The organism is Streptomyces sp. NPDC030143 (genome assembly GCF_055573695.1).
On the sequence record NZ_JBVIAY010000002.1, the window covers coordinates 308,637 to 537,125 of the forward strand.

Below are 228,489 nucleotides of genomic sequence, written 5' to 3' on the forward strand. Positions count from 1 at the left end.
GCCCGGGAAGACCGCCGAGGCCGTCGACGCCGGCCGCTGGATGCACACCGGGGACCTGGCGGTGATGCGGGACGACGGCTACGTGGAGATCGTCGGCCGCATCAAGGACATGATCATCCGGGGTGGCGAGAACATCTACCCGCGCGAGATCGAGGAGTTCCTGCACGGCCACCCGGGCGTCAGGGACGTCCAGGCCGTCGGCGTCCCCCACGAGACGTACGGCGAGGAGGTCCTGGCCTGCGTCATCCCCCACGACCCGGCCGCCCCGCCCACCCTGGAGGACGTCCGCTCCTACTGCGAGGGCAGGCTGGCGCACTACAAGATCCCGAGCCGGCTCCAGGTGCTGGAGACCTTCCCGATGACGGTGTCCGGGAAGGTGCGGAAGGTGGAGCTGCGCGAGCGGTACGGCGTGTGACGCCCGACGGGCGCGCCCCTGAGGGGTCCTTGCACGATGAGCGCCTGGGCCGCGCGGCCTGGTACCGCACCTCTCCGGCGGCTTGCGATGCACGGCACCGGACCACGCGGCCTGATCAGGCGCTCATCGTGCGAGGACCCCTCAAAGGCCGGCGGCGAGTTCGTCGGCCGGCGGGTTGACCGGCTGGGGCGTGCCCGTCGGCTCCAGGACGAACAGGGGCACTCCGAGGGAGTCGGCACGGGCTCGGGCCTCGGCGGTGTAGCCGGCCAGGGAGAAGTAGACGCACTCCGCCGACTCCGTCATGGCGGTCAGCCACAGGCACTCCACGTCCCGCAGCGACGCCGGCCGCGCGCCGGGATCGACCTGGACCAGCAGGCCGCGTGCGGCGAGTCCGATCCCGGAGGTCGGCCGCCGGTCGGCCCGCCGGACGCCCCGGTGCCCGAGCCGGTGGAGACAGAGCACGGTGACGGTCACCGCGTCCAGCGCGGTGCGGATCGGCACGGGGCCCTGGGGCGGACGCGGGAAGCGGGCGGGCCGCGGCTCCGCGTCCGGCGTGCCCTCCGGCCGTGCGCCGGGCCCGCCGGGCTCCGACCCCGTCCGCAGCGGGATCCGCAGCACCGTGCCGCAGGGGCAGCCCAGTTCGGGCCGGGGCCACTGGGTGCGCAGGCCGCAGGACGGACAGGACAGGGTGATCCACTCCTCCTCCCACGACCGGTGCGCGACAACCGTCGGCGTCCGCGCGGGATCGATCGGCAGCGGGACGGGCGTGCCGCACGCGCAGGCGTAGGACGGCGTGGTGTACCGGCGCTCCTGGCGGCAGGCCGGGCAGCGCACCGGCACGCTCTCGGGCATGGGCCCATCGTCCTCCACGAACGCCGTTCTGTCCGTCCCTTGACGGCCTTCCCCCACCACCCTAGATTGATTCCAGATAGTAGAAATTGTTTTCCGCAATGTGGAATCAGTGGAACCACTGGAATCGGCGAATCAGCGGAATCAAGAAGCAGAAACGGCACGTGCTCACCGCGGGGCGCGACGGGAGAGCCCATCCGACAGTCGGAGCAGGAGTACTCGATGGCTCGTATGACCGCTGCCCGCGCGGCAGTCGAAATCCTCAAGCGTGAGGGCGTCACCGCCGCGTTCGGTGTCCCCGGCGCGGCGATCAACCCCTTCTACGCGGCGCTCAAGGCGTCCGGGGGCGTCACGCACACCCTCGCCCGCCATGTCGAGGGCGCCTCGCACATGGCCGAGGGCTACACCCGCGCCCACCCCGGCAACATCGGCGTCTGCGTCGGCACGTCCGGTCCGGCCGGCACCGACATGATCACCGGGCTGTACTCCGCCATCGGCGACTCGATCCCGATCCTGTGCATCACGGGCCAGGCCCCCACGGCGGTGATCCACAAGGAGGACTTCCAGGCCGTCGACATCGCCGCCATCGCCAAGCCGGTCACCAAGATGGCCGTGACCGTCCTGGAGGCCGCGCAGGTCCCCGGCGTGTTCCAGCAGGCCTTCCACCTCATGCGCTCCGGCCGGCCCGGCCCGGTCCTCGTCGACCTGCCGATCGACGTCCAGCTCACCGAGATCGAGTTCGACCCGGAGACCTACCGGCCGCTCGCGGTGTACAGGCCGGCCGCCGACCGGGCCCAGATCCAGAAGGCGCTCGCGATGCTCAACGCGTCCGAACGCCCGCTGATCGTGGCCGGCGGCGGGGTCGTCAACGCCGACGCCTCCGACCTGCTCGTCGAGTTCGCCGAGCTGACCGGCACCCCGGTCGTGCCGACCCTCATGGGCTGGGGCACCCTGCCCGACGACCACGAGCTGAACGCCGGCATGGTCGGTCTGCAGACCTCGCACCGCTACGGCAACGCGACCTTCCTGGAGTCCGACTTCGTCCTCGGCATCGGCAACCGCTGGGCCAACCGCCACACCGGTCGGCTCGACGTCTACACCGCCGGGCGGACGTTCGTCCACGTCGACGTCGAGCCCACCCAGATCGGCAGGATCTTCGCCCCCGACTACGGCATCGCCTCCGACGCCAAGGCCGCGCTGGAGCTGTTCGTCGAGGTGGCGCGGGAGCTGCAGGCCGAGGGCGGGCTGCCCGACCGCTCCACGTGGGCGGCCGCCGCGCAGGAGCGCAAGGCCCGCCTCCAGCGCCGTACACACTTCGACGACGTGCCGATCAAGCCGCAGCGCGTCTACGAGGAGATGAACAAGGCCTTCGGCCCGGAAACCCGGTACGTCACCACCATCGGCCTCTCCCAGATCGCCGGCGCGCAGATGCTGCACGTGTACCGCCCCCGCCACTGGATCAACTGCGGCCAGGCGGGCCCCCTCGGCTGGACGGTCCCGGCGGCGCTCGGCGTGGCCATCGCCGACCCCCAGGCACAGGTGGTGGCCCTCTCCGGCGACTACGACTTCCAGTTCATGATCGAGGAGCTGGCGGTCGGCGCGCAGCACAAGATCCCGTACGTCCACGTCCTGGTCAACAACTCCTACCTCGGCCTGATCCGGCAGGCGCAGCGGGCGTTCGACATCGACTTCCAGGTCAAGCTGGAGTTCGAGAACATCAACTCGCCCGAGCTCGGCGTCTACGGCGTCGACCACGTCAAGGTCGCCGAGGGCCTCGGCTGCAAGGCGATCCGGGTGACCGACCCGGGCGAGCTGGGCGCCGCCTTCGAGCGGGCGAAGAAGCTCGCGGCCGAGTACCGGGTGCCGGTCGTCGTCGAGGCGATCCTGGAGCGCGTCACCGACATCTCCATGTCGACGACCAACAACATCGCCGAGGTCGTGGAGTTCGAGGAGACCGCGACCGAGCCGGGGCACGCGCCGACGGCGCTCAGGACACTGAAGGTCTGACACACCATGCACGGCGGCGGGCGGCCCGTCGGGGGTCTGCTGCACCGTGCAGGGCAGCGGGGGCGGCCAGTCCAAGGGGCCGACGCACCGCACGGGCAGCAGGGGCGGGTTCGGCCACCGGACGGGCCGCCCCCGCGCACGTTCAGTCCCCGCCGCCCGCCGCCCGCCGCCCCCGTGTAGGTTCCGTCCCCGCCGCGCGCACGTTCAGTCCCGCCGCCTGCGGTCGAGCCGCAGGAGTGCGCCGGGCCGCCGTCGTCTTCGCCGTGGAAGCGGTGGCTGACCAGGGCCGCCGCCCCCGTCGGGGAGCGGATGGCGAAACCCCGGTCCGCGACCTCGGCCCGGCCGAGCAGACCGGCCCGCGGGGCTAAAGCGCGGCACCGGCGCGTGGACGGCCGCCTCGCCGTGCAGTGCGACGGCGGACAGCCTGCCGAGGTCCGTGAGGCCCGCCGGCCGGCGGGCAGGGGAGGTGAGCGCCGCAGGACGCGCGCTTGGCGGCGGGCGGCGCGGGGCGGTCCTAACAGCGGGCAGTGCAGCAGACCGGCCCGCGCCCCGGGGATGCGCACCAGCGCCACGGCAACCCCCGGAGCGGAGCCCGCCACCCCCGTGCCGGCGGGCCCCGCGTGACCGGATCGTGCCCACCGGCAGGGGGTGCCGAAGCCTGCCGAACCATGTTCAGAGGTTGATTTGAGGTTGACGTACCCGGCCTACGACTCCTGTGGTGAGTGGTGCTCCGACAGCCCCGGCCAGTCCTCCGGGCCACCGCCGTGCCACTCGATGAGATCGCTCTCCGCGAGGTCGGTCACATACAGATCGGCCAGCCGGAGGATCTCGCTCACGTCGTCGGCGTGCGAGGCGATCCCCAGCGTCTCGTCACCCGCGGTGACCCGGCGGGAACCGTCGAGCGCCGGCGGGTGGACCACGATGTGCGGGTGCTGCGTCGGATTGCCCATGCCCTCAGGCTCCTGCGGGCCCGGCGGATCCGCACCCCGGCGCGCACCGTGCGCGGGGGTGGCCGTCCGACGGCGCGAGGCCGGGCGCGACGGGACGTTCGCGCCGCCGGACGGGGCTGGAGGGGAACGGGACGGAGACCGCGGCGGGTCGCGACGGAACCGGAGCCCTTCCCTCTGGTCGAGAAGGGGGACCGGATCCTTCACCACCGCACTGGCTCGCACGCCGCCGCGGTCCTCGCCCCGCCCGCCGCCCCGTGCGATCACCCCCTCAGGGGTCCTTGCACTGTGCGGACCCCTCACCGGGTCGCGTGGGGACGGCGGGTCGCGCGCCCGGAGTCAGGACCTCCCGTCCGGCTCCGGGCGCGGGCTTCGCGTCGGTCCGCGCCCGGGGCGGGGACCGTTCGGAATCCGGGCCGCGGCGGCGCCTGGGCGCGACCGGACAGAAGTCGGCGCCGCCGCGGCCCGGGGTCTCAGGGGTCCTTGCACGGTGCCCGCCCGGGCCGCGCGGCCCGGCACCGCACCTCGCCGCGTTGCCGGAGAGCCCTGGCAGCTCCGCTGCGAGGACTCTCCGGCGCCGTGCGATGCTCGGCACCGGATCAGGGGCCTGATCAGGCACTCACCGCGCAAGGACCCCTCAGAGGCGGGCGCCGGACAGCCGCTCGACGGCCCGCAGCAGCGCCGAGTGGTCTAGGCCGCCGTCGCCCTGCGCGCGCAGGCTCGCGACGAGCTGCGCGACCACGGCGCCGACCGGCAGCGCCGCGCCCACGGTGCGGGCGGCGTCCGTGACGATGCCCATGTCCTTGTGGTGCAGGTCGATGCGGAACCCCGGCTTGAAGTCCCGGTTCAGGAAGTTGTCCTTCTTGCGCGTCAGCACGGTCGAACCGGCCAGCCCGCCGCCCAGCACGTCCAGCGCCGCCTTCAGGTCGACGCCCGACTTCTCCAGGAAGACGACGGCCTCGGCGCACGCCTCGATGTTGACGGCGACGATCAGCTGGTTGGCGGCCTTCACGGTCTGGCCCGAGCCGTGCGGACCGCACAGCACGACGGTCCGGCCCAGCGCCTCGAAGATCGGCTCGGCCGCGTCGAAGTCGGCCTGCTCACCGCCGACCATGATCGACAGCACGGCCTCGACGGCGCCCGCCTCGCCACCGGACACCGGCGCGTCCAGCACCCGGATGCCCTTGTCCCGCGCCGCCTTCGCCAGGTCGACCGAGGTCTGCGGGGTGATCGAGGACATGTCGATGAGCAGGGCGCCCGTGCGCGCGTGCTCCAGGATGCCGTCGGGGCCGTAGGCGATCGCCTCGACCTGCGGGGATGCGGGCACCATCGTGATGATCACGTCGGCGTCCCGCACGGCCTCGGCGACCGAGTCCGCCGCGGTGCCGCCGGCGGCGGCCAGCCGGTCCAGCTTGTCCCGCTCCAGCGTGAAGCCGGTGACGTCGTAACCGGCCTTGATCAGGTTCTCGGACATGGGGGAGCCCATGATGCCGAGGCCGATCCAGGCGATCTTGGGGAGGGTGGTGGTCACAGCGGGTGCCTCTCGGTACGGGGGGTCAGGGGCGCAGCCAGTCGAAGGCCTCGGCGCTCAGGCGGTCGCCCGGCTTGTACTCCAGGCCGACCCAGCCGTCGTAACCGGCCTCGCGCAGCTGGTCGAGGAGGTCCTCAAGCGGAAGCGAGCCGGTGCCGGGCGCGCCCCGCCCGGGGTTGTCGGCGATCTGCACATGGCCGGTCCTCGCGGCGTACCGCTCGATCACCGACGGCAGGTCCTCGCCGTTCATGGACAGGTGGTAGAGGTCCATCAGGAAGCGGGCATTGCCGAGGCCCGTCGCCTCGTTGACCTTGTCGACGATGCCCACCGCGGCCGGTGCGCTCACCAGCGGGCAGCGCGGCGACTCCTGCGCGTTCAGCGCCTCGATCAGCAGGGTCGCACCGATGCCGTCGGCCGCCCGGGCGGCGAGCACCAGGTTCTCCAGTGCCAGCGCGTCCTGCTCGGCCGGGTCCACGCCGTCGACGCGGTTGCCGTACAGCGCGTTGAGCGCCGTGCAGCCGACCGACCGCGCGAAGTCCGCGGCCACGCCGACGTTGGCGCGGAACCGCTCCGACTCCTCGCCCGGCACCGACAGGGCGCCGCGGTCGGGGCCCGGGAGCTGCCCGGCGTAGAAGTTCAGGCCCGTCAGCCGTACGTCCGCGTCCTCGAGCGCCTTCCTCAGGGCGTCGAGCTCGGACCGCTCGGGGACGGGGGAGTCGATCCAGGGCCACCACAGCTCGACCGCGCCGAAGCCGGCCGCGGCGGCGGCCGCGGGGCGCTCCAGGAGCGGGAGTTCCGTGAAGAGGATCGACAGGTTGACGTTGAAGCGCTGGTCTGCGAATCCCATCGGGCACCGCGCCCCCTTCCCTCTTGCCTTCCGGATTGTGGAAGTTAGTTTCTGTCTATTGGAAGAGTGCCGTCGGGTGTCGGGGCTTGTCAAGGGCGGGGGCGCCGGAGCCGCCGGTCCGTTAGGGTCGGGGCCCCGGACGTCGACGGCGTCCGGGGCCCATGCGCACGCCGGAGAGATGTGGGGCACGATGCGACTGCGAGTTGAGTTCACCACCGAGCCCTTCGATCTCGACGAGGCGCCCGCACACGCTCTGGTCGCCCGCGAGGTCGTCCAGGCCGCCGACCTGGACGCCGTCGATGTCGGGCCCTTCGGGAACACCGCGGAGGGCGGCGCCGACGCCGTCCTCGACGCCGTCGACGCCCTGCTGCGCCAGACGCTCCAGGCCGGCGCCACCCGGATCTCGCTCCAGGTCAACGTCCTCGGGCAGGGCGAGTGACCGCGGCCGGGCAGGAGCCCTTCATCGCCGCGGTGAAGCCGCTGGTGGACGCCATGGGTGGCGAGATGGTCCCGCCGGACGAGGCCGGCCCCGACGACGTCGTGCTGTCCTGGGCGGGCGCCGAGGTCGTCGCCGTGCGGCTGCCGCAGCTCGCCGACTCCCTCGATCACATCCTGGCCGCCATGGAGCGCCGCAGGGGCAGACCGCTCGCCGACCTCGACCGCAAGGCCAAACAGGAGGTCGTGCGGACACTGGAGGCGCGGGGTGCCTTCTCCGTGCGGCACGGCGTGGAGACCGTGGCGAGCGCCCTCGGGGTGAGCCGCTTCACGGTCTACAACTACCTCAACCGCGAGAAGGAGGGCTGAGGCGGGGCCTTCCGTCGCCCGCGCGGCGGTTCGCCCCCTGGGTGGGGTGGGGTCCGTCCCCTCGGCGGGGCAGGGTTCTCGCGCCCCGGCGGGGCCGGGTCCGTCCCCCAAATTTTCAACAAAGTGTTGACGTCATGTCGTGCGGGGGCGTTAGCTGGCCGCAGCCCGTTCAGCACGACGGCCGTACGCGGCCACGGAGGCTTCCGTGACGTCGACTTCCACGCCCCCGGGCCTCGCCCGGATCAACGACCTTCAGGAGCAGGCCGCCCACGCCGTACTCCACGAGGCGTGCGCCTCCACGGCGTGGGTGCGGCGGCTGCTCGCCGCCCGCCCGTACGCCACCGCCGAGGACCTCTACGCCGCCAGCGACGCCGCCACGGCCGAGCTGACCGCGGACGACCTGGCGGAGGCGATGGCCGGGCACCCGCCGATCGGCCGCCCCCGGCCCGGCGACCCCACCTCCGCCCGGGAGCAGCGCGGCATGGCCGGCGCCTCCGAGGAACTGAAGGCGGAGATGCTCGAACTGAACCTCGCCTACCAGGACAGGTTCGGCCACGTCTTCCTGATCTGCGCCACCGGCCGCACCGCCGAGGAGATGCGCGACGCGGTCAGGGAACGGATCGGCAACACGCCGGAGCGGGAGCGGGAGATCGTCCGCACCGAGCTGGGCAGGATCAACCGCATCCGGCTCGCCCGGCTCGTCGAGGACGACTGAAGAGGACGCCTGACCCATGAACACCAGCACCACCGCCTCCGTGTCCACGCACATCCTGGACACCAGCCGCGGCCGTCCCGCCGAGGGCGTCGCCGTCCACCTCCGCGCCCGCTCCGGGCGGGAGGCGGCCTGGCGGGCGCTCGGCGGCTCCGTGACCGACGCGGACGGCCGGTGCAAGGACCTCCCGGCCCTGCCGGAGGGGACCACCCACGTACGGCTCGACTTCGCCGTCGAGGCGTACTTCGAGAACAACGCCGACAAGCAAGCCGATGCGCAGCAGGACGCCCCCGCGAATCGGGACAGCGGTGCCGGCGGAGTGTTCTTCCCGGAGGTGGCGATCACGTTCGCCGTCGTGCCGGGCGAGCATTACCACGTACCGCTGCTGCTCAACCCGTTCGGCTACTCCGTTTACCGAGGGAGCTAGCTAGAGATGCCCACCCTTCTGGGACAGAACCAGTACGGCAAGGCCGAGAACCGAGTCGTCAAGATCACGCGGGACGGCGCCACCCACCACATCAAGGACCTGAACGTCTCCGTGTCGCTGAGCGGCGACATGGACGAGGTCCACTACTCCGGCTCCAACGCCCACGTCCTGCCGACCGACACCACCAAGAACACGGTGTTCGCGTTCGCCAAGGAGTACGGCATCGAGTCCGCCGAGCAGTTCGGCATCCACCTCGCGCGCCACTTCGTGACCAGCCAGGAGCCGATCCACCGCGCCCGCATCCGCATCGAGGAGTACGCCTGGGAGCGGATCGGGACCTCCGGCGCCGACTCGCGGCCCGTCGGCGACGACGAGGTCGGGCACTCCTTCGTCCGCAAGGGCCAGGAGACCCGACTGACCCAGATCACCTACGACGGCAGCGCGTGGGAGGTCGTCTCCGGCCTGAAGGACCTCGTCGTGATGAACTCGACCGACTCCGAGTTCCGGGGCTACGTCAAGGACAAGTACACGACCCTGCCCGAGGCCTACGACCGCATCCTCGCCACCCAGGTGTCCGGCCGCTGGCGGTTCGGCTGGTCCGACGACGAGCAGGAGACGCCGGACTGGGAGAGGTCGTACGAGCAGACGAGGAAGCACATGCTCCAGGCCTTCGCCGAGACCTACTCGCTCTCGCTCCAGCAGACGCTGTACCAGATGGGCGCGCGGATCATCGACCACCGGAGCGAGATCGACGAGGTCCGCTTCTCCCTCCCGAACAAGCACCACTTCCTGGTGGACCTGGAGCCGTTCGGGCTGACGAACGACAACGAGGTGTACATCGCCGCCGACCGCCCCTACGGCCTGATCGAGGCCACGATCCTGCGGGACGGCTGCGAGGCGAGGATCCCGGTGGACCTCACCAACCTGTGAGCCCTGCCGTGCCCTCTCCCCGCAACGAACAAGGAAGAACCATGGCAGCAGCCCAGCGCATCGTCATCGAGAACTGTGCCGTCGCGACCGTCGACGCCCACGACACCGAGTACGCCGACGGGCACGTCGTCCTCGCCGGCAACCGCATCGAGTCGCTCGGCGCGGGCCGTGCCCCCGAGGGCCTGGAGAACGTCGTACGCCGCATCGACGCCACCGGCCACCTCGTCACCCCGGGGCTGGTCAACACCCACCACCACTTCTACCAGTGGATCACCCGCGGCCTGGCCACGGACCACAACCTCTTCGACTGGCTCGTCGCGCTGTACCCGACCTGGGCGCGCATCGACGAGCCGATGGTCCGCGCGGCCGCGCAGGGCTCGCTCGCGATGATGGCCCGCGGCGGAGTCACCACCGCCATGGACCACCACTACGTGTTCCCCCGCGGTTCCGGCGACCTGTCCGGCGCCATCATCGGCGCCGCCCGCGACATGGGCGTCCGCTTCACCCTCGCCCGCGGCTCCATGGACCGCAGCGAGAAGGACGGCGGCCTGCCCCCGGACTTCGCCGTCGAGACCCTCGAGGGCGCGCTGGCCGCCACCGAGGAGACCGTCCGTCGGCACCACGACGCCTCCTCCGACGCGATGACCCAGGTCGCCGTCGCCCCCTGCTCGCCCTTCTCCGTCTCCACCGAACTGCTCAGGCAGGGCGCCGAACTGGCCCGCCGCCTCGGCGTGAGGCTGCACACCCACGGCTCGGAGACGGTCGAGGAGGAGAAGTTCTGCCACGAGCTGTTCGGCATGGGCCCGACCGACTACTTCCAGTCCACCGGCTGGCTCGGCGAGGACGTGTGGATGGCGCACTGCGTCCACATGAACGACTCCGACATCCAGGCCTTCGCCCGGACGAGGACCGGTGTCGCCCACTGCCCCTCGTCCAACGCCCGGCTCGCGGCCGGCATCGCCCGCGTCCCCGACATGCTCGCGGCCGGCGTCCCCGTCGGCCTCGGCGTCGACGGCACCGCGTCCAACGAGTCGGGCGAACTGCACACCGAGTTGCGCAACGCGCTGCTCATCAACCGCCTCGGCAGCCACCGCGAGGCCGCCCTGAACGCCCGTCAGGCACTGCGCCTGGGCACCTACGGCGGCGCCCAGGTCCTCGGCCGCGCCGGGGACGTCGGCTCCCTGGAGCCGGGCAAGCTCGCCGACCTCGTGCTGTGGAGGCTGGACACCCTCGCCCACGCCTCCATCGCCGACCCGGTCACCGCGCTGGTCTTCGGCGCGGCGGCCCCGGTCACGGCCTCCTTCGTGAACGGCCGCCAGATCGTCGAGGACGGACGGCTGCTGACCGCCGACGAGGACGCGATCGCCCGTTCCACGCGGGACGAGGCGCAGCGGCTCGCCCGCGTCGCCGCACAGGGCTGACCCCCCGGACTCCGGTCGAGGGGGACGGCCCTCGACCGGAAGCCGTGCCCGGGGCGCGTGGAGCGCGCCCCGGGCACGGCCCCCACCCCGTCCCTCACTTCCGGTCCCGGCCTCCTCCCACCCCGTTCAGCGCAGCCGGGCCGGCCGGCACGGCGTGGCCGGCGGTATCCGGCCCGCGAAGAACGCCCGGGGCGGCACACCCATCAGGGTGCGGAAGTCGGCCGTCATGTGCGACTGGTCGTAGTAGCCGGTGGCGGCGGCGAGATCGGCCCACGGGGCGGTGGCCGCGTGGGCCAGCAGGTGCCGTACGCGGTGGATGCGGGCGTAGTGCTTGGGGGAGACGCCGACGCCGTCGGCGAAGAGGTTGCGCAAGTGGCGCTCGCTGACGGCGAGTTGCCGGGCGACGTCCCGCACGGGGGCCGGGGCGCGGTCGCGGCGGGTGGACAGCGCGTCCACCGCATCCCGCAACAGCCGGTCGCGGGAGCGGACGGCGGGGGCCGGGAGCACGTCCGCCAGGCGGTCCACCCAACCCTCCCGCTCGCCTTCCGCCCGCGCGAGTGCGCGCGCCAGCCGCCGGGCCGTCGCGGACGGCAGGTCCGACAGCGGCACGACCCGGCCTACGAGGTCCACCGCCGGTACGCCCAACAGCGGGCGCGCCGCCCCCGGTCCGAGGCGCAGCCGCACGCACGACACCGCCCGGCCGTCCGCGTCCGCGTGGTACGCGGCCCGGGTGCGCGGCCCGACGACCACCGTCTCGCGCCGCCCGTCGTCCTCGACCCGCACCACCACCTGCGTCGCGCTGTCCGGAACGTGGGTGAAGGCGTCCCGCACCGGCCCCGTGACCCGTACCGAGGCGATCTCGGAGATCCACGGGCGCAGCGCGTCGGCAAGCGGAAGGCGGTCTTCGGCGAGGGCGTCGGTCACCCCACCACCGTAAGCGCGGCACGCGCCCGGCGGGCCGGCCGGAGCGTGCCGGAATTTCCTAGAGCCGCGGCGGGACCGGCCGCGACCGTGAGGGGCATGATCCTTGTGACCGGTGCCACGGGCACCATCGGCAGTGAACTCGTACGGCGGTTGGCGGCGCGCGGCGAGAAGGTGCGCGCCCTGGTCCGCGACCCGGCCGCGGCGACCGTGCCCCCGGGTGCGGAGGTGACGCGGGGGGACTACCGCGACCCCGGCTCCCTGGAGGCGGCGACGGCCGGGGTGACGGCCGCCTTCCTGGTCGGCGTGCCCGGGCCGGACGCGGAGTACGACCGGGTGCTGGTCGACGCGGCCCGGGCAGCGGGCGTGCGCCGCCTGGTGAAACTCTCGGCGATCGCGACGGGCGACCCGGACGTGGGACCCTCCGGCACCTGGCACCTCGCCGGCGAGCGGGCCGTGCGGGAGAGCGGCGCCGAGTGGGCGGTCCTGCGCCCCTCCTCCTTCGCCTCCAACACGCTGGCCTGGGCGCGGGCGATCGGGGCGGGCGAGCCGGTGCCGAACATGACCGGCGACGGCCGGCAGGGCGTGATCGACCCGCGGGACGTGTCCGAGGCGGCGGCGCGGGTGCTCCTCGACGGGCGGCTCACGGGACGGACGTACACCCTGACCGGGCCGGAGACGATCGGGGTGCCCGGGCAGGCCGCCGTCCTCGCCGAGCTGCTGGGCCGTCCGGTGGCCACCCGCGACCTCTCGCCGCACGAGACGCGTGAGCACCTGCGTGCCTGGGGGCTCTCACCCGCGCAGGCGGAGGGCGTCCTGGGCGGCAACGCCTTCGTGCGCGCGGGCCGCAACGCCGTCGTCACTGAGGACGTCCCGCGGCTGCTGGGCCGCCCGGCGCGGACGTACCGGGAGTGGGCACGCGACCACCGGGGCGCGTTCGGGACGGGGTGACCCGGTCGGCCGCGGCGGCAGACCCCGGCGCCGCCGACCGCCGTGCGGCGACCGCCGTGCGGCGGGCCTTCGTGCGGCAGGCTTCCGGGGGGCGGGCTTCCGTGCGGCGGACCTGCGATGCGGCCGGTCGGCCGGCGTCCGGTACCGGCCGGAGACCGTCCGCCTGGCGGGAGCCGGGGACAAGTGGACCGGGACCCGGGTGACCGGGTGGCTCCGGCGGGAGTCTCCGGGCCGCACCCCCGCCGGCCGGTGGCGCGAGGGACGCGGGGTCCGGTTCGGCGGTCCCGGTCAGAGGCCGAACAGGCTCGGATCGGCCGCCAGTTCCTTGAAGCGGTCCCGCGGGTCGGCCACCATCCGCCGCTCCTTGAGGTCCAGCAGCCCGCCGACGGCCGTCAGCTCGGCCGCGACCGTGCCGTCCGCCTTGCGGATGGTCTGCTCGATGCGGAACGTCTTGCCGTCGCCCCACTCGAAGGCGCACGTCACGTCGACCTCGTCACCGGCGACGAGCTCGCGCCGGTAGCGGATGGTCGTCTCCAGCGCGACGGGTCCGACACCCCGGCCGATCAGCCCGGCCTGGGTGATGCCCGCCGCCTGGAGCAGCGACCAGCGTGCGTGTTCCGCGTAGTTGATGTAGACGGCCTGGTTGAGGTGGCCCTGTACGTCGGTCTCGTAGCCGCGGACGGTGACCCGGACGGAGAACGGCTCGCTCACTGCTTCCCCTGCTCGTCGACGAGAAATCGATGTCTGTCCGGCGATCTTGGCATGCCCCTCACACCCGGCGAGGGGAAGCCAGCAGATAGCGCGCCCGGGTCCGGGGGTCGGTGTGCTCGCCGACCTGCCAGCCCGCCTTCTCCAGTGTCGCAGCGCAGGCCGTGAGCGTCCCGTCGTCCGGTCCGCGCACCGCGACGGCCTCCGGCTGCGGGGTCGCCCGCACCCGGTAGCCGTCCTCGCCGCCGGGTCCGGCGGGGCGGTGTCCGGCCGCCTCCAGCGCGAGCGCGGCGGCCTGGACGAGATGCGTGCGCTCCCAGCCGCACGGCCGGCCGGTCGCCCCGTCGGGGTTGGTCATCCGGCGCAACTCCAGCAGCCCCTGCCAGGCACTGTGCACCTCACGCGGGCGCGACGGCCGGGTGTCCGGCCGCTCCTCGCCGCCGACCCGCGCGGCGAACACCCCGGTGTCCGGCTCCGGCGGCGGCGCGGGCGCGGACCGGGGCTCGGGTTCGGGCACCGCCTCCCTCACCCGGTGGCCGGCCGGTGTCAGGAAGTGGTCGTGCGGCGGACGCGGGTGGCGGAAGGCCAGCCCCCGCCCGACGAGCGCCGCGAGCTGTGCCGGCGTGCCCCGCAGCCGCCCGGTGACCGGGTCGGCGGCGTCGATCACCCGCCGCTGAGCGGCGGTCGGCGGTCGCGTCACGGCATGTCCCCTTCCCTTGAGAGCTCCGAACAAAAAGGGAGCCCGGCTCGCGACGCCTGGCACGCACGCTCGCCGCGTTGCCGAGAGCCCCTGGCAGCTCCGCTAGGAGGAGCTTCCGGCGCCTTGCGATCGCACGCACCGGACGCCGCGAGCTGAACGGCCTCCCCTCTTGTTCGGAGCCCTGACTCCTGCCCGCAGCCTACGACCCGGCACCGACAACGCCGCCCGCGTCCCGGACCGGGGCCGCCCGGCACCACGTCCCCGCCGGTTCGGCCGTCGGGCATCCGGCCGGATGCCCGACGGCCGGCGATCAGGCCGTCCGCGCGCCACCGCGCCCGAGCCGGCGTGCCGGCGCCGTCCACGGGATCGCTCGGCGCAGGCCCTGCCGGTGCCGGGCTGGGCGGCCGTCCCGGCCAGGTGCTCGTTCCGGGGCAGGACCCCTTGGGCCGGCACAGCCCGGCCGGTGCTACTGCCGGTACCCGCTGAGGAACCGCCCGATCCGTCCGATCGCCGCCTCCAGGTCCTCCGCGTGCGGCAGGGTGAGGATGCGGAAGTGGTCGGGGGTGGGCCAGTTGAAGCCGGTGCCCTGGACGACCTGGATCTTCTCCCGCAGCAGCAGGTCCAGGACGAACTTCTCGTCGTCGTGGATGCGGTGCACCGCGGGGTCGAGCCGCGGGAAGGCGTACAGCGCGCCCTTGGGCTTCACACAGGACACACCCGGGATCTCGTTGAGCCTCTCGAAGACGACGTCCCGCTGCTCGCGCAGCCGGCCGCCCGGCGCGGTCAGCTCGTGGATGGACTGGCGGCCGCCGAGCGCGGCCTGGATGGCGTACTGGGCGGGCGCGTTGGCGCACAGGCGCATGGAGGCCAGCATGGTGAGGCCCTCCAGGTAGTCCCTGGCGTGCTGCCGGGGGCCGGTGACCACCAGCCAGCCCGAGCGGAAGCCGGCCACCCGGTAGGTCTTGGACAGACCGCAGAAGGTCAGCACCACCAGGTCGGGGGCGAGGGCGGCGGCCGAGTGGTGGACGGCGTCGTCGTAGAGGATCTGGTCGTAGATCTCGTCGGCGAAGACCATCAGACCGTGCCGGCGGGCCAGGTCGAGGATGCCCTCGAGGATCTCCTTCGGGTAGACGGCCCCGGTGGGGTTGTTCGGGTTGATGATCACGACGGCCTTGGTCCGGTCGGTGATCTTCGAGGCCATGTCGTCCAGGTCCGGGTACCAGTCGGCCTGTTCGTCGCACAGGTAGTGGACCGCCTTGCCGCCCGCGAGGGTCGTGACCGCCGTCCACAGCGGGAAGTCGGGGGCCGGGATCAGGATCTCGTCGCCGTCCTCGACCAGGGCCTGTACGGCCATGGAGACCAGCTCCGAGACGCCGTTGCCGAGGAAGACGTCGTCGACGTCGACCTCCAGGCCCCGGGTCTGGTAGCGCTGGGCGACCGCCCGGCGGGCGGAGAGCACGCCCCGCGAGTCCGTGTAGCCGTGCGCCCGCGGCAGCATCCGGATCATGTCCTGGAGGATCTCCTCCGGCGCCTCGAAACCGAACAGCGCGGGATTGCCGGTGTTCAGGCGCAGGACGCTGTGGCCCGCCTCCTCCAGTGCGTTGGCGTGCTCGATCACCGGGCCGCGGATCTCGTAGCAGACCTCGCTGAGCTTGTTCGACTGCCGGAACTCCATGCGCGCTCGCCCCTCCGGTATCTGGTGTTGCTTGGTTTTACCAAGTTCCAGCTTGGAAAGTCCAACGACATGTCTAGACTGCGTCGCATGCCACCTCGCCGAAGCTACGACCAGTACTGTTCCGCCGCCCGCGCGCTCGACGTCGTCGGCGACCGCTGGACCCTGCTGATCGTCCGGGAGCTGCTCGCCGGCCCGCGCCGCTACACCGACCTGCACGCCGACCTGCCGGGCGTGAGCACGGACGTACTCGCCTCGCGGCTGAAGGACATGGAACGCGACGGGCTCGCCCGGCGCCGGCGCCTCGCCCCGCCCGGTGCGGCCTACGTGTACGAACTCACCGACCGGGGCCGGGAGTTGATGCCCGTGCTCCAGGCGCTGGGGGAGTGGGGACAGGCCGAGCTGGGGGAGCGGCGGCCCACCGACGCCGTCCGGGCGCACTGGTTCGCGCTGCCGTTGCTGCGCGCGCTGGAGGGGGAGGGCGGGCTCGTCGAAGTCCAACTGGAGGAAGGGAACTTCCATGTGTACGCCGGTGCCGCCGAGGGACCCGTGTACGGCGACGGGCCCGCGCCCGCGGAACCCGACGCCCGGCTCGTCCTGGACACCGGCACCTGCGCGGCTCTGGCGCGCGGGGCGCTGACCCTGCCGGACGCGGTCCGCGCGGGCCGGGTCGAGGTGGGCGGCGAGGGTGCCCTGGCCAAGGCGCTCCGGGAGGCGTGAGACGGCAGAAGGCCCGCTCGGGGCGGGCCTTCTGATCGAACGTCAGGTACTCCTCACGCGGCCGGCGGGACCCGCGTGGGCCGTCCCGAACCGCGGGTCAGCGTGTATCCGCCGATCCCGGCGAGCGCGGCCAGCACCGCGCCGACCGCCGTCCACACCCAGCGGTCGGACCACCAGCCGGACGCCCAGCCGTCCTCGGGCTCGATGCTCGACAGGACGGCGGAGTCCTCCTGCTTCTGAGCCGCCGGGGTGACGGCGACACCCGGCACCAGCGGCTCGGCCAGCCGGCCGTCCACCGCCGCCGAGCCGCCGATGTCCTTGGAGTCCACCCGCAGTTCGGCGTCGACCGGCAGACCGAGGTCGGCCGTCTTCAGGCCGAGGGCGGTCAGCCGGACGTAGTAGGTGCCCGGCAGCGGGTCGTTCGCCCACGGTTCCGCCCAGGCGCGGACCGTGCGCAGGACACAGGCCAGTTCCAGGGAGGCGGTGCCCGGGGCGGCGGTGCGCGTCTGGGCGCCGTACTGGCAGGCCTGGCGGCGGCGCAGGCCGTCGTAGACGTCCACCTGCCAGGTCTGGCCGGTGTGTGCCTGCGGCAGCTTCACCGTCGCCCGGACGGTGGGCCGTTGTTCCGCGTCGGCCGGGAACGACCAGTACAGGTAGTCACCGCTGGAGGCGCTCGCGGTGGCCGTCTGCCCCTGCTCGACCTCCGTCGCCGTACGGAACGACGTGCCCGCCGAGCGGGGCGCGGAAGCGTCCCCGGACGGGCTCGGCGACGGCGTGGAGTCGGCCGCGGCGGGAGCGGCCGCCAGGCCCAGCGCCAGCAGGGCAGTGCTCATCACACGTGTGATCCGCATCAGTTGGTCCTCCAGACCGCGACACGCCAGCGCGACAGCCAGCCCCAGACCAGACCCGCGAGGAAGCCGACGAGCACCAGGACGCCCAGCAGCCACCAGCCGCGGCCGAGGCCGAAGGAGGCCACGTCGCTCGCCTGCGAGGGGCTGTCGACCACGTCCACGGTCAGCTCCAGCGGCATACCGGGCGTGGTCTTCACCCCGGAGGCGGCGGAGAAGGAGTTGGTCACCTGCAGGCACACCGTCTCGGCCGGTGCCCCGTCCTCGTCGCTCTCCGCCTTCGGGTAGCGCAGACCGGTGGAGACGACGTCGGTGCGGCCGCGGCCCGCGGCCTCGCCGCGCACGATCTCCCGGCCGTGCACGGTGACCGCCCGCAGCAGCACCCCGTGGTCGGGGTTCATCGCGCGGTCCGCCGACACGCTCACCGAGGCGCGCAGCTCCTGGCCCGGGTCGACGTCGACCCGGTACCAGCGCTGCTGGCCGAACTCCTCGCGGTCGGTGTACAGGCCCGACTTCAGCGTCGGCGCCTCGGCGCACGAGTCGGCGCCCCGCGTGGCGACCGGCGTCACCACCGGGTCGGCCGCGCGGTCCACCAACTGGTTCACCTTGTCGGCGAGTTCGTCGGTGTGCTCGACCGAGGTGTAGGTGCCGCCGGTCGCCTCGGCGATGCAGCTGAGCTGCTGCCGCATCTTGACGTTGGGCACCAGGCCGAGGGTGTCGATGGTCAGGCCGATGCCCTTGGCGGCGATCTCGCGGGCCACCTCGCACGGGTCGAGCGGCGCGCAGGTGTCCTCGCCGTCACTGATCAGCACGATGCGCTTGGAGCCGGTGCCGCCGTCGAGGTCGCCGGCCGCCTTCAGCAGGGCGGGCCCGATCGGCGTCCAGCCGGTGGGGGACAGCGTCGCGACGGCCGCCTTCGCCTCGGTACGGTCCAGAGGGCCGACCGGGTAGAGCTGCGCGGTGTCCTTGCAGCCGGTGTTGCGGTCGTCGCCCGGGTAGTTGGCGCCGAGGGTGCGGATGCCGAGCCGGACCTCCTCGGGGGTGGCGTCCAGCACCTCGTTGAACGCCTGCTTGGCCGCGGCCATCCGCGTCCCGCCGTCGATGTCCTTCGTGCGCATCGAACCGCTGACGTCGAGGACCAGGTTCACCTTCGGCGCGCTGGCTGTGGTCTCGTCGGCGACCGCACCGGACGGGAACGCGATCCCGGCCGTGAGCGCGGCGAGCAGGGCGCAGACGCCCGCCGCCAGCCGTTGTGTTCTGATCATCGGCGGATCCTATTGATCCGAGGTCTCCCGCCACAAAACGGGGTCAGTCCTCCCCGGCCACCAGCGGATTGGGCAGCTCCGCCCACTGGTCCCCGGCGCTCCCCGGCGACAGCCGCATCAGTGTCAACGCCTTCGCGGGCAGCGGCTGCGCGCGCAGCGCCGCCAGGTCCGGAGTGTCCGGCACCCGCGGCACCGCCCCCGCCAGCGCCGCCCGCAGGGCCCGCCGGCTCCCGGTCGCCCCGGCCAGCGCACCGCCCACCAGCGAACCGAACAGCTTGCGCCGCAGCGCCGTCACGTCGTCCGTGAGGATCCGCGAGGGCAGCTCCGGCACCGGCAGGCCGTGCCGGGCCAGCCGGGCCGGGCTGACCCGGACGTCGGCGAGGTCGCGGTAGACCAGCCGCAGCGGCGCGCCCGACGCCGACAGCACGACCAGCAGGTTCTGCCCGTGCGCCTCCAGCGCCACCCCCAGCTCCAGCAGCCGCAGCCCCACCGTGAGCGCGAGCCGCGCGAACCGCGCCGACCAGGCGGCGGACGCGGTCAGGCCGGTGGCCGGCAGGGCGGCCACCGGTACGACGTGCTCGCCCGGCCCCCCGTACACCGCCGGCGACTCACGCAACACGGCCGCCAGGTCGGGGGAGTCGGCGGTGACCGCGCCCAGTGTGCGGGTCATGTGCAGCAGACCGTCCGTGTGGGCCGTGAGGGTCTGCGCGAACGCCGACAGGGCCGCCGAGGAGGCGACCGAGCCGACCGAGATGTCGCGCACCGACGACGTCAGCCGGGCGCTCAGCGCGGTCTTGACGTGCCGCCCGTCCGGCAGCGCCAGCGTCCGCAGCGACATCAGCGGATGCGCGTCCACGCCCCGCTCGCACCCCCGCTTCAGCACGTGCGCCGCCTGCCACGGGTGCACCGGGATCAGCAGCCGTCCCGCGTCCCGCAGCTCCCCGGGCCACTCGCCCGAGACCAGGCACTCGCCGGCCGGCACCGGCAGCAGCCCCAGCCGCACCGCGGCCGGCCGGTGCTCCGGCCCGTACGCCAGCTGCTCGGCGACCGAGAACCCGGGCCGGGAACGGCAGTTGGGGTGGTACGGATGCCCGTCGACCACCCGCTGCTCCCACTCCCAGTCGTGCTCCGGCCACCCCTGTGCCCGCCCCTGCCCCTGCCCGGCCCGTGACAGCGCCAACGACGCCGTGCTGTGCCCGACTTCGGCCGCGAGACCCGCGCCGTGCGGCACCGCCAGGTCCGTCAGCAGCCGCGCGGGATCGTCGTACGCCACCCGGTCCAGACGGACGGAGGCCACGTACGCGGACGTCGCGTAGGGGTCCGGGTGCGGGCCGTGCAGCCGACGCCCGTCCGACAGACGCAGCGTGAGCCCCTCGCGGCCCCGCTCGCGGGACGCGATCCACGGCAGCGGCTCATGGGTGAGAGCGCGCCACAGCCGCGTCAGCACGGCCGCGCGGGCGCCGGGCAGCTCGGCGGCGTAGCGCGGCCCGAGCGCGGGACGCACGACGGCGAGGTCGGCGGCCACCTCGGCCTCTGCGGAGGGGGGACGGTGCACGGGCGGGCTCCTCGGGTACGAGTAGGACGTCGGGGCGGGCCGTGACGCCAGCGATACTGATCGTCTCCGCCCGGAAGAAACCGTAGGGAACGAGTACGCGTGGATCTCATCCCCCCACCCGCCGACGGCACCCGTGCCGCCGGCACCGACGACGTCGACCGCCTGGCCGACGCCCACGCGGCCGCGCCGCTGCTGAACTGCCTCCTGCGGGAGGTCGCCGAACCCCTTCCTCCCGGGCAGGACGGCCGCGCCGTGTACCGGCTGCCCGCCGGCGGCCGTCTGCTGCGGGTGCGCGGCACCCGGCGGCCCGCCGAACCCGAGGTGCGCGCGGACGGCGCCTGGCACCGCCTCGACCACGCCGCACTCGTGGCACTCGTCGCCGGGGAGCTGCACCGCCTCACCGGCCTGTCCCCGCACGGGCAGCCCGCCGAGATGCTCGACAGCAGGGACGCGGTCGCCGCCCTGCTCACCGCACGCGCGCGGGCCACCCCGCCCGCCGACCCCTACCTGCTCTCCGAGCAGTCCCTGATCACCGGCCACCCCCACCACCCGGCCCCCAAGGCGCGCGGCGGCGGCCCGGTCGCCGACTGGCTGCCGTACGCCCCCGAGGCGCACGCCCGCTTCCCGCTGGTGCTGCTCGGCCTGCGCGAGGACCGGGTGGTCGAGGAGGGCGACACCTCGGCGCTGGACGCCCTCGGCGAGGCCCCGCCCGGCTACCGGCTGCTGCCCGCACACCCCTGGCAGCTCGACCTGGTCGGCCTCGACCGGGCGTTCGCCGACGGCACCCTGATCCGGCTGGGCACGACCGGCTTCGACACCTGGCCGACCGCAGCGATCCGCACCGTGTACGCACCAGGACGGGACCTGTTCCTGAAGTTCAGCCTCGACGTCCGCATCACCAACGACATCCGCCGGCTGTGGCGCCACGACCTGCTCAGACTCCGCCGCACCGACGCGGCGGCCGCCCGCGCGTTCGCCGCCGGGGACACGGGCGCCGCCTGGCTGAGCGACCGCGGCTACCGCACCGCCGACTTCGCCTTCGAGGAACTCGCCGTCCTGGTCCGCGACGGCCTGCGCGACCACGTCCGCCCCGGCAGCACGCCACTGCTCGCCGCCGGCCTCGTGGAGGGCTTCACGGGCAGCCCGCTCCACACCACGACCGACCCCGCCACCTGGTGGCGGGCGTACCTGCGGGCCGTCGTGCCGCCCGCCCTCGCCGCCTTCGCCGACCACGGCGTCGTCCTGGAGGCGCACCTGCAGAACACGCTGGTCGCCGTCGACGCCGACGGCACGCCCGCCCAGGCGCTGTACCGGGACGCCGAGGGCGTCAAGCTGCTGCCGGAGGTGTCCCGGGCCGCCGGCTGGGAACGCCTCGTCTACTGCCTGGTCGTCAACCACCTGTGCGAGATCGCGGCCGCCCTCGCCGAGCGGCACCCCGGTTTCGACCCCTGGCCGGCCGCCCGCCGGGAGTTCGCCCGGAACGCCCTGCCCGAGGCGGCGGCACTGCTCACGGCACCGGTCCTGCCCGGCAAGACCAACCTCCTGCTGCGCTGGACGGGCGCCGACGGCGCCGACGCCCGCTACCTGCCCCTGCCCAACCCCCTGGCCACGGCATAGGGCCCGGCCGCCAGGCCTCGCGGAGCAGGGGGGAGGCGTTCGGACGGGCCACCGCCCGCCCCGGCCGGCGGGCACCGGGAGGGGAGGCGTCGGACGGGCCCCGGGGCCGCCCCGGCGGCCGGCCGCCGCACGCCGGCCGGCCTGACGCGAGGGGCCCCGGGGCGTCATGAACTTCGCCTACGGCTGGGCGTTCTCCCAGCCGGTCCGCAAGGTCTACTACAACCTCACCGTCACCGGCCTGTCCGTGGCCGCAGCCCTGGTCGTCGGCACCGTCGAACTGCTCGGCCCGGTCGCCGACCGGGCCCGTCTGCACGGCCCGTTCTGGGACTGGATCGGCGGCCTCGACCTCAACGCCGTCGGCTACGTGATCGTGGGACTGTTCTTCGCCACCGGGGCGGTGGCGCCGCTGGTGTGGAAGGTCGGACGGATCGAGGAGAAGTGGACCGCGCTCCCCGCCCGCGCGACACGGCCCGCCGGTCCGGGAACCAGAACTGATCACACCCCGCCTCTATTGCTGCTAGCGTGCAGTTGCACATGGGTGGCAATAAGGCGGAGGGCGTTGGACATGGCGGTTTACACGCTCCCGGAGCTCCCGTACGACTACGCGGCCCTCGCGCCGGTCATCAGCCCGGAAATCATCGAACTGCACCACGACAAGCACCACGCGGCCTACGTCAAGGGCGCCAACGACACGCTGGAGCAGCTCGCCGAGGCACGGGACAAGGAGGCGTGGGGGTCGATCAACGGCCTGGAGAAGAACCTGGCCTTCCACCTCTCCGGACACGTCCTGTACTCGATCTACTGGCACAACATGACCGGTGACGGCGGCGGCGAGCCGCTGGAGGAGGACGGTGCCGGCGAGCTGGCGGACGCCATCGCCGAGTCCTTCGGCTCGTTCGCCCGTTTCAAGGCCCAGCTGTCCAAGGCGTCCGCGACCACGCAGGGCTCCGGCTGGGACGTCGCCCGCCGCCACACCGCAGCCAAGGAGCGCGGCGACAGCCTGCTGCTCGCCCCCTGACGACGTGGCCGCGTCGTCCCGGACGTCCTGCTCGTGATCGTCTTCTCAACCGTCACCGGGCAGGCGGCAGGACGAAGGGCTCCCGCGAGGACGTGACTCGCGGGAGCCCTTCGGCGGGGTGAGGGGGTGTCACACGGTGGCCGGGGCGGCCGGCAGCACGTGGTCGCCGACCGTGTCGGTGCTCAGACACAGGGAGCAGACGACGGCGTCGTGCGTCGGGCAGGCGGCCACGTCCGGACGCTCGAACCGCTGCCGGCACACATGGCACTCGTACGTCACGGCACTGGGGTTGCCGTCCTCGTCCACAAGCGGCTCGGCGATGCCGTCGTCGGTGCGCCGCAGGTAGTACCTGCCGCGGGTGACGACGGCCGTCAGTGGCGTGAGGACGAAGGCGATGACGGCGGCGGCGACGGGGGAGTACGGCTGCAGTGTGTCGCCGAAGACGTGGAAGTACAGGGCGATGGACAGCCCCGAGGCGGCGACGAAGGCGACGACACCGACCGGGTTGACGGCGTAGAGCATGCCGCGACGGAACTCCGGGGCGTGCGGGGACAGCTTCAGCAGGTACTTGTTGACGCCGATGTCGGTGGCGACGGTGACCACCCAGGCGATCGCGCAGTTCGCGTAGAAGCCGAGGATGCCGTTGAGGAAGCTGAACATGTCGGCCTCCATCAGCGCGAGCGCGAAACCGAGGTTGACCACCACGAAGACCATCCGGCCCGGATAGCGCCCGGTGACGCGGGTGAAGGAGTTGGTCCACGCGAGGGAGCCGGAGTACGCGTTCGTCACGTTGATCTTGATCTGGCTGATCACCACCAGGACCACGGCCAGCGGGACGACGAGCCAGGACGGCATCATGGCGTCGAAGGCGCCCTTGAACTGCTGGATCGGCTCGGGCGCCGCGGCCGGACCCACCTCGGCGAGGATGTACACCGCGAGGAACACGCCGATGGCCTGCTTCAGCGCGCCCAGCACCACCCAGCCGGGGCCGGCCATCACCACGGCCGTCCACCAGGCCCGCCGGTTGGACTCGGTCTTCGGCGGCATGAACCGCAGGTAGTCGATCTGCTCGCCGATCTGCGCGATCAGCGACAGGCACACACCCGCGCCCAGCAGCACGGAGGCGGTGTCGATGCCGCCCTCGTGATCGGTGCCGGCGTAGGCGAGGAAGCGGTCGACCGTGCCCGGGTCGGTGGAGACCAGGTAGACCAGCGGGCCGACCATCAGCAGCAGCCAGATCGGCGTCGTCCACACCTGGAGCCTGCTCAGCGCCTTCATGCCGTAGATGACCAGCGGGATCACCATGAGGGTCGAGACCAGGTAGCCCAGCCACAGCGGCAGTCCGAGCCCCAGCTCCAGGCCCTGGGCCATGATCGAGCCTTCGAGGGCGAAGAAGATGAAGGTGAAGCTGGCGAAGATGACGCTGGTGAGGACCGAGCCGAAGTAGCCGAAGCCGGAGCCGCGCGTGATCAGGTCCAGGTCGATGTTGTAGCGGGCCCCGTAGTAGGCCAGCGGGAAGCCGGTGACGAAGATGACGACGGCCGCGACGAGGATCGCGAGCAGCGCGTTGCCGGTGCCGTGCGCCAGGCCGATGCCGGCGCCGATGGAGAAGTCGGCCATGTAGGCGATGCCGCCGAGGGCGGTCGTCGCCACCACCATCGGGGACCAGCGCCGGTAACTGCGCGGCGCGAAGCGCAGGGTGTAGTCCTCCAGGGTCTCCCTGACGGCCTGGTCGGCACCGGGCGCCGCCGTCGGTGCGCGGTCCGGTCCGGTGACTTCTGCCAGTCGTGGCTCGCTGCTCATGCCACGCCTCCTTGCTGCGAGGGGGGACTTGCCGGGGGGCGGCTCACTGACGGGGGACGCTAGGAGGCCGTCGTTACCCGCGCACACCTCGTGCATGAAGGACGTGTTTCGGCAGACTCCGGGGCCCGGGGACGCCCGGGGGCCGTACGGGCCGGGGAACGGCCGGCCGGGTCACCGCGGCCCGCTGCGGCTTCGCCCCGGGCGCAGGCGACCCCCCGTCAGGCCCGGACCGGTGCTGGGCGTCCTGTCCGGTCAGGCCGACGACGGCCAAGGCCAGGAAGGCGGTGACCGCCCCGAGCCAGCGACAGAGGAGGCGAGGTGCGCGGTGAGCGCGGTCTCTTCCTGTTGGAGCTCTGAGCGGGTTGCGCCTTCCGTCCCGGCGCGTCGGACCACCCGCGGACGCGCGGGCCGCCGACCGCTTCGCGTGCGTCCCGGGCGCATCCCGACCGCATCCCGGCCGGTCCCGACCGCATCCCGGCGCACACGCGGCGAGGTGCCCGGCACGGGATCCGCGGTGCGACGCACCGGTGCCCCACCTCGTGGGCGGGGCACCGGTGGACCGGCGTGCGCGCCCGGCTACGTGAAGGACCGCAGGCGCAGGCTGTTCGTCACGACGAACACGGACGAGAACGCCATCGCCGCGCCCGCGATCATCGGGTTGAGCAGGCCCGCCGCGGCCAGCGGCAGCGCCGCGACGTTGTAGCCGAAGGCCCAGAAGAGGTTGCCCCTGATGGTGGCGAGGGTCCTGCGGGACAGGCGGATCGCGTCCGCCGCCACCCGCAGGTCACCGCGGACGAGGGTCAGGTCGCCGGCCTCGATGGCCGCGTCGGTGCCGGTGCCCATGGCCAGGCCCAGGTCTGCGGCGGCCAGGGCCGCCGCGTCGTTGACGCCGTCGCCGACCATGGCGACCGTACGGCCCTCGGCCTGCAGTCGCCGGACGACGTCCACCTTGTCCTGCGGCAGGACGTCAGCGATGACCTCCTCGATGCCGACGGCCCGTGCCACCGACTCGGCGACGAGCCGGTTGTCGCCGGTCAGCAGCACCGGCTTCAGACCCAGTCGGCGCAGCTCGGCGACCGCCTCGGCGCTGGTGTCCTTGATCGCGTCGGCGACGGTCAGGACGCCGCGGGCCTCGCCGTCCCAGGCGACGGCGACCGCCGTACGCCCCTCTGCCTCCGCCGCGGCCTTGGCCTCGGCGAGCTCACGGGGCAGCTCGATGGCCCACTCGGCCAGGAGCTGCTCGCGTCCGACGACGACGGCATGCCCGTCGACCACGCCCTGGACGCCGAGGCCGACGACGTTCTCGAAGTTCTCCGGCACCGGCAGACTGCCGACCCGCTCGATCGCCCCGGCGGCGACGGCCCGGGCGACCGGGTGCTCGGAGGCGTGCTCCAACGAGCCCGCCAGCCGCAGCAGTTCGCCCTCGTCGCCGCCACGGGCGTACACGTCCCGGAGGGTCATCCGCCCCGTGGTGACCGTTCCGGTCTTGTCCAGGACGACCGTGTCGACGCGGCGCGTGGACTCCAGCACCTCCGGGCCCTTGATGAGGATGCCGAGCTGCGCGCCGCGGCCGGTTCCGACCATCAGCGCGGTCGGAGTGGCCAGACCCAGGGCGCAGGGGCAGGCGATGATCAGTACGGCGACGGCGGCCGTGAACGCCGCGGTGGCGTCGCCGGTGGCGCCGAACCAGCCGCCGAGGGTGGCGACGGCGACGAGGAGGACGGCCGGGACGAACACGGCGGAGATCCGGTCGGCGAGGCGCTGCACCTGCGCCTTGCCGTTCTGGGCGTCCTCGACCAGCTCGGCCATGCGGGCGAGCTGGGTGTCGGCGCCGACGCGGGTCGCCTCGACGACGATCCGGCCGCCGGCGTTGACCGTGGCGCCGGTGACGGTGTCCGCGACGGTCACGTCCACGGGCACCGATTCGCCGGTCAGCAGGGAGGCGTCCACCGCGCTGGTGCCCTCGACCACGGTGCCGTCGGTGGCGATCTTCTCGCCGGGGCGTACGACGAACCGGTCGCCCACGGCCAACTGCGCGACGGGGATGCGTACTTCCGTTCCGCCCCGCAGTACGGCGACGTCCTTCGCGCCCAGCTCCAGCAGCGCCCGCAGCGCCGCGCCCGCCTTGCGCTTGGACCTCGCCTCCAGGTAGCGCCCGGCGAGGATGAACGCGGTCACACCGGCGGCGGCCTCGAGGTAGATGGCGGAGGAGCCGTCGGCGCGCGAGACGGTGAACTCGAAACCGTGCCGCATGCCGGGCATTCCGGCGTGGCCGAGGAACAGCGCCCACAGCGACCAGCCGAGCGCGGCGAGCGTGCCGATGGACACGAGCGTGTCCATGGTGGCGGCACCGTGCCGGGCGTTGGTGAGGGCGGCCTTGTGGAAGGGGAAGGCACCCCACACGACGACGGGGGCCGCCAGGGTCAGCGACAGCCACTGCCAGTTGTCGAACTGCAGGGCCGGGACCATCGCCATCAGCACCACGGGCACGGACAGGGTCAGCGACACCCACAGCCGCTGCCGCAGGGAGAGCAGTTCGCCGTCCGGGCCGGCGGGTGACTCCGCGGTTTCCTCCTCGGTCACCGGAGGTGCCGGCTCCTCGGCCGTGTAGCCGGTCTTCTCGACGGTGGCGATGAGGTCGGCGACCTCGGTGCCCTGCGGATAGAAGACCTTCGCCTTCTCGGTGGCGAAGTTGACGGTCGCCGTGACCCCGTCCATCCGGTTGAGCTTCTTCTCGATGCGGGCGGCGCACGAGGCGCACGTCATGCCGCCGATGGAGAGCTCGACCCGGGAGGCGGAGGGCGGCGCGGGGACCGTGCCGGGAGTGGTCTTCTCGGGAGCCGTACTGGTCATGCGTGTCTCCTGGGAGAGGCCGGGAGGCGCGGCGTCCGTATCAGCGGAGCGGCGCCTCCCGGCGCGGGAGGATGCGTGGTGCGTGCCGGGGGGGAGGAGGCCCCGACGGGGCCGTCAGGCCCGCCCGACGAGCTCGTAGCCGGCCTCGTCGACGGCGGCGCGGACGGCCTCCTCGTCGAGCGGGGCGGCGGAGGTGACGGTGACCTCGCCGGTCCCGGCGACGGCGCGGACGTCGGTGACACCGTCGAGGAGGGAGATCTCCTTCGAGACCGCGCCCTCGCAGTGGCCGCAGGTCATGCCGGAGACCTCGTAGACGGTGGTGACGCCGACGCCCTGGACGTCGGTCGCGGCGCCCGAGCCGCAGGAGCCGCCGGAGGAGCAGCAGGAGCCGGAGTCGGTCTGGGTGGTCATGGGTCGCTCCCTCGGGGTGCGGTTGCAGGGGTTCGCCCGGGAGGGCGTCGCTTCCGGCCCTCCCGACACCGCCGACTATATACCCCCTGGGGGTATATCTGCATCTCGTGTTGCTCTGCCTGCGTCGGTTGAGCGGGCGAGTTGCGCCGGATCGATCCGCCGGCCGAGCCGCGCGGCCCGAGGCGACACTGTTACCCCCAGGGGGTATACTCCGAGGTGAACGTTACCGGGCGACGGGGAGACGGGCCGAGTGGGGACGCGCATGAGGCGACACCGCGGGTCGGCGTCGACCGGGGCGGTGGGCGGCGGCCCGGCGCTCGGCGTGCTGGTGGCCCTCTGGGCCGCGTTCGCCGTCCTCGTTCACCATGACGTCAGCGCGGTGACCGCTCTCCGCGACGTCCCCCGCGCCCCCACGGCCGCGACTGCCGAGCGGGAAGCCGACCGTCACCCCGCGTCCGCGCCGCACGCCACGGGGCACGAGCCGTCGGCCCACGGGGAGGCGCCGGCCGGACACGCCGGCGACGCCATGGACTGCTCGCACAGCTTCGTCCAGCACTGCGGCGCCGCACTCACCGAGCAGGTCAAGCCCTCCCCGCCGAGAGCGGTGTCGCGCGCGAGCGTCTCCCCGGCCCCCGCACCCTCGGCCGGCCCGGCGTGTGCCCGCTCCGCCGAACGCGCGCCGCCCGACCTGTCCGTCCTCTCTCACCTGCGCATATAGGCGCGGCCCTCCCGGCACCGCCGGGACCCGGTCACAGCCATGGGCGTCGCCTCCCGGGTGACGCCGCGCACAGAGAAGAGGACCCCGTACCGTGAACAGCATCAACCGTCGCTCCCTCCTGCTCGCGGGCCTCGGCGTCGCCGGCGCCGGCGCGCTCGCCGCCTGCGGCAGCGGTTCGTCGTCCACACCGACCCTGATGAGCCCCTCCGGATCGGCCGTCGCCCGTACCGAGAACAGGCGCCGCGGCACCGGCGTCGAGCGCAGGGTCGCCCTGACCGCGGCCCCCGTCACCCTCGACCTCGGCGGTGTCAGGGCCGCCACCTGGGCCTACGGCGGGCAGGCCCCCGGCAAGGAGATTCGGATCTCCGCGGGGGACACCCTCGTCGCCGAACTCTCCAACCGGCTCCCCGACGGGACCCCTACCTCCGTCCACTGGCACGGACTGGCCCTGCGCTCCGACATGGACGGCGTACCGATGGTCACCCAGGGGGACGTCCGCGCCGGCGGCACGTTCACCTACCGCTTCATCGCCGCCGACCCCGGCACCTACTGGTTCCACCCGCACTCCGGCGTCCAGCTCGACCGAGGCCTGTACGCCCCGCTGATCGTCGAGGACCCCGAGGAGCCGCTCTCCTACGACGACGAATGGGTGATCGTCCTCGACGACTGGCTCGACGGCGTCACCGGCACCCCCGACGAGGTTCTCGCCGAACTGCGGCGGGGCATGGGCGACATGGGCGGTCACGGCTCGTCGGGCTCCGGCGGCTCCGGTCATGACATGTCCGGCCACGGCATGGACGACATGGGCGCGGACGGGACGAGCTCCGCACCGTCCGTGTCCCCCTCCGGCGATGGCGCCGGCGGGTCGCGGTTCATGCTCATGGGCGCCACCAGCGACCTGCTCGGCGGTGACGCGGGCGACGTGGAGTACCCCTACCACCTCGTCAACGGCAAGGTCCCGGCCGACCCGGACGTCTACCCGGGCAAGCCGGGCCGGCGCGTGCGGCTGCGTTTCGTCAACGCGGGCGGCGACACCGCCTACCGGGTGGCGCTCGGCGGTCACCGGATGACCGTGACCCACACCGACGGCTACCCCGTCGAGCACCGGCAGACCGACGCCCTGCTGATCGGCATGGGGGAGCGCTACGACGCCCTGGTGACGCTCGGCGACGGTGTCTTCCCACTCGTCGCGCTCGCCGAGGGCAAGAACGCGACGGGCCTGGCCCTGGTCCGCACGGGATCCGGCGGCGCGCCGTCCGCGACCGTCCGCCCCCGGGAACTGGACGGCACGGTCCTCACCGCCTCCGCCCTGGAGGCGGCCGACGCGGTGCGCCTGCCCGCGAAGGCGGCGGACGTCGTCCACCGCGTCGAACTGACCGGCGGCATGGAGAAGTACGACTGGGCGATCAACGGCCGTCCGTTCGACATGCGAAACCCGGACGCCCGTCCCTTCCTGGTCGAGGAGGGGCAGCGCGTCCGGCTGGACTTCGTCAACACGACCGAGATGTGGCACCCGATGCACCTGCACGGACACACCTTCCAGCTCGGCGGCGCCGGTGCCCGCAAGGACACCACCCTCGTGCTGCCGAACAAGACGGTGTCCGTCGTGTTCGACGCCGACAACCCGGGTCAGTGGATGCTGCACTGCCACAACGTCTACCACGGTGAGGTGGGCATGATGGCCCTCGTCGCCTACCGGGCGTGACGGCTGACAGGTGAGGCGGGCGTGCTCCGGTCCCCGGCCGGAGCACGCGGCCCTTCCCCGTCCGCCGAAACGCGCCCGGTTCGTCAGTGGTAGGCGTGGACTACGGCGTGGCCCTTGCCACGCCCGATCATCCACTTGTTGACCGGCGTGGTGATCAGGAAGGCGACCCCGAACCCGCCCAGCAGGGCCGACCAGAACAGACCGTCGGACAGGTGGGCGTCCATCGCCCCGGGCGTCAGGGCGATGATGGCGTTGTCGACGAGCTCCATCACGGCGATGGAGACGGTGTCGGCGGCCAGCGCCACCTTGATCGCGGACTTGAGGGACAGGCCGGCCCGGACCACCGCGAACAGGGTGAACGAGTAGCCGAAGAGGAACGCCAGCGCGATCGCCAAAACCATGGTGGGCACGTTGCCCCACAGCAGCGCGGTGCCGATCACCATGCCGAGGATCTCGCCGATGGCGCACCCCGTCAGGCAGTGCAGCGTCGCCTTCACCGCCGTGGCCCAGGAGGCACCCGCGTGGGCGTGGTCGGCCGTGTGGCCCTCGTGGCCGTGGCCTCCGTACGTGACGTCGTCGTGCGGAGTGTCGATGTGGTGCGAGCTGTGGTCCATGACCTTCATCCCCATTCCCGTCCGGTGGCCCGTTCCAGGGACTGCACACTCCCAACCGTATACCCCCTGGGGGTATTCCCCCGGTGTCTTCCCGTCTCCGGCGAGGGCGCCCACGTTCCGCCGCCCCTTCCAGGCTGACGGACTCCTCGCCGGCTGTCACGCTCGGTTACCGTGCTCACCTCCTGCCCGAGGCCGGACGTACCAGGCGCGCCGCCATCGACGGGCTGCTCGGGATCCGCCGCACCGCGGACCTCGCGAAGGGGCGCGGCTGTGTGCGTGGCGGGAGACGGGTCGAGCGGGTGATCGGGGCCCTGGGCGCCCCGGACGCGGTGACGGATCGCCGCCGGACCGCAGGCCCGCCGCGGTGTCTGGTCCGTGCGACGGGCCCGGACCTCGCGGACTGGCGGCGTATCGGCACCGCTCTGGGGCGGGCGGCCCGCTGTCACGCTTGATTACTATGCTCAATGCATGCCGGACCAGCAGAGAGCGCACCGCTACTGACGGACTGCTCGGAGGGGGAACGAGGAGGTCGGAAACTCCTCACATGCTTCCCAGGGCTGATCGGAGAGGTTCGCCTGGATGACAGAGCGTAGGAGCTGGCTGTGGAACGCAAGGTGAACGAGCCGTGGGGCCTTGGAACATGTTGAGGGAGGTCACAGCGACCCGCTACGTCGCACCCTTGCGCTCCGGAGGCTCCGTCCCGGCTGTCGTCGAGGCCGACGACCTCGGCACCTACGTCGTGAAGTTCACCGGCTCCGCGCAGGGCCGCAAGGCCCTGGTCGCCGAAGTGATCGTGGGCGAACTGGCGCGGGCCCTCGGGCTGCGCTTCCCCGAGTTGGTCCTGGTGCGCTTCGACCCGGCGATCGCCGACGACGAGCCCCACCAGGAGGTGCGGGACCTCCACGGTGCGAGCGCCGGCGTCAATCTCGGCATGGACTACCTGCCGGGGGCGCGTGACTTCACCCCGGAGGTCGCCGGGGCCCTCCGGGTGGACCCGCTGGAGGCGGGCCGGATCGTCTGGCTGGACGCGCTGACCGCGAACGTCGACCGTACGGTCCACAGCTCGAACCTGATGGTGTGGCCGACGTTCGGCACGGCACCCCCGCGCCTGTGGCTGATCGACCACGGAGCGGCCCTGGTCTTCCACCACCGCTGGGACGGCTCGGACCCCGAGAAGGCGTACGATTTCCGCCACCACGCCCTGGGCCGCTACGCCCCGGACGTGCGCGCGGCGGACGCGGAGCTGGCGCCACGGGTGACCGGGGACCTGCTGCGGCAGATCGTGGCGCGGGTCCCGGACGCCTGGCTGACCGACTTCGCCTCCCCCGGCGAGGCCCGTGAGGCCTACGTGACGTACCTCTCCGCACGCGTGCGCGCCTCGAGCCGGTGGCTGCCCACGGACTTCCCGAGCCGGGAGGAACTCGCCGCGGAGGAGACCCTGCGCGCGGCGAGGAACCAGCAGGGACGCCCCGCGTGGCTCAAGCAGGTCCCCGACCTGCACGGACAGCCCGCGGCCCGACAGGATTGGTCGGTGCACCTCGGATGAGCGGCCGTGTCGAGATCGAGTACTGCACCCAGTGCCGTTGGCTGCCGCGCGCGGCGTGGCTGGCCCAGGAACTGCTCACGACGTTCGAGTCGGAGGTGACGGAACTGGCGCTGAAGCCCGGCAAGGGAGGCGTCTTCGTGGTCCGCGTGGGCGACGAGGTGGTCTGGGACCGCCGCGCGCACGGCTTTCCGGAACCGACGGCCGTCAAGCGGGCCGTGCGCGACCGAGTGGCCCCGGGGAAGTCCCTGGGCCACTCGGACCGACCGGCTTCCTGAGGGCTCAGCCCCGGAGCCGCTCGTACGCAGGCAACGTCAGGAAGTCCGCGTAGTCCTCGTCGAGCGCGACCTCCAGCAGCAGGTCGTGGGCCTGCTGCCAGTGACCGGCCGCGAAGGCCTCCTCGCCGATCTCGGCGCGGACGGCCGCCAGTTCCTCCGCGGCGATCCTGCGGGCCAGTTCGGGGGTGGCCTTGTCGCCGTTCTCGAACTCGACGCCCGCGTTGATCCACTGCCAGATCTGGGAGCGGGAGATCTCGGCGGTGGCCGCGTCCTCCATGAGGTTGAAGATGGCCACCGCGCCGAGGCCGCGCAGCCAGGCCTCGATGTAACGGATGCCGACCTGGACGGCGTTGACCAGGCCCGCGTACGTCGGCCTGGCGTCCAGGGAGTCGATCGCGATCAGGTCGGCCGCCTCGACGTGGACGTCCTCGCGCAGGCGGTCCTTCTGGTGGGGCCGGTCGCCGAGGACCCGGTCGAAGGACTCCATGGCGATCGGGACCAGGTCGGGGTGGGCCACCCAGGAGCCGTCGAAGCCGTCGCCGGCCTCGCGGTCCTTGTCGGCGCGGACCTTCTCGAAGGCGACCTTGTTGACCTCGGCGTCCCGGCGGGAGGGGATGAAGGCCGCCATGCCGCCGATGGCGTGCGCGCCGCGCTTGTGACAGGTGCGCACCAGCAGTTCGGTGTAGGCGCGCATGAACGGGGCGGTCATCGTGACCGCGTTGCGGTCCGGGAGGACGAACCGGGCGCCGCCGTCACGGAAGTTCTTGACGATGGAGAACAGGTAGTCCCAGCGGCCGGCGTTCAGACCAGAGGCGTGCTCGCGCAGTTCGTAGAGGATTTCCTCCATCTCGTACGCGGCCGTGATGGTCTCGATCAGGACGGTGGCGCGCACGGTGCCCTGCGGGATGCCGATGTGCTCCTGTGCGAAGACGAACACGTCGTTCCAGAGGCGGGCCTCCAGGTGCGACTCCGTCTTGGGCAGATAGAAGTACGGGCCCTTGCCGAGGTCGAGCAGGCGCCGGGCGTTGTGGAAGAAGTACAGGCCGAAGTCGACGAGGGCGCCGGGCACCGGCCGGCCGTCGGCCTGGAGGTGACGCTCGTCCAGGTGCCAGCCGCGCGGGCGCATCACGACGGTGGCGAGCTCGTCGTCGGGGCGCAGGGCGTACGACTTGCCGGACCCCGGATCGGTGAAGTCGATGTTCCGGGTGTACGCGTCGATCAGGTTGAGCTGGCCGAGGACGACGTTCTCCCAGGTCGGCGCGGAGGCGTCCTCGAAGTCGGCGAGCCACACCCGAGCGCCCGAGTTCAGGGCGTTGATGGTCATCTTGCGGTCGGTGGGACCGGTGATCTCGACACGGCGGTCGTCGAGGGCCGCAGGGGCCGGGGCGACCTTCCAGGAGTCGTCCGCGCGGATCGCGGCGGTCTCCGGGAGGAAGTCCAGGGTGCAGGTGCGGGCGATCTCGGCGCGGCGCTCGGCGCGGCGGGCGAGGAGTTCGTCACGGCGCGGCGTGAACCGGCGGTGCAGCTCGGCCACGAACGCGAGGGCCGCTTCGGTGAGGACCTCCTCCTGCCGGGGCAGGGGCTCGGCGTCGACGATGGCCAGCGGGGACGGCGCTGGTGCGGACATGAGCTGTCACTTCCTTCAGCGAGCGTGGCACCGGGTGCCAGGAGACCGGGTACGGCGGGGAGCACTCCGAGAGCGGGGGAGTGCGGGCAGTGCTTCTGATGAGTGGATACTAGTTTCCTCATCGTGGAAGTTCAATGGTTTGTTGATGTCGAGATACTCCGGATCGAGGCAAGGTGGCTCCCCGTGCCACCGCGGTCACTCGAGGTGGACCAGGTCCGCCTGTGTGTCGATGTCGTACGGTCGGGCCACGTCCCCGCACTCGACGAGCGTGATCGCCTCCTCGCGCTCCTTCAGATAGGCGCGTGCCCCCCGGTCGCCGGTCGCAGTCGCGGCGACGGCGGCCCAGTGCGCGGCGCCGAACAGCACCGGATGCCCGCGCACGCCGTCGTAGGCGGCCGACACCAGCGACGACTCGTCCGTGTACGCCGCGCGCACCCGCCGGGCCGCCTCCGCCCCGATGCCCGGCTGGTCCACCAGCGACACCAGCGCCGCCCGCGCCCCCGATCCCGCCAGCGAGTCCAGCCCGGCCCGCAGCGAGCCGCCCATGCCCTGCTCCCACCGCGGATTCACCACCAGGACGCACCCGTCGAGCCGCGCCCGCTCGCGCACGGCGTCGGCGGCGGCCCCGAGGACCACGTGGACCCGTGTGCAGCCGGCCTCGCGCAGCACCCGCACCGCGTGCTCCACCAGCGGCCGCCCGCGGTGCGTCAACAGGGCCTTCGGGCGGCCGCCGAGGCGCCTCCCGCCGCCGGCGGCGAGGAGCAGCCCGGCGACCTGGTCTTCCGTGTGCGTCATGGGTTCTGCATACCTGACGCTGCGGTGGCCGCGCGGTTCCGCAGGGCTGAATTTCGGTCCCCACGGTGGCGGAGCCGGTCGGGAAGACGTTTTACTGACCCGCGTCCCCCGGCGCCGACCAGCGTCACGGGGACGTCCGGGGGAGGACGAGACGTAGGTGCGCACCGAGACGTGCGCGGGGGGAGAGCTGTGTTGCGGAGCTTGGGGCAGAGGCCGGTGACCGGCAGCGACGACGATCCGAGGGTGGTGGAACTGCGGGCGGCGGTCTCCCGGCTGCGCCGTGAACTGGCAGCGCACCCGGCCGAGTTCAAGGACCGGGTCATAGCCGAGGACGAACTCGCCGCCCTCGCCGCGATGGCGGGCCACGGTGTCCCCGAGATCCCCCGCCTGCGCCGCTCCCTGCTGCTGATCGCGGGTGCGATCGGCTCGGTGAGCGCCCTGGCCCGGGGGCTGTCGGAGGTCCGGGACGCGGTCGAACTCTTCGGGCAGGCCCCCCGGGGGTGAGCCGGCCTGCCGGCCCCGGGGCAGGGGCGCCGGGCGCCGTCCCGCGGGGGCCGGACGCTGCCGGGCGCGGCGTCGGGCCGGCGCCGCACCCTTCGTTCAGCCGCGCCGAGAGGTGAGGCGGCTGTCCGTGCCGTGAGGGCGGGTCGGTCGTGCGGTGGTTGCGGCTCGGGTCGTGCGGTGAGACGGCTGTCCCGTGTGGTGAGGCGGGTACGGGGCGGCGGCTGTCCCGTGCCGTGCGGCGGCTGTCCCGTGCCGTGCGGCGGCTGTCCCGTGGTGTCAGGCCGCCGGGCCGCCCGTGGTCGTCAAGGCGACCGACAACTCGGCCGCCACCTGCTGGAGCACCGGGACGATCCGCTCCGTCGCGGTCTCCGTGACGCGGCCGGCCGGGCCGGAGATCGAGATGGCCGCCGCCGTGGGGGAGTCGGGGACCGGGACGGCCAGGCAGCGGACGCCGATCTCCTGCTCGTTGTCGTCGACCGCGTACCCCCGGCTGCGCACGTCCTGGAGGGCGGCCAGGAAGCCGTCCGGAGTGGTGATCGTCTTGTCCGTCGCGGCCGGCATACCGGTGCGCCGGAGCAGGGCGCGCACCTCGTCGTCCGGGAAGTCCGCGAGCAGCGCCTTGCCGACGCCCGTGGAGTGCGGCAGGACGCGCCGGCCGACCTCGGTGAACATGCGCATCGAGTGCTTGGACGGCACCTGCGCCACGTACACGATCTCGTCACCGTCGAGCAGCGCCATGTTCGCCGTCTCCCCGGTCTCCTCCACCAGCCGCGCCAGGTAGGGGCGGGCCCAGGTGCCCAGCAGCCGGGAAGCGGACTCGCCGAGGCGGATCAGGCGGGGGCCGAGCGCGTAGCGGCGGTTGGGCTGCTGGCGGACGTATCCGCAGACCACCAGCGTGCGCATGAGGCGGTGGATGGTGGGCAGCGGCAGCCCGCTGCTCGCGGACAGTTCGCTCAGGCCGACCTCGCCGCCCGCATCCGCCATCCGCTCGAGCAGGTCGAAGGCGCGCTCGAGGGACTGGACCCCTCCGCCGGCGGACCTGGCGGAGTCGGTGGTGCTGGCGCTGGACGTCGGCACGGCGCGTTCCTTTCGAAACAGGCGGGAAGAGCTGAAGCCTACCCGGCGGTCGGTTGACTCCCCGCTTGTGCGTAGCTACGTTCTGCCTGTCGGAATCGTAATTCCGTTTTGTGGAAACATCCAGAGCGGGGCCGACGGGTGCATCGTGGAGAAGTGTGCCCTTGACGCCGTGCGGGTGTGAGTGAAGACTCCTTCAACAGATCGTTGAATTCCGTTCGCGGAGACCATGGGGAGTCGATCCCGTTCTCGCGGAAGTCAACAGCGACAGAGAGGGGCCCGGGTGTCCGACGCCGAACTGGTGCTGCGCTCGACGCGCGTCATCACCCCCGACGGGACGCGCGCCGCCTCGGTCGCCGTCGCGGCGGGCAGGATCACGGCCGTCCTGCCGTACGACGCCCCCGTCCCCGGCGGCGCCCGCCTGGAGGACGTCGGCGACCACGTCGTGCTGCCCGGCCTGGTCGACACGCACGTGCACGTCAACGACCCCGGCCGCACCCACTGGGAGGGCTTCTGGACCGCCACGCGCGCGGCGGCGGCCGGCGGCATCACCACCCTCGTCGACATGCCCCTGAACTCCCTTCCGCCGACGACCACCGTCGACCACCTGCGCGTCAAACGAGAGGTCGCCGCCGACAAGGCGCACATCGACGTGGGCTTCTGGGGTGGAGCCCTGCCCGACAACGTCAAGGACCTGCGTCCGCTGCACGAGGCCGGCGTCTTCGGCTTCAAGGCATTCCTCTCCCCGTCCGGCGTCGACGAGTTCCCGCACCTGGACCAGGAGCGACTGGCCCGGTCCCTCGCCGAGATCGCCGGGTTCGACGGCCTGCTGATCGTGCACGCCGAGGACCCGCACCACCTCGACGCCGCCCCGCAGCAGGGCGGCCCCCGGTACGCCGACTTCCTCGCCAGCCGCCCCCGCGACGCCGAGGACACCGCCGTCGCAAGCCTGATCGCGCAGGCGAAACGTCTCCACGCGCGCGTGCACGTCCTGCACCTGTCCTCGTCCGACGCCCTGCCGCTCATCGCCGCCGCCAAGGCCGAGGGCGTGCGCGTCACCGTCGAGACCTGCCCGCACTACCTGACCCTCACCGCCGAGGAAGTCCCGGACGGCGCCAGCGAGTTCAAGTGCTGCCCGCCCATCCGCGAGGCCGCCAACCAGGACCTGCTCTGGCAGGCGCTGGCCGACGGCACCATCGACTGCGTGGTCACCGACCACTCCCCGTCCACGGCCGACCTCAAGACCGACGACTTCGCCACGGCCTGGGGCGGCATCTCCGGCCTCCAGCTCAGCCTGCCGGCCGTGTGGACCGCGGCACGCGCGCGGGGGCACGGCCTGGAGGACGTGGTCCGCTGGATGTCCACGCGCACCGCGCGGCTCGTCGGCCTCGACGACCGCAAAGGCGCCATCGCGGCGGGCCGCGACGCCGACTTCGCCGTCCTCGCGCCCGACGAGACGTTCACCGTCGACCCCGCCGCGCTGCACCACCGCAACCAGGTCACCGCCTACGCGGGCCGCACCCTGTACGGCGTCGTGAAGTCCACCTGGCTGCGCGGCGAACGCATCGTCGCCGACGGCCGGTTCACCGCACCGAAGGGCCGCCTGCTGACGCGGGACCACTGAGCCGCCCTCCCTCGCCCGCACCGGCCGACCCCGAAAGGACGATCTGATCATCGTGACGGCGATACCCAGCTTCACCGGCGACGCGAACCCCTACGGCGGCGGCGACCCCTACGCGGACTACCGCACCGCCGACTTCCCCTTCACCCGGTTCGCGAACCTCGCCGACCGGCAGCTCGGCGCCGGTGTGATCGCCGCCAACGACGAGTTCTTCGCCCAGCGGGAGAATCTGCTGGTGCCCGGGCCCGCCGAGTTCGACCCGGAGCACTTCGGTCACAAGGGCAAGGTCATGGACGGCTGGGAGACCCGCCGCCGGCGCGGCGCCTCGGCCGACCACCCCTGGCCGACCGCGGACGACCACGACTGGGCGCTGGTCCGCCTCGGCGCGCCGGGCGTGATCCGCGGCATCGTCGTCGACACGGCCCACTTCCGCGGCAACTACCCGCAGGCGGTGTCGGTCGAGGCCACCTCGGTGACCGGCTCCCCCTCCCCGCGGGAACTGCTCGGCGACGACGTGAAGTGGACGACCCTCGTCCCGCGCACCCCGGTCGGCGGCCACGCGGCGAACGGGTTCGCCGTCTCCGCCGAGCAGCGCTTCACGCACCTGCGCCTCAAGCAGCACCCCGACGGCGGCATCGCCCGCCTGCGCGTGTACGGCGAGGTCGTCCCCGACCCCGTCTGGCTGGACGTCCTCGGCACCTTCGACGTCGTCGCCCTGGAGAACGGCGGCCAGGTCGAGGACGCCTCCGACCGCTTCTACTCCCCGGCCGACAACACCATCCAGCCCGGCCGCTCCCGCAAGATGGACGACGGCTGGGAGACCCGCCGCCGCCGCGACCGGGGCCACGACTGGATCCGCTACCGCCTGGTCGCCCAGTCCCGCGTCCGCGCCCTGGAGATCGACACGGCCTACCTGAAGGGCAACAGCGCCGGCTGGGCGTCGGTGTCGGTGCGCGACGGCGAGGACGGCGACTGGAGGGAGATCCTCCCGCGTACCCGCCTCCAGCCCGACACCAACCACCGTTTCGTCCTGCCGGCGACCGCCGTGGGCACCCACGCGCGCGTGGACATCTATCCGGACGGCGGCATCTCCCGGCTGCGCCTGTTCGGCTCCCTCACCGAGGAGGGCGCGACCCGCCTGTCGGCCAGACACCAGGAGCTGGGCGGCTGACCGGAGCCCCCGGGCGGAGGCACGAGGGTCGGCCCGTCGGGTGCTCGACGACGACGCCCGTCCAGGTCCGCGGCGGTGGCGGCGGTGGCGTGGACGGGGCCGGGCGGGGGCGGTGCACGCGGCGCAGCCCCGCGCCGACGGCGGGCCCCGCGGTCACCGGTAGCCGGCGAGCGGCAGGCCCGCGACCGCCGCGACGGTCGCGAGCCGGCCGCCTCACGCCGCGTGTCCCCCGTCCACCGAGAACTCCGCGCCCGTGACGTAGGCGGCACCCGCCAGGTACGCGACCGTGGACGCCACCTCGTCCGCCGTGCCGAAGCGGCCCAGCGCGGTCATTGCGGCCTGACCCGCGGCATACGGCCCGTCCGCCGGATTCATGTCGGTGTCGGTCGGCCCCGGATGGACGATGTTGGCCGTGATGCCCCGCGGCCCCAGCTCCCTGGCCAGCGCCTTCGTCAGACCCACCAGCGCCGCCTTGCTCATCGCGTAGAGCGTCCCGCCCGGCCCCGGCACCCGCCGGGTCATGCACGACCCGACGGTGACGATGCTGCCGCCGGCCCCCATCCGGCCGGCGGCGGCCTGCGAGGCGAGGAAGACGCCCCGTACGTTCACCGCGAGCACCCGGTCCACCTCGGTCAGCGGCAGGTCCCCGAGCGGCCCGAGCACCCCTACCCCGACGTTGTTGACCAGCACGTCGAGCCCGCCCAACGCCTCCGCAGCGGCCCCCACGGCGTCCGCCGCCTCCCGCGCGTCCGCCGAGTCCGCGCGCAGGGCGACCGCCCGCCGCCCGAGGGCCTCGACGGCCCGCACCACGTCCACTGCTGCCTCCGCGCCGTTCACGTAGGTCAGGGCCACGTCGGCGCCCTCCCGGGCCAGCCGCAGCGCCGTCGCCGCACCGATGCCGCGGCTGCCGCCGGTCACCAGGGCCGCCTTGCCGTCCAGTCTGCCGTTCGCGATTCCGTTCGAGTTCGTCATGCCCCCATCCCAGCCGTCCGCGCCCGCCGGCACCGGCGGCGAACGGACATCGATCCCGGCCGGCCGGAACTCTCCGCCTCACCTCCCTCGTTCTTCCCGTGTGACTCTTCGGCAGGACATCGTCGGCACCGCCATGCAGATGGCGGTCGTCACCCTCGGACCCGGCCAGACCGTGTACTGCGAGGCGGGCAAGTTCCTGTTCAAGACGGCCGACGTGACCATGGAGACCCGTCTGTCGGGCCCGTCGGACAGTGGCGGCCGGGCCCCGGGCGGCGGCACGGCGGGCGCCATGGGCGGCATGCTGCGCCAGGCCACGGGCACCGCGATGCAGGTCGGCCGGCGTGCCCTCGCCGGCGAGTCACCGGCGTTCCAGTACTTCACCGCGCAGGGCACCGACGGCACCGTCGGCTTCGCCGGCGTGCTCCCCGGTGAGATGCGCGCCCTGGAACTGGACGGCACGCGCGCGTGGTTCGCGGAGAAGGACGCCTTCGTGGCCGCCGAGTCCACCGTCGAGTTCGACGTCGCCTTCCAGGGCGGCCGCACCGGCACGAAGGGCGGCGAGGGCTTCGTCCTGGAGAAGTTCACCGGTCACGGCACGGTGATCATCGCCGGTGCCGGCAACTTCATCGACCTGAACCCGGCCGATCTCGGCGGCCGCGTCGAGGTCGACACCGGCTGCCTGGTCGCCTTCGAGGAGGGCGTCCGGTACGGCGTCCAGCGCGTCGGCGGCCTCAACCGCCAGGGCCTGATGAACGCCGTCCGCGGCGGCGAGGGCCTCTCCCTGGCCGTCCTGGAGGGCGACGGCCGGGTGATCCTCCAGTCCCTCACCCTCGCGGGCCTCGCCGACGCGCTGAGGAAGGCCCAGGGCGGCGACAGACAGGGGCCGACCGGCGGACTGTTCTCCACCGGCGCGGGATGAACCGATGACTTCCGGGACCGGTCCGGGTCCGCACTGACGACAGTGGACCCACCGAGCACCGACAAGGAGGCACCGGCATGGGAAAGCTCGTGCTCACCAGCTTCGTCACCCTCGACGGCGTGTACCAGGCTCCCGGCGGCCCCCGCGAGGACACCCGCGACGGCTTCACCCAGGGCGGCTGGACCGTCCCGTACTGGGACGACGACTTCGGCCGGTTCGTCACCGAGGTCTTCGACCGCGTCGGCGCCTTCCTCCTCGGCCGCCGTACCTACGAGATCTTCGCCGCCTACTGGCCGTCGATGACCGACCCGACGGACCCCGTCGCCACCCGGCTGAACTCCCTGCCCAAGCACGTCGCCACGTCCACGCCCCTCGCCGACCCCGTCTGGCCGGGCGCCACCGCGCTCCACGGCGACCTCGCCGAGGAGGTCACCGCCCTCAAGGAGGACACCGACGGCGAACTCCAGGTCCACGGCAGCGGCGCCCTGGCGCGCGGCCTCCTCGCGCAGGACCTGGTCGACACCGTGCACCTGCTGACCTTCCCGGTGGTGCTGGGCGCCGGACGCCGTCTCTTCGCCGACGGCGCCCCGCCCACCGCGTTCCGCCACACCGGCGGCCGGATCACCGCGGCGGGCGTCTCCGTCCAGTCGTACGACCTGGCGGGCCGCCCCCGCTACGGCACCTACGAATCCCCGGGCACCGGCGCGTGACGTCCCCGCGCGCGGCGGCGCACCGCGCCGAGGACGGGCGTGCCCGGTGGCCGCCGACGACGTGCGGGGCGCGTGCCCCGCCGCACTCACCGGAGAACGGCGCCACCGGCCTGCCAGCCGGCCCCGCGCTCAGGGGTCCTCGCACTGTGCCCGCCCGGGCCGCGCGGCCCGGCACACCTCGCCGCGTTGCCGGAAAGCCCTGGTAGCTCCGCCACAAGGACTCCCCGGCGCCTTGCGCGGCACGACACCGGACCACGCGGCCCGATCAGGCGCTCACAGTGCAAGGACCCCTCAGCCGGAGCTCCGGCTCGACGCGGCGGCGAACAGGGCGAACGCGACCACCACCAGCGCGGCGCTCGCGTACAGCTCGTAGCCGTCGAGGAGGCCGAACCGCTGCACGAGCCCCCAGTCCCAGTCGGTGAACTCGTGCACCAGCCCGGCCACGCCCTGCACCAGGGCGAGGAAACCGAGTGCCTCCAGCAGTTGCTTCATGGCCCCCACCCTCGCCCCGCGGACCCCCCGCCCGCATCGGCCGCCGGGCGGCGCGCCCGCGACGCACGGCCCTCGTCGGCCGGCTCCCGCGCGCCGAAAGTCGCGGGCGCGGCGACTTCGGTAGGCGGTTCTCCCGCTTTCGTCGACGATCCCGCCGCAAGAGAGGGTGAGGCGTATCCGCACTGCGTAGATTTGTCGACCATGAGGGCTCACGACCGGACCGGGCACACGGACCCGGCCTTCCCGGAACGCCGGTGGCTGCTGCCGTCCGCCGTGGCCGCCGAACCGGACCCGGACGCCGGACGCCACGGACGCCCGCCCCGGCGGACCGTGCGCGACTGGGTCGTCGACTTCACCTGCTTCCTCGTGGCCGTCGCCATCGGCCTGATGGTGGCCGACACCCTCCCCGAGCAGGACGACCTCCCGCACGCCCTCCTCGTGACCGACCAGCTGACGGGCGCGCTCTCCTGCGCCGCGGTCTGGCTGCGCCGCCGCTGGCCCGTCGGCCTCGCCGTCGCGACGATCCCCCTCGGCTTCCTGTCCACCACCTCGGCCGGCGCCGCCGCGGTCGCCCTCCTCACCCTCACCGTGCACCGCCCCTTCCGGTACGTCGCCTGGGTCGGCGGCGTCCAGGTCGCCCTCATCCCGGTGCTGGTCTGGGCGCGCCCGGACCCGGAGCTGGAGTGGGGACCGGCCGTGGTGTGGACCGTGCTGCTCACCCTCACGATCATCGGCTGGGGCATGTTCGTCCGCTCCAAGCGACAGCTGATGCTCAGCCTGCGCGACCGCGCCCGGCGCGCCGAGACGGAGGCGCGACTGCGCGCCGAACAGGCACAGCGGCTGGCCCGCGAGGCCATCGCCCGCGAGATGCACGACGTGCTCGCCCACCGGCTGACCCTGCTCAGCGTGCACGCGGGCGCGCTGGAGTTCCGGCCGGACGCGCCCCGCGCGCAGATCGCGCGGGCGGCCGGCGTCATCCGGGAGAGCGCCCACGAGGCCCTCCAGGACCTGCGCGAGATCATCGGCGTGCTGAGGGCCGGCGAACCCGACGACACCGGTCGCCCGCAGCCGACGCTGGCCGCCCTGGACACCCTGGTCGCCGAGTCCCGTGCGGCCGGCATGAAGGTCACCCTCGACCAGCGCGTCACCGACCCCGTCGCCGTGCCCGCCTCCGTCGGCCGCACCGCCTACCGCGTCGCCCAGGAGTGCCTCACCAACGCCCGCAAGCACGCCCCCGGCGCGGAGGTCGCGGTCGGCGTCACCGGCGGGCCCGGGGAGGGCCTCACCGTGGCCGTCCGCAACCCCGCCCCCGAGGGCGACGTACCGCCCGTTCCCGGCTCCGGCCAGGGCCTGATCGGCCTGACCGAACGCGCCGTCCTGACCGGCGGCCGACTGGAGCACGGTCCGCGCGCGGACGGGGGGTTCGAGGTGCGGGCGTGGCTGCCGTGGCCCGCGGCCTGAGAGCTCCGGACGAAAGGGGAGGCCGATCAGGTCGCGGCGTCCGGTGCGTGCGATCGCAACGCGCTGGAAGCTCCTCGTAGCGGAGCTACCAGGGGTTTTCGGCAACGCGGCGAGCGTGCGTGCCAGTCGGCGCGAGCCGGCCTCCCCTCTTGTTCGGAGCTCTGAACCGGCCGTCCGGGCCGTCGACCGCCCAACTCCCCGTCCACGACCGTGATTACGTAGGGGCCATGACTGCGATCAGACTCCTCCTCGTCGACGACGATCCCCTGGTGCGCGCCGGTCTGTCCTTCATGATGGGCGGCGCCGACGACATCGAGATCGTCGGCGAGGCGGGCGACGGCGACGAGGCCGAGGCGCTCGTCGACCGCACCCGCCCGGACGTCGTCCTCATGGACCTCCGGATGCCGTCGGTGGACGGCCTGACCGCCACCCGCAGGCTGCGGGCCCGCGAGGACGCCCCGCAGGTCGTGGTCCTCACCACCTTCCACGCCGACGAACAGGTGCTGCGGGCCCTGCGCGCGGGCGCCGCCGGGTTCGTCCTGAAGGACACCCCGCCCGCCGAGATCGTCGACGCCGTGCGCCGGGTCGCGGCCGGCGACCCCGTGCTGTCCCCCACCGTCACCCGCCAGCTGATGGACCACGCGGCCGGCGCCTCCGCCGACACCCGGCGCGCCCGTGCGCGCGAGCGGATCGCGGCCCTCGGCGCACGCGAACGCGAGGTCGCCGTAGCGGTCGGCCGGGGCCTGTCCAACGCCGAGATCGCCGCCGGGCTGTTCATGAGCGTCGCCACGGTCAAGGCCCACGTCTCCCGCGTCCTGGCCAAGCTCGGCCTCAACAACCGGGTGCAGATCGCCCTGTTGGCGTACGACGCGGGGCTGCTGGAGGAAACCGCGGACAGCGGGGACGAGGCGGACGGCGGGGACGAGGCGGACGGCGGGCACTAGAGGGCCGGCCCGTTCGTTGGGGCGGGTGACGGGAGGGGGGAGCGTCATGGGCGAGAAGATCGACCTGGGGGAGTTCGGGGAGGGGTTCCGCAGGGACCCGCACCCGGTGTACGCGCGGCTGCGCGAGCGCGGCCCGGTCCACAAGGTACGGCTGCCGGGGGCCGACGCGGACCACGAGGCGTGGCTCGTCGTCGGGTACCTGGAGGCGCGCGCGGCGCTCGCCGACGCGCGGCTGGCCAAGGACGGCCGCCGGATCGGCATCACCTTCGACGACGAGGAACTGATCGGCAAGTACCTGCTGATCACCGACCCGCCGCAGCACACGCGGCTGCGCGCGCTGGTCTCCCGCGCCTTCACCGCGCGCCGGGTGGAGGGGCTGCGGCCCAGGATCCAGCAGATCACCGACGACCTGCTCGACGTGATGCTGCCGCACGGCCGCGCCGACCTCGTCGAGTCGCTCGCCTACCCGCTGCCCCTCACCGTCATCTGCGAACTGCTCGGCGTCCCCGAGATGGACCGCACCGAGTTCCGCAAGCTCTCCACCGAGACGGTCGCGCCGACCAGCCGGGAGAGCGCCCACGACGCCTTCGTGCGGCTCGCCGGGTACCTCGCCGAGCTGATCGAGGACAAGCGGAGCTCCGGTCCCGGCGACGACCTGTTGAGCGACCTGATCCGGACGACCGCCGAGGACGGCGACCGGCTCTCGCCGGGCGAACTGCGCGGCATGGCGTTCCTGCTCCTCATCGCCGGTCACGAGACGACGGTCAACCTCATCACCAACGCCGTCCACGCCCTGCTCACCCACCCCGACCAACTCGCCGCCCTGCGCGCCGACATGACGCTGCTGGACGGCGCCGTCGAGGAGGCCCTGCGCTACGAGGGCCCGGTCGAGAGCGCCACGTTCCGCTTCGCGGCCGAGCCGCTGGAGATCGGCGGTACACCCATCGGGCGGGGCGAGCAGGTGGTCATCGGCCTCACCGCCGCCGACCGCGACGGGGCCCGCCATCCCGACCCCGACCGCTTCGACATCCGCCGCGACACCCGCGGCCACCTCGCCTTCGGCCACGGCATCCACTACTGCCTGGGCGCCCCTCTGGCCCGCCTGGAGGCCCGCACGGCCCTGCGCTCCCTGCTCGACCGCGCCCCCCGCCTCGCCCTGGCCGGCCCACCAGGCGACTGGCTGCCGGGCATGCTGATACGGGGGATGCGGAGCCTGCCGGTGCGCTGGTAGGACCCGCGCACCGGCAGGCCGCTGCCACCTGTCCTGGTGGGACACGTCCGACCGGCGTCGGCGGCCTGGGTCGCCTGTGCCGGTGGGGCCCGTCCGCCGACTGTCGGCGGTCCGGATGACTTGGGCCGGTGGGGCCTGTCCGTCGGGCGTGGCCCGGGTCAACCGTGGCCGGGGGCGGTGTCCTGGCGTCCCGGCGGATCCGGCACGTCGGACCCGTGCGGGTGCCCCCGCACGGCCCGCGAGCCGGGCCGGTCGGAGGGTGCGGTTCCCGTGGGCCAGGGCTGGGCCGTCGTTTCGCGGGCGACCGGGGGCTGCGCCGGGGCCTCGGGGAGACCGGGCCATGGCTGGGTCGGGGTGTCGGCGTGGCTGGGTGGCCATGGCTGGGTCGGGGTGTCGGGGTGGCTGGGCGGCCATGGCTGGGCTGCGGCATCGAGATGGTCGGGCGGCCACGGCTGGGACGCCGGAGCTCCAAGGTGCTCCGGCAGCCCGGATCCTCCTGGCGACCCGTAAGGAGCTGTCTCCGCCGGGGCTGTGCCTGCCGGTGCGCCGGCCCAGGTACCGGGAACGCTTTCCGGGCCAGGGTCTCCCGCGACCGGGCCTGCTGGTCCCGGGTCTCCCTGGGCCGGGCCTGCTGCACCCGGGCTTCCCAGGGCTGGGCCCGCGACCGGGCCTGCTGCACCCGGGCTTCCCAGGGCTGGGCCCGCGACCGGGCCTGCTGAACCCGGGCTTCCCAGGGCCGGGCCCGCGACCGGGCCCGCTGAACCCGGGCCTCCCGGCCCTCCCAGGCCCGAGCCGGCGGGCCCCGAGCCGCCGGAACTCGAGGCATCAGGGCCCGAGCCTTCGTCGGCCGGACCCGGGTTCACCGGGCCCGAGCCGGCGGAGCCCGAGCTCTCGAGGGCCGGACCCAGGTTCACCGGGCCCGAGTCGCCGGGGCCCGAGTCGCCGGGGCCCGAGCCGCCGGGACCGGTGTTCCCTCCGGGGATCTCCGCCAGTGACACCGCCCGGCGTTCGCGGCGGGAACGCTCGCAGGCCTCGGCGACGCGGAGGGCCTGGAGGACCTCGCGGCCGTCGCAGGGATTGGGGCGGCCACCGCGGATGACGTCGACGAAGGCGTTGAGTTCCGCCTCGTAGGCGGGGCCGAAACGCTCCAGGAAGCCGGTCCAGGGCTTGTCCGCGGCCGGGGGCCCCGTGGGCTCGGTGGAGGCGATCGGCGTGCGGTCGTCGAGCCCGACGACGACCTGGTCCAGCTCGCCGGCCAGCTCCATACGGACGTCGTAACCCGCGCCGTTCAGCCGCGTCGCCGTCGCCGTGGCGAGCGTGCCGTCGTCGAGGGTGAGGACCGCGGCCGCGGTGTCGACGTCGCCCGCCGCCCGGAACATCGCGGGCCCGGCGTCCGACCCGGCGGCGTACACGTCGACGATCTCCCGCCCGGTCACCCAGCGCAGCACGTCGAAATCGTGGATCAGCGCGTCCCGGAACAGCCCCCCGGACACCGGCAGCCACGCGGCGGGCGGCGGCGACTGGTCGGACGTCACCGCCCGCACGGTGTGCAGCCGGCCGAGCCGGCCCGAGCGCACCGCCTCCCGCGCCCCGGTGTACCCCGCGTCGAAGCGGCGCTGGAACCCCATCTGCAGGACCGTCCCCGCCGCCTCGACCTCGGCGATCGCCTGTAAGGTCCCCGCCAGGTCCAGCGCGATGGGCTTCTCGCAGAAGACCGGCAGCCCGGAGCGCGCTGCCCGACCGATCAGTTCGGCGTGGGCCGAGGTGGAGGCCGTGATGACCACGGCGTCCACTCCCCAGCGGAAGATCTCGTCCACCCCGGGAGCGGCCGTCTCACCCAGGCGCAGCGCCAGCTCCTGCGCCCGCGCGGGCTCCGCGTCCGTGAGGATCAGGGATCCGACCTCGCGGTGACGGCTCAGTGTGTTCGCATGAATGGTGCCGATGCGGCCCGTCCCGATGACCCCGATGCGCATGGAATCACCGTGGCGTCGTGGCCCTCGCCCTGTCAATCCGTATGTCCGGACAATCGGACTGCACAACTTCCCGTCAATCGACCGCGCGGCTACGCTCGGGCGCGTGCCGAAACCTGAAGTGGACCCGACCGTGCAGCTGGACCTCCGTGTGGACAGGAGTTCTCCGGTGCCGTTGTACTTCCAGCTGTCCCAGCAGCTGGAAGCCGCGATCGAGCACGGGTCCCTCACCCCGGGCAGCCTGCTGGGCAACGAGATCGAGCTCGCGGCCCGGCTCGGCCTTTCCCGCCCGACCGTGCGCCAGGCCATCCAGTCCCTGGTCGACAAGGGTTTGCTGGTGCGCCGCCGGGGTGTCGGCACCCAGGTCGTGCACAGTCAGGTCAAGCGCCCGCTGGAGCTCAGCAGCCTCTACGACGACCTGGAGGCCGCCGGCCAGCGCCCAGCGACGACGGTCCTGGTCAACACGGTCGTCCCCGCCACCGCAGAGGTGGCCGCCGCGCTCGGTGTCGCCGAGGGCGGCGAGGTGCACCGGGTGGAGCGGCTGCGGCTGGCGCACGGGGAGCCGATGGCCTACCTGTGCAACCACCTGCCGTCCGGACTGCTCGACCTCGACACCGCCCAGCTCCAGGCCACCGGCCTCTACCGGCTGATGCGGGCCGCCGGGATCACCCTGCACAGCGCCCGCCAGTCGATCGGCGCCCGCGCCGCCACCGAGGCCGAGGCCGAACGGCTGGCCGAGGAGGAGGGCGCCCCGCTGCTCACCATGCAGCGCACCACCTTCGACGACACCGGCCGCGCCGTCGAGTTCGGCGACCACATCTACCGGCCGACCCGCTACTCCTTCGAGTTCCAGCTGCTCGTACGGCCCTGAGCCCGCCCGGTACGCCGCCACGCGTACGGAGCGCCATGTCCGCGCAGGCGACGGCTTCCTGCGCGCGGGCGGCCTCAGCACCGTCTTGCGGGTCTGCACCGGCACGACGGCGGCCTGCTGCGCCCGGACGGCGAGGAGACGGCGCCGTCCTCGCCGCGCGAGGCGCTTGACCGCGGCATCGCCACCGTCCACCAGGACCTGGCCGTCGTCCCCCTCATGCCGGTCTGGCGCAACTTCTGCCTCGGCTCGCAGCCCCGCAAGGGCGTCGGCCCCTTCAAGCGCCTGGACGTCGACCACATGCGCCGCACCACCCGCACCGCGCTGCTGCGCACGGGCATCGACCTGCGCGACGTCGACCAGCCCATCGGCACCCTCTCGGGCGGCGAACGCCAGTGCGTCGCGATCGTCCGCGCGGTGCACTTCGGCGCCAGGGTCCTCGTCCTGGACGAACCGGCGGCGGCTCTGGGGGTGAAGCAGTCGGGCCTGGTCCTGAAGTACGTGGCGGCAGCCCGGGACCAGGGTCTCGGTGTTGTGTTGATCACCCACAGCCCGCACCACGCCCATCTCGTCGGAGACAGGTTCGTGCTCCTGAAGAGGGGCGCGATGGCCGGCAGCCACACCCGGGACTCCCTCACCGCGGAGGAGCTGACACGTCAGAGGGCGGGCGGGAACGAGCTCGAGGACCTCCGACACGAACTGGAACGCGCCGTAGGAGTACGAGGGGGGCGCGCGGCCGGATCCCGCGCACCCCCGGACGGCGCCCGTCCGGGCACCGCGCCGCGGCCTCCCCGTTCGGCACCGCGGGTACCCGTGCGGCAGAATCGGCCGCGATGAGCACCTACCGCGACCTCACCGCCCCCATCGGCTCCCGCAGAGCCACCGTGCTGCGCACGGTGGGCACCCGGGAGCGGCGCTCGCACCTGACCGCGCCCCGGGTGCCGACGGTCGGCATCGACATCGGCGGCACCAAGGTGATGGCGGGCGTCGTCGACGCCGACGGCAACATCCTGGAGAAGGTCCGCACGGAGACCCCGGACAAGTCCAAGAGCCCGAAGGTCGTCGAGGACACGATCGTCGAACTGGTCCTGGACCTGTCCGACCGGCACGACGTACACGCGGTCGGCATCGGCGCGGCCGGCTGGGTCGACGCCGACCGCAACCGCGTCCTGTTCGCCCCCCACCTGTCCTGGCGCAACGAGCCGCTGCGCGACCGCATCGCCGGCCGCCTCGCGGTGCCCGTCCTCGTCGACAACGACGCCAACACCGCCGCCTGGGCGGAGTGGCGCTTCGGCGCGGGCCGCGGCGAGGACCACCTGGTCATGATCACGCTGGGCACCGGCATCGGCGGCGCGATCCTCGAGGACGGCCAGGTCAAGCGCGGCAAGTACGGCGTCGCCGGGGAGTTCGGGCACATGCAGGTCGTGCCCGGCGGCCACCGCTGCCCGTGCGGCAACCGCGGTTGCTGGGAGCAGTACAGCTCCGGAAACGCCCTGGTCAGGGAGGCCAAGGAGCTCGCCGCCGCCGACTCGCCGGTGGCGTACGGGATCATCGAGCACGTCAAGGGGCAGATCGGCGACATCAGCGGCCCCATGATCACCGAGCTGGCCCGCGAGGGCGACGCGATGTGCATCGAGCTGCTCCAGGACATCGGCCAGTGGCTCGGCGTCGGCATCGCCAACCTCGCCGCCGCCCTCGACCCGTCCTGCTTCGTCATCGGCGGCGGCGTCTCGGCCGCCGACGACCTGCTCATCGGCCCCGCGCGCGACGCCTTCAAACGCCACCTCACCGGCCGCGGCTACCGCCCCGAGGCCCGTATCGTGCGCGCCCAGCTCGGCCCCGAGGCCGGCATGGTCGGCGCCGCCGACCTCGCCCGCCTGGTCGCCCGCCGCTTCCGGCGCGCCAAGCGCCGACGCGTCGAGCGCTACGAGCGCTACGAGCGGTTCGCGGAGGCCGCCCGGCGGGCCCGGGACACGGCATGACGTCCGCCCTGCCCCACCAGGCCGACCCGACGCAGGACCCGGCCGGCCCGCAGGAGACCCGGGGGCACGTGATCCGCCGCCGGGCGCTCACCCTGCTGATCATCGTGCTGCTCATCGGCGTGCCGGCCGGCTACCTGGTGATCTCCGCCAACCAGAGCCGCGACAGCGGCAAGGACAAGGAGGCGAAGTACTCGGCCACCGGCCTGACCAAGGGCTGGCCGTCGAAGGTGCAGCGCCGCCTCTACCAGGTGCCGGTCCCTTACCCCTCCGTCAACGTCGCCTACTACGAGACCAACAACTGGAGGACCAGCCGCCTCTACGTGCAGTTCCAGACCACACAGGCCGGCCTGGACGCCTTCCTCACGGAACTCGGCCTCGGCCGGTCCGCCCTCGAGAAGGACAACCTCGCGATCGGCGAGCGCGACCGGAACGTCACCGGCTGGAAGTTCTCCGGCCCGGGCTCCCGCCCCGGGGACTACTTCGGCTTCGTCCGCGAGGAGAAGAAGCCGAGGCCGACCCTGGACGTCGTGGTGAACACCTTCAACCCCTCCCACCCCCTGGTGTACGTCGTCTCCCGCACGGTTCCCTGAGCCGCCCGGCACGTCGCCCGGACGGCCGCCGGAGCCGATTGTCAGACCCCGCCCGTAGAGTCGAAGACGGATGATCCGGCACACGGGCGGGAGGTGGACACCATGAGCGACACGGCCACGGCAGCGGCCGCCGGACACCCGGCACAGCCGCTCGGCGCGCGCCTGGCCGCCGTCTTCCTGCCCGCCCCCCTCCCGCGCGAGGGCCGGATCGCCCTCTGGGACCCGGACGACGGCCCACTGCCCTCCGCCCCGGACGCCGACCGCACCGAGCTGACCGTCGTACGCCGCCACGGAACCTCCGTCCGCCGACGGCAGGCCGCCGCGCTGTCCCTGCCGCTCGACGCGGCGCTCCCGCTGCTGGTGGGCGCCCGCCGTGACCCCACCGCCCACCCCGCGACCGCCTGCTGGAGCGCCGCCGCACAGCACGCGCTGCGGCTCGTCGCCCGCGGCCGCCTGCTGCCCGGCCTGACCCCCACCGGGCATGACGCCTGGCGGGCCGGCCCCCTCGACCCGGAGGACGTGGCCCACCTGCGCGCGGTCGCCGCGGCCCTCCCGTACGAGGGCCACGCCGTGCCGCTGCCCGGCCCCGGCCCGCTCCGGCTGCCCCGACCCGAAGCCCTCGTGCGCTCCTTCCTGGACGCCGTCGCGGACACCCTGCCCCGCACCCCGGCCGCGCCCCACGCGTGCGGGAAACCCTTCGCCGACCGCCGGCCCCAGCGGCTGCCCGCCGCCGCACACGACTGGGCCGCCGAGGTCGCCGCCGGAATGGACGCCGGCGTGCGCGTCTCGCTCCGCCTCGACCTGTCGGCGTACGACCTGTTCGACGCCGCCGAGGGGGCGCCCCGCGCGGGCACCGCGATCGTCCAGGTGCACAGCCTCGCCGACCCCACACTGGTGACCGACGCGGCGGACCTGTGGGCGGGCCGGGCGGACTCCGCCTTCGGCCCTCGCGCAACGGTGGACGCGGCCCTCGCCGTGCGGCGGGCCGCCCGTGTCTGGCCGCCGCTCGCCCGGCTCGCCGACCAGGACGCACCCGACGTGCTCCCTCTGTCCGAGGACGAGCTGAGCGACCTGCTCGGCGTGGCCGCGACCCGGCTCGCGGCGGCCGGCGTCGCCGTGCACTGGCCGCGGGACCTCGCCCAGGACCTCGCCGCCGCCGCGGTCGTCCGGCCCGCGCCCGGTTCGGCGACCGACGGCACCGGCTTCTTCGAGAGCGGGGAACTCCTCCGGTTCCGCTGGCAGCTGGCGCTCGGCGGCGATCCGCTCACCGAGGCCGAGATGGACGCCCTCGCCGAGGCCCACCGACCGGTCGTCCGCCTGCGGGACCGGTGGGTGCTGGTCGACCCGGCGCTCGTCCGCAAGGCGCGCAAGCGCGAACTCGGGCTGCTGGACCCGGTCGACGCCCTGTCCGTCGCCCTCACCGGCACCGCAGAGGTCGACGGCGAGACCGTCGAGGCGGTCCCCGTCGGCGCCCTCGCCGCCCTGCGCGACCGCCTCACCACCGGCGTGCACCCCGCCGACCCGCCCGCCGGCCTGCACGCCACGCTCCGCGACTACCAGCTCCGCGGCCTCGCCTGGCTCGACCTCATGACCTCCCTCGGCCTCGGCGGCTGCCTCGCCGACGACATGGGCCTCGGCAAGACGATCACCGTCATCGCCCTGCACCTGAAGCGGGCCCGCACCGAACCGACCCTCGTGGTCTGCCCCGCCTCCCTCCTCGGCAACTGGCAGCGCGAGATCACCCGCTTCGCCCCCGGCGTCACCGTCCGCCGCTTCCACGGCCCCGACCGCACCCTGGAGGGCCTGACCGGCGGCTTCGTCCTCACCACCTACGGCACCATGCGCTCGGCTGCCCCGACACTCGCCGACCAGCCGTGGGGCATGATCGTCGCCGACGAGGCACAGCACGTGAAGAACCCCTACTCGGCGACCGCCAAGGCCCTGCGCACCCTCCCGTCCCCCGCCCGGGTGGCCCTCACCGGCACCCCTGTCGAGAACAACCTCTCCGAGCTGTGGGCACTGCTGGACTGGACGACCCCCGGCCTCCTCGGCCCCCTGAAGTCCTTCCGCGCCCGCCACGCCCGCGCCGTGGAGACGGGCGAGGACGCGGAGGCGGTGGAGCGCCTCGCCCGCCTGGTCCGGCCGTTCCTGCTGCGCCGCAAGAAGTCCGACCCGGGCATCGTCCCCGAGCTGCCGCCCAAGACCGAGACCGACCACCCGGTCCCGCTCACCCGCGAACAGGCAGCGCTGTACGAGGCGGTGGTGCGCGAGTCGATGCTCGCCATCGAGACGGCGCAGGGCATCGCCCGCCGCGGCCTGGTCCTCAAACTCCTCGGCGCGCTCAAGCAGATCTGCGACCACCCGGCGCTGTACCTCAAGGAGGACACCCCCGCCACCGGTGACGCCCTCGCCGCCCGCTCCGGCAAACTCGCCCTGCTGGACGAGCTGTTGGACACCCTGCTCGCCGAGGACGGCTCGGCGCTCGTCTTCACCCAGTACGTCGGCATGGCCCGCCTCATCACCGCCCACCTCGCCGGCCGCGCGGTTCCCGTGGACCTCCTCCACGGCGGAACCCCGGTACCGGAACGCGAGCGCATGGTGGACCGCTTCCAGAGCGGCGGGACCCCGGTCCTGGTGCTCTCCCTGAAGGCGGCCGGCACCGGCCTGAACCTCACCCGCGCGGGCCATGTCGTCCACTTCGACCGCTGGTGGAACCCGGCCGTGGAGGAACAGGCCACCGACCGCGCCTACCGCATCGGCCAGACCCAGCCCGTCCAGGTCCACCGCCTCATCACCGAGGGCACGGTCGAGGACCGCATCGCCGAGATGCTGGAATCCAAGCGCGCCCTCGCCGACGCGATCCTCGGCTCCGGCGAGTCCGCCCTCACCGAATTGACGGACCGTGAACTGTCCGACCTGGTCCGCCTGCGGAGGGAGGCGTGATGCCCGGCGCCGACGAGCCCCGCGACACCCCCCGCCCCGCGGACGCGGCCCGCCGGGCGCTCCGCGAGGCGCGGGAGGCGCGGGAGACCCGGGGCCGCGAGGGGGAGCGCGCGGTCGAGCACCCGCCGGGGACAGGGCAGGGGGAGGCCGCAGAGCGGGTGTCGGGCGCGGGCCGGGCGCCCGGAGCGGGGCGGTTGCCGGACGCGGGTCAGGTGTCCGGCGGGGGAGAGGCGTCCGGCGGGGGGCAGGCGTCGGGTGGGGGCGAAGTGTCTGGTGGGGGAGGGGCGTCCGGTGGGGGCCGGACGTCGGGTGGAGGGCAAGTGTCTGGTGGTGGGGGGCCGGTGTCTGGTGCGGGCGGCGCCGAAGCCGAGGGCCCCGGGTCGGCCACGGGCCCCGGCCCGGCGGTACCTTCTGCCTCGGCGCCCTCGACCGACCCGGCAGTCGGCCCGGCCCCGGCGCCGTCGACCGACCCGGCAGTCGCCCCGGCCCCGGCAACCGGCACCACTCGGCGGCCGCAGGGTTCCGTCGGCTCCCGGCCCGGGGACGCCGCCCGTGAGGCCTTGCGTGCGGCGCGCGCGGAGGCGCGGCAGGGGCCGGCCGACGGCACCGCGCCCAGCACCGCTCGGGCTTCCCGGAGCGCTCGCCCGTCCAGTCCCTCGCGTCCCCTTCGCCCACGTGACCGGGTCGCCGACGAACGGGCACGTGAGGTACGGCAGTTGCTCGCGGGGGCGTTCCGGATGCCGTCGGAGGAGCCGGCCCCGGAGCCCGCCCCGGCCGAGCGGGACACCCCCGCCGGCCCGGCCCACAGCACGTCACCCACCCCCTCCGCCGAAGCTCCCGGCAGGTCGACGCCGTCCTCGTCCGCCGAGCCTCCCCACAGCAGGACGGCCTCTCCGTTCCCCGAGCCGTCGGGCGCCGCCACGGCTTCCCCGCCCTCCGAGCCGTCGCGCGCCGCCACGCCCTCTTCGTCCTCCGGCTCTTCGTCCTCCGGACCGTCGCCCGCCGCCACGCCGTCCTCGCCCACCGAACACCCCCGCGCCACCCCCCGCTCCATGGCCGCCCATGCGCGCGACGGCGACCACCGCCGCACCTTCGCGGCCTTCCCCTCGCGGTCGGCCGGGGACGGGAACGTCCGGTTCGCCGAGACCTGGTGGGGCAGTGCCTGGGTCACCGCGCTGGAGGAAGGCGCGCTGGACGCCGAACGGCTGGCGCGGGGGCGGGGATACGCCGAGCAGGGCAACGTGGACGCCATCACGGTCACCCCCGGTCTCGTCCTGGCGTACGTACAGGGCAGCCGGCCGCGCCCGTACCGGGTGCAGGTGCGGCTGCGCACCCTCGACGACGCCGACTGGGAGCGCTTCCTGGAGGCGGCCGTCGAGCGCCCCGCGCACATCGCGGCGCTGCTCGACAAGGAGATGCCGGAATCCCTCGCCGAGTGCGGTGTGCCCCTGCTGCCCGGCCCCGGGGACCTGGAGCCCCAGTGCAGTTGCCCGGACCGCGGCCACCCCTGCAAACACGCCGCCGCCCTGTGCTACCAGACCGCACGCCTGCTCGACGCGGACCCGTTCGTACTGCTCCTGCTGCGCGGCCGGGGCGAGCGCGAACTGCTCGACGCGCTCTCCCGCCGCAACGTCACCCGTGCGGCCCGCGCCGCCCAGGAGCACGAGCCGGAGCCACTGCCCGGCGTCCGGGCCACCGACGTCCTCGACCCCGGCCGTCGGCTCCCGCCGCTGCCCGCCCCGCTGCCCGTGCCGCCGCACCCCGGGCAGCCCCCCGCCTACCCGTCGGCGCCCGGTGGCCCCGACTCCTTCGCGCTCGACCAGCTCGCCACCGACGCGGCCGCCCGCGCCCACGCCCTCCTCACCACCGGTCGCGACGAGATCGGCGAACTGACCCCGTGGCAGGACGCCGTACGGCTCGCCGCGTCCCGTCCCGGCTCCGGACTCACCGCCGCCACCCGCGCCCTCTACGCCGCGCTCGCCGGAGCCACCGGCCGTACCCCCGCCGAGCTGGCGCGTGCCGTCGCCGCCTGGCGCCAGGGCGGCCCGGACGGACTCGCCGTGCTGGAAGAGCCCTGGGACCCGCCGGCGGGACGTTTCGACCGGGCCCGCCCGCTCCTCCGCGCCGCCGACCTGCCCGCCTTCCGCCCCTGGCGCAACCGCCTCACTCACCCCGCCGGCCATGTACAACTCCGCTTCGGCCGCGACGGGTTGTGGTACCCGTACGAGTCGGAGCCGGGCCGGGACGACTGGTGGCCGCGCGGCACCGCCGACTCCGACCCGGTGGGCGCCCTGACGGGCCTGGGCGGTTCCGACGGCGAGCTCTGACCCGCCGCAGCCGGGGGTGTGTTCGGTGGTCTGCCGCAGGCGGAGTCGGGAGAGGGCGATATCGATCCAGACCACGAGGATGACGGCGCCGACCGTGTTGAGGAGGAAGGGCAGGACGCGATCGCGGGCGATGCGGGCGATGAGTTGGGCATTGTCCGACTTGCTCGCGCAGTTTGTGGCAGTTCGATGTCCGGCCGATGGCGCCGGGAAGATCATTTGATGCCAAACAATGCGTGTCGGGTGTACCGCCCGCAAGAGGGTCACGCGGATTTTGCCCGCACGTGACGGCCGCCGGACCGAGTGGCGTGCGGGATACTTTTGACTGCAAACAACTTGTCGGCGGCCGTGCGTCGCCCGCGACACGAAGGGGGAGCCTGTGCCCGGGCCTCGTCGATCCATCACCGAGACCGAGCAGGCCGTACGACAGCGGCTGGGCGGCCTGACGCTGCAGCGCGAGGCCATGGCCGCCGTGGGCAACATCCACCGGGCCGCCGCGGCCGTCCGCAACCACCTGGAGAACTCGGTCCTGCGTCCGCACGAGCTGACGTGGACCAGCTTCGTCGTGCTGTGGGTGCTGTGGATCTGGGGTGAGGCGGAGACCTGGTCGGTCGCCGAGGAGGCGGGCATCTCCAAGGGGACGCTGACCGGCGTTTCGCGCACCCTCGAGGCGCGCGGCCTCGTGGCCCGCTCCCCCCACCCCGAGGACCGTCGCCGGGTCCTGCTCTCCCTGACCCCCGAGGGGGAGAAGCTCATGGAGGAGTTGTTCCCGGCGTTCAACGCGGAGGAGGCGTTCGTCTCCGCCCCGCTGGGCCCCGAGCAGTGCCTCCAGCTCGCCGACAGCCTGCGCGCCATCGTCGGCCGGCTCGAGGAGCACGGCGAGCAGCGCCGGCGGGAGCTCCTCGCCGGCGAGGAGCTGGCCCCGCGGCGCTCGGGTCGGCGCCCGCGTCCGTAGCCGCGCGGCCGGGGTCCGGCCGTCCGCGTCGCATCCCGCCGGGCGTCCCAGTCGCTGCCGGAGGCGCCGTGTGCGCCGTGCGGCGCCTGGCCCAGGCCGTGGTGACCCTGCGCGAACCGTCCGAGACGAACGGGTTCGTCAACGCCCACCCGATCGCCCACCACCGCTGGCTGCCGTCGATCGAAAAGGGCAAGGGGCTCGCCCCGGACGGGCTGATCGAGACCGGAGCCGCCTCCTTCGAGGGCGGGCAGCCCGGGGTCGGGGACGCCGGTCTGGAGCGCTTACCGGCGACGGCCCGACCACGGGACGCGCGATCGGCCTGCACCCCGGGCACCCGGGTCGCTCGGCAGCGCTGCGCCGACGAGCTCACCGGCGCTCTCGACCAGGACACCGGCACGGAGGTCGTCCGGCTGCTGACCTCCGCGACTGCGGGCGGCCCATGCGAAACTTCCCTAGGGCCCTTCTGATGGATTTCCGCGGCGTCGCGACGCCCGGCACGCACTCTCGCCGCACCGCGCGAAAGCCCAATTAGCGCCGCTACGGGGACTTCCGCGCCGCACGCCGAGAGCACGCACCGGACGCCGCTCCTTCTCCCACGGAGATCCATCAGAAGGGCCCTAGCGGTTCCCGGGAGGGGCGCAGGACCCCCTGCCCGAGCAGCCGACCCGCCGAACGCAGGCACTGCCCGGTGCGGAATACTTTCCCGATGAGTTCACGCACTTCCCCGATCAGCCGACCGGTCACGATACGGAGGGCCGTCGCGCGGGATGCCAAACGGCTCACGCGGCTCGTGCGTGGCTCAGGCGCCTATGAGGGCAAGTACGCAGCCGCAGTCGCCGGCTACCGGGTCGGTCCTGACTACATCGAGGCCCACCGCGTCTTCGTCGCCGTCGGCGCCGACGAGCAGGGAGGCCGGGTCCTCGGGTTCTACTCGCTCGTCGTCGCTCCACCGGAGCTCGACCTGCTGTTCGTCGCCGACGAAGCGCAAGGACGGGGTATCGGGCTCCTGCTCGTCGCGCACATGCAGTCCGAGGCCCGTGCCGCCGGGCTCGACCGTGTCAAGGTCGTGGCGCATCTTCCCGCCGAGGGCTTCTACCACCGCGCCGGTGCAGTACGGACCGGGACCGCGCTCGCGAAGCCGCCCTCCGTGCCGTGGGACCGTCCTGAGTTCGAGTTTCGCATTCCTTCGGAATGACGCGGTGTGCCGGTTCGCGGAGCACCGGCTCCGCCTGCGTGGTGGCAGGCATGCAGGAGCCGCGGGACGCCGCGCGCTCCGTGTGTGCCGTCGTCCAACGCATTGTCCGATGGCCGTCACGTCGTCCTGCCGGAGATTGCCCCGCAGCTCTCGGACGACCTTCGGAGGCGGGGATTCGAGCCCATCGGAGTCGACGTGACCGAACTCCTCGAGGCCGGGGGCAGTGTCAAGTACTGCACTCTTGAGCTGCGCGGAAACTGATGTCCAGGGTCCTTGGATGCCGACTGACACAGCAGCCGGCATCCAGGTGCTCCGCAGAGGCGGGCATCCGTCACGCAGGAGGGCCCAGAGGACGGTGACGCGGCGGCGGGTAACGGAGAGCACCGCCTGGATGTGACCCTTCCCTCGGCGTATGACTCCCGTCCCCGACCCAGATGCCGCGGGACCGCGACCGGAACGGGGACCGTGCTGCCGCGCTGTGGCTCAGGCGTCGATGATGACGGGGATGATGAGGGGCTTGCGGCGGTGCGTGCGGAACGCCCAGTTCGCCACGGCGCGGGCGACGAGCTGTTCGAGTTGGCGGGCGTCCCCGACGCCTTCCTCGGCTGCGGTGGCCAGGGTCTTCTCGATGACGGGGATGACCGGCTCGAAGGTGGTGTCGTCGTGGACGAAACCACGGGCCAGGAAGTCGGGGGCCTCGGTGAGGGCGCCGGTGTCCGCGTCGACGATGGCCACCACCGTGACCACGCCTTCGGCGGCGAGGGTGAGGCGGTCCTTGAGGGACGCTTCGGTCGCGCCGCCGACTTCCATGCCGTCCACGTACACGTTGCCGGCGGGGACCTTGCCGGTGATGGATGCGCGCCCGTCGACCAGGTCGACGACGACGCCGTCCTCGGCGATGACGACCCGGTCGGGGTCGACACCGGTACGGATGGCGAGGTCGCCGTTGGCCCGCAGGTGGCGCCATTCGCCGTGCACAGGCATGACGTTGCGGGGTTTGACGATGTTGTAGCAGTAGACGAGTTCGCCGGCGCTCGCGTGCCCGGAGACGTGCACCTTGGCGTTGCCCTTGTGGACCACGTTGGCACCCCACCGGGTGAGTCCGTTGATCACCCGGTAGATGGCGTTCTCGTTGCCGGGGATGAGGGAACTGGCGAGCAGGACGGTGTCGCCCTTGCCGATGCGGATCATGTGGTCGCGGTTGGCCATCCGTGACAGCGCGGCCATCGGTTCGCCCTGGGAGCCGGTGCACACCAGAGTGATCTTGTGGTCCGGGAGCTTCTCCAGCTCCTTCGTGCTCACCACCAGACCGGACGGGACCTTCAGATAGCCCAGGTCACGGGCGATGCCCATGTTGCGGACCATGGAACGGCCGACGAAGGCGACCTTGCGGCCGTGCTGGTGGGCGGCGTCCAGGACCTGCTGGATGCGGTGCACATGGCTGGCGAAGCTGGAGACGATGACCCGGCGCGGCGCGGTGCGCATCACCTGCTCGATCGCCGGGTTCAGCTCACGCTCGGAGGTGGTGAAGCCGGGCACTTCGGCGTTGGTGGAGTCGGTGAGGAACAGGTCCACGCCCTCCTCACCGAGGCGGGCGAAGGCGCGCAGATCGGTGATGCGGTCGTCGAGAGGGAACTGGTCCATCTTGAAGTCGCCGGTGTGCAGCACCATCCCGGCCCGGGTGCGGATCGCGACCGCGAGGCTGTCGGGGATGGAGTGGTTGACTGCCACGAACTCGCAGTCGAAGGGGCCGAAGCCGCGCCGGTCGCCCTCCCGCACCCGCACCGTGCGCGGCCGGATGCCGTGTTCCTTGAGCTTGGCCTCCAGGAACGCCAGCGTCAGCTTGGAGCCGACGACGGGAATGTCGGACCGTTCGCGCAGCAGGTACGGCACGCCCCCGATGTGGTCCTCGTGGCCGTGGGTGAGTACCACGGCCACGATGTCGTCCAGCCGGTCCCGGATCGAGGTGAAGTCCGGCAGGATCACGTCCACGCCTGGCTGGGTCTCCTCGGGGAACAGCACGCCGCAGTCGACGATGAGCAGCTTGCCCGCGTGCTCGAAGACGGTCATGTTGCGGCCGATCTCACCTAGGCCGCCCAGGGCGGTGACTCGCAGCCCTCCCTCGGGAAGGGGCGGGGCGGCTTTCAGCTCGGGGTGCGGATGACTCATACCCTGACGGTACCCGGAGAGCGGGACAGGGTGATCCATAGCCTGTGTGATCTTCTTTTCCGACGGGGCGGGGCACCCGCAGGGGGCGACTCGGCACGATGATCGGATCACGCCGGGGACCGGGGACAGGGAGTGGTGGCAGCGGTACCGCCTTCCGTGGCCGAACCGGCCGCCCGGTCCTGGAGAAGCGCCTGCCGGGTCCGGTCCTCAGGGATCCGGAAGACGCCGAAGCCGAGGATCGGCATCCGCACGCCGTTGCTGAGGGACACATGGGGAATCCGCGCGGTCATGCTCCGGCTTTTCTCCATGTCGCGCACCTGCGCCGGCTGGTCCTGCAGACCCTCGAGGATGCGCAGCACACTCGGCCGTACGGTGGCCTTCTTCGGGCGGCGCCGGACCCGGGCCGCACCGGTGGCCGCACGGGCCAGGGCGTAGAGGTGGCCCCGCTCGGTGTCGTCCAGGCGCAGGGCCTGGGCGGGGGAGTCCAGGTGCGCGAAACTGCTCGATCGGCATCGGCCGAGCCCCACGGGAGATCCAGCCCTTCGTTCCGGGCCGGATACTGGCGTGTTTTCGCTAGCGACTTCCGTCATGCCGTTATAGCGTTGTGATCAGCAGTCGTGGTTCCGAAGTTTCGTTCGCCCGTGATCGCCATCACGGGCGTTCTTGCTGTTCAGCGCCTCTCCGGACCAGGGCGATCACCTCCCGGTCGCGCAGGGTGCGTGCCCGGTTTCCCTCAAAGGAGACAGTCATGGCCAAGGGCACAGTGAAGTGGTTCAACAGCGAGAAGGGCTTCGGCTTCATCGAGCAGGAGGGCGGCGGCCCCGACGTCTTCGCCCACTACTCCAACATCGCCAGCCAGGGCTACCGCGAGCTGCAGGAGGGCCAGAAGGTCGAGTTCGACGTCACGCAGGGCCAGAAGGGCCCGCAGGCGGAGAACATCCGCCCCGCCTGATCGCGCGCCCTGAGTAAGGGGTCCTTGCACTATGAGCGCCTGAACAGCCCGCGCGGCCCAGGCGGGCACAGTGCAAGGCCCCCCACGGGCCCGGCATCCCGGCTTCGGGACGCCGGGCCCGAGGCCGAGGCCGCACCGGAACGCTTTGGTCCGGCCTCGGCGGGAGATCGGCTGCGACGGCAGGCCGAGGACGTCCACGGCCAGGCCGCGCTTGCGGCCCGGCACCCGCTTGGCCGGATCGCGGCCGGTCGTGGAAGCGGGGACCCCGCTCGCCGTGTGGACACACTGGGTGTCCAGCACCACCAGGGTCGGGTCCTCTCATCGCCGGGCGCGTTCACGGACCTGGCAGCGCAGGAGTTCATGGATGACCTGGTCGGTTCCGTCGTCCTGCCAGGCGGCGAAGTAGTAGTACGTCGCGCTCTTCTGCGGCAGATCGTGCGGGAGGTGGGCCCACTGGCAGCCGGTCCGCCCCTGGCGGAGGATCGCGTTCACGAACTCCCGCATGTCGTAGGCGCCCTGATGACCGCTGACCTACCGGTGCCGGCCCTTCCACGCGGTGATCACAGGTTCGATCAACGACCACTGCTCGTCCGATAAGTCGCTGGGATACGGCTTCCGTTCACTCACCCCGCCAACCCCAACCAGTCCCCGCGTCGCGGACCCGCGGATCCCGCTCACACCCCACACCATCAGGCGACCACAAACCGACTCAGAGAATCACGAACCGCTCTCTAAGAGGGTGATTCGCCCCGACCGGGCGTCTCAAGACGGTTGAAGCCAGCGAGGCGGGGCGAGATGGCGAAGGGGAACGATTCGCCGTCGGGGGTCTTGATGGCTGCCACGATGTCCTGGTCCGGTGCACCGAATATCTCGAAGTGCTGCACGGTGCAGTGCTCCATCACCTCGCGGATGTACGGATCCGACAGCCGCCAGTGGGCGCGGATGGCATCGGAGTCGCGGTAGAGCTGGAAACTGTGCGCCAGCATCCGCTCCTCGTCGATGAAGACGTCCACCATGAGCTGGGGGCCGTGCTCTTGAGTGAATGCCACCGCCTGCGCGATGGCGTGCCGGAAGTCGTCGAGGTGGCCGTCGGTGATGCGCATGGTATTGCGGAAGAGAATGGTGCTGCTGTTTGAGGTCTTCATGCGCCGAGTGTTGTACCTGAACCAAAGTTGAGGTCAAGGGTGCGGCTCAGCCGGGGCTGTCGGCGACGATGCTGAGGTTGTTGACGAAGCCGTGACAGGGGCGTGACGGGAATGGCGCCGCAGAACCCCCGCCGGCTCGCCTTCCTTTGGCGGGGCTCCGTGATGTGAGAGGGCATGGTCCGCTGGCTGGCTGGCTGGCTGGCTGGAAGGAAACGGCTGACCCCGGGCGCTCGCCGAAGGCCCGGCCGACGCCGGGACGGCGAAGAACTTGCTGTGCAGGGCCGACGGAACCGGGTAACGTCATGGTCATGTTCTTCCAGACGCCGATTTACGAGTGAGAGCGTGATGGGCCCTTGCTGACGTCCTTCGACGTCGCCGCGCCCGTCCCCCACCGATGAATCCGTAGATCACTTCACATCATTCCGGGAGAACCCGTGAGCAAGAACATCAACAACCCCGTGGGCATGGGCGGCGGCCAGCGCAAGAAGTTGTCCCGCGCCGAACGGCAGAACAACGGTCCGCACCGCAACCTCGACCGCCAGGGTGCCGCCGACCAGAAGGCGGAGCTGGTGCGCAAGATGCGCGAGAAGGCAGGCGCAGCCGAGGGCGCCGGGCAGAGGAGCGACGACACCGCACAGAGCTGACGCACCGCCGCCGCACGGCGGCACCCCATGGGGCAGGGCCCCGGACCGCGACGCGCGGTCCGGGGCCTGCGGCCGTACCGGGCGCGGCCGGTCCCGCTCAGCTCTCGGCCGAGCCCTCGCATCTCAGCCGGCCACCCGGGGCAGCCGCAGATTCAGCAGCTTCGTCACCGCCACCCCCCGAGCTGCACCAGCAGCATCACCACCAGCGCCTTCCCCGTGCCCCTGCCCGGCGGCTCTGCCAGGAAGAGCCCGTGGTGAAGGCGGCCCGAACGATCCCGGAGCCGGTCAGGAGCACTTCGCCGCCGTCCTGACCAACGGCTCCGGCCGCACCTGCACGGTCTACGGCTTCCCCGGCATCGCCTCCGTCGACGGCGCAGGCGAGGCGGTCACGCCGGACCCCGAGCGGGCCGCCGGCCAGGAGGAGCCGACGGTGACGCTGAACTCCGGCGCCGGCACGTGGTCGGCGCTGACGTTCACCGATCCGGCGGCCACCGGCGTGACCACCGTGACCCCGGCGGCGGTCCTCGTCACCCCGCCGGGCGAGACCGCGTCGATCAAGGTGGCGTGGAAGGGCGGCAAGGTCTCCAACACGGGCAAGGCGTCGGTCCCGCAGGTGAGCTCCTTCAGGCCGGGCGACGGCGGCTGACGTTCCCGGAGTCGCCGTCCGCCGCGGACTCGCCCCGCCCGGCCGTCGGCGCGAGCCGCGCGGCCGCGCCCTCCACCAGTTCCAGGTCGGCCTTGGTGTGGCCGATGGCTGCGTCGAGGAGGAGGGACACCAGCGGGTCGCCGGTGTGGGTGCGGCGCAGCCGGGTCAGCCCGGCGAGTTCGGACAGGTAGGTCTGGCGCTGCGCCGCGACGAACGCGTCCAGGGCTTCGGCGCCGAGCGAGGAGGCGCCGAACAGCTTCAGGAACAGCTCGTCGCGGAACCCGCCGGTGCGCACCCATGCACTGGTGGCCCAGCTCCGCACCTCCTGCTGCCCGGCCGGGGTGAGCCGGTAGAGGGTCTTGTCGGGCCGGTCCGGCTGGGCCACCTGCGACCGGGTGACGAATCCGTCGCGGACCAGCCGGTCGAGGATCTGGTACAGGTGGCCGATGTTGAGGCCGCCCCACTGCGGGCCGATGGCCTTCTCGAAGCGGCCCTTGAGCTCGTACCCGTGACTCTCCCCCTCGGTCAGCAGGGCGAGCACGGCGTGGTGCAGCGGCAATTTACACACCTCCTGGATTGTGACAATGTACCGCTGCATTGTCGCAAGGTAGGAGGACGGCAGTGGGTGTGACGTTAAGGGGTGTGACGCGCCGGTATCCGGGGCTGGTCGCCCTGGACGCGGTCGATCTGGAGATCGGCGACGGCGAGGCGGTCGCGGTGACCGGCCCGTCGGGTTCGGGGAAGTCCACCGTGCTGCACCTGGTCGGCGGCATGGACCGGCCCGACGAGGGCTCGATCGAAGTCGACGGCTCAGAGGTGACGGCACGCCGACTGGACGCCCACCGTCGCCGGATCGGGTTCGTCTTCCAGCGTTTCCACCTGCTGCCCGCGCTCACCGTGCTGGACAACGTCCTCGCGCCCGTGCTGCCCCGCCGGGTGGACTTCGACCGACGCGCACGTGCCATGGAACTCCTGGAGGCAGTGGGCCTCGCCGCCCGCGCGGACGCGCTGCCGTCCGAACTCTCCGGCGGCATGCAGCAACGGGTCGCGACAGCAAGGGCGTTGATCAACCGCCCGGGCCTGCTGCTCGCGGACGAGCCGACCGGCAACCTCGACAGCGCGACCGGTCGGGAGATCATCGACCTGCTGCTCTCCCTGCGTGAGCGTTACGGCATGACCCTGCTGCTCACCACCCATGACCCCGAGGTCGCCGTGAGCTGCGACCGGATCGTCCGGCTTCACGACGGTCGGATCGTCGCCGACGAGCGACTCGCCCCCGACGACGACGTGTTCGACCGGCTCGGAGGGCTGCGCCCGTGATCGCCATGATCCTGTCCCAGCTGTGGCGCCGGCGCTCCCGCGCCTTGGCGCTCGCCTCGGGCATCCTGGTCGCCGCCACCAGTTTCACCCTGCTCACCGCGACGGTCACCACCAGTCAGGCCCGCACCACCGGCCTCGTCGAGGACAGCTCCCGCTCCGCCTACGACATCCTGGTCCGTCCGCCGGGCGCCGGCGGCGACGTCGAGAAGGATCAGGGCCTGGTCGAGGCCAACTTCCTGTCCGGCATCTTCGGCGGCATCACCCTCGGCCAGTACGAGCGCATCTCGTCCCTCGCAGGAGTCGAGACCGCCGCACCGGTCGCCAACATCGGTCACCTGATGGTGCAGAGCACGGTCCCCGTGGATGTCTCCGCCTTCCGCGACAGCGATGCGCCCGCCCAACTTCTGCGTCTCACGCCGACGTTGAAGGCCGGGCTGGGCAGCTACCCGATGGCCGACCAGTACGTCTACCTGACCCGGAACCCGATCGTCACGTACAAGACGTGGAACGAGGCCGAGACCATCTGGCCCGACCTCCAGCACGAGATCGCCGGCGACAAGAAGTACGCGGTGTGCTGGTTCTACAACGAGGACAAGAAGGGGGACACATTCGACAGCCTGGGTGAGCGGCTGCCCCAGCCGCTGTTCGTGTGGAACCCCGTCCCGAAGACGGCTTTCACCCCCGACGCCCGTTCTCGGATGACCTGCGTACCGGGCGACGGCAAGGCCACGGCGCAGATCCCGGTCGCCTACCCGGTGCTCCTGTCGGCGATCGACCCGGCCGCCGAGGACCGGCTGGTCGGTCTGGGCGGCGCGGTCACCTCGGGCCGGATGCTCACCGACAAGGACAAGCCCTTCTGGGGACCCGACGCCTTCGACCTGAACCCGGTCAAGTCCGAACGGCAGCACGATTACCAGGTCCCCGTCATCCTCGGCAGTCGAACCCTCACCGCCGGCGCCCTGAAGGCCGCCGTCCAGCGGCTCGACGTCGGCGATCCCGCCGCGCTGCCCGCCAAGCTGGCCGCTCCGCAGGCCCACGACTACGTCAACGGCCTGCGCGGCAGCGCCGTCGGCGAGGTGACCGCCGACCTCGGCGCCGGCTTCCGCACCATCACCGGCGGCGACGACTTCGAGGTACCCCTGTACTGGACCGTCGGTCCCGTCGACTACCGTGCCACCGAGGACGGTCTCACCGCGCGGACCCGCTCCGCCCAGCCGCGCGACCTGTGGCGCACCAACGTCGAGGACGGCCTGGTGCCGAACGTCCCGGAGGAGAACACCGGCACCCAGTTCCGTGAGGTCACCGCCCACGCAGCCACCGACTGCATGGCCTTCAAGACCTGCACGGGCAAGGACTCCGGGCGCGGTCCCACACCGGTCCTGAACATCGTCGGCCGCTACGACACCGACAGGCTGCGCGGCTTCTCCGCTCTCTCCCGGGTTCCCCTGGAGACCTACCGTTCCCCGCAGGTCATCGGCGCGGACTAGGCGTCCCGCGCTGCCCTCGGCAACCAGCCGCTGCGCCCCGACCGCAACCTCGGCGGCTACCTCAGCCCGCCGCCCACCCTGCTCACCACCCTCGACTCGCTCTCCGTCATCACCCACAGCCGCAGAACGCCCACCGCGCAGGAGAAGGCGCCCGTCAGCGCCATCCGCATCCGGGTGGCCGGCGTGACCGGCGTCGACCCCGCCTCCCGCGCCCGCGTCAACTCCGTCGCAGGCCAGATCCGCACCGCCTACCCCGAGCTCCAGGTGGACGTCACCGTCGGCAGCTCGCCCGCCCCGCAGACCGTGGCACTGCCGGGGGGCGTCAAGGTCACCGAATACTGGGTCGCCAAGGGCGTCGCCCTGAGGATCCTGCGGGCCGTGGACACCAAGAGCGCGGTTTTGTTCGGGCTGGTCCTGGTGGTCTGCGGGCTCTTCCTCGCGCAGGCGGCCCTGGCCTCCGTACGCTCGCGCCGCACCGAGATCGGCACCCTGCGCTGCGCCGGCTGGAGCGCGCCGGAGATCCTCCGGCTGATCCTCGGCGAACTCGCGGTGATCGGGTTGGCCGCAGGCACGCTCGGCGCCCTCCTCGCCTACGGCCTGGGCGCCCTCATCGGCCTGCCTACCTCGGTGGCGAAGGCGGCCCTCGTGCTGCCCGTCGCCCTGCTGCTCGCGCTGACCGCGGGCGTGCTGCCCGCCTGGCGGGCGACCCGGGTGCAGCCGCTGGACGCGGTCACACCCCCGGTCAACGGGAGCCGCCGGGCCGTCGCCGTCCGCTCGGTGGTCGGCCTCGCGCTGCGCAACCTGCTGCGCGCCCCCGGCCGGACCGTGCTCGGCGCCGCCGGTCTGGCGCTCGGCGTGGCCGCGTTCACCGTGCTGCTCTCCCTCACCCTCGCCTTCCGCGGCGAGGTGGCCGGCTCGCTGTTGGGCAACGCCGTCGTCGCCCAGGCCCGCACCGCCGACTACCTCAGTGTGGCCTTGTCGCTGGTGCTCGGCGCGGCCGGCGCCGTGGACGTGCTGGTCCTCTCCCAGCGGGAGCGGGCCGCCGACCTCGCCGTACTGAGCGCCACCGGCTGGTCGAGGCGTGAACTCGGCCGTCTCGCCCTGTACGAGGGCGTCGGCCTCGCCCTGCTGGGCGGCCTCACCGGAGCCGTCGCGGGCCTGGCCACCGTCCTGATGATCGGCCAGGGGCTGTGGGACGGACGGCTGTTCACCATGGCCGGTGCAGCGCTTCTGGCGGCCCTGGCCGGGGTCGGCCTGGTCTGCGGTGTGCTCTCCTTCCCGATCCGGGCCATGTCCCGTATCGCCCCGGCCCAGCTGCTGGCGAGGGAGTGAACGCCGGTCGGCAGGGCTTGCGCCACACCCCGGTTCGTGGTCGTAGAAACGCGCGCGAGCGGCGCCGGGGCGGTCAGACGCACGGAGGTAACGGCAGAGCGCGCCGCGGCTCGGGGCGCCGCCGCTGCGAGGACATCAGCACGATGGCCGTCACCGACAGAAGGATCAGTACTGTCGCGTATCCGTGCGGCCACAGTCCCGTCACCCAGGGCCGGCCGGCGAGGGTGGAGAAGCCCTTGGACCTGCGGACCTGCCTGTAGGCGCTGCTGCCCGGTGTCTCCGTCACCAACGTCCAACCGTCCGGGGTGGAACGACCTTCCGGAGCAAAGGACGGTCGCTGAGATGGCGTACTGAACGAAGTTTCCAAGGAGGGCGTGAACACCGTGTCGCCGGGCACAAGGGCTATTGCACCGAGGTCCTGGCATTCGGAGCTGGTCGGGATCTACCCACCAAGGGACGAACTCAGGCCCTTGTGAAGCTCATACGCACACGCGCCTGAGCCGGATTTGACGATGGGGTTTAAAATGATCATTCTTGGGCTTATTCTGCTGATCATCGGCCTGCTTGTCGGCATGGGTCTGCTGACGACGATCGGTGGCATCCTCATTCTGGTTGGCGCCATCCTGTGGATCCTGGGTGCGACCGGTCGCGCGGTCGGTGGACGCAAGCACTTCTTCTAAAGTCAGGGAGCCTCACCAACTCTTTGCGGCGAGTGACGTGTCCATGGCCCCCTCCGCGTCGGAAAGTCCCCGTGAGGAGCTTTCGGACCATTCGAGGCCGGGACGAGGTGAGAGCCCGGCCAGAGAGACAGTTGGGAACCCCGTGGGCGGAGCCATGCGCCGACCGCGCCCTGTCTCGTTGGCGATGAGTTTGCCCTGAGCCGGGCCCTGCCCGCCGGTCGTCGAGCGCAGAGCCTGGCTGCGGGGTGAGGCGGATGCTGTCGCTTCAATACAGGAAGCGACCGGCGTGCTGCATCGGTGCCCAGAGTGCCCACCCGATCAAGCTGAACCCCGTGCAGGAGCGCCTGGGGCGCAGGATGGAACGGGCCCCGGAACACGGTGCGCTCGGGCCCGTCCAGGGGGATGCGGGCGCTTCAGCCGACGGTCACCAGCACACGTCGCACCGTCGGACTGCCTGGCCACTCGGTCGGAGTAGTACTCGAAGATGTCCCGTCGGCATACGCGGGAGTACGAACGGTTCATCAAGCACTCCGAGAGCCTGATCACCCGGGCGGCCATCACCGTCATGACCAGGCGCCTCACCCGCACTGAAGAGATGGGCCCGCTCATCCGGGACTGGGAACGGCAGCCGCTGCGGCATGGCCGTCCCACAGTCTCGCAGCTGCGTTTCCTTGGCGGCAGCGGCTTTTTCCCAGCCGTCGCGCTGCGTGCCGGTCGGCAACTCTTCCTGAGACGTTAAACTCCGGGTAATCAATATCTGTTCCCGAGGGATCAGATTTTGGGGGGCCGTGCGGCGGGAGTTTTTGCCGCGAGGAGCAGCGTGGAATTGTCCAACGCACAAGGGTCGTTCCGGCGTGCTACTGTCGTTCTCAGTTGCAGTTGTGGTTCCCAAAGCTTCAAGTGCCCCCACCAGGCTTCTGCCGGTCGGAGCGCTTTTGTATTTCCGGTCATTTCCGGGCGGGGTAATCATCGCGGCGACACGGCGTCCGCGTGGTGCGGATGCCGATGCACTGCCCCAAAGGAGATATGACATGGCTGCTGGTACCGTGAAGTGGTTCAACGCGGAAAAGGGCTTCGGCTTCATCGAGCAGGACGGTGGCGGCGCCGACGTGTTCGCCCACTACTCGAACATTGCCGCGCAGGGCTTCCGTGAGCTGCTCGAGGGCCAGAAGGTGACCTTCGATATCGCGCAGGGCCAGAAGGGCCCGACGGCCGAGAACATCGTTCCGGCCTGACGCTCACGCACAGACTGCAGCTGGGGCCCGCATCCTTCGGGGTGCGGGCCCCAGCTGCACGCGTATCCCGCAGCGGTTTCACCCGCGGGACGACCCGGAGGAATCCGCAGTACCACCGTAAGCGGTTCCTCCCTCGGGACGCAGGCGCATGAAGCGCTGCACCGCAGCCGACCCCCGGATCGCAAGGTCCCGATCGCGTCACCCATTTCAACAACTGTGCCCACGGACGTTTTCGCCGGCCAGATCTGCTTTCTTTTGCCACCGGTCCATACTTGTAATTCTCCGTGCCGTTCATGGGAATTCCTTGATATGTGCCACATCGAGGAAGGTTCCGCATGAACCGCGCGTACACGAATGACCGCCCCGCCCGCACCCGTGAAGGCCGTGCCGGCGCCGGAAGGGGCGGCAGCGGCTACGGCTCGCAGGCACCGCGCCGTACCGGCGCCCCCGTCCGCTCCGGCGGTTACGGCCGTCGGCCCGCCGCAGCGCAGGGTGAGTTCGCGCTGCCCAGGACGATCACCCCCGCGCTGCCCGCCGTCGAGGGCTTCGCCGATCTCGACATGCCCGAGCAGCTCCTGGCCGAACTCGGACGGCAGGGTGTGACCGTACCGTTCCCGATCCAGGGAGCGACGCTGCCGAACTCCCTTGCGGGCCGTGACGTGCTGGGCCGCGGGCGCACCGGTTCTGGCAAGACCCTGGCCTTCGGCCTCGCCCTGCTCGCCCGCACCGCTGGACAGCGTGCCGAGCCCCGTCAGCCCCTGGGGCTGATCCTCGTACCCACGCGTGAGCTGGCTCAGCAGGTGACCGGCGCGCTGACCCCGTACGCCCGGTCCGTGCGGCTGCGGCTGGCCACGGTGGTGGGCGGCATGTCGATCGGCAGGCAGGCCAGTGCGCTGCGCGGCGGAGCCGAGGTCGTCGTCGCGACCCCGGGGCGGCTCAAGGACCTCATCGACCGTGGCGACTGCCGGCTGAACCACGTGGGCATCACGGTGCTGGACGAGGCAGACCAGATGGCCGACATGGGTTTCATGCCGCAGGTCACCGCGTTGCTCGACCAGGTGCGTCCGGAGGGGCAGCGGATGCTGTTCTCGGCCACCTTGGACCGTAACGTCGACCTGCTGGTGCGCCGCTATCTGACCGACCCCGTCGTGCATTCGGTCGACCCGTCGGCAGGTGCGGTCACGACGATGGAGCACCACGTCCTGCACGTCCACGGCGCCGACAAGCACGCCGCCACGACCGAGATCGCCGCCCGCGACGGCCGCGTGATCATGTTCCTGGACACCAAGCACGCCGTCGACCGGCTGACCCAGGACCTGCTCAACAGCGGGGTACGGGCCGCCGCGCTGCACGGTGGCAAGTCGCAGCCGCAGCGCACCCGCACGCTGGAGCAGTTCAAGACGGGGCACGTCACCGTGCTGGTGGCGACCAACGTCGCGGCGCGCGGCATCCACGTCGACAACCTCGACCTGGTCGTCAACGTCGATCCGCCGACCGACCACAAGGACTACCTCCACCGCGGTGGCCGTACCGCCCGCGCCGGCGAGTCCGGCAGCGTCGTCACCCTGGTCACGCCGAACCAGCGCCGAGGCGTGGTCCGTCTGATGTCGGACGCCGGAATCCGGCCGCAGACCACCCAGGTCCGCTCGGGCGACGAGGCCCTGAGCCGGATCACCGGCGCCCAGGCCCCGTCCGGCATCCCGGTCGTCATCACCGCACCGGTGGTCGAACGCCCCAAGCGCAGCGCCACCTCCCGAGGCCGACGCCGCCCCGCCTCGGCGACTAGGCGCACCCCCGTACGCCAGCCCGGCTTCGGCGCGGCGGCCTAGAACTCTCGGGATCAGGAAGCGCACTCATCTCTGCAGAAGGCACCTTGTGACGCTGGTTCACCGCTGAGACACCTCGCCCCTGGTCGGACCGTTCTTTCCTTCCTCGCCACCTACTGACCCCGCGACAGTGTTCCGGTCCGCCGCTCATCGCCCACGTCGCCGCGCGTTGGACCGCGGCGGACCGGGCGGTCGCCGAGGCATCGCCCCGCGCGTGAAAGTCGAGGCGGAAGACATCAGGCGGATGGTTCGCTGTGGCGCATCACGCGTACGCCGGTGGAGGGGTCAGGGATACGAGGTTGTACTCGCCGTCGTTTGCCCTGAAAGTCGGCATCGCCGCGCTCGCGGCCGGCCTGTGGTCTTCCCTCGCCACCCTGGCCCTGATCGCGCTGCCTTGTACGGTGCTCTGTCCGGCCCAGCGACGGCGCGCCGCGCGAGGCCAGAGGCCGCCACCTCCACGTGGCCGCGGCGAACCGGCCCCGCGGGTACGGGCGGTCAGCCGCAGGTACGAGAAGACCGACTCATTCCCGGTGCGCAGGCTTCGTCAGCTCTGCGTTGAACTGAGCGCCGATCAGGAGGGACAGATTAGAGAGCCACAGCCAGACCAGGAACACCACGACGCCTGCCAGTGAACCGTACAGACGGTCATAGGTGCTGACCAGGGAGGTGTAGATGGCGAATCCGAGTGAGACGGTCAGCAGGAGCGCCACCGCCAGTGTGCCGCCGGGCGCCATCCTCCGGACAGGGCGGGAGGACGCCGGTCCTGACCGGTACAGGACGAGCACCAAGGTGACGGCTACGGCGGCCACGACCGGCCACCGCAGCGTGTCCCAGGTGGCCTGGGGCCCGGTGCCCAGACTCAGAGCCTGACCCAGACGCCGGGCCATGCCGCCGGTGAGCAACAACGCCAGGGTCGACGTCAGAAGCAGGGAGCTCAGGACGAGTGCTGTGGCGATGATGCGCGGAGCGGTACGCCAGACCGGCCGGTCCGCGCTGATCCGATGCATGGAATACAACGCTCGGCGGAAGACGCTCAGATAGCTGCATCCCGACCACAGGGCTCCCGCCCCTCCGGCGAAGATCAGCGTCCATGCCGCCGTCGGCTGGGCGACCATCTGCCGCAGGGTGCTGCGCAGCAGAGCGCGGGACTCGGCCGGGGCCGCCTGCGTCATGCGGTCGATGACCTCCGGCTTGGCCGTGGGCATGGTCAGACCCAGGATCGAGAGGATCACCAGCAGCAACGGGAACAGGGCCAGAACCGCATAGTAGGTCAGCGCAGCGGCCCAGTCCGTGACGTCGTCGTTCCAGACGGCCACCGGCGTCCGGCGCAACGCCACCCACCACCGAGCCGTGTGACCGTCTGCATCATCCATGACGCGGATGCTCTCACTCTTCGTCCTGGGGCCACCATCCAGCACTGGGGGCGGCAGGACCCGGCACGCGTGCCGGGTTACCCGACGTGCTTGGGAAGGCGGGACGGTCACGGGGCCACGGTCCTTGGCACCGCGCGGTGAACAGAGCGTGGAGATTCTCCTGTCCCTGTGCGCGAGGTGTCTCTATGACCGGCGCGGCGCAGCGTTCAGTATTGTTCGGTCTCCACGAAACCCCCGTCCGAGTCGTCGTCCGCACCGAGTGCGGCGGCGGTCGGGTTGAATCCGGGCGGGCTGTCCTTGAGGCCCAGGCCCAGACCGGCCAGCTTCGCCTTGACCTCGTCGATGGACTTCGCACCGAAGTTGCGGATGTCCATGAGGTCGGCCTCGGAGCGCGCGAGGAGCTCGCCGACGGAGTGGACGCCTTCACGCTTGAGGCAGTTGTACGACCGGACGGTGAGCTCGAGCTCCTCGATCGGCAGGGCGAGGTCGGCGGCCAGGGCGGCGTCCGTGGGGGACGGGCCCATGTCGATGCCCTCGGCGTCGATGTTGAGCTCGCGGGCGAGACCGAACAGCTCGACCAGGGTCTTACCGGCGGACGCCATGGCGTCACGCGGGCGCATGGCCTGCTTGGTCTCGACGTCGACGATCAGCTTGTCGAAGTCGGTCCGCTGCTCGACACGCGTGGCCTCGACCTTGTAGGTGACCTTGAGCACCGGCGAGTAGATCGAGTCGACCGGGATGCGCCCGATCTCCTGACCGACCTGCTTGTTCTGCACGGCGGAGACGTAACCGCGGCCACGCTCGACCGTGAGCTCCATCTCCAGCTTGCCCTTGCCGTTCAGCGTGGCGAGGACGAGGTCGGGGTTGTGCACCTCGACACCGGCCGGGGGCGCGATGTCAGCGGCGGTGACCAGCCCCGGACCCTGCTTGCGCAGGTACATCACGACCGGCTCGTCGTGCTCCGAGGAGACGACCAGCTGCTTGATATTGAGGATCAGGTCGGTGACGTCCTCCTTGACGCCCGGCACGGTGGTGAACTCGTGCAGCACGCCGTCGATGCGGATGGACGTGACCGCCGCACCCGGGATCGAGGACAGGAGGGTCCGGCGCAGGGAGTTGCCGAGGGTGTAACCGAAGCCCGGCTCCAGCGGCTCGATCACGAACCGGGAGCGGAACTCGTCGACGACCTCTTCGGTCAAAGACGGACGCTGAGCAATCAGCACGGGGTGTTGCCTCCAGTGGTTTTGGCGCCCGCTCTGTGACGCCGTCGACACACGAAGAGTACGAGCGATACGGATGCAACTCTGGGAAATAGCACCTGGAGTGGTCCATCAGCCACAGTGACGACCACGGCCAAGATCGGCACGGAGACGACGGCCCTCAGGGCCTCAGCGTGTAGCGCGACCCATATCCGCGATGGCACCGTGCATGTCACCAGGGGCGTCGTTCGGCACAGCCACCTGGGTGCATCCCCCCCGCGTGGCGGTGGGGCAGAACCGTCCGAATACACGCCGACCGGAAGATCGGCATCGGCATGCTCATCCGCCCGGCGCTGCGGTGTGCCACGGCGGACTCCAGAGGGCGGTCCGCCAGGAACTCACCCCCGACGCCCGGTACGCCCGTCTTCACCCGCCTGCGCCACGACCCGCGCACCCAGGCGTACTGCGAACGCCGCACCCAGGAGGGCAAGACCCGACGTGAGAGCATCCGATGCCTCGAGCGATATGCCGCCCGAGAGGTCTTCAACCTGGTCAGACCGGTTTCCCGCGCCCCCGCGTTAGAGGGGCGTCCGTGATACGTGAGAGGGTCTGGGGCGTGAGTGAGACACCGTCGAACACCCTGCAATACCGCTTTGACGGGCCAGAAGAGGCTCCCGTCCTGATCCTGGGTCCCTCCCTCGGTACCACCTGGCACATGTGGGACCGGCAGATCCCCGAACTGACGCAGCAGTGGCGAGTCTTCCGCTTCGACCTGCCCGGGCACGGCGGCGCCCCCGCCCACCCGGCGGGCTCGGTCGGCGACCTCACCACCCGGCTGCTCGCCACGCTCGACGCGCTCGGCGTGCAGCGCTTCGGCTACGCCGGCTGCGCACTCGGCGGCGCTGTCGGCGTCGAGCTGGCGCTGCGCCACCCCGAACGCCTCGCCTCCCTCGCGCTGATCGCGGCCTCGCCGCGCTTCGGCACGGCGGACGAGTTCCGTCAGAGAGGCGTGATCGTCCGCACCAACGGTCTCGACCCCATCGCCCGCACCTCGCCCGACCGCTGGTTCACCACCGGCTTCGCCGCCGCCCAGCCCGCGATCACCGAGTGGGCCGTGCAGATGGTGCGCACCACCGACCCCGGCTGTTACATCGCGGCCTGCGAGGCGCTCGCCTCGTTCGACGTGCGCGCCGAACTCGGACGGGTCGGCGTCCCGACGCTGGTCCTCGTCGGTTCCGACGACCAGGTCACCGGGCCCGCCGAGGCCCGCACCCTGGTCGCCGGCATCCCGGACGCCCGCCTCGCCGTCGTGCCCGGCGCCTCCCACCTGGTCCCGGTGGAGCAGCCCGCGGCCGTCACCGACCTGCTGGTGCGACACTTCTCCACCGCCTGGCAGCCCGCCTACGACCACGGCACCGGCCAGACCGTCATGCCCGGCGTGCAGCTCAAGCCGGTCCTCGCCGCGCCCCCGCAGCCCGTGCCGATCGCCGAGATCGCGCCCGCCGCCCCGATGGCCCCGCCGCAGGCGGTGGGGCGCCCCGACCCCTACGACGCCGGCCTGAAGGTGCGCCGCGAGGTCCTCGGCGACGCCCACGTGGACCGGGCGCTGGCCCAGGCCGACGACTTCTCCGGCGACTTCCAGGAGTTCATCACCCGCTACGCCTGGGGCGAGGTCTGGGACCGCCCGGGCCTCGACCGGCGCTCGCGTTCCTGCGTGACGCTCACCGCACTGGTCGCCGGCGGCCACCTCGAGGAGCTGGCCTTCCACGTCCGCGCCGCGCTGCGCAACGGCCTCACCCCGAACGAGATCAAGGAGGTCCTGCTCCAGGCCGCGGTGTACTGCGGCGTACCGGCGGCGAACAGCGCCTTCCGGGTGGCGCAGCAGGTCATCCGCGAGGAGACCACCCCCTCCGTCTGACCCGGGCGCGCGCCCCGGGGCAGGATGGACCCATGACGCCGACGACGCCCATGAAGCTCACGAAGAAGTCGCACGCCTGCGTCCGTCTGGAGAAGGACGGACGCACGCTCGTCCTCGACCCGGGCGGGTTCACCGAGGAGGACGCCGCGATCGGCGCGGACGTCATCCTCGTCACGCACGAGCACCCCGACCACTTCAGCGAGGAGCGGCTGCGGGCGGCCCTGGAGTCCGACCCGGCCGCCGAGATCTGGACCCTGAGGTCGGTCGCGGAGAGGATCTCCGCCGCGTTCCCGGGCCGTGTGCACACCGTCGGCCACGGCGACACCTTCACCGCCGCCGGTTTCGACGTGCAGGTCCACGGCGAGCTGCACGCCGTGATCCACCCGGACCTGCCGCGCATCACCAACGTCGGCTACCTGATCGACGGCGGACGCGTCTTCCACCCCGGCGACGCCCTCACCGTCCCCGACCACCCCGTGCAGACCCTGCTGGCTCCGGTCCAGGCCCCGTGGAGCAAGATCTCCGAGGTCATCGACTACGTGCGCGAGGTGCGGCCGCAGCGCGTCCACGACATCCACGACGCCCTCCTCACCGACCTCGCCCGCCCGATCTACGACACCCACCTGGGCAACCTCGGCGGCGCCGACCACGACCGGCTGGCGCCGGGAGCCTCGAGGCAGGTCTGACGGACCGCGTTGTCAGAGGGTCCGGGTAGGTTGTGGGACATGCGCATCGCGACCTGGAACGTGAACTCGATCACCGCCCGCCTGCCGCGGCTCCTGGCCTGGCTGGAGAGCAGCGGCACCGACGTGCTGTGCCTCCAGGAGGCCAAGGTCGCCGAGGAGCAGTTCCCGCTCGACCAGCTGCGCGAGCTGGGCTACGAGGCGGCGGTCCACGCGACGGGCCGGTGGAACGGCGTGGCGGTGCTCTCCCGGGTCGGCCTGGAGGACGTGGTCAAGGGTCTGCCCGGCGATCCCGGTTACGACGGCGTGCGCGAGCCGCGGGCGATCTCCGCGACCTGCGGCCCGGTCCGCGTCTGGTCGGTGTACGTGCCGAACGGCCGGGAGGTGGACCACCCGCACTACGCCTACAAGCTCCAGTGGTTCGAGGCCCTGAAGGCCGCCGTCGCGGGCGACGCCGGGGGCGGCCGTCCCTTCGCGGTGATGGGCGACTACAACGTGGCGCCGACCGACGACGACGTCTTCGACCCGGCCTTCTTCGAGGGCTCCACCCACGTCACCCCCGCCGAGCGTGCCGCCCTCGCCTCCCTGCGCGAGGCGGGCCTCTCGGACGTCGTCCCGCGCCCCCTGAAGTACGAGCACCCCTTCACGTACTGGGACTACCGCCAGCTCTGCTTCCCCAAGAACCGCGGCATGCGCATCGACCTGGTCTACGGCAACGCGCCGTTCGCCAAGGCGGTGAAGGACGCCTACGTCGACCGTGAGGAACGCAAGGGCAAGGGCGCCTCGGACCACGCGCCGGTCGTCGTCGACCTGGAGGTGTAGCCCGCGGGAGCGGGCGGGCCGCCGCCGGGCCGGGGGCGCGGTGGCGGCGGCCGGAGCAGCGGGCCGCCCGCGCGCCTGTGGTGCGCACGCCGGTGCGAATGTCAGGCTTGGCGTATGAACATCCCCTTTCTGGGCGGCAGGCGCAAGAAGCACGCTGACGCGGCGCTGGTCGCCGACCCCGAGGGGGTCGCCGGACTCCTGTCCGAGTGCGAGCTGCTGCGGTCCCTCGCGGCCGGGGAGGGCGTCCGGCTCGACGACACGGTCGCCTCGTTGGAGGCGCTCGACCAGTTGCTGCCGCGCTGGCGCGACGACGAGGAGGTCCTGCCGTGGCTCGGCAACGACGCGGGCCTCTACCTCGGCACGGTCATCGTGCGCACCGTGCCCGGCGCCGTCTGGCAGGTCTGGCCCGGCGACCGGCCCGTCGTACGGCTGCTGTCCGGCCGCGAGTTCGACGTGGTGAGCGGCGGACAGGAGTGGGCGGCGAACGGGGTCCCCGAGCTGTCCCAGCTGTACGCCGAGGCCGCGGAGAACTGAACCTCCGACCGTGGACGCCGCCTGCACTCCGGCCCCTTGCGCCCCGAGCCCCGCGTAAATACGGCTAATGCCTCCGAGGTGCGTGTCGGGTCCGGGGCGGGGGCCCGGGCGGATAGGTTCTTGCGGCCACCACGGGACAGCTGAGAGTGAGTAGGGCTGCGCATGGCCGTCGATCCGCTGATCGAGCTGCGTGACGTCAACAAGTACTTCGGGGACCTGCATGTCCTGCGTGACATCGACCTCACCGTCGGTAGGGGGGAGGTGGTCGTGGTCATCGGCCCGTCCGGGTCGGGGAAGTCGACGCTCTGCCGGGCGATCAACCGGCTGGAGACCATTCGTTCGGGAACGATCCTGCTGGACGGCAGGCCGCTGCCCGAGGAGGGCAGGGAACTGGCGAGACTGCGCGCCGACGTCGGCATGGTCTTCCAGTCCTTCAACCTGTTCGCGCACAAGACGGTCCTGCAGAACGTCACCCTGGGCCAGATCAAGGTCCGTGGGACCGGCAAGCGCGAGGCCGAGGAGAAGGCCCGCGCCCTGCTCGACCGGGTCGGCGTGGCCGGCCAGGCCGACAAGTACCCGGCGCAGCTCTCCGGCGGCCAGCAGCAGCGCGTGGCCATCGCCCGCGCCCTCGCGATGGAACCCAAGGTGATGCTGTTCGACGAGCCCACCTCGGCCCTCGACCCCGAGATGATCAACGAGGTGCTGGAGGTCATGCGGCAACTCGCCCGCGAGGGCATGACCATGGTGGTCGTCACCCATGAGATGGGCTTCGCGCGTTCGGCGGCCAACCGCGTGGTGTTCATGGCCGACGGCCGTGTCGTCGAGGACCGCAGCCCGGACGAGTTCTTCACCGACCCGCACAGCGACCGGGCCCGGGACTTCCTCTCCAAGATCCTCAAGCATTAGGGGTCCTTGCACGATGAGTGCCCGGCGGACGTCACCCGCCGCGGCACAGGCGTCGGGCGCCGGTCGGGCGGCCGGGGGGACGCACCGCTCGGCGCCCGCGCGGACCTCGACTACGATGTGCCGTTCACCCCGCACAAGCGGGTGTTGGTGCCGACCAGCAGCAGTTCACAGAGCCCTGCCCGCCCGGCCGCGGCCGGAGATCACTGCTCGCGCAGCGGAATCGACACGTATGACGGGTCGTTCGCCGGCGAGGAGAAGGTCAGCCGTGCGCCGGACGGGTTGTGCTCGATGTAGAGCGGGTCGACCGTGTCGACGACCAGGGCGAGCCGGTGCCCGGCCGGGACGTCGTAGGCCGTGGAGAACAACTCCAGGTCCACGCCGAACGGCGTGCCCGGCGTCCGCCCGTGGAAGGTGTACGGCGCGTGGCTGACCAGCTTGCCGAGGCCGAGCGGCCCCACGTCGTAGAGGTGGGCGACGAGCGTGCCGCTCTCCTCGGTCGGCGTGAGCGTGGTGTGCAACCGCGCGGTACCGCGGACGTGTTGGGCCGTGGCGTACTTCCCTGACTGCCAGACGGCGGCCCAGCGGCGGGGGAGCAGCGGGATCGACGCGACGGGCGGCAGGTGGGCCACCTGGTCGAGGATGCTCGACAGGAACACCGTCCCGCCGTTCGCGCCCGAGTCGACGTTCGTGCGGACCGTGGCCGTCCCCGCGAGGTCGATCTTGCGGCTGGTGGCGGCCACCGACTTCCAGTCCGGATAGCCCTCGTAGCCGCCCGTGGAGCGGGACTTGAGCCGGACCGGCTGTTCCCGGTCGATGCCGTTGGCCTCGCCCTTGAGGTAGCGGTCGAACCAGCGCTCGGTGTCGGTCCACACGTCGTTGGGCAGCCCGAACAGGCCGGTGAGTTCGGCGGTGGCGTGGTCACCGGGGCGGAACTCCAGCCGCTTGGGGCCCTTCAGCTTCTCGTAGAAGTCCGCGTACTGGTTCGGCGGGAAGATCGTGTCGCCCCAGGCGTTGGCGAGCAGGACGGCCGGCGCGTTGCGGTTGAGCTGGTCCAGGTACGAGGCGGCCGAACGTTTCCTCCCCCAGTCGAGGAGGTTCTGCTCCGCGGTGAGGTCGGAGGAGTAGAAGTCCTCGAAGACCTGGCGCAGTTCGGGGCCGGGACGGCCGGTGACCGTGCCGGCGGCGTCCAGCAGTCCGGCGGCCTGCACGTGCTGGGTGCGCCCGGAGTAGATCGAGCCGATGAGGTCCGCCCAGCCGCTGAGCGCGGCGACGGCCTTGACGCGCGGGTCGTGGGCGGCGGCGAGCAGGCTGATGCCGGCGCCGTAGGAGACGCCGCCCATGCCGATGTGCGCGGGGTCCGCGGGGGTGTTGGCGAGGGCCCAGTCGACGACCTTGGCGGCGTCGGCCACGTCGGGCGGTCCCGCGACTTCTATCTCGCCGCCCGACTGCCAGAAGCCCCGCACGTTGTAGGTGAGCACGACGTAGCCGGAGTCGGCGAGCTTCCTGGCCTGGGCGAGGTACTCGATCTGCGGCAGTCCCCAGCTCGTGGGGAACACGATGAGCGGGTAGCGGCGCGTGCCGTCGGCGCCCGCGGGGGTGAGGACGTTCGCCTTGAGGACCGTGCCGCCCTCGCCGGCGATGTCGACGAAGCGGATACCGGACGGGGCCGCCTGCGCGGCGGGGGCGAGACCGAGGACGCCACCGGCGACCAGGGTCGCGGAGACGACGCCCACGGCGGTCGTACGCAGGGCCTTGCGGTGGTGGCGCACGGTCACTCCTCACGCGTGTCAGTGCAAAGTGACCAGACGGTAACCGCCTCGCCTTACCCTAGGTAACCCGTCGGTAAGTTACGTGCCAGTAACGATTGTTGTGATGTGAACGAAGTCAGGATGCGCGGTGCGGGGCGCGTGAAGGGTCCGCCTGGGCCGGCAGCGGCGCACGGGCCGCCCGGGTCACGTCGGCGACCAGTTCGACGACGTCCGGGCCGTAGGCCTGCGAGTTGACGACCTTCAGCAGCAGCACGAAGGAGTCGTTGCGGTGCTTGCGGGACAACCGCTCGTGGTGGCGGGCGAGATAGCGGGTGGCGGCCTGGTTGGTGATCGCGCGTTGTCCGCAGAACAGGAACACGGGCCGGCTCAGCCGGGGCTCGCCCGCCGTGAGCCGGGCCAGCAGCACGTACTCGGCGACGCCCGCTTCCATGCGGTAGCGCTCACCGCCGATCTGGAACGCGCCCCGGTCCGGCCCCGGTTCGGGATCGACGTTGACCCGCACGCCGGGCAGCATCGCCGCCATGTGCGCCACCATGCGGCGATTGGACCCCGGGCCGCCCACACAGAACTCGGTGCGCTCACCCACGCCCTGATGGACCGCGTCCTGCGTGACCACGTGGAAGCGGGCGCCGCACTCCTTGATCAGCGCGGACAGCTCCAGCAGCGCGAACACGTCGAAGCGGTGGACCGAGGGATCCGCGGTGGCCGGATCGCGGTTGACCACCAGCAGCGACTCGGAGTTGTCGGGCAGTCCGAAGAAGGCCTGCTTGCGACGGAGCCCGCGCCGCCAGAGGGAGGTGCGGGCCAGCCAGCCGAGCGCGGCGCTGATGCCGGCCGCCACCACGCCCAGGACTATGTTGCGCACGTCGTCGTTCATGGGCGCGCATGCTAGCGGGGATGCGCAAACCCGTGTCCGACACGGTGTCTTCGGGCTCCTGACGGGCCGTCGGTGATGCAATAGGCTGCGCGAACGGTCCCGGACTGGAGGTACGGATGCGTCGCCCTGTCGCACGGAAACTGTCGGTCCTGGCGGTCTCGGCCGCCGTCGTCTCGGTGGGTGCCACCGCGCCGCCCCCCGTCGCCCCGGACCGGGCGGTGGAGAAGGTCCCGGTCGCCGTCGGCTACGGCGGGGCCGTCGCCAGCGTCGACGCGGACGCCTCCGCGGCGGGCATCGAGGTGCTCCGCAAGGGCGGCAACGCCGTCGACGCGGCCGTCGCCACCGCCGCCGCCCTCGGCGTCACCGAGCCCTACTCCGCCGGCATCGGCGGGGGCGGCTACTTCGTCTACTACGACGCCGGGTCGCGCACGGTGCACACGATCGACGGCCGCGAGACGGCGCCGCTGAGCGCCGACGCGCGGCTGTTCGTCGAGAACGGCAAGCCCCTCGCCTTCGCCGACGCGGTCAGCAGCGGCCTCGCGGTCGGCACCCCGGGCACGCCCGCCACCTGGGCCACCGCGCTGGACAAGTGGGGCAGCCGCAAGCTCGGCACGGTCCTTGGACCCGCCGAGCGCCTCGCCCGCGGCGGCTTCACCGTCGACGCCACCTTCCGCAGCCAGACCGCCGCCAACGAGACCCGCTTCCGCTACTTCCCCGACACCGCCGAGTTGTTCCTGCCCGGCGGGCGGCTGCCGGTCGTCGGCTCGACCTTCAAGAACCCCGACCTGGCCCGCACCTACGCCGAACTGGGGCGCAAGGGCGTCGGGGCGCTCTACCGCGGGGACATCGGCGACGACATCGTCGACACCGTCAACAAGCCGCCCGTGGACCCGGACTCCGGCTGGAACGCCCGCCCCGGCGACCTGACGCACAAGGACCTCGCGTCCTACCGCGCCAAGCTCCAGGCGCCGTCGAGGACGACCTACCGGGGCCTCGGCGTCTACTCCATCGCGCCCTCCTCATCCGGCGGCACCACCGTCGGCGAGGCGCTCAACATCCTCGAGCGGACCGACCTGTCGAAGGCCGCAGAGGCCCAGTACCTGCACCGGTTCATCGAGGCCAGCCGCATCGCGTTCGCCGACCGCGGGCGCTGGGTCGGCGACCCCGCCTTCGAGTCCGTACCGACGAGGGAGCTGCTGTCGCAGCGGTACGCCGACTCGCGGGAATGCCTCATCAAGGACGACGCCGTCCTCACCAGTCCGGTCGCGCCCGGCGACCCGCGCCACCCGGCGGCCTGCGCCGGCGGCGGCACGGCCGCGCCGACGACGTACGAGGGCGAGAACACCACGCACCTGACCGTCGCCGACAAGTGGGGCAACGTCGTCTCCTACACGCTCACCATCGAGCAGACCGGCGGCAGCGGCATCACCGTCCCCGGACGCGGGTTCATCCTCAACAACGAGCTGACGGACTTCTCCTTCGCCCCGGCCAACCCGGCCGTCCACGACCCGAACCTGCCGGGCCCGGGCAAGCGGCCGCGGTCGTCGATCTCGCCCACGATCGTGCTCGACCGGCACGACAAGCCCGTGGTGGCGCTCGGCTCACCGGGCGGCGCGACCATCATCACCACCGTGCTGCAGACCCTCACCGGGTTCCTCGACCGCGGGCTGCCGCTCGTCGACGCGATCGCCGCTCCCCGGGCCAGCCAGCGCAACACCGCCCAGACCGACCTCGAACCCGGCCTCCAGGGCACCGAGGTGGCCAGGCAGCTCGAGGCCATCGGGCACTCCTTCAAACCGAACCCCGAGATCGGCGCCGCGACCGGCGTGCAGCGGCTGCCGGGCGGCAGGTGGCTGGCCGCCGCCGAGACCGTCCGGCGCGGCGGCGGGTCGGCGCAGGTGGTGTACCCGGCGTCATAGCTCCGCGGCCGGGACGGGCGGCTCGGTGCGGAACGCGAGCCGCCCGTCCCGCACCTCCACCAGCACCCGGTCGCCCTCCTTCACCCGGCCGTCGAGCAGCAGCCGGGACATCTGGTTGTCGACCTCGCGCTGGATGGTGCGGCGCAGCGGGCGCGCGCCGTACTCGGGCTGGTAGCCGCGCTCGGCGAGCCAGTCGACGGCCGGGCCGCTGAACTCCACCGCGACGCCCTGGGCGTGCAGCAGCCGGCGGGTCCGCTCCAGCAACAGGTCGGTGATCTCCCGCAGCTGCTCGTCCGTGAGCTGCCGGAAGACGACGATCTCGTCGATGCGGTTGAGGAACTCCGGCCGGAAGTGCTCGCGCAGCGGCCGCAGGATCTGCTCGCGGCGGGCCTCCTCGTCGGCGTCGGCGCCGCCCGGCCCGAAGCCGATGCCGGCGCCCCGCCGGGTGATCACCTCGGAGCCCAGGTTGCTGGTCATCACGATGACCGTGTTGGTGAAGTCGACGGTGCGCCCCTGGGAGTCGGTGAGCCGTCCGTCGTCGAGGACCTGGAGCAGGATGTTGAAGACGTCCGGGTGCGCCTTCTCCACCTCGTCCAGCAGGAGCAGGGAGTACGGGTGCCGGCGCACCACCTCGGTGAGCTGGCCCGCCTCCTCGTGGCCGACGTAGCCGGGCGGCGCCCCGACCAGACGGCTGACGGTGTGCCGCTCCTGGTACTCGCTCATGTCGAGGCGGACCATCCGCTCCTCGCTGCCGAACAGGGCCTCCGCGAGCGCGCGGGCCAGTTCGGTCTTGCCCACGCCGGTCGGGCCGAGGAACAGGAAGCTGCCGATCGGCCGGTCGGGGCTCGCGAGCCCGGCGCGCGAACGCAGCACGGCGTCCGCGACGACCCGCACCGCCTCGTCCTGGCCGACGACCCGTTCGTGCAGATGCCCCTCCAGGCCGAGCAGCCGGTCCTTCTCCTCCTGGGTGAGGCTCGCGACGGGGATGCCGGTCTGCCGGGACACCACCTCGGCGACGGCCTCGGCCGTGACCTCCAGGTGCTGGCCCTCGTCGGCCTCGCCGTCACGGCTCGTGTCCGCGATGCGCTGCTTGAGCTCCGCGATGCGGTCGCGCAGTCGGGTCGCCTGCTCGTACTGCTCGTCGGCGACCGCCTGGTCCTTGTCGCGGGCGAGCTGTTCCACCTCGCGTTCCATGGCGCGCACGTCGGTGCCCTTCGTGCGGGCGCCCAGCCGCACCCGGGCACCGGCCTGGTCGATCAGGTCGATGGCCTTGTCCGGCAGCCGCCGGTCGGTGAGGTACCGGTCGGACAGCTCCACGGCCGCCACCAGCGCCTCGTCGGTGTACCGGACCTGGTGGTGGGCCTCGTAGCGGTCCTGGAGCCCGCGCAGGATCTCCAGGGCGTCCGCGACCGACGGCTCGGGCACCAGGATCGGCTGGAAGCGGCGGGCGAGGGCCGCGTCCTTCTCGATGCGCCGGTACTCCTCCAGCGTCGTCGCGCCGGCGACGTGCAGCTCGCCCCGCGCCAGCGCGGGCTTGAGGATGTTGCCGGCGTCCATGGCGCCGCCCTCGCCGCCCCCGCCCGCCCCGACGACGGTGTGCAGTTCGTCGATGAAGACGATCAGCTGGTCGGAGTGGGAGCGGATCTCGTTCACGATGGTGTTGAGGCGTTCCTCGAAGTCGCCCCGGTAGCGGGTGCCGGCGACCACGCCGGTCAGGTCCAGGGCGACCACCCGGCGCCCGGTCAGGACGTCCGGCACGTCACCGTCCGCGATCCGCTGCGCGAGCCCCTCCACGACGGCGGTCTTGCCGACGCCCGCGTCCCCGATCAGCACCGGGTTGTTCTTGCCGCGCCGGGAGAGCACCTCGATGGTCTGCTCGATCTCGTCGTCCCGGCCGATCACCGGGTCGATCCGGCCCTGGCGGGCCAGCTCGGTGAGGTCGCGGCCGTACTTGTCCAGGGTGGGTGTGGTGGCGGGCCAGGGGCGCTCCGGGCGGGCCTGGGCGGCCTCCGGGGGCTCGGTCGGGCCGCTCGCCGGCGCGAAGCGCGCCGCGTTCAGGATGTGCCCGGCCGCGGAGTCGGGGTTCGCCGCGAGGGCGCTGAGCACGTGCTCCGGGCCGATGTAGCCGGCGCCGCGGGAGCGGGCCAGGTCGTGGGCGTCGAGCAGGGCGCGCTTGGCGGCCGGGGTGAGCGACAGCGAGGTCGGCGGAGGCGCCTCGCCCGGCGGGTGCTGGACCGGGCCGGACCGCTCGTCGATCTCCGACGCGAGCGAGTCGGGGTCCGCGCCGGAGCGGCTGAGGAGCGTACGGGTCGGCTCCGCCGACAGGGCCGCCCGCAGCAGGTGCTCGGTGTCCAGGTCGCGGCTGCCGTGCTCGGCCGCGTACTGGGCCGCGCCGCGGACCAGCTCCCTGGCCGGCTGACTGAGGAGCTGGCCGATGTTGATCTGGCGGGGTCCGGGGCGGGGCCCGCCGAAGAAGCGGGCCAGGAATTCACCGAAGGGGTCGCCCTCCGGGCCGATGTAGCCGCTGGTCATGGCGTTCCGTTCCATCGACTGCCTTGCGGGTGCGGACGGGTTTCCTGTCCGGGGCCGGGCTACACCACGATGGCATGTTCCCGCGGGGGCGGCATGTTCAGCGGGACGCCCGGTGCGGCGCCCCCGACCCCGCCCGCTCGCGCGCCGTGAGGATCCGCGGTCCGCTCTCGGTGATCGCCACCGTGTGTTCGGCGTGGGCCGCACGGGAACCGTCGTTCGTCCTGAGGGTCCAGCCGTCGGGGGCCTCGTGGTGGCCGTCGCCGCCGCCGGCGATCAGCATCGGCTCGATCGCCAGGACCATGCCGTGCCGCAGGGGCAGGCCCCGGCCGGGGCGGCCCTCGTTGGGGACCGGCGGGTCCTCGTGCATACGGCGGCCCACGCCGTGGCCGCCGAAGCCGTCCGGGACGCCGTAACCGGCCCCGCGGCACACCAGGCCGACGGCGTGGGCGATGTCGCCGATACGGTTGCCGACGACCGCCGCCTCGATGCCCGCCGCGAGGGCCCGCTCCGCCGTCTCGATCAGACGGAGGTCGGCGGGGCGCGGCCGTCCCACGGTGAAGCTGACCGCGGAGTCGCCCACCCAGCCGTTCAGCTCCGCGCCGACGTCGATCGAGACCAGGTCGCCGTCGCGCAGGCGGTAACGGGTCGGGATGCCGTGCACGATCGCGTCGTTCACGGACGCGCAGACCACCGCCGGGAAGGGCGTGGCGGCGAAGGCCGGCCGATAGCCGAGGAAGGGCGAGGTCGCGCCCGCCTCGCGCACCACGCCGTGCGCCACCTCGTCCAGCTCCAGCAGGGAAACGCCCACGTCAGCGGCCTCGCGTACGGCTGTGAGGGCGCGGGCGACAACCTGGCCCGCCTCGTGCATCGCGTCGATCGACGCGTCTGTCTTCAGTTCCACCATGCCAATTACTATACCGGTATTAGAATGACGGCATGGTACGCACCCCGCTGACCCCCGAAGAACGCGAACGCGGCGAGCGGCTCGGACAGCTGCTCCGCGAGGCCCGAGGCGGCCGGAGCATGACGGAGGTCGCGGCGCGCGCGGGCATCTCCGCCGAGACCCTCCGCAAGATCGAGACCGGCCGCGCCCCCACCCCGGCCTTCTTCACGGTGGCCGCGCTCGCCCGCGCGCTGGGCCTGTCCATGGACGACCTCGCGGGCCGGTGCGCGCTCGCGCAGATGTCCGGGGCGGCGGTCCCCGGGGTGCGGTGACGGCCCGTCGGCACGGGAGGACGCGCGAGGGGCGGCGCCGGCGCGCGCACGGGAGGGGCACGCCCGAAGGAGTCCGCTGCGCCCCCTTCGAAAAGTGGTCGTAGCGGCGCTGTAACACGACTGGTGTTTTCTACGGACCGGAGTGTTCCGGTCGGGCGGGAGTCGGGCGATGACTGTGGATCAACTCCCGCTCGCAGTGCGGGAGTTCGTGAACTACCTGGATGTCCTGCTGGCGCGTCTGGACCAGGGGTCCGGATGGTGCGCGGTGTTCTGGCAGCGCGACCCGGACGGGATGCGGGCCTGTCTCGACGGGCGGGAGATGCCGCCCTGGGACGTGGTGGAGGCGCTTCTGCAGGACCTCGCCGCCGAGCACGGCACCGCCCTCGCCGCGCAGGAGGCCGAACGGGCCCGGCCGCTGCACGTCGCCGCCCTCGTCGCCCACGACCGCCGGCCCGGCGCCCGCGACGCCCTCGGCGACCGCCTCGACGTGATGCTCCGCGAGCAGCGCTACGCCGTCGAACGGCAGGCCGACCTGGGCCGCAGGCTCACCACGGCCACCACCCACGAGGAGGCCGAGGCCCTGCGCCTGGACCTCGCCTGGGCCCACGACGACCACGAACGCGCGACCGCCCGCTGCGCCGAACTGCGCCACCGCATCGCCGAGCTGGACCGGCGGGCGGGAGGCGGGCCGGTGCGGGAGACACGGACGGCCCGGTGGACCGGGGCCGGCCCCGAACCGTCCCGGCGGCTCTCCCCGGACGCCGGGACCGCCGCCCCGGCCGAGGCCGCGCCCGAGGACACCGACCCGCCCGCCGCCGTCCCCAAGCAGCGCAGACGGCGTCGGGGCGGCGCCCGCTTCGCCGGAATCGCCGAGCAGGCCGCCCCCGTCGTCGTCCCGCCCGCAGCCGGGACCGCGGCGCCCGCCCCCGCAGCCCCCTCCCGCCGCGGCCCGCGCGGGGCCCGCTTCGCCGGGGCCGCCGAGAGCGTGGAGCAGCACCCCGAGCCGCAGACGGCCGAGCCACCGGACACGGCGGCGCGGCGGGAGAGCGCCGACGCGGTGACCCGGCTGGTCGCGCTGCGGGCCGAGGGGCGCAGCGGGGAGGCGCACGCCCTGCTCGCCGAGCTCGCCCACTGGCCCGCCGCCCGCATCCCGCTGCTCGCCGCCGACCTGCGGCACGCCGGCCTCACCGCCGACTGGACGACCCTGCTCTGGGAGGCCGCCTCCCTGCCCGCCGACCGGCTCGTCGCCGCCGCGGACGCCCTCGCCGAAGCGGGCCGCGCGACCGACGCGGAACAGATCCTGCGGCAGGGTGTCGCCCGCCCGGCCGACGAGGTCGGCGAGGCCGTGCGCGGGCTCGTGGACCAGGGCCGCCACCGCGAGGCACACGCCCTCCTCGACGCCTACGTCCGCGTCCGCACCCCCGAGGAGGCCGCCCGCAGCGCCGCCCCCGCCCCGCAGACCCTCGTCCCGCTCCTCCTGCGCAGCGCCCGCACGGTCTCCGAACAGTGCCACTGGGACCTGGTGCACGCCCTGCGCGTGGCCGGGTTCACCGCGTAGCGGCCCCGTGCCCCTACGCCGTCCGCCCCACGACTCACCCACAGGAGTGTGAAACGCGATCGACTCCGGCACTTGACGGCGATGGTCTTGGCAAGGCCGTCCGGGAGGCTTACGTTCGTCCCTCTACAGCCTGTTTCTACGGGCGTAGAGGCTCTGACGTCCCGTCGAAGGAGCAGCTCATGGCCAACGTCGTACGTGCCGCCCTGGTCCAGGCCACCTGGACCGGCGACACCGAGTCCATGGTGGCGAAACACGAGGAGCACGCCCGCGAGGCGGCCCGGCAGGGCGCGAAGGTCATCGGGTTCCAGGAGGTCTTCAACGCTCCGTACTTCTGCCAGGTCCAGGAGCCGGAGCACTACCGCTGGGCCGAGCCGGTCCCCGACGGGCCGACCGTGCGGCGTATGCAGGACCTCGCCCGGGAGACGGGCATGGTGGTCGTCGTCCCGGTCTTCGAGGTCGAGCAGTCCGGCTTCTACTACAACACCGCGGCCGTGATCGACGCCGACGGCACCTACCTCGGCAAGTACCGCAAGCACCACATCCCGCAGGTCAAGGGCTTCTGGGAGAAGTACTACTTCAAGCCGGGAAACCTGGGCTGGCCCGTCTTCGACACGGCCGTCGGCAAGGTCGGCGTGTACATCTGCTACGACCGGCACTTCCCGGAGGGCTGGCGGCAGCTCGGGCTCAACGGCGCCCAGCTCGTCTACAACCCCTCCGCCACCCACCGCGGACTGTCCGGCCACCTCTGGCGGCTGGAGCAGCCGGCCGCGGCCGTCGCCAACGAGTACTTCGTCGCCGCGATCAACCGGGTCGGCGTCGAGGAGTACGGGGACAACGACTTCTACGGGACGTCGTACTTCGTCGACCCGCGCGGACAGTTCGTCGGCGAGGTAGCCGACGACAGGACCGAGGAGCTGCTCGTCCGCGACCTCGACTTCGGCCTCATCGAGCAGGTGCGGCACCAGTGGGCCTTCTACCGCGACCGCCGCCCCGACGCCTACGAGGGACTGGTGCAGCCGTGAGCAACGACCTCCACGCACGCCACCGCAGCGTCCTGCCGGACTGGCTCGCCCTCTACTACGACGACCCGCTGGAGATCACCCACGGCGAGGGCCGCCACGTCTGGGACGCGCAGGGCAACCGCTACCTCGACTTCTTCGGCGGCATCCTCACCACGATGACCGCGCACGCCCTGCCCGAGGTGACCAAGGCGGTGAGCGAGCAGGCCGGGCGGATCATCCACTCCTCCACGCTCTACCTCAACCGGCCCATGGTGGAACTCGCCGAGCGCGTCGCGCGGCTGAGCGGCGTCCCGGACGCCCGCGTCTTCTTCACCACCTCCGGCACGGAGGCCAACGACACCGCCCTGCTGCTGGCCACGACCCACCGCCGCAGCAACACGATCCTGGCGATGCGCAACAGCTACCACGGCCGCTCCTTCAGCGCGGTCGGCGTCACCGGCAACCGCGGCTGGTCCCCGACCTCCCTCTCACCGCTCCAGACCCTGTACGTCCACGGCGGCGTGCGCACCCGCGGCCCGTACGCCGCGCTGGACGACGCCGGGTTCATCGCGGCCTGCGTCGAGGACCTCAGGGACCTCCTCGGCCACACCCGCCGGCCCGCCGCGCTGATCGCCGAGCCCATCCAGGGCGTCGGCGGCTTCACCTCGCCCCCCGACGGCCTGTACGCGGCCTTCCGCGAGGTGCTCGCCGAGCACGGCGTCCTGTGGATCGCCGACGAGGTGCAGACCGGCTGGGGCCGCACCGGCGAGCACTTCTGGGGCTGGCAGGCACACGGCAGGAACGGCCCGCCCGACATCGTCACCTTCGCCAAGGGCATCGGCAACGGCATGTCGATCGGCGGTGTCGTCGCCCGCGCGGAGATCATGAACTGTCTCGACGCCAACAGCATCTCCACCTTCGGCGGCACCCAGATCACCATGGCGGCCGGTCTCGCCAACCTCGCCTACCTGCTGGAACACGATCTCCAGGGCAACGCCCGACGCGTCGGCGGACTGCTCGCCGAACGACTGCGGGCCGCCGCCGCCCAGGACCCGGGGGTCCGGGAGGTGCGCGGACGCGGACTGATGATCGGCATCGAGCTCACGCGGCCCGGCACCGACGAGGCCGACCCGCAACGGGCCGCCGCCGTCCTGGAGGCGGCCCGCGCCGACGGTCTGCTGATCGGCAAGGGCGGCGGACACAGCACCACCGCCCTGCGCGTCGCCCCGCCGCTGTCCCTGACCGTCGCGGAGGCCGAAGAGGGCGCCGCGATCCTCGAAGGCGCGCTGAGGAGCACCCGGTAGCAGCACCGTGAGCAAGGGAACCACGCCATGACCACCACCTCGGAGCACCGGGCGCCCGCGGAGCCCCTGGAACCCGCCCTGTCGGTCCGCCAGGTCCTCTCCCTGGAGCGCGTGCTGGCCGGCGAGCCCGAGGTGGTCGCCGGCGCGGCCCAGCTCGACCGGCCGGTGCGCTGGGTGCACGTCGCCGAGGCCGCCGACGTCGGCGTGATGCTCAGCGGCGGCGAGATGGTGCTCACCACCGGTGTCCTGCTCGCCGGCGACGAGGGCAAGCAGGCCGAGTACATCCGCTCCCTGCACCGCGCCGAGGCCGCCGCCGTCGTCCTGGGCCTCGGACGGGCCTTCCCCGTCACACCGGACGTGATGCGGCGCGCCGCCGAACGGTGCGGGCTGCCGATGGTCGTCCTGCACCGGCCGTTCCCCTTCGCCGAGCTCACCGAGGAGGTGCAGTCCCGGCTCGTGCGCCGCAAGTTCGCCGCCGTCAGCCTCTCGGAGGCCGTCCGCACCGCCCTGACCGGACTCATCACCGCCGGCGCCCCGCTGCAACACCTCCTCGACGAGGTCGCCCAGCACAGCGCCTGTCCCGTCGTCGTCACCAACCTCGCCCACCGGGTGCTGGCCACCGCGGGGGAGCGGTCCGCGGTCGACGACGTGCTGCGTGACTGGGAGCGCATCGCCCGCCAGGCCGGCGGCGGCGAGGGCGACGGCTGGATCCGCGCCGAACTGGGCGGGCGCGGCGAACGCTGGGGGCAGATCGTGCTGTGCGGGTACCGCGGCGACACCGCCGGCGGACGGCTCCTCGCCGACCGGGCCGCCGAGGCCCTCGTGCTGCACCGCATGCTCGGCGGCACCGCCGCCCACACCTGGGAGGAGCAGTCCGCGCAGGGACTGCTCACCGACCTGGTCTGCGGCGTCGTACCGGCCCGTCAACTGCTTCCGCGGGCACGGGCGGCCGGGCTGCCGGTCAACCGGCGCACCTTCGTGCCGCTCGTCGTGCGCGACGGCGACCTCGCCCGGCTCGACCGGGTGCTGCGCCTGCTGGGGCTGCCCGGGCTGGTCGCCGAGCTCGCCGACGGGGCCACGGCGGTGCTGCTCAGCCTCGCCCGCGACCAGGACGCCGAGGCGCTCGCGGAACACTTCGCGGCCCGGCTGCGCACCGAGTCCGGGGAGACGGGGACCGTCGTCGCCGCGGCCGACGCCCGCACCGTGTGGGACGACGTGCCCGCCGGGCTGCGCGAGGCCCGGCACGTCGCGGACGCCGTCGCCGACTCCTCGGCCGCCCTCGACCTCCCGGCCGTCGTCCGCCTCAAGGACGTCCACCTGCGCGGTCTGATCCGGCTGCTGCGGGACGACCCGCACGTGCAGTCCTTCGCCGAACGCGAGCTGGACGGACTGCTGTGCGCGGCCGGCGACGACCTGCTCGCCGTCCTGCGCACCTACCTGGCCACCGGCCGCAACAAGTCGCGCACCGCCCAGCTCCACCACGTCTCCCGGCCGGCGCTGTACCGCCGGCTGGAGGCGATACAGGCCCGCCTCGGCGTCGATCTCGACGACTTCGAACAGGCGGCCTCGGTGCACATCGCGCTCCTCGCGCACGACGCGCAGCAAGGCTGACCCCGCACCCGGTGCAACAGCAGTGAAACCTGGAACGACCTGCGAAAACGGTGGTGAAACATGGGCCCACGAAGACGTGACACGGTGGCACGCCGCACGTCCGCAGACGTGACACCGTGCCACTCAAAGCCCGCTCCGGGACTTCCTAGCCTTCTCGCACACCGAGCGACCGGAGGTCCCGATGAGCCAAGTGATCCGTGCCGCCGTCTTCCAGACGGCGTGGACCGGAGACAAGGAGTCGATGATCCGGGTGCACGAGCAGGCGGTGCGCGACGCGGCCGCCCAGGGCGCCCGAGTCCTGTGCTTCCAGGAGCTGTTCTACGGACCGTACTTCTGCCAGGTCCAGGACCCGGCGTTCTACGAGTACGCCGAGCGGATCCCGGACGGCCCGATCGTCGAGCGCTTCCAGGCCCTGGCCCGCGAGCACCGCATCGTCCTCGTGCTGCCGATGTACGAGGAGGAGCAGCCCGGCGTCCTCTACAACACCGCGGCCGTGATCGACGCCGACGGTACCTACCTCGGCAAGTACCGCAAGCACCACATCCCGCAGGTCAAGGGGTTCTGGGAGAAGTTCTACTTCCGCCCCGGCAACGCCGGCTGGCCGGTCTTCGACACCGCCGTGGGCCGGATCGGCGTGTACATCTGCTACGACCGCCACTTCCCGGAGGGCTGGCGCGCGCTGGGGCTGGAGGGAGCCGAGATCGTCTTCAACCCCTCGGCGACCTCCCGCGGCCTGTCCGCCTACCTGTGGCAGCTGGAGCAGCCGGCGGCGGCCGTCGCCAACGAGTACTTCGTCGGCGCGATCAACCGGGTCGGCGTCGAGGAGCTCGGCGACAACGACTTCTACGGGACGAGCTACTTCGTCGACCCGGAGGCGCAGTTCGTCGGGGAGGTGGCGAGCGACAAGGAGACCGAACTCGTCGTCCGCGACCTCGACATGACCAAGCTGCGCGCGGTGCGCGACCGCTGGCAGTTCTACCGCGACCGTCGCCCGGACGCGTACGGCCCGCTGACCGCACCGTGAACCCGGTGCCCCCCGTGTCCCCGCAGCGGCGCGGCCCTTCGGGGACGCGGGGCAGCGCCCCCGTGCGGCGTCGCCGCGGGGCGCGACCAGCCGCACCCGACCCGCATCTGCCGACCACGACCCAGCGGAGCGTCACCGTATGAGCAGCCGTACCGTCATCCGCGGCGGCCTCGTCATCACCGCGTCCGACGAGATCCACGCCGACGTGCTGATCGAGGACGGCCGTATCGCCGCCCTCGCCGCGTCCGGCACCCCGGCCGCCGAGGCCTGGAGTGCCGAGCCGAGCGGAACGGGGACACCCCCGCCCGGAGGGTGGGGGAGGGTCATCGACGCCACCGGGAAGTACGTGATCCCGGGCGGAGTCGACGCCCACACCCACATGGAGCTGCCCTTCGGCGGCACCTTCGCCTCCGACACCTTCGAGACCGGCACCCGGGCCGCCGCCTGGGGCGGTACGACCACCATCGTCGACTTCGCCGTGCAGGGCGTCGGCCGCACCCTGCGCGAGGGCCTGGACACCTGGCACGCCAAGGCCGAGGGCAACTGCGCCATCGACTACGGCTTCCACATGATCGTCTCCGACGTGAACCGGGAGACGCTCAAGGAGATGGACCTGCTGGTGGAGGAGGGGGTGACCTCCTTCAAGCAGTTCATGGCCTACCCCGGGGTCTTCTACTCCGACGACGGCCAGATCCTGCGCGCCATGCAGCGCTCCGCCGACAACGGCGGACTGATCATGATGCACGCGGAGAACGGCATCGCCATCGACGTCCTGGTCGAGCAGGCGCTGGCACGCGGCGAGACGGACCCCCGCCACCACGGCGAGGTCCGCAAGGCGCTGCTGGAGGCCGAGGCCACCCATCGCGCCATCCGGCTGGCGCAGGTCGCGGGCGCCCCGCTCTACGTCGTGCACGTCTCGGCGATGGAGGCCGTCGCCGAGCTGGCCCGGGCGCGCGACGAGGGTCTGAACGTCTTCGGCGAGACCTGCCCGCAGTACCTGTTCCTGTCCACCGACAACCTCGCCGAGCCCGACTTCGAGGGCGCCAAGTACGTGTGCAGCACCCCGCTGCGGCCGCGCGAACACCAGGCGAAGCTGTGGCGCGGGCTGCGCACCAACGACCTCCAGGTCGTCTCCACCGACCACTGCCCGTTCTGCTTCGTGGGGCAGAAGGAACTCGGACGGGGCGACTTCTCCAAGATCCCCAACGGTCTGCCGGGCGTCGAGAACCGGATGGACCTGCTCCACCAGGCCGTCGTGGAGGGGCACATCTCGCGCCGCCGCTGGATCGAGATCGCCTGCGCCACCCCGGCCCGCATGTTCGGCATGTACCCGAAGAAGGGCACCATCGCCCCGGGCGCCGACGCGGACGTCGTGATCTACGACCCGCACGCCGAGCAGGTCCTGTCCGCCGACACCCACCACATGAACGTCGACTACTCGGCGTACGAGGGCAGGCGGGTCACCGGCCGCGTCGAGACGGTCCTGTCGCGGGGCGAACTCGTCATCACCGAGCGGGAGTACACCGGACACGCCGGCCACGGCGTCTACACCCCGCGCTCCACCTGTCAGTACCTCACCTAGGGAGTGGCGCCATGGACTTCGGACTCGTCCTGCAGACCGACCCGCCGGCCTCGAAGGTCGTCAGCCTGATGCAACGGGCCGAGCGCAACGGCTTCACCCACGGCTGGACCTTCGACTCCGCCGTGCTCTGGCAGGAGCCGTTCGTGATCTACAGCCAGATCCTGTCCAACACCACGAAGCTGAAGGTCGGGCCGATGGTCACCAACCCGGGCACCCGCACCTGGGAGGTCACGGCCTCCACCTTCGCCACCCTCAACGACATGTTCGGAAACCGCACGGTGTGCGGCATCGGCCGCGGCGACTCCGCGATGCGCGTCGCCGGCCGCAAGCCCAACACGCTGGCCCGCATCAGCGAGGCGATGAAGGTCGTCCGCGCCCTGGGCCGGGGCGACGAGGCCGACCTCGGCGGCACGGTGATCAGGTTCCCGTGGATCCGGCCGGGCGCCGAACTCCCGGTCTGGATGGCCGCCTACGGCCCGAAGGCGCTGAAGATGACCGGCGAGGAGGCCGACGGGTTCATCCTCCAGCTCTCCGACCTGTACCTCACCGAGTACATGGTGAAGGCCGTGAAGGACGCGGCCGTCGCCGCCGGACGCGACCCGTCGGAGGTGACCGTCTGCGTCGCCGCCCCCGCCTACGTCACCGACGACGACTCGCCCGAGGCGCTCGCCCACGCGCGCGAGCAGTGCCGGTGGTTCGGCGGGATGGTCGGCAACCACGTGGCCGACCTCGTCGCCAAGTACGGGGAGCACTCGTCGGCCGTCCCCGAGGCACTCACCGACTACATCAAGGCCCGCGAGGGCTACGACTACTCCCACCACGGGCGCGCCGACAACCCCGACACGGCGTTCGTCCCCGACGAGATCGTCGACCGGTTCTGCGTCGTCGGACCGGTCGAGAAACACATCGAGAAGCTGAACGCACTGCGCGCACTGGGCGTCGACCAGTTCGCCGTCTACGACATGCACGACGCGCGGGAAAAGGTCATCGACGCGTACGGCGCGACGGTGATCCCCGCCGTGAACGGCTGACCCCCCCCGAGGACCCACCCCGACCCCCCACTCCAGATCTCCCCTCCTCCGCCGTCCCGGAGGAGGGGGCCGGAGACCCGCACGGCCTTTCCGGATCCACCCCTCGTTTGATTGGCCTGCCCATGACCGACACCGCGCCCACGGCGATACCGCCGGCCTCCCAAGTCACCCTCGCCGACGGCCGGGTGGAGATCGCTCCTGGTTCGCCGCAGCCCAGCGGCCCCTACGCCAACGAGGACCTGCTCCCGGTCCCCGTAGAGAAGCGCACCTGGACCACGTACAACTTCTCCGCGCTGTGGGTCGGCATGGCCCACAACACGGCGTCGTGGACGCTGGCGTCCGGTCTGATCGCCGTCGGCATGGACTGGAAGCAGGCGGTGTTCACCATCGCGCTGGCCAATGTGATCGTGCTGGTCCCGATGCTGCTGACCGGGCACGCGGGACCCAAGTACGGCATCCCCTTCCCGGTGTTCGCGCGGGCCTCCTTCGGCATCCGCGGCGCCAACCTGCCTGCCGTCGTACGGGCGTTGGTGGCGTGCGGCTGGTTCGGCATCCAGACCTGGATCGGCGGCGAGGCGATCTACTTCCTCGCCGGGAAGCTGATCGGCAACGGCTGGACGGACGCCGGGAGGATCGGCGGCTACGCCTGGACCATGTGGCTGTCGTTCGCGATCTTCTGGGCGATCCAGGTCGCGATCATCTACCGGGGCATGGAGACGATCCGCCGCTTCGAGAACTGGGCGGCACCCTTCGTCCTCGTCGGCGCGCTGGTGATGCTGGTCTGGATGAGCGACAAGGCCGGCGGCTTCGGTCCGTTGCTCGACCAGCCGTCCAGGCTCGGCTGGGGCGGCGACTTCTGGAAGCTGTTCTGGCCGTCCCTCATGGGCATGATCGGCTTCTGGTCGACGCTGTCGCTGAACATCCCGGACTTCACCCGGTACGGCAGGTCGCAGAAGGCGCAGACATGGGGTCAGGCACTGGGCCTGCCGACCACCATGACGCTCTTCGCCCTGTTGTCGGTGATGGTGACCTCCGGCTCGCAGGCGGTGTACGGCGAGACGATCTGGGACCCGGTCCAGCTCGCCGCCAGGACGGACAACGTGGTCGGCCTGCTGTTCGCGCTGGTCACGGTCCTGGTGGCGACCCTGTCCGTGAACATCGCGGCCAACCTCGTCTCACCGGCCTTCGACTTCTCCAACGTCGCGCCCCGGCGGATCAGTTTCCGCGCCGGCGCGCTCGCCACCTGCGTGCTGGGCGTGCTGATCTTCCCGTGGAAGCTGTACTCCGACCCGCAGGGCTACATCTTCACCTGGCTCGGCCTGGTCGGCGGTCTGCTCGGCACGGTCGCCGGCATCCTCATCGCCGACTACTGGATCCTGCGCCGCGCCCGGCTCGACCTGACCGACCTGTACCGCACGGGCGGCCGCTACTGGTACGACGGCGGCTGGAACTGGCGGGCCGTCGTGGCCTTCGTGGTCGGCGGTGTCCTCGCAGTCGGCGGCGCCAGCTTCAAGCCGCTGATCGACGGCCGGCCCGTCCCCGCACTGGAGCCGCTCGCCGACTACGGCTGGGCGGTGGGCCTGGGCACGTCGATGGTGCTGTACCTGGCGCTGATGCTGCTCGCGGGCCGGGAGAGGACCGGGGTCTGACCCGGGCGACGGCACCGACGGAGCCCTGGTAGCCGAGCTACCAGGGCTCTTCGGCAACGCGGGGCGAGGTGCGGTACCGGGCCGCGCGGCCCAGGCGGGCAGGGTGCAAGGACCCCTCAGAGCGCCCCGGCGGCCTTCAGCGAAGCCACCGCTTCCTTCGCCGCCTTGATGGCGCCCTTGTTGATCTCGTCGATGCCGGGCGCCTTCTTCGTCTCGAAGTCGCTGCCGTTGTACGTGACGACCACCAGCGCGTTGGCCACCCGGGCGATCACCGTGCCCTCACGGGTCTGCTGCTTGTCCTCCGTGGAGAGGTTCACCACCGAATAGCCCTCGTCGCCGAGACCCGGGACGGCTCCGCCGCCGCTCTTCTCCCCGGTGCGTTCCTGGTACGAGGTCCGCGCCGCCTCGTCGGAGTCCATCAGCTCGAAGGAGACGTCGAGCCAGCGGTAGTCGTAGCCCTTGAGCGCGTTCCAGGAGCAGGTGCGGCGCAGGGTGGTGTCCGTCGACGGGATCTCCTTGCCCGCCGCCTTGGCACCCGGCACCAGCGAGGACACCGTCTTCGCTGCCACGCTCGCGCAGGGCGCGGGCGCGGTGGCGTACGTCTTGGTCACGGCCGTGGAGGAAGGGGCGGACGCCGACCGGGACTGGGTCTTCTGCGTGTCCTTGGCCGCGGTCTCCTGCGACGGGACGAGCGGACCGGACGACAGCGCCCAGCCGGCGCAGGCGAGCACGGCCACGGGGGACAGGCGCGCGGTGAGGGCGAGCGGCAGCGGGAGAGAGCGCACGGCGCACTTTCGTGGGGGACGGTGCGGACGGAGTCCGCGATGCGGACAGGGACGCCAGTGTCACACGACTCCCCGTGGGGCGGAAGGGCGAACTCGCTGCGTGGCGGGGCGGTGACGGCACGCGCGGGGACGGCGGGTCACGGGGAGGGGACATGTCCGTTTCGCGGCCGCCGGGACCCGGTCGCCCGAGTGCACCGGGACGGTCTCCGCCGCGGCGAGAGGGCGGGAACCGCCCCCGGCGGGCGGGGACTCCGCCCGGACCGCCGGTGCGTACGATCACGAGGTCGGTCGCCGCGCAGTGAGGAGCCCGCCCGTGTTCACCACCCGCCCCACCCTCCAGGGCACCTTCGGCATGGTGTCCTCCACTCACTGGCTGGCCTCCCAGTCCGCGATGGCGGTCCTGGAGGACGGCGGCAACGCCTACGACGCCGCCGTGGCCGGCGCCTTCGTGCTGCACGTCGTCGAACCCCACCTCAACGGGCCCGCCGGCGAGGTCCCGATCCTGCTCGCCCCGGCCGGCGGCGCGGTGCGGGTGCTGTGCGGGCAGGGCGTCGCCCCGGCCGGCGCCACCGTCGCGCACTACCGCTCGCTCGGCCTGGACCTCGTGCCCGGCACGGGCCCGCTGGCCGCCGCCGTCCCCGGCGCGTTCGACGCCTGGATGCTGCTGCTGCGCGACCACGGCACCAAGCCGCTCGACGACGTCCTGAAGTACGCCGTCGGCTACGCCGAGCACGGGCACGCGCCCGTGGAGAACGTCGGCGCGACCGTCGAGACGGTCCGGGAGCTGTTCGAGACGGAGTGGACCTCCTCGGCCGAGGTGTACCTGCCCGGCGGGAAGCCGCCCCGGCCCGGCACACTGCTGCGCAACCCCGCCCTCGCCGCGACCTGGAAGCGGCTGCTCGCCGAGACCGCCGGCGCCGGCGGCCGGGAGGCGCGGATCGACGCGGCGCGCGAGGTGTGGCGGACCGGGTTCGTCGCCGAGGCGCTCGTGCGGCAGGCGGGACGGCCGACGCGGGACACCAGCGGCGAGCGCCACACCGGCACGCTCACGGCCGCCGACCTGGCCGGCTGGTCCGCGACCTACGAGGCGCCGGCGACGTACGACTGGAACGGCTGGACCGTGTGCAAGGCCGGGCCGTGGAGCCAGGGCCCGGTCCTCCTCCAGCAGCTCGCCCTGCTCCCGCCCGACCTGCCCGCGTACGGTTCCGCCGACTACGTCCACCTGCTGGTCGAGGGTTGCAAGCTCGCGATGGCCGACCGTGAGGCCTGGTACGGGGACGCCGCCGAGGTCCCGCTGGAGGAACTGCTGTCGCCCGGGTACAACGCCGGCCGGCGGCAGCTGATCGGCGACAGCGCCTCCTACGAGCTGCGGCCCGGCGAGCCCGGCGGGCGCACCGCGCGACTGAGCGCCCACGCGCGCGCGGTGGCCGCCGACGAGCCCGGCCCGCACCCCCCGGGCGCGGGGGAGCCGACCGTGGCGAAGAGCCCGCTCTCCCCGGTGCCGGGCGAGCCGGAGGTCACCGCCGGGGGCGCCGTGCGCGGCGACACCTGCCACCTCGACGTCGTCGACCGCTGGGGCAACATGGTCGCCGCCACGCCCAGCGGAGGCTGGCTCCAGTCCAACCCGGTCGTGCCCGAGCTGGGCTTCCCGCTGGGCACCCGGCTGCAGATGGCCTGGCTGGAGGAGGGACTGCCGAACTCGCTCACGCCCGGCCGCCGCCCGCGCACCACCCTCACCCCCTCGATCGCCCTGCGCGACGGCGTCCCCGTGCTGGCCTTCGGCACCCCCGGCGGCGACCAGCAGGACCAGTGGCAGCTGCACTTCTTCCTCGCCGTCGCCCTGCGCGCGCGGGTGCGCGGCGGCCTCGACCTCCAGGGCGCCGTCGACGCGCCCAACTGGCACAACGACGGCTTCCCCGGTTCCTTCTACCCGCGCGGCACGCGCCCCGGCAGCGTGACCGTCGAGTCCCGCATGCCCGCGGGCGTCGTCGAGGAGCTGCGCCGCCGCGGGCACGACGTCACCGTCGGCGACGCCTGGTCCGAGGGCCGCCTGTGCGCCGTCGCCCGCGACCCCGGGACGGGCGTGCTGTCGGCGGCGGCCAACCCGCGGGGCATGCAGGGGTACGCCGTGGGGCGGTGAGCCACGGCGGGTGTTCATCCCGATTCCACCCGGTGTGCACCGGCCGGGCGGGGATTGTCAGTGGGGCGTGGTCTCATGGGGGGCATGATCGAAGACACGGAAACCATCGACGAGTTTCTCGGCCGCCACTCGACCGACGTGGAGGAAGCGGTCCGCAAGGCCGCCGCGGCCGAGATCATGCCCCGCTTCCGGCAGCTCGCCGACCACGAGGTCGACCAGAAGAGCGGCCCCCACGACCTGGTGACGGACGCCGACCGCAACGCCGAGCTGTACCTGACGGAAGCCCTCGGCGCCCTGCTGCCCGGCTCGGTCGTCGTCGGCGAGGAGGCCGTCCACGCCAATCCGGTCACCTACGAGGCGATACGGGGCGACGCCCCCGTCTGGATCGTCGACCCGGTCGACGGCACACGGCAGTTCGTCCACGGCGACGACGGCTTCTGCACCCTGGTCGCCCTCGCCCGGCACGGCGTCGTGCTCGCCTCCTGGACGTACGCGCCGGCCCGCGACCAGCTGGCCACGGCCGTGCGCGGCGGCGGCGCCTTCCTGGACGGCGAGCGGCTGTTCGCCGGCCCGCCCGAGCCCGGCCGCGACCTCACGGTGGCCACCTCCCACCCCGACTACACCACCGACGCGGAGAAGCACGCCCTGCTCGGTCTGTGGACCGACGGCGTCGCACCGCGGCCGTGCGGATCGGCGGGCCTGGAGTACCTCGCCGTCGCCCGGGGCGCATCGGACGCCACGGCCTTCTCCTGGGAAGCCGCCTGGGACCACGCGGCAGGCCTGCTGCTCGTCGAGGAGGCAGGCGGCGCGCACCTCACCCTCACCGGGGAGCCGTTCCGCATCACCGGCGGCAACACCCTGCCGTTCACGGCGGCCCGGGACGCGGCGACGGCGCGCCGTGTGGCGGGACTGCTGGCGGCCGGGCGCAGCTGACCTGCGGGCCCGGGCGTCCCGCTCGTGTTGCCCACCTGGCCGCCCGCGGCGTCGGACCCCCGGCATATCCTGATCCCCAGGCCACCGGCTGACGAAGGGGTCCGAAGTGCCGTCGATGCTCGATGCGGTCGTGGTGGGAGCGGGGCCCAACGGGCTGACCGCCGCCGTGGAACTGGCCCGTCGCGGGTTCTCCGTGGCGCTGTTCGAGGCGCGGGACACCGTCGGCGGGGGAGCGCGCACCGAGGAACTCACCCTGCCCGGCTTCCGCCACGACCCCTGCTCGGCCGCGCACCCCCTCGGCATCAATTCCCCGGCGTTTCGCGCGATGCCGCTCGAGCGTCACGGGCTGCAATGGCTGCACTCCGAGCTGCCCATGGCCCACCCCTTCCCCGACGGCAGCGCCGCCGTGCTGTCCCGGTCGGTCGCCGAGACCGCCGCCTCGTTCGGGCCGCGCGACGCGGGCGCCTACCGCCGGCTGGTCGAGCCGTTCCTGCCCAAGTGGGACACGCTCGCCCGCGACTTCATGTCGCTGCCGCTCACCGCGCTGCCGCGCGACCCGGTCACCCTCGCCCGCTTCGGCCTCGTCGGTCTGCCGCCGTCGAGCTGGCTGATCCGCCGCTTCCGCGACGAACGGGCCAGGACCCTCTTCGCCGGCCTCGTCGGGCATGTCATGGCCCCGCTCAGCGGATTCGCCACCGGCGCGATCGGCCTGGTCTTCGCCCTCGCCGCGCACGCCCGCGGCTGGCCGGTGGCCCGCGGCGGCTCCCAGTCCGTCTCCGACGCCCTCGCCTCCTACCTGAAAGACCTCGGCGGCACGATCCACACCGACTACGAGGTCAAGCGCCTCGACGACCTGCCGCCCGCCCGCGCGTACGTCTTCGACACCTCGCCCACCGCCCTGGCCCGCATCGCCGGCCTCGGCCGCTCCTACGAGGGCTACCGGTACGGCCCAGGCGTCTTCAAGATCGACTACGCGCTGGACGGCCCGGTGCCGTGGACCGCGACGGAGGCCCACCACGCGACCACCGTGCAGATCGGCGCCGACAGCGCGGAGATCGACACCGCTCTGCGCGCGGTGTCCCGGCAGGGCCGCGCCCCCGACCGGCCGTTCATGATCACCGTGCAGCCCAGCGTCGTCGACCCCACCCGCGCCCCCCGGGGCAAGCACGTCTTCTGGGCTTACGGCCACGTACCCAACGGCTGGACCGGCGACCTCACCGACGCCCTCGAACGCCAGCTGGAACGCTTCGCCCCCGGCTTCCGCGACCGCGTCCTGGCCCGCGCCACCGCCGGCCCGCCCGAACTCGCCGCGCGCAACGCCAACTACGTCGGCGGCGACATCGGCACCGGCGCGGTCTCCGGCCTGCAGATCATGCTGCGCCCCAAGCTGTCCCTGTCGCCCTACGGCACCCCCCACCCGGCCGTCTTCCTCTGCTCCCAGGCCACCCCGCCCGGCCCCGGCGTGCACGGCATGTCCGGGCACAACGCGGCGAAGGCGGTGTGGCGCAAGCTGCGGCGCCAGGAGCGGTAGCGCCACCGGCCGGCCGCGGTGGGCGCTCGTCAGCGGCCGGGGGCCGTGGGCGGCCGGGGCGTTGCCCGCGCCCCGTCCGGTCGCGCGGGCGGCGCGATTCCCGCGCCCGTGCGGGTTCCGGGACGCCGTCCCGCCGGGCTTCGGCTCCCTGCTGGTAGACAGGTCGCCATGACCACCATCACCCTCGTCCTGGGCGACATCACCCGGCAGAGCGTCGACGCCGTCGTGAACGCCGCGAACTCCTCCCTCCTCGGCGGCGGGGGCGTCGACGGCGCCATCCACCGCCGGGGCGGGCCCGCCGTCCTCGCCGAGTGCCGCAGGCTGCGTGCCGGCCACTACGGCAAGGGACTGCCCACCGGCCGGGCCGTGGCCACCACCGCCGGGAACCTCGACGCGCGCTGGGTGATCCACACCGTGGGACCCGTGTACGACGCGAGCGAGGACCGCTCCGCACTGCTCGCCTCCTGCTACCGCGAGTCCCTGCGCGTCGCCGACGAACTCGGCGCCCGCACGGTCGCGTTCCCCGCCGTCTCCACCGGCGTCTACGGCTGGCCGATGGACGACGGCGCCCGGATCGCGGTGGAGACCGTACGGACCACGCCGACCGCCGTCGAGGAGGTCCGGTTCGTCCTCTTCGACGAGCGGGCCCACGAGGCGTTCGCCGCCCAACTCCGCTGATCCGAACCGTCCTTCCCAAACAGGGCACACCGGGCACCAGGTCCGCCATACTGTGGGCACGCACGGACGGGACGCACGGGGGGCGGGTCACCGGTGGCGGGTATCGAGGAAGCGGCACGGCTGATCCGGCACTTCTGCTGCGACGAGCACACCGCTCGTTACGGCCCCTACGAGACGGTCGTCCCCGACGGCGACCCCGACGTACGGGAGGTGCTGCCCGGTCAGCTCTACGCCTGCCAACTGCTCGAGGGCGACGCGCTGACCGCGCGGATCGTCGACGTCTCCGTCCACCTCGGGCTCTCCGACCTCGGCGGACTCATGTGGGACCAGGAGGTCAGAGCGCTGTCCCGGCTGTCCGGTCTCGCCCACCCGGCCCTGCCCGAGCTGCTCGGCGGCGGGTACCAGGAGCGGGAGACGGTGGCCGCGGCCGGCGTCGACGTCGACGGCGTCGCCTTCGTCGCCACCGAAGGCTCCGACTACACCCTCGCCACGTACGGGACCTCCGCCTACCGCGAGGACCGCATCGAGGCGCTGCGCCAGTTCGAGCACCTCGCCGACGGCCTCGCCGTCCTGCACGACCTCGGGCTGACCCACCGCAACCTCTCGCCCGACAGCGTCGACGTCGTCGACGCCCACCTCGGCACCCCCCGGCTGCGGCTGGCACGGTTCGAGATGAGCGCCTTCGTCTCCAGCCTCCTCGACGGCGGCCCCACCCTCGACTCGCGGACGGCGCCCGACACCCTGCGCCGGCTCTTCCTCGGCGGCGGGCCCCGCGCCCTCGCCTACATGCCGCCCGAGAAGTGGCGGTTCCTGCTGCCGCTCGACGACGAGACGCCCACCGCCCAGGAAGGCGCGACGGCCGACGTCTACAGCCTCGCCGTCATGGCGTGGGAATGGTTCGTCGGTCCCCTCCCCACGGACCTCGTCCCCGACCGGCTGCCCGAGACCGAGGAGCAGCGGCGGACCGCGCGCGCCCTGCTCGGGCGCCTCGGGAACCACCTCCGCGACACCCTGCGCACCGCCGACCTGCCCGCCGACCTCGGCGCCCTGCTGCAGCGGATGCTGGACCCCGACCACGCGGGGCGCCCCGGCTCCACCGAGGTCGTCAACGAGCTCAGCGAGAGCCACGACAGCAACGTCGTCGGACTCGGCGGGGCCACGAGCAGCCGGCCCTACCTGCTGGCGTTCATGCCCGACAAGAGCGACGAGACGCTGGGGCGGTGGGAGTGGCTGACCTTCGACGCCGACACCGACGAAGGCATCCGGGAGATCGCCGAGCTGCTGCGGGCCGACCTCAAGAAGGCCACCGTGCGCTACTCGGAGGACGGCGCCGCCCCCTTCGTCGGCGGCGGGTCCACCGAGGCCAAACGCCTCGCCACCACCGTGCTGGTCGGCGAACGGGCCGTGTGGTTCGGCCAGTTGCTGCGGCCCCCGAACACCGGGCACGGACTGGGCGCACCCATGCCCGAGGTGCTCGTCATCAAGTACGTCGCCCAGCGCGACGCGCCCGTGACCGGTGACCGGCTGAGGACCCTGGAGGCCGTGTCCCGCTCGCGCTGGCTGCGCGAGGTCCAGCCCATCGACTACCGGATGCCGCAGCTCCGGCTCAACGCGCTGCGCCGCGACCGGCCCTCCTGGCAGGACCTCATCGACTCGGTCAGACCCGTGGGCGCCAAGTCGGAGGCACAGCTCGACTACCAGCGGGCCATCGACTGGCTCCTGGAGTTCCAGGGAGTCGAGCTCCAGGCCCGCCGCTACCCCTACAGCACGGACCCGGGCGCCGAGGGCAGGCGGGGCGCGGAGATCCTCGTCCACTGGGACCGCGAGCGGGACAAGGACCGCATCTACCGGCGGGCCCTGCTCGCCAAGTTCGCCCGCCAGGCCGACCTGCGCCCCGCCTTCGGGGACTTCTTCGGGCGGCTGGAGAACGAGGAGAGCGGCACCGCCGAGGTCGAGGTCTACGACAGCGAGAGCGACCGCAAACCGGCCAGCGTCCCCGGCATCCTCGCCCAGGTGGTGCGGCGCGAGGGCCAGGACCGGATCGTGCTGCGCTGCCGCCCGGGGCAGCGGCTGCCCGCCCGGGGCTGGATCAGGCCCGCCGACGACATCGGCACGGAGGTGGTGCTGAGCCGTCAGGCCGAGGCCCGTTTCGAACTGTTCGCGCTCGCGCCCCTGACCTCGCGGCTGCGCAACCCCACCGCGATCCGCACCCTGCCCCACCGCTGGAAGGACGCGGGGGAGGGGCTGTTGAAGGGCGGCCGCCAGGCCGTCCAGGACATCCTCACCCACCAGCCGTTCTTCGCCCTGCAAGGGCCGCCCGGCACCGGCAAGACCACCGTCACCTCACGGGCCGTCGCCGCCTACCTCAAGCAGGAGCGCACCCACCGCATCCTGGTCTCCGCCCAGTCCAACTTCACCCTCGACAACCTCGCCGCCCGCATCCTGAAGGACATCGGCGCCCGCGACGACGACGGCCCCACCGACCACCGCCGAGACGTGCCCATCGCCCTGCGCATGGTGTCCCAGCGCAGCACCCCCGACGAGGTGGTCCGACCCTGGCTGCGCGACGACCTGGTGGTGCGCCGCTCCCGTCAGATGCGCGCCGAGATGGAGCGCACGCTCGCCGCCGGCGTCGACGAACGGCTGCGGCCCGTGCTCGAACACTGGCGCAACCTGCTGGCCAAGCAGGACGGCCACTCCATCCTCCCGGAGCTGGGCGACCGTCTGCAACGCGGCGCGAACATCGTCTTCGCGACCTGCGCCACCGCCACCCCCCGCAACCTCGGCACCGCCGGCGGCGCCTCCGCCTTCGACTGGGTGATCGTGGAGGAGGCCGCCAAGGCCTGGCCGACGGAACTGGCCATCCCGCTCGTGCGCGGCACCCGCTGGACGCTGATCGGCGACCACTTCCAACTGCCCGCCCACCGCCGCGACGAGGTCGTGCGCTTCCTGGACGCCTGCGTGGGCGACCCCAACGCCGCCATCGCGGTCGCCGGCGACCAGCGGCAGAAGTACCTGGAGGCCTTCGACCTCTTCCGCAACCTCTTCGAGGAGAAGCCCGGCGCCCCCCGCGAACGCCCCGTCGCCATGCTCTCCACCCAGTTCCGCATGCGCGAGGCCATCGCCCAGATCGTCAGCCGCGTCTTCTACCCCCGCGCTCTCGAGGCGGGCGAGACCGCACCCGACGACGGACTGCGGCCCGGCGGCCTCGCCACCCACCACGACGAACAGCCCTCCCCCCTGCGCGAGCCCTACTGGCTGCGGGAACGGTCGCTGGTCTGGGTCGACACCGCCCGCCTGCCGGGCTGCGTCGAGGAACCCCACTGGCGCAACGAGGGCGAGGCGGCCGTCGTACGGGCCATCGTCGCGTCGATGGACCCCGTGCCCGCCCCCGGCCAGGACGGCTACAGCGCCGAGCCGCTCGCCGTGCTCACGCCCTACCGCCAGCAGGCCGAGGAACTGCGCCGCGACGTCACCCTCTCCCGGTACGTGCAGACCGTGCACGCCTTCCAGGGGCGCGAGGCCGACATCGTCGTGGTGTCGCTGGTGCGCAACCGGGTGCGCGGCGGTGGCAGCGCCGCCGAGAGCTACGGCCACCTCAGCCACCGCGACCTCATCAACGTGCTGTTCTCACGCGCCCGGCAACTGCTGGTGATCGTCGGCGACTACGGGCACTTCTCCCGGTTCGCCGACGCCGACGACCCGTTCTGGCGGGAGGTCTGCCAGGCCGTCGACCACTACGGGCACGTCTACGACGCCGCCGCCGTCCTGCCGGAGGTGGCGGGATGAACAACGTCACCACCGTGTACGTCCCCTGCGACGTGGTCCGCGTCCAGGTCCGCCTGGGCTACGGAGACTCCCTCTCGCCGATGGAGGAGCTGGTCCTGCGCGCGGTCCACGCCGGCCTGGACGAGGTCCCCGAACTGGCCCGCCGGCTGGTCCTCGGCGACCGCCTCGTCCGCGACCTCGTCTACGACCTGTGGCGGCAGGGCCATCTGCTCCTGGACACGGCCCGCGGCACGGTCGCCGTCTCCCGCACAGTCGCCCGGTGCCTCGACACCGACGACCTCCAGCGGCTGCGCGGAGCCGAGACGGTGCAGGAGGCCCGGGACCTGATGATCGAGAAGCTGGCGCTGCGGGTCCTGCCCGCCTCCGGCTGGAACCGGCCGCCCAACCCCCGGCTCGTCGTCCCGCTCGACGGCCTGCGGGTGAACCTCGCCGACGCCCCCGAGACCCATGTGCTCCAGGCGCTGCGCGAGTCGCTGCAACGGAGCGAACGCCAGCACGACACCCTCGTCGACGGCGCCCCGGTGGCGGCGCCGCCCCGCGCCCGGCACGTCCAGTCGTACCGGATGCCCCCGCCCGGACTGCGCACGGTCACCGGGCGCCGCTGGCTCGACCTCAAGGTGGCCTCCCACTGGGACGACGACCTCGAGCAGCTGACCGTCACCGTCGTCGACGACCGCATGCCCGCCGAACTGCGCGAGACCGCATCCCAGCGCCTCACCCAGCTCGGCTTCGAACAGCCGCGCAGCGCCCTCTTCGTGGAGCTGCGCCGACAGGCCCAGAGCACCCTGGCCGAACCGCCGTCGGCCCCCACGGCCCTCGCCCGGCTCGCCCGGCGCGTCGCCCAGGCCCCCGGCATCCCCGCCGGCCAGCGTCGGTCCTGGCACCTGGAGATGGCCGACGACGCCCGCCAGCTCGACGGTCTGCTGCGGGCGCGCGTCGAGCGGGAGATCGCGGTGCGGATCGTCGACGGCGCGGACCAGACCCGCACCCTGGAGGCCCTCATCGCCGGGGCCCGCCGGCAACTCGTCATCGTCAGCCCCTGGATCCGCTACCCCGCGCTCAGCCGCCACCTCGACGCCCTGGCCGCCGCCGTCCGCCGGGGCGTCACCCTCGTCCTCGTCTGGGGGCCGGCGGCCGACCGCACCTACGAGGACACCATCGACGAGCAGACCCGCAACGCCCTGGAGGACCTGGCCCGCGGCGACGACGGCGCCGTCGTACGCCATGTCGTCCTGCCCCGCACCAGCAGCCGCACCCACGCCAAACTCGTCGTCGCCGACCACCGCACCGCGTTCGTGACCAGCCGCAACCCGCTGTCCTCCGACGGCTCGCGGCCCGACCTCGGCGTCGAGCTCACCGCCGCGGACGGCGCGGGCGAGACGGTGATCCGCGAACTGCTCGACTGGGTCCGCACGGTCGTCCCCTCCTACGAGCACAGCCAGGTGGTCCGCACCCGCCCCCCGGCCGCCGGCCCCCGGGAGAGCGACCGGCCCCCCGCACCGGCCGAGGCACAGGAGCCGCCGGAGGCCGACATCGAGCCTCCCGAGGAGGAGACGGCCACCGAAACTGCCGTACGGCTGTGGGTGGGCGACTGGCAGGACCACATCAGCCGCTGCCGTGCCTTCCTGGACAAACGCGCCCTTCCCTCCGCCCGCCCGGTGACCGACTCCTCCCACCGCACCCTGCTGCGCAGTGCCCTCAACCGGGCCGAGTACCGGCTGGTCATCGCCTCGGGAGGACTGTCCGACGAAGCCGTCGACCAGGGCTTCCTCACCGCGCTGAAGAGCTGTCTGCAACGGGGCGTGCAGGTGACGCTCGTCCACCCCGGCGCGCCGCCCGGTCCGGCCCGCGACCACTGGCAGCGGGCCCGGACCGCACTCGAGGGGCTGCGCGGGGAGTTCCCGGACACGCTCACCCTGATCGGCGACGGAGCCAACCACGCCAAGGCCGTCGTCTGGGACGACGAGGTCGTCGTCGGAAGTTTCAACTACCTTTCCTTCGAAGGCCGTTACGGGCGGCGGTGGCTCTCGTCCGAGCTGGGCGTACGGCTGACCGGCGCCTCCGTCGCCGACGCCGTGGCCCACGCCCTGGGAGCCGCCCCGGTCCTGCGTCCGCTGCCGGTGACCGACCCGGTCCCCGCCGCGCCCGGACCGGCCTTCCGCAGCGCCCGGCTGCTGCTGGAACAGCGCCACGACGACGGCACGCCGGACGCCGCCGGCATCCGGCGGGTCCTGGCCGAGGCCGCCGACCCGTGGGAGGTCCTGGACAGCCTGGGCGACGACGCGCCCACCGACCTGTTGCGCATCGTCGCCGCCCGCTGCCTCACCGCCGCCGCAGCCGGCCCGGTCGCCGGTGCCGCCGGGTCCGACGCCGCCGCTGCCGCCCGGCGCCGCCGTTGGACCGGCTGGCTCGTGCGGGACCGGTGGGCGGACCGGGCCTTCGTGGAGGCCGCGGTCCTGCGCCACACCCTGGACGACGAGGACCTGCGGCCCCGGCGCGGCCTCGCCCTGCTCGCCGCCGCGCGCGGCACCCCCCGGATGCCCGAGGCGATCGAGAACCTCGTCCTGTCCGACATGACCCGCGAGGAACACGTGCCGACGCTGCTGGCCGCGGCCGGCGCCGTGCTCCTCGGGGGCAGTCAGGACGCCGCGGACGTCCTGAGCGCGTTCCTCGCCGAACGCGCCGTGGGCGTCTGGCGCGAGCTCGCCGTGCGCACCGGCCGGTACTGGACGGACAGTTACGTGCCCGTGCCGATGGACGTCGTCCGCAGCGACCTGCGCAGCACCGGCGAGGACCGGTCGCGGGCACAGGCCTGGGAGGCCCTGGAGCGGCTGCTCGACCACGCCCGCTCCAGCACCTTCGAGAACACCGTGAGCAACCGCACCCACCGGGCCCTGTTCGACCGGGAGGGCGGAGAGTTCGCCGTCCTGACCGACATCGTCGCCGCACGGGCTTCCGCCCGGCTGCTGGCCTGGCGCTCCGCCCCGGCCGTCCAGGACCTGACCCGGCTGGTGGAGCGGGTCGGCGCCGAGGTGTCCCCGGGGCATCCGCCGATGCACGGCGACCACCTCAAGCGCTACCTGAAGCGACTGGAGCCGGTCCTCGACCAGGCGGCGACCGTGGTGCAGCTGTCCACGGCCGGCGCGTCCCGGCCCAAGGACCGGCCCCTGGAGGCGGCACAGGAGTTCGGCGACTGGCTGGCCGCCTCCTGGGCGGCCCTGACCGAGGCGACGGCCGCCCTGCCCGGCGCGGAGGGCCGGCTCGCCGACGTCTTCCTCGCGGACCTGGAGGAACTGGCCCGATGGAGAGCAGCATGACCGAGCCGCTCGCCTCGATCCTCGCCGCATGGCCCGGACGCTGGCGCCACCCCGATCTCGCCGACGCCCTCTCCCGCCCGGGGCCCTGCCCCCTCGACGAGGCCGCCGCACACGTCCTGGCCGGACTGGCCGACCCGTTGACCACGGCCGAGGGCGTCGAACGGCTGCTGGAGGCAGGACACTTCGAACTCGTCGACGAGTTCCTGGCCGAGTGCGCGGCCGACGGACCGGCACGGCGGGACGCCTCGCCCGTCGACCCCGGGAGCATCCAGGACGCGCTGACCGCGGCCCGCGCCACCGCCCGCGCCGAGGTGGAACGCGAGCGCGCCCTCCTCGCCGAGCGGGCGATCCGCGCCGGACTGCGCCCGGCCCCGCTGCCCGACCTCACCGACGAGGTCCATCTGCGTACTACACGGGCGCGCGCCCTGCTCGACCTTGAGCGGGCGGACCGCATCGAGCCGGCCGAGAAGAAGCTGCGGGATGACCTCGAACGGCAGCTCGCCGGGACCTCCGAGGACGCGGTGGACCACGAGGCCGTACGGGCCTGTCTCGCCGCCGGGGAGTTCCCCACCGCCCGGCTGCTGCTGGAGTCCCGGCGCCCCGACCAGGAGGGCGGCCCCTCGGCGGTGCCCCGCCCGCCCACCTGGGACCCCGACCTCGGCAGCGGCCTGGGGGAGATCCTGCCGTACTACACCGAGGAGTCCCGCGCGCTGCCGCACCACCGGCTGCGGCGCTTCACCGACGTCGGCGACACGGGCCGGGAGACCGTCCGGGCACTGCGCGACCTCGCCGCCCGTCCGCAGCCCTCGACCGCCGGCGCGTTCGCGACCGCGCTGTGCCGGCTGCTCGGCGAGGACGTGCGCTTCCCCGTCACCGCCCGCGACGGCGGTTTCCACACCGCCTTCGTCGGACTGAACGACGCCCGGCTGCCCCGCACCACGCTCAGCGGGGACACCGGCGTCACCCTGTGGATCGGTGACGGGCGCACCCCGCCCCCGGAGGACCTGCCCCGGCCCCTGGTGTGGTTCCGCACCACCGACCCGCGGCGCGCACCCGCCCGTCGCCCCGACGGCGTCGCCGTCGTCACCGCTACCGACCTGCTCTGCCTGCTCGCCCGCCCGGCGGCCGGCACCCCCGCCGGTCCCGCCACCCGCCGGGTGAACCTGCTGCGGCTGCTCGTCCCCCAGCTCGGCATAGACGCGATCACCGACCCCGACAGCGGTCTCACGCTCGGCAGGGGCGTGCCGCCGCGCGAAGGCCTGGCCTGGCTGCTGGACCTGTGCGCCGTCTCGGCCGAGACCGTGGTCATGGACACCCTCCACCACGAGACGGGAGCCCACCCGGTGATCCTGGCCCGGCTCCTGAGCGACCTGCTGTCCGCACTGCCGTCCCCGCGCACACTGACCCTGGACGCGCTGGCCACCGTGCGCAACCGCACCACCCGCGACGGCCTGCGCGCCGCGCTGAGCGAACCGCTGCGGCTGAACGAGCGCGCCGTCCTCGGCATCGCGTACGCCCTCCACCACCAGGTGCGCTTCGACGCCGCCGACCTGGCGGCGGACCTGTCCTTCTTCGACGTGCCCCCGGAGTTCGCCACCGAGACGGCACGGCTGCTCGACGGGGAGGCCGCGCTCGCGCACCTCGCCGCCCGGGGGCTGCTGCGCGCCGACGGCCGGGCCTGGGCCACGCTCCGCTCGGGGCTCGGACGTCTGCTGGCCGAGGAGGCCGAGGAGCTGGCCCGCACCTCGTTGCGGGCGCTGCTGGAACGGGTGGAGCAGGCCGACGCCCATGCCCGCGTCGCCCTGACCGACCAGGCGATGACGGTCATCGGACACCGCAACGACAACCGCGTCGCGAGCATCCTCGACGACCTCGGCCGGCTGGAGAACTCCCTGCCGTCCGAGGCGCGGGACGTCCTGGAGCGGGTCCGGGACCGGGCACGCCAACTGCGCGGCGAGCAGTACCGCGACGCCCTGGCCGGTTTCCTGCGGCCGGCCGAGCGCCGGGACCTGGCGGAGACGGCGCACGAACTCGCCACGGCCGTCCAGCACGAGTACGGCGTGCAGATCGACGTCTGGCAGCCGGCGCCCGGACCGCTGCCCGTCCACGCGGTGAAGGCGTACGTCGCGATCGCCCTGGAGAACCTGCTCATGAACGCGGCGCAGGCCCTGCGCACCGTCGACGACGGCCGGGAGAAACGGGTCGTGGTCAGGCTGGGGGGCGCGGACAGCGGCCCCGACGGCGGGGAGGGACGCTGGTGCGTCGTCGACGTCGAGGACAGCGGGCCCGGTCTGACCGAGGAGGAACGCGCCGCGCTGCGCGTGGGCCGCAGCTTCTCCCGCAACGGCAGCGGCGGATCGGGCCTGGCGCTGGCCCGCAAGCTGGTGCGGGAGTGCCGGGGCGCGATCGAGATCCTGGAGGGGTCCCCGCTGGGTGGCGCCCATCTCAGGGTGTGGCTGCCGCGCGCCTCCTGACGGCGGGCGGTGCCCCGGCGTCAGCGGTCCCAGGCGTCCCGGAAGCCGCGCACCGCGGTCTGCGCCTCGGCCAGCGTGCCGGTCTGCACCTGGCGGGCGGCCTGCCCGGCGTCCGTCTCGCAGGTCTTCAGCAGCACGTGGTTGTGCTCGGGGGAGGGATAGCTCAGCCGCTTGCGGGCGTGGAACAGCGCCGCCCTCAGCGTGGCCAGCAGCCGGCGCCGCACATGGCGCTCCTCGTCGGAGGTCAGTTGCGCCGCGGCCTCGCGGATGGCCCGCGTGTCGAAACCCCTCCAGCCCTTGTAGACGATCTGCACCAGCCGGTAGCGCTTCTGCTGGATGGTGCTCTCCTCCTCCAGGTCGCCGGCCGGCGGGGCCATCGTCATCAGCGACGCCGGGATCTCGGTGTTGCTGCGCAGCCAGTCGGCGATCCGGTAGCCGTGCATGTCGTTGAAGGAGTCCGTCAGGTGCAGGTCGATCAGCGCGCCGTGCACGGACAGGACCTCGTCCCGGTCGTCGCGGATCCGCTGCTCCCACTCCGCCAGGTCCGCCACCCGCACACAGTCGTAGGCGTCGAGGATGTCGACGATCTGGTCCATGTTCTGGTCCTCGACGACGAGGAGCCGCTTGCGGTCCAGCCGGTCGAGGTCGGCCCGCAGCAGCGCGCAGCCGCGGTCGTCGGGGAACAGGGCCAGGAACTCGCCCAGTTCGGGCAGGCTCGCCAGGTCCGCGGCCCGCACCCGGGTCAGCAGGGTGTTGCGGCCCTTGACGTGCCGGTTCCACAGCGCCCGCTCCACCTGCGGGTGGTGCAGGAGCGGGTCGCCCCTCCAGTACGTCATCAGCCACGCCAGCCGGTTCGTGTCCGGCCCGGGCGGCAGGTCGCGCAGGTCGCGCAGGAAGTCCTCCGCGTCCACCCGCACCCGCTCGAAGTCCAGGACGTACGGATCGCTCGCCGAGCGGCCCCGGTCCGGGATCGGCACCCCGAGTCCGCGCAGTGCGGAGACGTGCTTCTCCAGGGCGTTGACCGATCTGATGCCCCGCCGGCGGCCGTCGGCGCTGAGCACCGACTGCAGCAGCCGCTCCGGACTGAGCCCCCGGTGGCCCGCCGCCGCGAGACAGGCGAGGACGGCGCAGGTCAGACCGCGGGGCGGGTCGAGCCGCGTGCCGTCCCGGCTGACCATCAGCGGACCCAGTACCTGGATTCTCCAGATCCCCCCCGAAAGACCCATGAATCCACCGTAGCCTCCGGCGACACCGCGCTGAGGGTTTTCCGCTCAACCATCCGCGCCCGCACGAAAACTCAGCGAGCACGCACCCCGACCGGCCCTCTGCGTCGGCACCTTGGTGCCAGGGGTTCCCGGCGCACCCGCGCCACCGGAGCCGAACACCGAGGAACAGCAGAGGAGTTCCCATGCACGAGGTACGACTCACCCGCGACGAGCAGCCGATCGAGGGCAACGTCATGGTCATCGCGCCCTTCGGCAAGAAGGTCCTGTCGGACGGCACGACGTTCGACTTCGACTGGCTCTACGGGGACGTCATCAGCCCCACGATCACGGAGGCCGGCATGACGCCGGTCCGCGGCGACTCCGTGTACGGCCCGGCGTCCGTGCTGGACGTCGTCTGGCGGGCGATCCAGCAGGCCGAGCTGATCGTCGTGGACTTCTCCTGCCGCGCGCCGAACGTGGCCATGGAGTACATGGCGGCGAAGCTCATCGGCAAGCGCATGATCTACCTCGCCCAGTCCCCCGACGACATCCCGAGCGACGTCCGCGGTCTGCGCTACATCCCCTACAGCAACCTCTACGCCGACATGTTCCGCATGCGCGAGGAGCTGCGCGTCCAGCTGGAGGCGGTCCGGCAGGAGCCCGTGCAGGAGATGGCCCTCATCCCGATGGCGACCAAGGGCACCGTCCCCGCCGGGGCGCGCGTCATCTCCGTCAGCCGCGAGTTCGCGGTGGTCAGGGCCGACGACGGCACCCACGGCGTGCTCGGCAACGAGGACGTCGACTGGTCCCGGATCGTGGCCGACATGACCCGGATGTACGCCGTCGGCGACCGGCTCGACGGCGCCTTCGAGCTCCAGCCCACCGGCGGCGCCAAGTACACCCTGATCGCGGGCCGTCCCAACCCGTGGAAGGCCCTCGCCGCGAGCCACCCGGCCGGCCACCGCTTCTCGGCAACGGTCCACAGCGTGCGGGACGCGGGCGTCTTCGTCCGGGTCGCCGACGACATCAACGGGCTGATCCCGCGCTCCACCCTGCCGCCCGGCACCGACGTGCGTCCCGGCGGCGAGGTCCAGGTCGCGGTCGTCGGGGTCGACGTGCGCCGGCGGCGCGTCACCCTCGAACTGCTCGACCGCGTCGCCCCGCCCACCCCGCTCCGGGCGCACCCCTCCCCGCCCGCGCCGCGCATCGGCGACCGCTTCGAGGGCCGCGTCCTGCGGGCCCTGCCCGAGGACAGCGGCGGATACATCCTGCTCAAGGTCGAGGGCCGCAGCCGGCCCGTCCTGCTGCACTGCTCCGCCATGAGCGAGGAGCTCCGGCAGGACCTCAACGCGGGCGAGGTCGAACGCGACGAGGTGATCGACGTGGAGGTCGTCGCCGTCGACACCGCCCGGGACAAGGTCCTGGTGCGCGACCTGCCCGAGGAGGGCGTCGAGGACGCCGCCTGAGCCCCGCTCCCAGGGCGCGGGCGCACCGCACGAGCCGACGGCGTCGCCGTCACCGGGGGACCCGAACCGGGGCCCCGGTGACGGCGACGCCGTGCGGTGTGCGCCGGGACGTGCGTGTGGACGGCGTCCCGGGCGGTCGTCCACCGCGGCGGCCCGGCTTCCGCGAGTGCCCGCCAGAGCGAGGCGGCCGAGGGGGACCCGCCCGCGTTCTCCCGACCTTGACGGTGAGCTTCTTCGCGATGTCGGGGACGGGGACGTCCTTGTCCTTCAGCGCGACGGCGAAGGTCAGCATGTCGTCGTCGATGACCTTCGGCCGTCCGCCGCGGTTGGCCCCGGAGTGACGCACGGTCGGCGGCGGAGAGGTCCTCCACCACTTCTCCGCGGTGGTGAGGGTCCGCCCGCGACGGCGGCTGTGAAAACGGCTGTCCGATAGTCGGAACGCAGTGATAGAGGTTCAGGGTGACAACGACACTCGAGTTCCCCGTTCTGCTGCGACTGATCGACGAACGGTCGACTGCCTTCCGCGCCGCGGTCGCCTCCGCGCCCAGCCTCGACGTACAGGTGCCGACCTGCCCCGAGTGGACGCTGTTCGACCTGGCGCGGCACATCGGCGAGGGGCGCCGCGACTGGGCCGCCACCGTCGCCGCAGGGCCTGCTCCGGCCAGGTCCGCAGCGGAGGGCGCCCCGGCTGCGCCTCGGGAGCGCGAGGCCCTGCTGGCCTGGTTGGCGGAGTCCACGGAGCAACTGCTGGACGCACTGCGGGAGGCCGGCCCTGATCGCGGTTGCTGGACGTGGTGGGAGACATTGCAGTCGCCGCCGACCTCCGGTGCCGTCGCTCGGCACCAGCTCCAGCAGATGGCGGTGCACACGTACGACGCCCAGATCACCGTAGGTGCCCCGCAGCCGCTGCCGGACGAGGTGGCGCTCGACGGTGTCGACGAGTTCCTGTCCACCTGCGTCGCAACGACAAGTGCCTGGCCGCACGAGCCCGCTGCCGTCGACTTCCACGCCTCCGAGGGCCGTTCCTGGCGCCTCTCCCTCTCCGCGGACGGCGCACGGTCCACCCGCCTCCCCGGGCCCGGCACCGTGCCGGCCACCGCTGCCGACCAGTACCCGGACGCGACCGCCGCCTCCGCCTCCGCTCGGGGCACGGCCGGCGAGCTGGTCCTCCTCCTGCACGACCGTATCCCGATCGACTCCCTGAAGCTCGACGGTGACCGACGTCTCTTCGAGCAGCTCAGCGCCTGGGACCCGGATGAGTAGCACGTGACCATGCGCCACCTCGTACGCCCCGGGAGGTGCCTCCCGCCGACGGCTGCAACCACCCCGTGGGGGCCTCGGGGCCGCGGGGGGAGCAGACCGTCACCCAACCCGCGCGGCCAGGTGCTCGACCACCGGCCACGGCACCGCCAGAGGGTCCTCCGGGCACAACCCGATGGAGCGGACCGTGCACATCTGGAGAGCGAAGCCGAGCCGGTTGTGATCACCACGCCGCTTCGCGATCAGTTTCCGGTCCTCGTCGTCGAGGCAGAAGAACCGCTCCGGCTCGGGCATCGTCCGCTCCTCGGTGAACATCCCGTATGCCTCGGCCTGCCCGTCGGTCAGGAATTCCGCCGGCATGCGGCAGCCGGCAGCAGGCCCCCGCCGGCGATCGAAGAGCTTCCGGAAAACCCCGCAGCAGCCCGATCGCCTGTGCTGGACGACCAAGATCAAGTGCTCCACGTCAACGGCTGTACTGGTCCCCGACGCCGGCCCACGCGGGACCCGAACCCGGCGTCATGCCCCCACCGCCGGCTCACACCGCGCGCCGCGCCCGTGTGCGGCGCGCTTAACTCCCCATGATCGGCCGAGGAGACCTCCGTGAAACGAACGTTTCGTATGGTCACGGAAGGTCGAAAACCGGGCCGATGATCGGATGGGGGCGCCAGTGGCCGCACCGGACTCGAGGACCGCCGACACCACCGGTGTGCGGACGGTCTGTTCGTACTGCGGTGTCGGCTGCGGCATGGTCCTCGACATCGGCCGCGGCCCTGACGGACGCCGTACCGTCCTGAAGGCGTCCGGGGACAAGGAGCACCCGGCGAACCTCGGCCGGCTGTGCACCAAGGGCGCGACCACCGCCGAGATGCTCGCCGCCCCGGGCCGGCTGACCACCGCCCTCGTCCGCGCGGACCGCGGTGAGGAACCGGAGCCGGTCCCCGTGGACACGGCGGTCGCCCGGACGGCCCGGCGACTGCGTGCGATCGTCGACGAGCACGGGCCCGACGCGGTCGCTCTCTACGTCTCCGGCCAGATGGGCCTGGAGGCGCAGTACCTGGCGAACAAGCTGGTCAAGGGGTACCTGCGCTCCAACCAGATCGAGTCGAACTCCCGGCTGTGCATGGCCAGCGCCGGCACCGGCTACAAGCTGTCCCTCGGCGCCGACGGGCCGCCCGGCTCCTACGACGACCTCGACCGGGCGGACGTCTTCCTCGTCATCGGCTCCAACATGGCCGACTGTCACCCCATCCTCTTCCTGCGCATGATGGACCGGGTGAAGGCGGGCGCGAAGCTGATCGTCGTCGACCCGCGCCGCACCGCCACCGCCGCGAAGGCCGACCTGTTCCTCCAGGTCAGGCCGGGCACCGACCTGGCCCTCCTGAACGGCCTGCTGCACCTGCTGCACGCGAACGGGCACACCGACCCCGACTTCGTCGCCGCGTACACCGAGGGCTGGGAGGCGATGCCCGCCTTCCTCGCCGACTACCCGCCGGCGACCGTCGCCGGGATCACCGGCATACCGGAGGACGACCTGCGCGAGGCCGCCCGGCTGATCGGCGAGGCGGGGGAGTGGACCAGCTGCTGGACCATGGGCCTGAACCAGTCCACCCACGGCACCTGGAACACCAACGCGCTGATCAACCTGCACCTCGCCACCGGCAAGATCTGCCGCCCCGGCAGCGGCCCCTTCTCCCTCACCGGTCAGCCCAACGCGATGGGCGGCCGTGAGATGGGCTACATGGGGCCGGGACTGCCCGGCCAGCGGTCCGTGCTCGTCGACGCCGACCGCGCCTTCGTCGAGGACCTGTGGGGTCTGGAGCCCGGCACGATCCGCGCCGACGGCGTCGGCAGGGGCACCGTGGAGATGTTCCGCAAGATGGCCGACGGCGAGATCAAGGCCTGCTGGATCATCTGCACCAACCCGGTCGCCTCCGTCGCCCACCGCAGGACGGTCATCGAGGGCCTGGAGGCCGCCGAGTTCGTCGTCACCCAGGACGTGTTCGCCGACACCGAGACCAACGCCTACGCCGACGTCGTCCTGCCCGGCGCGCTGTGGACCGAGACCGAGGGCGTCCTCATCAACAGCGAACGCAACCTCACCCTCGCCCGGCCCGCCGCCGACCCGCCCGGCGAGGCCACCGCCGACTGGCGCCTGATCGCCGCCGTGGCCCGCGCGATGGGCTACACGGAGGGCTTCTCCTACGACAGCGCCGAGGAGATCTTCGAGGAGATCAAGCGCGCCCACAATCCGCAGACCGGCTACGACCTGCGCGGGGTGACGTACGAGCGGCTGCGCGCCACCCCCGTGCAGTGGCCGGCCGCCACCGTCGACGGGCCCGCCCGCAACCCGGTCCGGTACGTGAACGACGACGGCTCGCTCACCTTCCCCACTCCGAGCGGCCGGGCCGTCTTCCACCCCCGCCCGCACATCCCGCCCGCCGAGATGCCGGACGACGACTACCCGTTCGTCCTGAACACCGGCCGGCTCCAGCACCAGTGGCACACCCTGACCAAGACCGCCAGGGTGGCCAAGCTCAACAAGCTGAACCCCGGCCCGTTCGTCGAGGTGCACCCGCAGGACGCGACCGCGCTCGGCATCGCCGACGGCGACTCGGTCGAGGTCGCCTCCCGGCGCGGCCGCGCCGTGCTGCCGGCCGTCGTCACCGACCGGGTGCTGCCCGGCTCCTGCTTCGCGCCGTTCCACTGGAACGACCTGTTCGGCGAGTACCTCAGCGTCAACGCCGTCACCAGCGACGCCGTCGACCCGCTGTCCTTCCAGCCCGAGCTGAAGGTGTGCGCGGTGTCGCTGACGAAGGTGTCCACGCCGGTGAACGTGCAGCCGCCGGCCGCCGAGCCGCCGGCCGTGCGGACCCCGGCGCTCGTCCCGACCGCCGTCCACCCCTCGGCCGCCTCCGTCTTCGGCCTGGAACCGGCCCCGCCGCCCGTGCTGACCGAGCGCGAACGGCAGTACCTCGTCGGCTTCCTGGCGGGCATCCCGGCCGGCGCCCCCGGCGTCCCCGTGCTGCCGGCCGACGCCCCCTTCAGCCCCGACCACGCCCTCTGGGTCAACGGCACCCTCGCCGGGATGTACTCGCGCGCCTCCGCCGCCACCGCCGTCCACCAGGCCCCCGGCCGGCAGGTCGTGATCCTGTGGGCCTCGCAGACCGGGAACGCCGAGGAGTTCGCCGCCACCACCGCCGAGCGGCTCGCGGAGGGCGGCCACACCGCCTCCCTCGTCGCCATGGACGAGGCCGACCCCGCCGCCCTGCCGTCCGGCGCCGACCTGCTGCTGATCACCAGCACCTTCGGCGACGGCGACGCCCCCGACAACGGCGCCGGCTTCTGGGACAGCCTCACCGCTCCCGACGCCGGCCGCCTGGAGGGCCGCCGCTACGCCGTCCTGGCCTTCGGCGACTCCGCCTACGACGACTTCTGCGGCCACGGACGCCGCCTCGACCACCGGCTGGACGAGCTGGGAGCCGTACGCCTCGCGCCGCGCACGGACTGCGAACCCGACTACGCGCCGCAGGCGGAGGCCTGGCTGGACCAGGTCCTCATCGCGCTCAAGGAAGCGGAGGAAGCCCGGCGCGACGCCCCGCCGGCGCAGCGCCGGGAACAGGCGCAGGCGCCCGCCGCACCCGCCGCCGCGCCCCGCTCCCGGCGTCCCGCCCCCGTCACCGCCCGCCTCGTCGGCAACCGACTGCTCAGCCTGCCCGGCTCGGGCAAGGAGGTGCGCCGCTTCACCTTCGACACCCGCGACAGCGAGACGCCCCTGCTCTACGAGGCCGGCGACGCCCTGGGCGTGCGCCCCCTGAACTCGGCGGACCTGGTTGCGGAGTGGCTGGCGGTGACCGGGCTCGACGCCCGGACGGCCGTGCGGGTCGACGGCCTCGGCGAGGTGCCCTTCGGTGAGGCCCTGCTGCGGCACCTCGACATCACCCGGATCAGCCCCGCCCTGCTGCGCTTCACCGCCGACCGCACCCGTGACCCGCGCGAACTGCGCAAGCTGCTGCGCCCCGACAACAAGGGCGAACTGGCCAAGTGGTCCTGGGGCCGGCAGGCCGTCGACGTGGCAGCCGAGTTCGGTGTCCGGGCCGACGCCCAGGAGTGGGCCGACGCGCTGGGACGGCTCCAGCCGCGCCTGTACTCCATCTCGTCCAGTCCGCTGACCGACCCCCACCTGGTCTCGCTCACCGTCTCCGTCGTGCGCTACGAGAACCTCGCCGGCCGGCTGCGGCAGGGCGTGTGCTCGCCGTTCCTCGCGGACGCCGAGCCGGACACCGGGGTGCCGGTCCACGTCCAGCGCTCCGCGCACTTCCGGCCGCCCGCCGACCCGGCCACCCCGATGGTGATGGTGGGCCCCGGCACGGGCGTGGCGCCGTTCGTCGGGTTCCTCGAGGAGCGGCGGGCTCGCGGGCACCGGGGACGCAACTGGCTGTTCTTCGGCGAACAGCGCCGGGCCACCGACTTCTACTACGAGGACGAGCTGACCGCCCTCCTCGCCGACGGCACCCTCGCCCGCCTGGACACCGCGTTCTCCCGCGACCAGCGCGCCAAGGTCTACGTCCAGGACCGGATGCGGGAACACGGCTCCCACCTGTGGGCCTGGCTCCAGGACGGCGCCCACTTCTACGTCTGCGGCGACGCCTCCCGCATGGCCAAGGACGTCGACCGGGCGCTGCGCGACATCGCCGTCGTCCACGGCGGGCTGGGCGAGACGGAGGCCGCGGCGTACGTCAAACAACTCGCCGCCGACAAACGGTACGTACGGGACGTCTACTGAGGGTCCCCCCGTGCCGATGACCCCGTCGCGTAGCGTTGCGTCGAAGAGCGCTCATATTCGGCCATCATCGGCGCGCCCCTGTTCGCTTTCCCAACAGCAACGGACAAGATCTGACGCACCCTCCGTCCGTGCAGCCGCACGGTCCCCTCGAGGAAGGTCATGGTCATGTCGCACCCGCACGTGTCGCCCATGGACCGGCCGGACCACCCCCAGCGGGTGGTCGTCAGCCGTCGTCGTCTCCTCGAAGGGTCGGCCGCCGTCCTCGGCGCCCTCGCCCTGGCCGGTCCCTCGGGCGCCCGCCGGGCCACCGCGGCGAACGCCACCCCGGAGTGGAACGGCCACATCGACGTCTTCCGGGTCGGCACCGAACCGCCGCACACCACCCTCATGCCCTACGCCGACCTGCGCCAGGCCCTGGCCGCCGACCGCACCCGCTCCCCGTACCGGCTCAGCCTCGACGGGCGCTGGAAGTTCGCCCACGCCGAGCGCCCCGACGACCGGGACGTCGACTTCCACCGCACGGACCTCGACGACTCCGACTGGGACACCATCCCCGTCCCCTCCGCCTGGCAGCTGCACGGCTACGACCGCCCGATCTACATCAACATCACCTACCCGTGGTGGGGCCCCAACGGCCGGGGCGAGAACGCGCAGCCGCCGGTCGCCCCCACCCGCTACAACCCCGTGGGCCAGTACCGCCGCACCTTCACCGTCCCGCGCGACTGGACCGGACGGCGTACCTTCCTGCACTTCGAAGGGGTCAAGTCCGCCCACTACGTGTGGATCAACGGGCAGCTGGTCGGCTACCACGAGGACTCCTACGACCCCGCCGAGTACGACATCACCGAGCACCTCAGGCCCGGCACCAACCAGATCGCCGTGGAGGTCTACCGCTACTCCGACGGCGACTGGCTGGAGGACCAGGACATGATCCGGCTGAGCGGCATCTTCCGCTCGGTCTACCTGTACTCCACCCCGGCCGTGCACCTGCGCGACTTCAAGCTGGAGACCCCGCTCGCCGACGACTACAGGGCGGCCGAGCTGTCGGTCACCGCGCACGTGCGGGACTACGGCGGCCGGGGCGCCGGCCGGTACTCCGTCGAGACCCAGCTGTACGACGCGGGCGGCCACCCGGTGTGGTCCAGGCCCCTCCAGCAGACCGTCACGCTCGGCGCCGGCGAGGAGGGGAGCGTCCGGGCCGCGAAGGCCGTGCCCCGGCCGCGCCTGTGGTCGGCCGAGCACCCGTACCTCTACACCGCCGTGCTCCGCCTGCGCGACCCCGCCGGAAAGGTGATCGAGACCCTCTCCCACCGGGTCGGCCTGCGCGAGTTCGCGCTCAGGGACGGCCTGCTGCGCATCAACGGCCGGCCGGTCTCCTTCCGGGGCACCAACCGCCACGAGATGCACCCCGTGCACGGCTCGGCCCTCACCCGCGCCGACATGGTCGAGGACATCGGCCTCATCAAGCGGCTGAACATCAACAGCGTGCGCACCTCGCACTACCCCAACAACCCGCTGTGGCTCGAACTCGCCGACGAGTACGGCCTGTACCTCGTCGACGAGACCAACCTGGAGACCCACGGCATCCGCGGCGAGTACCCCGGCAACCACCCCGAGTGGACCGCGGCGTGCGTCGCCCGCGCGCAGAACATGGTCCACCGCGACAAGAACCACGCCTCGGTGATCATCTGGTCCCTCGGCAACGAGGCGGGCGGCGGCACCACCTTCAACGCCATGCACGACTGGATCCGCTCCTACGACACCACCCGCGTCATCCAGTACGAGGGCGACGACCGCCCGGGCATCAGCGACATCCGCTCCGAGATGTACGACAGCCCCTCCCGCGTGGAGGCACGGGCGAAGGACACCGGCGACACCCGCCCGTACGTGATGATCGAGTACTCCCACGGGATGGGGAACTCCAACGGCAACTTCAAGAAGTACTGGGACCTCGTCCGCCGCCACCCGGTGCTCCAGGGCGGCTGGATCTGGGACTTCGTCGACCAGGCCCTCGACTGGCCCACGCCGACCCGCAAGCGGTTCACCGAGGCCGGGCCCGCCGCGCTGCGCGGGGAGATCGTCGCCCCCGCCGGCACCTTCAGCCGCGACGAGGGCGTCAGCGGCGGCACGGTCTTCGCCCGCGACGCGGGCCTCGACCTCACCGGATCGCTCACCCTGGAGGCCTGGGTCACCCCGCACGTCACGGGCTACCACCAGCCGATCCTCGCCAAGGGCGACACCCAGTACGCCCTGAAGCAGACCGACAGGACCCTGGAGTTCTTCATCCACGGCGGCGGCCAGTGGGCCACCGCGAGCTGGGCGCTGCCGGACGACTGGACCGGCCGCGAACACCATGTCGCGGGCGTCTTCGACGCGGACGCCGGCACCCTGACCCTCCACGTCGACGGCACGGTGCGGGCCACCCGCACCACCACCCGGCGCCCGGGCAACAACACCGCGTCCCTGGCCCTGGCCACCGACGTCGACAACCCGACCCGGGAGTTCAGCGGCACCGTGCGGCGGGCACGCGTCTACGCCCGCGCGCTGAGCGCCGCCGAGCTGGCCTCCGAGGGCCGCGGCCCCGGCGACGACGGCGTCCGGTTCTGGTTCGACGCCGCCACCGTCGACTTCACCGAGCGACGGCCCCGGGAGAAGACCTTCCTCGCCTACGGCGGCGACTGGGGCGACAACCCCAACGACGGAGCCTTCTCCGGGGACGGCATCGTCACCGCCGACCGCGGGCCCACCGGCAAGTCCGCCGAGGTCAAGCGGATCTACCAGGCCATCGGCGCGGCACCGGCCTCCGGCGGCGCGCTCACCCCCGGAGCGGCGGTCACCCTCACCAACGAGTACCTCTTCACCAGCCTGCGGGAGTTCGACGGGCGGTGGGAACTCGTCCGCGACGGCAAGGTCGTGCAGCGCGGAACGCTGAGCCGGACCCAACTGGACGTGGCACCCCTGTCGAGCAAGGACGTCACCGTGCCCTTCCGGCTTCCGGGCCGCCCGGCACCCGGCACGGAGTACTTCCTCAACCTGTCCTTCACCACCCGGGAGAGCACCCCGTGGGCGAAGGCCGGCTTCGAGGTCGCCCGGCAGCAACTCGCCGTCGACGCCGGCGCCCCGGCCGTCACCCCCGTGCCGCTGGCCGACGTCCCGGCGCTCCGCCACGTGGACGGCGACCGGTCGGTCACCGTCACGGGCGAGGACTTCTCCGTCACCGTCGACAAGAAGACCGGCGTCATCACCTCGTACCGGGCCGGCGGCACCCGGCTGATCTCCTCCGGACCGGCCCCGAACTTCTGGCGGGCGCCCACCGACAACGACCGGGGCAACGGCCAGCACACCCGCAACCAGACCTGGCGCGACGCCGGCGCCCGACGCACGGTGACCGGGGTCGCCGTCCGCGCCCTGCGCGACAGGGCCGTGGAGATCAGGGTCACCGGCACCCTGCCCACGACCACCGAGTCGGCCTACACCACCACCTACACGGTCTTCGGCAACGGCGAGATCAAGGTGGACAACACCCTGCACCCGGGCGCGGCCTCCCTGCCCTACATCCCGGAGGTCGGCACCCTGCTGTTCCTGCCCGGCCGCCTCGAGACGCTGCACTACTACGGCCGCGGCCCCGAGGAGAACCACTGGGACCGCAACAACGCCACCGACGTGGGCCTGTACTCCTCCACCGTCACCGGACAGTGGACGCCCTACCTGCGCCCGCAGGAGAACGGCAACCGGACCGACGTGCGCTGGGCTGCCCTCACCGGTCCCGACGGCCGGGGGCTGCTCGTCTGCGGGGAACCGCTGCTGGAGGTCAACGCCTCCCACTTCACCCCCGAGGACCTGTCGGTCGGCGCCCGCCACGACTACCAGCTCACCCCGCGCAAGGAGGTCGTCCTGCGACTGAACCACCGTCAGATGGGCGTCGGCGGCGACAACAGCTGGGGCGCGCACACCCACGACGAGTACAAACTGTTCGCCGACCGGGACTACGCCTACACCTACCGGCTGCGCCCGCTGACCGACGTCGGACGGGCGACGTCCGCCGCACGCCGCCCCACGGCGGCCGAGTAGACCGCCGGGGGAGCGGGGCCCGCCGATCACCCGGCGGGCCCCGCTCCCCGGTCGGTGGAACAATCCTCACCGGACCGGCACTGAAGAAGACGACAGCACCACCGAAGCCGAAGGAAGAGGAACGTTCCATGGTCGAGCAGGACGAGCGATTCGACGTCGTCGTACTCGGCGCGGGCCCCGGCGGCTACGTGGCCGCCGTCCGCGCCGCCCAGCTGGGCAAGCGCGTCGCGGTCGTCGAGGAGAAGTACTGGGGCGGCGTCTGCCTGAACGTGGGCTGCATCCCCACCAAGGCCCTGCTGCGCAACGCCGAACTCGCCCACATCCTCACCCACGAGGCGAAGACCTTCGGCATCAAGGTCGACGGAGAGGTCTCCTTCGACTACGGCGAGGCCTACCGCCGCAGCCGCAAGGTCGCCGACGGCCGGGTCAAGGGCGTCCACTACCTGATGAAGAAGAACAAGATCACCGAGTTCGACGGCCGCGGCGTCTTCCTCGACCCGCACACCCTGCAGGTGACCGACTACGAGGGCACCACCCGCACCATCGGCTTCGAGCACTGCATCATCGCCACCGGCGCCACCCCCAAACTGCTTCCCGGCACCAAGCGCAGCGCCCGCGTGGTGACGTACGAGGAGCAGATCCTCGCCGAGGACCTCCCGCAGTCGGTGATCATCGCCGGGGCCGGCGCCATCGGCATCGAGTTCGCCTACGTCCTGCACAACTACGGCGTGAAGGTCACCGTCGTCGAGTTCCTGGACCGGGTCGCCCCGCTGGAGGACGCCGAGGTCTCCGCCGAACTCGCCCGTCAGTACCGCAGGCTGGGCATCGACGTGCTCACGTCGACCCGCGTGGAGTCGATCGACGAGTCCGGCCCCCAGGTCCGGGTCACGGTCACCGCCAAGGACGGCAGCCGGCAGGTCCTGGAGGCCGACAAGGTCCTCCAGGCGATCGGCTTCGCCCCGAACGTCACCGGCTACGGCCTGGAGAACACCGGGGTGAAGGTCACCGAGCGCGGTGCCATCGACGTCGACGGCCGCTGCCGCACCTCCGTCCCGCACCTGTACGCCATCGGCGACGTCACCGCGAAACTGATGCTCGCGCACACCGCCGAGGCGATGGGCGTGATCGCGGCCGAGACCCTCGCCGACGCGGAGACCATGGAACTCGACTACGCGATGATCCCGCGCGCCACCTACTGCCAGCCGCAGATCGCCAGCTTCGGCTACACCGAGGCCCAGGCCCGCGAACTCGGTTACGACGTCAAGGTCGCGAAGTTCCCCTTCACCGCCAACGGCAAGTCGCACGGCCTCGGCGACACGACCGGGTTCGTCAAGCTCATCAGCGACGCGAAGTACGGCGAGCTGATCGGCGGCCACCTCATCGGCCCCGACGTCACCGAACTGCTGCCCGAGCTGACCCTGGCCCAGCAGTGGGACCTCACCGTCCACGAGGTCGCCCGCAACGTCCACGCGCACCCGACCCTGGGCGAGGCCGTCAAGGAGGCCGTCCACGGCCTCGCCGGGCACATGATCAACATGTGATCCGTCCGGGTGGACCCGCGGGACCGTTCACCTGAACGGTCCCGCCGCGCTCGCCGCCGCCGCGCGGGCGCGATGTCCTTCCTGGCCGGCTGCGTTCCGGTCGACCGTCCCGGCGGCGGTCGGCGTTGTGGTGATCCGTGCGCCGGCCCCCCGGCCGCACCGTGCGGGCTGACACCGCCGCCGCCCCGGGCGGCGGACGGGCGCGCTACTCGGCGTCGGTGGCGTCGCTGATGCCCAGGCGCAGGTGTTCGACGTGGTACACGGCCTGGTCGAGGAGTTCGGCCACATGGTGGTCGTGCAGGGCGTAGACGACCGACCGGCCGCGCCGCTCGCCCACCACCAGTCCCAGGTTGCGCAGCAGCCGCAACTGGTGCGAGCACGCGGACTGCTCCATGCCCACCTCGGCGGCCAACTCCGTGGCCGGCAGCGGGCCTTCGCGCAGCCGCGCGAGGATCAGCAGCCGGGAGGGGGTGGAGAGGGCCTGGAGGGTGGTGGCCACCTTGGCCACGTTGCCCGCGTCCAGGCGCACCCGCTCGGCGGTTGTGGTGGTGACGGCTCCATGACCCATGCGGACATCCTACTCATCACACATGAACGAATGAATGACTCTTCATGTGTTCCTGTATGGTGGCCGGGTGTCCACGATTCTCACCTCCCCGCCGGACGCCGCAGCCGTGGCGCAGGCCCCCCGCCGCCGCACCCGCGTCCTCGCCCTGCCCGAGGCCCGTTGGGCCCTCGCGGCCACCGTCGCCTTCCTGCTCGGCCTGGCCGTCGACATCGGCGGCGGACCGTCGTGGGTCTACGGGATCCTGTATGCGGTCGCCTATGTCACCGGCGGCTGGGAGCCCGCCCTCGAAGGCCTGCGGGCGCTGCGCGAGAAAACCCTCGACGTCGACCTGCTGATGATCGTCGCGGCGCTCGGCGCCGCCGCGATCGGCCAGGTCCTCGACGGAGCCCTCCTCATCGTCATCTTCGCCACCTCCGGCGCCCTGGAGGCCCTGGCCACCGCCCGCACCGCCGACTCCGTGCGCGGCCTGCTCGACCTCGCCCCCGACACCGCCACCCGCCTCACCGCCGACGGCGAGGAGACCGTCCCCGCCACCGAACTCGCCGTCGGCGACCTGCTGTTGGTCCGCCCCGGCGAGCGCATCGGCGCCGACGGCCGGGTCGAGGACGGCGTCAGCGAGGCCGACCAGGCGACCATCACCGGCGAACCCCTGCCCGTCGTCAAACGCCCCGGCGACGAGGTCTACGCCGGCACCCTGAACGGCACCGGAGCCCTCCGCGTCCGCGTCGAACGCGACCCCGCCGACTCCGTCATCGCCCGCATCGTCACCCTCGTCGAGGAGGCCTCCCGCACCAAGGCGCCGACCCAGCTGTTCATCGAGAAGATCGAACAGCGCTACGCCGTCGCCGTCGTGGCCGCCACCCTCGCCGTCTTCGGCGTGCCCCTCGCCTTCGGCGCCGACCTCACCGACGCCCTGCTGCGCGCCATGACCTTCATGATCGTCGCCTCCCCCTGCGCGGTCGTCCTCGCCACCATGCCGCCGCTGCTGTCCGCCATCGCCACCGCCGGCCGGCACGGCGTCCTGGTCAAGTCGGCGGTGGCCATGGAGCGCCTCGGCGAGATCGACACCGCCGCCCTCGACAAGACCGGCACCCTCACCGAGGGCGCGCCCGAGGTCACGGACGTCAGCCCGCTGCCCGGCTCCGGCCTCGACGAGGACGCCCTCCTCGCCCTGGCCGCCGCCGCCGAACACCCCAGCGAGCACCCGCTGGCCCGCGCCGTCGTGGCAGCGGCACGGGCGCGGGGCCTGCGGATCCCGCCCGCCGCCGACTTCACCGCCACGCCCGGCCGCGGCGTCACGGCGACCGTCGAGGGCCGCGAGGTGAGCGTCGGCCGCGCCGACACCGAACGCGCCCGGGCCCTCGGCGGCGCCGGCACCGTCGTCCTGGTGCGGGCCGACGGCACGCCCGTGGGCACCCTCACCCTCACCGACCGCCTCCGCCCGGCCGCCCCCGAGGCCACCGCCGCGCTGGCCGCCCTCATCGGCACCGGCCCCGTCCTCCTCACCGGCGACAACGCGCAGGCGGCCGCTCGGGTCGCCGAGGCCACCGGCATCACGGACGTGCGGGCGGAACTCCTGCCCGAGGGCAAGGTGGACGCCGTGCGCGACCTGCACCGCGCGGGCCGCAAGGTGCTGTTCGTCGGGGACGGCGTCAATGACGCGCCCGCCCTCGCGGCGGCCCACTCCGGGCTGGCGATGGGCCGGGCCGGCTCGGACCTGGCCCTGGAGACGGCGGACGCCGTCGTCGTGCGCGACGACCTCAGCGCCGTCCCCGCGGTCGTGCGGCTCTCCCGCCGGGCCCGTCGGCTGGTGGTGCAGAACCTGGTGATCGCCGGTACCTTCATCACCGGCCTCGTCCTGTGGGACCTCCTCGGCCACCTGCCCCTCCCGCTCGGAGTGGCCGGTCACGAGGGATCGACCGTCCTGGTCGGGCTGAACGGACTGCGGCTGCTGCGCGAGCGCGCCTGGCGGCAGTGACCCGCCGGACGGGCCCGTACGAACAGGTGATCGGCGGGGCCGCTGGACACGGGAGGTTGATGTCGGATTCCCGCTAGCACCCGCTCGGCCGGTGGTCGATGCTGGACGCATGCAGAACGGGATGTACACCGACCGGGAGCGCTGTGTGCGCGCCGTGCAGTCCAAGGACGCACGGTTCGACGGATGGTTCTTCACGGCGGTCCTGACCACCGGCATCTACTGCCGGCCGAGCTGCCCGGTCGTGGCGCCCAAGCCGGAGAACATGACGTTCCAGCCGAGTGCCGCGGCCTGCCAGCAGGCCGGCTTCCGCGCCTGCAAGCGCTGCCGGCCCGACACCAGCCCCGGCTCCCCGGAGTGGAACCAGCGCGCCGACCTCGTCGCCCGCGCCATGCGGCTGATCGCCGACGGAGTCGTCGACCGCGACGGCGTGCCGGGCCTGGCCGCCCGCCTCGGCTACAGCACCCGCCAGGTCGAACGCCAGCTCCTCGCCGAACTCGGCGCCGGCCCGCTCGCCCTGGCCCGCGCCCAGCGCGCCCAGACCGCACGGCTGCTCATCGAGACCACCGAACTGCCCATGGCGGACGTGGCGTTCGCCGCCGGCTTCGCCTCGATCCGCACCTTCAACGACACGGTGCGCGAGGTGTTCGCGCTCGCCCCGAGCGAGCTGCGCGCCCGCGTCCCCAAGCAGAGCCCCGGCCGTCCCGCGGCACCGGGGACCATCCAACTGCGGCTGCCGTTCCGCGCCCCCCTCAACCCCGACAACCTCTTCGGCCACCTCGCGGCGACGGGCGTGCCGGGAGTGGAGGAGTGGCGGGACGGCGCCTTTCGGCGCACACTGAGGCTGCCCTACGGGCACGGCATCGTGGCGCTCACCCCGAACCCCGACCACATCGGCTGCCGCCTCACCCTCAGCGACCTGCGCGACCTCACCGTGGCCATCAGCCGCTGCCGTCGCATGCTCGACCTGGACGCCGACCCGACGGCCATCGACGACCAGCTGCGCACCGACCCGCTGCTCGCGCCGCTGGTCGACAAGGCGCCGGGCCGTCGCGTGCCCCGCACCGTGGACGAGGCCGAGTTCGCCGTCCGCGCCGTCCTCGGCCAGCAGGTCTCCACGGCGGCGGCCCGCACCCACGCCGCCCGACTGGTCACCGCGCACGGCGACCCGGTCGAGGACCCGGAGGGCGGCCTCACCCACCTCTTCCCCACCCCCGGCCGGCTCGCCGCGCTCGACCCAGAGTCCCTGGCGATGCCCCGCACCCGCCGCGCCACCTTCACCACTCTCGTCTCCCAACTCGCCGACGGCAGCCTGCACCTGGGGGTGGAGAGCGACTGGGCCGAGGCCCGCGCCCGGCTCCTCGCCCTTCCGGGCTTCGGCCCCTGGACGGTCGACGTCATCGCGATGCGGGCCCTCGGCGACCCCGACGCCTTCCTCCCCACCGACCTCGGCATCCGGCGCGCGGCCCAGGAGCTGGGCCTGCCGTCCACCCCGGCCGCCCTCACTGCCCGGGCGGCCGCCTGGCGCCCCTGGCGGGCGTACGCGGTGCAGTACCTGTGGGCGACCGACAGCCACCCGATCAACTTCCTGCCCGTGTGAGGAAAATCCGTGAAGCAGCACACCGTCATCGACAGCCCGTACGGCCCCCTCACGCTCGTCGCCGACGACGGCGTCCTGTGCGGCCTCTACATGACCGAGCAGCGCCACCGTCCGCCGGAGGAGAGCTTCGGCCCCCGCGACGACAGCCTCTTCGCGGAGGTGGAGGAACAACTCGAGGCCTACTTCGCGGGTGAGTTGAAGGACTTCACCCTCGAACTGCGCCTGCACGGAACGCCGTTCCAGCGCACGGTCTGGGCCGAGCTCCGGAGGATCCCCTACGGCGAGACCCGTTCCTACGGCGAACTCGCCGAGGCCCTCGGCAACCCCACCGCCTCCCGGGCCGTGGGCCTCGCCAACGGCAAGAACCCGATCGGCATCATCGTCCCCTGCCACCGCGTGATCGGCGCGAGCGGCAGCCTCACCGGCTACGGCGGCGGCCTGGCCCGCAAGCAGCGCCTGCTGGACTTCGAGAGCGGAAGGACCGAGGCGGCCCTGTTCTGACGCGAACGCGACGGCGGTGGTCAGCGCCGGGGCCCGCGCCTGCGGCGTGATCCGAGGGACGGGCCCCCGGGGCGTGTTTCGAACGTCCCGTCCGGCCCGCGGGGCGGACGACGCCACTCTCGAAACACGCCCTGTTCGACGCACGCCCACCGCACGCCGGCGACCACGCCCAGCACCCAGACGGGAGCGATCCACCTCCACCCCGTCGCCCGCCGCACCGACGGCAGCAGCCACAACGCCGTCGCCGTACCGGACGCCCCGACGGCGAGCAGACAGGCCAGGACGACGGCGGCATACGCGCCGTCGTCCCACGGCCCTCTCGGGCGGATCGTCAGGGCGACCTGGCAGAAGAACGCGGCGACGAGCGTGAGCAGGGCCAACGGCACGGCGAGGACCCGCCGCGACACCCGAGGTCCTCATCCGGAAGCGCCGGGCCGGTCATCGCGCCGGTCCGCCCTCCTCGCCCAGCCGCTCCAGCAGCGCCGGCAGGGCGGTGCCGATCGGCTCCCGGACGACCTCGTCCGCGAGGTCGTCGTACGGCGTCGGCTCGGCGTTGACAATGACGAGCCGCGCACCGTGTTCGGCGGCGATGCCCGCGAGGCCCGCCGCCGGCTGCACCTGGAGGCTGGTGCCCACGGCGATGAACACCTGGCAGGCCTGGGTGATGGCGACGGCCTGGCCCAGCACCACCGGGTCGAGCCGCTCGCCGAACATCACCGTCGCCGCCTTCAGGATCCCGCCGCACTCCCGGCACGGCGGGTCGTCCTCCCCGGCCTCGACCCGGGCCAGCGCGTCCTCCATCGACGTGCGCGCGGAGCATCGCGTGCACACCACGCCGCGCGCCGTGCCGTGCAGTTCGAGGACCTTGCGGGCGGGCATCCCGGCCATCTGGTGCAGCCCGTCGACGTTCTGGGTGATCACCCGCACCGGCACCCCGGACCGCTCCAGCGAGACGATCGCCCGGTGCGCGGCGTTCGGCTCGGCCCGCAGCGCCTGCTGCGCGCGCCGCATCCGCCAGGACCGCCGCCGTATCTCCGGATCGCCCATGTAGGGCGCGTACGTGACGAGCTTCTCGGCCTCCGGGTCGCGCCGCCACAACCCGTTGGGGCCACGGTAGTCGGGGATGCCGGAGTCCGTGGACACACCGGCCCCGCTGAGGACGGCGACGAGGGGCTTGGTCATGTCACCGAGAGTAGGACGGCCGATCCGGCCCGCGCGAACACATATCGAACGGGCCGGCCCGGTGCCGCCCGCCCCGCCATGGCCGAGGTCAACATCTCCCTCGACGCCGAACCCGTCGTCGAGGCCATGGTGCTCACGGGCGTGGACGACCCGCAGGACGCCGTCGAACTCGTCCTCCGCGAGCACATCGCACGCGGTCGCCGCACGGAGGGCAGCCACCACCACCCGCGACGAGGCACTGCCCGGCGTGGACGCCAGGGCGCGCGACACGCAGCGCTGAGGGACCACGGGCGGCGGCGAGCACCGGTGGGAGCCCGGCGGCCAGGCCCAGCCGCACGCCGGTCGCAGCCGGGGCCGGTCGGGTGACCTCGCAGGCCGGTCCCGCCCGGCGGGTCAGGGCACCTCGCACACCGGGCTTCCGCTCCGGCGGTGAAGCCACCCGCACGCCGGTCTTCCCCTCAGCCGACCAGGCCCCCGCCGCCGGTCTCCCGCTCCGGCGGTCAGGCCACCCGCACGCCGTTCTCCAGTTCCGCCGTGCCCGCTCCCTCCGCCAGCACGTCCAGCGCGGCCAGTACCCGCCGGCCCAGTCCGCCCAGCAGGTACTCGGTGAGTTCCTCGCGCGGCACCAGCCGCCAGGACAGCAGCTCCTCCTCCTGCAACCGGATCGCCTTGAGGTCCTCCTCGTCCAGGACCCCGCCGTCGTACACGTACGCCACCAACGGCGGCCGCCCCGGTCCGGGGACCCAGTCCACCGCGAGGAGCCGGCCCGGCTCGCGGTCGAGGCCGATCTCCTCGAGTGTCTCCCGGCGCGCGCCCTGACGCGGGCTCTCGCCGTCGTCGGACTCGATCGTGCCGCCCGGGAGCGCCCACCCCTCGCGGTAGTTCGGCTCGACGAGCAGCACCCGCCCCTCGGCGTCACGGAACAGCGCGGCGGCGCCGGCCAGGACGCGGGGCAGGGAGGCGATGTAGGCGGCGAAGTCAGTCTCAGCAGTGCTCACCTGGGCAGGGTAACCAGCTTGCGCGCCCGCAGTCCGGAGTGCACGGAAGCACGGACCGGGCATGATCAGCCCACGTCCGCCCCCACCAGCCGCACCGTCCGCTCCGCCAGCTCGCTGATCCGCACCCCGTCGAAACCGAACACCGCGCTGCGCACCGTGTCCCGCAGGGGCTCCGTCCACTGGACGGGGATCGCCTGCGCCCCCGTGAGGACGCCGGCCACCGACCCGGCCGTCGCGCCGTTGGAGTCGGTGTCCAGGCCGCCGCGGACGGTGAGGGAGATGGTCCGGGTGAAGTCGCCGTCGCCGTAGAGGAGCCCGGCGGTCAGGACGGCGGCGTTCGGGACGCTGTGGATCCAGCCCAGGCCGGCCGTCTCCTGCGCGACCGTCGTCAACGTGTCCTCCCACGTCATGCGGGTGTCGTGGAGGGAGACGACGCGGCGGACGGTCCGGGCCAGACGGCTGCTCGCCGGGATCACCAGCAGCGCCTCCTCCACGGCCTGCCGCACGGTCGGCGCCGTGAACGCCGCCGAGATCAGCGCGGCCGCCCACATGGCGCCGTACACACCGTTGCCGGTGTGGGAGAGCACCGCGTCCCGGCGGGCCAGCGAGGCGGCGCGGCGCGGGGCGCCCGGGCAGGTCCAGCCGTAGATGTCGGCGCGGATCAGGGCGCCGATCCACTCCTGGTAGGGGTTCTCGTAGGTCGCCGTCAGCGGCGGCTTGAGGCCGTCGGCGAGGTTGCGGTAGGCCGCCCGCTCCGCCGTGAAGGTCTGCAGGTACGGCAGGCGCAGCAGCCACAGCTCGCCGACCTGCTCGGTGGTGAAGGCGAAGCCGTGCGTCTCCAGGAGGTCCAGGCCGAGGATGGCGTAGTCGATGTCGTCGTCGCGGCAGCTGCCGTCGATACGGCCGCGCACGCACTGGCGCCACTCCGGGCGCAGCGGCGGACCGTCGTCCCCGGCGGCCGGTTCGGGCAGGTAGTCGGTGAGCGGCAGGGCCGCGGCCCGCCGCAGGTAGCGGTCGATGGTGTCCCGCGTCCACAGGTCGCCCTGCTCGACCGGTTTGCCCAGCATGTTGCCGGCGATCCGGCCGAGCCAGCCCCCGAGGACGCGGTCGGCGAACTCTGTCTCGGTGCCCACAGGGGTCATGGTTGCGGTGTACCCATTCCGGCGGCGGACGCCCGGGGTCCGGACGGGGCATGACGGCGGGGGCGTCCTCCGGTTAAGGTCACTGCGGCGCGACCGGCCCCGACCTGTGCGGGGCCCGGAGAGCAAGGGGATGGCAAGGTGGCGGACGCTGCAGCGCAGGGCACCCGCAGGGTGCTCGTGGCCGCGGACAAGTTCAAGGGGTCGCTGACGGCCGTACAGGTCGCCGAGCGGGTGACGGCGGGACTGCGCCGGGCCGTGCCGGACGTCGAGGTCGAGGCCCTCCCGGTCGCCGACGGCGGCGACGGCACCGTCGACGCGGCGGTCGCGGCCGGCTTCGAACGCCGGGAGGTGCGCGTCGCCGGGCCCCTCGGGCAGGAGGTCACCGCCGCGTTCGCGCTGCGCGGCGACACCGCGGTCGTCGAGATGGCGGAGGCGAGCGGCCTGCAACGGCTCCCCGCAGGGCTCTTCGCGCCCCTCACGGCGTCCACGTACGGCTCGGGCGAGCTGCTGCGCGCCGCGCTGGACGCGGGTGTGCGCACGATCGTGTTCGGCGTCGGGGGCAGCGCGACCACCGACGGCGGCGCGGGCATGCTGTCCGCGCTCGGCGCGCGCCTGCTGGACGAGGCGGGCGAGCCGGTCGCCCCGGGCGGCGACGGCCTCGCGGGGCTGGCCCGCGCGGACCTCACGGGCCTGGACCCGCGGCTGTCCGAGGTGGAACTCGTGCTCGCCAGCGACGTCGACAACCCGCTGACCGGCCCCAAGGGCGCGTCGGCGGTGTACGGGCCGCAGAAGGGCGCCTCGCCGGACGACGTCGAGACGCTGGACGCGGCGCTCACCCACTACGCGAAGGTCCTGGAGACGGCCGTCGGAGCGCGGGCCGCGGAGTTCGCCGCCGCGCCCGGCGCGGGCGCGGCGGGCGGGATCGGCTACGGCGCGCTGCTGCTCGGCGCCCGCTTCCGGGCCGGGATCGACGTCATGCTCGACGTGCTGGGCTTCGCACCGGCGCTGGAGCGGGCCTCCCTGGTCATCACCGGCGAGGGGTCTCTCGACGAGCAGACCCTGCACGGAAAGGCCCCCGCGGGCGTCGCCGCGGCCGCCCGCGCGGCCGGCAAGGAGGTCGTCGCGGTGTGCGGGCGGCTCGCCCTGCCGCCGGAGGCCCTGGGCCGGGCCGGCATCCGGCGCGCCTACCCCCTGACGGAGATCGAGCCGGACGTCGCGAAGTGCATCGCGGACGCGGGCCCGATCCTGGAACGCGCGGCCGAACGGATCGGCCGCGACTTCCTGAGCTGAGCCGAAGACGACGGCACCGAGAGTCCCCCGCCCCGCCGCCCCCTCGGCGCCCTCGGCCGATCAGGCCTCGTCCGTGATCGCCGAGGGGCCGGCCGGCACGGGCTCCGCCTTTCGGCGTACGAAGTCGGGTGGCGGGTGGGCGGAGGCCCGGGGGTCGGGGGCCAGCCCCCGGTCCGGTCCGCGTCGGCCGCCGGGCCCCGGACACAGCGAGGGTCCCGGACACAGAGAAGGCCCCGGACCCATCCAGGTCCGGGGCCCCACTCGGCGGAGCGCTACGGCAGCTGCGCCGCCCGCGCCTCCCGCCGGTTGTCGCGGAAGTTGTTCACCCGGCGGGCCGTGGCGAACAGCGGGATGACGGCGCCCATGACCAGCTGCAGGGCGCAGCCCGCCTGCAGGAGCAGCTCGCCGCTCGGGGCGTCGAACGCCCAGGCGGCCAGCAGCCCCATCGACAGCACGATCCAGCAGAGCATCGCGCCGGCGAGGCGCCCCCGCGGCTTCGGGTATTCCACCCGGCTCACCATCAGCCAGGCGGTGCCCAGGATGGCGAGGAGCGTCGCCTCGAAGGGCAGCTCCAGCAGCACGATCGAGACGACCGTCAACGCGCCGAACGGTGAGGGCATGCCCTGGAACATGCCGTCCTTCAGGGTCACGCAGGAGAACCGTGCGAGTCTCAGCACGACCGCCAGCAGAACGACGATCGCGCCGAGCGCCGCCACCCGTTGGTGCGCGTCGTTGGCGACCATGCCGTAGACCAGGACGAAGTACGCCGGTGCCAGCCCGAAGCTGATCAGGTCGGAGAGGTTGTCCAGCTCCGCGCCCATGGGGGAGGAGCGCAGCTTCCTCGCGACCAGGCCGTCGAAGAGGTCGAAGACCGCCGCGCACAGCATCAGGATGACCGCCGTGGCCGCGCTGTGGCGGGCCATGCCGGACTCCTGGCTGCCGGTGATGTGCGGGATCAGGATGCCGGTGGTGGTGAAGTACACCGCCATGAAGCCGCACGTGGCGTTGCCGAGGGTGAGGGTGTCCGCTATCGACAGGCGGAGGGAGAGGGGCATCTCCTCTTCTTCGTCCACCTCGTCGGCTTCGGGCACCCAGCCCGCCTGGGTCTCCGGGTCAATCACGGTCAATGCGAGTCACCCCAGCCACGGTCTTCTGCCCCACCTCGACGGCGACCTCCACACCCTCCGGCAGGTAGATGTCGACGCGCGAGCCGAAGCGGATCAGACCGATCCGCTCGCCCTGCTCGACCTTCGTGCCCTGCGGGATGTAGGGGACGATGCGTCGGGCGACGGCGCCGGCGATCTGGATCATCTCGATGTCGCCGAGTTCGGTGTCGAAGTGCCAGACGACGCGCTCGTTGTTCTCGCTCTCCTTGTTGAACGCCGGTACGAACCCGCCGGGGATGTGCTCGACGGAGGTCACCGTGCCGGAGAGCGGCGCGCGGTTGACGTGGACGTTGAGCGGGCTCATGAAGATCGCGACCCGGGTGCGCCCGTCCTTCCACGGCATGATGCTCTGCACCACACCGTCGGCGGGGGAGATGACCCGGCCCTGAGCGATCTCGCGCTCGGGGTCGCGGAAGAACCACAGCATGCCCGCCGCGAGAGCGGTGGCGGGTACGGCGACGGCCTTGGCGGCGCCCGAGCGGCGGGCGCGGAGCAGGCTGACGGCTGCGGTGGCGACGGTCGGCAGAAGCCACGGCGATGCTCCGCGTGCGAGGCGTACGCCGGCCAGGCTGTCGCGAGGTGCAGAGATTTGGCTGTGGGGCATGGATGACCTTCGTAGCGGATGATGCCGCATCTTCGACGGGGGACGGCGGCTTTCCGCGATCGTAGCGGTTCGGGGCCACAACTGGGTAAGTCAGGAAGCCGAGTCGGTTCCCGACCGGAGTTGACAGGGTGTGATCTTCTTCTCGAAGAAAACACCCCCAACCCGGACATCTAGCCCTGGAACCGGTACTCCTCGAGCAGCCTGCGCCCGATGATCATTTTCTGGATTTCGGCGGTACCTTCACCGATCAGCAGCATCGGGGCCTCCCGGTAGAGGCGCTCGATCTCGTACTCCTTGGAGAAGCCGTAGCCGCCGTGGATCCGGAAGGCGTCCTCCACGACCTCCTTGCAGTACTCGGAGGCGAGGTACTTCGCCATCCCAGCCTCAAGGTCGTTTCGTTCCCCGGAGTCCTTTTTGCGAGCCGCGTTCACCATCATGGCATGCGCGGCCTCGACCTTGGTAGCCATCTCGGCGAGCTTGAACTGGATGGCCTGGTGCTGGGCGATCGGTTTGCCGAAGGTGTGGCGCTGCTGGGCGTAGCGGACGCCCAGTTCGAACGCACGCTGGGCGACGCCGCAGCCACGCGCCGCGACGTTGACGCGGCCGACCTCCACGCCGTCCATCATGTGGTAGAAGCCCCGGCCGGTGACCCCGCCGAGCACCCGGTCGGCGGGAACCCGCAGGTCGTCCATGATGAGCTCTGTCGTGTCGACACCCTTGTAGCCCATCTTGTCGATCTTGCCGGGGATCGTGAGGCCCGGGCGGACCTCGCCGAAGCCCGGCTCCTTCTCGACCAGGAAGGTGGTCATCGACTTGTGGGGCGCGGTCCCCTCGGGGTGTCCTTCGTCACTGCGCACGAGAACGGCCACCAGAGAGGACGTGCCGCCGTTCGTCAGCCACATCTTCTGGCCGTTCAGGACGTACTCGTCGCCGTCCCTGACCGCCTTGGACGTGATCGCCGACACATCGGAGCCCAGGCCCGGCTCCGACATCGAGAAGGCGCCGCGGATGTCGCCGGCCGCCATCCTCGGCAGGAAGTGGTCCTTCTGCTCCTGCGTGCCGTGCTGCTTGAGCATGTACGCCACGATGAAGTGCGTGTTGATGATGCCGGACACCGACATCCAGCCGCGGGCGATCTCCTCGACGCAGAGGGCGTACGTGAGGAGCGACTCGCCCAGACCCCCGTACTCCTCGGGGATCATCAGGCCGAACAGGCCCAGCTCCTTCAGGCCGTCGACGATCGCTTGCGGGTACTCGTCGCGGTGCTCCAGCTCGGTGGCGACCGGGATGATCTCCTTGTCCACGAAGTCGCGGACGGTGGAGAGGATCTCCTGCTGGACGTCGGTCAGACCGGCGGTCTGGGCGAGACGGGCCATGGCCTACTTCTCCTGCTGCTTCAGCTCGGGGCGGCCGGGCTGCTCGCCGCCGCGCTCCTTGATGTACGTCTCGGTCGGCACCATCACCTTGCGGCGGAACACGCAGACCAGCGTGCCGTCCTGCTTGTAGCCCTTGGTCTCGACGTAGACGATTCCGCGGTCGTTCTTGGACTTCGACGGCCACTTGTCCAGCACCGTCGTCTGGCCGTAGATCGTGTCGCCGTGGAAGGTCGGCGCCACGTGCTTCAGCGACTCGATCTCCAGGTTGGCGATGGCCTTGCCGGAGATGTCCGGCACGGACATGCCGAGCAGCAGCGAGTAGATGTAGTTGCCCACCACGACGTTCTTGCCGAAGTCCGTCGTCTTCTCCGCATAGTTCGTGTCCATGTGGAGAGGGTGGTGGTTCATGGTGAGGAGACAGAAGAGGTGGTCGTCGTACTCCGTGACCGTCTTCCCCGGCCAGTGCTTGTACGTCGCCCCGACCTCGAACTCCTCGTAGGTGCGTCCGAACTGCATCGCCGTCACGCCTCCGGGATCTCGAACTTGCTCGTGCGCTGCATGCCGGCGGCGCGTCCCTTGCCGGAGATGACCAGGGCCATCTTGCGGCTGGCCTCGTCGATCATCTCGTCGCCGAGCATCGCCGAGCCCTTCTTGCCGCCCGCCTCGGACGTGTAGTAGTCGTACGCGTCCAGGATCAGCTCGGCGTGGTCGTAGTCCTCCTGCGACGGCGAGAAGATCTCGTTGGACGCCTCGACCTGGCCCGGGTGCAGTACCCACTTGCCGTCGAAGCCGAGGGCGGCGGCGCGCCGCGCGACCTCGCGGTAGCCGTCGACGTTGCGGATCTGCAGGTAGGGGCCGTCGATCGCCTGGAGGTTGTTGGCGCGGGCGGCCATCAGGATCTTCATCAGGATGTAGTGGTAGGCGTCCGCCGGGTAGCCGGGCGGCTGCTCGCCCACGACCAGCGACTTCATGTTGATCGACGCCATGAAGTCGGCCGGGCCGAAGATGATCGTCTCGACGCGCGGGGAGGCCTGCGCGATCGCGTTGACGTTGTTCAGGCCCTGCGCGTTCTCGATCTGGGCCTCGATGCCGATCCGGCCGACCTCGAAGCCCATGGTCTTCTCGATCTGCGTCAGCAGCAGGTCCAGGGCGACCACCTGCTGGGCGTCCTGGACCTTCGGCAGCATGATGCAGTCGAGGTTCGGGCCCGCACCCTCGACGACGGTCACGACGTCACGGTACGTCCACTCGGTCGTCCAGTCGTTGACCCGCACGACGCGCGTCTTGCCCGTCCAGTCGCCCTCGTTGAGGAACTTGACGATGGTGTGCCGCGCCTCGGGCTTGGCGAGCGGCGCGCACGCGTCCTCCAGGTCCAGGAAGACCTGGTCGGCGGGGAGGCCCTGCGCCTTCTCCAGGAAGCGGGGGTTCGAGCCCGGTACGGCCAGACAGGAACGCCGGGGGCGAAGGCGGTTGACGGTCGTCATGCGGGGACCTCCAGGGGGTCGAGCTTGTTCGCTTTCCGGATCTCGTCGACGATACGGCCGATGATCCCGGTGATGTCGAAGTCCTTCGGGGTGAAGACGGCGGCCACTCCGGCGGCCCTGAGCTGCTCGGCGTCACCGTTCGGGATGATCCCGCCGGCGACCACCGGGATGTCGGCGGCGCCGGCCTCCCGCAGCCGCTCCAGGACGTCCGGCACGAGCTGGGCGTGCGAGCCGGAGAGGATGGACAGGCCGACCGCGTGCACGTCCTCCGCGAGGGCCGCGTCCACGATCTGCTCCGGGGTGAGCCGGATGCCCTGGTAGACCACCTCGAAGCCGGCGTCCCGCGCGCGGACGGCGATCTGCTCGGCACCGTTGGAGTGTCCGTCCAGGCCCGGCTTGCCGACCAGGAAGCGCAGCTTGCCGACACCGAGGTCGGCGGCCGTCGCCTCGACCCTGCGGCGCACCTCGGACAGGGCCGAACCCTCCTCGGGGGCCACGGCGACCGGGGCGGAAGAGACCCCCGTGGGCGCCCGGAACTCGCCGAACACCTCGCGCAGGGCCCCCGCCCACTCGCCGGTCGTCACCCCGGCGCGGGCGCACTCCAGGGTCGCCTCCATGAGGTTGTCGGTGCCCTTGGCGGCCTCCTTCAGCCTCTCCAGCGCCTTGCAGGGGCGCGGATGGTTGAACGGCGGCTGGTAGCGGGTGTCCCGCCACTGCTGGAGGGCGGCGATGACGCGGGCCTCGACGGCCGGGTCCACCGTCTGGATGGCGGTGTCCAGGTCGGCGGTGAGGGGGTTCGGTTCGGTCGTCTCGAAGACGTTGACGCCGACGATCTTCTCCCGGCCGGACTCGATGCGGGCCCGGCGCTCCGCGTGCGAGGCGACGAGCTGCGCCTTGAGGTAGCCGGACTCGACGGCGGCCATCGCACCGCCCATCTCCTGGATCCGCTCGATCTCCGCGAGCGACTCCTCGACCAGCTCGCCCACCTTGGTCTCGATCACCTTCGACCCCTCGAAGATGTCGTCGTACTCCAGCAGGTCGCTCTCGTGGGCGAGCACCTGCTGGATGCGCAGCGACCACTGCTGGTCCCAGGGGCGGGGCAGTCCGAGCGCCTCGTTCCAGGCGGGGAGCTGCACGGCACGCGCGCGGGCGTCCTTGGAGAGGGTGACGGCCAGCATCTCGAGCACGATCCGCTGGACGTTGTTCTCCGGCTGCGCCTCGGTCAGGCCGAGCGAGTTGACCTGGACGCCGTAGCGGAAGCGGCGGTGCTTGGGGTCCTGGATGCCGTACCGCTCCCGGGTGATGCGGTCCCAGATGCGGCCGAAGGCGCGCATCTTGCACATCTCCTCGACGAAGCGGACGCCCGCGTTGACGAAGAAGGAGATACGGCCGACGACGTCGCCCATGCGCTCCTGCGGCACCTGGCCGGAGTCGCGGACGGCGTCGAGGACGGCGATGGCGGTGGACATCGCGTACGCGATCTCCTGGACCGGCGTGGCGCCCGCCTCCTGCAGGTGGTAGCTGCAGATGTTGATCGGGTTCCACTTCGGCAGGTGGGAGACCGTGTACGCGATCATGTCCGTCGTCAGGCGGAGCGAGGGTCCCGGCGGGAACACGTGGGTGCCCCGGGACAGGTACTCCTTGACGATGTCGTTCTGGGTCGTGCCCTGGAGCCGGGAGATGTCCGCGCCCTGCTCCTCGGCGACGACCTGGTAGAGCGCCAGCAGCCACATGGCCGTGGCATTGATGGTCATCGAGGTGTTCATCTGCTCCAGGGGGATGTCCTGGAACAGCCGGCGCATGTCACCGACGTGCGCGACGGGCACGCCGACCCGGCCGACCTCGCCGCGGGCGAGGACGTGGTCGGAGTCGTAGCCGGTCTGCGTCGGCAGGTCGAACGCCACCGACAGACCCGTCTGGCCCTTGGCGAGGTTGCGCCGGTACAGCTCGTTGGACGCCTCGGCGGTGGAGTGACCGGCGTAGGTCCGCATGAGCCACGGCCGGTCCTTCTCCCTGCTGCCTCGGGCGGGCTGACGCTCAGTCATGCGGCGCTCCTCAGATGTTCCGGAAGCGGTTGATGGCGTCGATGTGCTGCGCGCGCTTCTCCGCGTCGCGCACGCCCAGGCCCTCCTCGGGCGCCATGCACAGGACGCCGACCTTGCCCTGGTGGAGGTTGCGGTGCACGTCGTAGGCGGCCTGGCCGGTCTCCTCCAGGGAGTAGACCTTCGACAGGGTGGGGTGGATCTTGCCCTTGGCGATGAGGCGGTTGGCCTCCCAGGCCTCGCGGTAGTTGGCGAAGTGGGAGCCGATGATCCGCTTCAGCGACATCCACAGGTAGCGGTTGTCGTACTCGTGCATGTAGCCCGAGGTGGAGGCGCAGGTGGTGATGGTGCCGCCCTTGCGGGTGACGTAGACGGAGGCGCCGAAGGTCTCGCGGCCGGGGTGCTCGAAGACGATGTCGATGTCCTCGCCGCCGGTGAACTCGCGGATGCGCTTGCCGAAGCGCTTCCACTCCTTCGGGTCCTGCGTCTGCTCGTCCTTCCAGAACTTGTAGCCCTCGGCGTTGCGGTCGATGATCGCCTCGGCGCCCATCGCCCGGCAGATGTCCGCCTTCTGCGGCGAGGAGACGACACAGATCGGGTTGGCGCCGCCGGCGAGGGCGAACTGCGTGGCGTACGAGCCGAGCCCGCCGCTCGCGCCCCAGATCAGGACGTTGTCGCCCTGCTTCATGCCGGCGCCGTTGCGGGAGACCAGCTGACGGTAGGCGGTGGAGTTGACCAGCCCGGGGGCCGCCGCCTCCTCCCACGACAGGTGGTCGGGCTTCGGCATCAGCTGGTTGGACTTGACCAGCGCGATCTCGGCGAGGCCGCCGAAGTTGGTCTCGAAGCCCCAGATGCGCTGCTCCGGGTCGAGCATCGTGTCGTTGTGGCCGTCGCTCGACTCCAGCTCGACGGAGAGACAGTGCGCGACGACCTCGTCGCCCGGCTTCCAGGCGTTGACGCCGGGGCCGGTGCGCAGGACGACGCCCGCGAGGTCGGAGCCGATGATGTGGTACGGCAGGTCGTGGCGCTTGGTGAGCTCGCTGAGCCTGCCGTAGCGCTCCAGGAACCCGAAGGTGGACAGCGGCTCGAAGATCGAGGTCCACACCGAGTTGTAGTTGACCGAGGAGGCCATGACGGCCACCAGGGCCTCGCCCGGACCGAGCTCCGGCACCGGCACCTCGTCCAGGTGGATCGACTTGCGGGGGTCCTTGTCGCGGGTCGCGAGGCCCGCGAACATCTCCGTCTCGTCCTTGTGCACGGTGATCGCGCGGTACGACTCGGGGAGCGGCAGAGCGGCGAAGTCGGCGGACGTGGAGTCCGGCGACTGGATCGCGGCCAGGATGTCCTTCACGGTCACGGTGTTGCCTCCGGCGGTGTGCGCCCTGAGGGAGGGGCGCTGAGGGTTACGTCGGTGCTGCTGAGGGGGTCGGGAAGTGCCGTCGGTTCGGCGGGTGGTGCTGATCGGCAGCGCTTTGTGGCGCGGGAGGTTGCCTGTGACGCAGGCGTCCGGGCGCGCAGGCCGGGAGCGGCTTGCGGGGACAGCCGACGTACGCGTGGTCTCTGCACGCCGGCCGCCCGGACTCCTTCAACGTATGACACCGCGTGTCACCTCGCAAGGCACTGAGTGCCAGAACTTCTACTCAGCTGAAATCTTTACGTAACAAATGAGCGATGATCGATCGAACGCCCTCGGAAATCCACGCGAAAAGGGGCCCTGACATGCCAAAACGGCCACCCGGTCGGGTGGCCGTTCTCACAGGAGCGGTGGCGTCTCAGCGCTCCTTGAGCGCCTGCTCGATGGTCCGCATCACCTCGTCCAGCGGCGCGTCGGTGCGCGCGACCGTCACCAAAACCTCCCCCTGGGCCGAGACCGCGGCGGGCGCCGGCCGGGGCGAGGACGAGCTGCCGCGCCCGGCCCCGATCCCCGTTCCGAACGTCTTGCGCACGATCGCGAAGGCGTGGTCCAGCTGTGCCTCCACGTCGCCCTGGCCCCCGGCCCTGAGCCAGCGCCGCAGGACGTGGTTGTGGGCGGTGACCACGGCGGACGCGGCGACCTCGGCCAGCAGCGGGTCGTCGTTGGCGTCGTCGTCGTGGGCGTGCTCGTCGAAGTGGCCGAGCAGATAGCGGGTGAAGAGACGCTCGTAACGGGCCACCGACGCGATCTCCGCCTCACGCAGGGTGGGCACCTCCCGCGTCAGCTTGTAGCGGGCGACCGAGATCTCCGGCCGGGCCGCGTACATCTTCATGACTTCCTTGATGCCGCGGCACACCGTGTCGAGCGGGTGTTCGTGCGCGGGAGCCGCGTTCAGCACCGCCTCGGCGCGGATCAGCGTGTCGTCGTGGTCGGGGAAGATCGCCTCTTCCTTGGAGCGGAAGTGGCGGAAGAAGGTGCGGCGCGCGACCCCGGCGGCGGCCGCGATCTCGTCGACGGTGGTCGCCTCGTACCCCTTGGTCGCGAACAGCTCCATCGCCGCGGCCGCCAGTTCCCGGCGCATCTTGAGGCGCTGGGTCGCCGCGCGACTGCCGGCGGCACTTTCCGGAACGTCGGGCGTGGCAGGGGTGCGTGAGGACTTGGCGGGCTGGGACATGCCCTGAACGTACTGCATGTGCGCAGCTCGGTGCGCCTGCCAGGGGCCTCCCCCGCCCCGGGCGGGCGGGGGAGGGGCCGCCGGATCCAGCAGCCCGCCCCAGTCCTGCGTGACCCGGAACCGGTCGCCGACGCCGTCAGCGGCGGGCATACTCGCGGAAGCCGCGGCCCGTCTTGCGGCCGAGGCAGCCCGCGGCCACCAGGTGCTCCAGGAGCGGCGCCGGGGCCAGGCCCGGGTCGCGGAACTCGCGGTGCAGCACCTTCTCGATGGCGAGCGAGACGTCGAGGCCGACGACGTCCAGCAGCTCGAAGGGGCCCATCGGGTAGCCGCCACCCAGCTTCATCGCCGCGTCGATGTCGTCGAGGGAGGCGTAGTGCTCCTGGACCATCTTGATCGCGTTGTTGAGGTAGGGGAACAGCAGCGCGTTCACGATGAAGCCCGCGCGGTCGCCGCAGTCCACGGCGTGCTTCTTGATCCGGCCGCAGACCTGGTGGACCGTGGCGTGGACGTCCTCGCCGGTCAGGACCGTGCGGACGACCTCGACCAGCTTCATCGCGGGCGCCGGGTTGAAGAAGTGCATGCCGATCACGTCCTGCGGACGCGAGGTCACGCGGGCGAGGGCCACGACCGGCAGCGAGGACGTCGTCGTCGCGAGCACCGCGCCCGGCTTGCACACCTTGTCCAGCGTCGCGAACAGCTGCCGCTTGACGTCCAGGTCCTCGGCGACCGCCTCGACGGCCAGGTCGACCTCGGCGAACGCGTCGTAGGAACCCGCCGGGGTGATCCGGTCCAGGGTCGCCGCGGCGGCGTCGGCCGTCATCCGGCCCTTGTCGACGGACCGCGAGAGCGACGTGCCGATCCGCGCCCTGGCGGTCTGCGCCTTCTCCTCGCTGCGCGCGGCGAGGACGACGTCGAAGCCCGCCTTGGCGAAGACCTCGGCGATGCCCGAGGCCATCGTGCCGGAGCCGGCGACGCCGACGCTGCGCACGGTCCGGCCGGTGACGGCGGATCCGCCCGTGGCGGGGGTCAGCGCGTCCGGGACGACCGTCGCGCTGTCGGCCGCCTCGTAGGTGTAGAAGCCGCGGCCCGCCTTGCGCCCGGTCAGGCCCGCCTCGCTGAGCTGCTTGAGGATCGGGGCGGGGGCGTGCAGCCGGTCGCGGGACTCGGCGTACATCGCGTCCAGGACCGTACGGGCGGTGTCGATGCCGATCAGGTCGAGCAGGGCGAGCGGACCCATCGGCAGACCGCAGCCCAGCCGCATCGCGGCGTCGATGTCCTCGCGGGAGGCGTACTTCGCCTCGTACATCGCGGCGGCCTGGTTGAGGTAGCCGAACAGCAGCCCGTCCGCGACGAACCCGGGGCGGTCGCCGACCGCGACCGGCTCCTTGCCGAGGTCCAGGGCGAGATCGGTGACGGCGGCGACGGCGGCCGGCGCGGTCAGCACCGAGGAGACGACCTCCACCAGCTTCATCGCGGGCGCCGGGTTGAAGAAGTGCAGCCCGAGCACCCGCTCGGGGCGCGCCGAGTCGGCGGCGAGGCGGGTGACGGACAGCGCGTTGGTGCCGGTCGCGAGGATCGTCTGCGCACGCACGATCCCGTCCAGCTCCCGGAAGATCTGCTGCTTGATCTCGTACGACTCCGGCGCCACCTCGACGACGAGGTCGGCGTCGGCCGCCGCCCGCAGGTCGGTGGAGGTGCGGACGCGGGCGAGGGCGTCCGCGCGCTCCTGCTCGGTGAGCCGGCCGCGCTCGACGGCGCGGGCGGTGGAGGCCTCCAGCGCGGCGACGGAGCGCGCGGCCTGGGCCTCGCTGACGTCGATGCCGATCACCTCGCGGCCGGCCTTGGCCAGAACCTCGGTGATGCCGGTGCCCATGGTGCCGAGGCCGACGACGGCGATCGTCCGCAGCGGGGACTGGGAGGCGGGGGACAGGGGAGTGGCCATGGCGGGACTCCAGAATGAGGGTGACGACTGGGAGCGCGCCCGGGTGCGCCGGGAGACCTCGGGGAAGAGGCGGGCGCACCGGGTGCGTGAGGGATGCGGGTGGTGCCGGGCTACGAGCGCACACGCCCGGGGCCGTCGCTGCGGACGTGCACACGTCCGAGGAACGGAGATGACCGACCGGCCCTGTCCCGTGGCCGGGTCGTGCTGCGGTACCTGGGTACCGAACCGACTGCTGCGCCGCGACGGCTGCGTCACCAGGCCGTCGCGAGCGGGTTGCGAGCGGGTAGCTCGCTCGTATGAGCTTAACCGGTGGGTAACGAGCGCGCCAGCCCTGGGGACTGTGACCTGCGCCCGGTACCGCCGCTCCGTCGGCGGGGCCGGGGAGCGGCGGTCCGTCAGGGCGTCAGCCGGCCAGGGCCTTCGCACCCGCCGGTGGTGTCACGACGGCCCTGCCGCCGCGGACGGGCGGGCTCACGGTGCCCTCCCTGCGGCGGGCGCGGCCGGGCAGCGGTTTCTCGGCGTCGGTGTCCGCCGGCCGTTCCGCCGCCGGAGCCGCCTGGGACCGGGTGTCCTCCCCGTGGGACATCCGGCCCAGGACGGCGAGGCGGGCGACCGCCTCGCCGGGCAGGTGCCGCAGGGCCAGCAGCACACGGCTCACCGCGGATCCGGGGCGGTGAGCCGTGTCGAAGTAGCACGGCGAGGTCCAGGGCGCGTCACCCTCGACGCCTCCCGCGGCCCGCCTTCGGATCTCGGCCGCGATGTCCTCGAAGTACCGGGCATCGTTCTCCAGCCACTCCTGGGGAGTGGGCGGAGCGGCATGGTCGATCAGACGTGCCTTGCGACGATGTTCCGTCACTGGGGGCATGCCTTCTCCTTCCTTCTCTCGATCTCCACGTCGAAGAAGCCCGTCTGGAGCTCCTCCACGGAGACGCCGGCGTCCGCCAGTAGTTTCCTGGCCCGCGCCATGAGCTTGCTGGTCCACCCCTCGGAGCGGCCCAGCACCTCGGCGGTCCTGGCGTTGGTCCACCCGTGGAAGGCGATGAGACGGAAGACCGCCCGCTCCTTCTTCTCCAGACAGTCGACCTTGACCAGCCACGGCCGGTACTCGTCGTCCACCTGGCAGAACCGGAAGCCGTACAGGGAGACCAGCGGGATCAGGTGCACCTGGTACGGGCCACCGTGGTCCTCGAGGGTCTTCATGTCGTCCGCCGCGAGCTGCATGCTCGCGTCCATCACCCGCTCGTACGCCTCCTCGAGACCGACGCCCTCGGGCAACCGGGGCAAGGTCCTGGTGAAGGCCTCCAGGGTGAGGGCCGTGACGTTGCAGCGCGGGTCGTCGTAGGCCTCGAACGTGTCGAACTGCACCTTGTGGAACAGGCTGCGCATCAGTTCCATGTGGTGGGACGGGTCGAGTGACAAAACAGGACTCATGTGTTCAAGGCCCTTCGGACAAAACGATGGCACCGCCGGCGCCTCGGTGCAGGAGCTCGCCGGCTCCGCATCGACGGCACCCATCATCCGGGGAGAGGCCGACGACCCTTTCCTGTCGGTCTCCATGCGCACCTGATGACTCGTTACTTATCAGTAGCAACGTTCTTTGATCGTTCCCTGGTAGGCCACTGCTCAGTGAGGTGGCTGTTCTGGTGAATGCGGTAACAACAGCCGATCGACGGTCTGTTGGCTGCGCATCGTACTGACGGGTGCGGCAACCCCTTTCCGCGTCCCGGATTTGCCGGTGCGAAGGTGACGTCGTTCGAAAGCGCGCCGAAGTTGTCGCGGTGTGACCGAAGTTGCCTGCCGGGGAGGCCCTGCTTGTCCGTGCCTCCCGGTATAGCTGCACGTCAATGGTGGGGACGGGACCGCTCGCGGAGTGCTCGGGGGCCTGTGCGAGCCGCCCGGACCACCGCGCGGGCGTACGGGCGGCGGGCGCACACCGTCAGACGGCGCATTCGAACCCACGCTCGATGCGCTGCTTGTGCTTCCGTGCGCCGCCGCGCGCCGCCCGCCCTCTAGGCTCGGGCCATGGACGAAGAGTGGCGAACGCTCACGGACCGCTTACGGCGGGAGTCGGGTGGCACGGCGGCCTTCGAGCGGCTGGCGGACACCGTGGACCACGACCGGCTGGCGGAGGTGCTCACGGAACCGGGACGGCCGCTGTGGGCGCGGGAACTGGCCGCGTTCCGGCTGGGGCTCGCCGGGGACCGGCGCGCCTTCGAGTCCCTCGTCCTGCTCCTCAACCACCGCGACCCGCCGCGCTGCGCCTCCGCCGCCCACGCCCTGGCCCGTCTGGGCGATCCCCGCACCGCCCGCGCCGCGGCCGCCCTGGCCACCAACGAACTGCGCGTCGCCTACGCCCTCTACCCGGTCCGGCTGCTGGTGGACCTGCGCGCACCCGAGTCGGTGCCCGCGCTGATCACCACACTGCGGCGCAGACTGCGCCCGCACGACCCCTACCGTCGGGTGGCCCTCGCCTGCGTCGACGGACTCGGCACCCTCGGCGACGACCGCGCCCGTCCCGTCCTGAACGACGCCCTCGCCCATCCGGTCCTCGCCGAGGCGGCCGTGCGGGCCCTCGGGCGGATCCCCCGCCAGCGCTGAGCCCTCGCGGGCGCCGCGCCGGCGGGCAGACCGCCGGGCCTGGTCAGGACGGCCGGTTCGTCAGGTCCGCCGCGTACCGGACCTCCGGCACCGGTACGCCGTCCACCTCGAAGGGCTCCTCGGCGCCGTCCGCCCGGAAGCCCGCCCGTTCGTAGAAGCGGCGGGCGGGGGTGTTGTCCCTGAGGACCCACAGGTACATCCGGCGGTGGCCGGCGGCCGCGCTGCGGCGGACCGACTCCCCGAGCAGGGACCGGCCGACGCCGCCGCCCCGGTGGGCGGTGTCGACGTAGAGGGCGTACAACTCCGCGTCCGCGCTGGGCCCCGCGCCCTCGCGGCAGGCGCCGTGGGCGGCCCAGCCGACCACCTCGCCGCCCCGCTCGGCGACCAGGTTCACCACACCGGTGTCGCCCCGCCCGAACCGGGCCCGGCGGCGCGCGGCGTCCTCGGCGACGCTCATCGCGTCCAGATAGCGCTGCGGCATCAGCCCCCGGTAGGCGCTCTGCCAGCCGCGGACCCGGATCGCGGAGACGCGGTCGCAGTCGGCGAGGGTCATCTCCCGGACGAGGAGGGACGTCACCCGGTCGCCACCACCGCGAACGCCTCGACCTCCATCAGGAACTCCGGCCGCACCAGCGCGGCGACCTGCACGGCGGAGGCGGCCGGCAACCGGTCGTCGGGTATGTGCGCGGCCCGGGCCGCGCGGATCGCCGGCAGATGGGCCGTGTCCGTGACGAAGTACGTCAGCTTGACCACGTCGTCGAAGGTGGCGCCCGCCGCGGCCAGGCAGCGTCGCAGGTTCTCGAAGACCTGGCCGGCCTGGGCCGCCGGGTCGCCCTCGCCGACCAGCCCGCCGTGTTCGTCGAGCGGGAGCTGACCGGACACGGCCACGAAACGGCCGGTCCCCAGGACGACATGGGAGTACTGGGCCGCGGGCGCGACACCGTCGGGGGCGGGGATCCGGGTCAGCTCACTCATGCCTCCATCCTGGACCACGGGTGTGACAATGCCCCCGGCGGGTCGCCGGACCGCGGTGACCTCAGCCGCGGAAGCCCAGCAGCCCGTGCAGCGTCGCGCCGCGGGTCGAGCCCGGGGCGGTCGGGGCGGTGGGCGGCTCGGGGTCGGGCAGCGCGGCGCACACCGCGTCCACCTGACCCCTGCCGCGCGGCACCGTGCCGTCGGCGAGGTACGCCGTCAGGTGCTCGTCCAGGCAGGCGTTGCCGCTCAGCGTGACGCCGTGGTTCCCGCCGCCCTCCTCGACGACCAGGCTGGAGCCGCGCAGCAGGGCGTGGACCGTCGTGCCGCCCTCGTAGGGGGTGGCCGCGTCGCCGGTCGCCTGGAACAGCAGCACCGGGGGCAGCTTGCCGGTGGCGACGTTCACCGGCCCCCGCGACCGCGTCGGCCAGAACGCGCACGGCGCGTTGTACCAGGCGTTGTTCCAGGTCATGAAGGGTGCCTTGCGGTACGTCGCCCAGTTGTCCGAGCGCCACTCGTCCCAGTCGCGCGGCCAGGCGGCGTCCCGGCACTGCACCGACGTGTAGACGCTGTAACCGTTGTCCCCCGCGGCGTCGACGGCGGCGAAGTCCTCGTACGCCTCGACCAGCGGGTCGGCGTCCCGGTCGTTGACGTACGCCGCGAACGCCTCGGCCAGGTACGGCCAGTAGCCGTTGTAGTAGCCGCCGGGCAGGAAGGTGTCCTCCAGCTCCGCGGCGCCCACCTTGCCGCCGGCGGGCCTCGTCGACAGGGCCGCCCGCATCACGTACCAGGCGGCCTCGACCCGCGCGGGGTCGGTGCCGAGCCGGTAGGTGCCGTCGTGCCGCGCGATCCACGCCATCAGGGCGCGGTGGCGGTCGTCGAAGGCGTGGTCCTGGGCGAGGTTGCTGTCGTACCAGACGGCGGTGGGGTCGACGATCGAGTCCAGGACCAGACGCCGCACGCGCTGCGGGTACAGCTTGGCGTAGACGGCGCCGAGGTAGGTGCCGTACGAGTAGCCGAAGTAGTTGAGCTGCGGTGCGCCGAGGGCCCGGCGGATCGCGTCCATGTCCCGGACGGTGCCGAGGGTGTCGAGGTACGGCAGGACGTCCGCGTACTTCCTGCCGCACGTCTCGGCGAAGGACCGCGCACGGTCGAGGTTGGCCCGCTCGACCGCCTCCGAGGCCGGCAGCGAGTCGGGGCGCACGGGGGCGAAGTGGCCCGGCTCGCAGACCACGGAGGGCTCGCTCTTTCCCACGCCGCGCGGGTCGAAGCCGATGACGTCGTACTGGGAGGCCACCGACCTCGGCAGGGTCCTGGCGACGAAACCGGCGAGGCTCAGCCCGCTGCCCCCGGGTCCGCCGGGGTTGACCACCAGCGGCCCCTGGTACCGCTTCGCGGTGTGCGGGACCCGGGACAGCGCGAGCGTGATCCGCCTGCCCCGCGGGTCCGCGTGGTCCAGCGGCACCTCGAGGGAGGCGCACTCGAGCGTCGGAGCGGCGGTCGTACCGCAGCTCTTCCAGGCGAGTCGCCCGGTTGCGGCCGCCTGCGCGGCGGGCGACGGGCTCGCGTCGGCGGGCAGGACGGTGAACGTCCCGGCCGCGACGGCGGCCGCGCACAGCACGGCTGTGCGTCTGCTCATGTGGTTCTCCCAGGACGGAGGTCGACGGACCGCGCTGGTCACGGCCCTCGGCGCATCGTCCCGGAACGCAAGCCCGCAAGAACCCGTCGCGGGGCGAGTTGACCCGATCGGGTCGCGGGATGCCCTCGAACGCGCTCAGATCAGCGTGAGCTGGGTCGGCCCGGACGCCGGCGGCGCCGTCCGCCCCGACTCCGGCCCGGAGTCCGCGGGGTCGTCCACCGGCTCGGGCGGCCGCGTCCGGCGGGGCATCCCCGCGCGCGCTGGCCCGATGCCGTACTCCTCGGCCAGGTCGTGGACCTGACGGGTGATCCGGCGCTGGTACCACTTCGGCGCGTACGCGCCCTCGGCGTACAGCCGCTCGTAACGGCGCACCAGGTGAGGGTGGTGCTGTCCGAGCCAGGCCGTGAACCACTCGCGGGCACCGGGCCGCAGATGCAGCGCCAGCGGGGTGACGGACGTGGCCCCGGCGGCCGCGATCGCCCGCACGGTGTCGCGCAGTTGCGCCGGACTGTCGCCGAGGAAGGGGATCACCGGCGCCATCAGCACACCGCAGCCGATGCCGTGCTCGGTGAGGGCGCGCACCACGTCCAGGCGGCGCTCCGGGGACGGGGTGCCCGGCTCGACGGTGCGCCACAGTTCGGTGTCGGTGAAGCCCACGGAGACGGAGACGCCGATGTCGGTCACCCGGGCGGACTGCTTCAGCAGGTCGAGGTCGCGCAGGATCAGCGTGCCCTTGGTCAGGATCGAGAAGGGGTTGGCGTGGTCGCGCAGGGCGGCCAGGATGCCCGGCATCAGTCGGTAGCGGCCCTCGGCGCGCTGGTAGCAGTCGACGTTGGTGCCCATCGCGACGTGGTCGCCGTGCCAGCGCGGCGAGGCCAGCTGCCGGCGCAGCACCTCCGGCGCGTTCACCTTCACGACGATCTGGGTGTCGAAGCCGATCCCGGTGTCGAGGTCGAGGTAGCTGTGCGTCTTGCGGGCGAAGCAGTACACGCACGCGTGTGTGCAGCCCCGATAGGGGTTGACCGTCCACTCGAACGGCATGCGGGAGGCGCCCGGCACCCGGTTGAGCACCGAGCGGGCCCGGACCTCGTGGAAGGTGATCCCGCGGAACTCGGGCGTGTCGAACGTACGGGTGGTCACCGCGTCCGCGCCGAACAGCGCGGTGTCCGCCGCGCGGTCGTGACGGGACTCCACTGTGAGGTTCTCCCAGCGCATGACGCCTCCTCGGTAGCACTGCCCCCACAATAGAACACGTGTTCCCATGATCGTGCGACGGTGGTTTCCGATCACCTGTCGACCGCTTGCGCACCCCCGATTTGGGCGGCCGCAGACCGGGGTGGTTGGCTGGCCCCCACCCCGAGAAACAAGGACCTGGAGGAACACATGGCGCAGGTCGAGGCCACCACCGAGCGGGTCGTCGCGGCGGACCCGGACACGGTGTTCGACACGCTCGCCGACTACAGCGACACGCGCGGCAAGCTGCTGCCCGAGCAGTTCAGCGAGTACGAGGTGCGCGAGGGCGGCGACGGCGAGGGCACCCTCGTCCACTGGAAGCTCCAGGCCACCAGCAAGCGCGTGCGCGACTGCCTCCTGGAGGTCACCGAGCCCACCGACGGCGAACTCGTCGAGAAGGACCGCAACTCCTCGATGGTCACCGTCTGGCGCGTCACCCCGGCCGGCGAGGGCGCGGCCCGGGTCGTGGTGACCACCACCTGGACCGGCGCGGGCGGCATCGGCGGTTTCTTCGAGAGGACCTTCGCACCCAAGGGACTCGGCCGGATCTACGACGCGATCCTCGCCAACCTCGCCGCCGAGGTCGAGAAGTAGCACCCGCGGTCGGCCCGGCCGCCGACGCCCGGGTGCGGGAGGTTCGGCGGACGGGCGCGACCACGGCCGTGCCGTGCGCACTCCACGCTCCACCGCCGAACCCCCTCCGCCGGGCCCGGGGCACGTTCCGCTGCGGCGGCCCGGCGGCCCGGCGGCCCGGTGGTCCGGTGGTCCGGCGGTCCGGTGGTCCGGCGGTCCCATGGGATCGCGGTCTCCCAGTCCCGTGGGACGACGGTCCGGCGGCGGCCGGACCGGGTGCGACGCGGGTCCGGGACACGCTGTCGGCGGGCGTTCGGGACGTCTCCCTACCCGCCGGTACAGCGGTGGCACCAATTCCAGAAATGCCGCACATCCCGCGCGGCGCCCGCCGTACGGTGGGGGCTGCGGACAGATCTTGCGCAGCTCTGGGGAGAGAGGGCCTGGGCCATGGACCACGGCACCGAAAGGGGGGCGCCCTTCGGCCGTGGAGCCGGGACCGACGCTCCCACCGGACCCGCCGACGCCGGACGGATCCCGCTCGCCGTGGTCCTCGTCGACCGCGCCGGCCTCGTCTCGCACTGGAGCACCGGCGCCCGCCGCCTCTTCGGCGTCGCCAAGGAGGACGCGATCGGCCGGACGGCGCTCGACCTGCTCCCCGTCTCGGGCGCCCTCCCCGAGGTGGACGAGGACCTTCCGTACGGCGGCCACGCGGCCCACGACGGACTCGGGCCCGGCCTCGACACCTCTCCCGGCCTCGACACCTCTTTCGACGGCGGGCTGAGCTACCCGGCCGCCGGGCGGGCCCGGCTGACCGTGCCGGAGCGCGACCGCGTCGACGTGCTGTGGTGGGCGTACCCGCTCGTCGGCCCGGGGCGGGAGCGGTTGCTCGTCCTGGCCGCCGACACCGAACACCTGTACCGGGGCGGCCACGGCGACGGCCTGCTCGTCGAGCGCATCGCCCCCGGTTTCGCGCTGCACACCGACTTCCCCGGAGCCGAGGAACTGGCCCGCCGGCTGCCCGAGATCCTGCCCGGAGTGAGCGTCGGCGACAGCGCCCGCATCGTCGGGCAGGTCCTCGAACTCGGCTACCCCGTCCTGGAGTTCAGCCGGAGCGACCGGGTACCCGTGACGCCGGACTGGGGCGTGGCCCGGCGCGTCGAGCGCAGGGCGCCTCGCGAGCGGGCCGCCCGGGGCGGCGTCCGGGGCGCGCCCGCCCCCGACGACCCGGACGACGAGCGCGAGGACCACACCGCCGTCCGCGAGCGCCTGGAGTCCCTCAGCTAGGTCAGCGGCAGGATCGGCACCTCTCTCGACGTGTCCCGCACGATCATCGAGGTCAGCAGGGCCGTCGTGCCGGGCCTCGCCGACGTCGCCGGAACCTGTCCGCGGGAACAGGTCGTCGTCGGCGAGGGGTTCCCCGAGGGCGTGCCGGACACGACCACGATGGGGCACCGGGTCGCCGTCGAGCACACCGACGAGCCCGGCCGCTGGGACGACGTCGTCGCGATGGCCGGCGAACCGGTCACCAACGCCGGGCACTCCCGTGCCGGGCCCGTCGCCCTGCGGCTGGTGCGCGGGGAGACGCTGCCGTGCGAGGTGGACGACGACGACCACGAGCTGCCGACCCTGTCGAGCGCCGGACCCGGCGACGAGGCCGGGCGGGGGCTGCGGGTGGTCGCCACCCTGGCCCGTCGGCGGGGTGCCGGCCGCACCGGCGCCGGGAAATCCGTGTGGTTCGAACTGACCCTGCCCAGCGCTGAACGGGACACACCGGGCGGTACGTCTGTCGAACGAGGCGTGAAGGTCCGCGCCCCGCGCTTGTCCGGACCACCGCAGGACGATAGACCGTACTCGCCCGTCACTCACGGCGGAGCAGCCGCACCCTGGGGAGTTGGGCATGAGCGTGACGAGTCGGTACCGGGAGGCCTGGGAGGGCTTCTGGCGCGAGGCCCCCGGCGAGCCGGGCGCGGTGTTCTGGGACGCGGCCCCCGCCGTGACCTCCGCCCATCACCTCGCCTTCTTCGAGCCGTATCTCGCCGATTTCGCACTGCCGCTGATCGACCTCGGCTGCGGCAACGGCACCCAGACCCGCTTCCTCGCCGACCGCTTCCCGCACGTCGTGGGCGTCGACCTCGCCGCCGCGGCTCTCGACCACGCCCGCCGCGCCGACCCCGCGGGGCAGGCGACGTACCGGCTGCTGGACGCGGCCGGCGACGGCGAGGCCGCGACGCTGCACACCGAACTCGGCGACGCCAACGTCTATGTGCGCGGCGTCCTGCACCAGTGCGAGCCCGCCGACCGGCAGGCGCTGGTGGACGGGGTCGCCGCCCTTCTCGGCGAGAGCGGCCGGGGCTTCCTCGTGGAGCTGTCCGAGGCCGCCCGCCCGGTCCTCGCCGACCTGGCCCACGGTCCCGCCGGACCGCCCCCCAAGCTGGCCTCGGTCCTCCGGCACGGCATCGCGCCCGGTGAGGTGGCCGACGACGCCCTGTTCGCGTACGTGGCCGCCGCCGGGCTCACCGTCCTCGCCTCCGGCGACCTGCCGCTCACCACCACCGAGTTCACCGCCGACGGCACCCGGATCGAGCTGCCGTCGAAGTGGCTCGTGGTCCGCCGCACCGTGTGACGACCGTCCTGCCGGACCGTCGCTCCTCCCGTCGCACCTGTGCGGGGCGCGGTGCCGGGCACCACCGACGAGGAGCCGCTGACCGGTCCGGCACCCGCCGGTCGGCACTTCCGGCGTTCGGTCAGTGGACCTCCGGCCGCGACGCCGGATTCTGCTCCTGCGGTCCGTGTTCCGCCGGGGCGGAGGCTGCCGCCGGGGAGATCACGACGCCGGTGGGGCCGCGGGCGCCGCGGGGCCCCGTGAACGGCGGGTGAAGCGGGCCACCGGAGCCCGCCCCGGTGGCAGGGGCCGTGGCACGCGGCGGCGCGCTGTACGCCGGGCGCCGGGCACCGGGCGCCGGGCGGCTCGTCGCGGGCCCGGTGACGGCGCGTGGCGCGACCTCGCCCGCGGGGGTCGCCCGGTGCTGCATGCTGTCGGAAACCGCCGTCATCGGTGCCGGCGGCGGACCATCGACCGGGAGGACGGCAGCGTCGTGAAGATCCTCATCAGCGCCGACATGGAGGGCGCCACCGGCGTCACCTGGCCGGCCGACGTGCTGCCGGGGACGCCCCAGTGGGAGCGCTGCCGGGCGATGTTCACCTCGGACGTCAACGCCGCCGTGCTCGGGTTCTTCGACGGCGGCGCCGACGAGGTGCTGGTCAACGAGGCGCACTGGACGATGCGCAACCTGCTGCTGGAGCGGCTCGACGAGCGGGCGCAGCTGCTCACCGGGCGGCACAAGGCGCTGTCCATGGTCGAGGGCGTCCAGCACGGCGACGTCGACGGGATCGCGTTCGTCGGCTATCACGCGGGCGCCGGGGAGGAGGGCGTCCTCGCCCACACCTATCTCGCCAACTCCGTCACCGGGGTGTGGCTGAACGACGTACGGGCCGGCGAGGGGATGCTCAACGCGCGCGTCGTCGCCGAGTACGGGGTGCCGGTGGTGCTGGTGACCGGGGACGACGTGGCCTGTGAGGACGCGCTCGGGTACGCACCCGAGGCGCTGAAGGTCGCCGTCAAGGACCATGTGTCGCGGTACGCGGCCGTGTGCCGGACACCGGCCCGCACCGCCGCCGACATCCGCGCGGCGGCCCGGGAGGCGACGAAACTGGCGGTGCGTCAGGATCCGGTGCAGAACGGGCCGTTCACGATCGCCGTCGAGTTCGACGCCGAACACCTGGCCCTGGCCGCGACCGTCGTGCCCGGGGTGGCCCGCGTCGGTGAGCGCAGGGTCGCGTACACCAGCGCCACCATGTACGAGGGGATCCGCACGTTCAAGGCCCTGACGACCGTCGTCTCGGCCGCAGTGGAGGAGCAGTATGGCTGACGCGCAGGCGCAGGACGAGGTGGTGCGGTTCACCTCCGACCTCATCCGCATCGACACCACCAACCGGGGCGGCGGGGACTGCCGGGAGCGGCCCGCCGCCGAGTACGCGGCCGGACTGCTCGCCGGGGCGGGCGCCGAGCCCACGCTCGTCGAGCGCACCCCGGGCCGCACCAACGTCGTCGCCCGGATCGAGGGCACGGACCCGTCCGCCGACGCGCTGCTCGTCCACGGTCATCTGGACGTCGTACCCGCCGAGGCGGCCGACTGGAGCGTGCACCCCTTCTCGGGGGAGGTGCGCGACGGTGTGGTGTGGGGGCGCGGCGCCGTCGACATGAAGAACACGGACGCGATGATCCTCGCCGTCGTCCGGGCCTGGGCGCGCGAGGGGGTCCGGCCCCGGCGCGACCTCGTCGTCGCCTTCACCGCCGACGAGGAGGCCAGCGCCGAGGACGGCTCCGGCTTCCTCGCCGACCGTCATCCGCACCTCTTCGAGGGCTGTACCGAGGCCGTCGGAGAGTCGGGCGCGTTCACCTTCCACGACGGCGGCGGACGGCAGATCTACCCCGTCGCCGCCGGGGAGCGCGGCACCGGCTGGATCAGGCTCACCGCGCGCGGCCGGGCCGGACACGGCTCGAAGGTCAACCGGGAGAACGCGGTCACCCGCCTCGCCGGCGCGATCGCCCGGATCGGCGAGCACGAGTGGCCGCTGCGGCTGACGCCGACGGTGCGGGCCGCGCTCACCGAGCTGGCCGCGCTGTACGGCGTCGAGCCCGACCTGGACGACGTGGACGTCCTGTTGAACAAGCTCGGCCCGGCGGCCTCACTGGTCGAGGCGACCCTGCGCAACAGCGCCAACCCGACCATGCTGGACGCCGGATACAAGATCAACGTGATTCCGGGGGAGGCCGTCGCGTACGTCGACGGACGGTACCTCGCGGGCGCCGAGGAGGAGTTCCGCGCCACGGTCGACGCACTCGTCGGTCCGGACGTGGAGTGGGAGTTCGCCCACCGGGAGGTCGCCCTCCAGGCTCCGGTCGACTCGCCGACGTTCCGCCGGATGCGGGCCGCCGTCGAGAAGTTCGCGCCCGAGGGACACGTGGTGCCCTACTGCATGTCGGGCGGTACGGACGCCAAGCAGTTCTCCCGGCTCGGGATCACCTGCTACGGCTTCGCACCGCTGAGGCTGCCGGAGGGCTACGACTACCAGGCCCTCTTCCACGGCGTCGACGAACGCGTCCCGGTGGACGCGCTCCACTTCGGCGTCGACGTCCTCGACCGTTTCCTGCGCACGGCCTAGACGAAGGGGGAGACAGCGTGCGCCTCCTGCCCCACGGCTCCTGGCCCTCACCCCTCGACGCGCGCCTCGCCGCCGCGCACGACGGGCGTCCCGAGTACGTCGGCTTCGTCGGCGACGAGGTGTGGTGGACCGCGCCCCGCCCCGCGGAGGACGGCCGGCGCACCCTCGTACGGCGGCGCGCCGACGGCACGGAGGAGTCCGTCCTGCCCGCCCCCTGGAACGTGCGCAGCCGCGTCCTCGAGTACGGCGGCACACCCTGGACGGGCACGGTGCGCACCGGGGAACCCCTCGTCGTCTTCGCGCACTTCGCCGACCAGCGGCTCTACGCGTACACACCCGGCGGCGAGCCCCGGCCGCTGACCCCCCTCTCACCCGTGGGCGGCGGACTGCGCTGGGCGGAGCCGCACCTGCTGCCCGACCGGGGCGAGGTGTGGTGCGTCCTGGAGGAGTTCACCGGGGACGCCCCCACCGACGTGCGCCGGGTCCTGGCCGCCGTTCCGCTGGACGGATCCGCGGCGCGGGACCGGGCGGCCGTACGCGAACTCACCGACGACCGGCGGCGGTTCCTCACCGGGCCGCGGCTCTCGCCGGACGGACGGCGGGCCGCCTGGCTGGCCTGGGACCATCCGCGCATGCCGTGGGACGGCACCGAGGCGGTCGTCGCCGAGGTGGGGGCCGACGGCACGCTCGGCGGGGCCCGGACGGTCGCCGGCGGGCCGGAGGAGTCCCTGGCCCAGGTCGACTGGTCCGCCGACGGCCGTCTCCTGTACACGAGCGACCGCACCGGCTGGTGGAACCTGTACCGCGACCACGAGCCGGTCTGCCCCCGTGAGGAGGAGTTCGGCGGACCGCTGTGGAAGCTCGGCCACCGCTGGTTCGCCCCGCTGGAGGACGGCCGCGTCGCCGTCGTGCACGGCCGGGGCACCGCCGCGCTCGGCGTCCTCGACCCCGACAGCGGCGAGGTCGTCGACGCCGCCGGCCCCTGGACCGAGTTCTCCCCCACCCTCGCCGTCCGAGGTGACCGGGTGGTCGGTGTCGGGGCCAGCCCGCGCAGCGCCCACGAGGTGGTGGAACTCGACACCGCCGCCGGACGGGCCCGGGTCGTCGGGGCGGCGCACCACGACACCGTGGACCCCGCGTACTACCCGGAACCGCAGATCCGCACCTTCACCGGACCCGACGGCCGCGAGATCCACGCGCACGTCTACCCGCCCCACAACCCCGGCTGCGTCGCCCCCGGTGCCGAGCTCCCGCCGTACGTGATCCGGGCGCACGGCGGGCCCACCGACCGGGCGCCGCTCGTGCTGGACCTGGAGATCGCCTGCTTCACCTCCCGGGGCATCGGGGTCGCCGAGGTCAACTACGGAGGGTCGACCGGGTACGGGCGTGCGTACCGCGAGCGGCTGCGCGAACAGTGGGGGGTGGTCGACGTTGAGGACTGCGCGGCCGTCGCCCTCGCCCTGGCCGACGAGGGCACCGCCGACCGCGACCGGCTCGCGATCCGCGGCGGTAGCGCGGGCGGCTGGACCGCCGCCGCCTCCCTGACCGGCACCGACGTCTACGCCTGCGGCACGATCGCCTACCCCGTCCTGGACCTGGTGGCCTGGGCGACCGGCGGCACCCACGACTTCGAGTCGCGCTACCTCGACACCCTCGTCGGACCGCTCGCCGAGGTGCCCGCCCGGTACGCGGAGCGCTCGCCCGTGGAGCACGCCGACCGCATCGACGTGCCGTTCCTGCTGCTCCAGGGCCTGGACGACGTGATCTGCCCACCCGCTCAGGCGGAACGTCTGCTCGCCCGTCTCGCGGGGCGCGGCGTGCCCCACGCCCATCTGGTCTTCGAGGGGGAGGGGCACGGCTTCCGGCGGGCGTCGACCATGGTCCGCGCGCTGGAGGCGGAGCTGTCCCTGTACGCTCAGGTGTTCGGGCTGCGTCCGCCCGGCATCCCGATGTTGGAGCTCGTGCAGTGAAGGACCTTCTGCGGCCCGCCCGTCTCGCCCCCGGCGCCCGGGTGGCGGTCGTCGCCCCCAGCGGGCCCGTGGCGGAGGAGCGGCTCGCGGCCGGTCTCGACGTCCTGCGCGGCTGGGACCTCGACCCCGTCGTCGCCCCCCACGTCCTGGACCGCCACGGCACGCTGGAGTACCTCGCGGGCGGCGACGCCGACCGGGCCGCCGACCTCCAGCAGGCCTGGTGCGACCCGTCCGTCGACGCGGTGCTGTGCGCGCGCGGCGGTTACGGCGCCCAGCGGGTGGTCGACCTGCTCGACTGGGACGCGATGCGGGCGGCCGGACCCAAGGTGTTCGTCGGCTTCAGCGACGCGACCACCCTGCACGAGGCGTTCGCCGTCCGCCTCGGCCTGGTCACGCTGTACGGGCCGGTGGCCGCCGGGGTCGACTTCGTCAAGAACGCCCGGGCGCAGGACCACCTGAAGGCCACCCTGTTCGCCCCGGAGACGGTGCGTACCCTCACCTCCTCGGGCACCGCTCTCGCCCCGGGCCGGGCGCACGGCGTCACCCTCGGCGGCTGCCTCGCCCTCCTCGCCACCGGCCACGGCACCCCGCACACCCGGGCCGGCGCCCACGGCGGCCTGCTCCTGCTGGAGGACGTGGGGGAGCGGCCCTACAGCATCGACCGGGCGCTCACCCAGCTGCTGCGCACGGGACGGCTCGACGGCGTCGCCGGGATCGCACTCGGCTCCTGGGACCGGTGCGGCCCCTACGAGGAACTGCGGCCGGTCTTCGCCGACCGGCTCGGCGGGCTGGGGGTGCCCGTCGTCGAGGAACTCGGCTTCGGGCACTGCGAGGGCGCGCTGACCGTGCCCTTCGGGGTGGGCGCCGAACTGGACGCCGACGCGGGCACCCTCACCCTCGACACGCCCGCGCTGCGCTGACGGCACCCGTGCCGCGCCGACGGCCGGGCTCGCGTTGCGCTGACGGCGCCCGTGCCGCGCCGACGGCCGGGCTCGCGTTGCGCTGACGGCGCCCGTGCCGCGCCGACGACCGGGCTCGCGCTGCGCTGACCGGCCCGGCCCGCCCTGCCGCGCCGCACCGACGCCAGCCGGGCCCCGCACGGGCAGTGCCGGGCCCCGGGGGGAGGGGCGGCCCGTCACCCCGAGGGCAGGTCCACCGTGCGGGAGGACCGCGGCGGGCCCACCCTGGTCGCATGAGCCCGAAGACCTCCCGAAGCGGCGGCCAGGCCCGGAGCCGGGGCGCGGCGCTGACACCCGGCCGGATCACCGTCCTGGCGCTCGCCGTGCTCGCCCTGATCTTCATCTTCGAGAACACCCGCGCCACGAAGGTCCGACTGCTGGTGCCCGTGGTGACGATGCCGCTCTGGGCGGCGTTGCTCGGCACCGCGCTCGTCGGCGCGCTGTGCGGCGCCTACGTCGCCTTCTCCAGGAAACGGCGCGCCTGACCGCCGTAGGCTGGACCGATGCCGCACACCGCATCCCGCTACCTCGCCGAGGGCCCTCGCGTGGGCATACGGCACTTCACCTACGCGGACGGGGCCGAGTTCACCGCCAGGGTCCGGGAGAGCAAGGACCTGCACCACCCGTGGCTGTTCCCGCCGGACACGCACCAGGCGTACACCGCCTATGCGGGCCGGCTGATCGAGGACCCCACGAAGGCCGGGTTCCTCGTGTGCACCAGGGACGACGGGGCCATCGCCGGGTTCGTCAACATCAACAACATCGTCGAGGGCGGCTTCCGGTGCGGCGCCCTCGGCTACGGCGCCTTCGCGCACGCGGCCGGCCGCGGCCTGATGCGCGAGGGCCTCGATCTCGTGGTGGGGCACGCGTTCGGTCCGATGCGGCTGCACCGGCTGGAGATCAACGTGCAGCCCCGCAACGCCGCCTCGATCGCGCTCGCCCGCTCCTGCGGGTTCCGCCTGGAGGGCTTCTCGCCGAAAATGATCTACATCGACGGCGACTGGCGCGACCACGAGCGGTGGGCGATCACCGTCGAGATACGGCCCCGGCGCGCCGCCCGCCCTTCCGGCTGATCTTCATCGTGCCGGGATCCGTGGCCGTCGACCGCGGACCTCCGCCACCCCGACGAACTCGTCGCCCTGCTGCGGCCGTCTGCTCGCCTCCCCGTCCGCGGTGGTGCCGGAAGCTGCTCGGAGGTGGTGCCGGAGGCCGCTCAGGCGGGGCGGCGGTCCACGTACTCGTACACCGAACCGTCCGGGTGCCGGGCGATCAGATTGCGGCCCACCGGAGTGGCGAGCGGGCCCGCGACGACGTCCGCGCCCAGTTCGGTCAGCGTCTTGTGCGCCTCGTCCACGTCGGTCACGGCGATCGTCGCCGCGACCTTGCGCAGCACCTCCAGCTCCGCCTCCGGCCCGCTCATCAGCAGGAAGCAGCCGACCGCCGCCACCTGCACCCCGGCGCGTTCGAACCGCAGCGCGGGGGCGCCGGCCAGCCGCTCGTAGAACGGGACCGCGGATTCCAGATCGTCGACGCAGACACGCAGCGTGGCTCCCAGGATGTCCATGCGCGCGAGCCTAGCCGGGCGGGCCCGGCCCGGGAGATCCCTTCACGTGATCCCCCGGTGCGCACCCGTGGCCGTTACGCCTCCGTCACCCCGGGTACCCGACGCCCATGGAGCGCATGGAGCACCTGGAGCATCTGGACAAGCACCTGGTCGACGAACTGGCGCAGGTGGCGCGCGAGACCATCCGCGAGGAGCTGCGGGAGCAGACCCGCAAGCAGCGCCGTACGGCGATGCTGTACGCCGCGTCCGGCGCCCTCGCCCTCTACGCGGGCGCCGCCGTCGCGCTCGCCGTCGGCCTGGCCCTGGCGACGGGCCTGCCGGACTGGGCCGCCGCGCTGATCACGGCGGCGGTCCTCGGCGTGCTCGCCTACGTGCTGCGGGGCGCCGCCCGGCCGCACCGGCAGCCGGCCGGCCACCCCGAGGACCTCTCCGCACCGCACGGCCGGGTCGTCGGCGGCACGCCGCCCGCCGGTCCGCCCGGCGGCCTCGGACTGTCCTACCCGCCGATGCCGCGGACCGCGCCCGGCGTGGGTGCCCCGCCGGCCGGGGCGCCGGGCCGGGGCGACATCGATCCCGAGACGCCGCGGCACCGGGCGTGATGCGGGTGCGCACGCCGTGGGGAGCGCCGGCCGAAGGCCACAGGGTCGTCGTGGTGACGGGGGCGAGTGCGGGCGTGGGCCGGGCGACGGCCCGCGCCTTCGCCGCGCGCGGTGACCGGGTCGCGCTGCTGGCCCGGGGCCGCGAGGGCCTCGCCGCGGCGGCGGACGACGTGCAGCGCGCCGGCGGCGAGGCGCTCGTGGTGAGCGTCGACATGGCCGACGCCAAGGCGGTCGAGGACGCGGCCCAGCAGGTCGTCGACACCTACGGCCGGATCGACGTCTGGGTCAACAACGCCTTCGCCGGCGTCTTCGCCCCCTTCACGGAGACCACGCCAGACGAGTTCCGCCGGGTGACCGAAGTGACCTACCTGGGCTATGTGTTCGGGACCCGGGCCGCCCTGCGGCACATGCTGCCCCGGGACCGCGGCACCGTCGTGCAGGTCGGCTCCGCGCTCGCCTACCGCGGGGTGCCCCTCCAGTCGGCGTACTGCGGGGCCAAGCACGCCATCCAGGGGTTCACCGAGTCGCTGCGCTGCGAGCTGCTGCACTCCCGCAGCCGCGTGCGCACGACGATGGTGCAGCTGCCCGCGGTCAACACCCCGCAGTTCGACTGGGTGTTGAGCCGGATGCCGGGACAGGCGCGGCCCGTGGCGCCCGTCTACCAGCCGGAGGTGGCCGCACGGGCGATCGTGCACGCCGCCGGGCACGGGCGGCGGCGTGAGTACTGGGTGGGCGGCTCGACGGCGGCGACGCTGATCGCCAACGCCGTCGTCCCCGGCCTCCTCGACCGGTACCTGGGCCGGACCGGCTTCGGAGCCCAGCAGGGCCAGCCGCGCGGGGAGGAGTTGCGGGGCGGGCCGGGCAACCTGTGGAGCCCCGGCGACGGGCCCCACGGTCACGACCACGGGGCGCACGGCCGGTTCGACGAGGAGTCCGCCGGCCGCAGCCCGCAGGAGTGGGCCTCGCGCAACCGGGGCCGGGTGGGCGCGGGGCTGGTGGCCGCCGGGCTCGGCGCCGCGGTCACCGCCGGACTGCGCCGGCGGCCCCACGGCTGAGCGATCCCCCACCGCGCCGCAACACTCGGATCTCGGCCCGGATCTCGGAGGAGTCGGGCCCAGCCGCTCCTCACCTCCCGCGCACCACTCGGAGGAGTGCGGCCTCGGCCGCCCCCCGACCCCGTGGGGCCTTCGACCGCCCCTCCCGCCTCAGGGCCCCCCGGAGCAGTCGTGTCAACCACCCCTCCCACCGCCGTGGTTGAGCTTCCGCGCTACTCCGCCGCGGAGCCACCGGGGAGTCGAGCCTCGTGCTCCTCCCCGGCGAGTCGGTCCCCGGCCCTCCCTTCGGAGAGTCCCTCGGCGTTCCCCCTCGTGGGAGTCGCGCCTCAGGGGAGTTGCGGCAGCACCTTGGTGCGGTAGAAGTCGAAGAAACCACGGTGGTCGGAGCCGATCTGGTTCACGTAGACCCGGTCGAACCCGGCGTCGGCGAACGCCGTCAGGGCGGCGACGTGCTCGTCCACGTCGTCGCCGCACACCCGGCTGTCACGCACCATGTCCTCGGTGACCAGCGACTGCGCCTGCTCGAAGTGGCGGGGCGTGGGCAGGATCTGGCTCAGCTCGCCGGGCAGCAGCTCGTTCGCCCACAGCCGGTGGACCGTACGGACCGCCTCGTCGCGGTCGGTGCCGTAGCAGACCTTCGTACCGCCGCTGACCGGCTTGGTGCCGCCGCCCTTGCGGAACTGCTCCACCATCTCCGCCTCGGGCATCATCGTGATGTAACCGTCGCCGACGCGGGAGGCGAGCGCCGTCGCCTTCGGACCGAAGCCGGAGACGTCGATCGGCACCGGCTCGTCGGGCACGGTGTGCAGACGGGCGTTCTCCACCGTGTAGTGGGTCCCGTAGTGGGTGACCTCCTCGCCGGTGAACAGACGGCGCATCACCTGGATCGCCTCCTCCAGCATCTCCAGGCGCACCTGGGCGGGCGGCCAGGCGTCGCCCAGGATGTGCTCGTTGAGGGCCTCGCCCGAGCCGACACCGAGCCGGAAACGTCCCTGGGTCATCACCGCGCTGGTCGCCGCGGCCTGCGCCACCACCGCCGGGTGCATCCGCACGGTGGGGCAGGTCACCGCCGTCTCGACGGGCAGCGACACCGCCTCCGACAGCGCCCCGATCACCGACCAGACGAACGGGCTCTGGCCCTGCGCGCCGTTCCACGGGTGGTAGTGGTCGGAGATCCACAGGGCCTGGAATCCGGCCTGTTCGGCCATCCGGGCCTGCTCGACGAGATCCGCGGGACCGAACTCCTCGCAGGACAGGAAGTAGCCGTACTCGGGCATGGGGTACCTCCGTTGGGTGTGGGGCGGGTGGGCGGGACGCCGTCCCGGGTACCCGGGGGCCGGGCCGGAAACCGGTGCGGCGGCGGCCCCCCGACGTTTGGCCGCCCTGGCCAGGGGGACGCGGAAAGCCTCGTACGACAGACCGCCGGAGGCGAACCGTGAGTCGACCCCGCATCGTGATCGTCGGAGCCGGTTTCGCCGGGTACCGCACGGCCCGCACCCTGGCGCGGGCCGCCCGGGGCCGGGCCGACATCACCCTGCTGAACCCGACCGACTACTTCCTCTACCTGCCGCTGCTGCCCCAGGTGGCCGCCGGCATCCTCGAGCCGCGCCGGGTGACCGTCTCGCTGACCGGCACCCTGCCCGACGTGCGCCTGGTGCTCGGCGAGGCCGGCCGCGTCGACCTCGACGGCCGCACCGTCCACTACACCGGGCCCGAGGGCGAGCCGGGCACGCTGTCCTACGACCGGCTGGTGCTCGCCGCCGGCAGCGTCAACAAGCTGCTGCCCATCCCCGGTGTCGCCGAGCACGCGCACGGCTTCCGCGGCCTGCCCGAGGCGCTCTACCTGCGCGACCACATCACCCGTCAGGTGGAGCTGGCCTCCACCGCCGACGACGCCGCCGCGTGCGCGGCGCGCTGCACGTTCGTGGTCGTCGGCGCCGGTTACACCGGCACCGAAGTCGCCGCGCACGGGCAGCTGTTCACCGACGCGCTGGTGCGCTCCCACCCGCTGCGCCGGGGCCTGCGCCCGCGCTGGCTGCTCCTGGACGTCGCCGAGCGCGTCCTGCCCGAACTGGACGAGCGGCTCTCGCGCACCGCCGACGACGTGCTGCGCGACCGGGGCGTCGAGGTGCGCATGGGGACCTCCGTCAAGGAGGCCACCGACGACGGAGTCCTGCTCACCGACGGCGAGTTCGTCGACACCCGCACCCTGGTGTGGTGCGTGGGCGTACGGCCCGATCCGCTCGCCGAGTCCCTCGGACTGCCCCTGGAAAGCGGCCGGCTGCTGGTCGAGCCGACGCTCCAGGTGCCGGGCAGGCCCGAGGTGTTCGCGTGCGGGGACGCCGCCGCCGTGCCCGACCTGGAGAAACCCGGGAGCTACACGCCGATGACCGCCCAGCACGCCTGGCGGCAGGGCAAGGTCGCCGGGCACAACATCGCGGCCTCCCTGACCGGACGGGAGCTGCGGCCCTACCGGCACAAGGACATGGGCTTCGTCGTGGACCTCGGCGGGGTCAAGGCCGCCGCCAACCCCCTCGGCGTCCACCTGTCCGGGCCGGCCGCCGGTGCGGTCACCCGCGGCTACCACCTCGCGGCCATGCCCGGCAACCGGGTCCGCGTCGCCGCCGACTGGCTGCTGGACGCCGTACTGCCGCGCCAGGCCGTCCAGTTGGGGCTCGTCCGCTCGTGGTCGGTGCCGCTGGACACGGCCGCGCCGGAACTGGTGCGGATGCCCGGCGGGCACGGCGGGGAGCAGCGGGGGACGACGGCCGACGGACCCGGGGCGGCCCCCGCCGGCCCCACCGCGGACGGCGGACCGCGCGCCGCGGGCGGGGGCGGCGGGGACGACACGTCCCGGACCATCACGTCGCCGACGCCCGCCCCCGTGAAGCGGGAGCCCGCGACGCGGCGCGGACGGCAGCAGGGGCCCGCCGACGACGGCTCCGTCGGGAGCGCCGCGGGCGGGGGCGGCGGGGACGACACGTCCCGGACCATCACCTCGCCGACACCCGACCCCGTCAGGAACGAACAGGCGAGGAACCGGCCCCGACCCGCGAAGAACCGGACCGGTTCCCAGCCCGCCGACGACTCAGCCTCCGTGGAAGGAGACCAGTAACCCGATGGACACCGCCGAACTCACCGACCTCGGACAGCAGTTGCGCGTGGACAGCGTCCGCGCCTCCGCCGCCGCGGGATCCGGGCACCCGACGTCGTCGATGTCCGCCGCGGACCTGATGGCCGTGCTGCTGGCGAACCACCTCCGCTACGACTTCGACCGCCCCGCCCACCCCGGCAACGACCACTTCGTCCTCTCCAAGGGGCACGCCTCCCCGCTGCTGTACGCGGCCTACAAGGCGGCCGGTGCCCTCGACGACGAGGAACTGCTTACCTTCCGCAAGCTGGGCAGCCGACTCGAGGGGCACCCCACCCCGCAGCGGCTGCCGTGGGTCGAGACCGCCACCGGTTCGCTCGGCCAGGGGCTGCCGGTGGGCGTGGGGATCGCGCTGGGCGTCAAGCGGCTGGACCGCTCCGAGGCCCGGGTGTGGGTGCTGTGCGGGGACAGCGAGCTAGCCGAGGGCTCCGTGTGGGAGGCCGCCGAGCACGCCGGGCACGAGCACCTGGACAACCTGGTCGTGATCGTCGACGTCAACCGGCTCGGACAGCGCGGACCGACCCGCCACGGTCACGACCTCGACGCCTACGCCCGCCGCTTCCAGGCCTTCGGCTGGCACACCGTCGAGATCGACGGCCACGACGTGGACGCCGTCGACCGGGCGTACGGCGAAGCCGAGTCGACCAGGGGCCAGCCCACCGCGATCCTCGCCCGCACCCTCAAGGGCAAGGGCGTCGAGTCCGTCCAGGACCGCGAGGGCCTGCACGGCAAGCCGCTGCCGGACGCCGACGAAGCGATCGCGGAACTCGGCGGCGTTCGTGACCTGCGCGTCGAGGTGCACGAACCGTCCCCGGCCCGGCTGCTGCACTCCGTGCCCACCGGCCGCCTCGACCTGCCCCGCTGGGAGACCGGCGAGGAGGTCGCCACCCGCAACGCGTTCGGCCAGGCGCTGGCCGCCCTCGGCGGCGCCCGCGACGATGTCGTCGCCCTGGACGGCGAGGTCGGCGACTCCACCCGCACCGAGTTCTTCGCCAAGGAGCACCCCGACCGCTTCTTCGAGTGCTACATCGCCGAGCAGCAGCTCGTCGCCACCGCGGTGGGCCTCGCGACGCGCGGCTGGGTGCCCTACGCCTCCACCTTCGCGGCCTTCCTGACCCGCGCCCACGACTTCGTGCGCATGGCCTCGATCAGCGGGGCAGGGATCAACCTGGTCGGCTCGCACGCCGGCGTCGCCATCGGCCAGGACGGGCCCTCGCAGATGGGCCTGGAGGACCTGGCGATGTTCCGGGCCGTGCACGGCTCGACCGTGCTCTACCCGTGCGACGCGAACCAGACCGCCCGGCTGACGGCCGCGATGGCCGGCCTTGACGGCATCCGCTACCTGCGCACCTCGCGCGGCGACAGCCCCGTGATCTACGAGCCCGACGAGGAGTTCCCCGTCGGCGGCAGCAAGGTGCTGCGCTCCTCCGACCGCGACCGTCTCACCGTCGTCGCGGCCGGCGTCACCGTGCACGAGGCGCTGAAGGCCGCCGACGCCCTCGCCGACGAGGGGATCCCCGTGCGGGTCGTCGATCTCTACTCCGTCAAGCCCGTGGACAAGGAGGGCCTGCGGCGGGCCGCCGAGGAGACGGGCTGCCTGCTGACCGTCGAGGACCACCACGAGGAGGGCGGCATCGGCGACGCCGTCCTCGACGCCTTCGTCGACGGCCGGCCCGTGCCCCGCCTGGTGCGGCTGGCCGTACGGACGATGCCGGGCTCGGCGAGCCCGGACGAACAGCTGTACGCGGCCGGCATCGACGCCGAGTCGATCGCCGCCTCCGCCCGGCTGCTGGTGGAGACGGCGGTCGTGCCGTGAGCGGTGAGGACGTCCGCCGGGTGCGGGCCGGACGCCGGACGGTCGAGGTGCACCGGCCGGACAAGGTGCTCCTGCCCGGCGACGGCGCCGGCAAGGACATCACGAAGGCCGACCTCGTCGCGTACCACCGCTCGGTCGCCCCCTTCATGCTGCCGCACCTGCGCGGACGTCCTCTCATGCTGGAACGCCACCCGGACGGCCTCGACGGGCCGCGGTTCATGCAGAAGAACACCCCCGAGCACTACCCGGAGTGGATCACACGGGTGGAGGTGCCCAAGGAGGACGGCACCGTCCTGCACACCGTGTGCGACGACGCGGCCACGCTCGCCTTCCTCGTCGACCAGGCCTGCCTCACCCTGCACCGCTGGCTGTCGCGGGCCGGCCGGATCGACCACCCCGACCTCATGGTCTTCGACCTCGATCCGGCCGGCGACGACTTCGAAGCCGTCCGCGCGGCCGCCCGCCTGCTGGGCGAGCTGCTGGACGAGCTGCGGCTGCCGTCGACCCTGATGACGACCGGCTCGCGCGGACTGCACGTCCTCGTCCGGCTGGACGGGCACCACGCCGTCGGCGAGGTGCTCGCCTTCGCCCGGGACGCCGCCGAACTGCTCGCCGCCGAACACCCCGACCGGCTCACCGCCGCCGCCCGCAAGAAGGACCGCGGCGACCGGCTCTACCTCGACGTGCAGCGCAACGGCTACGCGCAGACCGCCGTCGCCCCCTTCAGCGTGCGCGCCCTGCCCGGCGCGCCCGTCGCCGTGCCCGTCACCTGGGAACAGCTCGACGACCCCGAGCTCGGGCCGCGCCGCTGGAGCATCGCCGACGCCGCCGAGCAGGCCGGCACCGACCCGTGGTCGGGCACGACGGGCCGCGGCCGCGCGCTGGGGCCCGCCCGGCGCCGCCTCGACGCGCTGCGCGGCTGAGCCCGGGGGTGTCCCGGGCTGCGTGTCGCGTGCACATACCGCCGGTATGCAACTTCGAGTACCAGCACCGGCGACGCATGCCCTCGTGAAGGTTTGGCCAAGGACCTTCCGGCCACCCGGAAGGAGAGGTGGTCATGGCGAACACGAAGAACACACCACGGACACAGGCTTCACGGAACACTCCGAAAGGCGGGGACGACACCGTGACGGACGACCGGCCGAAACCCATGGAGGTGCTGCGCGCGGCACGCTCCCAGCTCGCGGAGCTCACGGGCATGACCGCCGAGAGCGTCTCGTCGTTCGCGCAGACGGAGGACGGCTGGTCCCTGGAGGTGGAGGTCCTCGAACTGGAGAGGGTCCCCGACACCATGAGCCTCATGGCCAGCTACGAGGTCGAGCTCGACCCGGAGGGCCAGCTCACCGGCTATCGGCGCGTTCGCCGTTACGAGCGTGGACGCTCCGACGCACATCGGCAGGGCGGCCGCTAGACCGCCCGCCCACGGAACAGAACGAACATCATTCGCGAGACAAGGAAGAGGTGCGGTCGGCATGACCGTTGTCCCGGCACAGCAGTCCGGTGGCGGAGGCGGCTCCAGCGGCCTCTACGACGTCCTGGAGCTCGTTCTCGACAGGGGTCTGGTCATCGACGCGTTCGTACGGGTCTCCCTGGTCGGCATCGAGATCCTGAAGATCGACGTACGTGTCGTCGTGGCCAGCGTCGACACCTACCTGCGCTTCGCCGAGGCGTGCAACCGTCTCGACCTCGAGGCCGGCCCCCGCAAGAGCCCGGGGCTGCCCGAGATCGTCGGCGAGGTCACCGAGTCCGGTGCCCGCGGCAAGTCCAAGGGCGCGCTGTCCGGGGCCGCCGAGACCATCTCCGGTGCCTTCAAGCAGGCCCGCGAGGAGAGCCAGTCCGAGGACAGGCCGCGTGCCCGCAAGTCCACCACGACGCGTCGTAAGGAGGAGCAGGAGTGAGCACTTACGTCTACGGCATCACCGCCGCCTCCCACCCCGCCCTCCCCGGGGAACTGGGGGGCGTGGGCGAGCCGCCCATGCCGGTGCGGGTGCTGAAGGAGGGCGAGCTGGCGGCGATCGTCAGTGACGCACCGGAGGGTCTGCGTCCCAAGCGCCGGGACCTGCTCGCCCACCAGGCCGTCCTCGGCGAGGTGGGTGCCGGCGGCTGTGTGCTGCCCATGCGGTTCGGCAGCGTCGCCCCGGACGACAGCGCGGTCACCGGGGTGCTCGCCGAGCGCGTCGAGCACTACCTGGAGCGCCTGCAGGCCCTCGACGGCAGGGTCGAGTACAACGTCAAGGCCTCCCACGTGGAGGAGGCCGTGCTGCACCAGGTGATGGCCGAGAGCCCCGAGCTGCGGGCCCTGGCCGAGGCCAACCGCCAGGCCGGCGGTGGCACCTACGAGCAGAAGCTGCAGCTCGGCGAGATGGTGGCCGCCGCGGTCAAGAGCCGTGAGGCGGCCGACGCGGCCGAGGTCCGGCAGACGCTGGAGCCGCTGGCCGCGGGGGTCGAGGCGGGTCCCGAGTCCACGGGCTGGCTGGCCAACGTCTCGTTCCTGGTGGACCGCGACTCCGCCGCCCGGTTCCTCGAGGCGGTGGACGGGCTCCGCGAGGAGCGCCCGCACCTCGAGGTGCGCGTGAACGGGCCGCTGCCGCCGTACAGCTTCGTCGAGCCCGGCCCCGCCGAGCCCGCCGTGCCCGCGGCGCAGTAGCGGAGCACACAAGAAGCAGAGGAGCTGGGAGATGGGCCTGATATCGGAGGTGCTCCTGTTGCCGTTCGCCCCGGTGCGCGGCAGCGCGTGGGTCATCCAACAGGTGGTGCACGAGGCCGAGCGGATCTACTACGACCCCGCGACGGTCCGGTCCGAACTCTCCCGGCTCGAGGAGCAGTTGGAGTCCGGAGAGATCACGGAGGAGGAGTTCGACCGGATGGAGGACGATCTCCTGGAGCGGCTGGAGATCGCTTCGCGCAGAAGCACGGGAAGCGACGACGGGACGGCACGATGAACCGAGTGGGACTGGGCCTCGCCGTAGGGGCCGGGTATGTCCTCGGACGTACGAAGAAGATGAAGCTGGCGTTCGCGGTCGGTTCGCTGGTGGCCGGCAAGCGGCTGAACGTCACACCGCGGGCCCTGGCCGACCTCGTGTCCAAGCAGATGAAGGACAACCCGCAGTTCAAGGAGATCGGCGACCAGCTCCGCCAGGAGCTGGGCGGGGTCGGCAAGGCGGCCTCCGGAGCGCTGGTCGAACGGCAGATAGGCGCGCTCGCCGACCGGCTGCACGACCGCACCTCCCAGGTGCGCGACCAGCTCGCGGGCGTCGTGCCCGGTGCGAACGGCGCGCGCTCCGAGGACGAGGAGGAGCCGGAGGAGAACGAAGAGGAGCCCGAGGCGGCCGAGGAGGAGGACGAGGAGCCCGAGGCGTCCGAAGAGAACGACGACGAGCCCGAGGCGGCCGGGGACGAGGAGCCCGAGGCGGCCGGGGAGGAGGACGAGGAGCCCGAGGCGGCCGGGGACGAGGACGAGGAGCCCGAGGCTGCCGGGGACGAGGAGGAGGAGCCCGAGGCTGCCCGCGAGGAAAGGCGGCGGGAAAAGAAGGCGCCGGCCAAGCGGGCCGCGAAGAAGGCCCCGGTCAAGCCGCCGGCCAAGAGGGCCGCGAAGAAGGCCACGGCGGTCAGGCAGACGGCGACGAGGACGGCCTCCGGTGCCCGGGGAGCGAAGGGAGGCGGTGAGCGATGACCGAGACCCTCGGATCCGCGAAGTCCGCCGCGGGAAAGGCGACCAAGGCGACCGGCGGCAACCCGCTCGCCGGTGTCGCGCAGAGCGAGGCCGCCGACCGGCTGAAGGCGGAGGTGCAGGAGTACCTCGCGGCTCAGGCCCAGCGCGCGCTGGTCGGCGTCGGTCGCAAGCTCGGCGAGACCACGGGCAAGCTGAACGACATCGCCGAGGGCAACAGCCCCGGGTTCGCCAAGATGGCCCTGGACGGCGGCCGCAAGCTGGCCGGCGGCAAGGGGCCCGTGCGCACCGCTCTGGAACTCGGCGGATCGCGCGTCAAGGACAAGGTGACCGGCGCGCTGAAGAACCTCGGTGGCGGCAAGGGCGGCAAGCGCAAGAGCAGCTCCGGCTCCAAGCCCACCGTCATCATGGAGCAGATCGACGTGGGCGTGCCGCTGCGCACCGCCTACGACCAGTGGACCAAGTACCAGGACTTCAGCACGTTCGCCAAGGGCGTCAAGAGCGCGAGCCGCGCCGACGACACCACCAGCGACTGGCAGATGAAGGTCTTCTGGTCCAACCGCAGCTGGAAGGCGAAGACCACTGAGCAGGTCCCGGACGACCGGATCTCCTGGTCGTCCGAGGGCGCCAAGGGCACCACCAAGGGCGTCGTCTCCTTCCACCGCATCGCGGACAACCTCACCCGCGTGCTGCTGGTCATCGAGTACTACCCGACGGGCCTGTTCGAGAAGACCGGCAACATCTGGCGTGCCCAGGGCCGCCGGGCCCGGCTCGACCTGAAGAACTTCGCCCGCTTCATCACGCTCAAGGGAGAGGTCGAGGACGGCTGGCGCGGTGAGATCCGCGACGGCGAGGTCGCCCGCTCCCACGACGACGCGGTGGCGGAGGAGAGCGAGGAGAGCGAAGCGAGCGAGGAAGGTCAGGACCGCGAGGAGGACGAGGCCCCCGAAGGTCAGGACCGCGAGGAGGACGAGGCCCCCGAAGGTCAGGACCGCGAGGAGGACGAGGCCCCCGAAGGTCAGGACCGCGAAGAGGACGAGGGGGAGCCGGAGGACGAGTACGAAGAGGACGAGGAGCCCGAGTCCGAGACGGGTGAGGAGCCCGAGGACGAGTACGACGAGGAGGACGAGGACGAGGGCGAGGGCGAGGCGGAGGACGCCGACTACGTCGAAGACGACGAACGGAGTCGACGATGACCATGCCGAGCCGGATGCCGGAGCCGTACGGCCAGAGCAGCGGTGCCAACCTCGCGGACATCCTGGAACGCGTCCTCGACAAGGGCATCGTCATCGCCGGCGACATCCGGATCAACCTGCTCGACATCGAACTGCTCACCATCAAGCTCCGCCTCATCGTCGCCTCCGTCGACAAGGCCAAGGAGATGGGCATCGACTGGTGGGAGGACGACCCGGAGTTGTCCTCCCGCGCCCGCCGCAACCAACTCACGCGGGAGAACGCCGAGTTGCGTGAGCGACTGGCGAGGCTCGAGGAGCTGGAACCGCGGCCTGCCAGGGAGGAGTCCCCATGACCGGACTGCGGTACGTGTACGCGGTGTGCCGGCCCTTCGGCACCCCGCTGCAGGTCCAACTCAAGGGCGTGGCCGGTGATCCGCCGAGGTTGCTGCACCACCACGGCCTCGTCGCCGTCCTGAGCCATGTTCCCGCGCGGGACTTCGACGAGGCGCCGTTGCGGGCCCATCTGGAGGACCTGGACTGGCTCACCGAGACCGCCCGCGCCCACCAGCAGGTCGTCGACGCGCTCACGGCGGTCACCACCCCGTTGCCGCTGCGGCTCGGCACCGTCTTCCGGGACGACAGTGGCGTCCGCGTGATGATGGAGGAACGAGAAGAGTACTTCCGGCGCACCCTGGACCGACTGCAGGGGCGCGTGGAGTGGGGCGTGAAGATCTATGTCGAGCCGGAGGCGGGACCGGCGTCGCAGGCGGCTCTGTCCGGCACCGGGGAGGGCGCCGCGTCCGGCGCCGCGGGTGCCGGCGCCCCGGCCGTCTCCGGTCGCGACTACCTGCGCCGGCGCAGCATGCGGGCCAGGGCGCAGGAGGACACCTGGCAGCGGGCCGAGCGGTTCGCCGGCCGGTTGCACTCCCTGCTGTCCTCGCACGCGGAGGCGGCCCGACTGCACGCGCCGCAGAACGCGTCGCTTTCCCGCGCCCCCGGTCAGAACGTTCTGAACGCCGCCTATCTGGTCCCGCGCGCGGAATCAGAGGAATTCGTGGAAATAGTGGACCGTACGAAGGGCGAGGAATCCGGAATGCGCGTCGAGCTCACCGGTCCGTGGGCCGCGTACTCCTTCGTGGAGAATCCGGAAGCCGAATCGGGGGAGCCGGTCGAATCCGGGCCCACCGAATCCGGGCACGTGCAATCCAATCCGATGGAATCCGAGTCCGTGACGTCCGGGGAGGAAGGGGTATGACCGTCGTCGAGCGCCGTGAGGTCGCCCTCGTCGACCTGCTCGACCGGCTGCTGGCCGGCGGGGTCGTCATCACCGGCGACATCACGCTGCGGATCGCCGATGTCGACCTGGTCCGCATCGACCTGAACGCCCTGATCAGCTCCGTGAACAAGAACGTTCCGTCGCCCTTTGGAGAGTGGGTGTGACGACTTCGGACAACGGGCCGGCACCGCGCCACCGCAACCGGCTCGACCTCGAGCCCGACACGGTCGAGCGCGACCTGGTCAAACTCGTCCTCACCGTGGTGGAGCTGCTGCGCCAGCTGATGGAACGGCAGGCGCTGCGCCGCTTCGACCAGGGGGATCTGAGCGAGGAGCAGGAGGAGCGGATCGGGCTGACGCTGATGCTGCTCGACGACCGCATGACCGAGCTGCGGGAGCGCTACGGACTGCGGCCCGAGGACCTCAATCTGGACCTCGGGCCGCTCGGGCCGCTGCTACCGCGGGAGTGACGTCACTCCCGCGGTAGCAGCGAGTGACGTCACTCGCCGCTGCCGCGGTGGTGACGTCACCACCTGTACCAGCGGCCCCTGCCTCCCGCGGTGGTCGTCCCGCGCATCACGAATCCCAGCAGCCACAGGACGAGGACCGCCAGCGCGATCCACCACAGCACTTTGACGGCGAATCCGGCGCCGAAGAGAACAAGGGCCAGCAACAGTACGAGCAGGATGGGAACCATTGTGTGAACCTCCTGCATTTCGGGTTTCCCCGAATGTGTGAATCAGGCTTCTTTTCTGCACAGAATCTCTCCGTGCAGAACAGCGAACCATCCGTCCTCCCGCTGCCCCCATTCCCGCCAGGCCTCCGACACGGCCCGCAGGCCTTCCGCGTCGGCGTGTCCGCCCCGCGTGGCGCGTTCCGCGTAGGCCGAGGCCAGGGTGCGGTCGGCCCACAGGGCGCTCCACCACCGCCGCTCCTCGGCAGTGGCGAACGTCCAGGTGTCCGAGGTGGCGGTGATGTCGGTGAAGCCGGCGGCCAGCGCCCAGGACCTCAGCCGGCGCCCCGCGTCGGGCTCGCCGCCGTTGGCGCGGGCCACCCGCCGGTACAGCTCCAGCCAGTCGTCCAGCCCGGGGGAGTGCGGGTACCAGGTCATGGCGGCGTAGTCCGCGTCGCGGACGGCGACGAACCCGCCGGGCCGAGTGACCCGCCGCATCTCGCGCAGCGCCTGCACCGGGTCGCCGACGTGCTGGAGCACCTGGTGGGCGTGGACCACGCAGAAGCTGTCGTCGGGAAAGTCCAGGGCGTGGACGTCGGCGACGGCGAAGTCCACGTTGTCCAGGCCGCGTTCGCCGGCGGTGGCCCGTGCCCGCTCCAGGATGCCCGGTGCGTGGTCGACGCCGGTGACGTGTCCGGCGGGGACCAGGGCCGCGAGGTCGGCGGTGATGGTGCCCGGCCCGCAGCCGACGTCCAGGATCCGCATGTGGGGCTTGAGCGAGCCCAGCAGGTAGGCCGCGGAGTTGGCGGCGGTCCGCCAGGTGTGCGACCGCAGCACCGACTCGTGGTGCCCGTGCGTGTAGACGGCGGTCTCCCGCGCTTTCGGCATGGCTGTGCCCCTTCTCTGCGGACCGGGCCCCCGGGTTCGCCGGAGCGGACCCGGGGGTGACGGCCACGATACGCATGCAACCGCATGGTGAGACACTTTGTTCTGCAATGTGGACTGACAGTGCGTCACGTATAGGCGGCCAAGCGTCGGCCGGGGGCTGTCGTGCAGGGCCGCCGACGGGGGCGTGATCGTCCCCGCGGCGGCGTCCGCGCCGTCAGTTCCCGTTCGCGGGGCGGTAGACGGTCAGTGCCTCGGGCAGGTTCTCCAGCGTGACCTCCCCCTCCACCTCGGTGACCTCGCCGTCGTGGGCGAGGAGCGTGCCGGGGGCGACGCCCGACAGGTGCAGCCGGCCCACCTGGACCGCCGCGTGGACGGGAGACCGGGTGAGCGGTCCGGCGAGGGCCGCGGCGAGCAGCCGCAGGGCGGGCCGGCGGCCGCCGTGCACCACCCGCACGTCGAGACGGCCGTCCGCCAGGTCGAGGCGGCGACCCGGGGCGAGGCCCATGCGGTGGTAGGTGCCGTTCCCGGCGAACAGCAGCCACAGGGGGTGCGGGCGGCCCGCGACCCGGGCCTCCAGCGGGTGCCGGTCCGCGCGCAGCACCCGCAGCGCGGCCAGGACACCGGCGGGCCAGCCGCCGATCCGGTGCGACCAGCGGTCCCGTTCCCGCACCAGCTCCGGGTACACGCCGAGGCTGCAGGTGTTCAGGAACACGCCCCGCCGTCCCGCGCAGGCGAACCGTCCCACGTCCACGCGGACCGCCTCGCCCTCGCGCACCGCCCGCCCCGGCCCGCGGACGTCCTCCATGCCCAGGTCGTGGGCGAAGTGGTTGAGCGTGCCGCCGGGCACGACCGCCAGCGGCAGCCCGTGACGCAGGGCGACCTCGGCGGCCGTGTTCACGGTGCCGTCGCCGCCGCACACCCCGAGGGCCCGCGCGGACGTCGCGGCCTTCTCCAACTCGCCGCGCACCTCGGCGGGCGGGCACTCGACGATCCGCGCGAGCGGCAGCTCGTCGCGCAGGGCGTGGATCCGTTCGGCGGTACCGGCGGAGGTGTTGGCCACCACGACGAGACCCTCCCCGTCGGGCAGCGCCGGCGCCTGGGCACGCGGCCGGGCGTGCGGGACGACCCCGGCGCGGGTCGGCACCAGCGCCCGTACGGCGAACGCGGCGCCCGCGCCCAGGGCCGCGCCCGCCAGGACGTCGCTCGGGAAGTGGACCCCGGTGTAGACGCGGGACATCGCCACGGAGAACGCGACCGGCGCCACCACCGCGCCCCACGCCGGCGACTCCAGGGCCACCCCCGTCGCGAAGGCCGCCGCCGACGCGGAGTGCCCGGAGGGGAAGGACGTGGTGATCGGCTGGCGCTTGAGCTGCCGGACCAGCGGCACCGGGTCCAGCCCGGGCCGGGCGCGGCGCACCGAGCGCTTGCCGAGGGTGTTGATCGTCAGGGACGCCAGGCTCAGCGAGGCGATCCCGCGGGCGGCCGCCCGGCGGGCCCGGGGCGTGCGGCTCGCCGCGATGGCGGCGGCCGCGGCGAACCACAGCACGCCGTGGTTGGCGCTGCGGCTCAGGCGCGGCAGGACGGGCCCGGCTGCGGGCCAGTGCCGTTCGGCGGCGAACTCGAACAGCCGGCAGTCCAGGGCGAGCAGCCGGTCGCGCACCCCGTGGCGGCCGGGTTTCAGGGCGGTCAGGTCGACGTCTGGGCTCATGAGCTGCGGGTACCCTGCAGGGGCCGTTTCCCGCGCGGGGCGGGCAGGACACCGGAAGGGGCCGCATGCGACTGATCCTCGTCCGCCACGGCGAGACCCCCGCCAACGTGGAACGTCTCCTGGACACCGCCGTCCCCGGGGCGTCCCTGACCGCGCTCGGCGAGCGGCAGGCCGCCGCGCTGCCCGCCGTCCTCGCCGACGAGGACATCGAGGCGCTGTACGTCTCCACTCTGGTGCGCACCCGGCTCACGGCCGCCCCGCTGGCCGCCGCCCGCGGCCTGGGGATGCGCGTCCGTGACGGGGTGCGGGAGATCTCCGCCGGCGACCTGGAGATGCTGCCCGGCGACTCGGAGCGGGGCGAACTCTATGTGCGCACCGCCCTCGCCTGGGCGGCCGGGGACACCGGGCTGCGCATGCCCGGCGGCGAGAGCGGCACCGAGTTCCTCGCCCGCTACGACGCCGTCGTCGCCGAGGCGGCCGACAGCGGTGCGGGAACCGTCGCGGTGGTCAGCCACGGCGCGGCGATCCGCACCTGGACGGCCGCGCGCGCCCACAACGTCGACGTCCCCTTCGCCGCCGCCCACCGCCTCGCCAACACCGGCGTGGTGATCCTGGAGGGCTCCCCGGCCGACGGCTGGAAGGCCCTGTCGTGGGCGGGCGCGACGGTGAGCCCGGCGGGCGAGGGCGGGCCGGCGGGCGAACCGGTGGACGGGGCGGCCGGCCCGCGCGGATAACGGTTTGCCCGGGCTCGTGGGCGGCCCGCAGAATGCCTGCCCATGGGACATCTGGAAGCCGCGCACCTCGAGTACTACCTCCCCGACGGGAGGGCGTTGCTCGGCGACGTGTCCTTCCGGGTCGGGGAAGGGGCCGTCGTCGCCCTCGTCGGGCCCAACGGGGCCGGCAAGACGACCCTGCTGCGGCTGATCTCCGGCGAGCTCAAGCCGCACGGCGGCACCGTCACCGTCAGCGGCGGACTCGGCGTGATGCGCCAGTTCGTGGGCTCCGTACGCGACGAGACGACCGTGCGCGACCTGCTGGTGTCCGTGTCCACGCCGCGCGTGCGGGCGGCCGCCCGGGCCGTCGACGAGGCGGAGCACGCCCTCATGACCGTCGACGACGAGGCCGCGCAGATGCGCTACGCGCAGGCCCTCGCCGACTGGGCCGAGGCCCGCGGGTACGAGGCGGAGACGCTGTGGGACATGTGCACCACGGCCGCGCTCGGCATGCCGTACGAGAAGGCGCAGTGGCGGCAGGTGCGCACGCTCTCCGGCGGTGAGCAGAAGCGGCTCGTCCTGGAGGCCCTGCTGCGCGGCACCGACGAGGTGCTGCTGCTCGACGAGCCCGACAACTACCTCGACGTCCCCGGCAAACGCTGGCTGGAGGAGCGGCTGAAGGAGACCCGCAAGACGGTCCTCTTCGTCTCCCACGACCGCGAACTGCTCTCCCGCGCGGCCGAGAAGATCGTCTCCGTGGAGCCCTCACCCACCGGCGCCGACGCCTGGGTGCACGGCGGCGGCTTCGCCACCTACCACCAGGCACGCCGCGAACGCTTCGCCCGCTTCGAGGAGTTGCGCCGCCGCTGGGACGAGAAGCACGCGCAGCTGAAGAAACTCGTGCTGAACCTGCGTCAGGCCGCCTCCATCAGCCACGAGCTGGCCTCCCGGTACCACGCCGCGCAGACCCGGCTGCGCAAGTTCGAGGAGGCGGGCCCGCCGCCGGAGCCGCCGCGCGAGCAGGACATCACCATGCGCCTCAAGGGCGGCCGCACCGGCGTCAGGGCCGTCACCTGCGCGGGGCTCGAGCTGACCGGCCTGATGAAGCCCTTCGACCTCGAGGTGTTCTACGGCGAACGCGTCGCCGTGCTCGGCTCCAACGGCTCCGGCAAGTCGCACTTCCTGCGCCTACTCGCCGGCGACGACGTGGCCCACACGGGGGAGTGGAAGCTCGGCGCGCGCGTGGTCCCGGGGCACTTCGCCCAGACCCACGCCCACCCCGAGCTGATGGGCCGCACCCTCCTGGACATCCTGTGGCAGGAACACTCCCAGGACCGGGGTGCGGCCATGTCCCGGCTGCGCCGCTACGAGCTGACGCAGCAGGCCGAGCAGGCCTTCGACCGGCTCTCGGGCGGACAGCAGGCGCGCTTCCAGATCCTGCTGCTGGAACTGCAGGGCGTCACCGCCCTGCTGCTCGACGAGCCGACCGACAACCTCGACCTGGAGTCCGCCGAAGCGTTGCAGGAAGGCCTGGAGGCCTTCGACGGCACGGTCCTCGCCGTCACCCACGACCGCTGGTTCGCCCGCTCCTTCGACCGCTTCCTGGTCTTCGGCAGCGACGGACGCGTCCGGGAGACCCCGGAACCGGTGTGGGACGAACGCCGGGTGGAACGGGCACGTTAGGGGACGGGCGCGTCGGGGGTACGGACGGGCCGACCGCTCCCCGGGGTGCTCTCGGCCCGGCTGTTCCCCCTGCCGGGTTTCCCCGGGGGTTCCAGGGCGGCAGCTTCCCCGGGGGTTCCCAGGGTGGCAGCTCCCGGGGGTTCCAGCGCGGCAGTTTCCCTGGGGGGCCGAGTCGGCAGCTTCCCCGGGGGCTCCGGCCGGGGGCAGTTCTCCTGCGGGTTCGCGGGCCGGCTTCTCCCCTGCGCGGTCCCGGGTCGGCCGAGCGCCCCTCGGGCCGCGCGCATGCGCCCCCTGCCAGGCGCACCCGGCAGGGGGCGGCACGTTCGTCGCCGTCCCGTCACTTCCAGCGCAGCAGTGCTCCCAGGCCGCCCACCGGGGCCTCCTCCTCCGTGGGCGGGACGACGAGGACCGGGGCGTCCGTGGTGACCGCCGAGCGGATCAGCGCGTCGTCCGCGCGGGCCGCCCACGAGTGCTGTTCGCCGAGCGTCTTCAGCTCGGTGCGGCGCACCGCCAGCTGGTCGGGATCCTCGCCGATCCACACCTCGCGGTGCGTGTCGGAACCGTCGGCGCGGATCAGCAGTTCGTCGATCCGGTGCTCGCGGGCCGCCTCGACCAGCGCGGGCACCCCCTCCACGGCCGCGGCGCGCCCCTCCTCGTCCGGCGCCCGGGCGGCAAGGAACCGCTCCAGTTCGGCCTCGGCCAGTCGGCGGGCGTGTTCGGCACGGGCCCTCTCCACGTCCTCGTCGAGCAGCCTGCTGCCCGTGCCGTGGGGCGCCTCGACCGTCCGGTCGTGCAGCCGCTGCGGCAACCGGTCGTGCACGGCCCGCCGCTCCCGGTCGTCACCCACCAGGACGAGCAGGTCGGCGCCGGTCTCCTCCTGGCACACGGCGAGCGCGTCGGCGATCTCCGCCGCGTTGTGCTCCCAGGTGTTCTCCACCCGCAGCTGGAAGTGCCGCTCCGACCAGTCGGCCGTCGACGTGCGGTGCAGGGGATGCTGCCGGCCGGTGACCGACCCCGCGTCCTCACGACGGATGGCGCTGCGCAGCTCGAAGGCCGCGCCCTTGCGGTCGATGTAGGCCACGACGCACACCGGGTCCTGATCGGCCAGCTCCAGCAGCGGTGTGACCCTCGGCAGCGGCGCCCACTCCGCCCGGTCGCCCTGCGGGGGCCGGGCCAGCGCCGGGTCGAGGACGATCTCGCCGCCCCGCGCGAACAGGGCCCGCCCGTGCGGTTCCGAGGAGTGACCCAACTCCTCCACCGCACGCTCCACCGCACGGCACGTGGCCTCGTCCGCGCCCTGTTCGGCCAGCTCCCGCGCCATGGCGGAGGCCGTGAGGCGACGTTCGTGGGGGGTGCTCTCCGTGTGTCGTGAGGTGTCGACGTACACGGAGGCCCAGGGGCCGGATTGTTCGTACAGTGGATGCAGAAAAGCGAGATCCATGGCTCCCTCCCGGATGCCGCTCGGGGGTCTTCGTGCTCACCGGGCGGGTACCCGAACCTCATGGACGAACACGACGAGCGGGGCACCACGATGACCGGAGTCGACCCGGACCGGCTGGACGACCAGCAGCTCATGAAAGAGCTGGAGACGATCCACCGCACGCGCCACGACACCCTGCTGTACGGCTCGAACGACGCGCTGCGCGCCCACAACGACCGCATGGCACGGCTGGAGGGCGAGTACCTGCGCCGCAATCCGCGCCGCTCCGTCACCCCCGGCCGCACCCGCGAGGGCGCCCGCGACCGCGCCACCGCGGAGGAGATGGGCGGCAGGCCCTCCTCGGACACCCCGGTGGGCAAGTGGGGCCCGGGATCGCCCGGCCGGACACCGGGCGGCGGAACGGTACGCCGTACGGGACCGGGAACGGCCGAGGGCCCCGGCGCGACCTGACCCCACCGGGTCCCTGTCGGCCGGGACCCCTGTCCGGGTCCGGTCCGGACTCCGGGACCAGACGGCCCCCACCCGCAGGAGGGGGCCGCCCTGAGAGCGCGTCCGCTCAGTGCCGCAGCGGCTGCCGGCCCTGGTGCCGGTGTGCCGCGATCGCCTCTACGAACTGCTGTACGAACTCGCTGCTCGCGACGCCGGGAGAGGTGTCCGTCACCACGCCCAGGTCGCTGACCACCCGCCGGAACTCGGTGGACAACCGCACCCCCCGCAGCTCCAGCGCCGACAGCACACCCACGCCGGAACCGAGTGCTCCGACCGGTTTGCCGTGCCGGTAGGCGTCCCGCACGAACCGGACGACATCCGGGTCCACCGCCACCGACGGCGTCCCCGTGGGCCCACCGGGCAACAGGACGGCGTCGTACAGGACGGAGGCGACGGTCGGCAGTGCGCGGTCGACCGCATACAGTTCACCGTCGGCGCCCCGCACCGTGCCGTCCGTCGCCGCCAGCGCCTCCACGATCGCCCCCTCGGCCGCCAGTCCCTCGCGCACCGAGGTCACCTGGTCCGCGTCGACGCCGTCGGCGACCAGGACCGCGATCCGCCGGGTGCGGATCGAACCGTCCCCGCGCAGCGGCCGCGCGTCGAGGCTGAGCGCGGGGGAGGAGAGCTTGGACGCCGTCCGGGTCTCCTCCGGCTCCGGCACACCGATGCCCCGCGCCACCTGCGCCGCCAACGCGCCGTCCACCTTGGCCAGTTCGCCGACCGTGCGGACGCGCACCGTGCGTGCCTCGACCTTGCCCAGCTCGAACCGGAAGGCCTCGACGATGTGCTGCTTCTCCCAGTCGGCCATGCTGTTCCAGAACAGCGCCGCCTGGCTGTGGTGGTCCTTGAAGCTCGGGCTGCGCCGGCGGATCTTGGCCCCGTCGACGCGCTCCGTGTAGTGGGTGAACGCCTTCCCGTCGACACCCGCGTGCGCGGGGCAACCGCCGCCGAGGGAGTTCGGGAAGTAGTTCGTGCCCCGGTGGACGGTGCTCTGGTGGTAGCCGTCGCGCTGGTTAGTGCGCACCGGCGCCACCGGCCGGTTGACCGGCAGCTGCGAGAAGTTGGGGCCGCCGAGGCGGATCAACTGGGTGTCCAGGTAGGAGAAGTTGCGGGCCTGGAGCAGCGGGTCGTTGGTGAAGTCGATGCCCGGCACGACGTTCGCCGTGTGGAAGGCGACCTGCTCGGTCTCGGCGAAGAAGTTCTCCGGGTTGCGGTCGAGCACCATCCGGCCGATCGGCCGCACCGGCACCTGCTCCTCCGGGATGATCTTCGTCGGGTCGAGCAGGTCGAAGTCGAAGGCGAACTCGTCTTCCTCGGGGACGAGCTGGACGCCCAGCTCCCACTCGGGGTGTTCGCCCGCCTCGATCGCGTCCCACAGGTCACGCCGGTTGAAGTCGGGGTCGCGGCCCTGGCACTCCTGGGCCTCGTCCCACACCAGCGAGTGCACACCCAGTTTCGGCGTCCAGTGGAACTTCACGAACGTGCCCCTGCCCTCCGCGTTCACGAAGCGGAAGGTGTGCACGCCGAAGCCCTGCATCATGCGGTAGCTGCGCGGGATCGCCCGGTCCGACATCAGCCACATGATGGCGTGCAGCGTCTCCGGCTGGAGCGACACGAAGTCCCACAGGGTGTCGTGGGCGGAGGCGCCGGTCGGGATGTCGTTGTGCGGCTCGGGCTTCACCGCGTGCACGAAGTCGGGGAACTTGATGCCGTCCTGGATGAAGAAGACCGGGAAGTTGTTCCCGACCAGGTCGTAGTTGCCCTCCGACGTGTAGAACTTGGTCGCGAAGCCCCGCACGTCCCGCACCGTATCCGCCGAACCCTTGGGGCCCTGCACGGTGGAGAACCGCACGAACACGGGCGTGCGCACCGACGGGTCCTGGAGGAAGGCCGCGCGCGTGAACTCGGCGCAGGACTCGTAGGGTTCGAAGTAGCCGTACGCGCCCGCGCCCCGCGCGTGCACCACCCGCTCCGGGATCCGCTCGTGGTCGAAGCGGGTGAGCTTCTCCCGGAAGTGGAAGTCCTCCATCAGCGTCGGACCGCGCTCGCCGGCGGTCAGCGAGTCGTCCGTGTGGTCGACCGTCACGCCCTGGTCGGTGGTGAGCGGCCCGGAGGCCGGGTCCTCGGCCCGGAACGCCTGCCGCTGCTCCTGCTTGCGGTCGATCGGCTCCCCCATCAGCCGGCCTCCTCGGCGAACACGTCCAGGAACGTCTCGCAGAACGCCTTCAGGTCGTCCGGCTTGCGGCTGGTGACGAGCTTGTTGGAGCCGTGGTCGCAGACCTTGACCTGTTCGTCGACCCAGGTGGCGCCCGCGTTGCGCAGGTCCGTCCGCAGGCTCGGCCACGACGTCAGCTCCCGGCCGCGGACGACGTCCGCCTCGACGAGCGTCCACGGGGCGTGGCAGATCGCGGCCACCGGCAGGCCCCGCTCGAAGAAGTCCCGGACGAAGGCCACCGCCTTCTCGTCGCTGCGCAGGAAGTCCGGGTTGGCGACACCGCCCGGCAGGACCAGCCCGCCGAAGGACTGCGCGGACACCTCGCCGACCACCTCGTCGACCGGGAACGTGTCCGCCTTGTCGAGGTGGTGGAAGGCCTGCACCTCACCGGATTGCGTCGACACCAGGACGGGCTCGTGGCCCGCGTCCACCGCGGCCTGCCACGGATCGGTCAGCTCCACCTGCTCGACGCCCTCGGGTGCCGTCAGAAACGCGATGCGCATGATCGTTCAACGTCCTTTCGTGACACGCCGGAGGCGCGGTCGCCCCCGGCACGCTGTGTCGTCCGCGCCCGCGACCCGCGCGGGCGCGCCGGGCGCGGCGAACGGGCCGCCCTCAGCGGGGGCGGCCCGGTCACCGTGCGTCAGTCGCCCCTGACCAGGGTCTGCGCCAGCTCCTGCACCGTGCTGTAGCGCGCCGAGCGCGGCAGGTGCCGTACCGCCTCCACGAGGGCGTCCGGAGCGTTCTTGCGGCGCAGGGTCCGCGTCAGCTCCTCCGGGCCCGCCGGGAAGGCGCTGCGACCCAGGATCCGGGCCAGCTCCAGCCGTACCGTCGCCAGCGACGCCCGGGCGCCGCCGGGCACCACCGGACCGCCCCAGACCTCCGGATCGTCCTCCGCGGACGGCTCCGGGTCGTGCCACTCCTCCGAGCGCGTCGGGTGCCCGGACCTCAGCAGTCCCTGCAGTTCGTGCTTCATCTCGTCGTCCCGGTGGACGCTCAGCCGGTCACTGCCTCGCTGCATGTCTCCCTCCAGATCCTCGGGGGCCGGCCCCCCGCGTACCCGTGGGGCGGGAGCCGACACGGGATCCGCCCCACGGATGTCCGCAAGACGCCGCCCCCCGCCGACGCTGCCGCCGCGCGGGCCCGCGAGCCGTCGCCCCACGGTCCCGGCACGTGCACGTGCCGGGACCGTGGGGCGACCACGTCGTGCGGACCGCCCGCCGCGCGTGGAAAGGCGTCAGAGGAGTCCGAGCAGCTTCTCGGTGAACTCGTCGGTGCTCGCCGTACCGCCCAGGTCGCGGGTACGGACGTCCGACGTGGCCAGGACCGCGGCGACGGCGTCGTCGACGTCCCGGGCGGCCTCGGGGTGGCCGAGGTGGTCGAGCATCAGCGCCGCCGAGCCGATCGCCCCCAGCGGGTTGGCGATGCCCTGGCCGGCGATGTCGGGAGCGGAACCGTGCACCGGCTCGAACATCGACGGGAACGCGCGCTCGGGGTTGAGACTCGCGGACGGGGCGATGCCGATCGAGCCGGCCACGGCGGCCGCGAGGTCGCTGAGGATGTCACCGAAGAGGTTGGAGGCGACGACGACGTCGAAGCGGGCGGGATCGAGGACGAACTTGGCGGCCAGGGCGTCGATGTGCTCCTGGTCCCAGGCGACGCCGGGGTGCTCGGCGGCGCGCTCGGCGATCAGCTCGTCCCAGAACGGCATGGTGTGGATGATGCCGTTGGACTTGGTGGCCGAGGTGACCTTCCCGCGGCGGCGGGCGGCGAGCGAGAAGGCGTAGTCGGCGATCCGGGTGACCCCGGCCCGCGTGAACACCGCCTCCTGAACGGCCAGCTCCTGCGGTGTCCCCCGGTTCATCCGGCCGCCGATCTCGCTGTACTCGCCCTCGACGTTCTCCCGTACGACGACCAGGTCGACCTCGCCCGCGACGGCCGCGCGCAGCGGACCGTCCACACCGTCGAAGACCCGGACGGGCCGCAGGTTGACGTACTGGCGGAAGTGGCGGCGGATGGGAATCAGCAGCCCCCACAGGGACACGTGGTCGGGGACGCCCGGGTAGCCGACGGCGCCCAGCAGGATCGCGTCCGCCTCGCGCAGCCGGTCCAGTCCGTCCTCGGGCATCATCGCGCCCTCGCGCAGGTAGCGCTCGCAGGACCAGTCGTAGGAGGTGTAGGAGAAGTCGATGCCGTGGCGGCGGCCGACCGCGTCCAGCACGCGCCGGGCGGGCGGGAGGACCTCGGTCCCGATGCCGTCGCCGGGGATGAGGGCGATGCGGTGATTCGTCATGCGGCCGATTGCAACAGCGCGCCGCGAGCGCGTCCAAGACATGTTCGGGATGGGTCTTATAAGCCCGCCTGATAAGGGCGCTATCCCGTGGGGAGCCGACCCGCCAGAGCGCTGTCCAGGAAGGCCAGGGCAGCCGGGGACAGCTGCCCCCGGCGGCTGATCAGACCGATGCGCAGGACGGGGTTCGGCTCCAGGCCGAGCACCATCGCCCCCGCCCGCTCCGCCACGGCGCGCCAGGAATCGGTCATCACCGCGAGACCCACGCCCGCCAGGACGAGCGGCAGCACCGACACCCGGTGCTCGGTCTCGGCGGCGACGACGACGTCCACACCCCGTTCCCGCAGGTCGTCCACGTAGGCGCGGGCGGCCGTGCCCCGCTGCACGATGATCAGCCGGTGCCCGGACAGCGCCTCGGCGGCCACCGGGACGCCCGGCGGGAACGGGCCGTCGGGCGGCGTCAGCAGCACGAGCCCCTGCACACCGACCGGGTGGGACACGACCTCCTTCTCCGGCAGCGGGCCGGAGGTGGTCAGCAGCCCCAGCTCCCCCGCACCCGTGCGCACCATGTCGATGACGTCCTGCGGCGTGAAGGCGGCACGCACGCACACCCGCACGCCGGGATGGCGAGCGCCGAAACCGCGCACCATCGAGGTGAGCGGTTCGACGGCCGGGGACGGCATCGCGGCGATGTCGAGCCTGCCGGTGCGCAGCTCCTGGACGGCGTCGACACTGGCCCGCGCGGTCTCCATGCTGCGCACGGCCGCGCGGGCGGGGTCGATCAGCGCCGTTCCCGCCTCCGTGAGGACGGCCCGTTTCCCGATCCGGTGGAACAGGGCGGCGCCCAGGTCCCGCTCCAGCGACCGAACGGTCTGCGACAGCGCCGGCTGTGAGACGTACAGGGCCGTGGCCGCCCTGTTGAAACCGCCGTGGTCGACGATCGCGAGGAAGTACTTCAGCTGCCGGATGTCCATGCCTGGATTCTTACCGGGCGCCCGGGAGCTCGGAACGGACCCGCGCCGGGCCCCGGCGGCGCTCGACCCGGTCGCCGGGGCGCGGCGGCGCGGGGCTCCACGGCTTCACCGGCACCACGCCCCGCTCCGCGCCGACGCACGGTTCCGTGCCCGTTCGGCACCGACCTACTTCCGCTCCCGGCCGCCCGGCAGGAACTCCTGCATCTTCGCCTTGAGCCCCTGCCGGATCATCGAGCCGCGGTCCGCGTCGCCCCTGAGGATCGACGCGGCCGTCGCCTCCATCTGCTCCCACGTGGCGTGCGGCGGGATCGGCGGCACCGCGGGGTCGGTGAGGAACTCCACGACCGCCGGCCCGTCCGACGCCAGTGCCGTACGCCAGCCCGCCTCGACGTCCTCCGGCTTCTCCACCCGCACCCCGGTCAGCCCCAGGGACCGCGCGAACGCCGCGTACTGCACGTCCGGCAACTGCTGCGAGGGCAGGAAGGAGGGCGCGCCGCCCATGGCCCGCATCTCCCACGTCACCTGGTTGAGGTCCTGGTTGTTCCACACCGCCACCACCAGCCGCGGATCGAGCCAGCGGTCCCGGTACTTCGCCGCCGTGATCAGCTCCGCCAGCCCGTTCATCTGCATCGCCCCGTCACCCACCAGCGCGATCACCGGACGGTCGGGGTGGGCGAACTTCGCCCCGATCGCGTACGGCACGCCGCAGCCCATCGTCGCGAGCGTGCCGGACAGCGAGCCGCGCATGCCGGACCGCATCGTCAGGTGCCGGGCGTACCAGTTGGCCACCGAACCGGAGTCCGAGGTGATGATCGCGTCGTCGGGCAGCAGCGGGTCCAGCGCCCGGGCCACGTGCTCCGGGTTGATCGGGTCGGCGGACAGCTCCGCCCGCCGCTCCATGACGTCCCGCCAGTGCCGCACGTTGTCGCACACCGTCTCGAACCACTCGCGACCGCGCGCCTCCTCCGACGTCAGCATCGGGATCAGCCGCCGCAGCGTCGCACGCGCGTCGCCGACCAGGTTCACCTCGTACGGGTAGCGCAGCCCCACCATGTGCGGGTCGAGGTCGATCTGCACGCCCCGCGCCTCGCCGAACTCCGGCAGGAACTGGGTGTACGGGAAGGAGGAGCCGATCGTCAGGAGCGTGTCGCAGTCGCGCATCATCTCGTACGACGGGCGCGTGCCGAGCAGGCCGATCGAGCCGGTGACGTAGGGCAGTTCGTCGCTGAGGACGTCCTTGCCGAGCAGCGCCTTGGCCACGCCGGCGCCGAGCAGCTCCGCGATGCGCTCCACCTCGGCGCGCGCCCCGGCCGCGCCCTGGCCGACCAGGATCGCCACCTTGTCCCCGGAGTCGAGGATCTCCGCCGCCCGCCGCAGCGACTCCTCCGAGGGCACGGTCGTCCACTCGCTGCGGTCCAGGCTGGAGGGAACCATCTTGAACTCGTGCGTCGGCGGCGAGTAGTCCAGTTCCTGCACGTCGCCCGGGATGATGACCGCGGTGGGACAGCGGCGGGCGTAGGCGGTGCGGATCGCCCGGTCCAGCACGTTCGGCAGCTGCTCGGGAACCGTCACCGTCTCCACGAACTCCGAGGCGACGTCCTTGAACAGCGTGTGCAGGTCCACCTCCTGCTGGTAGGAGCCGCCCATCGCGGTGCGGTGGGTCTGGCCGACGATCGCCAGCACCGGCACATGGTCCAGCTTGGCGTCGTACAGGCCGTTGAGCAGGTGGATCGCGCCCGGTCCCGAGGTCGCCGCGCACACCCCGAGACGGCCGCTGAACTTGGCGTAGCCGACGGCCTCGAACGCCGCCATCTCCTCGTGCCGGGCCTGCACGAACCGGGGCTGGTTCTCGGCGCGGCCCCAGGCGGCCAGCAGACCGTTGATGCCGTCACCGGGATAGCCGAAGACGTGCTCCACCCCCCACTCGCGCAACCGCTGAAGGACGTGGTCGGAGACCGTGGTGCTCATCGAGGGACCTCCCGGGCGTCGGGAACGAGGGCGTGGGGTGCGTGTGCCGTGACTCCTGGCGAGTCACCCTGCCGAGTCACCCCCGGCGCTGCCGGAAAACCTGGCCCGGCGGCTGCGGGCGGGGCGGGGGCAGGCGGGGACACCGTGCTCCGGACCGGGGGCACGTCCGTGGGACCCCGCATCCGCGCGGCCCCGGCAGGCGCTTCCCGCTGCCCCGCCCGCCCGCTCGGCAGGGCCGGCGGTTCACCCGGTCGGCCGTGTGCGTCCCGCCAATGGCGGGTGGCCGCGCGCGGGCCCGGGCGGCGCGGGCTGTGATGGCTGTGGGGCACCGATCCGTGCCCCGCAGTCGTCGGCCGAAGGAGTCCTCCCATGTGCCGCACCGCCCGTGCCCTGTCCGCCGTCGCCCTGGCCGGAGCCGCCCTGGTCGCCGTCGCCCCGGGCGCGTCGGCGGACCCCGCGGCGGAGGTGAGCCCCGGCCGGGCCTCGCCGGGGGGCAGCGTCACCGTCTCCGTCACCTGCGACCCCCTCGGCGGGCCGGCCCCGCAGAGCCTCGACGCCACCTCCCCGGCCTTCGCGGACGGTTCCGCCGAGCTGGCCCTGGTGCCCGGGGGCGACGAGCTGACCGGGCCCTCCTACCGGGGCACCGTCGGCATCGCGCCCGCCGCGGACCTCGACGAGTCCGCGGACCTCGACGAGCCCGCGGACCTCGACGAGCCCGCGGGGGAGACCGGGACCGCGGGGGAGGGCGGGGCCGCCTCCGCCTGGACCGTCGACGGCACCTGTCCCGCACCGCCCGGCGGGGAGGGCACCCCGTGGCGGGCGACCTTCGACGTCGCCGGCGACGGCGCCCCCGCGGCACTCGTCGGACCGGCCGGACCCGCGGGCCCCTCCGCGCCGCCCGTGCCGACCCACTCCACCCACCCCTCGTGCCGCCCCGCCCACGGCACCTGTGACACCGACCGGGCCTGCGACGAGGACCACACCTACCCCTGCCCGACGCCCACGCACCCCGCACCGCACCCGTCCTGCGGGCACGACCGGACCCAGCCCCACGGCGCCTCCTGCTCCGGCGCCCCCGTCCAGCGCGGTGTGCGCGCCGGAGCCGGCGGCGCCTTCACCGATTCCGTCCCCGCCCTGGCCGCGGGCGCGCTGCTGATCGCCGGCGCGCTCGGCGCCGCCGTCCACCGGCTGCTGCGCCGCCGCGACCCGGCGGGACACGCCTGACTCCGCCCCGCGCTCCCCGCGCGCCCCGCTGTGACCGGCGCGACTCCGGCCGGCGGCCATGGGACCACGGCACACGGGGTACTCAGAGCCCGAGGGCACACCGGCCCCGTACGCGACGTCACGCACCGCCCGGCACAAGCCGGCCGGCGAGGAGACGGGTCCGGTGCCGTGGGGCGGCCGGCGCGCCGGCCGACAAGAGCACAGGGCCCCAGGGACCAACTGCGCGGAGGAACCCATGCGGCGGACGGAACCGGAAGGCCACGGGCCCGTCCGCTACGGGCCGCCGCTCCCCCCTGACGGGCTGCCCGTGCTGCCGGACCTCGCCTCCGTCCTCGCCGGGGCCGCCGGCCGCGCCGGGAGCGAACCGGTCGGCGGCGGCCCGGCCCTGCTCGAGGCCGCCCGCGGCTACACGGAACGGCGCGGCACACCCGCCGCGCCCGGCCACGTCGTCGCCGGGCCCGGCGCCCCCTCGCTGCTGCTCGCGCTGACCGCCGCCGTCGGCGGCGACGTCCTGGTGCCCAGGCCCTGCGCCGCCTGGTGGGCGCCGTACGCACGCCTGTTGGGAAGACCGGTCTTCCACGTGGCCACACCCGCCGAGTGCGGCGGGGTCCCCGACCCGTTCGCGCTGCTGGAGACCGTGCGCCGGGTCCGGGACGAGGGCGGCGACCCGCGGCTGCTGGTGCTGTCCGTCGCCGACGACCCCACCGCCACCGTCGCCCCGCCCGAGGTGCTGCACGAGGCCGTCGAGGCCGCCGTCGGCGAGGGCCTGCACCTGGTCAGCGACGAGACCTGGCGCGACACCCTGCACGACCCGCACGGCACCGTCCTGGTCAGCCCCGCCGAGATGCTGCCCGAGCGGGTCACCGTCGTCACCGACCTCGCGGGCGCCCTGCTGCCCGCCGGCTGGCCCGCCGCCGTCGCCCGCCTCCCCGCCGGAGCGACCGGGGACGGGCTGCACGCACGCGTCCTCGACGTCCTCACCGCCCTCGACGCCCGCGTCGCCGCCCCCGTCGCCGCGACCGCCGCCCACGCCCTCACCGAGCCCGCGCCCGTCACCGAGCGCGTGAAGACCGCCGTACGCCTGCACGCGCGCGTGGCCGCCGCCGCGCACGCCGCCGTCGTCGGTGCCGGCGCCCTCGCCCGCCCGCCGCAGGCCGGCCGGCACCTGTACGTCGACCTCGGCCCGCTGCGCGACGCGCTCGTGGCCCGGGGCGTCGGCGACGCACAGGACCTGGAGGACCTGCTCACCGCCCGGCTCGGCATGCCCGCACCCGGCGGCCACCGCTTCGGCGACGACCTCGGGGCGCTGCGCGTGCGGCTCTCCACCGGCGCGCTGCTGGGCGGCACGGACGAGGAGCGCGCCGCATGCCTCACCTCCCCCGTCCCGGGGGAACTGCCGCACGTGCAACGCGCCCTGATCCGTCTGAGGTCGGTCCTCGACGATCTCCGCGACGACGCTCAGCGATGGGAGCCTCCTCGATGACGCAGCAGTCCGAGTCGACCACCACGGCCACCGACGCGCCTCCGCGAAAGGCCGACGCCCCGCCGGCCGGCCCTCCGACGGTGTCCCCCGTCGCGCCGCTCGCCCCGCCCCGTCCGCCGGCGGAGCACCGGGTGTGGCCGCGTACCTTCCACGACCGGTTGACCGCACCGCTGCCCGGCCTCAAGGCCCTCGCCCGCTTCGCCCGCGAAGGGGCCGTCCGTCCCGGCCCTGAAGGCCTCGCCGACATCCCCCGACTGCCTTTCGCGCCCGGCCCGCTGCCCGACGTCGACACCCGCACGGTCGCCGTCACCTGGGCGGGCCACGCCAGTTGGGTGGTGCGCGTCGGCGGCCTGACCGTCCTGACCGACCCGGTCTGGTCGCGCCGCATCCTCGGCACCCCGGCCCGCATCACCCCCGTAGGCGTCCCCTGGGAGGCGCTGCCGCCCGTCGACGCGGTCGTCATCAGCCACAACCACTACGACCACCTGGACGCCCCCACCCTGCGCAGACTCCCGCGCGACACACCCCTGTTCGTGCCCGCCGGGCTCGGACGCTGGTGCCGGCGCCGCCGCTTCACCCGGGTGACCGAACTGGACTGGTGGGAGGCGGCCGAACTCCGCGGCGTCCGCTTCGACTTCGTCCCCGCCCACCACTGGTCCAAGCGCACCCTGACCGACACCTGCCGCAGCCTGTGGGGCGGTTGGGTCATGACCGCCCCCGACGGACAGCGCGTGTACTTCGCCGGCGACACCGGCTACGGCCACTGGTTCTCCCGCATCGGACGACGCCACCCCGGCATCGACCTCGCCCTGCTGCCCATCGGCGCCTACGACCCGCGCTGGTGGCTGCGCGACGTCCACTGCGACCCGGAGGAGGCGGTACGGGCGGCGCAGGACCTCGGGGCGCGCCGGATGGCGCCGATGCACTGGGGGACGTTCGTGCTGTCCGCCGAACCCGTCCTCGAACCCCTCACCCGCGTGCGCGCCGCCTGGCAGCGGGCGGGCCGCGACCGCGCCGACCTGTGGGACCTGCCCATCGGCGGCTCACGGGTACTGCGGCCGCCGTCCTGAGGCGGGCGCCGGTACCCCACGCGGCGGCCGGGCCGCGCACCGCGCGCCTCGACCGGAACCGGGGACCGGGGCCGGGCCCTAGGCGGCCCCGGCCCCGCGCACCCGCCGCCACGCGCTCGGCGCCACGCTGATCAGCACGGTCAGCGCGACCGCCGCGACCACGCCCTGCCACGGCTCGGGGAACAGCGAACCGCCGAGAATCCCGATCAACTGGTAGGTGACCGCCCAGGCCAGACAGGCCGGCAGATCGCCCCGGGCGAACCGGCGCATCGGCCACTTCGCCAGCAGACACGCCAGCATCACCGGGATCCGGCCCGCCGGCACCAGCCGCGACAGCACCAGCACCGCCGTGCCGTGCGCGGTGAGCTTGCGCTGCGCCTGCGCGAGACGCTCCTCCGGCGCCCGCGAGCGGATCGCCTCCAGCCAGCGCGAGCCGTTCTTCGACTTCATGCCCCGCCGCCCCAGCCAGTACAGCGCGACGTCCCCGCAGAACGCCGCGAGCGATGCCGTCGCGAACACCAGCGCCAGCGAGAACGGCGCCGTCCGGTGGACGGCGACCACGGCCGCCGAACTGACCAGCGCCCCCGTCGGCACCACCGGCACCAGCGCCCCGACCAGCACCAGCAGGAACAGCGACGGATAGCCGATCGCCTGCTGCGTGGACGCCGTCGGCAGGACCGTCGGGACGGCGGCCGCCAGCGTCGTCACCGCGCGACCTCCGGACGCACGCTCTCCCCGTGCCCCAGCCGGTGCACCGCCACCCCGGGTGCACGCCCGCCGGCCAGGCGCACGAACTCGTCGCCGGGCGCATGGAACTCATGGGGGCGCACGGCGTCCATCCCGATCGGCCAGTACGTGCCGTAGTGCACCGGCACCGCACTGCGCGGCGCCAGCCGGGCCAGCGCCTCGGCCGCCCGCCCCGCGTCCAGGTGCCCCTCGCCGAGACACGGACCCCAGCCGCCCACCGGCAGCAGCGCCACTTCGACCGGCCCGACCTCCTTGGCCATATCCTCGAACAATCCCGTGTCCCCGGCGAAGTACGTCCGCGCCTCGCCCTCGACGACATACCCGAGCGCCGGGCAGCGGTGCGGACCGAACGGCAGTCGCCGCCCGTCGTGCCGCGCCGGCACCGCCCGGATCCGCACCCCGCCCACACCGCTCTCGTCACCGGGCTCCATCTCGGTCAGCCGCAGGTGCGCCAGACGCCGCAGCCCCGGCACGGCGCGCGGCGCACCCCGGGGCACCAGCAGGCGCGTGCCCGGCGCGAGGCGCGCCAGGGAGGGCACGTGCAGATGGTCCGCGTGCAGGTGCGACACCAGCGCCACGTCCGCCCGCCAGGCATCCGGCGGGGGCGGCGCACCCCGACGCCGACGCAGGTGAGCGAGCCTGCGGGCGAACAGGGGATCGGTGAGCACGCGGACGTCCGAATCCGCGACCGTGCAGGTGGCGTGACCCCACCAGGTGATCTCCACCGGCACCTCTTTGCTCCCTTCGCGCGACTCCCCCGAAGCCTACGGGCAGGAGTAGGGTCGGCGGCGAAACCCGGAGGTGAGGGGGCGCCATGGGACCGGTGCGGGTCACGGCGATCGCGAGTCTGACGCCGCTGGAGGAACTGGATGCCGATCCCTTCCTGGTGGACTCCCGCAGCCAGCACGCGATGTGCGCCCGATGGGCCGCCGAACGCGGCTACGTCGTCAGCCGCGAACTGCTGGTGCGCGGACTGCGCCCCGACCACTGCGTGCTGTGGGACGGCGTCCGGCCCGGCGTCGACCTGTTCGTCGCGCCCAGCCGCCGGGTCCTGGAGAGCGCGCTGTCCTCCGTCGAGGAGTTCACCGCCGAGTGCGCCCGGCGCGGGGTGCGGGTGGAGACGGTCGGCGTCGCCGAACCCGCCTACGACGCACAGATGAAGGCCCGCGTGCACCGCAGACTGTCCATGCCCACCGCCGGATACGACGGCCGCTAGAAGGCCGGTGTGACAGGGTGAGGCCAGAGGTCCGCACCGACGACGGACCGGATCGTGAGGGTGCTGGGCGTGCGGGCAGTGCGGTGGCGGCGGGCCGTCGGTCAGGCCGGACGGAGCGTCGCGGTGTGGGGCGTGTCCACGGTCACGATGCTCGCGCTCGCGGGCCTCCTGCCGGACTTCCGGCTCCAGTCCCCCGACGGCGACAGCGCCACCACCATCGCCGTCACCGCGGCCGTCGGCGCCGGCGTCTTCGGCGTCCTGTCCGCCCTCGTGTGGCCGCTCCTCGTCCGGCTGCTGCTGCTCGTGCCGGCGCTCGTCCTCGGCCTGCTGGTGTTCTTCCTCAACGGCTCGCTGCTGCTGCTCGCCCTGCGCCTGAACCCCTCCGGGGAGAGCGAGGCCGCCCCCGAGACCGCCGTCATCGTCGCCGCGGTGATGTCCGCCGTCGCCTCCGCGACGGGCGCCGCGCTCGCCGTCCGCGACGACGACGCCTACCGGCGCCGCCTGTACCGTCTCGCCGACCGCCGCCGCGGAAGCGGACCGGCCTGCCCCGCCACCCCCGGCACCGTCTTACTGCAACTCGACGGCGTCGGCCACGACGTCCTCGTCGCCGCCGTCGCCAAGGGCCTGATGCCGACCGTCGCCCGCTGGCTCGGCGACACCCCCGACGGTCCCACGGCCGCCCGCCCCACCCACCGCCTCACCCCCTGGCGCACCGACTGGTCCAGCCAGACCGGCGCCAGCCAGCTCGGCATCCTGCACGGCAGCAACCACGACGTCCCCGCCTTCCGCTGGTACGAGAAGGACACCCGCGAGATCGTCGTCTGCAACCGGCCCACCAGCGCCGCCGAACTCCAGCGCCGCGCCGTCGAACGCACCGGCGACGGCGGACTGCTCTCCGCCGACGGCGCGAGCCGCGGCAACCTCTTCGGCGGCGGCGCCGACGAACAGGCCCTCGTGCTCTCCATCGCCGCCCGCCGCCGCAGCCGCGCCACCCGCTCCCGGGCCGGCTACTTCGCGTACTTCTCCGACCCGGCCAACGCGGTGCGCACCGCCCTGTCCTTCGTCGCCGAGGTCGGCCGCGAGATCGGCCAGTCCACCCGCGCCCGCCTGCGCGAACAGCGCCCGCGCGTCTCCCGCGGCGGCCTGTACCCGCTGGTGCGCGCCTTCGCCACCGTCGTCGAACGCGACGTCGTCGTGGCCGCAGTCACGGGCGACATGCTCGCCGGACGCACCGCCGTCTACGCCGACCTCGTCGCCTACGACGAGGTCGCCCACCACTCCGGCCCGCTCAGCCGCGACGCCGAACAGGTCCTCGCCCGTCTCGACCGCTCCCTCGCGCTCGTCGAGAACGTCGCCGAACACGCCCCCCGCCCCTACCGGATCGTCGTTCTGTCCGACCACGGACAGAGCCCCGGCGAGACCTTCCGCGCCCGCTACGGACTCACCCTCGCCGACCTGGTGCGGGCCGGCTGCGGACTGCCCGTGCCGCGCCGGGCCGAGCGCACCCACAGCGGCGCCGAGGCCCGCGCTGCCGTCCGGGCCGCGCTGCACCGGCCCGTCGAGGAACACGACGAGCAACACCGCGCGCCCCGCCGCTCCGAGCCCGTCGTGCTCGCCTCGGGCAACCTCGGCCTGATCTCCTTCCCGGACGTGCCGCACCGGATGAGCAAGGAGGAGATCGACGCCCGCCACCCCGCCCTGCTGTCGACCCTCGCCAACCACCCCGGCGTCGGCTTCCTCCTGGTGCGCAGCGAGCAGCACGACGGCGTCGTGCTCGGCGCGTACCACACGCAGATCCCCCTGGACCGGCTCGACGAGGAACCGGGTCCGCTCGCCGGGTTCGGCCCCGGAGCCGCCGACGCCGTCCGGCGCACCCACTCCTTCCCGCACACCGCCGACATCATGGTCAACTCCTTCCACGACCCGGCCGACGGCGAGGTCCTCGCCTTCGAGGAGCAGATCGGCTCCCACGGCGGCCTCGGCGGCGCCCAGGGCAGGCCCTTCCTGCTGTCCCCGCTCACCCTCACGGCACCCGTCGAGGACGGCGAGGACCTGGTCGGCGCCGAACACGTCCACCGCGTCCTGCGCCGCTGGCTGCGCGAGTCGAACGGACCCCAGGTGCCCCTGGAGACGACCCCCGGGGAACGCGCCGCCTGACCGGTCGGGCGGCCGAGCGGCCCCCCCCGGGCTCGGAGGGCGCGGTCGGCGTCACCGGCGGGCCCCGGCGAGGCCCTCACCGTGGCCGTCCGCGACCCCGCCCCCGTCCGAGCCGCCGGGGGCCGACGCCGCTCGGGAGGACCTCCGACCCGCCCCGCACACCCGGCCCTCCCCACGGCCGTCGACTGCCGTTCACCCGGCGTGGGCCGGTCCTGCGCGTGCGGCCGGGGCGAGTGTGATCGGATAGGGCCCACGCAAACCCGTCCGACGGGAAACCCACGCGAAAGGAACAACCGTGGCCACCACGCGCTCCGCACACACCGTCTGGGAAGGCAACCTGATCGAGGGCAACGGGGTCGTCACCTTCGACTCCTCCGGCGCCATCGACGAGCAGCCCGTGACGTGGGCCGCCCGCACCCAGGAGGCGAACGGCAAGACCAGCCCCGAGGAGCTGATCGCCGCCGCCCACTCCAGCTGCTTCTCGATGGCCTTCTCGCACGCCCTCGCCGGCGCCGGCACCCCGCCCACCAAGCTCGTCACCTCCGCCGACGTGACCTTCCAGCCGGGTGAGGGCATCACGGGCATCCACCTGACCGTGGAGGGCACCGTGCCCGGCCTCGACGAGGACGGCTTCGTCGCCGCCGCCGAGCAGGCCAAGGTCGGCTGCCCGGTCAGCCAGGCCCTGAAGGCCGTCCCGATCACGCTCTCGGCGAAGCTCGCCTGAGCCCGCCCGCCGGGGCGGCGGGACACCGGCCGGTCGCGCACCTGGTGTGACCGGCCGCTTCCCGCGGGCCGGCCCCCGGTTCGCGCGCGGGGGCGGCCGGGTATAGAGGGGCGGGACAGCAGCGGCCCGGCCGCGGGAGAGGGACACCATGCCACCACGACCCGACGTCTCCGCCCACCGCGGCGGCTCCGAGCGCTGCCGCCCCGCCACCCGCGAGGCGTACGAGGACGCGCTCGCCTCCGGCGCCGAGTACGTGGAGTTCGACGTCCGCCGCACCGCCGACGGCGTGTTCGTCGCCCACCACGACGCGTGCGCGGGCCGAACGGGACCCCTGCTGTCCGCGATCACCCACGCCGAGCTGTGCGCACGCGCCGGGTACGCCGTACCCCTCGTCGAGGAGGTCATGGCGCTGGCCGCCGGGCGGCTGGTGGGCCACCTCGACCTGAAGGAGACCGGCTACGAACGGGAGCTGATCGACCTCGCGGTGGCATGGCTCGGCCGGGACGGGTTCGTCGCCACCACCCTGGAGGACCGTTCCGTCGCCGCGATCACCCGGTCCTTCCCCGGAGTGCGCACCGCCCTGTCGCTCGGGCGGGACCGCCGGGAGATCGCCCCCGCCCGGCTCGCGGCCACCCGGGCCGGCGAACTGTTCCCCCTGCGCCGCCTGCGGGCCTGCGGAGCGCACGGCGTCGCCGTGCACCAGCGGCTGGCGCGCGCCACCGTCCTGCGCGGAGCCGCCCGCAACGGGCTGTTCACCATGGTGTGGACGGTCAACGACGACGCCGGCCTGCGCACCTTCCTCGCCGACCGGCGGGTGGACGTGCTGATCACCGACCGGCCCCGGCGGGCCGTCGAGCTGCGCGGGGAGCCGCATCGAAACCTCACCGCTGGGCACCTGTCATCGTGAGCCCCGGCCCCGCCCCGGCACCTCCGGGGGCCCGACCCCCGCAGGGCGCCCGCCCCGTGGGCCATTGACAGCGGGCCGCTCGCGTCCTGTGCTGGAAGTGGGTCGAGCGCGGGGCTCCCTGGCGGAAGGGGACAGCGATGGGACGTCCGGTCGGGATCGATCTCGGGACCACGAACTCGGTGGTGGCCGTCCTGGAGGGCGGCGAACCCACCGTCATCGCGAACGCGGAGGGAGCCAGGACCACCCCCTCCGTGGTGGCCTTCGCCAAGAACGGCGAGGTCCTCGTCGGCGAAGTCGCCAAACGGCAGGCGGTCACCAACGTCGACCGCACCGCCCGCTCGGTCAAGCGCCACATGGGCGACGCGCACTGGCGCTTCCCGGACCAGGGATCCGTCGACGGCACCCGCTACCGCGCCCAGGAGCTGTCCGCCCGCGTCCTGCAGAAGCTCAAGCGGGACGCCGAGTCCTACCTCGGCGAGGACGTCACCGACGCGGTGATCACCGTGCCCGCCTACTTCGACGACACCCAGCGGCAGGCCACCAAGGAGGCCGGGGAGATCGCCGGACTGAAGGTGCTCCGGATCATCAACGAGCCCACCGCCGCCGCCCTCGCCTACGGCCTCGACCGCGGCCAGGAACAGACCGTCCTCGTCTTCGACCTCGGCGGCGGCACCTTCGACGTGTCGCTCCTGGAGATCGGCGACGGCGTCATCGAGGTGAAGGCCACCAACGGCGACACCCACCTCGGCGGCGACGACTGGGACCAGCGGATCGTCGAGCACCTGGTGAAGACGTTCAAGGGGCAGTACGGCATCGATCTGTCCGGCGACAAGATGGCGCTGCAACGGCTGCGCGAGGGCGCCGAGAAGGCGAAGATCGAGCTGTCGTCGTCCTCCGAGACGACCGTCAACCTGCCCTACATCACCGCCTCCGCCGAGGGCCCCCTGCACCTCGACGAGAAACTCACGCGCGCCCAGTTCCAGGATCTCACCGCCGACCTGCTGGACCGCTGCCGCACACCCTTCCACCAGGCGGTCAAGGACGCGGGCGTCCCCCTGTCCGCGATCGACCACGTCATCCTCGTCGGCGGCTCGACCCGGATGCCCGCCGTGACCGACCTGGTCCGGGAGCTGACCGGCAAGGACCCGCACAAGGGCGTCAACCCCGACGAGGTCGTGGCCGTCGGCGCCGCCCTCCAGGCCGGCGTCCTCCGCGGCGACGTCAAGGACGTCCTCCTCCTCGACGTCACCCCGCTGTCCCTCGGCATCGAGACCAAGGGCGGCATCATGACCAGGCTCATCGAGCGCAACACCACGATCCCCACCCGGCGCTCGGAGATCTTCACCACGGCCACCGACAACCAGCCCTCGGTCGGCATCCAGGTCTACCAGGGCGAACGTGAGATCGCCGCCTACAACAAGAAGCTCGGCGTCTTCGACCTCACGGGCCTGCCGCCCGCCCCGCGCGGGGTGCCGCAGATCGAGGTGGCCTTCGACATCGACGCCAACGGCATCATGCACGTCTCCGCCAAGGACCTCGCCACCGGCCGCGAGCAGAAGATGACCGTCACCGGCGGCTCCGCGCTGCCCAAGGACGCCATCGACCGCATGATGCGGGAGGCGGAGCAGTACGCGGAGGAGGACCGGCGCCGCCGGGAGGAGGCCGAGACCCGCAACCAGGCCGAGCAACTCGTCTACCAGACCGAGAAGTTCCTCCGGGACAGCGGCGAGCAGGTGCCCGCCGACACCCGCGGCGAGGTGGAGTCGGCGGTCGCGGACCTCAAGCGGCTGCTGGCGGAGAACGCCGCCACCGACGCCCTGCGCGGCGGCGTCGAGACTCTCGCCACCGTCAGCCAGAAGATGGGCCAGGCGATGTACGCCCAGGCCGGCCGGACCCGGCAGCCGACCGCCGAGGAGCACACCGCGCCGCGGGAGGACGACGAGCAGGTCGTCGACGCGGAGATCGTCGACGACGACCGCGACGACCGCGACGACCGCGACGGCACGGGCTCCAGGGGCGGCGCGGCCTAGCCGGACGGCGGCGGGGCGCGCGGGGCCGGCGTGGTCAGGGGCGCGTCCTCGTGCACACGGTCGGCAGGGCCGCGCAGACGGCGCTCAGGACGGCGGCATACGGTGTCCCGTGGGCGGTGAGCCGCGAGCGGAGCCGCTCCAGACCTTGGTGGTGCTCGGTGAGCAGGTCGGTGTCGCCGGTGCGCGCCGCGAACTCCAGGACCGCCGGCAGGAAGTCGGGCAGTTCCTCGCCGGTGCACTCCAGCCCGTGCCGCCGGTAGAGGTCCTCGAAACGGACCAGCGACCCACCGCGCCGACCGGTGTCGACGTCCCGCCACCGGCTCAGATGCAGGCTGTGCCGGTCCCCGAAGCCGAAGACCTCCACGTAGTGGGCGGCCAGCTCGAGCACCGGGGTCACCGCCGCGTGGTCCGTGAACGCCCGCAGCTGCGGGGCGGCTTCTCTGACCAGCGGCAGCCGGGTGCGCAGGTCGTCGTCCGGTTAGGTCAGGCAGAGCGCGGCTGCCTGGTACAGCACGGCGTCCGACGGCATCACGCCTCCTTCGCGTCGACGGGGGAGCGGGCCGGGGCGGCGCCGCCGCCGGCTCGGTCGGCGTGGCCGGCCGGGCCGGTGCCGACCGGAGTGGACGGGGCGGCGCCGACAGGAGTGGACGGGGCGGTCGCCTCGGCGCCGGTCGGCCGGGGGGCCGGGCGGGCCGGCCGGGCACGCGCCGGCGGGGGAGGGCGGGCCGGCGGGGGAGGGCGGGCCGGCGGGCGCGGCGGGCGGGGTGGTCCGGGCCGCCCCGTCCACGTCGGTGGGGGCGCCGGGGCGGTCCGCGGCCCGTCGTCCGCGCAGGACGTGGAAGTCCGGCCCGGTGGGCGGTGTCCGCGTGTCGCTCACGTGCGCTCCCTTGCTCACCCCGTGAGTCGAACCTAGGGGCGGGCGCGGAAGCGCACCCGTCCACGGCACCCGTACGGGTCACCGCAGGGCGGTTCACAGGCGGGCGGTTCACAGGCGGGCGGGTCACCACGGAGGGCCGCCGCACGGTGGGTCACCGCAGGGCACGTCACCGCGGGCCGGGGCGCTCCCCCTCAGAAGTCCGCGCGGACTTCCCGCAGGAACTCCCTGGTGCGCTGCGCCGACGCGGCGTGCGTGGTCAGATGGTCGAGGACCTCCAGATGGGCGGAGACCTCCCGGCGCGAGTCGAGGTACAGGGCGCCGGACACGTACTCGGTGACGACCATGTCGGGCAGCTCCGGCTCGGCGAACCGGAACAGCGAGAACGGCGCCGACAGCCCCGGGTGCGGCCCGTCGGCGAACTCGGCGACCTGCAGGGTGACCCGCTCGTGGTCGGCGAACTCCAGCAGTCTGTCGACCTGTTCGCACATCACGCCGGCGTCGACGCTCACCGGGCGGCGCAGCACCGTCTCGTCCATCACCACCCACACATGGGGCGGGTTCGGTCCGTCGAGCAGCCGCTGCCGGGCCATCCGCAGCGACACGTGCCGCTCGATCGCCTCCGGGCTGGTCTGCCCGACCGTCCCGGCCTCCAGGACGGCCCGCGCGTACGCCTCGGTCTGCAGCAGCCCCGGCACGAAGTGCGGCTCGTAGGAGCGGATCAGCCGGGCCGCGCCCTCCAGACTCACGTACAGGCTGAACCACTCCGGCAGCACGTCGTGGAACCGCTGCCACCAGCCGGGCCGGTTCGCCTCCTCGGCGAGGTCGACGAACGCGCGGGCCTCGTCCTCGGGCACCCCGTACGTCTCCAGCAGCACCTGCACGTACGGGATCTTCAGCGAAACCTCGGCCGTCTCCATCCGCCGCACGGTCGCGGGGGCCACGCGCAGCGCGCGAGCCGCCTCCTCGCGGCCGAGACCGGCCGCCTCGCGCAACTCCTGCAGGCGCCTGCCGAGTACCACCTGACCCACCGTGGGTGCGGGCCGTCGCTCACTCACGCCACGTCTCCCCTACGTGTCGAGACACGCGGGCCAGTGTGTCACGTTCCGGCCGCACTCTCACAGGGAGCAGCGGTGAGGCGATCGCCACGCCCGGCGGACACCCGCCCCGCGCCCGTCGTCCGCCCGGCGGACGACACCCGCCCGGCGCCCGTCGTCCGCCCGGCGGACGCATTACCTCCCGGGTAATCGACCGTCGGCGGTGGCACGGGGGAGGGTGAGGGCACGGGTTCCGGGCCGGCGCACTCCGGTCCGGAACCCCCCCCGGGGCCTCCCGAACCCCGGCCCCCCAACGGGCGCCGCCACCCGGCCGCCCCCGCCGCCGGACCCGGTGGCTCCGCCGACCCGACCACGACGGAGGGTGATTCGTCATGTCCGCCATCCAGCCCACCGCGCTCACCGCCCTCGCCCGCACCGCCGAACCGCACACCGCGCTGCGCCGCTTCCTCGCCCTGGACGCCGTGGTGACCGGGACCAACGGCCTCGCCTACCTCGCCGCCTCCGGCCCGCTCGGCCGGCTCCTCGGCGTGGACGCCGGGCTGCTGCTGGTCCTCGGCGCGGTACTGACGGTCTACGGGGCGGGGGTGGGCCTGCTCGCCTCCCGCCCCCACCCGGCCGCGCCGCTCGTGCGAGCGGTGGTCGAGGGCAACCTCGCCTGGTCGGTCCTCAGCGTCGTCGCCCTGGCCCTGTGGCTGTCGCCGACCGCGACCGGCACGGTCTGGACGGTCCTGCAGGCCCTGACGGTCGCCGGGTTCGCCACACTCCAGCACGTTGCTCTGAAAGCACGCCGGACCTGACGGACGGTCACCCGCTACAGCGACTGGAGGTACTTGACCGTCGCCGGGTCGGCCGGGAGCAGCGTCTCGATGGCCAGCTCGGCGACGGTGACGTCCATCGGGGTGTTGAACGTCGAGATCGACGAGATGAACGACAGCGTGCGCCCCTCGTGCTCGATCTGCAACGGCAGCGCGAAGTACGGCACTTCCTCCGTCCGTTCCCGGTCCACACCCTCCCGCGGCACCGGGTAGGCGGCCACCTCCTCGTACAGCGCCCGCAGCTCGGCGGAGCGGTGCAGGGCGATCTGCCGCTCCATCTGGGCGAGCAGATGCCCGCGCCACTCCCGCAGATTGCGGATGCGCGGCGCGAGACCACGCGGGTGGAGCGTCAGACGCATCGCGTTCAGCGGTGGCTCGAGCAGAAACTCGGCGACGCCGTCCAGCAACATCATGACCCCGCGGTTCGCCGCCCGGACGTCGTACACCGCGTCCACCACCAGCGCCGGGTACGGTTCGTAGCCCTGAATCAGCCGCTCCACGCCTGCCCGCAGCGCCTCCAGCGCCGGGTCGTCGAGCGGGGTCTGCCGGTAGCGCGGGGCGTACCCGGCCGCCAGCAGCAGCGCGTTGCGCTCCCGCACGGGGACGTCGAGATGCTCCGCCAGCCGCAGCACCATCTCCTCGCTGGGCCGAGCCCGCCCGGTCTCGACGAAACTGATGTGCCGGGCGGAGGAGTCCGCGCGCAACGCCAGCTCCAACTGACTGACCCGCCGCCGCTCCCGCCACGCCCGCAGCAGCGGGCCGACACCCTGCCCGGCGGGCGTGCCGGCACCCCGCCCGGCGGGAGAGTGCGTGATGGGAGTTCCGGGGGAGGTCATGCCGGTGGTCATGACCACGACCGTAGTCGAGGGGCGGCCCGGGCCACGAGCCCGCCCGCGAGCCGCCCGTGCACGCCAGCCCGGGTCCCGACCGGCGTGCGGACCGGTGCGCGTACCGGTCGCCCTCCCCGGAATGCCGTCTGACCAGGGCCGCCCTCGCCCACCTGTGGCAGGCTGGACGGGTACGCGACCCCACGAAGGGAGCCGGGACATGGCCGTCGAACCGCTGTCGCAGAAGGAGATCGAGGACCGGCTGGCGGAACTGCCCGGATGGTCGCTGGACGCGGGGCGCCTGACCCGTTCCTACCGCCTCGCCTCGCACTTCGCCGCGACCGCGATGGTCATCCATGTCGCGCAGGTGCAGGAGGAACTGAACCACCACTCCGACCTCACGCTCGGCTATCACACGGTCTCCCTCGCGGTGCACACCCACAGCGCGGGGGGCGCCGTCACCGAGCGTGACTTCGAGCTGGCCCACCGGGTGGAGGAACTGGCACCGGGGCACGGCGCGCGCTGACTGTTGACGGCCGACGGCCGACGGCCGACGGCCGACGGCCGACGGCCGACTGCTGACGGCGGCCTGCGGACTGTCTACTGTTGACGGTCGACTGCGGGCTCGTTGACGGTGGACTGAGGGCAGAGGACCGCGGACTGTATGCGGTGGACTGTGGATGCTGGACTGCGGACAGAGCACGTCGGACGGGGGAGCCGGACGGGCGCGGGACGGACGGGGTGCGGGACGACGGGAACGGGGGGCCCGAATGCTGGACTACGAGGAGGAAGCCGAACGCTACGACGCCTCGCGCGGCGGTGAGCCCCGTGCGGCCGCCGCCTCGGACGCCGTGCTGGGCCTGGTGCCGGCCGGGGCGCACCGTCTGCTGGACGTTGCCTGCGGCACCGGCATCGTCACGCGTCGCCTCGCGGCCGGACGCCCGGGGCTGCGGGTGACGGGGGTCGATCTGGCGGTCGCGATGGTCCGTCAGGCCGCCGTGCGCCTGCCCGGTGCCGTCGTGCGGGCCGACAGCCGCCGACTTCCTTTCAGGGACGGCGAGTTCGACGCCGTCAGTACGGTGTGGCTGCTGCACCTCGCGGAGACCGACGCCGACGTGCGCGCGATCGTCGCCGAGTGTGCGCGGGTGCTGCGGCCCGGAGGGGTGTACGTCACGACGGTCGACAAGGCGGCCGCGCACAACGTCGGCAGCGACATCGACGCCGTTCTGGCCTCGCGGCCCCCGCGTGCGGCCCGGGACGAGGCGGGGCTCGTCGAGTCGTACGCCGTCGCATGCGGCCTGCGCGCCACCGGGCGGAGCCGCTTCCCCGGCCGGGGGCAGGGCCGCAGTCCGCGCCGTACGATCGCCGACCTGCGGCGCGGCTGGTTCGTCACCCTGCCGCCGGGCGAGCCGCTCGCCGAGCGGTTCGCCGCACGGCTGGAGTTGCTGCCCGACCAGGACCGGCCCCGCCCGGACCCCTGGTTCACCCTCCGGGCGTTCCGCAAGTCGAGGCAGCCCCCCGGCAAACCCGTGCAGCCGGGCGGCGACTGACCGGCGGAACCCGTCCGCCTCCTCCGCGTGGACCGGGTGTCCGGGGGACCGGGGGATGGGGCGTGTGCCGGAGTCGGCACGCGCCCCCGTTGCGTCAGGTCACCGTGCAGGTCCGCTCACCCAGCTTGAACGCCGTCGGTTTCGTGTTCGTTCCGGACCAGCTTCCCGTGAAGCCGAAGCTCACGGACGAGCCCGCGGCCACGGAACCGTTCCAGCCGACGTTCTTCGCCGTCACCGTCGCACCCGACTGCGTGTGCTCGGCGTTCCAGGCCTGGGAGATCGACTGGCCGTTCGGGAAGGCCCAGTTGAGGCTCCAGCCGGACCAGGCGCTCGTCCCCGTGTTGGCGAGTTTCACGTCCGCCTGGAAGCCGCCCGACCACTGGTTGGTGATCGTGTACGTCACCGCGCAGGCACTCGTGGGCGTCGGCTCCGTACCGCCACCGGAGTCCGAGGTGTCGCCGTAGATCACGCCCCGGCCGTTGGTCGCGACGTACACGCGTCCGTACACCCGCGGGTCGCCGGTGATCGCGGCCCCCGTCCAACCCCACTGGTGGGCGTCGTCGTTGATGCGGGTCCAGGTCGCGCCCTTGTCGGTGGACCGGAAGATGCCGCGCACGCCGGCGATCTTCGCGCTGGTGTAGAGGGTCTGGTAGGAGACCCCCGGGGCCGCCTTGCCGAAGCCGATCGTGTCAGCCTGCTGGACGTTGGACAGCTTGGTGAAGGTCGCCCCGCCGTCGGAGGAGTGCCACAGGCCGTACGCGCCGTCGCTCGCCCCGCCCGCCAGCCACACGTCGCCCTTCGAGCCGGGCAGCGCCTTGAAGCGCACGCTGTCGCCGCTGGGCAGGCCGGCCGCCGAGGACGCCGCGAAGGTCGCACCGCCGTCCGAACTCACGTAGAACTTGCCCGACTTGAAGCCGTAGAAGGTCTTCGGGTCCACACGGTCGGACTCCACGATCGCACCGGCCGGAATGCCGCTCGACGCCGACCAGGACGACCCGAATCCGGTGGTGTGGTGCACCCCGGCGCCCGCCGGACTCCACACGAACCGGCTGCCGTCGGCCGCCGCGGCCACCGTTCCTCCGCCACTCACGCCCGAAGGGTCGCTCCCCGCGAACCAGTTGGCGCCGTTGTCCGTCGAGAAGGCCACGTGCGGCCCGGAGTCCAGGTCGCCGACCCGCACCACCGTGTTCGGGTCGGCCTCGGCGTAGTCCAGGCTCGTCGTGGACGTGAAGTTCGGCGCGGTGAACATCATCGACGGGACCTTCGTCAGGTCCGTGTGCCGGAAGCCGCCGATGTCACCTAGCGCACTGAGCAGCGGGGCGCCGGACGGGGGAGCGGCGAGGTCGTTGACCGCGGTCTCCTCCAGGCCCTGCACCATCGGCTTGATGGTGAACTGCCCGCCGGAGTCCCAGTCGGTCAGGTTCTCCGTGCCGTAGACGGTCGCGCCCGTGCCGTACATCATCCGGTTGGAGTTGAACGGGTCGATCTCCAGCGACTCGGTCATCCACCCCAGCTTCGGGGTCTGCTCGGGCGGTGCCGGATGGGCGCCCCAGGTCAGCCACGGCGCCGACGAGACGTCCATCGTGTAGCGGTTCGCCCGGGTGGGGTACGAGCTGTAGTCCCACGCCTTCGTCCAGGTGGCGCCGCTGTCCGTGGAGCGGAAGATCTGGGTGTCCGGCCACCAGGAACTGTAGGCGGTGGCCATCACCGTGCCCGGCCTCTGCCGGTCCACCGTCAGCCCGCTGAAGCCGTAGTACGTGTCGGCCTCCGCCACCGGACTGATGTCCGTCCAGGTGCCGGTCGCCGTCGCGTACCGCCACAGCCGGCCCTTGCCGCCGTCGTACGGACCCCCCTTGTCGCTGTATGCGATGTACAAGTGGCCGTTGACGGTATCCAGTACACCCTTGTGTGCGAGGTGCCCCGTCGGCTGGCCCGCCAGCCGCGACCAGGTCGCGCCCGCGTCCGTCGAGCGGTAGACCGCGTTCTGTTGGTCGGCGACCCCGACGTAGATCGTCCGCGTCGCGCTGCCCGACGCGCCCGTGGACTCGTCGAAGGTGACCCACACGATGCCCTGGTTGTCGGAGGCGTAGCCGGAGGTGTCGCTCGGATCCTGCACGTAGGTGCCGACGTTGGGGAAGTTGGTCACCTGCGACCAGGTGAGGCCCGCGTCCGTCGAGCGCCACAGGCCCTTGCCGCTGGGCGCGCCCAGGTACAGCACGCTGTTGCGGTTCGGGTCGACGGCGAGCCGCTCGCCCATGCCCCGGCCGGGCATGTTGCCGCCCAGTTTGAACGGCAGGTCGGTCCGCCGCCAGCTCGCGCCCCGGTCCGTGGACCGCATCACGGCCCCGTTGCCCGGGTCCCAGCTGTTGGTGTAGGTGCCCACGGCCGCGTACACCCGGTCGGGGTCGACGGAGTCGGAGGCGAGGCTCACCACGCCGGTGTGTCCCCAGTTGTCCCAGCCGACCGAGTCCAGCAGCGGGGTCCACGTCTTGGACGACTCGACCCAGCGGTAGGCGCCGCCGATGTCGGTGCGCGCGTAGGCGAGGTTCTTCTCCTTGCGGTTGAAGACGATGCCGGGGACGAAGCCGCCGCCGTCGATCCGGGCGTTCTTCCAGGTGTACGACTCGGCCGCCAGGGTCGCCTGCGGGCCGCCGTCGGCCGCCAGGACGGGCGGGGAGCCCGCGAGCAGACCGGCGGCGAGCGCCAGGACGGCCGTGAGGATGCGGGTTCTTCGCACGGTGGGGGTCCTTCCTCGCGAAGCCATGTGAAGTCATGCGAAGCAGGGTGCGACGACCGGGCGGTCCCCTGTGCGGGTGGGGACCGCCCGGCGCGGTACGCGGAGTCAGCGGGGACTTATTCGAGTAGCTCCGCGTACGAGCCCATGGCCAGGGCGATGTCCGCCTGGGCCCAGAACCGGTGGTACGTGAACACGGGCGCGGCTCCGCCCGCGAGGTAGCTCTCGATCTTCGACCAGGAGGGGTCGTTCTTGTAGAAGGACCTGAGCGAGGTGAAGGTCGAGGAGGAGTTGATCGCGTCGCCGTTCGGCATCGTGCCGGTCCAGCCGCTCGGGATGTACACGCCGTCGTCGAAGCGGTTGTAGTCGGCGCGGGTCTCCGGGACCGCGATGCCCAGGGCGTCCTGGTGGTTGGTCCACATGCCGTCCAGGAGCGCCTTGGCGGTGGCCTTGGCCTCCGCGTCACCGGAGCGGTCGGCGTAGTACGTCAGGGTCTTGGCGTACGAGGCCGCCACCCCGACGTCGTTGGTGTAGTCGGCGACGGTGACGTGAAGCCCGGTGTTGGCGCCGGGGCTCGACGGGTTCCAGGTGTCGGGCTGCCCCGACCACTGGAGCGTGGAGGGGATCTGGAAGGTGCCGTCCGGGTTGACCGTGGTCTTGGACAGCGCCCAGTCGACCCACTTGTCCAGGACGACCTTGGCGTCCGCGTCACCCGTCTGCTGGTAGTACTCGGCGACCCGCTCCATCGACCACGCCTGGAAGCCGAACCACTGGTTGGACGGCGGGTCGTGGTAGACGGGCTGCTGGTCGTAGTACATGCCGTAGAAGGTCGACTTGCCGGCCGGCGGGGTCGCGTAGCGGCCCGCCCAGCTGTTGGTCGCCCCGCCCGCGATCGCGCCCTCGCTCGACTGCAGCCAGCGGTAGAACTCCAGCTGCCGGTCCAGCGACTTCGCCCAGTCCGCCTGCCCCGTCGCCGACTTGGGCTTCAGGTCGGCGTAGCTGCTGAGCGCGTAGGCGGCCAGCGGGTTCTGGTAGCCGCCGTGGGCGTGGCTGGAGCCGATGCGCCAGGCCCAGCCCGCGTTGGTGTCGGTGGCACCACCCCAGGCGTAGTACCAGGACAGCAGGTAGTGCGAGGCGTCCTTGCCGGTACCGGCCGGGCAGGTGGAGGCCCCGACGCAGTTGCCGATCTTCTTGAAGTACTTGTCGTACATTGCGTAGCGCAGGTAGTCGCCCATCTTGGCCGCCTTGGCGAGCGTCGCCGCCACCTGGCCGCCCTTGCCCTGCTGCTCGGCCCAGATGTCCGCCCAGTAGGCGGCCTGCACCGCGCGCGCGTCGGCGTCCGGCGCGTTGGTGAACTTCCACTGCTTGGCGTAGGAGGCGTCACCCGTGAACAGGTCCAGGTAGCCGTTCTTCCCGCCGTACTTGAAGGCGTCGCAGGTCGGCTGCGGCACCGTCTCCCACACCGACTCCTGCGCACCGCGCTGGAAGGTGTTGATGTACGACGGGCCGGTGTCCGACGGCCCCGCCTCGCACTTGCCGGGCGAGTTGCCGAAGCCGTAGACGTTGTCGACGTCCTGCAGCCAGTGCATACCGTAGACATCGTCCGTACCGTATGCGGTCTTCAGTTCACCGGCGATCGGATCCGGGCCCACCGACGCCGCCGCGTCCAGTTTCGCCGGGTACTCGTTCGGCGTGTCCAGTTCCGGCGCGTAGGTGGCCGGCTTGGACGCGTTGTAGAAGGAGCCCGTCGGCTGGTCGGCGTGCGTGGGGATCATGTACTTCTCCATGATCTCCCAGGCGCCGTTGAACTTCGTCCAGTCGCCTGTGACCTTGCCGTACATCGCCTGCAGCCACAGGAGGTAGCTGTAGGCCTCCGACGTGGTCTCGTGGCCGTGGTCCGGGGCCTCGACGATCAGCGTCTCCACCGAGTGGTAGGGGATGCCCTCGGGGGAGAAGTAGCCGTTCGCCGGGTTGGTGATCTTGCCGTAGAGCTCCAGGAACCGGGCGTCGTACTCCTTGGTCCCGGCGATCTGGGTGGCGGTCACCGTGGCCTTGGCGTGGCCGGTCGCCGTCGACTCGAAGGTCGCCGCGCCCGTACCCGAGGCGGCGGCCGTGAGCGTCACCCTCTGGGCGGTGCTCCAGTTCGACGGGGTGAAGGTCAGGCTCGCACCGCCGGTCACCGACAGGCCGGTGTTGCCGCCGGTCCGTGCGGTGGTGACGGTCACGTTGGCCGACGGCCGCGTCGATAGCTTGATCTCGTACGTCCCCGTCCGGCCCTGCTGCACGGCGAGCTGGTGGGCGGAGGCCACCACCGCCGGGCCCGAGGCGACCGTGATGCCGACCGGCGTGGACGACGCCGAGGCACCCAGACTGTCGTAGGCCTTCGCCACCAGCGAGTGACTGCCCACGGTCAGCCCGGAGGCCGACAGGGAGTACGGCGCGGTGGTGTCGGTGCCGAGCAGTGCGGTGTCGTCGTAGAACTCGACCTTGGTGACGGTCGCGTTGTCGGCTGCCGCGGCGGTGGCCGCGAGCGGCACCGGATCACCCTGCGTGTAGACGGCACCCGGCGCCGGGCTGGTCAGCACGGTGATGGGGGGCTGGTGCGCACCGGTGCACGGGGTGCCGTTGACGGTGAAGGAGGTGGGCGCGGCATTGGCGCCGCTGTAGGTGAACTGCGCACCCGTACCGACCGCCGCGCCGGCGGCGATCGTCGCGTTGTACGGGGCGTTGGTCACCGTGATCCGCTGACCGGACTGCGACCAGCTGCCGTTCCAGCCGTTCGTCAGCCGCTGGTTGCCCGCGTAGGCGTAGGACAGGGTCCAGCCGCTGATCGGATCCGTGCCGCGGTTGGTGAGGGTCAGCTCCGCCGTGAAGCCGGAACCCCAGTCGTTGGCCTTGTAGTCCACGCTGCACTGGAGCGCCGCCGCCTGGGCGTCGGTCGTGCTCGTGCTCAGCATGGCCACCGGAAGAGCGAGGGCCGCCACGGCGGCGGTCCACAGCCGTCGCGCCGCGCGACGCCTGCGTGAGGGTTTCATGGTGCTGGTTCCTCCTTGCGGCTCGGAGAAGGGGGGAGGAGCAACAAGCCTTGAACCAGTGGGAGCGCTCCCATAGTGGGGATGCCTTAGAGGGCGGTCAAGGTCCTTGAAGAGTCGAAAAGATTCGACGCCCCTTGTTGAGCAAAAGTCAGTGTCCCCCCTGTTCTTTGCCGACACTTGGCGCTAGCTTCGTTGACACCAGTGGGAGCGATTCCATCAGTCGACGCGTCCGTCCCGGTGCGCCCGACCTGCAAGGAGTCGCTCATGCGACACCCCCCGCGTTCAGTAGTTTTAGCCGTCACCGGTGAGGGCGCCCTCGTGGGCGCGGCTTCGCCGGCCGTGACGGCGCAGGGAGCGACACCCGCGTGCACGGTGGAGCACTTCACCACCGGACCGTGGGGCGTCGGCTTCCACCGGGCCGCGCGACGCACCGACGACGCGGCCGCCCCGAGCGGTCGGAGCCCGGGCTTCGACGTCGCGAACGGGCAGAAGGCCACTCAAGGCCGGAACGCCGAGTGGTCCCCGTTCGGCACGACGGTCACCGCGGTGAACGAGAGCCACAACGGTGCGCCGGGCACCGGCACGGGCACCGACGCCGGTTTCCCCGCGCCCCGCTCCGGGACGTACGCCGTACCGACGAACGCCGTACCGGCGACGTCCACGCCGAACGGCACGACCCGCCCGACCCCGCACCCTGGACACCGAACCCACCCCCACACCGACCGCCAGACCTGTCCCCCCACCACCCCCACGCCCACACCGCCCCCCACCGGCCCGTCGGAACGGGGTGACGAGCCGCCCGAACCGCGTGTCCCGGTCGACGAGTTCACGGACGCCGGCGGCACCGCCCGCCGTCTGCTCGGCGTCGACCGCTCCGGCGGCGAGTTCATGTGCGAGCAGGTCCGCGGCACCGCCGACGGCACCGTCGCCGACGCCGCCGTCCGGGCGATCACCGACCGGAACGCCGACACCGTCCGCACCCCCCTGAACGAGGAGGGCCGGCCCCGCCTGCCCCACCTCCCCGCCCACGACGCCGGTGCGCACCGCACCCGCTGGAACTGAACGCTCGCCCCCGCCGCCCGGGTGACCCCGGTGGCCGGTGAGACCCCGGAAGAACACCTGCTCGCACCGTTTCGTCGGCCAGGCCGTGAAGCGGCCGACGACCGAGGACTGTCGTACCTGGGCCGGACCCGGAACACCTGGCACCGCGTCCTCCGGCCCGTCGGCGATCTAAGGCTACGACGGGACGCCCACCGCGTACGGCACGGGGCTGCGCGACCACCTGCGCGTCCTGAACGGATGAGACCCGCACCAACCGACACCCGCAGACGAGAAGGAAACCCGCACTCATGAGCCGTAGCAAAACAGCATTACTCGCGGCGCTGGCACTGGTCGCCGGCGCCTCCGGGACGGCGCTCGCCGTCGTCCCCGGTGACTCCGGCATCGCCGCCGTCCCCTGCACCGTCGACTACAAGGTGCAGAACGACTGGGGCAGCGGCTTCACCGCCAACGTCACCGTCACCAACAACTCGGCGGCCAAGTCGAGCTGGGCGGTGAAGTGGTCCTACGCCGGCAGCCAGAGGGTCACCAGCGCCTGGAACGCCAAGGTCAGTCAGTCGGGCGCGGCGGTCACCGCGGCCAACGAGACCTACAACGGGGCGCTGGGCACCGGTGGCTCGGTCAGCTTCGGGTTCCAGGGCACCTACAGCGGCAGCAACGCGATCCCGGCCACCTTCACGCTCGACGGCGTCACCTGCAACGTCGACGGCGGCGGGCCGACCGGCCCCGGCCCGACCGGCCCCGGCCCGACGAACCCCGGCAACCGGGTCGACAACCCCTACTCGGGCGCCAAGGTGTACGTGAACCCCGAGTGGTCGGCGAACGCCGCCGCCGAACCGGGCGGCAGCCGCATCTCCAACCAGCCCACCGGCATCTGGCTCGACCGCATCGCCGCCATCAACGGCGTCAACGGCCGCATGGGCCTGCGCGCCCACCTCGACGAGGCGCTGCGGCAGAAGGGCTCCGGCGAGCTCGTCGTCCAGTTCGTCATCTACAACCTGCCCGGACGGGACTGCTCGGCTCTCGCCTCCAACGGTGAGCTCAAGGCGGACGAGATCGACAAGTACAAGACGCAGTACATCGACCCGATCAAGGCGATCCTCGCGGACTCCAAGTACGCCTCGCTGCGGATCGTCACCACGATCGAGATCGACTCGCTGCCCAACCTCGTCACCAACACCGGCAGCCGGCCCACCGCCACCCCGCAGTGCGACGTGATGAAGGCCAACGGCAACTACCAGAAGGGCGTCGGCTACGCCCTGAACAAGCTCGGTGACGTGCCCAACGTCTACAACTACATCGACGCCGGTCACCACGGCTGGCTCGGCTGGGACGACAACTTCGGGCCGAGCGCCATGCTGATGAAGGAGGCGGCGACCACGGAGGGCGCCACCGTCAACGACGTCCACGGCTTCATCACCAACACGGCCAACTACAGCGCCCTGAAGGAGAACAACTTCACCATCAACGACTCCGTGGCCGGCAAGTCGGTCCGCGAGTCCAAGTGGGTCGACTGGAACCGCTACGTCGACGAGCTGTCCTTCGCCCAGGCGTTCCGCAACCAACTGGTGTCGACGGGCTTCAACTCCGACATCGGCATGCTGATCGACACCTCCCGCAACGGCTGGGGCGGTTCCGCCCGGCCCGCCGGACCCGGGGCGACGACCAACGTCGACACCTACGTCGACGGCGGTCGCTACGACCGGCGGTTCAACACCGGCAACTGGTGCAACCAGGCCGGTGCCGGCCTCGGCGAGCGGCCCAAGGCCAGCCCGGCGACCGGGATCGACGCCTACGTGTGGATGAAGCCGCCGGGGGAGTCCGACGGGGCCAGCAGCGCGATCCCGAACGACGAGGGCAAGGGCTTCGACCGCATGTGCGACCCGACCTACACGGGCAACCCGCGCAACAACAACAACATGTCCGGCGCCCTGCCGAACGCGCCGCTGTCCGGGCACTGGTTCTCCGCCCAGTTCCAGCAGCTGATGCAGAACGCGTACCCGCCGTTGTCCTGACGGCCGGCTGAACACCGCCGGGGCCCGGAACCCTCCGGGCCCCGGCTCAGCCGTGCCCTGGTGCGGCCGTGCCCCGGCTCAGCCCTGCCTCAGGCTCAGCCGTGCCCCCGGTCCCCGCATCGTCAGTCCGGCCGGACCGCGCTCCGTCTTTTTTGCCGCCTCGGCAACACCGGTGGCCTTCGAGCGGTGCGTCGGCGCACGCTGACCGCATCACGGACGAGAGGCTGACGACCATGGCGCACCAGCAGCACGACTCCCACCGGACGCACGGCGAGGCGCACGGCCACGGGGCGGGCCACCACGGCGGTGGCCACCACGGCCACCACACCGACATCGACTGGGCCGCGATGGCCCCGCACCTGGAGGCCCAGGCCGAACTGTTCACCCCGCTGTACGAACGGGCCCTGGCCTGGCTGGGCAAGGAGGTGACCGAGCCGGGGCTGATCGTCGACGCGGGCAGCGGGCCGGGAGTCGTCTCCTGTCTGTTCGCGGAGACGTTCCCCGGCGCGAGGGTCATGGCGGTCGACGGCTCCCAGCCGCTGCTGGAACGGGCCCGGGCACGCGCCGACCGGCTCGGCATCGGCGACCGCTTCGGCACGCTCGCCGGTGAACTTCCCGACGCACTGCGGGAGTTGGACTATCCAGCGGATCTGCTGTGGGCGGGCCGCAGTCTGCACCACCTGGGTGACCAGCGCGCCGCGCTCGCCGCCTTCGCCGAGCGGCTGGCGCCCGGCGGCACGCTGGCGATCATGGAGGGCGGTCTGCCGCCCCGCTTCCTGCCGCGCGACCTCGGATTCGGCCGCCCCGGCCTCGACGCGCGGCTCGACGTGCTCGAGGCGGAGTGGTTCGCCCGGATGCGGGCCGACCTGCCGGGTTCGGTCGGTGAGACGGAGGACTGGGCGGCGCTGCTGAACGCCGCGGGCCTCAAGCACACCCGCACCCGCAGCTTCCTTCTGGACCTGCCCGCCCCCGTCTCCGACCGGGCGCGCGCCCATGTCGCCACCTCCCTCGGCCGGCTGCGCGACGTCGTGGGCGAGGCGCTCGACGCGGAGGACCTCGCCACCCTGGACCGGCTGCTCGACCCGCAGGACCCCGAAGGCGTGCACCGCCGGCCTGACGTCTTCGTCCTGGCGGCCCACACCGTGCACACGGCCGTCAAGGCGGTTTAGTCCGTCGACCGCTCCCGTCAAGGCGCGGCTTGACTTGGAGTGCGCTCCAGGTGGTGGACTCCCTCCTGTTCACGTCACGCGATGGGGGTACACACCATGACCGACTCTCCGGACACGCCGACCGCACCGGTCGCCCTGATCACCGGCGGCGGCAGCGGCATCGGCGCCGCTGTCGCGCGCCAACTGCTGGCCGCGGGGTACCGGGTCACCGTCACCGGGCGCGGCGAGGAGCGGTTGGCCTCCTTCGCGGCGGAACTCGGTGACCCCGACGAACTGTTGACGGTCGTCGGCGACACGGCGGACTACGACTCCATACAGTCGGCGGTCGACCGTACGCTCAAGGTCCACGGTCGACTGGATACAGTCGTCGCCAACGCTGGCACCGCCACGCACGACTCCGTAGCCGAGGGCGACCCGGCCGGCTGGACCGACATGGTCCTCACCAACGTCCTCGGCCCCGCGTTCCTGATCCGGGCCTCCGTCGACGCCCTCCGTCGGACGCGGGGCCGGATCGTGCTGCTCGGCAGCGTCGCCGGGTTCGTGCCCACACCGGGCAACCTCTACGGGGCGACGAAGTGGGCGGTGACCGGTCTTGCGGAGAACACCCGCCGCCAGGTCACCGAGTGGGGCATCGGCGTGACCCTGGTCGCGCCCGGCCGGGTGGAGACCCCGTTCTGGGACAGCTACGGAAGCCTGCCGCCCGGGCACCTGCTCACCGCCGACCAGATCGCCGACTCGGTCGTGTGGGCGATCCGCCAACCCGAGGGCGTCGACGTCAACACCGTCGTCGTACGCCCCGTCGGACAGCCCAACTGACCGTCCCCGTGCACCGAGAAGGCGCCTCCCCCGAACACGGGGAGGCGCCCTCCGGACGCGGGCGGGGCCGTTCAGCCCTGGAACGTGGCGGGGTCGGGGCCGATGCGCCGGTCCTCGTTCAGCGCGCTGATCGCCGCCAGGTCCTCGGTGTCGAGGCTGAAGTCGAACACCTCGATGTTCTCCTTGATCCGTGACGGCGTCACGGACTTCGGGATCACGACGTTGCCGAGCTGGAGGTGCCAACGCAGCACGACCTGCGCCGGGGTGCGGTCGTGCTTGCGCGCGATGGCGACGATCGCCGGGACCTCCAGCAGGCCCTTGCCCTGGCCGAGCGGGGACCACGCCTCGGTGGCGATGCCCTGCTCCGCGTGGAACTCCCGGGCGGCGTGCTGCTGCAGGTGCGGGTGCAGCTCGATCTGGTTGACCGCCGGGATGACCGACGTCTCACCGATCAGCCGCTCGAGGTGCTCAGGCAGGAAGTTGGAGACGCCGATGGCCCGCGCGCGGCCGTCCGCCAGCAGCTTCTCGAACGCCTTGTAGGTGTCGACGTAGGCGTCTTGGGCCGGCAGCGGCCAGTGGATGAGGTACAGGTCGACGTAGTCGAGGCCCAGCTTCTCCAGGGAGGTGTCGAACGCGCGCAACGTCGCGTCGTACCCCTGGTCGCTGTTCCAGAGCTTGGTGGTGACGAAGATGTCCTTACGGGGCACACCGGAGGAGGCGATGGCCTTGCCGGTGCCCTCTTCGTTGCCGTAGATCGCCGCTGTGTCGATGCTGCGGTACCCGGCCTCCAGCGCGGTGGTGACCGCCTGCTCCGCCTCGTCGTCCGGCACCTGCCAGACGCCGAAGCCCAGCTGGGGCATCTCGACGCCGTTGTTGAGGTTGATCGGGGGGACCTTGCTGCTCACGAGCTCTTGATCCTTCGGGTTGTCCGTCAAAGTGGTACTCCCATCGTCAACGATCACGACGCCCGCCGCATTCCTGATCCCCGGACTCCCCTCTCCCAATCCTCCGGTCGCCTCAGGTGCGGTACAGCGCGTCGACCTCGTCCGCGTAAGCGTTCTCGATCGCTTTCCGCTTCAGTTTCAACGACGGGGTCAGCAGGCCGTGTTCCTCGGTGAACGGCTGGGCGAGGATACGGAAGGTGCGGATGGACTCGGCCTGCGAGACCAGCGTGTTGGCGGCGATCACCGCCCTGCGCACCTCGGTCTCCAGGTCCGGATCACGCACCAGTTCCGCCGCGCTCATCTGCGGTTTGGCGCGCATCTGCAGCCAGTGCTCGACGGCCTCCTGATCGAGGGTGACCAGCGCGGCGACGAACGGCCGGTCGTTGCCGACGACGATGCACTGACTGACCAGCGGATGGTCCCGTACGCGTTCCTCCAGCAGCCCGGGTGAAACGCTCTTGCCGCCGGAGGTGACGAGGATCTCCTTCTTGCGGCCGGTGATGGTGAGGTAACCGTCTTCGTCGAGCGAACCCAGGTCGCCGGTGGCCAGCCAGCCGTCCTGCAGGGCCTCGTCGGTGGCCTTGGGATTGTTCAGATAACCCTGGAAGACGTTGTCACCGCGCAGCCAGATCTCACCGTCGTCCGCGATGTGGACGGTCATGCCGGGGATGGGCTGCCCGACGGTGCCGTACCGGGTGCGGCCGGGCGGGTTGGCGGTCGCGGCCGCCGTCGACTCGGTCAGGCCGTAGCCCTCGTAGATCTGCACGCCCGCGCCCGCGAAGAACAGTCCCAGTCTGCGGTCCATCGCCGAGCCGCCCGACATCGCCTGCCGGACCCGGCCGCCCATCGCGGCGCGCATCTTGGAGTAGACGAGCTTGTCGAACAGCTGGTGCTGCACGCGCAGTCCCGCCGAGGGGCCGGGCCCGGTGCCCCACGCCTTCGCCTCGACCGCCTCGGCATAGTCCACGGCCACGCCGACGGCCTTCTCGAAGGGTCCGGCCTTCCCCTCCCGTTCCGCCTTGCGACGGGCGGCGTTGAACACCTTCTCGAAGATGTACGGCACGGCGAGGAAGAACGTCGGCCGGAACGCGGCCAGGTCGGGCAGCAGGGCGGCGGCCTGCATCTGGGGCTGGTGGCCGAAACGGACCTTGCCGCGGATCGCGGCGATCTGCACCATCCGCCCGAACACGTGCGCCAGCGGCAGGAAGAGCAGCGTCGCCGCCTCGTCGCCCTTGCGGGAGTGGAACACCGGCTCCCACCGCCGGATGACGGTGTCCGCCTCGACCATGAAGTTGCCGTGCGAGATGACACAGCCCTTGGGGCGGCCGGTCGTGCCGGACGTGTAGATGATCGTCGCGACGGAGTCGGGGGTGACGGCCTCGCGGTGGCGGTGCACCACGTCGTCGTCGAGGGCGACGCCGGCGTCGTACAGCTCCTGCACGCACCCCTCGTCCAGCTGCCACAGCCGGCGCAGGTGGGGGAGGCGGTCGATGACGGTGGCGATCGTCATCGCGTGGTCCTCGTGCTCCACGATCGCGGCCGTCACCTCGGCGTCGTACAGCATCCAGAAGCACTGTTCGGCCGAGGACGTCGGGTAGACCGGGACCACCTGGGCGCCGATGGTCCACAAGGCGTAGTCGAAGAGAGTCCACTCGTAGCGGGTACGGGACACGATCGCGACGCGGTCGCCGAAACGGATGCCCTGCGCGAGCAGCCCCTTCGCCAGGGCGAGGACCTCGTCGCGGAACTCGGCGGCGGTCACGTCCCGCCAGTGTCCCCGCTCGTCCTTGCGGCCGAGTGCGATGTGCCCGGGGTCGTCCTGGGCGTGCTGGAACACGACGTCGGCCAGTCCGCCCACCGGCGGTGCCAACGCCAACGGAGGGTTGGTGAACTCGCGCAAACCCCGCACCCCGTCTCTCCTGGCCGCACAGCGCGGTGAAAGCTACCCCACGCCCGGGCGGGGCGGGAGAGGGTCGGAAAGCGAGCGATGCTCTCGTCTGCGCCGGTCGGTGCGGGAAAATGGGCTCACATGCGGAAGGGTCGGACAGAAAACTGACGGCCGAGTAAGTTCCGGTGCCGTAATCTCCACCGAATCCGCCCGTCGTACTCACGCCGCCCGGCCCCGGCCGCCGCGGCCTCGCCGACAGGGGAGGACCTCCCTTCCCCACAGCGTCGGGGCGGGCGACCGCGTTACCTCCCCTCAGGCCCCGGCCCCGTCCGGCGGAGCGTGCCGCGGGCGCGCACCCCGGCGGTGCAAGCGGTCCCCGCCCGCCAGGACGGCCGCCGCCAACGCGTCCGCCGCGCCCTGGGCCGACGTGCGGCGCCGGCCGTGCACGAGAACGAAGTCGACCCGTCCGAGCTCCGGCAGGCCCGCCCGCTCCGGGACGCGCACCAGACCCGGCGGGATCAGACCCCGGGAGTGCGCCATCACCCCCAGACCGGCGCGGGCCGCGGCGACGAGCCCGTTGAGGCTGCCGCTCGTGCACACGATCCGCCACGCACGCCCCTGCCGCTCCAGCGCCTCCATGGCCAGCGCGCGGGTGATGCCCGGCGGCGGGTACACGATGAGCGGCACCGGGCGCTCCGGGTCCACCCGCAGCCGTTCCGCCCCGATCCACACCAGCTCGTCGTGCCAGACCAGCTCGCCGCGCGGGTCCTCCGGGCGCCGCTTGGCCAGCACCAGGTCCAGTTTCCCGGCGGTGAGCTGCTCGTGCAGGGTGCCGGACAGCTCCACCGTCAGCTCCAGGTCCACTTCCGGGTGGTCGTGCCGGAAGGCCTCGAGGATCTCCGGCAGTCGCGTGAGCACGAAGTCCTCGGACGCGCCGAACCGCAGCCGCCCGCGCAGCCGGGTGCCGGTGAAGAACGCCGCGGCCTGCTCGTGGACCTCCAGGATCCGCCGCGCGAAGCCGAGCATCGCCTCGCCGTCCTCGGTCAGCTCCACCGTGTGCGTGTCCCGGCTGAACAGCGTCCGCCCGGTGGCGTCCTCCAGCCGCCGGACGTGCTGACTGACGGTCGACTGGCGCAGCCCGAGCCGCCGAGCGGCCTGCGTGAAGCTCAGTGTCTGGGCGACCGCCAGGAACGTCCGCAGGTGGGAGGGGTCGTACATGCCGGCCACGGTACTCCGTCGGTAGGCCGGTCATCATGCTTCGCGATGACAGTCAGAGCGGTATGACCGATTCCCGATCACGGGGACGGGGAGGACGATGGAGAGGGGCCGACCGGCCCCGCACCGGTGAAGGGGGCGTCCGGCCCCGCACCGGTCCCGGACGAGTGAACCGCGTACGAACGAGCAAGTGGAGCACTGTGAAACGCCTGCGCCGGCCGAGTCGGATGCCGATCGACCCGTACATCGTCCTGTTGCTCGGGACAGTGGGCCTCGCGGCGCTGTTCCCGGCGCGCGGCGGGGCCGCCGACGTGACCTCCGGCGCCTCCACGGCGGCGATCGCCTTCCTCTTCTTCCTCTACGGCGCCCGCCTGTCCACCCGTGAGGCACTGGACGGGCTCAAGCACTGGCGACTGCACGTCACCGTCCTGGCCTGCACCTTCGTGCTCTTCCCGCTGCTGGGGCTGGCCGCGCGCGGTCTCGTCCCGGTCGTCCTGACCGACCCGCTCCACCAGGGTCTGCTCTTCCTCACGCTGGTCCCGTCGACCATCCAGTCGTCGATCGCCTTCACCTCGATGGCCCGCGGCAACGTGCCCGCCGCGATCTGCGCCGGGTCCTTCTCCTCCCTGGTCGGCATCGTGATCACCCCGCTGCTGGCCGCCGCGCTGCTCGGCGGCAGCGGGGGCGGGTTCTCCGCGGACTCCCTTGTGGAGATCGTCCTCCAGCTGCTCGTGCCCTTCGTCGCCGGGCAGCTGTTGCGCCGCTGGATCGGCGGGTTCGTCACCCGCCACAAGAAGGTCCTCGGCCACGTCGACCGCGGCTCGATCCTCCTCGTCGTCTACACCGCGTTCAGCGAGGGCATGGTCCAGGGCATCTGGCACCAGGTCAGCCCGGTCCGGCTGGCCGGCCTGCTCGTCGTCGAGGCCGTGCTGCTCGCGGCGATGCTCGCGGTGACCTGGTACGGCGGTAGGGCCTTGCGCTTCGACCGGGAGGACCGGATCGCGATCCAGTTCGCCGGCTCCAAGAAGTCCCTCGCCTCCGGGCTGCCCATGGCGAGCGTGCTGTTCGGCGCGCAGGCGGCCCTCGCCGTGCTGCCGCTGATGCTCTTCCACCAGATGCAGCTGATGGTGTGCGCGGTGATCGCCAAGCGCCGGTCGCGCGATCCGGAGGAGCAGACGCAGACGCGGGAGGAGACGGAGGCGGCCACCGAACAGGCACCGGCCGCCGACCGGCGACGCGCCGCGGTGGACACTGGGGCGCGGTCGCGCTGAGGGGCGCTTGCACCATGAGCGCCTGATCAGGCCGCGTGGCCCGGGCGGGCAGAGTGCAAGGACCCCTCAGACCACGCCGGGCGCCGGGAACCGGGCGGGCGGCGGGTCGCTCACAGCCTCGGGCGGGGCGGGCTCGCTCACGACCTCGGCGCGGGCGGGGCCGCTCACGGCCCGGGACGAGGCGGGGCGGGGCCGCTCACGGCTTGGGGCGGGGTGGTGAGTGCCCGGCCGGGCCGCCGCCGGCGGACGCGCCCTGGTCGCCGAGGCGCTGGCGAGCGAAGGGCTGCGGATGTGGCACCACGTCGTGCTCTGCGCCGTCCGCGACCTCGTGCCCGTCGCCCAGGCCGGCCTCGGCCGCAGCGTCGGCCTCGACCCCAAGGACCTGGTCGGCATCCCCGACGACCTCCAGGCGGCGGGCCTCGCCGTGCGCGAGCCGGACCCCCGGGACCGCCGCGAGAACGCCGTGTCGCTCACCGGCGACGGCGAACGGATGCTGGTGCGCTGCGAGAAGACCGCCCGCAAGGTGAACGACGCGCTGCTCGCCCCGCTGTCCACCGCCGAACGCGACCAGTTCACGGCCCTGTTGATCCGGATTTCCGGTACGGACCGCTGACGGGGGATAACGTTCCGTCATGACCGCACCCCACGCGCTGGATCCCGCGCACACCGCCCTCGTCCTCGTCGACCTGATGGACCGCATCGTCGCGCTGCCCCTGGAACCCCGGTCGGGCACCGACGTCCTGGCGGCGGCCGGGGAACTGGCGGACGCCTTCCGCTCCGCCGGCGCCCCCGTCGTCCTGATCCGCGTCGAACGCCCCGGCGTCGCCGAGCAGCCACCCGGCAGCCACCTCGTGGCGGGACTGTCGAAGGGCGGCGACCTGGAGGTCGTCAAGCAGACGATCGGCGGCTTCCACCGCACCGACCTGGACGACCGTCTGCGCCGCCTCGGTGTCACCACCCTGGTGTTCGGCGGCATCGCGACCAATCTGGGCGTCGAGTCCACCGCCCGCTCCGCCGGCGACCTGGGCTACGAGCTGGTCTTCGTGGAGGACGCGATGGCCGCCCTCACCGGAGCCGAGCACGAGGCGTCCGTACGGCTGGACTTCCCCCGCCTGGGCACGGTCGTGGCAGCGAAGGAGATCGCCTTCGCCGCGGGAGGCCGCCGCCCCTCTCCCACCTCTTCCGGCTGACGCGTCCCCCTCCCGGGCCCTACAGCCGTCTGCCGAGCGGGACGTCGTCCTCCCCGGGCGGCCCACCGTCCTCAGGGCGGCACACCACCGGCTCCCCGGGGCGGCACCACCGTCTTGTCCCGGCGGAAGGCTGTCTCCGGAGGTGGGACGGCTGTCTCCGGGGGCGGGACGGCTGTTTCCGAGGGTGGGACGGCCGTCCGGAAGCCGAGACGGGGCCCCTGCGGCGCAGGGGGCGCTCCCCGCCGGTCGGGGCCCCGCCGCCGTGCCGCGGGCGGTCCGCTCAGCCCTGGGCGGCCGCCGCCCGCAGGGCTATGCGACCCTCACCCGCGTACACGTTCATGGAAGTGCCCCGCAGGAAACCCACCAGCGTCAGCCCGGTCTCCGCGGCCAGGTCCACCGCCAGCGACGACGGCGCCGACACCGCCGCCAGCACCGGGACGCC

At 72.9% G+C, this 228,489-nt stretch carries 190 protein-coding genes and 10 pseudogenes (2 of these 200 running past the window's edge); 121 read left to right on the forward strand and 79 right to left on the reverse strand.

The window, feature by feature from the left end:
• Positions 1-415, forward strand: the 3' portion of a protein-coding gene (locus tag ACZ4YY_RS04470) for an AMP-binding protein (RefSeq protein ID WP_468283737.1). The gene continues 1,172 nt to the left of window position 1, outside the view; 415 of the gene's 1,587 nt are visible here — the last part of the coding sequence; its start codon lies off the left edge, out of view; the stop codon is at positions 413-415.
• Positions 416-556: 141 nt separating this feature from the next.
• Here ACZ4YY_RS04470 and ACZ4YY_RS04475 read toward each other — a convergent pair whose 3' ends face one another.
• Positions 557-1,267: a hypothetical protein gene (locus ACZ4YY_RS04475; protein ID WP_468283739.1), complete on the reverse strand. Its 711-nt coding sequence runs from the start codon at positions 1,265-1,267 to the stop codon at positions 557-559.
• Positions 1,268-1,486: 219 nt separating this feature from the next.
• On the opposite strand from ACZ4YY_RS04475, the gene gcl reads away from it, so the two are divergent.
• Positions 1,487-3,271, forward strand: a complete 1,785-nt coding sequence (gene gcl / locus ACZ4YY_RS04480; RefSeq protein WP_468283741.1) for a glyoxylate carboligase — start codon at positions 1,487-1,489, stop codon at positions 3,269-3,271.
• Between the two features lie 704 nt (positions 3,272-3,975).
• On the opposite strand, the gene ACZ4YY_RS04485 is transcribed toward gcl, so the two are convergent.
• The 3 genes from ACZ4YY_RS04485 to ACZ4YY_RS04495 form a co-directional block, all read right to left on the reverse strand.
• Positions 3,976-4,221 carry a hypothetical protein gene (locus ACZ4YY_RS04485; RefSeq protein WP_468283743.1) on the reverse strand — a complete coding sequence of 82 codons (246 nt, stop codon included), beginning with the start codon at positions 4,219-4,221 and terminating at the stop codon, positions 3,976-3,978.
• A 634-nt stretch (positions 4,222-4,855) separates the two neighbouring features.
• The gene (locus tag ACZ4YY_RS04490) at positions 4,856-5,749 is read right to left on the reverse strand and encodes a 2-hydroxy-3-oxopropionate reductase (RefSeq protein WP_468283745.1); all 894 of its coding nucleotides are present in this window, start codon (positions 5,747-5,749) and stop codon (positions 4,856-4,858) included.
• A 25-nt stretch (positions 5,750-5,774) separates the two neighbouring features.
• Entirely contained in the window at positions 5,775-6,596 is an 822-nt protein-coding gene (locus ACZ4YY_RS04495) for a TIM barrel protein (protein WP_468283747.1), read from the reverse strand.
• 190 nt (positions 6,597-6,786) lie between these two features.
• Here ACZ4YY_RS04495 and ACZ4YY_RS04500 point away from each other — a divergent pair, with 190 nt between their 5' ends.
• The 6 genes from ACZ4YY_RS04500 (at position 6,787) to ACZ4YY_RS04525 (ending at position 10,890) form a co-directional block, all read left to right on the forward strand.
• Positions 6,787-7,035 carry a YkoF family thiamine-binding protein gene (locus tag ACZ4YY_RS04500; RefSeq protein WP_468283749.1) on the forward strand — a complete coding sequence of 83 codons (249 nt, stop codon included), beginning with the start codon at positions 6,787-6,789 and terminating at the stop codon, positions 7,033-7,035.
• The gene (locus ACZ4YY_RS04505) at positions 7,032-7,400 is read left to right on the forward strand and encodes a helix-turn-helix domain-containing protein (protein WP_468283751.1); all 369 of its coding nucleotides are present in this window, start codon (positions 7,032-7,034) and stop codon (positions 7,398-7,400) included. The genes ACZ4YY_RS04500 and ACZ4YY_RS04505 overlap by 4 nt, the downstream gene beginning before the upstream one ends.
• 205 nt (positions 7,401-7,605) lie before the next feature.
• Positions 7,606-8,115 (forward strand): 2-oxo-4-hydroxy-4-carboxy-5-ureidoimidazoline decarboxylase, encoded by a 510-nt coding sequence (gene uraD / locus ACZ4YY_RS04510; protein ID WP_468283753.1) that lies wholly within the window; start codon positions 7,606-7,608, stop codon positions 8,113-8,115.
• A 16-nt stretch (positions 8,116-8,131) separates the two neighbouring features.
• Positions 8,132-8,539 (forward strand): hydroxyisourate hydrolase, encoded by a 408-nt coding sequence (uraH, locus tag ACZ4YY_RS04515; protein ID WP_468283755.1) that lies wholly within the window; start codon positions 8,132-8,134, stop codon positions 8,537-8,539.
• 6 nt (positions 8,540-8,545) lie between these two features.
• Positions 8,546-9,469: a factor-independent urate hydroxylase gene (gene pucL, locus ACZ4YY_RS04520; protein ID WP_468283757.1), complete on the forward strand. Its 924-nt coding sequence runs from the start codon at positions 8,546-8,548 to the stop codon at positions 9,467-9,469.
• Positions 9,470-9,510: 41 nt separating this feature from the next.
• Positions 9,511-10,890, forward strand: a complete 1,380-nt coding sequence (locus ACZ4YY_RS04525) for an 8-oxoguanine deaminase (RefSeq protein WP_468283759.1) — start codon at positions 9,511-9,513, stop codon at positions 10,888-10,890.
• Between the two features lie 126 nt (positions 10,891-11,016).
• Here the strand turns inward: ACZ4YY_RS04525 and ACZ4YY_RS04530 are convergent, their stop codons facing one another.
• Complete coding sequence (locus ACZ4YY_RS04530) at positions 11,017-11,814, reverse strand: AraC family transcriptional regulator (protein WP_468283761.1); 798 nt, start codon at positions 11,812-11,814, stop codon at positions 11,017-11,019.
• A gap of 96 nt (positions 11,815-11,910) precedes the next feature.
• On the opposite strand from ACZ4YY_RS04530, the gene ACZ4YY_RS04535 reads away from it, so the two are divergent.
• Positions 11,911-12,762 (forward strand): NAD(P)H-binding protein, encoded by an 852-nt coding sequence (locus ACZ4YY_RS04535; protein ID WP_468283763.1) that lies wholly within the window; start codon positions 11,911-11,913, stop codon positions 12,760-12,762.
• Between the two features lie 288 nt (positions 12,763-13,050).
• Here ACZ4YY_RS04535 and ACZ4YY_RS04540 read toward each other — a convergent pair whose 3' ends face one another.
• The 3 genes from ACZ4YY_RS04540 to ACZ4YY_RS04550 form a co-directional block, all read right to left on the reverse strand.
• Positions 13,051-13,473, reverse strand: coding sequence for an acyl-CoA thioesterase (locus ACZ4YY_RS04540; protein ID WP_468283765.1), 423 nt, complete (start codon positions 13,471-13,473; stop codon positions 13,051-13,053).
• Between the two features lie 58 nt (positions 13,474-13,531).
• Positions 13,532-14,170, reverse strand: a complete 639-nt coding sequence (locus ACZ4YY_RS04545; protein WP_468283767.1) for a hypothetical protein — start codon at positions 14,168-14,170, stop codon at positions 13,532-13,534.
• Positions 14,171-14,636: 466 nt separating this feature from the next.
• On the reverse strand, positions 14,637-15,845 hold the full coding sequence (locus ACZ4YY_RS04550) for a pyridoxal phosphate-dependent aminotransferase (RefSeq protein WP_468283769.1): 1,209 nt from the start codon (positions 15,843-15,845) through the stop codon (positions 14,637-14,639).
• Positions 15,846-15,932: 87 nt separating this feature from the next.
• Here ACZ4YY_RS04550 and ACZ4YY_RS04555 point away from each other — a divergent pair, with 87 nt between their 5' ends.
• Positions 15,933-16,562: a winged helix-turn-helix transcriptional regulator gene (locus tag ACZ4YY_RS04555; protein ID WP_468283771.1), complete on the forward strand. Its 630-nt coding sequence runs from the start codon at positions 15,933-15,935 to the stop codon at positions 16,560-16,562.
• A 53-nt stretch (positions 16,563-16,615) separates the two neighbouring features.
• Here ACZ4YY_RS04555 and ACZ4YY_RS04560 read toward each other — a convergent pair whose 3' ends face one another.
• The 3 genes from ACZ4YY_RS04560 to ACZ4YY_RS04570 are packed head-to-tail and all read right to left on the reverse strand — an operon-like array spanning position 16,616 to position 20,230.
• Positions 16,616-17,413 carry a hypothetical protein gene (locus tag ACZ4YY_RS04560; RefSeq protein ID WP_468283773.1) on the reverse strand — a complete coding sequence of 266 codons (798 nt, stop codon included), beginning with the start codon at positions 17,411-17,413 and terminating at the stop codon, positions 16,616-16,618.
• A complete protein-coding gene (locus ACZ4YY_RS04565) occupies positions 17,413-18,675 on the reverse strand; it encodes a VWA domain-containing protein (RefSeq protein WP_468283775.1) in 1,263 nt (420 codons plus the stop codon). Before ACZ4YY_RS04565 ends, ACZ4YY_RS04560 begins: the two co-directional genes overlap by 1 nt.
• A gap of 43 nt (positions 18,676-18,718) precedes the next feature.
• Complete coding sequence (locus tag ACZ4YY_RS04570) at positions 18,719-20,230, reverse strand: IucA/IucC family protein (RefSeq protein WP_468283777.1); 1,512 nt, start codon at positions 20,228-20,230, stop codon at positions 18,719-18,721.
• A 99-nt stretch (positions 20,231-20,329) separates the two neighbouring features.
• Between ACZ4YY_RS04570 and ACZ4YY_RS04575 the strand changes: the two genes are divergently transcribed.
• The 3 genes and pseudogenes from ACZ4YY_RS04575 to ACZ4YY_RS04585 all read left to right on the forward strand — a co-directional run bounded on the left by ACZ4YY_RS04575 (position 20,330) and on the right by ACZ4YY_RS04585 (position 22,865).
• Positions 20,330-21,847, forward strand: a complete 1,518-nt coding sequence (locus tag ACZ4YY_RS04575) for an IucA/IucC family protein (protein WP_468283779.1) — start codon at positions 20,330-20,332, stop codon at positions 21,845-21,847.
• Positions 21,848-22,013: 166 nt separating this feature from the next.
• Positions 22,014-22,322 (forward strand): annotated as a pseudogene (locus tag ACZ4YY_RS04580) (HoxN/HupN/NixA family nickel/cobalt transporter); the annotation flags it as partial.
• Between the two features lie 90 nt (positions 22,323-22,412).
• The gene (locus ACZ4YY_RS04585) at positions 22,413-22,865 is read left to right on the forward strand and encodes a superoxide dismutase (RefSeq protein ID WP_468284344.1); all 453 of its coding nucleotides are present in this window, start codon (positions 22,413-22,415) and stop codon (positions 22,863-22,865) included.
• A gap of 129 nt (positions 22,866-22,994) precedes the next feature.
• Here ACZ4YY_RS04585 and ACZ4YY_RS04590 read toward each other — a convergent pair whose 3' ends face one another.
• The 3 genes from ACZ4YY_RS04590 to ACZ4YY_RS04600 form a co-directional block, all read right to left on the reverse strand.
• On the reverse strand, positions 22,995-24,668 hold the full coding sequence (locus ACZ4YY_RS04590; RefSeq protein WP_468283781.1) for a purine-cytosine permease family protein: 1,674 nt from the start codon (positions 24,666-24,668) through the stop codon (positions 22,995-22,997).
• A gap of 576 nt (positions 24,669-25,244) precedes the next feature.
• A complete protein-coding gene (locus ACZ4YY_RS04595; RefSeq protein WP_468283783.1) occupies positions 25,245-27,521 on the reverse strand; it encodes a heavy metal translocating P-type ATPase in 2,277 nt (758 codons plus the stop codon).
• A 114-nt stretch (positions 27,522-27,635) separates the two neighbouring features.
• Positions 27,636-27,932, reverse strand: coding sequence for a heavy-metal-associated domain-containing protein (locus ACZ4YY_RS04600; protein ID WP_468283785.1), 297 nt, complete (start codon positions 27,930-27,932; stop codon positions 27,636-27,638).
• A 262-nt stretch (positions 27,933-28,194) separates the two neighbouring features.
• Between ACZ4YY_RS04600 and ACZ4YY_RS04605 the strand changes: the two genes are divergently transcribed.
• Both ACZ4YY_RS04605 and ACZ4YY_RS04610 read left to right on the forward strand, forming a co-directional pair.
• The gene (locus ACZ4YY_RS04605; RefSeq protein WP_468283787.1) at positions 28,195-28,650 is read left to right on the forward strand and encodes a hypothetical protein; all 456 of its coding nucleotides are present in this window, start codon (positions 28,195-28,197) and stop codon (positions 28,648-28,650) included.
• Positions 28,651-28,741: 91 nt separating this feature from the next.
• Positions 28,742-30,355, forward strand: a complete 1,614-nt coding sequence (locus tag ACZ4YY_RS04610; RefSeq protein ID WP_468283789.1) for a multicopper oxidase family protein — start codon at positions 28,742-28,744, stop codon at positions 30,353-30,355.
• Between the two features lie 83 nt (positions 30,356-30,438).
• On the opposite strand, the gene ACZ4YY_RS04615 is transcribed toward ACZ4YY_RS04610, so the two are convergent.
• Positions 30,439-30,969: a DUF4396 domain-containing protein gene (locus ACZ4YY_RS04615; RefSeq protein ID WP_468283791.1), complete on the reverse strand. Its 531-nt coding sequence runs from the start codon at positions 30,967-30,969 to the stop codon at positions 30,439-30,441.
• 640 nt (positions 30,970-31,609) lie between these two features.
• Between ACZ4YY_RS04615 and ACZ4YY_RS04620 the strand changes: the two genes are divergently transcribed.
• Together ACZ4YY_RS04620 and ACZ4YY_RS04625 are read left to right on the forward strand one after the other, a co-directional pair.
• Complete coding sequence (locus ACZ4YY_RS04620) at positions 31,610-32,515, forward strand: HipA family kinase (protein ID WP_468284346.1); 906 nt, start codon at positions 31,610-31,612, stop codon at positions 32,513-32,515.
• Complete coding sequence (locus ACZ4YY_RS04625) at positions 32,512-32,790, forward strand: Rdx family protein (RefSeq protein WP_468283793.1); 279 nt, start codon at positions 32,512-32,514, stop codon at positions 32,788-32,790. Before ACZ4YY_RS04620 ends, ACZ4YY_RS04625 begins: the two co-directional genes overlap by 4 nt.
• A gap of 4 nt (positions 32,791-32,794) precedes the next feature.
• Here the strand turns inward: ACZ4YY_RS04625 and aceB are convergent, their stop codons facing one another.
• Both aceB and ACZ4YY_RS04635 read right to left on the reverse strand, forming a co-directional pair.
• Positions 32,795-34,417 carry a malate synthase A gene (gene aceB, locus ACZ4YY_RS04630; protein ID WP_468283795.1) on the reverse strand — a complete coding sequence of 541 codons (1,623 nt, stop codon included), beginning with the start codon at positions 34,415-34,417 and terminating at the stop codon, positions 32,795-32,797.
• Between the two features lie 195 nt (positions 34,418-34,612).
• Positions 34,613-35,212: a nucleotidyltransferase family protein gene (locus tag ACZ4YY_RS04635; protein ID WP_468283797.1), complete on the reverse strand. Its 600-nt coding sequence runs from the start codon at positions 35,210-35,212 to the stop codon at positions 34,613-34,615.
• A 189-nt stretch (positions 35,213-35,401) separates the two neighbouring features.
• Between ACZ4YY_RS04635 and ACZ4YY_RS04640 the strand changes: the two genes are divergently transcribed.
• On the forward strand, positions 35,402-35,716 hold the full coding sequence (locus tag ACZ4YY_RS04640) for a DUF5955 family protein (RefSeq protein ID WP_468283799.1): 315 nt from the start codon (positions 35,402-35,404) through the stop codon (positions 35,714-35,716).
• Between the two features lie 276 nt (positions 35,717-35,992).
• Here ACZ4YY_RS04640 and ACZ4YY_RS04645 read toward each other — a convergent pair whose 3' ends face one another.
• Positions 35,993-36,793, reverse strand: a complete 801-nt coding sequence (locus tag ACZ4YY_RS04645) for an IclR family transcriptional regulator (protein ID WP_468283801.1) — start codon at positions 36,791-36,793, stop codon at positions 35,993-35,995.
• A 280-nt stretch (positions 36,794-37,073) separates the two neighbouring features.
• Here ACZ4YY_RS04645 and allB point away from each other — a divergent pair, with 280 nt between their 5' ends.
• Both allB and alc read left to right on the forward strand, forming a co-directional pair.
• Positions 37,074-38,414: an allantoinase AllB gene (gene allB, locus ACZ4YY_RS04650; protein WP_468283803.1), complete on the forward strand. Its 1,341-nt coding sequence runs from the start codon at positions 37,074-37,076 to the stop codon at positions 38,412-38,414.
• Positions 38,415-38,466: 52 nt separating this feature from the next.
• The gene (alc, locus tag ACZ4YY_RS04655; RefSeq protein WP_468283805.1) at positions 38,467-39,582 is read left to right on the forward strand and encodes an allantoicase; all 1,116 of its coding nucleotides are present in this window, start codon (positions 38,467-38,469) and stop codon (positions 39,580-39,582) included.
• A gap of 213 nt (positions 39,583-39,795) precedes the next feature.
• Here the strand turns inward: alc and ACZ4YY_RS04660 are convergent, their stop codons facing one another.
• Positions 39,796-40,554, reverse strand: coding sequence for an SDR family oxidoreductase (locus ACZ4YY_RS04660; protein ID WP_468283807.1), 759 nt, complete (start codon positions 40,552-40,554; stop codon positions 39,796-39,798).
• A gap of 100 nt (positions 40,555-40,654) precedes the next feature.
• Between ACZ4YY_RS04660 and ACZ4YY_RS04665 the strand changes: the two genes are divergently transcribed.
• On the forward strand, positions 40,655-41,473 hold the full coding sequence (locus ACZ4YY_RS04665) for an AIM24 family protein (protein ID WP_468283809.1): 819 nt from the start codon (positions 40,655-40,657) through the stop codon (positions 41,471-41,473).
• 77 nt (positions 41,474-41,550) lie between these two features.
• The gene (locus tag ACZ4YY_RS04670; protein ID WP_468283810.1) at positions 41,551-42,183 is read left to right on the forward strand and encodes a dihydrofolate reductase family protein; all 633 of its coding nucleotides are present in this window, start codon (positions 41,551-41,553) and stop codon (positions 42,181-42,183) included.
• A 291-nt stretch (positions 42,184-42,474) separates the two neighbouring features.
• Here ACZ4YY_RS04670 and ACZ4YY_RS04675 read toward each other — a convergent pair whose 3' ends face one another.
• On the reverse strand, positions 42,475-42,675 hold the full coding sequence (locus tag ACZ4YY_RS04675; protein ID WP_468283812.1) for a hypothetical protein: 201 nt from the start codon (positions 42,673-42,675) through the stop codon (positions 42,475-42,477).
• Positions 42,676-42,876: 201 nt separating this feature from the next.
• On the opposite strand from ACZ4YY_RS04675, the gene ACZ4YY_RS04680 reads away from it, so the two are divergent.
• The 3 genes from ACZ4YY_RS04680 (at position 42,877) to ACZ4YY_RS04690 (ending at position 46,311) form a co-directional block, all read left to right on the forward strand.
• Positions 42,877-44,136 carry a sensor histidine kinase gene (locus tag ACZ4YY_RS04680; RefSeq protein WP_468283814.1) on the forward strand — a complete coding sequence of 420 codons (1,260 nt, stop codon included), beginning with the start codon at positions 42,877-42,879 and terminating at the stop codon, positions 44,134-44,136.
• Positions 44,137-44,363: 227 nt separating this feature from the next.
• Positions 44,364-45,080: a response regulator transcription factor gene (locus tag ACZ4YY_RS04685; RefSeq protein ID WP_468283816.1), complete on the forward strand. Its 717-nt coding sequence runs from the start codon at positions 44,364-44,366 to the stop codon at positions 45,078-45,080.
• Between the two features lie 46 nt (positions 45,081-45,126).
• Positions 45,127-46,311 (forward strand): cytochrome P450 family protein, encoded by a 1,185-nt coding sequence (locus tag ACZ4YY_RS04690; protein ID WP_468283817.1) that lies wholly within the window; start codon positions 45,127-45,129, stop codon positions 46,309-46,311.
• 971 nt (positions 46,312-47,282) lie between these two features.
• On the opposite strand, the pseudogene ACZ4YY_RS04695 reads toward ACZ4YY_RS04690, so the two are convergent.
• Positions 47,283-48,284 (reverse strand): annotated as a pseudogene (locus tag ACZ4YY_RS04695) (Gfo/Idh/MocA family protein); the annotation flags it as partial.
• Positions 48,285-48,414: 130 nt separating this feature from the next.
• On the opposite strand from ACZ4YY_RS04695, the gene ACZ4YY_RS04700 reads away from it, so the two are divergent.
• The 10 genes and pseudogenes from ACZ4YY_RS04700 to ACZ4YY_RS04745 form a co-directional block, all read left to right on the forward strand.
• Positions 48,415-49,152 carry a GntR family transcriptional regulator gene (locus tag ACZ4YY_RS04700; RefSeq protein ID WP_468284348.1) on the forward strand — a complete coding sequence of 246 codons (738 nt, stop codon included), beginning with the start codon at positions 48,415-48,417 and terminating at the stop codon, positions 49,150-49,152.
• A gap of 84 nt (positions 49,153-49,236) precedes the next feature.
• Positions 49,237-49,986, forward strand: a pseudogene (locus ACZ4YY_RS04705) (ATP-binding cassette domain-containing protein); the annotation flags it as partial.
• Complete coding sequence (locus tag ACZ4YY_RS04710) at positions 49,983-51,131, forward strand: ROK family glucokinase (RefSeq protein ID WP_468283819.1); 1,149 nt, start codon at positions 49,983-49,985, stop codon at positions 51,129-51,131. The pseudogene ACZ4YY_RS04705 and the gene ACZ4YY_RS04710, both read left to right, overlap by 4 nt.
• Positions 51,128-51,721 carry a sugar kinase gene (locus tag ACZ4YY_RS04715; RefSeq protein ID WP_468283821.1) on the forward strand — a complete coding sequence of 198 codons (594 nt, stop codon included), beginning with the start codon at positions 51,128-51,130 and terminating at the stop codon, positions 51,719-51,721. The genes ACZ4YY_RS04710 and ACZ4YY_RS04715 overlap by 4 nt, the downstream gene beginning before the upstream one ends.
• 102 nt (positions 51,722-51,823) lie before the next feature.
• Positions 51,824-54,664 (forward strand): DEAD/DEAH box helicase, encoded by a 2,841-nt coding sequence (locus ACZ4YY_RS04720; protein ID WP_468283822.1) that lies wholly within the window; start codon positions 51,824-51,826, stop codon positions 54,662-54,664.
• Entirely contained in the window at positions 54,664-56,991 is a 2,328-nt protein-coding gene (locus tag ACZ4YY_RS04725) for an SWIM zinc finger family protein (RefSeq protein WP_468283824.1), read from the forward strand. Before ACZ4YY_RS04720 ends, ACZ4YY_RS04725 begins: the two co-directional genes overlap by 1 nt.
• A 376-nt stretch (positions 56,992-57,367) precedes the next feature.
• Positions 57,368-57,943 (forward strand): MarR family winged helix-turn-helix transcriptional regulator, encoded by a 576-nt coding sequence (locus ACZ4YY_RS04730; protein ID WP_468283826.1) that lies wholly within the window; start codon positions 57,368-57,370, stop codon positions 57,941-57,943.
• 20 nt (positions 57,944-57,963) lie between these two features.
• Positions 57,964-58,233: pseudogene (locus tag ACZ4YY_RS04735) on the forward strand (acetoacetate decarboxylase family protein); the annotation flags it as partial.
• Positions 58,234-58,649: 416 nt separating this feature from the next.
• Positions 58,650-59,138: a GNAT family N-acetyltransferase gene (locus ACZ4YY_RS04740; RefSeq protein ID WP_468283828.1), complete on the forward strand. Its 489-nt coding sequence runs from the start codon at positions 58,650-58,652 to the stop codon at positions 59,136-59,138.
• A 96-nt stretch (positions 59,139-59,234) separates the two neighbouring features.
• Positions 59,235-59,399, forward strand: a pseudogene (locus tag ACZ4YY_RS04745) (amidinotransferase); the annotation flags it as partial.
• Between the two features lie 222 nt (positions 59,400-59,621).
• On the opposite strand, the gene ACZ4YY_RS04750 reads toward ACZ4YY_RS04745, so the two are convergent.
• Both ACZ4YY_RS04750 and ACZ4YY_RS04755 read right to left on the reverse strand, forming a co-directional pair.
• Entirely contained in the window at positions 59,622-61,307 is a 1,686-nt protein-coding gene (locus ACZ4YY_RS04750; RefSeq protein ID WP_468283830.1) for a ribonuclease J, read from the reverse strand.
• Between the two features lie 107 nt (positions 61,308-61,414).
• Positions 61,415-61,834 carry a hypothetical protein gene (locus ACZ4YY_RS04755; RefSeq protein WP_468283832.1) on the reverse strand — a complete coding sequence of 140 codons (420 nt, stop codon included), beginning with the start codon at positions 61,832-61,834 and terminating at the stop codon, positions 61,415-61,417.
• A gap of 221 nt (positions 61,835-62,055) precedes the next feature.
• On the opposite strand from ACZ4YY_RS04755, the gene ACZ4YY_RS04760 reads away from it, so the two are divergent.
• Complete coding sequence (locus ACZ4YY_RS04760; RefSeq protein WP_014670069.1) at positions 62,056-62,259, forward strand: cold-shock protein; 204 nt, start codon at positions 62,056-62,058, stop codon at positions 62,257-62,259.
• 180 nt (positions 62,260-62,439) lie between these two features.
• Here ACZ4YY_RS04760 and ACZ4YY_RS04765 read toward each other — a convergent pair.
• Both ACZ4YY_RS04765 and ACZ4YY_RS04770 read right to left on the reverse strand, forming a co-directional pair.
• Positions 62,440-62,886 (reverse strand): annotated as a pseudogene (locus tag ACZ4YY_RS04765) (transposase); the annotation flags it as partial.
• A gap of 104 nt (positions 62,887-62,990) precedes the next feature.
• Positions 62,991-63,404, reverse strand: coding sequence for a hypothetical protein (locus ACZ4YY_RS04770; RefSeq protein WP_468283834.1), 414 nt, complete (start codon positions 63,402-63,404; stop codon positions 62,991-62,993).
• A 434-nt stretch (positions 63,405-63,838) separates the two neighbouring features.
• Here ACZ4YY_RS04770 and ACZ4YY_RS04775 point away from each other — a divergent pair, with 434 nt between their 5' ends.
• Positions 63,839-64,048 carry a DUF6243 family protein gene (locus tag ACZ4YY_RS04775; protein ID WP_468283836.1) on the forward strand — a complete coding sequence of 70 codons (210 nt, stop codon included), beginning with the start codon at positions 63,839-63,841 and terminating at the stop codon, positions 64,046-64,048.
• Positions 63,948-64,694: a DUF4232 domain-containing protein gene (locus ACZ4YY_RS04780; protein WP_468283838.1), complete on the forward strand. Its 747-nt coding sequence runs from the start codon at positions 63,948-63,950 to the stop codon at positions 64,692-64,694. Before ACZ4YY_RS04775 ends, ACZ4YY_RS04780 begins: the two co-directional genes overlap by 101 nt.
• On the opposite strand, the gene ACZ4YY_RS04785 is transcribed toward ACZ4YY_RS04780, so the two are convergent.
• A complete protein-coding gene (locus tag ACZ4YY_RS04785; protein ID WP_468283840.1) occupies positions 64,672-65,292 on the reverse strand; it encodes a PadR family transcriptional regulator in 621 nt (206 codons plus the stop codon). The genes ACZ4YY_RS04780 and ACZ4YY_RS04785 overlap by 23 nt on opposite strands.
• A 44-nt stretch (positions 65,293-65,336) precedes the next feature.
• On the opposite strand from ACZ4YY_RS04785, the gene ACZ4YY_RS04790 reads away from it, so the two are divergent.
• The 3 genes from ACZ4YY_RS04790 to ACZ4YY_RS04800 all read left to right on the forward strand — a co-directional run bounded on the left by ACZ4YY_RS04790 (position 65,337) and on the right by ACZ4YY_RS04800 (position 68,833).
• Positions 65,337-66,014, forward strand: a complete 678-nt coding sequence (locus ACZ4YY_RS04790; RefSeq protein WP_468283842.1) for an ABC transporter ATP-binding protein — start codon at positions 65,337-65,339, stop codon at positions 66,012-66,014.
• Entirely contained in the window at positions 66,011-67,501 is a 1,491-nt protein-coding gene (locus ACZ4YY_RS04795) for a hypothetical protein (protein ID WP_468283844.1), read from the forward strand. The genes ACZ4YY_RS04790 and ACZ4YY_RS04795 overlap by 4 nt, the downstream gene beginning before the upstream one ends.
• 183 nt (positions 67,502-67,684) lie before the next feature.
• Complete coding sequence (locus ACZ4YY_RS04800; RefSeq protein ID WP_468283846.1) at positions 67,685-68,833, forward strand: FtsX-like permease family protein; 1,149 nt, start codon at positions 67,685-67,687, stop codon at positions 68,831-68,833.
• A 73-nt stretch (positions 68,834-68,906) separates the two neighbouring features.
• Here the strand turns inward: ACZ4YY_RS04800 and ACZ4YY_RS04805 are convergent, their stop codons facing one another.
• Complete coding sequence (locus ACZ4YY_RS04805; protein WP_468283848.1) at positions 68,907-69,119, reverse strand: hypothetical protein; 213 nt, start codon at positions 69,117-69,119, stop codon at positions 68,907-68,909.
• A gap of 238 nt (positions 69,120-69,357) precedes the next feature.
• Between ACZ4YY_RS04805 and ACZ4YY_RS04810 the strand changes: the two genes are divergently transcribed.
• The 3 genes from ACZ4YY_RS04810 (at position 69,358) to ACZ4YY_RS04820 (ending at position 72,577) form a co-directional block, all read left to right on the forward strand.
• A complete protein-coding gene (locus tag ACZ4YY_RS04810; RefSeq protein WP_010059700.1) occupies positions 69,358-69,513 on the forward strand; it encodes a hypothetical protein in 156 nt (51 codons plus the stop codon).
• Between the two features lie 1,031 nt (positions 69,514-70,544).
• Positions 70,545-70,748 (forward strand): cold-shock protein, encoded by a 204-nt coding sequence (locus tag ACZ4YY_RS04815; protein ID WP_023586116.1) that lies wholly within the window; start codon positions 70,545-70,547, stop codon positions 70,746-70,748.
• A 335-nt stretch (positions 70,749-71,083) separates the two neighbouring features.
• Positions 71,084-72,577, forward strand: coding sequence for a DEAD/DEAH box helicase (locus ACZ4YY_RS04820; protein ID WP_468283850.1), 1,494 nt, complete (start codon positions 71,084-71,086; stop codon positions 72,575-72,577).
• A gap of 518 nt (positions 72,578-73,095) precedes the next feature.
• Here the strand turns inward: ACZ4YY_RS04820 and ACZ4YY_RS04825 are convergent.
• Together ACZ4YY_RS04825 and ACZ4YY_RS04830 are read right to left on the reverse strand one after the other, a co-directional pair.
• Complete coding sequence (locus tag ACZ4YY_RS04825; protein ID WP_468283852.1) at positions 73,096-73,947, reverse strand: YihY/virulence factor BrkB family protein; 852 nt, start codon at positions 73,945-73,947, stop codon at positions 73,096-73,098.
• 206 nt (positions 73,948-74,153) lie between these two features.
• A complete protein-coding gene (locus ACZ4YY_RS04830) occupies positions 74,154-75,170 on the reverse strand; it encodes a DNA-directed RNA polymerase subunit alpha (RefSeq protein ID WP_097221737.1) in 1,017 nt (338 codons plus the stop codon).
• Positions 75,171-75,762: 592 nt separating this feature from the next.
• Between ACZ4YY_RS04830 and pcaDC the strand changes: the two genes are divergently transcribed.
• The 5 genes from pcaDC to ACZ4YY_RS04855 all read left to right on the forward strand — a co-directional run bounded on the left by pcaDC (position 75,763) and on the right by ACZ4YY_RS04855 (position 80,009).
• Positions 75,763-77,064, forward strand: coding sequence for a bifunctional 3-oxoadipate enol-lactonase/4-carboxymuconolactone decarboxylase PcaDC (gene pcaDC / locus ACZ4YY_RS04835; protein ID WP_468283854.1), 1,302 nt, complete (start codon positions 75,763-75,765; stop codon positions 77,062-77,064).
• Positions 77,065-77,114: 50 nt separating this feature from the next.
• Positions 77,115-77,750, forward strand: coding sequence for an MBL fold metallo-hydrolase (locus ACZ4YY_RS04840; RefSeq protein ID WP_468284350.1), 636 nt, complete (start codon positions 77,115-77,117; stop codon positions 77,748-77,750).
• 39 nt (positions 77,751-77,789) lie between these two features.
• Positions 77,790-78,569, forward strand: coding sequence for an exodeoxyribonuclease III (locus ACZ4YY_RS04845; protein ID WP_468283856.1), 780 nt, complete (start codon positions 77,790-77,792; stop codon positions 78,567-78,569).
• 114 nt (positions 78,570-78,683) lie between these two features.
• Entirely contained in the window at positions 78,684-79,103 is a 420-nt protein-coding gene (locus tag ACZ4YY_RS04850) for a DUF6278 family protein (RefSeq protein ID WP_468283858.1), read from the forward strand.
• Positions 79,104-79,265: 162 nt separating this feature from the next.
• Positions 79,266-80,009 (forward strand): amino acid ABC transporter ATP-binding protein, encoded by a 744-nt coding sequence (locus ACZ4YY_RS04855; protein ID WP_468283860.1) that lies wholly within the window; start codon positions 79,266-79,268, stop codon positions 80,007-80,009.
• Between the two features lie 200 nt (positions 80,010-80,209).
• Here ACZ4YY_RS04855 and ACZ4YY_RS04860 read toward each other — a convergent pair whose 3' ends face one another.
• Both ACZ4YY_RS04860 and ACZ4YY_RS04865 read right to left on the reverse strand, forming a co-directional pair.
• Positions 80,210-81,778 (reverse strand): alpha/beta fold hydrolase, encoded by a 1,569-nt coding sequence (locus tag ACZ4YY_RS04860; protein WP_468283862.1) that lies wholly within the window; start codon positions 81,776-81,778, stop codon positions 80,210-80,212.
• 115 nt (positions 81,779-81,893) lie between these two features.
• Positions 81,894-82,655, reverse strand: a complete 762-nt coding sequence (locus tag ACZ4YY_RS04865; RefSeq protein WP_468283864.1) for a hypothetical protein — start codon at positions 82,653-82,655, stop codon at positions 81,894-81,896.
• Between the two features lie 116 nt (positions 82,656-82,771).
• Here ACZ4YY_RS04865 and ggt point away from each other — a divergent pair, with 116 nt between their 5' ends.
• The gene (gene ggt, locus ACZ4YY_RS04870) at positions 82,772-84,574 is read left to right on the forward strand and encodes a gamma-glutamyltransferase (RefSeq protein ID WP_468283866.1); all 1,803 of its coding nucleotides are present in this window, start codon (positions 82,772-82,774) and stop codon (positions 84,572-84,574) included.
• On the opposite strand, the gene ACZ4YY_RS04875 is transcribed toward ggt, so the two are convergent.
• Entirely contained in the window at positions 84,569-87,106 is a 2,538-nt protein-coding gene (locus ACZ4YY_RS04875) for an ATP-dependent Clp protease ATP-binding subunit (RefSeq protein ID WP_468283868.1), read from the reverse strand. The genes ggt and ACZ4YY_RS04875 overlap by 6 nt on opposite strands.
• Positions 87,107-87,203: 97 nt before the next feature.
• The gene (gene map, locus ACZ4YY_RS04880; RefSeq protein WP_468283870.1) at positions 87,204-88,010 is read right to left on the reverse strand and encodes a type I methionyl aminopeptidase; all 807 of its coding nucleotides are present in this window, start codon (positions 88,008-88,010) and stop codon (positions 87,204-87,206) included.
• 32 nt (positions 88,011-88,042) lie between these two features.
• Between map and ACZ4YY_RS04885 the strand changes: the two genes are divergently transcribed.
• The 9 genes from ACZ4YY_RS04885 (at position 88,043) to ACZ4YY_RS04925 (ending at position 99,081) form a co-directional block, all read left to right on the forward strand.
• Positions 88,043-88,321, forward strand: a complete 279-nt coding sequence (locus tag ACZ4YY_RS04885) for a helix-turn-helix domain-containing protein (protein ID WP_468283872.1) — start codon at positions 88,043-88,045, stop codon at positions 88,319-88,321.
• Positions 88,322-88,490: 169 nt separating this feature from the next.
• Complete coding sequence (locus tag ACZ4YY_RS04890; protein WP_468283874.1) at positions 88,491-89,879, forward strand: hypothetical protein; 1,389 nt, start codon at positions 88,491-88,493, stop codon at positions 89,877-89,879.
• Positions 89,880-90,058: 179 nt separating this feature from the next.
• The gene (locus ACZ4YY_RS04895; RefSeq protein ID WP_468283876.1) at positions 90,059-90,901 is read left to right on the forward strand and encodes a nitrilase-related carbon-nitrogen hydrolase; all 843 of its coding nucleotides are present in this window, start codon (positions 90,059-90,061) and stop codon (positions 90,899-90,901) included.
• Positions 90,898-92,184: an aspartate aminotransferase family protein gene (locus tag ACZ4YY_RS04900; RefSeq protein ID WP_468283878.1), complete on the forward strand. Its 1,287-nt coding sequence runs from the start codon at positions 90,898-90,900 to the stop codon at positions 92,182-92,184. The genes ACZ4YY_RS04895 and ACZ4YY_RS04900 overlap by 4 nt, the downstream gene beginning before the upstream one ends.
• A gap of 27 nt (positions 92,185-92,211) precedes the next feature.
• Positions 92,212-93,795, forward strand: a complete 1,584-nt coding sequence (locus ACZ4YY_RS04905) for a PucR family transcriptional regulator (RefSeq protein ID WP_468283879.1) — start codon at positions 92,212-92,214, stop codon at positions 93,793-93,795.
• Between the two features lie 181 nt (positions 93,796-93,976).
• Positions 93,977-94,819, forward strand: coding sequence for a nitrilase-related carbon-nitrogen hydrolase (locus ACZ4YY_RS04910; protein WP_468283881.1), 843 nt, complete (start codon positions 93,977-93,979; stop codon positions 94,817-94,819).
• Between the two features lie 139 nt (positions 94,820-94,958).
• Positions 94,959-96,401: a dihydropyrimidinase gene (gene hydA / locus ACZ4YY_RS04915; RefSeq protein ID WP_468283883.1), complete on the forward strand. Its 1,443-nt coding sequence runs from the start codon at positions 94,959-94,961 to the stop codon at positions 96,399-96,401.
• 11 nt (positions 96,402-96,412) lie between these two features.
• A complete protein-coding gene (locus ACZ4YY_RS04920; RefSeq protein WP_468283885.1) occupies positions 96,413-97,432 on the forward strand; it encodes a TIGR03842 family LLM class F420-dependent oxidoreductase in 1,020 nt (339 codons plus the stop codon).
• A 122-nt stretch (positions 97,433-97,554) separates the two neighbouring features.
• Positions 97,555-99,081 carry an NCS1 family nucleobase:cation symporter-1 gene (locus ACZ4YY_RS04925; protein ID WP_468283887.1) on the forward strand — a complete coding sequence of 509 codons (1,527 nt, stop codon included), beginning with the start codon at positions 97,555-97,557 and terminating at the stop codon, positions 99,079-99,081.
• A gap of 116 nt (positions 99,082-99,197) precedes the next feature.
• Here the strand turns inward: ACZ4YY_RS04925 and ACZ4YY_RS04930 are convergent, their stop codons facing one another.
• Positions 99,198-99,866, reverse strand: a complete 669-nt coding sequence (locus ACZ4YY_RS04930; RefSeq protein WP_468283889.1) for a hypothetical protein — start codon at positions 99,864-99,866, stop codon at positions 99,198-99,200.
• Between the two features lie 313 nt (positions 99,867-100,179).
• Here ACZ4YY_RS04930 and ACZ4YY_RS04935 point away from each other — a divergent pair, with 313 nt between their 5' ends.
• From ACZ4YY_RS04935 to ACZ4YY_RS04965, 7 genes are all read left to right on the forward strand, one after another.
• Positions 100,180-102,006: a gamma-glutamyltransferase family protein gene (locus tag ACZ4YY_RS04935; protein WP_468283891.1), complete on the forward strand. Its 1,827-nt coding sequence runs from the start codon at positions 100,180-100,182 to the stop codon at positions 102,004-102,006.
• A gap of 84 nt (positions 102,007-102,090) precedes the next feature.
• Entirely contained in the window at positions 102,091-102,939 is an 849-nt protein-coding gene (locus ACZ4YY_RS04940) for an inositol monophosphatase family protein (RefSeq protein WP_468283893.1), read from the forward strand.
• 115 nt (positions 102,940-103,054) lie between these two features.
• Positions 103,055-104,470 carry a phytoene desaturase family protein gene (locus tag ACZ4YY_RS04945; RefSeq protein ID WP_468283895.1) on the forward strand — a complete coding sequence of 472 codons (1,416 nt, stop codon included), beginning with the start codon at positions 103,055-103,057 and terminating at the stop codon, positions 104,468-104,470.
• Between the two features lie 168 nt (positions 104,471-104,638).
• Positions 104,639-105,148 carry an O-acetyl-ADP-ribose deacetylase gene (locus ACZ4YY_RS04950; RefSeq protein ID WP_468283897.1) on the forward strand — a complete coding sequence of 170 codons (510 nt, stop codon included), beginning with the start codon at positions 104,639-104,641 and terminating at the stop codon, positions 105,146-105,148.
• A 93-nt stretch (positions 105,149-105,241) separates the two neighbouring features.
• Complete coding sequence (locus ACZ4YY_RS04955) at positions 105,242-108,937, forward strand: AAA domain-containing protein (protein ID WP_468283899.1); 3,696 nt, start codon at positions 105,242-105,244, stop codon at positions 108,935-108,937.
• A complete protein-coding gene (locus ACZ4YY_RS04960; RefSeq protein ID WP_468283901.1) occupies positions 108,934-112,254 on the forward strand; it encodes a phospholipase D-like domain-containing protein in 3,321 nt (1,106 codons plus the stop codon). The genes ACZ4YY_RS04955 and ACZ4YY_RS04960 overlap by 4 nt, the downstream gene beginning before the upstream one ends.
• Complete coding sequence (locus tag ACZ4YY_RS04965; protein ID WP_468283903.1) at positions 112,239-114,728, forward strand: sensor histidine kinase; 2,490 nt, start codon at positions 112,239-112,241, stop codon at positions 114,726-114,728. The genes ACZ4YY_RS04960 and ACZ4YY_RS04965 overlap by 16 nt, the downstream gene beginning before the upstream one ends.
• Before the next feature lie 20 nt (positions 114,729-114,748).
• On the opposite strand, the gene ACZ4YY_RS04970 is transcribed toward ACZ4YY_RS04965, so the two are convergent.
• Entirely contained in the window at positions 114,749-115,954 is a 1,206-nt protein-coding gene (locus ACZ4YY_RS04970; RefSeq protein WP_468283905.1) for a hypothetical protein, read from the reverse strand.
• A gap of 182 nt (positions 115,955-116,136) precedes the next feature.
• Between ACZ4YY_RS04970 and ACZ4YY_RS04975 the strand changes: the two genes are divergently transcribed.
• Together ACZ4YY_RS04975 and ACZ4YY_RS04980 are read left to right on the forward strand one after the other, a co-directional pair.
• Positions 116,137-117,399, forward strand: a complete 1,263-nt coding sequence (locus tag ACZ4YY_RS04975; protein ID WP_468283907.1) for a S1 RNA-binding domain-containing protein — start codon at positions 116,137-116,139, stop codon at positions 117,397-117,399.
• A gap of 459 nt (positions 117,400-117,858) precedes the next feature.
• Positions 117,859-118,662, forward strand: a complete 804-nt coding sequence (locus tag ACZ4YY_RS04980) for a maleylpyruvate isomerase N-terminal domain-containing protein (RefSeq protein ID WP_468283909.1) — start codon at positions 117,859-117,861, stop codon at positions 118,660-118,662.
• Between the two features lie 102 nt (positions 118,663-118,764).
• On the opposite strand, the pseudogene ACZ4YY_RS04985 reads toward ACZ4YY_RS04980, so the two are convergent.
• Positions 118,765-119,019 (reverse strand): annotated as a pseudogene (locus ACZ4YY_RS04985) (DUF4158 domain-containing protein); the annotation flags it as partial.
• 295 nt (positions 119,020-119,314) lie between these two features.
• Between ACZ4YY_RS04985 and ACZ4YY_RS04990 the strand changes: the two are divergent.
• The 3 genes from ACZ4YY_RS04990 to lpdA all read left to right on the forward strand — a co-directional run bounded on the left by ACZ4YY_RS04990 (position 119,315) and on the right by lpdA (position 129,054).
• Positions 119,315-123,442 (forward strand): molybdopterin-dependent oxidoreductase, encoded by a 4,128-nt coding sequence (locus ACZ4YY_RS04990; protein WP_468283911.1) that lies wholly within the window; start codon positions 119,315-119,317, stop codon positions 123,440-123,442.
• A 165-nt stretch (positions 123,443-123,607) separates the two neighbouring features.
• The gene (locus tag ACZ4YY_RS04995) at positions 123,608-127,513 is read left to right on the forward strand and encodes a glycoside hydrolase family 2 TIM barrel-domain containing protein (RefSeq protein ID WP_468283913.1); all 3,906 of its coding nucleotides are present in this window, start codon (positions 123,608-123,610) and stop codon (positions 127,511-127,513) included.
• 128 nt (positions 127,514-127,641) lie between these two features.
• Positions 127,642-129,054, forward strand: a complete 1,413-nt coding sequence (gene lpdA, locus ACZ4YY_RS05000; protein ID WP_468283915.1) for a dihydrolipoyl dehydrogenase — start codon at positions 127,642-127,644, stop codon at positions 129,052-129,054.
• A 205-nt stretch (positions 129,055-129,259) separates the two neighbouring features.
• On the opposite strand, the gene ACZ4YY_RS05005 is transcribed toward lpdA, so the two are convergent.
• Positions 129,260-129,622, reverse strand: a complete 363-nt coding sequence (locus ACZ4YY_RS05005; protein WP_468283917.1) for an ArsR/SmtB family transcription factor — start codon at positions 129,620-129,622, stop codon at positions 129,260-129,262.
• A 34-nt stretch (positions 129,623-129,656) separates the two neighbouring features.
• Here ACZ4YY_RS05005 and ACZ4YY_RS05010 point away from each other — a divergent pair, with 34 nt between their 5' ends.
• The 3 genes from ACZ4YY_RS05010 to ACZ4YY_RS05020 all read left to right on the forward strand — a co-directional run bounded on the left by ACZ4YY_RS05010 (position 129,657) and on the right by ACZ4YY_RS05020 (position 133,698).
• Entirely contained in the window at positions 129,657-131,600 is a 1,944-nt protein-coding gene (locus tag ACZ4YY_RS05010; protein WP_468283919.1) for a heavy metal translocating P-type ATPase, read from the forward strand.
• A gap of 121 nt (positions 131,601-131,721) precedes the next feature.
• Positions 131,722-133,197: an AlkA N-terminal domain-containing protein gene (locus ACZ4YY_RS05015; RefSeq protein ID WP_468284352.1), complete on the forward strand. Its 1,476-nt coding sequence runs from the start codon at positions 131,722-131,724 to the stop codon at positions 133,195-133,197.
• 9 nt (positions 133,198-133,206) lie between these two features.
• Entirely contained in the window at positions 133,207-133,698 is a 492-nt protein-coding gene (locus ACZ4YY_RS05020) for a methylated-DNA--[protein]-cysteine S-methyltransferase (RefSeq protein WP_468283921.1), read from the forward strand.
• A 20-nt stretch (positions 133,699-133,718) separates the two neighbouring features.
• Here the strand turns inward: ACZ4YY_RS05020 and ACZ4YY_RS05025 are convergent, their stop codons facing one another.
• The 4 genes from ACZ4YY_RS05025 to ACZ4YY_RS05040 all read right to left on the reverse strand — a co-directional run bounded on the left by ACZ4YY_RS05025 (position 133,719) and on the right by ACZ4YY_RS05040 (position 137,020).
• The gene (locus ACZ4YY_RS05025; protein ID WP_468283923.1) at positions 133,719-134,105 is read right to left on the reverse strand and encodes a hypothetical protein; all 387 of its coding nucleotides are present in this window, start codon (positions 134,103-134,105) and stop codon (positions 133,719-133,721) included.
• A gap of 31 nt (positions 134,106-134,136) precedes the next feature.
• On the reverse strand, positions 134,137-134,880 hold the full coding sequence (locus ACZ4YY_RS05030; protein WP_468284354.1) for an SIR2 family NAD-dependent protein deacylase: 744 nt from the start codon (positions 134,878-134,880) through the stop codon (positions 134,137-134,139).
• A gap of 500 nt (positions 134,881-135,380) precedes the next feature.
• Entirely contained in the window at positions 135,381-135,878 is a 498-nt protein-coding gene (locus tag ACZ4YY_RS05035) for an NUDIX domain-containing protein (protein WP_468283925.1), read from the reverse strand.
• Positions 135,879-135,943: 65 nt separating this feature from the next.
• Positions 135,944-137,020: an ADP-ribosylglycohydrolase family protein gene (locus ACZ4YY_RS05040; RefSeq protein WP_468283927.1), complete on the reverse strand. Its 1,077-nt coding sequence runs from the start codon at positions 137,018-137,020 to the stop codon at positions 135,944-135,946.
• Positions 137,021-137,158: 138 nt separating this feature from the next.
• Here ACZ4YY_RS05040 and ACZ4YY_RS05045 point away from each other — a divergent pair, with 138 nt between their 5' ends.
• Positions 137,159-138,310 carry a glycerate kinase gene (locus ACZ4YY_RS05045; protein WP_468283929.1) on the forward strand — a complete coding sequence of 384 codons (1,152 nt, stop codon included), beginning with the start codon at positions 137,159-137,161 and terminating at the stop codon, positions 138,308-138,310.
• A gap of 272 nt (positions 138,311-138,582) precedes the next feature.
• Here ACZ4YY_RS05045 and pssA read toward each other — a convergent pair whose 3' ends face one another.
• The 11 genes from pssA to ACZ4YY_RS05100 form a co-directional block, all read right to left on the reverse strand.
• A complete protein-coding gene (pssA, locus tag ACZ4YY_RS05050; RefSeq protein WP_468284356.1) occupies positions 138,583-139,401 on the reverse strand; it encodes a CDP-diacylglycerol--serine O-phosphatidyltransferase in 819 nt (272 codons plus the stop codon).
• A 22-nt stretch (positions 139,402-139,423) separates the two neighbouring features.
• Positions 139,424-140,080, reverse strand: a complete 657-nt coding sequence (locus ACZ4YY_RS05055) for a phosphatidylserine decarboxylase (protein WP_468283931.1) — start codon at positions 140,078-140,080, stop codon at positions 139,424-139,426.
• A 170-nt stretch (positions 140,081-140,250) separates the two neighbouring features.
• A complete protein-coding gene (locus ACZ4YY_RS05060; protein ID WP_468283933.1) occupies positions 140,251-141,456 on the reverse strand; it encodes an acyl-CoA dehydrogenase family protein in 1,206 nt (401 codons plus the stop codon).
• Between the two features lie 3 nt (positions 141,457-141,459).
• Entirely contained in the window at positions 141,460-141,972 is a 513-nt protein-coding gene (locus tag ACZ4YY_RS05065) for a MaoC family dehydratase (protein ID WP_062716551.1), read from the reverse strand.
• 5 nt (positions 141,973-141,977) lie between these two features.
• A complete protein-coding gene (locus tag ACZ4YY_RS05070) occupies positions 141,978-142,940 on the reverse strand; it encodes an HpcH/HpaI aldolase/citrate lyase family protein (RefSeq protein WP_468283935.1) in 963 nt (320 codons plus the stop codon).
• Positions 142,937-144,985, reverse strand: a complete 2,049-nt coding sequence (locus ACZ4YY_RS05075) for a protein meaA (protein WP_468283937.1) — start codon at positions 144,983-144,985, stop codon at positions 142,937-142,939. The genes ACZ4YY_RS05070 and ACZ4YY_RS05075 overlap by 4 nt, the downstream gene beginning before the upstream one ends.
• 10 nt (positions 144,986-144,995) lie before the next feature.
• Positions 144,996-146,333, reverse strand: coding sequence for a crotonyl-CoA carboxylase/reductase (gene ccrA, locus ACZ4YY_RS05080; protein WP_468284358.1), 1,338 nt, complete (start codon positions 146,331-146,333; stop codon positions 144,996-144,998).
• A gap of 421 nt (positions 146,334-146,754) precedes the next feature.
• Positions 146,755-147,570 carry a TetR family transcriptional regulator gene (locus ACZ4YY_RS05085; protein ID WP_468283939.1) on the reverse strand — a complete coding sequence of 272 codons (816 nt, stop codon included), beginning with the start codon at positions 147,568-147,570 and terminating at the stop codon, positions 146,755-146,757.
• Between the two features lie 136 nt (positions 147,571-147,706).
• The gene (locus tag ACZ4YY_RS05090; protein ID WP_468283941.1) at positions 147,707-149,512 is read right to left on the reverse strand and encodes a 3-hydroxyacyl-CoA dehydrogenase family protein; all 1,806 of its coding nucleotides are present in this window, start codon (positions 149,510-149,512) and stop codon (positions 147,707-147,709) included.
• A 403-nt stretch (positions 149,513-149,915) separates the two neighbouring features.
• Complete coding sequence (locus ACZ4YY_RS05095) at positions 149,916-150,368, reverse strand: hypothetical protein (RefSeq protein WP_468283943.1); 453 nt, start codon at positions 150,366-150,368, stop codon at positions 149,916-149,918.
• Positions 150,365-150,943, reverse strand: coding sequence for an RNA polymerase sigma factor (locus tag ACZ4YY_RS05100; protein WP_468283945.1), 579 nt, complete (start codon positions 150,941-150,943; stop codon positions 150,365-150,367). The genes ACZ4YY_RS05095 and ACZ4YY_RS05100 overlap by 4 nt, the downstream gene beginning before the upstream one ends.
• A gap of 591 nt (positions 150,944-151,534) precedes the next feature.
• On the opposite strand from ACZ4YY_RS05100, the gene ACZ4YY_RS05105 reads away from it, so the two are divergent.
• On the forward strand, positions 151,535-152,110 hold the full coding sequence (locus tag ACZ4YY_RS05105) for an adenylosuccinate lyase (protein WP_468283947.1): 576 nt from the start codon (positions 151,535-151,537) through the stop codon (positions 152,108-152,110).
• Between the two features lie 43 nt (positions 152,111-152,153).
• Here the strand turns inward: ACZ4YY_RS05105 and ACZ4YY_RS05110 are convergent, their stop codons facing one another.
• From ACZ4YY_RS05110 to ACZ4YY_RS05125, 4 genes are all read right to left on the reverse strand, one after another.
• Positions 152,154-152,663: a GNAT family N-acetyltransferase gene (locus ACZ4YY_RS05110; RefSeq protein WP_468284360.1), complete on the reverse strand. Its 510-nt coding sequence runs from the start codon at positions 152,661-152,663 to the stop codon at positions 152,154-152,156.
• 20 nt (positions 152,664-152,683) lie between these two features.
• The gene (locus tag ACZ4YY_RS05115; protein WP_468283949.1) at positions 152,684-153,085 is read right to left on the reverse strand and encodes a RidA family protein; all 402 of its coding nucleotides are present in this window, start codon (positions 153,083-153,085) and stop codon (positions 152,684-152,686) included.
• A 61-nt stretch (positions 153,086-153,146) separates the two neighbouring features.
• Positions 153,147-154,721 (reverse strand): alpha/beta hydrolase, encoded by a 1,575-nt coding sequence (locus ACZ4YY_RS05120; RefSeq protein WP_468283951.1) that lies wholly within the window; start codon positions 154,719-154,721, stop codon positions 153,147-153,149.
• A gap of 135 nt (positions 154,722-154,856) precedes the next feature.
• Positions 154,857-155,936, reverse strand: a complete 1,080-nt coding sequence (locus ACZ4YY_RS05125) for an Rv2578c family radical SAM protein (protein ID WP_468283953.1) — start codon at positions 155,934-155,936, stop codon at positions 154,857-154,859.
• 168 nt (positions 155,937-156,104) lie between these two features.
• Here ACZ4YY_RS05125 and ACZ4YY_RS05130 point away from each other — a divergent pair, with 168 nt between their 5' ends.
• From ACZ4YY_RS05130 to ACZ4YY_RS05170, 9 genes and pseudogenes are all read left to right on the forward strand, one after another.
• A complete protein-coding gene (locus ACZ4YY_RS05130; protein ID WP_468283955.1) occupies positions 156,105-156,548 on the forward strand; it encodes an SRPBCC family protein in 444 nt (147 codons plus the stop codon).
• A gap of 426 nt (positions 156,549-156,974) precedes the next feature.
• Positions 156,975-158,069: pseudogene (locus tag ACZ4YY_RS05135) on the forward strand (PAS domain-containing protein); the annotation flags it as partial.
• Between the two features lie 355 nt (positions 158,070-158,424).
• Positions 158,425-159,150 carry a methyltransferase domain-containing protein gene (locus tag ACZ4YY_RS05140; RefSeq protein ID WP_468283957.1) on the forward strand — a complete coding sequence of 242 codons (726 nt, stop codon included), beginning with the start codon at positions 158,425-158,427 and terminating at the stop codon, positions 159,148-159,150.
• Positions 159,151-159,622: 472 nt separating this feature from the next.
• The gene (locus ACZ4YY_RS05145) at positions 159,623-160,456 is read left to right on the forward strand and encodes a M55 family metallopeptidase (RefSeq protein WP_468283959.1); all 834 of its coding nucleotides are present in this window, start codon (positions 159,623-159,625) and stop codon (positions 160,454-160,456) included.
• Complete coding sequence (locus ACZ4YY_RS05150) at positions 160,449-161,753, forward strand: M20/M25/M40 family metallo-hydrolase (RefSeq protein ID WP_468283961.1); 1,305 nt, start codon at positions 160,449-160,451, stop codon at positions 161,751-161,753. Before ACZ4YY_RS05145 ends, ACZ4YY_RS05150 begins: the two co-directional genes overlap by 8 nt.
• A 17-nt stretch (positions 161,754-161,770) precedes the next feature.
• Complete coding sequence (locus ACZ4YY_RS05155) at positions 161,771-163,723, forward strand: prolyl oligopeptidase family serine peptidase (RefSeq protein ID WP_468283963.1); 1,953 nt, start codon at positions 161,771-161,773, stop codon at positions 163,721-163,723.
• Positions 163,720-164,643, forward strand: a complete 924-nt coding sequence (locus ACZ4YY_RS05160) for a S66 peptidase family protein (protein ID WP_468283965.1) — start codon at positions 163,720-163,722, stop codon at positions 164,641-164,643. The genes ACZ4YY_RS05155 and ACZ4YY_RS05160 overlap by 4 nt, the downstream gene beginning before the upstream one ends.
• A gap of 272 nt (positions 164,644-164,915) precedes the next feature.
• Positions 164,916-165,167 (forward strand): LapA family protein, encoded by a 252-nt coding sequence (locus ACZ4YY_RS05165; RefSeq protein ID WP_468283967.1) that lies wholly within the window; start codon positions 164,916-164,918, stop codon positions 165,165-165,167.
• 18 nt (positions 165,168-165,185) lie between these two features.
• Complete coding sequence (locus tag ACZ4YY_RS05170) at positions 165,186-165,755, forward strand: GNAT family N-acetyltransferase (RefSeq protein WP_468283969.1); 570 nt, start codon at positions 165,186-165,188, stop codon at positions 165,753-165,755.
• A 140-nt stretch (positions 165,756-165,895) separates the two neighbouring features.
• Here the strand turns inward: ACZ4YY_RS05170 and ACZ4YY_RS05175 are convergent, their stop codons facing one another.
• Positions 165,896-166,246 carry a VOC family protein gene (locus tag ACZ4YY_RS05175; RefSeq protein WP_468283971.1) on the reverse strand — a complete coding sequence of 117 codons (351 nt, stop codon included), beginning with the start codon at positions 166,244-166,246 and terminating at the stop codon, positions 165,896-165,898.
• A 107-nt stretch (positions 166,247-166,353) separates the two neighbouring features.
• On the opposite strand from ACZ4YY_RS05175, the gene ACZ4YY_RS05180 reads away from it, so the two are divergent.
• Positions 166,354-166,845, forward strand: coding sequence for a phage holin family protein (locus ACZ4YY_RS05180; protein WP_468283973.1), 492 nt, complete (start codon positions 166,354-166,356; stop codon positions 166,843-166,845).
• A complete protein-coding gene (locus ACZ4YY_RS05185) occupies positions 166,845-167,900 on the forward strand; it encodes an SDR family oxidoreductase (RefSeq protein ID WP_468283975.1) in 1,056 nt (351 codons plus the stop codon). Before ACZ4YY_RS05180 ends, ACZ4YY_RS05185 begins: the two co-directional genes overlap by 1 nt.
• Before the next feature lie 326 nt (positions 167,901-168,226).
• Here the strand turns inward: ACZ4YY_RS05185 and ACZ4YY_RS05190 are convergent, their stop codons facing one another.
• A complete protein-coding gene (locus ACZ4YY_RS05190; RefSeq protein ID WP_468283977.1) occupies positions 168,227-169,177 on the reverse strand; it encodes an LLM class F420-dependent oxidoreductase in 951 nt (316 codons plus the stop codon).
• A gap of 158 nt (positions 169,178-169,335) precedes the next feature.
• Here ACZ4YY_RS05190 and ACZ4YY_RS05195 point away from each other — a divergent pair, with 158 nt between their 5' ends.
• The 13 genes from ACZ4YY_RS05195 to ACZ4YY_RS05255 all read left to right on the forward strand — a co-directional run bounded on the left by ACZ4YY_RS05195 (position 169,336) and on the right by ACZ4YY_RS05255 (position 179,457).
• Positions 169,336-171,015, forward strand: a complete 1,680-nt coding sequence (locus ACZ4YY_RS05195) for an NAD(P)/FAD-dependent oxidoreductase (RefSeq protein WP_468283979.1) — start codon at positions 169,336-169,338, stop codon at positions 171,013-171,015.
• Between the two features lie 4 nt (positions 171,016-171,019).
• A complete protein-coding gene (locus ACZ4YY_RS05200; RefSeq protein ID WP_468283981.1) occupies positions 171,020-172,867 on the forward strand; it encodes a transketolase in 1,848 nt (615 codons plus the stop codon).
• Positions 172,864-173,790 carry a non-homologous end-joining DNA ligase gene (ligD, locus tag ACZ4YY_RS05205; protein ID WP_468283983.1) on the forward strand — a complete coding sequence of 309 codons (927 nt, stop codon included), beginning with the start codon at positions 172,864-172,866 and terminating at the stop codon, positions 173,788-173,790. Before ACZ4YY_RS05200 ends, ligD begins: the two co-directional genes overlap by 4 nt.
• 134 nt (positions 173,791-173,924) lie before the next feature.
• Positions 173,925-174,278, forward strand: coding sequence for a gas vesicle protein GvpO (locus ACZ4YY_RS05210; protein ID WP_468283985.1), 354 nt, complete (start codon positions 173,925-173,927; stop codon positions 174,276-174,278).
• Positions 174,279-174,339: 61 nt separating this feature from the next.
• Positions 174,340-174,765 carry a gas vesicle structural protein GvpA gene (locus ACZ4YY_RS05215; RefSeq protein WP_468283987.1) on the forward strand — a complete coding sequence of 142 codons (426 nt, stop codon included), beginning with the start codon at positions 174,340-174,342 and terminating at the stop codon, positions 174,763-174,765.
• On the forward strand, positions 174,762-175,514 hold the full coding sequence (locus tag ACZ4YY_RS05220; RefSeq protein ID WP_468283989.1) for a GvpL/GvpF family gas vesicle protein: 753 nt from the start codon (positions 174,762-174,764) through the stop codon (positions 175,512-175,514). The genes ACZ4YY_RS05215 and ACZ4YY_RS05220 overlap by 4 nt, the downstream gene beginning before the upstream one ends.
• Before the next feature lie 31 nt (positions 175,515-175,545).
• Complete coding sequence (locus tag ACZ4YY_RS05225; protein ID WP_468283991.1) at positions 175,546-175,809, forward strand: gas vesicle protein GvpG; 264 nt, start codon at positions 175,546-175,548, stop codon at positions 175,807-175,809.
• Positions 175,806-176,540, forward strand: coding sequence for a DNA primase (locus tag ACZ4YY_RS05230; protein WP_468283993.1), 735 nt, complete (start codon positions 175,806-175,808; stop codon positions 176,538-176,540). Before ACZ4YY_RS05225 ends, ACZ4YY_RS05230 begins: the two co-directional genes overlap by 4 nt.
• The gene (locus tag ACZ4YY_RS05235) at positions 176,537-177,733 is read left to right on the forward strand and encodes an SRPBCC family protein (protein WP_468283995.1); all 1,197 of its coding nucleotides are present in this window, start codon (positions 176,537-176,539) and stop codon (positions 177,731-177,733) included. The genes ACZ4YY_RS05230 and ACZ4YY_RS05235 overlap by 4 nt, the downstream gene beginning before the upstream one ends.
• The gene (locus tag ACZ4YY_RS05240) at positions 177,730-178,065 is read left to right on the forward strand and encodes a gas vesicle protein (protein ID WP_468283997.1); all 336 of its coding nucleotides are present in this window, start codon (positions 177,730-177,732) and stop codon (positions 178,063-178,065) included. The genes ACZ4YY_RS05235 and ACZ4YY_RS05240 overlap by 4 nt, the downstream gene beginning before the upstream one ends.
• Positions 178,062-178,967 (forward strand): GvpL/GvpF family gas vesicle protein, encoded by a 906-nt coding sequence (locus ACZ4YY_RS05245; RefSeq protein ID WP_468283999.1) that lies wholly within the window; start codon positions 178,062-178,064, stop codon positions 178,965-178,967. Before ACZ4YY_RS05240 ends, ACZ4YY_RS05245 begins: the two co-directional genes overlap by 4 nt.
• The gene (locus ACZ4YY_RS05250) at positions 178,964-179,152 is read left to right on the forward strand and encodes a gas vesicle protein (RefSeq protein WP_468284000.1); all 189 of its coding nucleotides are present in this window, start codon (positions 178,964-178,966) and stop codon (positions 179,150-179,152) included. The genes ACZ4YY_RS05245 and ACZ4YY_RS05250 overlap by 4 nt, the downstream gene beginning before the upstream one ends.
• Positions 179,149-179,457 carry a gas vesicle protein K gene (locus ACZ4YY_RS05255; RefSeq protein WP_468284002.1) on the forward strand — a complete coding sequence of 103 codons (309 nt, stop codon included), beginning with the start codon at positions 179,149-179,151 and terminating at the stop codon, positions 179,455-179,457. Before ACZ4YY_RS05250 ends, ACZ4YY_RS05255 begins: the two co-directional genes overlap by 4 nt.
• 56 nt (positions 179,458-179,513) lie before the next feature.
• On the opposite strand, the gene ACZ4YY_RS05260 is transcribed toward ACZ4YY_RS05255, so the two are convergent.
• From ACZ4YY_RS05260 to ACZ4YY_RS05270, 3 genes are all read right to left on the reverse strand, one after another.
• Entirely contained in the window at positions 179,514-179,684 is a 171-nt protein-coding gene (locus tag ACZ4YY_RS05260; protein WP_468284004.1) for a hydrophobic protein, read from the reverse strand.
• Between the two features lie 42 nt (positions 179,685-179,726).
• Positions 179,727-180,548: a class I SAM-dependent methyltransferase gene (locus ACZ4YY_RS05265; protein WP_468284006.1), complete on the reverse strand. Its 822-nt coding sequence runs from the start codon at positions 180,546-180,548 to the stop codon at positions 179,727-179,729.
• 214 nt (positions 180,549-180,762) lie between these two features.
• A complete protein-coding gene (locus tag ACZ4YY_RS05270) occupies positions 180,763-182,256 on the reverse strand; it encodes a phosphatase PAP2 family protein (protein ID WP_468284008.1) in 1,494 nt (497 codons plus the stop codon).
• A gap of 65 nt (positions 182,257-182,321) precedes the next feature.
• Here ACZ4YY_RS05270 and ACZ4YY_RS05275 point away from each other — a divergent pair, with 65 nt between their 5' ends.
• Both ACZ4YY_RS05275 and ACZ4YY_RS05280 read left to right on the forward strand, forming a co-directional pair.
• The gene (locus tag ACZ4YY_RS05275) at positions 182,322-182,990 is read left to right on the forward strand and encodes a histidine phosphatase family protein (protein ID WP_468284010.1); all 669 of its coding nucleotides are present in this window, start codon (positions 182,322-182,324) and stop codon (positions 182,988-182,990) included.
• A gap of 42 nt (positions 182,991-183,032) precedes the next feature.
• Positions 183,033-184,652, forward strand: coding sequence for an ABC-F family ATP-binding cassette domain-containing protein (locus tag ACZ4YY_RS05280; protein ID WP_468284012.1), 1,620 nt, complete (start codon positions 183,033-183,035; stop codon positions 184,650-184,652).
• A 337-nt stretch (positions 184,653-184,989) separates the two neighbouring features.
• Here the strand turns inward: ACZ4YY_RS05280 and ACZ4YY_RS05285 are convergent, their stop codons facing one another.
• Complete coding sequence (locus ACZ4YY_RS05285) at positions 184,990-186,093, reverse strand: baeRF2 domain-containing protein (protein ID WP_468284014.1); 1,104 nt, start codon at positions 186,091-186,093, stop codon at positions 184,990-184,992.
• A 60-nt stretch (positions 186,094-186,153) separates the two neighbouring features.
• On the opposite strand from ACZ4YY_RS05285, the pseudogene ACZ4YY_RS05290 reads away from it, so the two are divergent.
• Positions 186,154-186,411, forward strand: a pseudogene (locus ACZ4YY_RS05290) (DUF6158 family protein); the annotation flags it as partial.
• Positions 186,412-186,649: 238 nt separating this feature from the next.
• Here ACZ4YY_RS05290 and ACZ4YY_RS05295 read toward each other — a convergent pair.
• From ACZ4YY_RS05295 to ACZ4YY_RS05320, 6 genes are all read right to left on the reverse strand, one after another.
• On the reverse strand, positions 186,650-188,758 hold the full coding sequence (locus ACZ4YY_RS05295; protein WP_468284016.1) for a catalase: 2,109 nt from the start codon (positions 188,756-188,758) through the stop codon (positions 186,650-186,652).
• Positions 188,758-189,300 (reverse strand): type 1 glutamine amidotransferase domain-containing protein, encoded by a 543-nt coding sequence (locus ACZ4YY_RS05300; RefSeq protein ID WP_468284018.1) that lies wholly within the window; start codon positions 189,298-189,300, stop codon positions 188,758-188,760. The genes ACZ4YY_RS05295 and ACZ4YY_RS05300 overlap by 1 nt, the downstream gene beginning before the upstream one ends.
• A gap of 140 nt (positions 189,301-189,440) precedes the next feature.
• A complete protein-coding gene (locus ACZ4YY_RS05305; protein ID WP_468284020.1) occupies positions 189,441-189,818 on the reverse strand; it encodes a DUF2795 domain-containing protein in 378 nt (125 codons plus the stop codon).
• 216 nt (positions 189,819-190,034) lie between these two features.
• Complete coding sequence (locus ACZ4YY_RS05310) at positions 190,035-191,090, reverse strand: tartrate dehydrogenase (protein WP_468284022.1); 1,056 nt, start codon at positions 191,088-191,090, stop codon at positions 190,035-190,037.
• A gap of 80 nt (positions 191,091-191,170) precedes the next feature.
• The gene (locus ACZ4YY_RS05315; protein ID WP_468284024.1) at positions 191,171-192,061 is read right to left on the reverse strand and encodes a LysR family transcriptional regulator; all 891 of its coding nucleotides are present in this window, start codon (positions 192,059-192,061) and stop codon (positions 191,171-191,173) included.
• A gap of 165 nt (positions 192,062-192,226) precedes the next feature.
• Positions 192,227-194,029: a thiamine pyrophosphate-requiring protein gene (locus ACZ4YY_RS05320; protein ID WP_468284026.1), complete on the reverse strand. Its 1,803-nt coding sequence runs from the start codon at positions 194,027-194,029 to the stop codon at positions 192,227-192,229.
• 369 nt (positions 194,030-194,398) lie between these two features.
• Here ACZ4YY_RS05320 and ACZ4YY_RS05325 point away from each other — a divergent pair, with 369 nt between their 5' ends.
• The 3 genes from ACZ4YY_RS05325 (at position 194,399) to ACZ4YY_RS05335 (ending at position 197,806) form a co-directional block, all read left to right on the forward strand.
• Positions 194,399-195,253: a hypothetical protein gene (locus tag ACZ4YY_RS05325; RefSeq protein WP_468284028.1), complete on the forward strand. Its 855-nt coding sequence runs from the start codon at positions 194,399-194,401 to the stop codon at positions 195,251-195,253.
• A 235-nt stretch (positions 195,254-195,488) separates the two neighbouring features.
• Positions 195,489-196,736 carry an aminotransferase class I/II-fold pyridoxal phosphate-dependent enzyme gene (locus ACZ4YY_RS05330; protein WP_468284030.1) on the forward strand — a complete coding sequence of 416 codons (1,248 nt, stop codon included), beginning with the start codon at positions 195,489-195,491 and terminating at the stop codon, positions 196,734-196,736.
• A complete protein-coding gene (locus ACZ4YY_RS05335; protein WP_468284032.1) occupies positions 196,733-197,806 on the forward strand; it encodes an MBL fold metallo-hydrolase in 1,074 nt (357 codons plus the stop codon). Before ACZ4YY_RS05330 ends, ACZ4YY_RS05335 begins: the two co-directional genes overlap by 4 nt.
• A 78-nt stretch (positions 197,807-197,884) precedes the next feature.
• On the opposite strand, the gene ACZ4YY_RS05340 is transcribed toward ACZ4YY_RS05335, so the two are convergent.
• Together ACZ4YY_RS05340 and ACZ4YY_RS05345 are read right to left on the reverse strand one after the other, a co-directional pair.
• Entirely contained in the window at positions 197,885-198,514 is a 630-nt protein-coding gene (locus ACZ4YY_RS05340) for a DedA family protein (protein ID WP_468284034.1), read from the reverse strand.
• Positions 198,511-199,284 (reverse strand): MBL fold metallo-hydrolase, encoded by a 774-nt coding sequence (locus ACZ4YY_RS05345; RefSeq protein ID WP_468284036.1) that lies wholly within the window; start codon positions 199,282-199,284, stop codon positions 198,511-198,513. The genes ACZ4YY_RS05340 and ACZ4YY_RS05345 overlap by 4 nt, the downstream gene beginning before the upstream one ends.
• An 83-nt stretch (positions 199,285-199,367) precedes the next feature.
• On the opposite strand from ACZ4YY_RS05345, the gene ACZ4YY_RS05350 reads away from it, so the two are divergent.
• The 5 genes from ACZ4YY_RS05350 (at position 199,368) to dnaK (ending at position 205,587) form a co-directional block, all read left to right on the forward strand.
• Positions 199,368-199,769 (forward strand): hypothetical protein, encoded by a 402-nt coding sequence (locus tag ACZ4YY_RS05350; RefSeq protein WP_468284038.1) that lies wholly within the window; start codon positions 199,368-199,370, stop codon positions 199,767-199,769.
• Between the two features lie 69 nt (positions 199,770-199,838).
• Positions 199,839-201,926 (forward strand): phage holin family protein, encoded by a 2,088-nt coding sequence (locus ACZ4YY_RS05355; RefSeq protein WP_468284040.1) that lies wholly within the window; start codon positions 199,839-199,841, stop codon positions 201,924-201,926.
• 295 nt (positions 201,927-202,221) lie between these two features.
• Positions 202,222-202,650: an OsmC family protein gene (locus ACZ4YY_RS05360; protein ID WP_468284042.1), complete on the forward strand. Its 429-nt coding sequence runs from the start codon at positions 202,222-202,224 to the stop codon at positions 202,648-202,650.
• Between the two features lie 148 nt (positions 202,651-202,798).
• Entirely contained in the window at positions 202,799-203,557 is a 759-nt protein-coding gene (locus ACZ4YY_RS05365; RefSeq protein WP_468284044.1) for a glycerophosphodiester phosphodiesterase family protein, read from the forward strand.
• A gap of 137 nt (positions 203,558-203,694) precedes the next feature.
• Positions 203,695-205,587, forward strand: a complete 1,893-nt coding sequence (dnaK, locus tag ACZ4YY_RS05370; protein ID WP_468284046.1) for a molecular chaperone DnaK — start codon at positions 203,695-203,697, stop codon at positions 205,585-205,587.
• A gap of 34 nt (positions 205,588-205,621) precedes the next feature.
• Here the strand turns inward: dnaK and narJ are convergent.
• Together narJ and ACZ4YY_RS05380 are read right to left on the reverse strand one after the other, a co-directional pair.
• Positions 205,622-206,116: pseudogene (gene narJ / locus ACZ4YY_RS05375) on the reverse strand (nitrate reductase molybdenum cofactor assembly chaperone).
• Between the two features lie 539 nt (positions 206,117-206,655).
• The gene (locus tag ACZ4YY_RS05380; protein WP_468284048.1) at positions 206,656-207,519 is read right to left on the reverse strand and encodes a helix-turn-helix domain-containing protein; all 864 of its coding nucleotides are present in this window, start codon (positions 207,517-207,519) and stop codon (positions 206,656-206,658) included.
• Between the two features lie 371 nt (positions 207,520-207,890).
• Between ACZ4YY_RS05380 and ACZ4YY_RS05385 the strand changes: the two genes are divergently transcribed.
• Entirely contained in the window at positions 207,891-208,316 is a 426-nt protein-coding gene (locus ACZ4YY_RS05385) for a hypothetical protein (protein WP_468284050.1), read from the forward strand.
• A gap of 14 nt (positions 208,317-208,330) precedes the next feature.
• Here the strand turns inward: ACZ4YY_RS05385 and ACZ4YY_RS05390 are convergent, their stop codons facing one another.
• A complete protein-coding gene (locus ACZ4YY_RS05390; protein ID WP_468284362.1) occupies positions 208,331-209,170 on the reverse strand; it encodes a helix-turn-helix domain-containing protein in 840 nt (279 codons plus the stop codon).
• Between the two features lie 211 nt (positions 209,171-209,381).
• Between ACZ4YY_RS05390 and ACZ4YY_RS05395 the strand changes: the two genes are divergently transcribed.
• Both ACZ4YY_RS05395 and ACZ4YY_RS05400 read left to right on the forward strand, forming a co-directional pair.
• Positions 209,382-209,687: a 4a-hydroxytetrahydrobiopterin dehydratase gene (locus tag ACZ4YY_RS05395; protein WP_468284052.1), complete on the forward strand. Its 306-nt coding sequence runs from the start codon at positions 209,382-209,384 to the stop codon at positions 209,685-209,687.
• Positions 209,688-209,931: 244 nt separating this feature from the next.
• Positions 209,932-210,711 carry a class I SAM-dependent methyltransferase gene (locus ACZ4YY_RS05400; protein WP_468284054.1) on the forward strand — a complete coding sequence of 260 codons (780 nt, stop codon included), beginning with the start codon at positions 209,932-209,934 and terminating at the stop codon, positions 210,709-210,711.
• Positions 210,712-210,805: 94 nt separating this feature from the next.
• Here the strand turns inward: ACZ4YY_RS05400 and ACZ4YY_RS05405 are convergent, their stop codons facing one another.
• Both ACZ4YY_RS05405 and ACZ4YY_RS05410 read right to left on the reverse strand, forming a co-directional pair.
• A complete protein-coding gene (locus ACZ4YY_RS05405; RefSeq protein WP_468284056.1) occupies positions 210,806-213,448 on the reverse strand; it encodes a cellulose binding domain-containing protein in 2,643 nt (880 codons plus the stop codon).
• 116 nt (positions 213,449-213,564) lie between these two features.
• Positions 213,565-216,480, reverse strand: coding sequence for a glycoside hydrolase family 48 protein (locus tag ACZ4YY_RS05410; RefSeq protein ID WP_468284058.1), 2,916 nt, complete (start codon positions 216,478-216,480; stop codon positions 213,565-213,567).
• A 318-nt stretch (positions 216,481-216,798) separates the two neighbouring features.
• Between ACZ4YY_RS05410 and ACZ4YY_RS05415 the strand changes: the two genes are divergently transcribed.
• The 4 genes from ACZ4YY_RS05415 (at position 216,799) to ACZ4YY_RS05430 (ending at position 221,539) form a co-directional block, all read left to right on the forward strand.
• A complete protein-coding gene (locus ACZ4YY_RS05415; RefSeq protein ID WP_468284060.1) occupies positions 216,799-217,542 on the forward strand; it encodes a cellulose binding domain-containing protein in 744 nt (247 codons plus the stop codon).
• A 287-nt stretch (positions 217,543-217,829) separates the two neighbouring features.
• Complete coding sequence (locus ACZ4YY_RS05420; protein ID WP_468284062.1) at positions 217,830-219,554, forward strand: glycoside hydrolase family 6 protein; 1,725 nt, start codon at positions 217,830-217,832, stop codon at positions 219,552-219,554.
• A 233-nt stretch (positions 219,555-219,787) separates the two neighbouring features.
• Positions 219,788-220,723 (forward strand): class I SAM-dependent methyltransferase, encoded by a 936-nt coding sequence (locus ACZ4YY_RS05425; RefSeq protein WP_468284064.1) that lies wholly within the window; start codon positions 219,788-219,790, stop codon positions 220,721-220,723.
• A 96-nt stretch (positions 220,724-220,819) separates the two neighbouring features.
• Positions 220,820-221,539, forward strand: coding sequence for an SDR family oxidoreductase (locus ACZ4YY_RS05430; protein WP_468284066.1), 720 nt, complete (start codon positions 220,820-220,822; stop codon positions 221,537-221,539).
• A gap of 71 nt (positions 221,540-221,610) precedes the next feature.
• Here the strand turns inward: ACZ4YY_RS05430 and ACZ4YY_RS05435 are convergent, their stop codons facing one another.
• The 3 genes from ACZ4YY_RS05435 to ACZ4YY_RS05445 form a co-directional block, all read right to left on the reverse strand.
• Positions 221,611-222,444 carry an aldo/keto reductase gene (locus ACZ4YY_RS05435; RefSeq protein ID WP_468284068.1) on the reverse strand — a complete coding sequence of 278 codons (834 nt, stop codon included), beginning with the start codon at positions 222,442-222,444 and terminating at the stop codon, positions 221,611-221,613.
• A gap of 112 nt (positions 222,445-222,556) precedes the next feature.
• Entirely contained in the window at positions 222,557-224,383 is a 1,827-nt protein-coding gene (locus ACZ4YY_RS05440) for an AMP-dependent synthetase/ligase (protein WP_468284364.1), read from the reverse strand.
• 300 nt (positions 224,384-224,683) lie between these two features.
• Positions 224,684-225,589, reverse strand: coding sequence for a LysR substrate-binding domain-containing protein (locus ACZ4YY_RS05445; protein WP_468284070.1), 906 nt, complete (start codon positions 225,587-225,589; stop codon positions 224,684-224,686).
• Between the two features lie 224 nt (positions 225,590-225,813).
• Here ACZ4YY_RS05445 and ACZ4YY_RS05450 point away from each other — a divergent pair, with 224 nt between their 5' ends.
• The 3 genes from ACZ4YY_RS05450 (at position 225,814) to ACZ4YY_RS05460 (ending at position 228,047) form a co-directional block, all read left to right on the forward strand.
• Complete coding sequence (locus ACZ4YY_RS05450) at positions 225,814-226,857, forward strand: bile acid:sodium symporter family protein (protein WP_468284072.1); 1,044 nt, start codon at positions 225,814-225,816, stop codon at positions 226,855-226,857.
• Positions 226,858-227,077: 220 nt separating this feature from the next.
• Positions 227,078-227,470, forward strand: a complete 393-nt coding sequence (locus tag ACZ4YY_RS05455; protein WP_468284074.1) for a MarR family winged helix-turn-helix transcriptional regulator — start codon at positions 227,078-227,080, stop codon at positions 227,468-227,470.
• Positions 227,471-227,489: 19 nt separating this feature from the next.
• Positions 227,490-228,047, forward strand: coding sequence for an isochorismatase family protein (locus tag ACZ4YY_RS05460; protein ID WP_468284075.1), 558 nt, complete (start codon positions 227,490-227,492; stop codon positions 228,045-228,047).
• A 280-nt stretch (positions 228,048-228,327) separates the two neighbouring features.
• Here ACZ4YY_RS05460 and fdhD read toward each other — a convergent pair whose 3' ends face one another.
• Positions 228,328-228,489, reverse strand: partial view of a formate dehydrogenase accessory sulfurtransferase FdhD gene (fdhD, locus tag ACZ4YY_RS05465; protein WP_468284077.1) — the 3' end only. It continues 687 nt past the right edge of the window; only the last 162 of its 849 coding nucleotides appear in the window; its start codon lies beyond the right edge, outside the window — the gene reads right to left on this strand; it ends in the stop codon at positions 228,328-228,330.

What these genes read in the sequence shown, in the direction of transcription:
- ACZ4YY_RS04475 (WP_468283739.1), bottom strand. Translation starts at nt 1,267, where the DNA reads ATGCCCGAGAGCGTGCCGGTGCGCTGCCCGGCCTGCCGCCAGGAGCGC.
- gcl (WP_468283741.1), top strand. Translation starts at nt 1,487, where the DNA reads ATGGCTCGTATGACCGCTGCCCGCGCGGCAGTCGAAATCCTCAAGCGT.
- ACZ4YY_RS04485 (WP_468283743.1), bottom strand. Translation starts at nt 4,221, where the DNA reads ATGGGCAATCCGACGCAGCACCCGCACATCGTGGTCCACCCGCCGGCG.
- ACZ4YY_RS04495 (WP_468283747.1), bottom strand. Translation starts at nt 6,596, where the DNA reads ATGGGATTCGCAGACCAGCGCTTCAACGTCAACCTGTCGATCCTCTTC.
- ACZ4YY_RS04500 (WP_468283749.1), top strand. Translation starts at nt 6,787, where the DNA reads ATGCGACTGCGAGTTGAGTTCACCACCGAGCCCTTCGATCTCGACGAG.
- uraH (WP_468283755.1), top strand. Translation starts at nt 8,132, where the DNA reads ATGAACACCAGCACCACCGCCTCCGTGTCCACGCACATCCTGGACACC.
- pucL (WP_468283757.1), top strand. Translation starts at nt 8,546, where the DNA reads ATGCCCACCCTTCTGGGACAGAACCAGTACGGCAAGGCCGAGAACCGA.
- ACZ4YY_RS04525 (WP_468283759.1), top strand. Translation starts at nt 9,511, where the DNA reads ATGGCAGCAGCCCAGCGCATCGTCATCGAGAACTGTGCCGTCGCGACC.
- ACZ4YY_RS04535 (WP_468283763.1), top strand. Translation starts at nt 11,911, where the DNA reads ATGATCCTTGTGACCGGTGCCACGGGCACCATCGGCAGTGAACTCGTA.
- ACZ4YY_RS04550 (WP_468283769.1), bottom strand. Translation starts at nt 15,845, where the DNA reads ATGGAGTTCCGGCAGTCGAACAAGCTCAGCGAGGTCTGCTACGAGATC.
- ACZ4YY_RS04555 (WP_468283771.1), top strand. Translation starts at nt 15,933, where the DNA reads ATGCCACCTCGCCGAAGCTACGACCAGTACTGTTCCGCCGCCCGCGCG.
- ACZ4YY_RS04560 (WP_468283773.1), bottom strand. Translation starts at nt 17,413, where the DNA reads ATGCGGATCACACGTGTGATGAGCACTGCCCTGCTGGCGCTGGGCCTG.
- ACZ4YY_RS04565 (WP_468283775.1), bottom strand. Translation starts at nt 18,675, where the DNA reads ATGATCAGAACACAACGGCTGGCGGCGGGCGTCTGCGCCCTGCTCGCC.
- ACZ4YY_RS04585 (WP_468284344.1), top strand. Translation starts at nt 22,413, where the DNA reads ATGGCGGTTTACACGCTCCCGGAGCTCCCGTACGACTACGCGGCCCTC.
- ACZ4YY_RS04590 (WP_468283781.1), bottom strand. Translation starts at nt 24,668, where the DNA reads ATGAGCAGCGAGCCACGACTGGCAGAAGTCACCGGACCGGACCGCGCA.
- ACZ4YY_RS04595 (WP_468283783.1), bottom strand. Translation starts at nt 27,521, where the DNA reads ATGACCAGTACGGCTCCCGAGAAGACCACTCCCGGCACGGTCCCCGCG.
- ACZ4YY_RS04600 (WP_468283785.1), bottom strand. Translation starts at nt 27,932, where the DNA reads ATGACCACCCAGACCGACTCCGGCTCCTGCTGCTCCTCCGGCGGCTCC.
- ACZ4YY_RS04605 (WP_468283787.1), top strand. Translation starts at nt 28,195, where the DNA reads ATGAGGCGACACCGCGGGTCGGCGTCGACCGGGGCGGTGGGCGGCGGC.
- ACZ4YY_RS04615 (WP_468283791.1), bottom strand. Translation starts at nt 30,969, where the DNA reads ATGGACCACAGCTCGCACCACATCGACACTCCGCACGACGACGTCACG.
- ACZ4YY_RS04620 (WP_468284346.1), top strand. Translation starts at nt 31,610, where the DNA reads ATGTTGAGGGAGGTCACAGCGACCCGCTACGTCGCACCCTTGCGCTCC.
- ACZ4YY_RS04625 (WP_468283793.1), top strand. Translation starts at nt 32,512, where the DNA reads ATGAGCGGCCGTGTCGAGATCGAGTACTGCACCCAGTGCCGTTGGCTG.
- aceB (WP_468283795.1), bottom strand. Translation starts at nt 34,417, where the DNA reads ATGTCCGCACCAGCGCCGTCCCCGCTGGCCATCGTCGACGCCGAGCCC.
- ACZ4YY_RS04635 (WP_468283797.1), bottom strand. Translation starts at nt 35,212, where the DNA reads ATGACGCACACGGAAGACCAGGTCGCCGGGCTGCTCCTCGCCGCCGGC.
- ACZ4YY_RS04660 (WP_468283807.1), bottom strand. Translation starts at nt 40,554, where the DNA reads ATGACGAACTCGAACGGAATCGCGAACGGCAGACTGGACGGCAAGGCG.
- ACZ4YY_RS04670 (WP_468283810.1), top strand. Translation starts at nt 41,551, where the DNA reads ATGGGAAAGCTCGTGCTCACCAGCTTCGTCACCCTCGACGGCGTGTAC.
- ACZ4YY_RS04675 (WP_468283812.1), bottom strand. Translation starts at nt 42,675, where the DNA reads ATGAAGCAACTGCTGGAGGCACTCGGTTTCCTCGCCCTGGTGCAGGGC.
- ACZ4YY_RS04680 (WP_468283814.1), top strand. Translation starts at nt 42,877, where the DNA reads ATGAGGGCTCACGACCGGACCGGGCACACGGACCCGGCCTTCCCGGAA.
- ACZ4YY_RS04685 (WP_468283816.1), top strand. Translation starts at nt 44,364, where the DNA reads ATGACTGCGATCAGACTCCTCCTCGTCGACGACGATCCCCTGGTGCGC.
- ACZ4YY_RS04690 (WP_468283817.1), top strand. Translation starts at nt 45,127, where the DNA reads ATGGGCGAGAAGATCGACCTGGGGGAGTTCGGGGAGGGGTTCCGCAGG.
- ACZ4YY_RS04710 (WP_468283819.1), top strand. Translation starts at nt 49,983, where the DNA reads ATGAGCACCTACCGCGACCTCACCGCCCCCATCGGCTCCCGCAGAGCC.
- ACZ4YY_RS04715 (WP_468283821.1), top strand. Translation starts at nt 51,128, where the DNA reads ATGACGTCCGCCCTGCCCCACCAGGCCGACCCGACGCAGGACCCGGCC.
- ACZ4YY_RS04720 (WP_468283822.1), top strand. Translation starts at nt 51,824, where the DNA reads ATGAGCGACACGGCCACGGCAGCGGCCGCCGGACACCCGGCACAGCCG.
- ACZ4YY_RS04725 (WP_468283824.1), top strand. Translation starts at nt 54,664, where the DNA reads ATGCCCGGCGCCGACGAGCCCCGCGACACCCCCCGCCCCGCGGACGCG.
- ACZ4YY_RS04740 (WP_468283828.1), top strand. Translation starts at nt 58,650, where the DNA reads ATGAGTTCACGCACTTCCCCGATCAGCCGACCGGTCACGATACGGAGG.
- ACZ4YY_RS04750 (WP_468283830.1), bottom strand. Translation starts at nt 61,307, where the DNA reads ATGAGTCATCCGCACCCCGAGCTGAAAGCCGCCCCGCCCCTTCCCGAG.
- ACZ4YY_RS04760 (WP_014670069.1), top strand. Translation starts at nt 62,056, where the DNA reads ATGGCCAAGGGCACAGTGAAGTGGTTCAACAGCGAGAAGGGCTTCGGC.
- ACZ4YY_RS04770 (WP_468283834.1), bottom strand. Translation starts at nt 63,404, where the DNA reads ATGAAGACCTCAAACAGCAGCACCATTCTCTTCCGCAATACCATGCGC.
- ACZ4YY_RS04785 (WP_468283840.1), bottom strand. Translation starts at nt 65,292, where the DNA reads ATGCAGCGGTACATTGTCACAATCCAGGAGGTGTGTAAATTGCCGCTG.
- ACZ4YY_RS04810 (WP_010059700.1), top strand. Translation starts at nt 69,358, where the DNA reads ATGATCATTCTTGGGCTTATTCTGCTGATCATCGGCCTGCTTGTCGGC.
- ACZ4YY_RS04815 (WP_023586116.1), top strand. Translation starts at nt 70,545, where the DNA reads ATGGCTGCTGGTACCGTGAAGTGGTTCAACGCGGAAAAGGGCTTCGGC.
- ACZ4YY_RS04820 (WP_468283850.1), top strand. Translation starts at nt 71,084, where the DNA reads ATGAACCGCGCGTACACGAATGACCGCCCCGCCCGCACCCGTGAAGGC.
- ACZ4YY_RS04825 (WP_468283852.1), bottom strand. Translation starts at nt 73,947, where the DNA reads ATGGATGATGCAGACGGTCACACGGCTCGGTGGTGGGTGGCGTTGCGC.
- ACZ4YY_RS04840 (WP_468284350.1), top strand. Translation starts at nt 77,115, where the DNA reads ATGAAGCTCACGAAGAAGTCGCACGCCTGCGTCCGTCTGGAGAAGGAC.
- ACZ4YY_RS04845 (WP_468283856.1), top strand. Translation starts at nt 77,790, where the DNA reads ATGCGCATCGCGACCTGGAACGTGAACTCGATCACCGCCCGCCTGCCG.
- ACZ4YY_RS04850 (WP_468283858.1), top strand. Translation starts at nt 78,684, where the DNA reads ATGAACATCCCCTTTCTGGGCGGCAGGCGCAAGAAGCACGCTGACGCG.
- ACZ4YY_RS04855 (WP_468283860.1), top strand. Translation starts at nt 79,266, where the DNA reads ATGGCCGTCGATCCGCTGATCGAGCTGCGTGACGTCAACAAGTACTTC.
- ACZ4YY_RS04865 (WP_468283864.1), bottom strand. Translation starts at nt 82,655, where the DNA reads ATGAACGACGACGTGCGCAACATAGTCCTGGGCGTGGTGGCGGCCGGC.
- ggt (WP_468283866.1), top strand. Translation starts at nt 82,772, where the DNA reads ATGCGTCGCCCTGTCGCACGGAAACTGTCGGTCCTGGCGGTCTCGGCC.
- ACZ4YY_RS04875 (WP_468283868.1), bottom strand. Translation starts at nt 87,106, where the DNA reads ATGACCAGCGGCTACATCGGCCCGGAGGGCGACCCCTTCGGTGAATTC.
- map (WP_468283870.1), bottom strand. Translation starts at nt 88,010, where the DNA reads ATGGTGGAACTGAAGACAGACGCGTCGATCGACGCGATGCACGAGGCG.
- ACZ4YY_RS04885 (WP_468283872.1), top strand. Translation starts at nt 88,043, where the DNA reads ATGGTACGCACCCCGCTGACCCCCGAAGAACGCGAACGCGGCGAGCGG.
- ACZ4YY_RS04890 (WP_468283874.1), top strand. Translation starts at nt 88,491, where the DNA reads ATGACTGTGGATCAACTCCCGCTCGCAGTGCGGGAGTTCGTGAACTAC.
- ACZ4YY_RS04895 (WP_468283876.1), top strand. Translation starts at nt 90,059, where the DNA reads ATGGCCAACGTCGTACGTGCCGCCCTGGTCCAGGCCACCTGGACCGGC.
- ACZ4YY_RS04905 (WP_468283879.1), top strand. Translation starts at nt 92,212, where the DNA reads ATGACCACCACCTCGGAGCACCGGGCGCCCGCGGAGCCCCTGGAACCC.
- ACZ4YY_RS04910 (WP_468283881.1), top strand. Translation starts at nt 93,977, where the DNA reads ATGAGCCAAGTGATCCGTGCCGCCGTCTTCCAGACGGCGTGGACCGGA.
- hydA (WP_468283883.1), top strand. Translation starts at nt 94,959, where the DNA reads ATGAGCAGCCGTACCGTCATCCGCGGCGGCCTCGTCATCACCGCGTCC.
- ACZ4YY_RS04920 (WP_468283885.1), top strand. Translation starts at nt 96,413, where the DNA reads ATGGACTTCGGACTCGTCCTGCAGACCGACCCGCCGGCCTCGAAGGTC.
- ACZ4YY_RS04925 (WP_468283887.1), top strand. Translation starts at nt 97,555, where the DNA reads ATGACCGACACCGCGCCCACGGCGATACCGCCGGCCTCCCAAGTCACC.
- ACZ4YY_RS04940 (WP_468283893.1), top strand. Translation starts at nt 102,091, where the DNA reads ATGATCGAAGACACGGAAACCATCGACGAGTTTCTCGGCCGCCACTCG.
- ACZ4YY_RS04945 (WP_468283895.1), top strand. Translation starts at nt 103,055, where the DNA reads ATGCTCGATGCGGTCGTGGTGGGAGCGGGGCCCAACGGGCTGACCGCC.
- ACZ4YY_RS04950 (WP_468283897.1), top strand. Translation starts at nt 104,639, where the DNA reads ATGACCACCATCACCCTCGTCCTGGGCGACATCACCCGGCAGAGCGTC.
- ACZ4YY_RS04960 (WP_468283901.1), top strand. Translation starts at nt 108,934, where the DNA reads ATGAACAACGTCACCACCGTGTACGTCCCCTGCGACGTGGTCCGCGTC.
- ACZ4YY_RS04965 (WP_468283903.1), top strand. Translation starts at nt 112,239, where the DNA reads ATGGAGAGCAGCATGACCGAGCCGCTCGCCTCGATCCTCGCCGCATGG.
- ACZ4YY_RS04970 (WP_468283905.1), bottom strand. Translation starts at nt 115,954, where the DNA reads ATGGGTCTTTCGGGGGGGATCTGGAGAATCCAGGTACTGGGTCCGCTG.
- ACZ4YY_RS04975 (WP_468283907.1), top strand. Translation starts at nt 116,137, where the DNA reads ATGCACGAGGTACGACTCACCCGCGACGAGCAGCCGATCGAGGGCAAC.
- ACZ4YY_RS04990 (WP_468283911.1), top strand. Translation starts at nt 119,315, where the DNA reads ATGGGGGCGCCAGTGGCCGCACCGGACTCGAGGACCGCCGACACCACC.
- ACZ4YY_RS04995 (WP_468283913.1), top strand. Translation starts at nt 123,608, where the DNA reads ATGTCGCACCCGCACGTGTCGCCCATGGACCGGCCGGACCACCCCCAG.
- lpdA (WP_468283915.1), top strand. Translation starts at nt 127,642, where the DNA reads ATGGTCGAGCAGGACGAGCGATTCGACGTCGTCGTACTCGGCGCGGGC.
- ACZ4YY_RS05005 (WP_468283917.1), bottom strand. Translation starts at nt 129,622, where the DNA reads ATGGGTCATGGAGCCGTCACCACCACAACCGCCGAGCGGGTGCGCCTG.
- ACZ4YY_RS05010 (WP_468283919.1), top strand. Translation starts at nt 129,657, where the DNA reads ATGACTCTTCATGTGTTCCTGTATGGTGGCCGGGTGTCCACGATTCTC.
- ACZ4YY_RS05015 (WP_468284352.1), top strand. Translation starts at nt 131,722, where the DNA reads ATGTACACCGACCGGGAGCGCTGTGTGCGCGCCGTGCAGTCCAAGGAC.
- ACZ4YY_RS05030 (WP_468284354.1), bottom strand. Translation starts at nt 134,880, where the DNA reads ATGACCAAGCCCCTCGTCGCCGTCCTCAGCGGGGCCGGTGTGTCCACG.
- ACZ4YY_RS05040 (WP_468283927.1), bottom strand. Translation starts at nt 137,020, where the DNA reads ATGACCCCTGTGGGCACCGAGACAGAGTTCGCCGACCGCGTCCTCGGG.
- ACZ4YY_RS05055 (WP_468283931.1), bottom strand. Translation starts at nt 140,080, where the DNA reads ATGCCCCACAGCCAAATCTCTGCACCTCGCGACAGCCTGGCCGGCGTA.
- ACZ4YY_RS05060 (WP_468283933.1), bottom strand. Translation starts at nt 141,456, where the DNA reads ATGGCCCGTCTCGCCCAGACCGCCGGTCTGACCGACGTCCAGCAGGAG.
- ACZ4YY_RS05065 (WP_062716551.1), bottom strand. Translation starts at nt 141,972, where the DNA reads ATGCAGTTCGGACGCACCTACGAGGAGTTCGAGGTCGGGGCGACGTAC.
- ACZ4YY_RS05070 (WP_468283935.1), bottom strand. Translation starts at nt 142,940, where the DNA reads ATGACGACCGTCAACCGCCTTCGCCCCCGGCGTTCCTGTCTGGCCGTA.
- ACZ4YY_RS05075 (WP_468283937.1), bottom strand. Translation starts at nt 144,985, where the DNA reads ATGACTGAGCGTCAGCCCGCCCGAGGCAGCAGGGAGAAGGACCGGCCG.
- ACZ4YY_RS05085 (WP_468283939.1), bottom strand. Translation starts at nt 147,570, where the DNA reads ATGTCCCAGCCCGCCAAGTCCTCACGCACCCCTGCCACGCCCGACGTT.
- ACZ4YY_RS05090 (WP_468283941.1), bottom strand. Translation starts at nt 149,512, where the DNA reads ATGGCCACTCCCCTGTCCCCCGCCTCCCAGTCCCCGCTGCGGACGATC.
- ACZ4YY_RS05100 (WP_468283945.1), bottom strand. Translation starts at nt 150,943, where the DNA reads ATGAGTCCTGTTTTGTCACTCGACCCGTCCCACCACATGGAACTGATG.
- ACZ4YY_RS05105 (WP_468283947.1), top strand. Translation starts at nt 151,535, where the DNA reads ATGGACGAAGAGTGGCGAACGCTCACGGACCGCTTACGGCGGGAGTCG.
- ACZ4YY_RS05110 (WP_468284360.1), bottom strand. Translation starts at nt 152,663, where the DNA reads ATGACCCTCGCCGACTGCGACCGCGTCTCCGCGATCCGGGTCCGCGGC.
- ACZ4YY_RS05115 (WP_468283949.1), bottom strand. Translation starts at nt 153,085, where the DNA reads ATGAGTGAGCTGACCCGGATCCCCGCCCCCGACGGTGTCGCGCCCGCG.
- ACZ4YY_RS05120 (WP_468283951.1), bottom strand. Translation starts at nt 154,721, where the DNA reads ATGAGCAGACGCACAGCCGTGCTGTGCGCGGCCGCCGTCGCGGCCGGG.
- ACZ4YY_RS05125 (WP_468283953.1), bottom strand. Translation starts at nt 155,936, where the DNA reads ATGCGCTGGGAGAACCTCACAGTGGAGTCCCGTCACGACCGCGCGGCG.
- ACZ4YY_RS05130 (WP_468283955.1), top strand. Translation starts at nt 156,105, where the DNA reads ATGGCGCAGGTCGAGGCCACCACCGAGCGGGTCGTCGCGGCGGACCCG.
- ACZ4YY_RS05140 (WP_468283957.1), top strand. Translation starts at nt 158,425, where the DNA reads ATGAGCGTGACGAGTCGGTACCGGGAGGCCTGGGAGGGCTTCTGGCGC.
- ACZ4YY_RS05150 (WP_468283961.1), top strand. Translation starts at nt 160,449, where the DNA reads ATGGCTGACGCGCAGGCGCAGGACGAGGTGGTGCGGTTCACCTCCGAC.
- ACZ4YY_RS05165 (WP_468283967.1), top strand. Translation starts at nt 164,916, where the DNA reads ATGAGCCCGAAGACCTCCCGAAGCGGCGGCCAGGCCCGGAGCCGGGGC.
- ACZ4YY_RS05170 (WP_468283969.1), top strand. Translation starts at nt 165,186, where the DNA reads ATGCCGCACACCGCATCCCGCTACCTCGCCGAGGGCCCTCGCGTGGGC.
- ACZ4YY_RS05175 (WP_468283971.1), bottom strand. Translation starts at nt 166,246, where the DNA reads ATGGACATCCTGGGAGCCACGCTGCGTGTCTGCGTCGACGATCTGGAA.
- ACZ4YY_RS05180 (WP_468283973.1), top strand. Translation starts at nt 166,354, where the DNA reads ATGGAGCGCATGGAGCACCTGGAGCATCTGGACAAGCACCTGGTCGAC.
- ACZ4YY_RS05185 (WP_468283975.1), top strand. Translation starts at nt 166,845, where the DNA reads ATGCGGGTGCGCACGCCGTGGGGAGCGCCGGCCGAAGGCCACAGGGTC.
- ACZ4YY_RS05190 (WP_468283977.1), bottom strand. Translation starts at nt 169,177, where the DNA reads ATGCCCGAGTACGGCTACTTCCTGTCCTGCGAGGAGTTCGGTCCCGCG.
- ACZ4YY_RS05200 (WP_468283981.1), top strand. Translation starts at nt 171,020, where the DNA reads ATGGACACCGCCGAACTCACCGACCTCGGACAGCAGTTGCGCGTGGAC.
- ACZ4YY_RS05210 (WP_468283985.1), top strand. Translation starts at nt 173,925, where the DNA reads ATGGCGAACACGAAGAACACACCACGGACACAGGCTTCACGGAACACT.
- ACZ4YY_RS05215 (WP_468283987.1), top strand. Translation starts at nt 174,340, where the DNA reads ATGACCGTTGTCCCGGCACAGCAGTCCGGTGGCGGAGGCGGCTCCAGC.
- ACZ4YY_RS05225 (WP_468283991.1), top strand. Translation starts at nt 175,546, where the DNA reads ATGGGCCTGATATCGGAGGTGCTCCTGTTGCCGTTCGCCCCGGTGCGC.
- ACZ4YY_RS05230 (WP_468283993.1), top strand. Translation starts at nt 175,806, where the DNA reads ATGAACCGAGTGGGACTGGGCCTCGCCGTAGGGGCCGGGTATGTCCTC.
- ACZ4YY_RS05235 (WP_468283995.1), top strand. Translation starts at nt 176,537, where the DNA reads ATGACCGAGACCCTCGGATCCGCGAAGTCCGCCGCGGGAAAGGCGACC.
- ACZ4YY_RS05240 (WP_468283997.1), top strand. Translation starts at nt 177,730, where the DNA reads ATGACCATGCCGAGCCGGATGCCGGAGCCGTACGGCCAGAGCAGCGGT.
- ACZ4YY_RS05245 (WP_468283999.1), top strand. Translation starts at nt 178,062, where the DNA reads ATGACCGGACTGCGGTACGTGTACGCGGTGTGCCGGCCCTTCGGCACC.
- ACZ4YY_RS05250 (WP_468284000.1), top strand. Translation starts at nt 178,964, where the DNA reads ATGACCGTCGTCGAGCGCCGTGAGGTCGCCCTCGTCGACCTGCTCGAC.
- ACZ4YY_RS05260 (WP_468284004.1), bottom strand. Translation starts at nt 179,684, where the DNA reads ATGGTTCCCATCCTGCTCGTACTGTTGCTGGCCCTTGTTCTCTTCGGC.
- ACZ4YY_RS05265 (WP_468284006.1), bottom strand. Translation starts at nt 180,548, where the DNA reads ATGCCGAAAGCGCGGGAGACCGCCGTCTACACGCACGGGCACCACGAG.
- ACZ4YY_RS05270 (WP_468284008.1), bottom strand. Translation starts at nt 182,256, where the DNA reads ATGAGCCCAGACGTCGACCTGACCGCCCTGAAACCCGGCCGCCACGGG.
- ACZ4YY_RS05275 (WP_468284010.1), top strand. Translation starts at nt 182,322, where the DNA reads ATGCGACTGATCCTCGTCCGCCACGGCGAGACCCCCGCCAACGTGGAA.
- ACZ4YY_RS05280 (WP_468284012.1), top strand. Translation starts at nt 183,033, where the DNA reads ATGGGACATCTGGAAGCCGCGCACCTCGAGTACTACCTCCCCGACGGG.
- ACZ4YY_RS05285 (WP_468284014.1), bottom strand. Translation starts at nt 186,093, where the DNA reads ATGGATCTCGCTTTTCTGCATCCACTGTACGAACAATCCGGCCCCTGG.
- ACZ4YY_RS05295 (WP_468284016.1), bottom strand. Translation starts at nt 188,758, where the DNA reads ATGGGGGAGCCGATCGACCGCAAGCAGGAGCAGCGGCAGGCGTTCCGG.
- ACZ4YY_RS05300 (WP_468284018.1), bottom strand. Translation starts at nt 189,300, where the DNA reads ATGCGCATCGCGTTTCTGACGGCACCCGAGGGCGTCGAGCAGGTGGAG.
- ACZ4YY_RS05305 (WP_468284020.1), bottom strand. Translation starts at nt 189,818, where the DNA reads ATGCAGCGAGGCAGTGACCGGCTGAGCGTCCACCGGGACGACGAGATG.
- ACZ4YY_RS05310 (WP_468284022.1), bottom strand. Translation starts at nt 191,090, where the DNA reads ATGACGAATCACCGCATCGCCCTCATCCCCGGCGACGGCATCGGGACC.
- ACZ4YY_RS05315 (WP_468284024.1), bottom strand. Translation starts at nt 192,061, where the DNA reads ATGGACATCCGGCAGCTGAAGTACTTCCTCGCGATCGTCGACCACGGC.
- ACZ4YY_RS05320 (WP_468284026.1), bottom strand. Translation starts at nt 194,029, where the DNA reads ATGAGCACCACGGTCTCCGACCACGTCCTTCAGCGGTTGCGCGAGTGG.
- ACZ4YY_RS05325 (WP_468284028.1), top strand. Translation starts at nt 194,399, where the DNA reads ATGTGCCGCACCGCCCGTGCCCTGTCCGCCGTCGCCCTGGCCGGAGCC.
- ACZ4YY_RS05330 (WP_468284030.1), top strand. Translation starts at nt 195,489, where the DNA reads ATGCGGCGGACGGAACCGGAAGGCCACGGGCCCGTCCGCTACGGGCCG.
- ACZ4YY_RS05335 (WP_468284032.1), top strand. Translation starts at nt 196,733, where the DNA reads ATGACGCAGCAGTCCGAGTCGACCACCACGGCCACCGACGCGCCTCCG.
- ACZ4YY_RS05350 (WP_468284038.1), top strand. Translation starts at nt 199,368, where the DNA reads ATGGGACCGGTGCGGGTCACGGCGATCGCGAGTCTGACGCCGCTGGAG.
- ACZ4YY_RS05365 (WP_468284044.1), top strand. Translation starts at nt 202,799, where the DNA reads ATGCCACCACGACCCGACGTCTCCGCCCACCGCGGCGGCTCCGAGCGC.
- dnaK (WP_468284046.1), top strand. Translation starts at nt 203,695, where the DNA reads ATGGGACGTCCGGTCGGGATCGATCTCGGGACCACGAACTCGGTGGTG.
- ACZ4YY_RS05385 (WP_468284050.1), top strand. Translation starts at nt 207,891, where the DNA reads ATGTCCGCCATCCAGCCCACCGCGCTCACCGCCCTCGCCCGCACCGCC.
- ACZ4YY_RS05390 (WP_468284362.1), bottom strand. Translation starts at nt 209,170, where the DNA reads ATGACCTCCCCCGGAACTCCCATCACGCACTCTCCCGCCGGGCGGGGT.
- ACZ4YY_RS05395 (WP_468284052.1), top strand. Translation starts at nt 209,382, where the DNA reads ATGGCCGTCGAACCGCTGTCGCAGAAGGAGATCGAGGACCGGCTGGCG.
- ACZ4YY_RS05400 (WP_468284054.1), top strand. Translation starts at nt 209,932, where the DNA reads ATGCTGGACTACGAGGAGGAAGCCGAACGCTACGACGCCTCGCGCGGC.
- ACZ4YY_RS05410 (WP_468284058.1), bottom strand. Translation starts at nt 216,480, where the DNA reads ATGAAACCCTCACGCAGGCGTCGCGCGGCGCGACGGCTGTGGACCGCC.
- ACZ4YY_RS05420 (WP_468284062.1), top strand. Translation starts at nt 217,830, where the DNA reads ATGAGCCGTAGCAAAACAGCATTACTCGCGGCGCTGGCACTGGTCGCC.
- ACZ4YY_RS05425 (WP_468284064.1), top strand. Translation starts at nt 219,788, where the DNA reads ATGGCGCACCAGCAGCACGACTCCCACCGGACGCACGGCGAGGCGCAC.
- ACZ4YY_RS05430 (WP_468284066.1), top strand. Translation starts at nt 220,820, where the DNA reads ATGACCGACTCTCCGGACACGCCGACCGCACCGGTCGCCCTGATCACC.
- ACZ4YY_RS05445 (WP_468284070.1), bottom strand. Translation starts at nt 225,589, where the DNA reads ATGTACGACCCCTCCCACCTGCGGACGTTCCTGGCGGTCGCCCAGACA.
- ACZ4YY_RS05450 (WP_468284072.1), top strand. Translation starts at nt 225,814, where the DNA reads ATGCCGATCGACCCGTACATCGTCCTGTTGCTCGGGACAGTGGGCCTC.
- ACZ4YY_RS05460 (WP_468284075.1), top strand. Translation starts at nt 227,490, where the DNA reads ATGACCGCACCCCACGCGCTGGATCCCGCGCACACCGCCCTCGTCCTC.